The 230,686-nt window shown below is 70.9% G+C and carries 187 protein-coding genes, 3 tRNA genes, 2 pseudogenes and 1 riboswitch (1 of these 193 running past the window's edge); of the genes and pseudogenes, 118 read left to right on the forward strand and 74 right to left on the reverse strand.

All coding sequences use genetic code 11. From position 1 onward, the window contains the following. Positions 1-227: 227 nt before the first annotated feature. Positions 228-845 (reverse strand): GGDEF domain-containing protein, encoded by a 618-nt coding sequence (locus IEY17_RS25120; protein WP_229679740.1) that lies wholly within the window; start codon positions 843-845, stop codon positions 228-230. Between the two features lie 936 nt (positions 846-1,781). Next, positions 1,782-2,462, reverse strand: a complete 681-nt coding sequence (gene bluB / locus IEY17_RS01240; protein WP_188984484.1) for a 5,6-dimethylbenzimidazole synthase — start codon at positions 2,460-2,462, stop codon at positions 1,782-1,784. A 289-nt stretch (positions 2,463-2,751) separates the two neighbouring features. On the opposite strand from bluB, the gene IEY17_RS01245 reads away from it, so the two are divergent. The 6 genes from IEY17_RS01245 (at position 2,752) to IEY17_RS01270 (ending at position 8,965) form a co-directional block, all read left to right on the forward strand. After that, on the forward strand, positions 2,752-3,447 hold the full coding sequence (locus IEY17_RS01245) for a response regulator transcription factor (protein ID WP_308423931.1): 696 nt from the start codon (positions 2,752-2,754) through the stop codon (positions 3,445-3,447). Continuing rightward, entirely contained in the window at positions 3,444-4,874 is a 1,431-nt protein-coding gene (locus tag IEY17_RS01250; protein ID WP_188984488.1) for a sensor histidine kinase, read from the forward strand. Before IEY17_RS01245 ends, IEY17_RS01250 begins: the two co-directional genes overlap by 4 nt. Before the next feature lie 165 nt (positions 4,875-5,039). Next, positions 5,040-5,831 carry a DeoR/GlpR family DNA-binding transcription regulator gene (locus IEY17_RS01255; protein ID WP_188984490.1) on the forward strand — a complete coding sequence of 264 codons (792 nt, stop codon included), beginning with the start codon at positions 5,040-5,042 and terminating at the stop codon, positions 5,829-5,831. Further along, complete coding sequence (gene galT / locus IEY17_RS01260; protein ID WP_188984492.1) at positions 5,828-6,910, forward strand: galactose-1-phosphate uridylyltransferase; 1,083 nt, start codon at positions 5,828-5,830, stop codon at positions 6,908-6,910. The genes IEY17_RS01255 and galT overlap by 4 nt, the downstream gene beginning before the upstream one ends. A gap of 101 nt (positions 6,911-7,011) precedes the next feature. Then, a complete protein-coding gene (locus IEY17_RS01265) occupies positions 7,012-8,277 on the forward strand; it encodes a S1C family serine protease (protein ID WP_229679741.1) in 1,266 nt (421 codons plus the stop codon). 187 nt (positions 8,278-8,464) lie between these two features. Further along, positions 8,465-8,965: a MogA/MoaB family molybdenum cofactor biosynthesis protein gene (locus IEY17_RS01270; protein WP_188985292.1), complete on the forward strand. Its 501-nt coding sequence runs from the start codon at positions 8,465-8,467 to the stop codon at positions 8,963-8,965. 169 nt (positions 8,966-9,134) lie between these two features. On the opposite strand, the gene IEY17_RS01275 is transcribed toward IEY17_RS01270, so the two are convergent. Beyond that, on the reverse strand, positions 9,135-9,362 hold the full coding sequence (locus tag IEY17_RS01275) for an antitoxin (RefSeq protein ID WP_188984494.1): 228 nt from the start codon (positions 9,360-9,362) through the stop codon (positions 9,135-9,137). Between the two features lie 147 nt (positions 9,363-9,509). Between IEY17_RS01275 and IEY17_RS01280 the strand changes: the two genes are divergently transcribed. Next, a complete protein-coding gene (locus IEY17_RS01280; RefSeq protein ID WP_188984496.1) occupies positions 9,510-9,677 on the forward strand; it encodes a hypothetical protein in 168 nt (55 codons plus the stop codon). 58 nt (positions 9,678-9,735) lie between these two features. Here the strand turns inward: IEY17_RS01280 and mscL are convergent, their stop codons facing one another. The 4 genes from mscL to IEY17_RS01300 form a co-directional block, all read right to left on the reverse strand. Further along, positions 9,736-10,191, reverse strand: coding sequence for a large conductance mechanosensitive channel protein MscL (mscL, locus tag IEY17_RS01285; protein ID WP_188984498.1), 456 nt, complete (start codon positions 10,189-10,191; stop codon positions 9,736-9,738). A gap of 93 nt (positions 10,192-10,284) precedes the next feature. Beyond that, on the reverse strand, positions 10,285-10,923 hold the full coding sequence (locus tag IEY17_RS01290) for an SAF domain-containing protein (RefSeq protein WP_188984500.1): 639 nt from the start codon (positions 10,921-10,923) through the stop codon (positions 10,285-10,287). A 210-nt stretch (positions 10,924-11,133) separates the two neighbouring features. Then, a complete protein-coding gene (locus IEY17_RS01295; protein ID WP_188984502.1) occupies positions 11,134-11,415 on the reverse strand; it encodes an FmdB family zinc ribbon protein in 282 nt (93 codons plus the stop codon). Between the two features lie 97 nt (positions 11,416-11,512). Further along, positions 11,513-12,109: a 5-formyltetrahydrofolate cyclo-ligase gene (locus tag IEY17_RS01300; protein ID WP_229679742.1), complete on the reverse strand. Its 597-nt coding sequence runs from the start codon at positions 12,107-12,109 to the stop codon at positions 11,513-11,515. 37 nt (positions 12,110-12,146) lie between these two features. Between IEY17_RS01300 and IEY17_RS01305 the strand changes: the two genes are divergently transcribed. From IEY17_RS01305 to IEY17_RS01325, 5 genes are all read left to right on the forward strand, one after another. Continuing rightward, complete coding sequence (locus tag IEY17_RS01305; RefSeq protein WP_188984507.1) at positions 12,147-13,049, forward strand: UTP--glucose-1-phosphate uridylyltransferase; 903 nt, start codon at positions 12,147-12,149, stop codon at positions 13,047-13,049. 50 nt (positions 13,050-13,099) lie between these two features. Further along, positions 13,100-14,323, forward strand: coding sequence for a molybdotransferase-like divisome protein Glp (gene glp, locus IEY17_RS01310; protein WP_188984509.1), 1,224 nt, complete (start codon positions 13,100-13,102; stop codon positions 14,321-14,323). Between the two features lie 4 nt (positions 14,324-14,327). Continuing rightward, positions 14,328-14,999 carry a GNAT family N-acetyltransferase gene (locus IEY17_RS01315; RefSeq protein ID WP_188984511.1) on the forward strand — a complete coding sequence of 224 codons (672 nt, stop codon included), beginning with the start codon at positions 14,328-14,330 and terminating at the stop codon, positions 14,997-14,999. Between the two features lie 242 nt (positions 15,000-15,241). After that, entirely contained in the window at positions 15,242-16,009 is a 768-nt protein-coding gene (gene sepX / locus IEY17_RS01320; protein WP_188984513.1) for a divisome protein SepX/GlpR, read from the forward strand. Between the two features lie 75 nt (positions 16,010-16,084). After that, positions 16,085-16,160, forward strand: a tRNA-Ala gene (locus tag IEY17_RS01325). Positions 16,161-16,298: 138 nt separating this feature from the next. Here IEY17_RS01325 and IEY17_RS01330 read toward each other — a convergent pair. Further along, positions 16,299-16,883: a TetR/AcrR family transcriptional regulator gene (locus tag IEY17_RS01330; protein WP_229679743.1), complete on the reverse strand. Its 585-nt coding sequence runs from the start codon at positions 16,881-16,883 to the stop codon at positions 16,299-16,301. A 341-nt stretch (positions 16,884-17,224) separates the two neighbouring features. Continuing rightward, entirely contained in the window at positions 17,225-17,740 is a 516-nt protein-coding gene (locus tag IEY17_RS25125; protein WP_229679744.1) for a hypothetical protein, read from the reverse strand. A gap of 76 nt (positions 17,741-17,816) precedes the next feature. Between IEY17_RS25125 and IEY17_RS25130 the strand changes: the two genes are divergently transcribed. Beyond that, positions 17,817-18,041 carry an FAD-dependent monooxygenase gene (locus IEY17_RS25130; RefSeq protein WP_229679745.1) on the forward strand — a complete coding sequence of 75 codons (225 nt, stop codon included), beginning with the start codon at positions 17,817-17,819 and terminating at the stop codon, positions 18,039-18,041. Between the two features lie 473 nt (positions 18,042-18,514). Here the strand turns inward: IEY17_RS25130 and IEY17_RS01340 are convergent, their stop codons facing one another. Both IEY17_RS01340 and IEY17_RS01345 read right to left on the reverse strand, forming a co-directional pair. Then, a complete protein-coding gene (locus IEY17_RS01340) occupies positions 18,515-19,171 on the reverse strand; it encodes a response regulator (RefSeq protein ID WP_188984515.1) in 657 nt (218 codons plus the stop codon). Next, positions 19,164-20,126 (reverse strand): HAMP domain-containing sensor histidine kinase, encoded by a 963-nt coding sequence (locus IEY17_RS01345; protein WP_188984517.1) that lies wholly within the window; start codon positions 20,124-20,126, stop codon positions 19,164-19,166. The genes IEY17_RS01340 and IEY17_RS01345 overlap by 8 nt, the downstream gene beginning before the upstream one ends. A gap of 850 nt (positions 20,127-20,976) precedes the next feature. Between IEY17_RS01345 and IEY17_RS01350 the strand changes: the two genes are divergently transcribed. The 3 genes from IEY17_RS01350 (at position 20,977) to mycP (ending at position 25,777) form a co-directional block, all read left to right on the forward strand. After that, positions 20,977-22,266 (forward strand): ArsB/NhaD family transporter, encoded by a 1,290-nt coding sequence (locus tag IEY17_RS01350; protein WP_188984519.1) that lies wholly within the window; start codon positions 20,977-20,979, stop codon positions 22,264-22,266. A gap of 150 nt (positions 22,267-22,416) precedes the next feature. After that, a complete protein-coding gene (locus IEY17_RS01355) occupies positions 22,417-24,624 on the forward strand; it encodes a hypothetical protein (protein ID WP_188984522.1) in 2,208 nt (735 codons plus the stop codon). Between the two features lie 10 nt (positions 24,625-24,634). After that, a complete protein-coding gene (gene mycP / locus IEY17_RS01360) occupies positions 24,635-25,777 on the forward strand; it encodes a type VII secretion-associated serine protease mycosin (protein WP_188984524.1) in 1,143 nt (380 codons plus the stop codon). A gap of 47 nt (positions 25,778-25,824) precedes the next feature. Here mycP and eccCa read toward each other — a convergent pair whose 3' ends face one another. Beyond that, the gene (gene eccCa, locus IEY17_RS01365) at positions 25,825-29,799 is read right to left on the reverse strand and encodes a type VII secretion protein EccCa (RefSeq protein WP_188984527.1); all 3,975 of its coding nucleotides are present in this window, start codon (positions 29,797-29,799) and stop codon (positions 25,825-25,827) included. Positions 29,800-29,937: 138 nt separating this feature from the next. On the opposite strand from eccCa, the gene eccD reads away from it, so the two are divergent. The 13 genes from eccD (at position 29,938) to IEY17_RS01430 (ending at position 50,779) form a co-directional block, all read left to right on the forward strand. Beyond that, positions 29,938-31,329, forward strand: a complete 1,392-nt coding sequence (eccD, locus tag IEY17_RS01370) for a type VII secretion integral membrane protein EccD (RefSeq protein ID WP_268240275.1) — start codon at positions 29,938-29,940, stop codon at positions 31,327-31,329. Next, positions 31,295-32,791, forward strand: coding sequence for a type VII secretion protein EccB (gene eccB / locus IEY17_RS01375; protein ID WP_188984531.1), 1,497 nt, complete (start codon positions 31,295-31,297; stop codon positions 32,789-32,791). Before eccD ends, eccB begins: the two co-directional genes overlap by 35 nt. 134 nt (positions 32,792-32,925) lie before the next feature. Next, positions 32,926-33,255 (forward strand): WXG100 family type VII secretion target, encoded by a 330-nt coding sequence (locus tag IEY17_RS01380; protein ID WP_188984533.1) that lies wholly within the window; start codon positions 32,926-32,928, stop codon positions 33,253-33,255. A gap of 33 nt (positions 33,256-33,288) precedes the next feature. After that, positions 33,289-33,579 carry a WXG100 family type VII secretion target gene (locus tag IEY17_RS01385; RefSeq protein ID WP_188984535.1) on the forward strand — a complete coding sequence of 97 codons (291 nt, stop codon included), beginning with the start codon at positions 33,289-33,291 and terminating at the stop codon, positions 33,577-33,579. A gap of 93 nt (positions 33,580-33,672) precedes the next feature. Then, the gene (locus IEY17_RS01390; protein WP_188984538.1) at positions 33,673-33,978 is read left to right on the forward strand and encodes a type VII secretion target; all 306 of its coding nucleotides are present in this window, start codon (positions 33,673-33,675) and stop codon (positions 33,976-33,978) included. 54 nt (positions 33,979-34,032) lie between these two features. Then, positions 34,033-36,474, forward strand: coding sequence for a hypothetical protein (locus IEY17_RS01395; RefSeq protein ID WP_188984540.1), 2,442 nt, complete (start codon positions 34,033-34,035; stop codon positions 36,472-36,474). A 47-nt stretch (positions 36,475-36,521) separates the two neighbouring features. Continuing rightward, positions 36,522-37,706 (forward strand): WXG100 family type VII secretion target, encoded by a 1,185-nt coding sequence (locus tag IEY17_RS01400; RefSeq protein ID WP_188984543.1) that lies wholly within the window; start codon positions 36,522-36,524, stop codon positions 37,704-37,706. 11 nt (positions 37,707-37,717) lie between these two features. Next, positions 37,718-38,158 (forward strand): YbaB/EbfC family nucleoid-associated protein, encoded by a 441-nt coding sequence (locus IEY17_RS01405; RefSeq protein ID WP_188984545.1) that lies wholly within the window; start codon positions 37,718-37,720, stop codon positions 38,156-38,158. Between the two features lie 18 nt (positions 38,159-38,176). Then, positions 38,177-38,563 (forward strand): hypothetical protein, encoded by a 387-nt coding sequence (locus IEY17_RS01410; RefSeq protein ID WP_188984547.1) that lies wholly within the window; start codon positions 38,177-38,179, stop codon positions 38,561-38,563. A 27-nt stretch (positions 38,564-38,590) separates the two neighbouring features. After that, entirely contained in the window at positions 38,591-44,476 is a 5,886-nt protein-coding gene (locus IEY17_RS01415) for an OTU domain-containing protein (protein ID WP_188984549.1), read from the forward strand. Between the two features lie 4,159 nt (positions 44,477-48,635). Then, positions 48,636-49,742 (forward strand): hypothetical protein, encoded by a 1,107-nt coding sequence (locus IEY17_RS01420; protein WP_188984551.1) that lies wholly within the window; start codon positions 48,636-48,638, stop codon positions 49,740-49,742. Beyond that, positions 49,739-50,152, forward strand: coding sequence for a hypothetical protein (locus tag IEY17_RS01425; RefSeq protein WP_188984553.1), 414 nt, complete (start codon positions 49,739-49,741; stop codon positions 50,150-50,152). Before IEY17_RS01420 ends, IEY17_RS01425 begins: the two co-directional genes overlap by 4 nt. Before the next feature lie 213 nt (positions 50,153-50,365). After that, the gene (locus IEY17_RS01430; protein ID WP_188984555.1) at positions 50,366-50,779 is read left to right on the forward strand and encodes a hypothetical protein; all 414 of its coding nucleotides are present in this window, start codon (positions 50,366-50,368) and stop codon (positions 50,777-50,779) included. Here IEY17_RS01430 and IEY17_RS01435 read toward each other — a convergent pair. After that, a complete protein-coding gene (locus tag IEY17_RS01435; protein WP_188984557.1) occupies positions 50,706-53,564 on the reverse strand; it encodes an AAA family ATPase in 2,859 nt (952 codons plus the stop codon). The two genes, IEY17_RS01430 and IEY17_RS01435, sit on opposite strands and share 74 nt — an antisense overlap. A gap of 170 nt (positions 53,565-53,734) precedes the next feature. Between IEY17_RS01435 and IEY17_RS01440 the strand changes: the two genes are divergently transcribed. From IEY17_RS01440 to IEY17_RS01450, 3 genes are all read left to right on the forward strand, one after another. Beyond that, a complete protein-coding gene (locus IEY17_RS01440; RefSeq protein WP_188984559.1) occupies positions 53,735-56,416 on the forward strand; it encodes a helix-turn-helix transcriptional regulator in 2,682 nt (893 codons plus the stop codon). A gap of 36 nt (positions 56,417-56,452) precedes the next feature. Beyond that, positions 56,453-58,831 (forward strand): right-handed parallel beta-helix repeat-containing protein, encoded by a 2,379-nt coding sequence (locus IEY17_RS01445; RefSeq protein WP_188984561.1) that lies wholly within the window; start codon positions 56,453-56,455, stop codon positions 58,829-58,831. Between the two features lie 225 nt (positions 58,832-59,056). After that, positions 59,057-60,235, forward strand: a complete 1,179-nt coding sequence (locus tag IEY17_RS01450; protein WP_188984562.1) for a VanZ family protein — start codon at positions 59,057-59,059, stop codon at positions 60,233-60,235. A gap of 109 nt (positions 60,236-60,344) precedes the next feature. Here the strand turns inward: IEY17_RS01450 and IEY17_RS01455 are convergent, their stop codons facing one another. The 3 genes from IEY17_RS01455 to IEY17_RS01465 all read right to left on the reverse strand — a co-directional run bounded on the left by IEY17_RS01455 (position 60,345) and on the right by IEY17_RS01465 (position 63,299). Then, positions 60,345-61,730 carry an amino acid permease gene (locus IEY17_RS01455; protein WP_188984564.1) on the reverse strand — a complete coding sequence of 462 codons (1,386 nt, stop codon included), beginning with the start codon at positions 61,728-61,730 and terminating at the stop codon, positions 60,345-60,347. A 202-nt stretch (positions 61,731-61,932) separates the two neighbouring features. Next, positions 61,933-62,820 carry an oxidoreductase gene (locus IEY17_RS01460; protein WP_229679746.1) on the reverse strand — a complete coding sequence of 296 codons (888 nt, stop codon included), beginning with the start codon at positions 62,818-62,820 and terminating at the stop codon, positions 61,933-61,935. A gap of 95 nt (positions 62,821-62,915) precedes the next feature. Then, positions 62,916-63,299, reverse strand: a complete 384-nt coding sequence (locus IEY17_RS01465) for a nuclear transport factor 2 family protein (protein WP_188984568.1) — start codon at positions 63,297-63,299, stop codon at positions 62,916-62,918. A 487-nt stretch (positions 63,300-63,786) separates the two neighbouring features. Between IEY17_RS01465 and IEY17_RS01470 the strand changes: the two genes are divergently transcribed. From IEY17_RS01470 to IEY17_RS01525, 12 genes are all read left to right on the forward strand, one after another. Next, complete coding sequence (locus IEY17_RS01470) at positions 63,787-65,223, forward strand: flavin-containing monooxygenase (protein WP_229679747.1); 1,437 nt, start codon at positions 63,787-63,789, stop codon at positions 65,221-65,223. Between the two features lie 35 nt (positions 65,224-65,258). After that, positions 65,259-65,540 (forward strand): acyl carrier protein, encoded by a 282-nt coding sequence (locus tag IEY17_RS01475; RefSeq protein WP_188984572.1) that lies wholly within the window; start codon positions 65,259-65,261, stop codon positions 65,538-65,540. Next, positions 65,541-66,674, forward strand: coding sequence for a 3-oxoacyl-[acyl-carrier-protein] synthase III C-terminal domain-containing protein (locus IEY17_RS01480; protein WP_188984574.1), 1,134 nt, complete (start codon positions 65,541-65,543; stop codon positions 66,672-66,674). It abuts the gene before it with no gap. Continuing rightward, positions 66,671-67,591 carry a hypothetical protein gene (locus tag IEY17_RS01485; protein ID WP_188984576.1) on the forward strand — a complete coding sequence of 307 codons (921 nt, stop codon included), beginning with the start codon at positions 66,671-66,673 and terminating at the stop codon, positions 67,589-67,591. The genes IEY17_RS01480 and IEY17_RS01485 overlap by 4 nt, the downstream gene beginning before the upstream one ends. Next, on the forward strand, positions 67,588-69,174 hold the full coding sequence (locus IEY17_RS01490) for an FAD-dependent oxidoreductase (RefSeq protein ID WP_188984578.1): 1,587 nt from the start codon (positions 67,588-67,590) through the stop codon (positions 69,172-69,174). Before IEY17_RS01485 ends, IEY17_RS01490 begins: the two co-directional genes overlap by 4 nt. Beyond that, on the forward strand, positions 69,171-69,647 hold the full coding sequence (locus IEY17_RS01495; RefSeq protein ID WP_188984580.1) for an SCP2 sterol-binding domain-containing protein: 477 nt from the start codon (positions 69,171-69,173) through the stop codon (positions 69,645-69,647). The genes IEY17_RS01490 and IEY17_RS01495 overlap by 4 nt, the downstream gene beginning before the upstream one ends. Next, positions 69,644-70,861 (forward strand): beta-ketoacyl-ACP synthase II, encoded by a 1,218-nt coding sequence (gene fabF / locus IEY17_RS01500; protein ID WP_188984582.1) that lies wholly within the window; start codon positions 69,644-69,646, stop codon positions 70,859-70,861. The genes IEY17_RS01495 and fabF overlap by 4 nt, the downstream gene beginning before the upstream one ends. A 3-nt stretch (positions 70,862-70,864) precedes the next feature. After that, positions 70,865-72,499, forward strand: a complete 1,635-nt coding sequence (locus tag IEY17_RS01505) for an FAD-dependent monooxygenase (RefSeq protein ID WP_188984584.1) — start codon at positions 70,865-70,867, stop codon at positions 72,497-72,499. Then, complete coding sequence (locus IEY17_RS01510; RefSeq protein ID WP_188984585.1) at positions 72,499-73,083, forward strand: cupin domain-containing protein; 585 nt, start codon at positions 72,499-72,501, stop codon at positions 73,081-73,083. The genes IEY17_RS01505 and IEY17_RS01510 overlap by 1 nt, the downstream gene beginning before the upstream one ends. Continuing rightward, a complete protein-coding gene (locus IEY17_RS01515) occupies positions 73,083-74,504 on the forward strand; it encodes a cytochrome P450 (RefSeq protein ID WP_188984587.1) in 1,422 nt (473 codons plus the stop codon). Before IEY17_RS01510 ends, IEY17_RS01515 begins: the two co-directional genes overlap by 1 nt. A 71-nt stretch (positions 74,505-74,575) precedes the next feature. Then, positions 74,576-75,997 carry an acyltransferase domain-containing protein gene (locus IEY17_RS01520; protein ID WP_188984590.1) on the forward strand — a complete coding sequence of 474 codons (1,422 nt, stop codon included), beginning with the start codon at positions 74,576-74,578 and terminating at the stop codon, positions 75,995-75,997. 78 nt (positions 75,998-76,075) lie between these two features. Further along, positions 76,076-81,877, forward strand: a complete 5,802-nt coding sequence (locus IEY17_RS01525) for an SDR family oxidoreductase (RefSeq protein ID WP_188984592.1) — start codon at positions 76,076-76,078, stop codon at positions 81,875-81,877. 96 nt (positions 81,878-81,973) lie between these two features. On the opposite strand, the gene IEY17_RS01530 is transcribed toward IEY17_RS01525, so the two are convergent. Then, on the reverse strand, positions 81,974-82,543 hold the full coding sequence (locus tag IEY17_RS01530; protein WP_188985295.1) for a ClpP family protease: 570 nt from the start codon (positions 82,541-82,543) through the stop codon (positions 81,974-81,976). Positions 82,544-82,924: 381 nt separating this feature from the next. On the opposite strand from IEY17_RS01530, the gene lat reads away from it, so the two are divergent. Further along, complete coding sequence (gene lat, locus IEY17_RS01535; RefSeq protein WP_188984594.1) at positions 82,925-84,292, forward strand: L-lysine 6-transaminase; 1,368 nt, start codon at positions 82,925-82,927, stop codon at positions 84,290-84,292. Positions 84,293-84,381: 89 nt separating this feature from the next. Here the strand turns inward: lat and IEY17_RS01540 are convergent, their stop codons facing one another. Beyond that, on the reverse strand, positions 84,382-85,953 hold the full coding sequence (locus tag IEY17_RS01540) for a dolichyl-phosphate-mannose--protein mannosyltransferase (protein ID WP_188984596.1): 1,572 nt from the start codon (positions 85,951-85,953) through the stop codon (positions 84,382-84,384). A gap of 105 nt (positions 85,954-86,058) precedes the next feature. Here IEY17_RS01540 and rsmI point away from each other — a divergent pair, with 105 nt between their 5' ends. Continuing rightward, positions 86,059-86,892 (forward strand): 16S rRNA (cytidine(1402)-2'-O)-methyltransferase, encoded by an 834-nt coding sequence (gene rsmI / locus IEY17_RS01545; RefSeq protein ID WP_188984598.1) that lies wholly within the window; start codon positions 86,059-86,061, stop codon positions 86,890-86,892. Positions 86,893-87,851: 959 nt separating this feature from the next. On the opposite strand, the gene IEY17_RS01550 is transcribed toward rsmI, so the two are convergent. After that, positions 87,852-89,129, reverse strand: coding sequence for an aminodeoxychorismate synthase component I (locus IEY17_RS01550; protein ID WP_188984600.1), 1,278 nt, complete (start codon positions 89,127-89,129; stop codon positions 87,852-87,854). A gap of 245 nt (positions 89,130-89,374) precedes the next feature. Here IEY17_RS01550 and IEY17_RS01555 point away from each other — a divergent pair, with 245 nt between their 5' ends. The 12 genes and pseudogenes from IEY17_RS01555 to IEY17_RS01610 all read left to right on the forward strand — a co-directional run bounded on the left by IEY17_RS01555 (position 89,375) and on the right by IEY17_RS01610 (position 104,471). Then, positions 89,375-90,211 carry an esterase/lipase family protein gene (locus IEY17_RS01555; RefSeq protein ID WP_229679748.1) on the forward strand — a complete coding sequence of 279 codons (837 nt, stop codon included), beginning with the start codon at positions 89,375-89,377 and terminating at the stop codon, positions 90,209-90,211. Between the two features lie 80 nt (positions 90,212-90,291). Beyond that, complete coding sequence (gene metG / locus IEY17_RS01560) at positions 90,292-92,085, forward strand: methionine--tRNA ligase (RefSeq protein WP_188984605.1); 1,794 nt, start codon at positions 90,292-90,294, stop codon at positions 92,083-92,085. Positions 92,086-92,158: 73 nt separating this feature from the next. Beyond that, complete coding sequence (locus IEY17_RS01565; protein ID WP_188984607.1) at positions 92,159-92,992, forward strand: TatD family hydrolase; 834 nt, start codon at positions 92,159-92,161, stop codon at positions 92,990-92,992. A gap of 289 nt (positions 92,993-93,281) precedes the next feature. After that, a pseudogene (locus tag IEY17_RS01570) lies at positions 93,282-93,533 on the forward strand (transglycosylase family protein); the annotation flags it as partial. 562 nt (positions 93,534-94,095) lie between these two features. Further along, the gene (locus IEY17_RS01575; protein WP_188984609.1) at positions 94,096-95,595 is read left to right on the forward strand and encodes a resuscitation-promoting factor; all 1,500 of its coding nucleotides are present in this window, start codon (positions 94,096-94,098) and stop codon (positions 95,593-95,595) included. Positions 95,596-95,788: 193 nt separating this feature from the next. Then, entirely contained in the window at positions 95,789-96,658 is an 870-nt protein-coding gene (rsmA, locus tag IEY17_RS01580) for a 16S rRNA (adenine(1518)-N(6)/adenine(1519)-N(6))-dimethyltransferase RsmA (RefSeq protein ID WP_188984611.1), read from the forward strand. 175 nt (positions 96,659-96,833) lie between these two features. Next, positions 96,834-96,924, forward strand: a riboswitch (SAM riboswitch). Between the two features lie 249 nt (positions 96,925-97,173). Then, positions 97,174-98,193, forward strand: a complete 1,020-nt coding sequence (locus IEY17_RS01585) for a methionine ABC transporter ATP-binding protein (protein WP_188984613.1) — start codon at positions 97,174-97,176, stop codon at positions 98,191-98,193. After that, on the forward strand, positions 98,190-98,873 hold the full coding sequence (locus IEY17_RS01590) for a methionine ABC transporter permease (protein ID WP_188984615.1): 684 nt from the start codon (positions 98,190-98,192) through the stop codon (positions 98,871-98,873). Before IEY17_RS01585 ends, IEY17_RS01590 begins: the two co-directional genes overlap by 4 nt. A 103-nt stretch (positions 98,874-98,976) precedes the next feature. Beyond that, positions 98,977-99,789 carry a MetQ/NlpA family ABC transporter substrate-binding protein gene (locus IEY17_RS01595; RefSeq protein ID WP_188984617.1) on the forward strand — a complete coding sequence of 271 codons (813 nt, stop codon included), beginning with the start codon at positions 98,977-98,979 and terminating at the stop codon, positions 99,787-99,789. A 124-nt stretch (positions 99,790-99,913) separates the two neighbouring features. Next, positions 99,914-100,870 (forward strand): 4-(cytidine 5'-diphospho)-2-C-methyl-D-erythritol kinase, encoded by a 957-nt coding sequence (locus IEY17_RS01600; RefSeq protein ID WP_188985299.1) that lies wholly within the window; start codon positions 99,914-99,916, stop codon positions 100,868-100,870. 112 nt (positions 100,871-100,982) lie between these two features. Beyond that, positions 100,983-102,761 (forward strand): ABC-F family ATP-binding cassette domain-containing protein, encoded by a 1,779-nt coding sequence (locus IEY17_RS01605; RefSeq protein ID WP_188984619.1) that lies wholly within the window; start codon positions 100,983-100,985, stop codon positions 102,759-102,761. 54 nt (positions 102,762-102,815) lie between these two features. Then, complete coding sequence (locus tag IEY17_RS01610) at positions 102,816-104,471, forward strand: fatty acyl-AMP ligase (protein WP_188984620.1); 1,656 nt, start codon at positions 102,816-102,818, stop codon at positions 104,469-104,471. 44 nt (positions 104,472-104,515) lie between these two features. Here the strand turns inward: IEY17_RS01610 and pth are convergent, their stop codons facing one another. Then, positions 104,516-105,091 carry an aminoacyl-tRNA hydrolase gene (gene pth, locus IEY17_RS01615; protein ID WP_188984622.1) on the reverse strand — a complete coding sequence of 192 codons (576 nt, stop codon included), beginning with the start codon at positions 105,089-105,091 and terminating at the stop codon, positions 104,516-104,518. An 88-nt stretch (positions 105,092-105,179) separates the two neighbouring features. Further along, complete coding sequence (locus IEY17_RS01620; RefSeq protein WP_188984624.1) at positions 105,180-105,785, reverse strand: 50S ribosomal protein L25/general stress protein Ctc; 606 nt, start codon at positions 105,783-105,785, stop codon at positions 105,180-105,182. A gap of 490 nt (positions 105,786-106,275) precedes the next feature. Between IEY17_RS01620 and IEY17_RS01625 the strand changes: the two genes are divergently transcribed. After that, positions 106,276-106,890, forward strand: coding sequence for a malonic semialdehyde reductase (locus IEY17_RS01625; protein WP_188984626.1), 615 nt, complete (start codon positions 106,276-106,278; stop codon positions 106,888-106,890). Positions 106,891-107,053: 163 nt separating this feature from the next. Here the strand turns inward: IEY17_RS01625 and IEY17_RS01630 are convergent, their stop codons facing one another. From IEY17_RS01630 to IEY17_RS01645, 4 genes are all read right to left on the reverse strand, one after another. Then, positions 107,054-108,025: a ribose-phosphate diphosphokinase gene (locus IEY17_RS01630; RefSeq protein ID WP_229679749.1), complete on the reverse strand. Its 972-nt coding sequence runs from the start codon at positions 108,023-108,025 to the stop codon at positions 107,054-107,056. A gap of 38 nt (positions 108,026-108,063) precedes the next feature. Continuing rightward, positions 108,064-109,581 (reverse strand): bifunctional UDP-N-acetylglucosamine diphosphorylase/glucosamine-1-phosphate N-acetyltransferase GlmU, encoded by a 1,518-nt coding sequence (gene glmU, locus IEY17_RS01635; RefSeq protein WP_188984628.1) that lies wholly within the window; start codon positions 109,579-109,581, stop codon positions 108,064-108,066. A 288-nt stretch (positions 109,582-109,869) separates the two neighbouring features. Next, on the reverse strand, positions 109,870-111,627 hold the full coding sequence (locus tag IEY17_RS01640) for a GGDEF domain-containing protein (RefSeq protein ID WP_229679750.1): 1,758 nt from the start codon (positions 111,625-111,627) through the stop codon (positions 109,870-109,872). Positions 111,628-111,686: 59 nt separating this feature from the next. Next, a tRNA-Gln gene (locus IEY17_RS01645) sits at positions 111,687-111,757 on the reverse strand. 395 nt (positions 111,758-112,152) lie between these two features. Between IEY17_RS01645 and IEY17_RS01650 the strand changes: the two genes are divergently transcribed. After that, positions 112,153-113,121, forward strand: coding sequence for an acyl-CoA desaturase (locus IEY17_RS01650; protein ID WP_188984630.1), 969 nt, complete (start codon positions 112,153-112,155; stop codon positions 113,119-113,121). A 178-nt stretch (positions 113,122-113,299) separates the two neighbouring features. After that, complete coding sequence (locus IEY17_RS01655; RefSeq protein WP_188984632.1) at positions 113,300-113,893, forward strand: TetR/AcrR family transcriptional regulator; 594 nt, start codon at positions 113,300-113,302, stop codon at positions 113,891-113,893. A gap of 29 nt (positions 113,894-113,922) precedes the next feature. Here the strand turns inward: IEY17_RS01655 and IEY17_RS01660 are convergent, their stop codons facing one another. After that, positions 113,923-115,119 carry a PQQ-dependent sugar dehydrogenase gene (locus IEY17_RS01660; protein WP_188984634.1) on the reverse strand — a complete coding sequence of 399 codons (1,197 nt, stop codon included), beginning with the start codon at positions 115,117-115,119 and terminating at the stop codon, positions 113,923-113,925. Positions 115,120-115,296: 177 nt separating this feature from the next. On the opposite strand from IEY17_RS01660, the gene mfd reads away from it, so the two are divergent. The 5 genes from mfd to IEY17_RS01685 all read left to right on the forward strand — a co-directional run bounded on the left by mfd (position 115,297) and on the right by IEY17_RS01685 (position 123,763). After that, positions 115,297-118,893: a transcription-repair coupling factor gene (gene mfd / locus IEY17_RS01665; protein ID WP_188984636.1), complete on the forward strand. Its 3,597-nt coding sequence runs from the start codon at positions 115,297-115,299 to the stop codon at positions 118,891-118,893. Positions 118,894-119,008: 115 nt separating this feature from the next. Next, the gene (locus IEY17_RS01670) at positions 119,009-120,697 is read left to right on the forward strand and encodes a BCCT family transporter (protein WP_188984638.1); all 1,689 of its coding nucleotides are present in this window, start codon (positions 119,009-119,011) and stop codon (positions 120,695-120,697) included. Positions 120,698-120,883: 186 nt separating this feature from the next. Continuing rightward, positions 120,884-121,816, forward strand: coding sequence for a SurA N-terminal domain-containing protein (locus tag IEY17_RS01675; protein ID WP_188984640.1), 933 nt, complete (start codon positions 120,884-120,886; stop codon positions 121,814-121,816). 50 nt (positions 121,817-121,866) lie between these two features. Continuing rightward, positions 121,867-122,871, forward strand: a complete 1,005-nt coding sequence (locus tag IEY17_RS01680) for a nucleoside triphosphate pyrophosphohydrolase (protein WP_188984642.1) — start codon at positions 121,867-121,869, stop codon at positions 122,869-122,871. Positions 122,872-122,959: 88 nt separating this feature from the next. Then, the gene (locus IEY17_RS01685) at positions 122,960-123,763 is read left to right on the forward strand and encodes a lytic transglycosylase domain-containing protein (protein ID WP_188984643.1); all 804 of its coding nucleotides are present in this window, start codon (positions 122,960-122,962) and stop codon (positions 123,761-123,763) included. A gap of 19 nt (positions 123,764-123,782) precedes the next feature. Here the strand turns inward: IEY17_RS01685 and IEY17_RS01690 are convergent, their stop codons facing one another. Next, complete coding sequence (locus IEY17_RS01690) at positions 123,783-124,160, reverse strand: tetratricopeptide repeat protein (protein ID WP_188984645.1); 378 nt, start codon at positions 124,158-124,160, stop codon at positions 123,783-123,785. A gap of 307 nt (positions 124,161-124,467) precedes the next feature. Between IEY17_RS01690 and eno the strand changes: the two genes are divergently transcribed. The 3 genes from eno to IEY17_RS01705 are packed head-to-tail and all read left to right on the forward strand — an operon-like array spanning position 124,468 to position 126,788. Beyond that, entirely contained in the window at positions 124,468-125,754 is a 1,287-nt protein-coding gene (gene eno, locus IEY17_RS01695) for a phosphopyruvate hydratase (protein WP_188984647.1), read from the forward strand. A 3-nt stretch (positions 125,755-125,757) separates the two neighbouring features. Then, positions 125,758-126,291 (forward strand): FtsB family cell division protein, encoded by a 534-nt coding sequence (locus IEY17_RS01700; protein ID WP_188984649.1) that lies wholly within the window; start codon positions 125,758-125,760, stop codon positions 126,289-126,291. Positions 126,292-126,293: 2 nt separating this feature from the next. After that, a complete protein-coding gene (locus IEY17_RS01705) occupies positions 126,294-126,788 on the forward strand; it encodes a DUF501 domain-containing protein (protein ID WP_188985305.1) in 495 nt (164 codons plus the stop codon). A 92-nt stretch (positions 126,789-126,880) separates the two neighbouring features. Here the strand turns inward: IEY17_RS01705 and IEY17_RS01710 are convergent, their stop codons facing one another. Continuing rightward, positions 126,881-128,491, reverse strand: a complete 1,611-nt coding sequence (locus IEY17_RS01710; protein WP_188984651.1) for an acyl-CoA dehydrogenase family protein — start codon at positions 128,489-128,491, stop codon at positions 126,881-126,883. A gap of 280 nt (positions 128,492-128,771) precedes the next feature. Here IEY17_RS01710 and IEY17_RS01715 point away from each other — a divergent pair, with 280 nt between their 5' ends. The 7 genes from IEY17_RS01715 (at position 128,772) to IEY17_RS01745 (ending at position 137,062) form a co-directional block, all read left to right on the forward strand. Continuing rightward, positions 128,772-130,160 carry a lytic transglycosylase domain-containing protein gene (locus IEY17_RS01715; RefSeq protein WP_229679751.1) on the forward strand — a complete coding sequence of 463 codons (1,389 nt, stop codon included), beginning with the start codon at positions 128,772-128,774 and terminating at the stop codon, positions 130,158-130,160. Positions 130,161-130,302: 142 nt separating this feature from the next. Further along, a complete protein-coding gene (locus tag IEY17_RS01720) occupies positions 130,303-131,256 on the forward strand; it encodes a Ppx/GppA phosphatase family protein (protein ID WP_188984653.1) in 954 nt (317 codons plus the stop codon). 211 nt (positions 131,257-131,467) lie between these two features. Then, positions 131,468-133,096, forward strand: coding sequence for a peptide ABC transporter substrate-binding protein (locus IEY17_RS01725; protein WP_188984655.1), 1,629 nt, complete (start codon positions 131,468-131,470; stop codon positions 133,094-133,096). Between the two features lie 72 nt (positions 133,097-133,168). After that, complete coding sequence (locus IEY17_RS01730) at positions 133,169-134,095, forward strand: ABC transporter permease (protein WP_188984657.1); 927 nt, start codon at positions 133,169-133,171, stop codon at positions 134,093-134,095. Further along, positions 134,088-135,047, forward strand: a complete 960-nt coding sequence (locus IEY17_RS01735; protein WP_188984659.1) for an ABC transporter permease — start codon at positions 134,088-134,090, stop codon at positions 135,045-135,047. Before IEY17_RS01730 ends, IEY17_RS01735 begins: the two co-directional genes overlap by 8 nt. A gap of 10 nt (positions 135,048-135,057) precedes the next feature. Beyond that, on the forward strand, positions 135,058-136,068 hold the full coding sequence (locus tag IEY17_RS01740) for an ABC transporter ATP-binding protein (protein ID WP_188984661.1): 1,011 nt from the start codon (positions 135,058-135,060) through the stop codon (positions 136,066-136,068). Beyond that, a complete protein-coding gene (locus IEY17_RS01745) occupies positions 136,061-137,062 on the forward strand; it encodes an ABC transporter ATP-binding protein (RefSeq protein WP_188984663.1) in 1,002 nt (333 codons plus the stop codon). Before IEY17_RS01740 ends, IEY17_RS01745 begins: the two co-directional genes overlap by 8 nt. 207 nt (positions 137,063-137,269) lie before the next feature. On the opposite strand, the gene IEY17_RS01750 is transcribed toward IEY17_RS01745, so the two are convergent. From IEY17_RS01750 to IEY17_RS01765, 4 genes are all read right to left on the reverse strand, one after another. Then, positions 137,270-137,509, reverse strand: a complete 240-nt coding sequence (locus IEY17_RS01750) for a helix-turn-helix transcriptional regulator (protein ID WP_188984665.1) — start codon at positions 137,507-137,509, stop codon at positions 137,270-137,272. Between the two features lie 19 nt (positions 137,510-137,528). Next, positions 137,529-138,365: an ABC transporter permease gene (locus IEY17_RS01755; RefSeq protein WP_188984667.1), complete on the reverse strand. Its 837-nt coding sequence runs from the start codon at positions 138,363-138,365 to the stop codon at positions 137,529-137,531. After that, entirely contained in the window at positions 138,362-139,252 is an 891-nt protein-coding gene (locus tag IEY17_RS01760) for an ABC transporter ATP-binding protein (protein ID WP_229679801.1), read from the reverse strand. Before IEY17_RS01760 ends, IEY17_RS01755 begins: the two co-directional genes overlap by 4 nt. Before the next feature lie 263 nt (positions 139,253-139,515). After that, on the reverse strand, positions 139,516-140,988 hold the full coding sequence (locus tag IEY17_RS01765; protein ID WP_188984671.1) for a S10 family peptidase: 1,473 nt from the start codon (positions 140,986-140,988) through the stop codon (positions 139,516-139,518). A gap of 49 nt (positions 140,989-141,037) precedes the next feature. Here IEY17_RS01765 and IEY17_RS01770 point away from each other — a divergent pair, with 49 nt between their 5' ends. Further along, positions 141,038-141,805 (forward strand): uracil-DNA glycosylase, encoded by a 768-nt coding sequence (locus IEY17_RS01770; protein WP_229679752.1) that lies wholly within the window; start codon positions 141,038-141,040, stop codon positions 141,803-141,805. Positions 141,806-141,838: 33 nt separating this feature from the next. On the opposite strand, the gene IEY17_RS01775 is transcribed toward IEY17_RS01770, so the two are convergent. Together IEY17_RS01775 and IEY17_RS25135 are read right to left on the reverse strand one after the other, a co-directional pair. Next, a complete protein-coding gene (locus IEY17_RS01775; RefSeq protein ID WP_188984675.1) occupies positions 141,839-142,261 on the reverse strand; it encodes a type II toxin-antitoxin system VapC family toxin in 423 nt (140 codons plus the stop codon). Continuing rightward, entirely contained in the window at positions 142,258-142,503 is a 246-nt protein-coding gene (locus IEY17_RS25135) for a FitA-like ribbon-helix-helix domain-containing protein (RefSeq protein ID WP_229679753.1), read from the reverse strand. The genes IEY17_RS01775 and IEY17_RS25135 overlap by 4 nt, the downstream gene beginning before the upstream one ends. Before the next feature lie 449 nt (positions 142,504-142,952). On the opposite strand from IEY17_RS25135, the gene IEY17_RS01780 reads away from it, so the two are divergent. From IEY17_RS01780 to yidC, 6 genes are all read left to right on the forward strand, one after another. After that, entirely contained in the window at positions 142,953-144,275 is a 1,323-nt protein-coding gene (locus IEY17_RS01780) for an NAD(P)/FAD-dependent oxidoreductase (protein ID WP_188984677.1), read from the forward strand. A gap of 322 nt (positions 144,276-144,597) precedes the next feature. Continuing rightward, positions 144,598-145,740: an ATP-grasp domain-containing protein gene (locus IEY17_RS01785; protein ID WP_188984679.1), complete on the forward strand. Its 1,143-nt coding sequence runs from the start codon at positions 144,598-144,600 to the stop codon at positions 145,738-145,740. Positions 145,741-145,854: 114 nt separating this feature from the next. After that, a tRNA-Leu gene (locus tag IEY17_RS01790) sits at positions 145,855-145,931 on the forward strand. 100 nt (positions 145,932-146,031) lie between these two features. Continuing rightward, positions 146,032-147,345: a site-specific integrase gene (locus IEY17_RS01795; protein ID WP_188984681.1), complete on the forward strand. Its 1,314-nt coding sequence runs from the start codon at positions 146,032-146,034 to the stop codon at positions 147,343-147,345. A 1,215-nt stretch (positions 147,346-148,560) separates the two neighbouring features. Continuing rightward, positions 148,561-149,157, forward strand: a complete 597-nt coding sequence (locus IEY17_RS25140; protein ID WP_229679754.1) for a hypothetical protein — start codon at positions 148,561-148,563, stop codon at positions 149,155-149,157. Positions 149,158-149,378: 221 nt separating this feature from the next. Continuing rightward, positions 149,379-150,407: a membrane protein insertase YidC gene (yidC, locus tag IEY17_RS01805; RefSeq protein WP_188984683.1), complete on the forward strand. Its 1,029-nt coding sequence runs from the start codon at positions 149,379-149,381 to the stop codon at positions 150,405-150,407. A 61-nt stretch (positions 150,408-150,468) separates the two neighbouring features. On the opposite strand, the gene IEY17_RS01810 is transcribed toward yidC, so the two are convergent. After that, positions 150,469-151,110, reverse strand: a complete 642-nt coding sequence (locus IEY17_RS01810) for a class F sortase (protein WP_188984685.1) — start codon at positions 151,108-151,110, stop codon at positions 150,469-150,471. Beyond that, positions 151,110-152,504 carry an MSCRAMM family protein gene (locus IEY17_RS01815; protein ID WP_188985311.1) on the reverse strand — a complete coding sequence of 465 codons (1,395 nt, stop codon included), beginning with the start codon at positions 152,502-152,504 and terminating at the stop codon, positions 151,110-151,112. The genes IEY17_RS01810 and IEY17_RS01815 overlap by 1 nt, the downstream gene beginning before the upstream one ends. A 423-nt stretch (positions 152,505-152,927) precedes the next feature. Here IEY17_RS01815 and IEY17_RS01820 point away from each other — a divergent pair, with 423 nt between their 5' ends. Then, entirely contained in the window at positions 152,928-153,716 is a 789-nt protein-coding gene (locus IEY17_RS01820; protein ID WP_188984687.1) for a Bax inhibitor-1/YccA family protein, read from the forward strand. Between the two features lie 90 nt (positions 153,717-153,806). On the opposite strand, the gene IEY17_RS01825 is transcribed toward IEY17_RS01820, so the two are convergent. Together IEY17_RS01825 and IEY17_RS01830 are read right to left on the reverse strand one after the other, a co-directional pair. Beyond that, positions 153,807-155,027: an acetyl-CoA C-acetyltransferase gene (locus IEY17_RS01825; protein WP_188984689.1), complete on the reverse strand. Its 1,221-nt coding sequence runs from the start codon at positions 155,025-155,027 to the stop codon at positions 153,807-153,809. Positions 155,028-155,189: 162 nt separating this feature from the next. Further along, complete coding sequence (locus tag IEY17_RS01830; RefSeq protein WP_188984691.1) at positions 155,190-156,116, reverse strand: SGNH/GDSL hydrolase family protein; 927 nt, start codon at positions 156,114-156,116, stop codon at positions 155,190-155,192. A gap of 294 nt (positions 156,117-156,410) precedes the next feature. On the opposite strand from IEY17_RS01830, the gene IEY17_RS01835 reads away from it, so the two are divergent. The 3 genes from IEY17_RS01835 (at position 156,411) to IEY17_RS01845 (ending at position 160,324) form a co-directional block, all read left to right on the forward strand. Further along, on the forward strand, positions 156,411-157,778 hold the full coding sequence (locus IEY17_RS01835; RefSeq protein WP_188985313.1) for a cystathionine beta-synthase: 1,368 nt from the start codon (positions 156,411-156,413) through the stop codon (positions 157,776-157,778). 102 nt (positions 157,779-157,880) lie between these two features. Then, a complete protein-coding gene (locus IEY17_RS01840; protein ID WP_188984693.1) occupies positions 157,881-159,077 on the forward strand; it encodes a hypothetical protein in 1,197 nt (398 codons plus the stop codon). Positions 159,078-159,184: 107 nt separating this feature from the next. Further along, positions 159,185-160,324 (forward strand): cystathionine gamma-synthase, encoded by a 1,140-nt coding sequence (locus tag IEY17_RS01845; RefSeq protein ID WP_188984696.1) that lies wholly within the window; start codon positions 159,185-159,187, stop codon positions 160,322-160,324. A gap of 102 nt (positions 160,325-160,426) precedes the next feature. Here IEY17_RS01845 and IEY17_RS01850 read toward each other — a convergent pair whose 3' ends face one another. Further along, a complete protein-coding gene (locus IEY17_RS01850) occupies positions 160,427-160,678 on the reverse strand; it encodes a hypothetical protein (protein WP_188984698.1) in 252 nt (83 codons plus the stop codon). Between the two features lie 125 nt (positions 160,679-160,803). Between IEY17_RS01850 and ilvA the strand changes: the two genes are divergently transcribed. After that, entirely contained in the window at positions 160,804-162,015 is a 1,212-nt protein-coding gene (gene ilvA / locus IEY17_RS01855; protein WP_188984700.1) for a threonine ammonia-lyase, read from the forward strand. A 15-nt stretch (positions 162,016-162,030) separates the two neighbouring features. Here ilvA and hppD read toward each other — a convergent pair whose 3' ends face one another. Beyond that, complete coding sequence (hppD, locus tag IEY17_RS01860) at positions 162,031-163,176, reverse strand: 4-hydroxyphenylpyruvate dioxygenase (protein ID WP_188985316.1); 1,146 nt, start codon at positions 163,174-163,176, stop codon at positions 162,031-162,033. 207 nt (positions 163,177-163,383) lie between these two features. On the opposite strand from hppD, the gene IEY17_RS01865 reads away from it, so the two are divergent. Then, positions 163,384-163,878, forward strand: coding sequence for an Lrp/AsnC family transcriptional regulator (locus IEY17_RS01865; protein ID WP_188984702.1), 495 nt, complete (start codon positions 163,384-163,386; stop codon positions 163,876-163,878). An 82-nt stretch (positions 163,879-163,960) separates the two neighbouring features. Here the strand turns inward: IEY17_RS01865 and greA are convergent, their stop codons facing one another. Both greA and IEY17_RS01875 read right to left on the reverse strand, forming a co-directional pair. Further along, complete coding sequence (gene greA / locus IEY17_RS01870) at positions 163,961-164,449, reverse strand: transcription elongation factor GreA (protein ID WP_188984704.1); 489 nt, start codon at positions 164,447-164,449, stop codon at positions 163,961-163,963. Positions 164,450-164,643: 194 nt separating this feature from the next. Then, on the reverse strand, positions 164,644-165,081 hold the full coding sequence (locus IEY17_RS01875; RefSeq protein ID WP_229679756.1) for a DUF4307 domain-containing protein: 438 nt from the start codon (positions 165,079-165,081) through the stop codon (positions 164,644-164,646). Positions 165,082-165,276: 195 nt separating this feature from the next. Between IEY17_RS01875 and mca the strand changes: the two genes are divergently transcribed. From mca to IEY17_RS01895, 4 genes and pseudogenes are all read left to right on the forward strand, one after another. Next, positions 165,277-166,158 carry a mycothiol conjugate amidase Mca gene (mca, locus tag IEY17_RS01880; protein WP_188984706.1) on the forward strand — a complete coding sequence of 294 codons (882 nt, stop codon included), beginning with the start codon at positions 165,277-165,279 and terminating at the stop codon, positions 166,156-166,158. Continuing rightward, the gene (locus IEY17_RS01885; RefSeq protein ID WP_188984708.1) at positions 166,155-166,466 is read left to right on the forward strand and encodes a hypothetical protein; all 312 of its coding nucleotides are present in this window, start codon (positions 166,155-166,157) and stop codon (positions 166,464-166,466) included. The genes mca and IEY17_RS01885 overlap by 4 nt, the downstream gene beginning before the upstream one ends. Positions 166,467-166,711: 245 nt before the next feature. Continuing rightward, positions 166,712-166,901, forward strand: a pseudogene (locus tag IEY17_RS25995) (DUF397 domain-containing protein). Further along, entirely contained in the window at positions 166,882-167,109 is a 228-nt protein-coding gene (locus tag IEY17_RS01895; protein WP_188984710.1) for a DUF397 domain-containing protein, read from the forward strand. Before IEY17_RS25995 ends, IEY17_RS01895 begins: the two are co-directional and overlap by 20 nt. Before the next feature lie 99 nt (positions 167,110-167,208). Here IEY17_RS01895 and IEY17_RS01900 read toward each other — a convergent pair whose 3' ends face one another. The 8 genes from IEY17_RS01900 to IEY17_RS01930 form a co-directional block, all read right to left on the reverse strand. After that, positions 167,209-168,276 carry an ABC transporter ATP-binding protein gene (locus IEY17_RS01900; protein WP_188984712.1) on the reverse strand — a complete coding sequence of 356 codons (1,068 nt, stop codon included), beginning with the start codon at positions 168,274-168,276 and terminating at the stop codon, positions 167,209-167,211. 131 nt (positions 168,277-168,407) lie between these two features. Next, a complete protein-coding gene (gene xylB / locus IEY17_RS01905; protein ID WP_188984714.1) occupies positions 168,408-169,790 on the reverse strand; it encodes a xylulokinase in 1,383 nt (460 codons plus the stop codon). A 97-nt stretch (positions 169,791-169,887) separates the two neighbouring features. After that, complete coding sequence (locus tag IEY17_RS01910; protein ID WP_188984716.1) at positions 169,888-170,688, reverse strand: DeoR/GlpR family DNA-binding transcription regulator; 801 nt, start codon at positions 170,686-170,688, stop codon at positions 169,888-169,890. Beyond that, positions 170,688-170,810 (reverse strand): hypothetical protein, encoded by a 123-nt coding sequence (locus IEY17_RS25720; RefSeq protein ID WP_268240278.1) that lies wholly within the window; start codon positions 170,808-170,810, stop codon positions 170,688-170,690. The genes IEY17_RS01910 and IEY17_RS25720 overlap by 1 nt, the downstream gene beginning before the upstream one ends. Before the next feature lie 12 nt (positions 170,811-170,822). After that, positions 170,823-171,836, reverse strand: coding sequence for an NAD(P)-dependent alcohol dehydrogenase (locus IEY17_RS01915; protein WP_188985320.1), 1,014 nt, complete (start codon positions 171,834-171,836; stop codon positions 170,823-170,825). A gap of 5 nt (positions 171,837-171,841) precedes the next feature. Next, positions 171,842-172,699: a carbohydrate ABC transporter permease gene (locus IEY17_RS01920; RefSeq protein ID WP_188984718.1), complete on the reverse strand. Its 858-nt coding sequence runs from the start codon at positions 172,697-172,699 to the stop codon at positions 171,842-171,844. After that, complete coding sequence (locus IEY17_RS01925; RefSeq protein ID WP_188984720.1) at positions 172,696-173,625, reverse strand: carbohydrate ABC transporter permease; 930 nt, start codon at positions 173,623-173,625, stop codon at positions 172,696-172,698. Before IEY17_RS01925 ends, IEY17_RS01920 begins: the two co-directional genes overlap by 4 nt. Continuing rightward, positions 173,622-175,082 carry an extracellular solute-binding protein gene (locus IEY17_RS01930; RefSeq protein ID WP_188984722.1) on the reverse strand — a complete coding sequence of 487 codons (1,461 nt, stop codon included), beginning with the start codon at positions 175,080-175,082 and terminating at the stop codon, positions 173,622-173,624. The genes IEY17_RS01925 and IEY17_RS01930 overlap by 4 nt, the downstream gene beginning before the upstream one ends. A 197-nt stretch (positions 175,083-175,279) precedes the next feature. Here IEY17_RS01930 and IEY17_RS01935 point away from each other — a divergent pair, with 197 nt between their 5' ends. Both IEY17_RS01935 and IEY17_RS01940 read left to right on the forward strand, forming a co-directional pair. Further along, entirely contained in the window at positions 175,280-177,304 is a 2,025-nt protein-coding gene (locus IEY17_RS01935; protein ID WP_188984724.1) for a thioredoxin domain-containing protein, read from the forward strand. Positions 177,305-177,430: 126 nt separating this feature from the next. Beyond that, positions 177,431-178,024 (forward strand): hypothetical protein, encoded by a 594-nt coding sequence (locus IEY17_RS01940; RefSeq protein ID WP_188984726.1) that lies wholly within the window; start codon positions 177,431-177,433, stop codon positions 178,022-178,024. A 410-nt stretch (positions 178,025-178,434) separates the two neighbouring features. On the opposite strand, the gene trhA is transcribed toward IEY17_RS01940, so the two are convergent. Continuing rightward, positions 178,435-179,112 carry a PAQR family membrane homeostasis protein TrhA gene (gene trhA, locus IEY17_RS01945; RefSeq protein ID WP_346072520.1) on the reverse strand — a complete coding sequence of 226 codons (678 nt, stop codon included), beginning with the start codon at positions 179,110-179,112 and terminating at the stop codon, positions 178,435-178,437. A gap of 107 nt (positions 179,113-179,219) precedes the next feature. Between trhA and IEY17_RS01950 the strand changes: the two genes are divergently transcribed. Continuing rightward, positions 179,220-179,996, forward strand: coding sequence for an isoprenyl transferase (locus tag IEY17_RS01950; protein ID WP_188984728.1), 777 nt, complete (start codon positions 179,220-179,222; stop codon positions 179,994-179,996). A 52-nt stretch (positions 179,997-180,048) separates the two neighbouring features. Here the strand turns inward: IEY17_RS01950 and IEY17_RS01955 are convergent, their stop codons facing one another. Then, positions 180,049-180,291: a hypothetical protein gene (locus IEY17_RS01955; RefSeq protein ID WP_188984730.1), complete on the reverse strand. Its 243-nt coding sequence runs from the start codon at positions 180,289-180,291 to the stop codon at positions 180,049-180,051. A 303-nt stretch (positions 180,292-180,594) separates the two neighbouring features. Then, positions 180,595-180,837, reverse strand: coding sequence for a hypothetical protein (locus IEY17_RS01960; RefSeq protein WP_188984732.1), 243 nt, complete (start codon positions 180,835-180,837; stop codon positions 180,595-180,597). 248 nt (positions 180,838-181,085) lie between these two features. Between IEY17_RS01960 and IEY17_RS01965 the strand changes: the two genes are divergently transcribed. Next, complete coding sequence (locus tag IEY17_RS01965; RefSeq protein ID WP_188984734.1) at positions 181,086-182,297, forward strand: DUF885 domain-containing protein; 1,212 nt, start codon at positions 181,086-181,088, stop codon at positions 182,295-182,297. 483 nt (positions 182,298-182,780) lie between these two features. Beyond that, positions 182,781-184,124 carry an RNA 5'-3' helicase PhoH2 gene (phoH2, locus tag IEY17_RS01970; protein WP_373289833.1) on the forward strand — a complete coding sequence of 448 codons (1,344 nt, stop codon included), beginning with the start codon at positions 182,781-182,783 and terminating at the stop codon, positions 184,122-184,124. A 60-nt stretch (positions 184,125-184,184) separates the two neighbouring features. Here phoH2 and IEY17_RS01975 read toward each other — a convergent pair whose 3' ends face one another. The 5 genes from IEY17_RS01975 to IEY17_RS01995 all read right to left on the reverse strand — a co-directional run bounded on the left by IEY17_RS01975 (position 184,185) and on the right by IEY17_RS01995 (position 190,069). Further along, on the reverse strand, positions 184,185-185,624 hold the full coding sequence (locus tag IEY17_RS01975) for a GuaB1 family IMP dehydrogenase-related protein (protein WP_188984738.1): 1,440 nt from the start codon (positions 185,622-185,624) through the stop codon (positions 184,185-184,187). A 100-nt stretch (positions 185,625-185,724) separates the two neighbouring features. Continuing rightward, entirely contained in the window at positions 185,725-186,147 is a 423-nt protein-coding gene (locus IEY17_RS01980) for a DUF4288 domain-containing protein (protein WP_188984740.1), read from the reverse strand. Between the two features lie 12 nt (positions 186,148-186,159). Next, positions 186,160-187,674 carry an ATP-dependent DNA ligase gene (locus tag IEY17_RS01985; RefSeq protein WP_188984742.1) on the reverse strand — a complete coding sequence of 505 codons (1,515 nt, stop codon included), beginning with the start codon at positions 187,672-187,674 and terminating at the stop codon, positions 186,160-186,162. A gap of 63 nt (positions 187,675-187,737) precedes the next feature. After that, positions 187,738-189,132: a class II fumarate hydratase gene (locus IEY17_RS01990; RefSeq protein WP_188984744.1), complete on the reverse strand. Its 1,395-nt coding sequence runs from the start codon at positions 189,130-189,132 to the stop codon at positions 187,738-187,740. 175 nt (positions 189,133-189,307) lie between these two features. Continuing rightward, positions 189,308-190,069, reverse strand: a complete 762-nt coding sequence (locus tag IEY17_RS01995; protein WP_188985326.1) for a S1 family peptidase — start codon at positions 190,067-190,069, stop codon at positions 189,308-189,310. A 201-nt stretch (positions 190,070-190,270) separates the two neighbouring features. Here IEY17_RS01995 and IEY17_RS02000 point away from each other — a divergent pair, with 201 nt between their 5' ends. Further along, positions 190,271-191,251 carry an NAD(P)/FAD-dependent oxidoreductase gene (locus tag IEY17_RS02000; RefSeq protein ID WP_188984746.1) on the forward strand — a complete coding sequence of 327 codons (981 nt, stop codon included), beginning with the start codon at positions 190,271-190,273 and terminating at the stop codon, positions 191,249-191,251. A gap of 96 nt (positions 191,252-191,347) precedes the next feature. Here IEY17_RS02000 and IEY17_RS02005 read toward each other — a convergent pair whose 3' ends face one another. After that, on the reverse strand, positions 191,348-192,085 hold the full coding sequence (locus IEY17_RS02005; RefSeq protein WP_188984748.1) for a S1 family peptidase: 738 nt from the start codon (positions 192,083-192,085) through the stop codon (positions 191,348-191,350). 339 nt (positions 192,086-192,424) lie between these two features. Beyond that, positions 192,425-193,465, reverse strand: a complete 1,041-nt coding sequence (gene glpX / locus IEY17_RS02010; protein ID WP_188984750.1) for a class II fructose-bisphosphatase — start codon at positions 193,463-193,465, stop codon at positions 192,425-192,427. A 181-nt stretch (positions 193,466-193,646) separates the two neighbouring features. Here glpX and IEY17_RS02015 point away from each other — a divergent pair, with 181 nt between their 5' ends. Continuing rightward, a complete protein-coding gene (locus IEY17_RS02015) occupies positions 193,647-194,240 on the forward strand; it encodes a DUF4245 domain-containing protein (protein ID WP_188984752.1) in 594 nt (197 codons plus the stop codon). A 56-nt stretch (positions 194,241-194,296) separates the two neighbouring features. Here IEY17_RS02015 and IEY17_RS02020 read toward each other — a convergent pair whose 3' ends face one another. The 4 genes from IEY17_RS02020 to IEY17_RS02035 form a co-directional block, all read right to left on the reverse strand. Next, positions 194,297-194,512 (reverse strand): exodeoxyribonuclease VII small subunit, encoded by a 216-nt coding sequence (locus IEY17_RS02020; protein ID WP_373289834.1) that lies wholly within the window; start codon positions 194,510-194,512, stop codon positions 194,297-194,299. Between the two features lie 35 nt (positions 194,513-194,547). Next, complete coding sequence (locus IEY17_RS02025) at positions 194,548-194,970, reverse strand: hypothetical protein (RefSeq protein ID WP_188984756.1); 423 nt, start codon at positions 194,968-194,970, stop codon at positions 194,548-194,550. Between the two features lie 14 nt (positions 194,971-194,984). After that, entirely contained in the window at positions 194,985-196,175 is a 1,191-nt protein-coding gene (gene xseA, locus IEY17_RS02030; protein ID WP_373289828.1) for an exodeoxyribonuclease VII large subunit, read from the reverse strand. 109 nt (positions 196,176-196,284) lie between these two features. After that, positions 196,285-196,740 (reverse strand): lipid droplet-associated protein, encoded by a 456-nt coding sequence (locus IEY17_RS02035; protein WP_188984758.1) that lies wholly within the window; start codon positions 196,738-196,740, stop codon positions 196,285-196,287. A 124-nt stretch (positions 196,741-196,864) separates the two neighbouring features. Between IEY17_RS02035 and IEY17_RS02040 the strand changes: the two genes are divergently transcribed. After that, on the forward strand, positions 196,865-197,884 hold the full coding sequence (locus tag IEY17_RS02040; RefSeq protein ID WP_188984760.1) for a 4-hydroxy-3-methylbut-2-enyl diphosphate reductase: 1,020 nt from the start codon (positions 196,865-196,867) through the stop codon (positions 197,882-197,884). A gap of 47 nt (positions 197,885-197,931) precedes the next feature. Here IEY17_RS02040 and IEY17_RS02045 read toward each other — a convergent pair whose 3' ends face one another. Then, positions 197,932-198,843 carry a DUF6542 domain-containing protein gene (locus tag IEY17_RS02045; protein ID WP_188984762.1) on the reverse strand — a complete coding sequence of 304 codons (912 nt, stop codon included), beginning with the start codon at positions 198,841-198,843 and terminating at the stop codon, positions 197,932-197,934. A 239-nt stretch (positions 198,844-199,082) separates the two neighbouring features. On the opposite strand from IEY17_RS02045, the gene IEY17_RS02050 reads away from it, so the two are divergent. From IEY17_RS02050 to IEY17_RS02065, 4 genes are all read left to right on the forward strand, one after another. Beyond that, complete coding sequence (locus tag IEY17_RS02050; protein WP_188984764.1) at positions 199,083-200,669, forward strand: sugar ABC transporter ATP-binding protein; 1,587 nt, start codon at positions 199,083-199,085, stop codon at positions 200,667-200,669. After that, positions 200,666-201,709 carry an ABC transporter permease gene (locus tag IEY17_RS02055; protein WP_188984766.1) on the forward strand — a complete coding sequence of 348 codons (1,044 nt, stop codon included), beginning with the start codon at positions 200,666-200,668 and terminating at the stop codon, positions 201,707-201,709. Before IEY17_RS02050 ends, IEY17_RS02055 begins: the two co-directional genes overlap by 4 nt. A 23-nt stretch (positions 201,710-201,732) precedes the next feature. Then, positions 201,733-202,737: a substrate-binding domain-containing protein gene (locus IEY17_RS02060; protein WP_188984768.1), complete on the forward strand. Its 1,005-nt coding sequence runs from the start codon at positions 201,733-201,735 to the stop codon at positions 202,735-202,737. 379 nt (positions 202,738-203,116) lie between these two features. Continuing rightward, a complete protein-coding gene (locus tag IEY17_RS02065) occupies positions 203,117-205,450 on the forward strand; it encodes a glycoside hydrolase family 172 protein (RefSeq protein WP_188984770.1) in 2,334 nt (777 codons plus the stop codon). Between the two features lie 84 nt (positions 205,451-205,534). Here IEY17_RS02065 and IEY17_RS02070 read toward each other — a convergent pair whose 3' ends face one another. Continuing rightward, on the reverse strand, positions 205,535-206,530 hold the full coding sequence (locus IEY17_RS02070; RefSeq protein WP_188984772.1) for a LacI family DNA-binding transcriptional regulator: 996 nt from the start codon (positions 206,528-206,530) through the stop codon (positions 205,535-205,537). A gap of 227 nt (positions 206,531-206,757) precedes the next feature. Here IEY17_RS02070 and IEY17_RS02075 point away from each other — a divergent pair, with 227 nt between their 5' ends. The 3 genes from IEY17_RS02075 (at position 206,758) to IEY17_RS02085 (ending at position 210,820) form a co-directional block, all read left to right on the forward strand. Next, positions 206,758-208,173, forward strand: coding sequence for an L-fucose/L-arabinose isomerase family protein (locus IEY17_RS02075; protein WP_188984774.1), 1,416 nt, complete (start codon positions 206,758-206,760; stop codon positions 208,171-208,173). 143 nt (positions 208,174-208,316) lie between these two features. Then, complete coding sequence (locus IEY17_RS02080) at positions 208,317-209,804, forward strand: FGGY-family carbohydrate kinase (RefSeq protein ID WP_188984776.1); 1,488 nt, start codon at positions 208,317-208,319, stop codon at positions 209,802-209,804. 80 nt (positions 209,805-209,884) lie between these two features. Then, positions 209,885-210,820, forward strand: coding sequence for an alpha/beta hydrolase (locus IEY17_RS02085; RefSeq protein ID WP_188984778.1), 936 nt, complete (start codon positions 209,885-209,887; stop codon positions 210,818-210,820). Between the two features lie 54 nt (positions 210,821-210,874). Here IEY17_RS02085 and IEY17_RS02090 read toward each other — a convergent pair whose 3' ends face one another. After that, positions 210,875-211,765, reverse strand: a complete 891-nt coding sequence (locus tag IEY17_RS02090; RefSeq protein WP_373289835.1) for a DNA recombination protein RmuC — start codon at positions 211,763-211,765, stop codon at positions 210,875-210,877. 315 nt (positions 211,766-212,080) lie between these two features. Between IEY17_RS02090 and IEY17_RS02095 the strand changes: the two genes are divergently transcribed. Further along, positions 212,081-213,265, forward strand: coding sequence for an exonuclease SbcCD subunit D (locus IEY17_RS02095; protein ID WP_188984782.1), 1,185 nt, complete (start codon positions 212,081-212,083; stop codon positions 213,263-213,265). Beyond that, a complete protein-coding gene (locus IEY17_RS02100) occupies positions 213,262-216,213 on the forward strand; it encodes an AAA family ATPase (protein ID WP_188984784.1) in 2,952 nt (983 codons plus the stop codon). The genes IEY17_RS02095 and IEY17_RS02100 overlap by 4 nt, the downstream gene beginning before the upstream one ends. Before the next feature lie 81 nt (positions 216,214-216,294). Here IEY17_RS02100 and IEY17_RS02105 read toward each other — a convergent pair whose 3' ends face one another. Further along, a complete protein-coding gene (locus IEY17_RS02105) occupies positions 216,295-216,801 on the reverse strand; it encodes a methylated-DNA--[protein]-cysteine S-methyltransferase (RefSeq protein WP_188984787.1) in 507 nt (168 codons plus the stop codon). 86 nt (positions 216,802-216,887) lie between these two features. Beyond that, positions 216,888-218,363, reverse strand: coding sequence for a DNA-3-methyladenine glycosylase 2 family protein (locus tag IEY17_RS02110; RefSeq protein ID WP_188984788.1), 1,476 nt, complete (start codon positions 218,361-218,363; stop codon positions 216,888-216,890). 196 nt (positions 218,364-218,559) lie between these two features. On the opposite strand from IEY17_RS02110, the gene ychF reads away from it, so the two are divergent. Then, positions 218,560-219,639, forward strand: a complete 1,080-nt coding sequence (ychF, locus tag IEY17_RS02115; RefSeq protein ID WP_188984790.1) for a redox-regulated ATPase YchF — start codon at positions 218,560-218,562, stop codon at positions 219,637-219,639. On the opposite strand, the gene IEY17_RS02120 is transcribed toward ychF, so the two are convergent. Beyond that, complete coding sequence (locus IEY17_RS02120) at positions 219,640-220,218, reverse strand: Uma2 family endonuclease (protein WP_188984792.1); 579 nt, start codon at positions 220,216-220,218, stop codon at positions 219,640-219,642. It abuts the gene before it with no gap. Positions 220,219-220,647: 429 nt separating this feature from the next. Between IEY17_RS02120 and IEY17_RS02125 the strand changes: the two genes are divergently transcribed. Then, positions 220,648-221,403 (forward strand): alpha/beta fold hydrolase, encoded by a 756-nt coding sequence (locus IEY17_RS02125; protein ID WP_188984794.1) that lies wholly within the window; start codon positions 220,648-220,650, stop codon positions 221,401-221,403. Between the two features lie 48 nt (positions 221,404-221,451). On the opposite strand, the gene IEY17_RS02130 is transcribed toward IEY17_RS02125, so the two are convergent. Then, a complete protein-coding gene (locus tag IEY17_RS02130; protein ID WP_188984796.1) occupies positions 221,452-222,579 on the reverse strand; it encodes an 8-amino-7-oxononanoate synthase in 1,128 nt (375 codons plus the stop codon). Positions 222,580-222,738: 159 nt separating this feature from the next. Between IEY17_RS02130 and IEY17_RS02135 the strand changes: the two genes are divergently transcribed. Genes IEY17_RS02135 through IEY17_RS02145 form a run of 3 tightly spaced genes read left to right on the forward strand, consistent with a single transcriptional unit; the run spans position 222,739 to position 225,670 of the window. Then, entirely contained in the window at positions 222,739-223,980 is a 1,242-nt protein-coding gene (locus IEY17_RS02135; protein WP_188984798.1) for an adenosylmethionine--8-amino-7-oxononanoate transaminase, read from the forward strand. Continuing rightward, the gene (bioD, locus tag IEY17_RS02140) at positions 223,980-224,684 is read left to right on the forward strand and encodes a dethiobiotin synthase (RefSeq protein ID WP_188984800.1); all 705 of its coding nucleotides are present in this window, start codon (positions 223,980-223,982) and stop codon (positions 224,682-224,684) included. Before IEY17_RS02135 ends, bioD begins: the two co-directional genes overlap by 1 nt. Positions 224,685-224,689: 5 nt before the next feature. Further along, entirely contained in the window at positions 224,690-225,670 is a 981-nt protein-coding gene (locus tag IEY17_RS02145) for an FAD-dependent oxidoreductase (protein WP_188984802.1), read from the forward strand. A 58-nt stretch (positions 225,671-225,728) separates the two neighbouring features. Here IEY17_RS02145 and IEY17_RS02150 read toward each other — a convergent pair whose 3' ends face one another. Next, a complete protein-coding gene (locus IEY17_RS02150; protein WP_188984804.1) occupies positions 225,729-226,079 on the reverse strand; it encodes a hypothetical protein in 351 nt (116 codons plus the stop codon). A 190-nt stretch (positions 226,080-226,269) separates the two neighbouring features. Beyond that, complete coding sequence (locus IEY17_RS02155; protein ID WP_188984805.1) at positions 226,270-226,566, reverse strand: 4a-hydroxytetrahydrobiopterin dehydratase; 297 nt, start codon at positions 226,564-226,566, stop codon at positions 226,270-226,272. A gap of 332 nt (positions 226,567-226,898) precedes the next feature. Between IEY17_RS02155 and IEY17_RS02160 the strand changes: the two genes are divergently transcribed. From IEY17_RS02160 to IEY17_RS02170, 3 genes are all read left to right on the forward strand, one after another. After that, positions 226,899-227,585: a response regulator transcription factor gene (locus IEY17_RS02160; RefSeq protein WP_188984808.1), complete on the forward strand. Its 687-nt coding sequence runs from the start codon at positions 226,899-226,901 to the stop codon at positions 227,583-227,585. Continuing rightward, positions 227,582-228,949, forward strand: coding sequence for a sensor histidine kinase (locus tag IEY17_RS02165; RefSeq protein WP_188984810.1), 1,368 nt, complete (start codon positions 227,582-227,584; stop codon positions 228,947-228,949). Before IEY17_RS02160 ends, IEY17_RS02165 begins: the two co-directional genes overlap by 4 nt. Positions 228,950-229,061: 112 nt before the next feature. Continuing rightward, positions 229,062-229,910 (forward strand): NUDIX domain-containing protein, encoded by an 849-nt coding sequence (locus IEY17_RS02170; protein WP_229679757.1) that lies wholly within the window; start codon positions 229,062-229,064, stop codon positions 229,908-229,910. 197 nt (positions 229,911-230,107) lie between these two features. Here IEY17_RS02170 and trpS read toward each other — a convergent pair whose 3' ends face one another. Further along, on the reverse strand, positions 230,108-230,686 hold the 3' portion of the coding sequence (trpS, locus tag IEY17_RS02175; protein WP_188984812.1) for a tryptophan--tRNA ligase. It continues 387 nt past the right edge of the window; 579 of the gene's 966 nt are visible here — the last part of the coding sequence; the start codon falls outside the window, past its right edge; the stop codon is at positions 230,108-230,110.

Below are 230,686 nucleotides of genomic sequence, written 5' to 3' on the forward strand. Positions count from 1 at the left end.
TCTCGTCCGGCTCTCGTCCGGCTCTCGTCCGGCTCTCGTCCGGCTCTCGTCCGGCTCTCGTCCGGCTCTCGTCCGGCTCTCGTCCGGCTCTCGTCCGGCTCTCGTCCGGCTCTCGTCCGGCTCTCGTCCGGCTCTCGTCCTGAATTGTTGATCTTACCGCACTGCGGTGGCTCATGGGCCGACTTCCTTCGCAGTTCGGTGGGCATGTCGTGCGATCTTACCGAGGGTCATCCCGTGGTCGGGCTCTCCGCCGCTGGTCGGCTGCGGTCGATCTCCACCCTGTTGCGGCCCGCTCGCTTCGCCCGGTACAGGGCGATGTCGGCTGCCGCGAACAGGTGCTCCAGGTTCGCCGGGCCCGCCGCGACACCGATGCTGACCGTCGGCTCCTTGGTGATCTGGCCCAGCACCAGCCGCCAGTCGTGGCTGTGTACCGCCGCGCGGATGCGTTCGGCGACCACCGGGCCCGCGTCGCGGGACTCCTCGCTGCCGTCCACCAGCAGGACCACGAACTCGTCGCCCGCCCACCGGCAGATCAGGTCGTCGGCGCGGCACTCGCGGCGGAGCAGGTGCGCCACCTCCTGCAGCACGACGTCGCCGGCGGTGTGCCCCGCCATGTCGTTGACGTCCTTGAACCAGTCCACGTCGATCAGCACGAGCCACGGGATACGGCCGAGCGCGGCGGTGTGTTCCAGCAGCACCGGTGCGCGGCGCTCCAGGCCGAGGCGGTTGGTGAGCCCGGTAAGCGGGTCGCGCAGCGCCGCTTCGCGCGCCGCGAGTGCCATGCGCTGGGCCTGCACCGCCACCCGGCGCTGCTCCAGGGCCTGGCCCAGGCCCTCCTGCAGCACGTCGACCGCGGTGCGGCTGGCCGCGACCGTGCGGCGCAGCGCCGCCGCTTCGCCGACCGGGTCGCACAGGGCTTCGCAGATCGCGCGAGAACTGCATCATCAACATGGTGTCGCGAATCGTCTCCGCGGCGTCCAGGGCGCGGCTGGCGTAGGTGCGGGCCTCCTCCAGGTGGCCCTGGCTGCGGCGCACCACCGCCAGGACCCAGTTCGCCACCGATGACGTGAACCAGTCGTCGGCGGCCCGCCCGAGCGCCAGCGCCTCCTTGGCCGCCTGCTCGGCGGTCTCCCATTCGCCGAGACCGGCGAGCGCCCGCGCGTAGCCCGCCAGCGCCGAGCGCTTCACCTGCCCCGGCCGGGCCAGCGACTGCGACTCGTCGAACAGGTCGCGGGCCTTCGCGAACTGCTCCGCGCTGGCCACCGCCGGGCGCGTCACGGCGCGAAACACCCGCGTGTTGCCCTCCCGGCAGAGGCAGTGCGCGAGGGCTCCCGGGTCGTCGGCGTCGCGGGCGATCTGCACCGCCAGGGCCATCAGCTCCAGCGCCGGGCCGCGGTGGCCGATCGTCTCCAGCAGGTAGCCGAGCATGCTGATGGTGTGCGCGGCCGCCGAGCCCACGGGGCGGTCCACGTCCAGCTCGGTCCAGCCCTCGGCGAGCAGTTTCAGAGCCAGCGGGATGCGTTCCAGCCGCCACGCCAGGGACGCCCGGTGCACCAGCACCGTCGCCCGGTTCCACTCCGCGTCGACGTGGTTGGAACCGGCCGCGACCAGCTCGTCGAACGCCTCGCCAGCCGCCACGAAGCGGCCTGAGTCCAGGAGTAATCGCACCTGGCGGTCCTCGGCCGGGATGTGGCCGACCATCAGCGGATCATCCTGCACCGCGTCCTCGCCGGAGCCTCGTGGTGGAACCGCGTGCCGGAGCGGTCTCGTGGGACTACAGGCTACCGGTTGCGACCATGGCCGTACTTGTCGTAGTGCAGGACGTCGTCGAGCGGGAGCCGCCGCCGCCATCCGTGCCGCTCCAGATCAGGGGTGTCGGCCAGGTCCCGCACCGGCCCCACGCACAGCCACGCCACCGGACGCACCCCCGTGGGGATGCCCAGCAGTCGGCGCAGGAACTCCTCGCGGTAGAAGCTGACCCAGCCCACGCCCAGGCCCTCCGCGGTGGCGGCCAGCCACAGGTTCTGGATGGCCAGGCACACCGAGTACAGGCCGGCGTCAGCGATGGCATGGCGGCCCAGGACCTGGGGCGCACCGCGGTCGCGGTCGTAGGTGACGGCGATGCCCAGCGAGGACTCCACGATGCCCTCGACCTTGATCCGGGCGAACGTCTCGGCGCGTTCCCCGTCGAGCTGGGCGGCGAACACGCTGCGCTCGGCGAGCACGTGCTCGCGGAACGCGCGGCGGGTGTTCTCGTCGCGGACCAGGATGAAGTCCCACGGTTGGGACAGGCCGACGCTCGGGGCGCTGTGCGCGGCGGTCAGCACGCGGCGCAGCACCGGTTCGGGGATCGGCGCGCCGGTGAACTCGCTGCGTACGTCGCGCCGGCGGTTGATCACCTCGTAGAGGTCGGCGGCGGGGGCGGTGTCGGTCAACTGTTGTGCTCGTCCGGCGATCGTCATCGCAGTCCATCCTGCCGTGCCGACCCGGTCCGGCGGGAACGGGGCTCGGAAGTGCTTTCCCGTCAGGAAACGGAAAAAACACCCACGGATCGGTAGGCGTCCCGGGAGCGCGTGTCGTGCGCCCTGATCCGGCGCTCCCACCGCCGGTGACCGGAACCGGCGCACGGCGTCACTCGGCGTGACCAGGTGTGCCGGTCATCCCACCCGGGGCGGAGACGGATGTCACGCGGCCCCGCTGCGGAGGGCGGGTTCTCAGCCGCTTCTCAGGGCCGCGAGTAAGACTGTGCACATGCGCATCCTCGTCGTCGACGACGATCGTGCCGTGCGGGAGTCGCTGCGGAGGTCCTTGCAGTTCAACGGGTACCAGGTGGAACTCGCCGCGGACGGTCAACAGGCACTGGATTTCCTGGCCGGCAACCGCCCGGACGCCATGGTGCTCGACGTGATGATGCCCCGGCTGGACGGCCTGGAGGTCGCCCGGCGGCTGCGCAGCGCCGGTGACGACCTGCCGATCCTGGTGCTCACCGCGCGCGACGCCGTCTCCGACCGGGTCGCCGGGCTGGACGCCGGTGCCGACGACTACCTGCCGAAACCGTTCGCTCTGGAGGAGCTGCTCGCGCGGCTGCGCGCGCTGTTGCGCCGGGCCAGCCCGCCGGCCGGGGGGCCGGACGCGGCCCCCGCCGCGCTGTGCTTCGCCGACCTGGAGCTCGACCCGGGCACCCGCGAGGTCCGCCGCGGCGAGCGGCCGATCAGCCTCACCCGCACCGAGTTCGCCCTGCTGGAACTGCTCATGTCCCACCCCAAGCAGGTGCTCACCCGCAGCCGCCTGCTCGAGGACGTGTGGGGCTACGACTTCCCGACCTCGGGCAACGCACTCGAGGTCTACATCGGATACCTGCGCCGAAAGACCGAGGCCGAGGGCGAGTCGCGGTTGATCCACACCGTCCGCGGCGTCGGCTACGTCCTCCGCGAGACACCGCCGTGACAGTTCCCGCTCCACCATCTCCCGATCTGCACAGAACCCCGCCACGAGGGCGGTTGCAGCGCGTGTCGCTGCGCAACCGCGTCACCTGGCTGGCCGCCATCTGCGTGGCGGGGGCCGTCGCGCTCGTGTCCGTCGCGGCGTTCATCACCGTGCACGACAGCCTGTATCAGCAGCTCGACGACAACCTCACCGAACGCGCCGTCGAGGCTGCCGGTGGTCCGCTGGTGCGCACCGCGGACCTGCAGCAGGTGCCGGTGGCGTTCTTCAACGCCTCGAACTTCAGGATCAGCATGCTGTCCGCGGACGGCACCGAGGTGGGCCCCGGCGGGCAGCGCCCGCCGCTGAGCTACGCCGAGCTCGCGGTGGCGCGCGGGGAATCGGTGCGGTCACTGCGCACCGACCAGGCCACCAACAGCCGGGTGGTCGCGGTGCCGGCCGGTCCGAACACCGCGCTGGTGATGTCCACCTCGCTGCACCCCACCCAGCGCACGTTGGCGCAGCTCAGCGTGGTTCTGGTGGTGATGGGCGGGGCGGGCATCCTGCTCGCCGCGGCTGCCGGGACCGCGGTGGCGCGGGCCGGGCTGCGGCCGGTGCAGCGGCTCACCGCCGCCACCGAGCGAGTCGCGCTCACCGGTGACCTACGGCCGATCCCGGTCGGCGGCGACGACGAGCTGGCCCGGTTGACCGCCAGCTTCAACGGCATGCTCAGCGCGCTGGCCGAGTCGCAGGAGCGGCAGCGGCGGCTGGTGGCCGACGCCGGGCACGAGCTGCGCACCCCGCTGACGTCGCTGCGCACCAACCTGGAACTGCTGATGGCCTCGTCCCGGCCGGACGCCCCGAAGTTGTCCGAACAGGACCGCGAGGAGATGTTCGCCGATGTCCAGGCCCAGATCACCGAGCTGTCCGCGCTGGTCGGCGACCTGGTGGAGCTGGCCAGGGAGGATGCCCCGCAGGCGGTGCACGAGCCGGTCGACCTCGTCGACGTGGTGGAGCGGGCGCTGAGCCGGGCCCGGCGGCGGGCCTCGGGCATCGAGTTCGATGTCCGCCTGCACCCGTGGGTGATGATGGGCGACGCCACCGCCCTGGAGCGCGCGGTGCTGAACCTGCTGGACAACGCGGCGAAATGGAGCCCGGACGGTGGCCGGGTGCGGCTGGAGCTGCATCCCGACCCGCGCACCGGGCACGCCGTGCTGGAGGTGGCCGACAGCGGGCCCGGCATCGCCCCCGCGGACCGGCCCTACGTGTTCGAGCGGTTCTACCGGTCCTCGGACGCGCGGACCCTGCCGGGTTCGGGGCTGGGCCTGTCGATCGTCAAGCAGGTCGCCGAGCGGCACGGCGGCTCGGTGTGGGCGGGCGAGGCCCCGGAGGGCGGTGCGCTGCTGCGGATGTCGCTGCCCGGTCACAGGCCGGACATCGAACAGCAATGAACAGCTTCTGCGGTGTGTTCGCGTCAGTAGTGCGGTTTTTGCTCGTCGGTTGGTGCGGTATTGTTGCTTTCTGTTGACTTGATGCTGGGCCGATGACATCGGGGACCACGGTGTTCACGGGAACCGTGGTCCGCCCGGGACGGCCGGACGGCTTGAGGGGGCAGCGTGCTCGCACGGCAACGCCAGGAAGTGATCCTCGACGAGGTGCGCCGCACGGGCGCGGTCCAGGTCGGTGACCTGGTACTGCGGCTGGGCGTGTCGGACATGACCATCCGCCGCGACCTCGACGCGCTGGCCCGGCGCGGCCTGGTCGAGAAGGTCTACGGCGGGGCCACCTCGACGATGGGCCGCAGTACCGACGAGCCCGGTTTCGAGGCGAAGTCGGTGCGTCAGCTCGCCGAGAAGGAGGCCATCGCGCGGCTGGCCGCCCAGCAGGTCCGGCCGGGCACCGCGATCGGGCTGTCCGCGGGCACCACCACGTGGACCCTGGCCCGCCACCTCGACGATGTCGCCGACCTCACGGTGGTGACCAACTCGGTCCGTGTCGCCGACGCGCTGCAGCAGCGCGGTCGCACCGACCGGACGGTGGTGCTCACCGGCGGCGTGCGCACCCCGTCGGACGCGCTGGTCGGCCCGGTCGCGGTGCAGTCGCTGCGCTCGCTGCACCTGGACCTGGTGTTCCTCGGCGTGCACGGGATGGCGCCGCGGGCCGGGTTCACCACCCCGAACCTGAGCGAGAGCGAGACCAACCGGGCCCTGGCCCAGGCGGCCGGGCGGCTGGTCGTGGTGGCCGACAGCTCCAAGTGGTCGACCGTCGGGCTTTCCACGATCGTCGACTTCTCCGAGGTGGACCTGGTGATCAGCGACGACGGGCTGCCGGAGGAGGCGCGGCAGGTGCTGTCCGAGCACGTCGAACTGCTGCTGGCCGACCGGCAGGACACTCGGGAGGAGCGGTGAAGCGGACGGTGCGGCGCCTGGCCGACGGCCGGGAGATCATCTACTTCGACACGGACCCGGCGACGGTTCGGGACGCCGAGGACACCCGGGACCTGCCGCCGCAGGCGCCCGCCTCGGAGATGCGGCGCGACCCGCTCACCGGCGAGTGGGTGGCGATCGCCGCGCACCGGCAGACGCGCACCTACAAGCCCCCGGCGGAGCTGTGCCCGCTGTGCCCGAGCGGTCCGGGGCGGCCCACCGAGATCCCGGAAGCCGACTATGACGTGGTGGTGTTCGAGAACCAGTTCCCGTCGTTCGCCCAGGGCATCCCCGGCCAGGAGTCCACAGTGGAGGGCATGCCGATGGTGCCCGCAGCGCCGGCCGCCGGGCGCTGCGAGGTGGTCTGCTTCACCTCCGACCACAACTCCTCGTTCGGCCAGCTCAGCCCGGCCCGGGTGCGGACCGTGGTGGACGTGTGGGCGGACCGGACGGCCGGGCTCGCCGAAACGCCCGGGGTGGAGCAGGTTTTCTGCTTCGAGAACCGCGGCGAGGAGATCGGCGTGACCCTGCACCACCCGCACGGCCAGATCTACGGCTACCCGTTCGTCACGCCGCGGACCGAGAAGATGCTGCAGGTCGCGGAGAAGTACCTGGCTCAGCATGGGCGGCACGTGCAGGGGGACGTGCTGGCCGCCGAACGCGCCGCCGGCACACGCGTGATCGTCGAGTCCGAGCACTGGACCGCCTACGTGCCCGCCGCCGCGCGGTGGCCGGTCGAGGTGCACGTCGTGCCGCACCGGCAGGTCCCGGACATCGTGGCGCTCACCGACGCCGAACGCGACGACCTCGCGGTGACCTACCTCGACGTCCTGCGCCGGCTGGACGGGCTGTACGACCGACCGCTGCCCTACATCGCCGCCTGGCACCAGGCGCCGGTGCGCACCGGCAGGGAGTTGTCCTGGCTGCACCTGGAGGTGTTCTCGGTGCTGCGCTCGGCGGACAAGCTGAAGTACCTGGCGGGATCGGAATCCGGCATGGCGGTGTGGATCAACGACGTCACCCCGGAGCAGCTGGCCGCTCGACTCGCTGCCCAGGGCTGACCGCGCATTCCGCGGTGATTCGTGCCACGCCGGTCCCGGGCAGCGGGGGTCGCACAGCCGGATCTCAGGCACTTCTCAGCTGGCTGGCGCAGAGTGGAGCCATGACCGATCACACCCCGGGAGCATCCGGCAACCAGCCGGAAGAACCGAAGTGGGCGGACGGTTCCGCCGCGGGCGCAGGCGACACGCCATCGGCCGGGGTGCCGCCTCAGCAGCCCTACCAGCAGCCGTACGCGACCCAGCAGTTCCCGCACGTGCAGCCCTGGCCGTCCCAGGCCGCGATGGTGTCGCAGCCGCGTGCCAGGCGCGGCGGTCTGGTGGCTGGGATGGCGGTCGTCGCGCTGGTCGCCGCGCTCGTCGGCGGCGGGATCGGTGGTTTCGTCGGGTACCGGCTCGGCGGTGGCGACAACTCGATCACCTCACTCGACCAGTCCCGCCCCGCGCGCAGCACCAGCACCGCGCCGCAGGGCTCGGTGCAGCAGGTCGCCGAGAAGGTGCTGCCCAGCGTCGTCCAGCTGCAGGTGCTCTCCACCCGCGGCGGCGGCGAGGGCTCCGGCATCGTGATCAGTCAGGACGGCTACATCCTCACCAACAACCACGTCGTCGAGGGCGGGCGCCGCGGTCGGATCACCGCGCTGTTCCACGACAACCGCACCGCGCCGGTGCAGGTCGTCGGGACCGACCCGAAATCCGACCTGGCGGTGGTCAAGGCCGACATCACCGGGCTGACCCCGGCCGAGCTGGGCCGCAGCGACGACCTGCCGGTCGGCGCGCCGGTGGTGGCCATCGGGTCGCCGTTCGGCCTGTCCGGTACCGTGACCAGCGGCATCATCAGCGCCAAGGACCGCCCGGTGCGGGCCGGTGGCGAGTCCGGCAGCCAGGACACCGTGCTCAACGCGCTGCAGACCGATGCCGCGATCAACCCGGGCAACTCCGGTGGCCCGCTGGTGGACATGGACGGCCGCGTGGTCGGCATCAACTCCGCGATCTACAGCCCCGGCAGCGGCCTGGAGCAGGCCGGTTCGGTGGGCCTCGGCTTCGCCATCCCGATCGACCAGGCGTCGCGCATCGCCACCGAGCTCAAGGACACCGGCTCCGCGACCCAGACCACGCTGGGCGTCATGATCACCAACGGGCCGCAGCCGGGCGCGCTGGTCCGCGATGTGGTGCCCGGCGGCCCGGCCGAGCAGGCCGGGATCCGCTCCGGCGAGCTGATCACCAAGATCGACGACCGGGCCATCCTGGAGCCGGACGCGCTGGTGGCGGCGGTGCGCTCGCACGCCCCCGGCGACCGAATCCGCGTGACCATCTCCGGTACGGGAGGAGACCGCACCGTGGACGTCACCCTGACCGGGCAGAAGGGGTGACCCGAGCGCACGGCCGAGCACCTCGGCCGTGTTCCGCGCCGACCGCACCGGTCGGGTGCGATGCAGAACTGGGAGGAACATGTCCGACAAGGCAGGTGCCGTCGTCCCGCACCGGGCGCGGCGATTGGTCGATCTCACCGGCTCGCTGGCCCTGACCGACGAACCCCTGGGCACTACGGTTACCGGCATGGAACGCAGCGCGCAGCGGTTGGGGCGGGCCCTGGTGGTCGTGGTGGACGACCGGATCGCCCAGGGCGAGCAGGACGACAACATCGGTCCGCTGGTGACCGAATTGCTGGAGGAAGCCGGTTTCATCGTCGACGGCACCGTGGCGGTGGCCGGAGAGACGGTGGACATCCGCAACGCGCTGAACACCGCGGTGATCGGCGGCGTCGACGTGGTGATCACCGTGGGTGGCACGGGCGTGTCCCCGCGCGACGTGACGCCGGACGCGACGGCCGGTGTGCTGGACCGCCCGATCCCGGGTATCGCGGAGGCCCTGCGCGCCTCCGGCCTGGCGGCCGGGGCGGTCGACGCGGGTGTCTCCCGGGGTCTGGTCGGCGTGTCCGGCAGCACCCTGGTGGTGAACCTGGCGGGTTCGCGGGCGGCGGTCCGGGACGGCATGGCCACCCTGACCCCCCTGGTGGCCCACGTGATCGAACAGCTCTCCGGCCTCGAAACCACCTGACGAGAAGGGCTGAACACCGGCGGCTTCCCACGCGGAGCCGCCGGTTTTTCGTCGGTGCCGCCCGGCACGGCGGTGGGCGACTACCGCGGTCGGATCATGCGGTGGTTGTCCGCCGTCGACGCGGCGTGATGGTGACCGGCGGCGGCGTGCGTGGAGTCGCCGCCGGTGTTCACGGGTTCTTCGGGCCCTCGGCGGGGCCGTCCTTCTTGATCAGACCTTCGACCTTGTGGCTCACGGTCTCGATCTTGTCGTGGTACTTGCCGCCCGTGGCCTTGTCCAGGCGGTCCTTGGCCGCGTCGATGCCCTTGACCGCGCTCGGCCCCGCCTTCTCGGCCAGTTCTTCGGCCTTACCTCTGGCTTGCTGCGCCAGTTCCTTGGCCTTGTCCAGGAAACCCATCTGTTGCCTCCGGTGGATTCGACACCCGGTGAGCAACGCCTGGCGCCGCTCCCGCGGACCTGACCTGCGACAACACAACTGTACCGAGGTCACAGCTCCGGCGGTGCGGTGCGGGAGAACTCAAGGCGGGTGGGGGACGATGGGGGCGTGACCCAGCACGATCGGAAGCGCGCCGAGTGGGAGCGGCGGCGCAAGCTGGCCGAGATCTTCGGCGACGTCCTGCCGGACACCACCTCCGACGACCGCGCGGAGCCCGGCGGGGACGCCGAGCGCTGGTATCGGGAGAACCGGCCCCCGCACCACGATCCGCGCTGATCCGGCCCAAACGCGGTGTGGAGCGCTGCCACCGCGGCGGCAGCGCCCGACCCGGGCGTTACTTCCGCTGGCCGTTGGCGCTGACCTTGTCGTTGTCGGTGGCCAGGCCCTTGATCGGCGGCAGGCCCTGCTCGCGGCGCAGGAGGTCGCGGATCTCCAGCAGCAGCTCGACGTCCGTCGGCTCTGCCTGGCCCTGCTCCTTGCCCTTCTTGCGGCGCTCCTGGATCTTCTTCATCGGCAGCACGAACAGGAAGTACACGACCGCGGCCGTGATGAAGAAGGTGATCACGGCGTTGATCACCGCGGCGAAGTCGATGATGGACGCCTCGTTTCCCGCGCGCAGCTGGATGCTCAGGCCGGTGACGTTCGCACCCCCGGTCGCGGCGATGATCGGTTTGATGATGCTCGTGGTGAACGAGGTGACCAGCGCGGTGAACGCGCTGCCCACCACCACCGCGACCGCCAGGTCGATCACGTTGCCGCGCATCAGGAAGTCCTTGAAGCCCTTGAGCACGCTGACAGCTCCTCTCGATGTCGCCGAAGGCTCGGATCGCTCCCGGATGGATGACGTGCCGAATCGACGGGGGGACCGGCGTGCCGGGAGCACTCAGCGGAGCGTAATGGTGACCGATTGGTCTAATGATGCTGCGGCGACTGCGGCGGCCTGCTCCCCGGGGAGCCCGACGAAGATGAGTCTGCCCTGGTCGCCGTGGTTGTCGGCGGGCTGGACGGCGAGCACCGGAACGGCCTCGGCCAGCACCGAACTATGACCTGATCGTGTGATCTTCGTGATGATGTCCACCCGCCGCCCCGGGGCCAGGAAGTCTGCGACGTCCGGATCGGCCAGCCGGATCGGCGTGGCCGCCGAACCCGCGCGGGAGGGAACGGCCGAGCCGGCGAACCGCACGTCGGTCAGCGGTTCGCCACGGCGCACGGCCTGGGTGAGCACACGGCCGTCCGCGGCGGCTGCGGCCCGCAGGACGCCGTCGGGCACGAGGTGCCGGGGAACGGCGCGCAGCTCGACGTCCGCGCCGGACAGCTGCTGGCCGGGTCGCAGATCGCGGGCGGCGACCAGGACGCTCGACTCCGGCGGGCCGTGGCGGGGTTGTACCGCCAGTCCGGCGGCCAACACCAGCAGCGCCAGCGCGGTCGCCCGGCGCAGGGCGAGCAGCCGGACACCGCGCCGGGTGGCCAGCAGCGCGCTGATGCGGTCGCGCAGCGTCGGGTCGAGTCGGTCCGGTGCCATGTCGGGCTCCCTCGTCGCAAGATCAGGACGCGACCGAAGTTAGGGAGCGTTCGGCGGCAGCGCGAGGGACCAGCGGAAATCTGTGGACAAACGGGCCCGCTGTGGATAACTCCGCGTCACCCGGCCGGGATGCGGCAACCGTCCGCGATCACGGTCCGCACACACGAGCCGCCGACCGCGCTCGGGGCGGTCGGCGAAGGTCCTGCGGCGTCAGGAAGCGGCGGCCGCGGCGGTCGAGCTGCTGCTCGACGAGTCGGAGCTGCTCGAGGAGCTGCTCGACGAAGAGCTGCTGGTCGCGCTCGACGAGGAGTTGGACGACCGGCTGTCGGTGCGGTAGAAACCGCTGCCCTTGAACACGATGCCCACGGCGTTGAACAGCTTGCGGAGACGGCCGGTGCACTTCGGGCACTCGGTGAGCGAGTCCTCGCTGAACGACTGCACCGCCTCGAAGCGGTGATCGCACTCGGTGCAGGCGTACTGGTATGTGGGCACGGCCGTGAACCTCCGACGTCTCGTCTTGGCACTCGAACTGCAAGAGTGCTAACACGATAATGCGTCAGATCGAGTGTCCAGCGCAAACACTGCTGGGTCACATGGGTAGCGACACGACCCCGCGCCCGGGTGTCACCACATCGGTCATCCGCACGTCGTGCGGCTCACCGGGCAGCTCCTCGACGAACTCGTGGTCCCGGACCACGCCCACCATCGGCGCCCCGGGCGCGGCCAGCGGCAGCGACCGGTCGTAGTGCCCGGCCCCGCGCCCCAACCGGACCCCCCGGTGGTCGACGGCCAGCGCGGGCACCAGCAGTGCGTCGGCCTTCCCGATCGCCTCCGCCCCCAGCCGCGGCCCGGCCGGTTCCAGCAGGCCGAACGTCGCAGGTCGCAGCGAGTCGGGCCCGGTGTAGTCCGACCAGTCCAGCGGACGGCCCTTGGCCACCACCGGCAGCAGCACCCGTAGCCCCGCGGCCAGCAACGCGTCCAGCAGCTCCGGCGACGCCGGCTCGCCGCCGACCGGCACGTAGGCGGTCACCGTCCGCGCGCCCCGGGAGTCGAGCCACCGCAGCACCGCCTCGCGCAGCGCCCGGTCCTCGGCCGTCCGGGTGGTTTCGTCCACATCCTGCCGCCGTCGCAGCAGCTCGCGGCGCCACTCGGACTTCGTCGTACGGGAATCCTCCAGCCAGCTCACGGCTTCACTGTAGGTTTGCCCGATAGGCTCCGGGAACATGAGCAGCCCGACGAGCACGTCCACAGCGTTCCGGACCGCCATCGTGCCCGCCGCCGGCCTGGGAACCCGGTTCCTGCCGACGACGAAAGCGGTGCCCAAGGAGTTGCTCCCGGTCGTGGACACCCCCGGGATCGAACTGGTGGCTGCCGAGGCGGCCGAGGCCGGCGCGCAACGCCTGATCATCGTGACCTCACCGGAGAAGCAGGCGGTCACCGACTACTTCCAGCCCCAACCCGAACTGGAGCGCACCCTCGCCGAGCGCGGCAAGGACGCCCTGCTGGAGAAGGTGCGCCGCGGACCGGCGCTGATCGCCGCCGAGACCGCCATCCAGGAAAAGGCGCTGGGACTCGGCCACGCCGTCGGCTGCGCCGAGGGCAACCTGACCGACGCCGACGACGCCGTCGCCGTCCTGCTGCCCGACGACCTGGTGCTGCCGCGCGGAGTGCTGACCAGGATGGCCGAGGTGCGCGCCCAGCACGGCGGCAGCGTGCTGTGCGCCTTTGACGTGCCGCGCGAGCAGATCTCCGCCTACGGCGTTTTCGACGTCACCGACACCGATGCCGACGACGTCAAGCGGGTCCGTGGCATGGTTGAGAAGCCCTCCCCGGACGAGGCCCCGTCCACCTTCGCCGCGGTCGGCCGCTATCTGCTGGACCGCGCCGTCTTCGACGCGCTGCGCCGCATCGAGCCCGGTGCCGGGGGTGAACTCCAGCTCACCGATGCCGTAGCGTTGCTGATCTCCGAAGGACACCCGGTGCACGTCGTGGTCCATCGCGGTGGGCGACACGATTTGGGAAATCCTGGCGGTTTCCTCAAAGCTGCGGTGGACTTCGCGCTGGAGGATCCCGAGTACGGGCCGGACCTGCGGGACTGGCTCGCCGAGCGGATGAGCAGGAGCTGACAGCCGCGCGTCGGCCGCAGCTCGCGCACGCGTGGAAGAGGTCGACAGCCATGAGGTCAGTGGACGAGCAGCTGGCGCGCGTACTCAGGGCGGCCGTCCGGCCCGCGCCGGTCCGGGTGGCGATCTCGGAGGCACAGGGCTTGTTGTGCGCCGAGGAGGTCGTCGCCGAGCAGGCGCTGCCCGGGTTCGACCAGGCCGCGGTGGACGGCTACGCGGTGCGCAGCGTCGACGTGCAGTCGGCCGTCAACGAGTCGACCGTGCTGCCGGTGGTCGGGGAGATCACCGCCGGGTCCCGTCAGCCGCGCCGGTTGCAGCCGGGCCAGGCGGTGCGGGTGGAGACCGGCGCCCCGTTGCCGACGTTGGCCGACGCGGTGGTGCCGCTGGAGTACACCGACGAGCACCCGGCGAAGGTCACGGTGCACCAGCCGGTGCCGTCGGCGGCGTTCGTCCGCCGCACCGGCGAGGACGTGCAGCCCGGTGACGTGGCGGTCCGCCGCGGCTCGCCGATCGGCTCGGCGCAGGTCGGCCTGCTGGCCGCGGTGGGTCGAGACAAGGTGCTGGTGCACCCGCGGCCGCGGGTGTCGGTGATCTCCGTGGGCGACGAGCTGGTCGACGTCGACCGCACGCCCGGGCAGGGCCAGGTCTACGACGTCAACTCCTACGCACTGGCCGCCGCCGCCCGCGACGCCGGTGCCGAGGTGACCCGGGTGGGCATCGTCAGCAGCGACCCGCGCCGGTTGCGCGAGGTGGTCGAGGGGCGGCTGCTGCTGTCGGAGATCGTGGTGATCGCCGGCGGGGCCGGTGGCGCGGCCGGCAGGGAAATCCGCGCGGCGCTGGCCGATCTCGGCGAGCTCGACATGACCAGGGTCGCGATGCACCCCGGCTCGGTGCAGGGCTTCGGGCTGCTGGGCCCGGACGCCATCCCGACGTTCGTGCTGCCCAGCAACCCGGTCAGCGCGCTGGTGGTCTTCGAGGTGCTGGTGCGCCCGCTGGTGCGCTCCGCCCTGGGCAAGCGCAACCCGCACCGCCGCACCGTGTCGGCGGGGCTGCTCGCGCCGATCACCTCCACCAAGGGCCGCCGCGGGTTTCTGCGCGGACAGCTGCTACGGGACCCGGACAACGACACCTACCTGGTGCAACCGCTGGGCACGTCGGGCTCGCACCTGCTCGCGTCGCTGGCGGACGCCAACTGTCTGGTGCTGGTGGACGAGGACATCACCGAGATCGCCGCGGGCGAGAACGTGCAGGTCCGCTTCCTGTCACAGCGCGCGTGACGCGATGGGGGCCACCGACGCTGAGGGCTTGCCGGTGGGGCGCCACCCGGGCTGGCCGGCTCGGCTTGGACCGCTGCTCACCGCGCGCGGCACCGTGCTGCTGCGCCCGCCGCGGCTGCGCGACGCCGGGCCCTGGAGCCAGGCCCGCCTGCGCGACCGCACGTACCTGCAGCAGTGGGAGCCCACCGCGGTCGGCGGGTGGCAGGAGCGCAACGCGCTCATGGCCTGGCCCGCGCAGTGGGCGTCGCTGCGCGGCATGGCGCGGCGCGGTCAGGCGCTGCCGTTCAGCATCACCGTGGACGGCGAGTTCGCCGGGCAGCTGACCGTCGGCAACATCGTCCGCGGTGCGCTGCGCTCCGGCTGGCTCGGCTACTGGGTCACCGAGCGGCTGGCCGGCGGCGGGGTCGCCACCGCGGCCGTGGCGCTGGCCGTCGACCACTGCTTCGGGCCGGCCGGTCTGCACCGGCTGGAGGCGACGGTGCGGCCGGAGAACCTGCGCAGCGTGCGGGTGCTGGAGAAGTCCGGATTCCGCCGCGAGGGTCTGTTTCTCCGGTACCTCGACGTGGCCGGGGCGTGGCGGGACCACTACGTCTACGCGTTGACCGTCGAGGAGGTGCCCGAGGGCGCGGTCACCGCGCTGATCCGCGCCGGGCGCGCGAGCCGACCGAGATCTTGATCACGCAGGGTCACCGCGCGCCCGGCCGGATTGGGCCGAACGGCGGTGCCGGTGACGGCGTTCGGCGGTAATCCGGCCGACACGCCGACGCTGATGTTGTGGCCGACTGCGCCGAATGTGCGGTTTTCTGGTGCTGGGGGAACCGATGTGACTCGGCGTGGCTCCGAGACAGAAGTGACATATGTGACTAGCGTGGCGATCGCAGACTTGTGCTGCCGGTGGCCAGGGGGAGGTGGCGAGGCATGCCCAGTTCGTTGATCTTCGCTGCGCTGGCCGCGGCGTGGCTGGTGGTCCTGGTTCCGATGTTCGCCCGCCGCCGCCAGGAAGTGTCCAAGACCACCGATTCCGCGCTCGCCGCCCGAGTGGTCCGGCGGGGCAGCGACCGGCGACCGGCGACGTCCGGGGCCGAGACGACCGACAGGGTGGAGGAGGCGTTCGGGATGCCTGACACCGACCGGGACGACGCAGTCGACGAGTACGAGGTGGACGGCTCGTGGCGTCGGGTGCACAGCGACGACGTGCGCGCCGGGCGCCGCTACCGGCCGGGCCGCGGCGGCTTCGACCCCGAGGCGGCCGCCCTGGCCGCCCGCGCCAAGTACGCCCGCCGCCAGCGCATCGTGGTGACCATGCTGCTCACCGCGGTGACCACCGCCCTGCTCGCCGCCCTGCTGTGGTCGGCCGCGTGGTGGCTGCACGGCGCGACCGACCTCGTCCTGGTGGGTTACCTGGTGTACCTGCGCCGCCAGGTCCGCATCGAGGAGGACGTCCGCAACCGCCGCCTGGCCCGCCTCACTGGCCAACGCTACGCGGCCGAGGACCGCGACGAGGCCGCCGAACCGGTCGACGAGTACGACGAGGACGTCGAACCCGAACTCATCGGGGAACGCCACCCCACCCGGCCCGCGGCGGCCGCGCACGCGGTGCGGGTGGAGATCGACGACGAGGACCCGATGTTCGACGAGCTGGACGAACGCACCTGGGAGCCCTACCGGCGGGCCTCCGGTGAGTAGCCCGGAAACCGAACAGGGGGGGTGGGTGCGAGTGCTGATTTTGGGCCTTGCTAAGCTGCCATCAGCACTCAGCAAGGGGCTGTAGCGCAGTTGGTAGCGCGTCTCGTTCGCATCGAGAAGGTCAGGGGTTCGATTCCCCTCAGCTCCACCAAAGAAACCTCCTTGTGTTGAGTCCCTGATGTAGGACTCAACACCGAACAGGGAAGAAGGGCCATCCGCCGAGCGGGTGGCCTTTTCGTTTGTGCCCTGCCGTTTACGGACAGTCAGACCGACGTGGACAAGGCGGGCGCTACGGCTGAGCGGACTGCGGCTCCGGCGGCGGCCGCCAGCCGTGGGTGAGCAGGGCGAAGATCGTTTCAACAGCCTCTCGGCGGTCCTGGCGGGCGCGGGCGAGAGCCGGGATCGTCAGGACGAACCGGGCGAGCGCGAGGCATTCGAGGTCGTCGTGGTCCACACCGGACTCCTCGGCGATGGCCGCGGCGAGGCTCTCGGCGTGGTGGGCCCACATGCGTTCACCGTAGGCGCGGAGTTCCGGCGTGGAGTCCACCAGGCGGTTGAACGCGGCCGCCTGCGGGTGCTCCGTGAACGGCAGCCAGATGTCGAGGAAGTACTGCCGGAGCGCGTCGAGGACGCTCTGCCCGGCGGCCCGGTTCCGGACCACGGCCACCGGCTCCGCCTCCCGCTGCTGGTCCTGGTCGAACACCAGCGCTTCCTTGCCGGTGAAGTGCTTGAATACGGTGGTGGTCGAGACGTCGGCCGCTTCGGCAACGTCCCGGATGCCCACCTGCTCGTAGCCGCGCTCCAGGAACAGCCGCAGTGCGGCGTCGGAGATGGCTTGACGGGTGGCTGCCTTCTTGCGTTCACGGCGGCTCACGGGGGCTCGGTCATGAGTGCGTATCCTAAGTGGCACCGATACAAAAGTTCACTTGTTTCACTTTTAGAACGAGTTTGCTCTGATGAGCGCATGACGTCTCCAGCACCCACAGAAGCCCGGATCAGCATCGTCGGCGGTGGGCCAGGCGGCCTCACCTGCGCCCCATCCTGCAGCGACACGGCATCGCGGCCACCGTCTACGAGCGCGATCCAGGCCCGGACGCCCGCAACCAGGGCGGCTCACTCGACCTGCACGCCGATGACGGCCAGGTCGCCCTGCGCGAGGCCGGCCTGCTCGACGAGTTCTTCGCGCTGGCCCGCCCCGAAGGGCAGGAAATGCGCTCACTGGACACGTCCGGGAAAATCCAGGCCCACCACGTCCCGGGCGCGGACGACCGGTACAAGCCCGAGATCGACCGCGGTCAGCTGCACACGCTGCTGCTCGATTCGCTTCAGCCCGGCACCGTGCGGTGGGGGCACGCCCTGGACAGGGTCAGTGGCCCTGCCGAAGGGCCGCGGACACCGCCCTTCGCCGACGGCACAACCGTGGAGACCGATCTGGTCATTGGTGCCGACGGCGCGTTCTCCCGGGTCCGTCCGGTGGTGTCCCCAGCCGTCCCGCAGCACACCGGCGTGAGCTTCCTTGAGGCATGGTTCGACGATGTGGAGAACCGCCACCCCGACCTCTCCCGACTGGTCGGCCAGGGCAGCGCCCACGCGACCGACGGCGAACGCGCCCTGTTCGCCCAGCGCAGCGGGGGCAACCACATCCGGGTCTACATCACCCAGCGGGTGCCCGTTGACTGGATCGCTGCTGCGGGCCTGACGATCGGAGACACCGCTGGCCTCCGTGCCCACCTGCTCGACCAGTTCGCCGGCTGGTCGCCCCGGATGCGCCGGCTGGTCGCCGACAACGACGGCCCCTACGTCGACCGTGACTCTGCTCGGCGACGCCGCCCACCTCATGCCCCCGCTCGGTGTCGGCGTCAACCTCGCCATGCTCGACGCCTGCGACCTTGCCCTCGCGCTCGCGCGTTCCGCCACCATCGACGAAGCCGTCCGCGCCTACGAGCACACGATGCTGCCCCGCTCCACCGAGACAGCCGCAATGCTGGAAAACCGCACGGAGGATCTGCTGTCGGAAGAAGCGCCCGAATAACGCAACTCACGTCCCAGCACCAGATTATCCAGCGCGAGCGCAGAGCCTGCTTTGTGTCCTCAGTGGATCGTTGTCGAGAGCGAGTGCAGATGGTCGAACGCTCGCTGCAGATGCGCTTCCAGACGCTCACGGCAGTCCCGTGTCGCGGAAGGCGGGGAATCTCGTGGCGGTATTCCAGGTTGAACCGGTTCGTGAAAGCTATCGGCCTTGATGCACCAACACCGTGCCCGCATCCGAGCTCCGCACCGCCACCGCCGACCTGTTCGCCGCCGCGAGTCGCGGTGAGCTGACAGCGGTCGTGCACGAGGTGCTGCCCCTGGAGCAGGCCGTTCCACCGGACAATGGCGGCAGGCGAGGTGTTCGGCAGAATCGTGCTCACGCCATCAAAGAGCCGCCTACGGGGACCCAAGTGATCGTCGTTAATGTCACCGCACCGGTCGGCACCTGTTCAGATGTGGTGGGGTGTGCGTCGGCTAGGGCTCGATGAGTCCGGTTCGGATGGCGTAGCGGGTGAGTTCGAGGCGATCTCGCAGTCCGAGTTTCTGCAGCAGGTTGGCTCGGTGCCGTTCGACCGTCTTGACACTGATGACGAGCATGTCGGCGATTTCTTTCGAGGAGTGGCCTTCGGCGACGAGTTTGAGGATTTCCTTCTCGCGACGGGTGAGGGCCCTTTCCCTCGGCTCGTCGTCGGCGGAGTACTCGAGGTAGGTGCGGATGAGTGCCCTGATCGCTCCGGGGTAGAGGAAGGGTTCGCCGCGCATGGCGGCGCGGCAGGCTTCGACCAGATCCCGGTCGGCAACGGATTTGAGGACATATCCGGAGGCCCCGGCCTTGAGTGCTTCGAACAGGTACTGCTCGTTGTCGTACATGGTCAGGATGAGGATGCGCAGATCGGGTTGCAGGCGGGAAAGCTCGCCGGCTGCCTGCAGTCCCGTGAGGCGGGGCATGGCGATGTCGAGGATGGCGAGGTCGGGTTTGTCGGTGCGGGCTTTCTCGATCGCCTCCGGGCCGTCGCCTGCCTCGGCGACGACGACCAGGTCTGGTTCGCTGTCGAGGATGAGCCGGACCCCGCGGCGGACCAGGGCGTGATCGTCAGCGAGCAGGATGCGGGTCTTCGTCGCGTCAGCCATGTGTGGATGCTTTCGTCGCTACGGGCACGTGCAGGCGGACTTCGGTCCCCCCTCCAGGGCTGGGTCCGAGGGTGAGCTCGGCGCCGATGAGCAGCGCCCGTTCCCGCATGCCCCGAATGCCGGCCCCTTCGGGAGCGCTGCCGAGTCCGCAACCGTTGTCGCGAATGCGCAGCTCCACTCCGGTCGGGCTGCGCAGCAGCGAAAGATCCAGTCGGGTGGCGTGGGCGTGCCGGACCGCGTTGGTGAGGCATTCCTGCGCGACCCGGTAGACAACCAGTTCGACGGCGTCCGTCAAGTCGGGCAGGTCGGTGTCGACGTGACAGCGGGCGGTGAGCCCGCTGTGCGGGGGGACCTCGGCGGTGAGTGACTTGAGCGCGCTGACCAGTCCGAGTTCTTCCAGAACACCGGGGCGTAGCCGACGGGCTATGCGGCGGATCTCGTCCAGGCTGCCACGGGTGGTCTCCTGCACCTGGCGCAACGCGGTCGCGACAGCGTCCGGAGCGTGGTCTGCGACCCGCTTGAGCTCGAGCAGGACCGCTGTGAGGGTTTGACCCACTTCATCGTGGAGTTCCTGGGCGATGCGGTGGCGCTCGGCCTCCTGCGCGGACAGGGCGACCGCACTGCTGGTGGCGCGCTCGGCTTCAAGCCGGTCAAGCATGGTGTTGAACGTCCTGATCAGGTCAGCGACCTCCCCATTCCCGGTGACCGCGGGGCGGGTGCCCGGGCGCAGCGGGTCGATCGTGGTCATCGCCCGGGCGAGCCGTTGCAGCGGCGCAAGCCCCACCCGCAGCAGGACGGCGTTGACGAGCAGCATCACAGCGAGCCCGGCTGCCAGGATCAGCGCCTCGGTGACGAAGAACGGGGTGGAGACGGTGGCCGGACCCCACAGGAGCAGGGCGGCGCCCGCGATGAGCACCGCGGTGTTGAGCAGAAAGAGCCGCCAGAACAGGGACACGATGCCTGGCCTCCTCGCCTGTCGCTTGTGCCCACTATCGCGCACGCTCGTGTCTCCGTCGTGCGGCCCGACACCTCCGCCTGGCCGGTGACCGCCGCGTCCACTCACCTGCGAGCGTCAGCTTGTCGGTGTCTCGATGGCCCTGTCCATCCGGGTGCTCACCCACCTCGAGTAGTGCGTAGGCCCATTGGTTGGTTTGCAGTGCATGATCACCACCCCTGGAAATGGGTGGCGTCCGGGATGGCGGCCATACGGGTGATCTGCGAGTCTTTGACCATAACCGTGCAACCACCCCGCGTCTCCTCGCGCGTCGCGCATGGCGCTGGAGAAGGAGGGAGCCGTGGTACGCATCAGCACACAGCACCCCAGGAACCCGACAGCGCAGACCATGCGAACGCGGGAACCAACCCCATCGAGCTGGCCGGAACACTCGCGACCGGCTGACTGGACCGTGCTGGTCCTCGCGCTCGCGGCAATCGGGGCCGGTCTTGTTCTCGGACACGCCTTGCTCTTCGCGGGTGGCCTCATCCTCGCGATCTCCGTCAGGCATCTCATCCGATGGCCCCACAGCCTGGCCCGGCGCCACGTGCCTCGGTCCAAGCCCTGACGGTCACCAGCCCGGGGGCCGTCAGTGGGACATACCGACGCACTGCGGACCGGAACCGGCGCCGTACCGGCCGCCGCGGAACCCGCCCACACCCGCCAGCGAAGGACCACGCCCCCTCGGCAGACCGACAGGCGCCTCACCGTGCCACTTGACCACGCCGAAGGGGCCCGTCGCCGCTGGCACCGCACATCTCGACCCTGACCGGCGGCCACGCCCCGTCACGAGCGCCCGGGAGACTCGGCAGTGACCACCGCCCTCACCATCATCGTCTTCCTGGTGGCGTTCGTGCTGATCGCTACCGAGCGTGTCCACCGCGTCGCCGCAGCGCTCGGGGGCGTCGCGGTCATGGTGGTGCTGGGCGTGGTGGATGCCCACAGCGCGTTCTTCTACGAGAAGACCGGCATCGACTGGAACGTGATCTTCCTGCTGCTGGGGATGATGATCACGGTCAGCGTGCTCAAGCACACCGGCGTCTTCGACTACCTCGCCATCTGGGCAGCCAAGAAAAGCCGCGGCAGGTCCTTCCGGCTGATGGTCATCCTGGTGCTGCTCACCGCTGTCGTCTCGGCCTTCCTCGACAGCGTCACCGTCATGCTCCTCATCGCCCCGATCACCCTCGCGGTCTGCCAACGACTCCGACTGCCGGTCGTCCCGTTCCTGATCGCCGAGGTCCTCGCCGCGAACATCGGCGGCACGGCCACCCTGATCGGCGACCCGCCGAACATCATGATCGGCAGCCGGGCAGGTCTGTCCTTCACCGACTTCCTGATCAACCTCGCACCCATCACCGTCGTTCTGCTCGCGGTGTTCATCGCGCTGTGCCGGGTGCTGTTCCGCAAGGCGTTCCTCGACGCCGAAGAACACATGGCCGAGATCATGGGGCTGGACGGCAAGGACACCATTCACGACCACCGACTGCTGCGGCGGTGCCTGCTCGTGGCCGGCGCGGTCGTGCTCGCGTTCATCCTGCACGGCCCCATCGGCATCGACCCCGCCTTCGTCGGACTGCTCGGCGCCGGCCTCATGGTGCTCGTCTCGGGCACCACCACCAGACAGTTCCTCCAGGAAGTCGACTGGTCCACCCTCGTGTTCTTCATGGGACTGTTCGTCATGGTGGGCGGACTGGTCAACGTCGGAGTGATCGACACTCTCGGCCGCGCGGCGATCAACCTGGTCGGCGACGACTACCTCCTGGCCGCGATGGGACTGCTTGTCGGGTCCGCCGTGATCGGCGGCATGATCGACACCATCCCGTTCGTGGCAACCACGATGCCCATCGTCGAGGAACTCGCGGCCACCGTCCCCGATCCCGACATCAGCCGAGCACTGTGGTGGTCACTGGCCCTCGGGGCTGACCTCGGCGGTAACACCACCGCGATCGGCGCCAGCGCCAACGTCGTCGCCATCGGCTGGGCAGCCCGCAACGAACACCCCATCAGCTTCTGGGAATTCACCAAGTACGGCCTCGTCGTCACCACGGTGACCATCGCCGTGTCCGCCCTCTACATCTGGCTCAGGTACTTCGCGCTGTAGGAAGCCATGCAGCCGCCGCAACAAAACGGCCGACCGGGTGAGGGATATCCCTGCGTTCCGCCGCCCTTCGCAACAGGGCTGCCTGTCGGGGCAGGGCCTGCGGCAGGCTCGAGGCGCCAGTGCCACCCGGTGAGCAGTGGAAGCAGGTTGATGCGCACGAACCCCAGCCAGCAGAACAGTCTGTACCTGCGCAGTTTCGGCAGGAACACCGCCGTGCTCAGCCACGGCGAGTCGGTCCCGGACGTGTTCAGGTGGGTGCCGCGGTTGCCGGGCAACAGCGTCGTACTTGCTTCGGCCAGTGCGCTGCGCGATCCGGCGATGCCGGCTGCGCTGCGCGTGGCCTGCCGCCAGGCACGCACGGCCGGACCGGTGCGGCTGTGGCTGGCTGTGCCGGGTCTGGCTGCGACCGACTGGGGGCGGCCGCTGGCCGCCGAGCTCGGCGCCGAGGTACTGGTCCCGGAGGGACCCTTGACGATTGTCCCGGACGGTTCGCTGTTCGCCGGGCGTTGGTGGCTCTTCCGGCCAGGCGGATCGGCCGTGCCGGTGGGTTCGCGGTACCCGACGCCACCGTGGGAGGCGCTGCTGCCGGAATCGTCGGGGGCGATCGCGGTGCCTGCCGGGCTGCTGGTGGGCGGAACCAAGGCCGACCACGCCGCGGCGCAGTCCGTGGCGGTGGCTCAGCAGCATCCGCGCATCCTGCTGGGGGCGGTGGCCGCCCCGGAGCAGGTCGCGACGTTGCTTGGCCAGCTGCCCTCGGAGTTACGCCTGAACTGTGAGCTCGTGCCGATGGCCCCGGAGACCCGGACGGCCGAGTGGTTCCAGAAGGTGGCCACCCTGCTCGGTGACGACGTGCTGGCCACCACCGGACCGGTGCGGCACAGTCCGGACACCGGAACCAGCGTGGTGGTGCCCGACGAGCAGGGCCGTCCGGCGTGGCGGGCGTTCGCGGCGGTGCTGCGCCACACGCCGACCGGTCAAGCCCGGGTGGTGCGGATCGGGCCGCCGCCCGACGGCTGGGAAGCCCGGTCGATGCACTACCGGCGCGAGGACCTGGACGTTGTCGCACGAGTCGTCCCGGCGGGATTGGCGCTGGTCGCCGCCGCGGAAGCGGGACAGCTCAGCGCCGCGGACCGGCTCCCGTACGAACCCGACCGGTTGACGGTGGTGATCGGTTCGACGGGCACACCCGTGTCGCGCGCGTTCGCGGATGCGCTGCGGACGCTGCTCGGAGCGCTCCCGGCGGGTTGCCTGGCGCGGCTCCGGCTGACCGTGCTCGGCACGGTGGATCCGGTCACCGCCGCGGAGCTGCGCGTGGCGGCGGCTCCGCACCCGCTGGATCTGCCGCAGGCAGCGCATCCGGTCACGGTGTCGGTTCCCCCGGCTGCCTTGGTGTCGGCTCCCCCGGCGCCGCGACCAGCCCCACCGCCGCCTCCCGCGTCCACCCGAGCGACCCGCCCGGCACCGGAGCCACCGGAGATCCATCCGCAGGCAGCGGAAGAAGCGCTCGATCAGCCGACGGAAGTGATTCCGCTGCCCACCGCGACGGAGACAACCGCGGAGCTGCCGCCCTCGCTGGTCCCCGTGACCTCGCGCAATCCATGGTTCGACGCCGACCACCACAGCACCGCCGAGGAGCAGACCGCATTCGCAGCGGCCGCTGGTACCGCCTACAACGACGCCCTGGCCGGGGTGAACAGCGCCTTGGCGCTGACCCCCGCGCTGCGCGCCGGAATCGCCGAGGGGGCGAAGGCCGACTTCGTCGCGGTGCGCCTCTACACCGGACGCACCAGGTTCGGCGCCGTCGAGGTCAACCGCGCGCTGCGCGCCGGGGACATCACGTCGCTGCGCGACTACATCGCCTGCCTCATCTCGGGTCTGCGGCGCCTTCCGGTGCACAACGGTGCCACGTTCCGCCGCACCACGAACGAGAGCTGCTATGAAGCGGGCCAGATCGTCATCGAGCCGGGATTCGTGTCGGCCTGCGGCGATGGTGCGCCGAACATCGCCGACGCTGGTGTGGACGTGGTGATCTGGTCGCGTTCGGGACGGCGGGTACGGGCACTGTCCGACGGTGAGCCGGGGGAGGTGGTGTTCGCCGCCGATACCCGGTTCAAGGTGCTCGCGGTGCCGCGGGACGGTCTGGCCGCGGTGCTGTTCCGCGAGCTGCCCCCGGACGAGCAGTCGACTGCCGACGTGCTCGACGACACCGATCAATCCGTGCTCGCCACTCTGCGGGAGATGCTCAGCAGCGGGGTGCGGCGCGTGGACGTGGACACCGAGCGGCTGGCGGTGTTCACCGAACCGATCGGTCTCGTCGCCCCGCAGCAGGCCCGGCTCACCGCCGCAGCAGTCCAGTGAGGACGGATGTATGAGGTTACGTGCCGCGGCGTTGGTCGCCGCCCTACTGACCGTGTTGACCGCACCGGTGACGAGCGCCCAGACCGGCTGCCGACCACCGTCTCCGCAGGTCAGCCACACCACGCCATGGGCGCAGCAGTTGCTACGACCGGAACGGGTGTGGGAGTTGACCCGCGGGGACGGTGTGGTGGTGGCGGTGCTCGACTCCGGTGTGGACGCTCGTACGCCCCAACTGGCGGGCTCGGTGCTACCCGGCGTGGACGTGATCACGCCGGGTGGCGGTACGGCCGACACCGACTGCTACGGCCACGGCACCTTCGTGGCGGGCATCATCGCCGCACAACCGATGCCGGGAATCGGTTTCGCCGGCGTGGCGCCGGGTGCCCGCATTCTCCCGGTCCGGGATGCCTGGGGCAGCGACGACGGATCGGCGGCCACCATGGCGCGCGGTATCCGGGTGGCGGTGGACTCCGGGGCCCGCGTCATCAACATCTCGGCGAGCACCGACTACCCGGACGAGGGCCTGCGCGCCGCGGTGGACTATGCCAAGGCGAGGGACGTGCTGATCGTGGCCGCGGCGGCCAACGACGCCCAACAGGGCAATCCGACGACGTACCCGGCGTCGTACCCGGGCGTGCTGGCGGTGGGGGCGATCGACGCCAGCGGCCGCCGAGCGGACTTCTCCCAGACCGGGCCGTTCCTGGGGTTGGTGGCGCCGGGTGTGGACGTGCAGAGCATCGGCCCCGGTGGGCCGGGCCACTGGCAGGGCGACGGCACCAGCTACGCCACGCCGTTCGTGGCGGGCACCGCCGCGCTGGTGCGGGCATACCACCCGGAGCTGACCGCACAGCAGGTGCTGGACCGGTTGCTGCGTACCGCGATCCACCCTGGAGTCTCCGTTCCGGACCCGGAGCTGGGGTGGGGCACGGTGAATCCATACGGAGCGGTTACCGCGGTCCTGCCGACCGAGCACACGGTCGGCGCGTCGGTCGCGCAACGGGTCTCGCACCCCGAGGTGCCGGAGCCGAACCCGGTGCCGCGGCGGGTCGTGCTGGTGAGCATCACCTCGGCGATCCTGCTGGTGTGCCTGGCCGCGCTGGCGGCGTACCTCGGTCCCGCGGCTTGGCGCCGGTCGCGCACCAGGGATTCGTGACCGTCAGGTCACGTCGGAATCGACCGGCAGCGGCGCCGTTCGTCGGATCAGGTGGGGGCTACCGCGTCCGCTGCCTGCGGGGTCTGGACCAGCCGGACCGCGCGGCGGCGGTCGATGTGCTGGGCACGGCCTGCGGGCAGCGTTCTCGGGCGGACGTTGCCGAGGAAGGTGCCTTCGTCGCGCGGGCAGGACATCAGCAGTGCCGGGGTACCGAGCTCCCACAACCTGCGGATCACCGGATCCATCATGGCCCGCGACGCACCTGAGGTGCTGCGCGCGATCACCAGGTGGAATCCGATGTCGGCGCCCTGCGGAAGCAGCGGCACAAGCGGTTGCAGCGGGCTGTTCATGCCGTTTTCGAGCAGTTCGTAGTCGTCGATGACGATGAACAGCCGACCGCCGGACCACCAGTCACGCTTGGGCAGCCGGTCCGGGCTGATCTCCGGGCCCGGCAGTCGGCTGGTCAGCAGCCCGGCCGCTTCGTTGACGGTGTTGCCGAAGGTGTCGGCGGCGACGGCGTATCCGATGTGGTACTCGTGCGGCACTGCGTCGTAGTGCTCGCGGCGCGGGTCGGCGAACATGATCCGCACCTGTTCCGGGCCGTAGTGCGTGATCACTGAGCGGGTCAGATGCCGCAGCAGGTTGGTCTTGCCGGTCTCGGTGTCGCCGAAGACCATCAGGTGCGGCGTTTCGTCGAAGTCGTGCCACAGCGGGCCGAGGGTGACGTCGTCGACGCCCAGCGGCACCCGTGGCAGCCCATGCGGACCGGTCTCCGACGCGGGCAGCTCGGTGACGGACAGTTCCAGCGGCAACAGCCGTACCTGCGGGGCTGCCGGGGCTTTCGGCCCGCGTGCCGCCGCAGCCAGCGCCAGCACCGCGTCGGTCAGGTCGTCGGTGCTCGGGTGGCCGTCGATGCGCGGCAGTGCGGTGAGGAAGTGCTGCTTGGTGGTGGTGATGCCGCAGCCCGCGCGGCTTGGCACCGTGGCGGCCAGTCGGCTGTTGACTTCTGACTCCACCGGGTCGCCGAGCCGCAGCTCGAACCGGGTGCCGAGCACGTCGCGCAGCCAGGGGCGCAGGTCTGCCCACCGCGCCGAGCCGATCACGAGGTGGATGCCGAAGCTGAGCCCGCGGGCGGCGATCAGCTGGAACTTCTCCTCCAGCTCAGTGAAGTCGTGGCGAATCGTGTACCAGCCGTCGACGACCAGGAAAACATCGCCGTAGGGGTCCTCGTCGAGAAACCGGCCTTCGGCACGGAACCGCCGGTAGGCCGCCATCGAATCGATGTTGTTGGCCTGGAACAGCTGCTCGCGGCGCCCCAGGAGGTTGACCACCTCCTGCACGGTGCGGGTGATCCGGTCCCGGTCCAGCCGTCCGGCGATGCTGCCGACGTGCGGCAGGCCGGACAGGCCGGCCAGTGAACCGCCGCCGAAGTCCAGGCAGTAGAACTGCACCTCAGCGGCGGAGTGGGTCAGGCTCAGCGCGCTGATCAGGGTTCGCAGCAGCGTGCTCTTGCCGCTCTGCGGGCCGCCGACCACCGCGACGTTGCCCTCGGCCCCGGCGAGGTCAGCCAGCAGCAGGTCGCGGCGTTGCTTGTCCGGCAGGTCGACCAGGCCGACCGGCACCCGCAGGAAGTCCCGTTCCGCCGCGCGCACGCCGAGTTCGGGGTCCGGCAGCAGCGGTGGGAGCAACTCGTCCAACGTCGCCGGGACGCGCAGCGGCGGCAGCCACACCTGGTGCGCTGGTGGCCCCTGGTCTCGTAGCCGCTCGATGAGCACGTCGAGCACGGTCTGCTTCGACTCCTCCGCATCGGCAGCATCGGTCTCGGCGGGCAGCGAACGCACTTTCAGCGGCACGTTCGCGCTGGTGAACGGCACCAACTGGGTTTCGATGACCTCGCGGTCCTGGCGGCGCCGCGGAGTCCGGTACGGGCCGGAGACGTAGGCGGCCTTGAACCGGGTGAGGGTATGGGTGTCCGAACGCAGGTAGCCGTTGCCGGGGTTGGACGGCAGCTCGTAGGCATCCGGCACACCGATCACGCTGCGGCTTTCCATGGCGGAGAAGGTGCGTAGCCCGATGCGGTAGGACAGGTTCGTTTCGACCTTGCTGATGCGGCCCTCGTCCAGCCGCTGCGAGGCCAGCAGCAGGTGAACGCCGAGGCTGCGCCCCAGTCGGCCGATCATGGCGAACACGTCGATGAATTCCGGTTTGCTGACCAGCATTTCGCTGAACTCGTCGACCACCACGAACAGCGCGGGCATCGGCTCCAGCGGCGCACCGGCCCGCCGGGCCTTCTCGTAGTCGCGCCGCGAGGCGTAGTTGCCCGCGGCGCGCAGCAGTTCCTGGCGGCGCAGCAGTTCGCCGGTGAGCGCATCCTGCATGCGGTCGACCAGTTCGAGCTCGTCGACCAGGTTGGTGATCACCGCCGAGGTGTGTGGCAGCTGCTCGAAGCCGAGGAACGCCGCCCCGCCCTTGAAGTCGACCAGCACGAAGTTGAGTTCTTCGGAGGAATGGGTGACCGCCAGCGCGAGCACCAGGGTCCGCAGGAGTTCGCTCTTGCCCGAGCCCGTCGCGCCGATCACCATGCCGTGCGGGCCCATACCGCCCTCGGCGGACTCCTTGATGTCCAGTTCGACCGGAGTGCCGTTGCTCGCGATGCCGATCGGCACCCGCAGCCGCTGCCACGGCAAGCGTTCGGCACGCAGCTTCGCCGGTGCGAGGGTGCGCGCGTCGGTGATGCCGAGCAGGGTGGTGATCTCGTAGTCGGTGGACAGCGGTTCGCTGGTGTCGGCGGCCGCGCCGACGCGGAACGGCGCAATGGTGCGGGCGAGGGCCGCCGCCGCGGCCACCGGCATCCCGTCCGGGCGGCACAGCGTGGTCGTGATCTCCCTGCCGGTGCGGTCGAAAGCGACGCGACTGATCTCATCCGGGGTGATCCGCAGGTGCAGGGCGTGCCGATGCGGTTTCCAGGGCAGTGAACCGGACAGGTCCAGCACCACCGCGTTGCGGTGCCCGTCGCCGGTGAACGGGTGCCCGGCGGGCACGCTGACCCCGTCCAACACCACCACCACGAACGGTTCACTGGCGGTCACCGGGGTGCCGGTCTCGAACCTGGGGCGGTCGGTGAAGCTCTCGCCACCGAGCAGCCGCTCGAGTTCGGTTACGTTGTCGGCGATCAGCCGCACCGGCCCGGCGCCGTCGCGCTGCTCCGGGTCCTGGGCGTGCGGCAGCCATTTGACCCAGTCCCACTCGGGAGCTTCAGCCTCGCCCAGGCACAACGCGATCCGCAGGTCGGCGGGCTGGTGGAAGGCCGCGAGCTGACCGAGCATCGCGCGGACCAGAGCGCGCGTCGCAGCGCTGTCACCATCGAACTGCACGCGGGCGAACCCTCGCAGGTACACCGCGATCGGCGCGTTGGGCAGCGTGGCGTAGGCGCGCAGGAACCGACGTAGCGCGTGTGCGGCGAGCGGTTCGAGGTCTTCGACCGGCTTCGTCTCGGGTGGAATGAGGGTCACTGCGGCACGCTGCGTGCCGAGCCCGACCCGAACCTCGCCGAAATCGTCGTGGGTGGCGCGCCGCTCCCACAGGCGGTAGCCGAGCACCAGTGACCACAGCGAGCGCGGGTCGGGGTGGTTCCAGGTGACCGCTCGGTACTGCTTGCCCAGGGCTTCGCGGACCTGCTTGCGGGTCTGCGCGAGGTAGCGGTGGTAGTCCCGACGCTGTCCGCCGAGCTGGTGCTTGCGATCGGCGGCGGCGCGCAGCAACTGACCGGCCACCATGCCGATCATCGCCACCACCATCACGCCACCGGCGATGTAGGTCAGTGGCCCGCGCACCGCGCCGGACGAGGTGAACATCAGCATCATCGAACCGGACATCAGCGCCATCGGCAGGTACGTCAGCACCATGCTCCAGCTGCTGCTCTTGGGTTCCGGCACGCCCGGTGGTTCCTGGAGGGTGATCTCCTCGGCCGGCATCTCCGGTCCGGCGCGGCGCGCAGGCCGGCGGAACAGGGTCGTGCTCAACGCGTCTCCTTCTGGTGCGGGGTTCCCCTTGAATTCGGCGTCGAGCCTGCGCATCGACCGAGCAAAACGGCTCGTGCAGACTACGGTCCGCCGTGTCCCGGTCCGGCCCGCCAGCCAGAAAGGAAACCGGACACCGAAGTGAACGACGCGACCAAGGATGGCACACATCAACTGTGTCGGCTACGCCTGATCATCGGAAGTCGGGCACTGGACATGGCGCTGCCGCCCGATGTGGCGCTGATCGACATGCTGCCTGGCATCCTTCGCGCGCTGGGCGGGAAGGTCGCCGACCAGGGTGTGGAACACGAAGGATGGGTACTGCAACGGATCGGCGGAACCCCGCTGGATGAGACACGGACCGCGGAAGAACTCGGGCTGCTCGACGGCGAAACCATCCATGTGCGACCCCGAGCGGCGGCGCTGCCACCGATCGACTTCGACGACCTGGTCGCCGGTATCGGCGAGCAGACCAGGACGTGGGACAACCGGTGGAGCGCCGAGCGAACCCGCTTCATGCTGCTGGCGTTCGCCGCAGCCACCTTCGGCCTGGGTGCCCTGCTGCTCGCCTCGGGCGGGCTGACGCCTGCCCGGATGTTCACCGCTGCCGGTGCGGCGGTGGCGTTGGTGGTCACCGCGGCTGCCCTCAACCGCGCACTGGGCGATGTGGTGACCGCAACGGTCCTTTCACTTGTCGCGGTGCCCTACGCGGCGATCGCGGGGTGGTTGCTGCCCACGGTTTTCGGCGCGCAGGCGCCGTCTTCCGCGTTCTGCGCGGCGCTGTTCGGCACGACAGCACTGGCGTTGGGCATGATCGGCGTCGGTGCGGCGAGGTTGATCCACATCAGCGGACTGGTCGCCGGCGGACAGCTCACCGTGATCACGCTGATCCCGGCGGTGACCCCGGCGACGCCCGCGCAGGCCGCCGGAGTGGGTCTGCTGCTCTGCCTGGTGCTGACGATGTTCGTGCCCACCGCATCGTTCCGGTTGGCCGGACTGGCGCTGCCGGCGCTGCCGACGCGTGCCGAGGAGTTCGGCCAGGACATCGAGCCGGTGCCGTACCGGCAGGTGGTGCACCGCTCGGTGGTCGCCGACCATTACATGACCGCGCTCTCGGCGACGCTGGGGATCGTCGAGCTCGGCATCTTCGGCGTCCTGGTGACCAGCGGCGGGCTGTGGGAGCTGACCCTGACCGCGGTGGGCGGTCTGCTGCTGTTGATGCGTGCGCGGAACCTGGACAGCATGTACCAGCGGTGGGCGCTGCTGCTGCCTGGTGGACTGGCGGTGTTCGCCGTCGTGTGGCGCGCCGCTGTACTGGTGCCGCCGTTCGAACGGCTGGTGCTGGTGTTCGTGGCGATCCTGCTCATCGCAGTGTTGCTGGCAGTGGCGAGCCTGACGCTACCGGGACGGCAGCTGCGCCCGTATTGGGGGCGGGCGCTGGACATCTTCGACACCGCCTGCATACTCGCCGTGATCCCCATCCTTCTCGCGGTGCTCAATGTCTACGCCCTGGTTCGCGGCCTGGGCGGATAGCGGCCGTGATCACCGAACCCGGGCCGCGCCGGTTCTTCGCACTCACGATCTCCCCACGCTTTCTGGAGGGAATCCGATGCTGTCTCGCCGCGACCAGGTGCAGGCGTACTTCTTCATGGTCGGCCGGTTGGTCTCGGCGCTGATGCGGGGGCGTCCTGATGATCCGGCCACCCCGAACCGACGGTTGGCCACCGGCACCATCATCGGTCTGCTGATCGGCGCGCTGGTGGTGGCCGGTTTCACCGTCTACGGCTTCATCTCGCCGGGCGGCAAAACCTCCTGGCAGGCAGCCGGAACCATCATCGTGGAGAAGGAGACCGGTGCCCGCTACCTCTACCTCGACGGTGAGCTCCGACCGGTGCTGAACTACTCGTCTGCGCTTCTGGTGGTGAACAGCCCACAAGCGACGGTGCAGTCGGTGTCGCGCAACTCGCTGGCCGACGTACCACGCGGCGCCCCCATCGGTATCGCGAACGCACCGGATTCGCTGCCGGCCGCCACGAATCTCACCCGCGCGCCGTGGGTTGCCTGTGCCACGTCGCGACCAGGGGTTTCGCCGGATGAACGGGTTCCGGTAACGAAGCTGCACATCGGTGCTGTCGCGGCACGGCCGTTGCCCGCCGCCAAGGGCGTGCTGGTTTCGGCTCCGGATGGGCTGATCTACCTGGTGTGGCAGGGACGGCGCTACCTGCTCCCTGATCAGTCCGTGTTGGACAGCCTCGGCTACAGCGACACCCGCGCTTTTCCCGTGTCCACCGAGTGGATCAGCGCGATGCCGGCCGGGCCGGACCTGCGCCCACCGGAAGTGCCCGGTGCGGGTGCGGTGTCCCAGCACGTCAGCGGTGCGCGGGTCGGTCAGGTGTTCGAAGTGATCAATGCGGTGACGCGGGCGAAGGACTACTACGTGCTGCTTTCCAACGGTCTGGCGCCGCTCACGCCCACATCGGCGAGTCTGCTGCTGGCCTCCCCCACGGCACGTGCGGCCTACCCGGGGCGGCATCCTGAGGCCATTCAGGCGGAGCCCGACCTGCTCTCGAGTACGCGGCGGTCCACCACGGACACCATCCAGGACGGCTACCCGACGACACTTCCCGCGCTGGAGCGGATCGATGTCGGCCGCGGGCCGTATCCGTGCGCCACCTTCGCCGTCGATGCGCGTTCCGGCCCGACGATCGCGTTGGTCGACCGTGTGGAGATGCCCGACCCTGTTCCGCCCAATTCCGGCGTCCTGGCCAGAGATGTGCCTGCACCGGGCGGGCACCCAGGCACCTTCTACCTGATCACCGATCTGGGAGCCAAGTACCCACTGGCGGATGCGAAGGTCGCAGAAGTGCTCGGATACGGTGGTGTCGAACCCGTACTCGTGCCCACTGACCTGCTCCGGCTGCTGCCTACCGGTCCGGCGTTGGACCCTGATGTCGCGACGGTGTCACAGCCGGTCAACGCGACTGGATCGAGCTGATTGGTGAGGGATACCCCTGCGTGTCCGCGCATTCGCGACTGCGGTACCACCGTGCCGCCCACTGCTTGGTTTCCTGACCACAGGTCGCGAAAGTGACAGCAAACCAGGACATCCTTGGAGCGAATGAGGCGAACATGACCACCCAGACCAGACTCACCCAACCTGAAATCGCGGCCAAGGCGCGCGAACACGAAGGCGTGGCGCAGAACATCCAGAACCAGCAGAACTTCGTTCGCGGTTCCGTGGAGGGCGTGGTGGCCACGAACCAGGGTGACATGGTGCAGGCGTTGTCCACTGTGCACCAGCAATGGACCGATGCCTGCACCCGGGTGCGCACCAACCTGCTGCAGATGGCCACCAACCTCGACAACGCCGGTAAGGCCCTGCAGAACCAGGATATCAACGCCGCCGCGCAGGTCAACAAGATCGAGACCCCCGGACTGACCAGCTTCCTGGGGAACTGACCAGCCACCACCGCCGACCGAACCGGAGCATCGATGGCAGACCAGATCCAGTACCGCTACGCGGAAATCGCCAACAGCGTCGCGGACATGCAGAAAGCCAGCAAGAGCATCGAGGAAGAGGTCAACAATCTGACCAACCAGACTCGGCAGCTGCTGACCACCTTCGACGGTCAGACCCGGGCCAGCTACGAAACGCTGTCCGGCAAGATTCAGGCGGATCTCAGCCAGATGAACACCATGCTGATCAACATCCAGAGTCGGCTCGGCATCTCCGCGGACGACATGAACGCCGAGGACGCTCGCCAGGCTGCCAACTTCGCCTGAACCGACGGGCACCACCCGGTGCCGGGCCGGTAGCCCCCGACCACCGGCCCGGCGTGGCCCCAACCCGGTCCGCACTGATCCGAAAGCTCCGCCATGACCGACAACATCACCGCACTGACTCCGGACGAGGTCCGCACCATCGGCAAGGCCGTCGCCGATCTCGCCTCCGACGTCGACGGTTTCGCCCAACTCAACGATATCCAGGTCAAGCCCGGGGACTTCCCGGTCGGGGAGTGGCTGCGCGATCTGGTGGCGCAGCGCCGCGATCTGCTCCACAGACACTGTGTCGAACTGCAGAACACGTTGCGCGAACTGGGCCTCCAGCTGCAGACGTCGGCGACGAAACTCCAGGAAACCGACCAGGACAACGGCCGCAACGTCAGCCAGGCCGCCGGCTGACCGTCCGTCCGCCCCCGCGCCATTCCCCTTTCCCGCCGCCGAGGAGGCGTAGTCGTGCCTGACAAGAAGATCGAACGATTAGGGTTGGAGGACGACGCGAACGCCAAGGAGCGTTTCCGGCGTCACCTGGAGAAAGAACTCGGACGCGAGATCGAGCCGGATACTCCGGAGTGGGCGTGGCGGATCAACAACAAACCCATCACGGCCTGGTTCCCGGCAGGGACCGACAACGGCGACGGGGACAACGCGAACAGCCTCTGGCTGAACGACCTCAACATCGACAGCCCGCAGGCCATCGCGGAATCGGAGAACCAGGCCAACTCCCACGACTACGACGAAGCCGACCTCGAGAACGCGGCAGAACAGCTCGACGGCTACGTCGAGGATGTCAGGAAGACCGACGACGCGCTCGGCGTCGAAGGCACCCGCGCGCCCGAGTCCGGTGGCAGCAGCACCGACGACGGTGCCGGTAACGTCGCTCCGATCGAGGACTACGGCAGCTACTCGATGGAGCAGTGCATCCAGGCACTCAACGGAATTCCCCGAACCATGAGCGTCGCCGCCGACCAGTTCGGGAAGCTGATCGACCGCTTGGCGAAAGCACGTGACGATCTGCGTGCTCAGGTGCGCAAGCTCCCCAACTCCATGCAGGGTGCCACCGGTACCAGTTCGACCACCTTCGCGCAGACGCAGTTGGACAGGCTCGACCAGACGGTGACCACGTTGCGCAGCGGGGGATACGAGAACGAGCTACGCGACGCGGCGGACGTCGCGGCAACCCGCAAACAGGCCATCGTGCCGTTGGTCAAGGCATACACCCAGACCGCTGCGGCCGAAGCGGCGATCGACAAGCTCGACGCGGCGGGATTCGGCGGCCATGTCGGCGTGATCAAAGACGCGGTGCGCAAGATCCGGATGGACATGCTCAACCGAGCGCGCAGTCTGGTCGCCGACGTCGCCGAGGCGTACGAGAAGGCGGGGAGCGCGATGACCCCCGCACCCACGGGCGTGTACGACAACATCGGCAGCGGCGACGGACCAGTGGCCCGCCCCACGACGGCCAGCCCCGGTATGGGGCCGACCAGCCAGACCGGCTCGAGCACGGATGCAGGTACCGGCGCCGGACCTGGTGTTGGTGCTGGCGCGAACATCGGCGCCGGTGCTCGCGGTGGTGTGGGCGCAGGCACCGGCACGGGCAGCACCGGGACCGGGGCCGGCGTCGACAGCGTTGCGGGCACCGGTGGTGGTGTCGGCGGCGCCGGCACACCGGACAACTCGGTGGTCACCGATGCCATGAACGACGCGATCCACGCCGCCGGACGAGCGGGTCGGCAGGCGCTGGGTGCCCTCGACAGCGAAGAGTCCGGCTCACCCGGCACCGAGGCCGCCAGCGCCGGTAGCGGCGGCGGAATGGGCGGCGGCACCGACAATGGCGCGGCCAGCGGATCGGGGGCGGCGATGTCGCCTGCCGACGGGGCCGGCCCGACGAGCGGTGCCATCCCGACCATCGGTGGCGCGGGCGCGGGATCGGGCGGTACTGGTTCCGCGGGTTCCCAGCCGACCAAGAACACCGGTAAGGACGACGCCGCAGCCCGACAGGCCATCCAGGACGCGCTCATCAACGCCCAACAGCAAGCCGCCCAGGCTGGTCAGGAAGCCCTCGAGGCACTCAACGGAGACGGCGAAGCCGGGTCAGTCGGCGCAGTGCCGGTGCCGACCATGAGTCCCGGTATGGAGCAGGCGCCCGAGGCCGTCCAGGACGCCGTGCAGAACACCGGGCAAACGGCACAGGCAGCCGTGGGCGGTCAGCGGAACATCGATGCGGCGCACGCGGGCAAGATTATCGAGGACATCGTGCAGCAGGGGCGCGAAGCCGCGCAGCAGAGCCTCGACCATCTCGGCGCCGGCTCGGACGAGGCCGCCCAGATGCTCGACAACGTCTTCGACCAGGCGGCGCAGGCAGGCAAGCAAGCCTTGGCGGCCGCGAACGCCGACAGCGACATCACCATGGACGAGGCCAACCAGATCGTCGACGACGTGCTCGAGCGAGCGAAGTCGGCCGGCGATGCGGCGCTGTCCTCGCTCGGCAGCGGACTGTCCGACTTCTTGGCGCCGAGCGTGGGCGGCGCGACCTCCGGAGGCACGGATATCGACGGTGGTGCCGGGGCGGGCCAGAGCCTCGACGTCACGCCGGTCAGCAACACGCAACCGCACATCCCAGCGGGGTCGACCGCCGCGGCCGCGACACCGATGGGCGCCGGCGGCCTGCCGATGATGCCGCCGATGATGGGCGGCGGCCTGGGCGGTGCTGGGGCCAGCGGTGACACCGGCGACCGCGAACGCACCACCTGGCTGGCCGACGACGGCAGCTCCTGGTCGGAGACCACCGCCGCGGAGGCCGCGCCGAACGTACTCGGCAAGGAGCAGGAGGGTGAGCACGTGGCCCAGCTGGTGCACGCTGCCGAACAACAGGTGGGCCGAGTGGCACGCGCCTGACCGCACAATCAGTGAGCACAATAGACAGTCAGGATGGAGGTGGCGCGGTGGCACCAGCAGTGACCGACCCGGTGCTGGGACGTCCGGTTGCCCAACCGGTGGTTCCTGCGGTGCGGGTCAATCTCGATTCAGCGGCGGCTGTGCTCGCCGACGCCGATCCGCAGCAGTTCTACCACGTGGCAGACCGCTTCACCGAGCTCGGCGAGCAGCTGCGCGGCACCGCAGACGGGCTGCGCAATCAGCTCCGCCGGCTCGAACAGTTCTGGCAGGGCGCGGGATTCGCCGCCGCATCGGCAATGGTCGAACAGGGCTTGCGGCACATCGACGCGCTGGCAGGCATGCTCGAGGTGGAACGCGAGCAACGTATCTGGGAGCGACTGGGCGATGCGCTCGGCACCGTACGGCAGAAGGTGTTCGACGCGCAGGACTACCACAAGATGCTGCGGCGAATGCAGGTTGAGTATCCGAACTGGGCGGCGGACCCGAACGTTCAGGCGCAGATCCAGCGGATCCGCTCCGGTCACGACGAGGAGTCGCAGCGGCTTATCGACCAGCTCAGCGCGATGTACGAACAGCTGGGCGGCCAGGCGCTGGACTACGGTTCGCAGGTCACCGCGCATCTCGCCGAAGCACCGATCGCCCGCGGTGACACCGGCGCCGCGGCCCACAGCGAGGCCGCTGACCCGTCCTGGGCCCGCGTGGAGTTGCATTCCGCGGGTGAACTCCGCACCCCCACGAACCCGGTGGTCGCAGCCCAGGCGACCCCGGCCGCTCCGGGTGTCAACGCGACCCCAGGAGTGCTCACCGGGCTGGCGACCGCGGCGCCGTTGGCGCTTGGCGTGCGGGACCAGCGCAGGCAGCAGTCCCGGGGCGCGGTACGGGAGAAACACCGTGTCAGTCCGGAGAACTCCGCGGCTGCACCGCCGAGTACCCCGGAAACCAGGTCCGCCGGCGTCAGCGATCTGCACCCGGCCACGTCAGCAGCAGAGGCCATCGCGGACGACCGCGGCGTGATCGGCGGCGAGAGCCGTCGCGCCGCCGGCGACAACACCAACACCAGCAATCCCGGCGACACCGCAGCCGCCGGTGGTGCGCCGATGATGCCGCCGCTGATGAGCCCGGTCGGTGGCAGCGATCTGCAGGACCGTGACCGCCACACCATGACCACCGAAGACCCCGTGGTCTGGTCCACCGTCGCGCCCGGCGGCGTGGTGGGCCGACCCGCGAAGTGAGGGCTGAGACGATGATCTTTCCCACCGGCGATCTGCCCGACCTCAACTCGGCGTATGCGGAGTTCGAGCGCCAGCAGCGCGAACTCACCGAGTTCCAGCGCAAGCTCGCCACCACCACGACGACCCTCAACTCGGCCAATCGGATGATCACGGTGACCCTCGACGGCCAGGGCGAGCTGAAGCAGGTCAAGTTCAACACCACCGCATATCGGTCGATGGCCCCGGCCGAGCTCTCCGCGATGGTGACCGACACGCTGCAGCGCGCCCGCGCGCAGAGCTTGGAGACCATCCAACGGCTGATGGGCAACCAGCTCGGCGAAGTCGACCTCACGGATCTCGCCAACGGCACCGCCGACCTCGGCGACGTGCTCGGCACGTTGCTGGAACCCGTGCTGGGCACTGGAAACCGCGCACCCGACGACGAGGACGACGGCTGGGACCACGATCGGTGATGACAATCGGGAGGCAGCATGGCCGACGAAACGTACCTCCAAGCCCAGGCAGTGGAGCGCGTCGCCCAGGATCTCGCCAATGCCTCGCGGGAGTTCGGCAACGCGATGGACGAGCTCACGCGAGCGCTGGAACGCGACGACGGGTGCTGGAGTGACGACCGGATCGGTCGCCAGTTCCAGCAGAAGTACGTGCCCGCCGCAACGCAGAACCTGGCGGTTCTGCGCCAACTCCAGCAGGGACTGGCCAACACCGGCACGAAAGCGCTGCCCACTGTCGTCGAGCTCCTCCAACGCGTCGACAGCGACAACGGCAGGGCGCTGAACAGTTACCTGGATCAGATCGGTGAGGTCCTGCAGAACGCCAACCAGCGGGCGCAGGCCCTGGACCCGAAGCGAGCGCCATAACCCGAATCGCCGCACCGAAGGACCGCCATGCCCCACGAAGTCCCCGAAGGTCTGCAGAAGGCCCTCCAACTTGTGGGCGGAGACAAGTGGCCGGAGGGCGATGAGGCTGGGCTGCGCCGCATCGGCGATGCGTGGCAACAGCTCCTCACCGCGCTGGACGCGCTGGACGCAGCGGTACAGCGCTCCGCCTCCGGGATCGGCGAGCACATGCGCGGTGATTTCTCCGACGCCTATCAGGAGTGGGTCAACTCGACCATCCGGCCGGCGATCGACCAGTTGCGCAGCAATGCCGCCACGCTGTCCACAATGGCGTCCAACACGGCAGCGGACATCCAGTACACCAGGATCAGCATCATATCGCAGCTGGTCATGGTCGCGGCCACGCTGGCGTTGCAGTGGCTGCCCGGCATCGGACAGGCGCTCACGGCCTCCGCGGTGGCCACGGCCCGCGCCGTGATCACCACACTGATCAAGCAGGTCCTGACGAGCATCGCCAAGTGGACGCTGATCAACCTCGCCATCGGGGCCGGTCTTGACGTGGCCATTCAGGGTGGGCAGATGCTGGCCGGCACCCGCACCGAGTGGAACGCTGAGATGACCAAGGGCGCCGTGATCGGCTCCGCAGTCGGTGGCGCGATGGGCGGTGCGGTCAGCGGCGCGTTCGGCGGCGTGATGCGCAACGCCCTCGGCGGCAACCTGGGTGAGAACGCAGCCCGCCTTGCCGGCGCGGTGGACAAGAACACGTTCACCCGAGTTCTCGGAGCGGACCTTCCGCATGCTGGAGCGGTCGGACTCAGCATATGGGGTGCCGCTTCGGCAACAGAGCAGCTGCTCGGCGAAGGCCATCACCCGCACTCCGTCGCGGCGGACATCATCGGTGCGCTGGACAACACGATGCGCACCGGCAAGTCGCGCGGCCACGCCGGCGGCTCGCGGATGGGCAACTACGGCGATGCCAGCGTCGTACCCGAGATCACCATGCCGACGTTCGATGCGGACATTCCGACCACCAGCAAGGACATCGGCGACACCACGAGCCATCGCGCGACGGCATCGGAGGCGGTGTCCGGGGCGGACCACGTGCCGACGACCGTGGATCTGGCTGATTCCGGTTACACCGCGGACGCCGTCCGCGCTGCTCCGCCACACCCAACGAACACAGCTGACGCCGATCGCGCGCAGCGGGGTCAGTCGATCAGCACCCCATCGCCCACGCAGTCGACCCCGGCCCGCTCGGTCACCAGCCAACCGGCCGGCGACACCGGCGGACAGCAGCGACCGACCACGAGCCATCCGGCCTCCGACACCGCCGTGCATCCCCCCACCACCAGCCAACCGGCTTCGGGCACCGGCGCACCGCAGACCACGATCGCGCACTCACCCGCCGTCGACACCGCAGGTCCTGCTCCTGGCGCGACGATCACCGCACCGGCCGCGTCCACCACGTCGAGCCCGGCCACTGCCAGCGCCGATGGTCCCGGTGCACGACCTGCTCCGGAGTCGGTGGGCACGCACCACACCCCGGTCGCGAGTCGGCCGGACACTGCGATCTCGGCGGCCTCCCCATCCGATCCTGGCGTCCACGCCCCGCCATCGGAGCACGCTCCGGCTGCGGTCCACCGCGACCCGTCCGCGCCGGTCGCCGATGCGCCACCGGCCGGCAGCGGGGAAGCGGCCGCCGACGAGCACCCCCGCCCGCAGCTCGGCGCTCGAGACAGCCTGAGCACGGACGCAGCGCCAATGGCGGATCATCGGGGCGTCGCCGATGCGCCACCGGCCACGACGAAACCGCTGAACACGGCATCCCCCGACCAGATCGACAGCGCGGACCCCGCCGCACCATCGGCCGTTCGCGGCCACGCGGAAACCACCCACGCCGCGCCGATCGACACCTCCCGCGCACCTGGCGGCGCCGACATGCCCGAACGCCACGGTGCTTCGCAGGTCGCCGCAACACCGACCGCGGTACATCCGGGTGCCACGAGCACCGCCGACACCCGGTCGCACACATCGCTGCCCGCAGCGCAGCCAATGCGACCGAGTAGTTCCCAGGCCGACCTGGGCTCCGTCGCGGCCCCGAAATCGGCGGGTCGTCCGGACGTGGCCGCCAGCCCCGCGACCGCATCCGCACCGCCGATGCGCACGGAGTCCGGGGCCACCCCCGCACAGTCGACAACGTCACATCCCAGCACCACAGCCGCTCCGGCTGGCACCGACCCCGCGACGGCCCGGCCCCACTCGACCGGGTCCGCGCCCGCCCGGGACACCGCAGGCATGCGGACACCGCAGCAGCGCGGCACCGCCGATCAGGCAGCCGCCACGGCGCGTGGTCGGCTCCGGGACCGCTACATCACCCCGGACGGCGACTGCCTGTACAACGCCGTGCGCATCAGCCTCGCCGAGCAGGTGCCGGACTTCCCGCACTCCTTCACCAACGCCTCCGAGCTACGCGCGCACACCGCCAGCTGGCTTGCCGGCCCCGAGGGCCGGGCGTACTGGGACCGTCTCACGAAGCGGTTCGGCGAGCTCAGCTTCGACCACGCACAACGCCTGATCAGTACCCCGCACGCGTGGGACAGCCGGCACGTCGGGCTCCCCCACGACTCGGCCATTCCGAACCTGATCCCAGACATCGTGGCCCATTCGCTCGGGCTGCGGCTGAACGTGTTCGAGGGGGACCAGACCCGTGTCACCGGGGTAGCCGAGGGGACCGACCTGTTCGTCAGGTACAACGGGGTCAACCACTACACCGCACAGGTACCCATCCGCCCGGCCGACCACCCCGATGCTCGCCCGCTGGTGACGCAGCCGCCGGTCGACGTGCTGGTGAGGTCGAATCTGGTGCAGGCGGAGAAGGTCGACGGCGCGCCGATCCGCACGGTCATCCACCAGGCCCTGGACGCCGCTGGCGTCCCACAACAGCAACCCACCAGTCAGCCCAACGTGCTCCATCGGAAACTGCCTGCTGAGAAGCTCGACCTGCGCGGCAGCGTGGACAAGCTGTTCTCCGACGCCGAACTGGTGAAGAACTTCGCGTCGTTGACCGGGCTCGGGCTCACCAAGGTCATCGGTATCGGCAAGCACGCGGTGGTGATCACCGTGCACGGTAACGTGACCGACTCACGCGGCACCGGAACGTCGGCAGGGCCCGATGGGGACACCGTCCAGAACGCCTCGGGCAAGCGTGCCAAGCACGTCGACGAACTGACCGCGCGGTCCCACAACGCCGTGCCCGCCACTGGCACCGTGGTCACGCCGCTCAGCGAGAACAGCGGGCTGCGCACCACCGAGATCGCGCCCGCGGTGGGCAGGATCGCCGGGCCGCAGAGGGTCTGGAAGTCCAGCGAGACAGTGAAACTGGAGCACTCCTCGGAGGTGAAGCCGACGGCGGACTGGCAGTCCGGCGAGCATCGACTCCGCTTCGTGGTCGAGATGCGGGTCGGTGACCGCCTCGTGTCCCCGCGGCGCGTCCCCGAAGGCACCGACCTGCAGATCCTCAGAGCGCTGCGGGAAACCGATCCTGCCAGGCTCGCCGAGGTGGAGGCCGACCTGCGGCACCACCCGACGCACTGGCAGCGGTACCAGGCGCTGCGCGGCCCGGGGTCGCCAGACTGGCCGAAGCTGTCCGAAACCACGGCGTGGCAGGCGATGAGCGCCCGGGATTCGGGAACGACGAGTGCGACGCTGAAGTATCCCGCCGACATCGCCACCACCGTTGGTGAACCAGCGCCACATCTTTCCGGCACCCTGTCCGTTCCACCAGAACACTCCGCGTTCCTGCGTGGCGACCCCGAGCTACTCAGGACCGCGTACGAGCTGCTGAGCCGAGACAAGAAGTTCCACGCCGAGCTGGCCCTGTCCGGTTCCCAGGCCGCGGCGGACCTGCGGTCCTTCCTGGGGCACGAGAACCTGTCGCGCAATTCCCGCCCGCTGCTCAACGGCGACTGGCTGACCACGACCCTGGTGACCAGGTCCGGCGAGTCGGGCACCCTCGAACTGCGCGCGGTGCCCAAGCGCGTGATCCAGTTCCACGAGGGGCCAGGATCGCTCGCCACCGAGTTCCGGACGCGCACCGAGCACGACAACGCCAGCGGCCACAAGCAGGAGCTGGAGGTGGGCGTCGATGCCGGGATCCGCTTCGTCGAAAGGGGTGCGGGCGGCAGCGACGCCTTCGGCGAGCGCAACGAGCTGTTTCCCAACATCGGGGTCAAGCGGACCGCCTCGGCCGCGGTGACGCAGCAACGCATCACCCACCTCGAATCCGGTCGCAGGACGGAGATTTCCGGGCAGCTGACCGGTTTCCGCGCCGACCTCGAGTACGAACTGCGGTTCCGGCCGGACCGCAGGGGGGCGATTCCGGAAACGGCGGATCACCGCACCGAGCACGGCGCGACGGTGTGGTTGGAAAAGGCCGCCGCAGCCCAGCACGGCTGGCCTGTCGTGACGCACGGTGCACCACCACCTCCCCAGCCGCTTCGGCCATCGGTTGGCGTCGAGGGCATCGATCCGCTCAACACCTTCGGCGCGGAGATCCGCTACGCGGACGCCGACCTCCTCCGCGACCTGGTGCGGGACATGCTGCCACGCGACGTGATCCGCAAGGGCCGGAACCAGTTCGCGGACATCGACATCACGCCGCGTCTGCCCAGGTACGTGCTGCAGAACGAGCAGAGGCTCGCTGAGATCTTCAGCCACGGCATGCCACGGCTGGCCACAGCCCTGCCCGGGGACGGGATCTCGGTGCTGCTGCAGGCCGACGCCCCACACCGGTTCACGCAGCGGCCCGACCACTACCGGCTGGTCCTCAGGGCTGAGCCGACCGGCGCGCCCGTCGAGATCGCCCCGCGGCCCGGTGGCCAGGGCGCAAGCACCCACCAGATCACCAGCTCGCTCGGTACCGGAGCCACCAGCAGCGCCAAGCTGGAAACCAGCAAGGGGTACACGGGCCGCGTCGGAGTTCAAGCCTGGGAGGGGCTCGGTGCGGCGGACACGGTGCGTGCGGTCGGAATCGAAGTCCAGAGCAACTACGCCCGGACCAAGAGCAACACCGAAGAAAGCAAGCTCGGACACGAAACAACCCACTCGTACACCAACGGCCCGCAACGCCACACCTACCGCCAACCGGTCCGCTACCACCTCGAACTCTTCGATCCGGCGGGCAACCCGGTGCGCCGCGAGCACCTGGACAGCACCGCCGTCGCGGTGCTCGCCGACTCCGGTGATGGCGCAGGCCAGCACCTCGGTGACGACGGGGGGGGCGGGACGGCCCCACTCCGCCGACCAGGCGGCCGAGCGGTTCACCCATGCCAGGACCTCGCAGCCGACGTTGCCGGCGGGCCACCAGCAGGCGTACCTCCCGGAGCACTTCGTCGTCCACCGGCTCAAACCGATACCGGACGCCGTCAGGACCGCCACGACCATGCTCGCCAACAGCCGGAACCTCACCACCTGGGGCGACGAGACCAGCCGCGTCCTGCACCGCAGGCCCGTACCGGAGTCGGGCGGCCACCGGCTGGGCAAGCACCAGCAGCTGCTCACCCACCACCTGCACAACTGGCTCAGCGGGACGAACCGCGCGGCGAACCTGAACACGCTCGCACACAGCACGCTGCGCACCTTCGTCGACTACGGACGTTCGTCACTGTTCACCCTGTTCCGGGACCACGACGCCAAGCTGGAGTTGCGCAGCACGCTGAGCAATCCGCGCGAGATCCGCCGGGTGACGCTGCTGAAACTTCCGTTGCAGACCAAGGGCACCGTAAGCACCAGCCACGAAGCGAAGACCACCGACGCCAACGAGAACGCGTTCGACGGGCGCCCTCTCGTCCCGACACCCGGCGGCCCACTGCTCATGCCGGAAGCGGGCGGGACCATCGGATTCAAAAAGTCCGATGCCACGACGACAGCCCATGAGCACAGCACGTCGACCACCGCCACGTACCTGGGTCCGGCCGTCCTGGTGCGGTACGACCAGACGACGGTGCTCTCCGTGCAGGACACCGGCCACCGCTCGCTTGGCCTCATCCACAGCCACGACGGCGGGACGTGGCAGCACCAGCAGATCCACCAGAAGGACGCGGTGGAAGTCTGGGTGCCCGCGAGCGAAGCCGAGAAGATCCTCACCCCCGCGGAACCGAGCGGCGAGCAGGCCCCCGACCACGGCGGTGTGGATACCCCCGACCTGGTCGAGCTGCCGCCCGGCAGCAAGCAGTTGTCGCCCGATTCCGTGCGGCGGATCGCGGAAACCGTGGACCGTGCACTGCGCGAACTGCCGCAGCACCGGATCACAACCGGCGCCAAGGAGCGCATCGCAGCCGTACTGCGCGACTGGCTGGACAACCGGTCCGCGCCGCGAACGCCGGACCCGAATGAGCACCCACTGCCCAGGATGGTGTCGCACGCCAAGCACTGGGTCGGGCGCGCGCTCCCGCCCGTCGGCGAACTCGTCAAGCAAGTCACCATCGCGCCGTTGCAGAACCGGTTCCTGCGTGGTTCCCTACCGCGAGCGGCCACCAACACGGCGTGGTCGGCAGCCGACCACGTGGGACCAGTCGCGCTCGGCACCTCGCTGGCCAGGTTGCTCGACACCGGCGTCACGTTCCGGGACAGCACCGTCACCCCGGTCGGCGAGATCATCACCGACGTCACCATGCGGGCCAAGTCCGGGCCCGGGAAGTTCGACGGCTACGACGACAGCTGGTCGGTCAGGCAGGAGAACACCTCGTCGACGACCACTGGGCGGACGACGGCCGCGGAATCGAAGCTCATCGGCCGCGCCGGAGTGCATGCGCTCGTACCGTGGGGGAAGCTCATGCCGCGTTTCGGACTCGGCGGTGAATACACCGACATCACCGGCGAAACGCTGGGTGTCAGCGACAAGCACGAGAGCAAGGACATGTTCGAAGCACCCGGTCGGACGATGAAGTTCCGCCACGACCTGGAACTCGAACTGGTCATGACTCAGTTCGCCCGCCCCAGCAAACTGTGGGGCATCGCCCTGGCTGAGACGGCCCTGTCCGAGCATCGCGTCCAGCTCCCGCCGATCCGCGACGCAGTGCTCAGCACCGTGCCCGAAGCGTGGCTGCCGAAGGCCACCGACACCAGCCGGGAGATCGGCGGTCCGGACACCACGCGGACGCTGCCAGAAGGGGCCACCGTGCTGCGGGTGCGCGATGACGCGATCAACGATGCGGTGCGCGAAATCCTCGGAGAAAACTCCGCCAGCATCGCGGCCGGACGACCGCAGCGCGCCGTCGCGCCAGTGCAGACCATGGATGTGTCGGCCCACCTACGCCAGGCACTCAGCGGCGAAGGCTACGTCCTGCGCGGCCATGGCGTCCCGCCAGTGCGGCTCACCGCCGAACTGCGCAACCCACGAATCGTCGAGGTCATCGACGCCATGCACAGCGCGGAGCACACGAGCGAACGCACCGTTTCCGGCAAGACCAGCCGCGAGCACAAGCTCGGTGTCAAGCTCACCGTCGGGCTCACCCGGAACAGCGAAGGCGGCTCCTACATCCCGGGCCACCAGTTCCGTGGCATCGTGACGACGTCGGTGCCGCTGATCGAACATGCCTGGAAGAAGGAGCAGGAGCTCGAAACCGCCGGGGTGGCGGCCAAGACCGAGTTCTTCTCCGACGGACGGCAGTACGTGGTGCAGGGGGACCTGCTGTGGCGGGCAGTCCAGGACGGCAAGGACCCGGTCGAGGTGCCGCGCGCGGACGGAGTCACGGTGCTCGCCGATGCCAAGCAGCTGGCGGAACTCGGTCTGGAACCGCCGAGCCGCACTGCCGACAGCGACACGCCCTCGTTGTCGGCGCCAGCGGACACACCCACATCACCGGTACCTGACAAGACTCCGCCGCCACCGGCAACGGAGCGCCCCGGGTCCAGCGGTCTCGCCGACTTCCTCAGCCCGCGGCCCGAACCAGCCGGCAGCGCTGCACCGCGTCAGCTCGTGTCGGCGGAATCGTGGGAATCGCTTCGCGCCAACGCCTTCGTGCGGACGGTGGACACCGAAAGCACCGACGTGCGCAGGGACAGCGTGGTGACCCGCGAGCCGGGTGGGCCGCTGCGGTTCCACCCGAGCAAGGTTACCGGTCTGATCCGCTACGACCTGCGCCGGATGGAGGTCGAACCCGGCCACATGGTGCAGGAGTACACCATCAAGGTGCACCTCAGGCCCGACCCCGGCATCACCCCGCAGCAACTGGCCGAAGCGAAGAACCGCGCCCGGTCGGCAGTGGAGTCGGTCTACAACGTCCCGGGCCATCGGCTGCCCAGCGGCGACCAGTTCCACGTCCGGTTGGAGTTCGTCGACGACCCCGCGCACGCGCACACCGAGATCACGCTCGCCGACTCCGGTGGCTCTGACCAGCGGCGGTGGAACGCCTCCGACCCCGGTGGCATCTACGCCCACGAGATCGGCCACTACCTCGGGCTCCCGGACCAGGCACCGGCGCCGCTGATGGCGCTGGACCGCAGCCGCCCCGATGCCGGCGTGATGGGCCAAGATGCCTGGCACACCCCACAGCTGCACCGCCACCACCTGGAACTGATCGAGAACACCGCACGCAGCCAGGTCATGGTTCCGGACACCAGCTACGACCAGCTCCACCACGGCACCCCACAACAACCGCCGTCGGGAGCCAACCACGCCCCGGACGGCGCGTACCGGCGTTTCCCGAGCGAGCCCGAACTGCTGGCCACCGACGACCTTCTTCGCAAGGCCGAGCAGATGCCCGAGTTCGCCGTGCACCGTCAGGACGCCGCCCGGCAGCTCACCGCCCCGCGGCAGCCGTTCGAGATCAACGGCGTCGACCCACTCGAACTCGCGGCCATCCACGCATACACCCGGACGTGGTCGCCGAGCATCGACCGGGTGCTGCTGAGCGGTTTCCGGGACGGTACCGACTTCGAGCACACCCTCACCCGACTCGTGCTGTCGGGGATCACCAAGTTCCCGGTCCGCTACAGCGGGATGGTTCGCCGCGACGTCAGCTCCGGCTGGCTGACCGACGCCGCGCAGAGCTGGCAGGTGGGCGACATCGTCGAAGACCGGTCGATCAGCCGCGCCACCACCAGAACCGAGAGCGCGCTGAGCGGGCAGCGTCCGCTGGTCATGCACATCCTGGTCAGTGACGTCGCCTACATCGCACCAGTCTCGTCCAAACCTGGCGAGCAGGAAGTGGTCCTGCCGCACGGCGGTCGGTTCCGGGTGACCCGCATCGAGCGTGACGGCCAGCGCACGGAGGCGTGGCTGGAGCAGATCGACCCGACACCGACGTATCTCACCCACCACCGGGCCGACCCGCTCCTGCCCGGCGATGCGCCCGGCACCATGCCGGATCGCGACGCGCTGAACCGTGCACTGTCGAACTTCGACACCACTCGACTGCAGGTCGCAATGCAACGGCGCACACTCGGTTACGAGGGCGAGGAGGCACTGCACCAGCTGGCCGCATTGCGCTGGTACCTCACGCACGAGAACGGCTTCGTGATCGATCTGGCGCTCCAGTCGCGGCTGCCTGGTCGCCTGCGCGAGGCCGCCGAAGCGGCCAACGCGGCGCTGCCGAGGCTGCCCCGGCACGAGGGCGGATTCGAAACCCGGACCTGGCTGCGCACCGAGCAGTTGGACCGACTCGCACCCGGCGAGCCGATGCGCTTCGAGACGTTCCTGACGAACCAACTCACCGCCGACGGCAAGGGAAACGTCCGGCTCGTCGTCGACACCGAGCACGCGCGGAACACGGAGTCGCTCGTCCCCGCCGACGTTCGCAACACCACTCGGCGTCCGGTTCCCACCGCGATCGTCGCGCCGAACACGCCCTTCACCGTGACCAAAATCGAGCGCTTCGGCGACGAGACCGTCGTGCATCTGCGTGATCACACCGACGACGGTGAGCGAACGCGGATGGCGCCGCCGCGCCCGGAACGCGCGGGTGCCGACCGGGCCCGCGGAACTCGCCGCATCGGCACGCGGGGCGGGGGCGAAGGACATGCCGGTCGCGCCGTTGACCGCTGACTACGATGCCTGGTCGGATCCACCGACGGCATCTGATGCCTGTTGCGCATGCTGAACGATGCGCTGTGGAAGGTCGTGCAGTCCGGCGACGACGCGGCGATCTTCGACATCCTGCGCGAGTCGGATCCGGTGCGTCGGGCCAACGCCGAGTACCGACTCCGCGAGCGCAACCCCGCCGCGTGGCAGCTTTACCTGACGTTGCGTGCCGAAGACCTGGACTGGCCGAGTGTGATCGACACCTGGTTGCCGCAGCTGCAGGCACGTCGCGACGACCTGGCTGACGCCATGGCCGAGCTGTACCGCGGATTGTCGGACAGCTACGACTGGCCCGCCGGGCTCTCCCGGGCGGTCAACGTCGACGTCGACCCGCGGGTCCTCGCTGCGTTGCTCGAACCAGACCCGGCGCGTCGGAAGGCCCGCGTACAGGAGGTGCTGTCGAACGCCGACACCCGGACGGTCCTCGGGCAACTTCTCGCGCTGGGCTGGGGTAACATCGCGTCCCGCTCCGATGCCGCGAGCCTGATCGAACCCGTTCGGGAGGCGTTCGGAAGACTCAAGGACATGATCACCAGCATCCACGCCGATCCCTCGCTGCGTCGACGTGCGCTGGATGACGCTGATCAGCACGCGCTCGCCGCGTTGCGGGAACCCGATCAGTTCCGGCGGCTGATCCTGGAACTGGACCTGCGGATCAATGATCCGGTTGCCGCAGTGCGCTTCCGGGAACTCTCCGGCAGGAAATGGCCGCGATGGCCGGAGCTCACCGCTGAAGGAGCCGGCGAACTCGTCGCCAGGTACCGCGCCACGCAACAGCGGGTGGCCGAAGCCGAAGCCGATCTCCGCGCCGCGATGGCACGGGTCCGCTCCGATCCGCGGTTCGCGCGGTACCTCGCTACCGTCAACAACGACGAGGAACTGGCACAGCTGCTGCACCGCGCTGCCGAGCACATGGTGTCTGACTGGCGGCTGGTCAGCAATTTCCCGTTCGCCAAGGTCCTCGACAACGGCAACCGACTGGTGACCGAGCTCGTCACCACGGGTGAGTTCAAAAACTCCTGGCAAACCCGTGACGCGGGGCGGGGGCCGCTGACGGCTACGCCCGCCGTGGTGCCATCGAAGAACACCTGGGCTACGCCGCGCCGCTGGGTCGCGTGAGCGGGAGTTACCAGGCCGCGGAAGGCCACTTCCGGCTGGAGGAACACCCCGAACATGGCGGTGAACTACCCCACTACGCCGCGCTGACCACCCGGCTGCACCACACCGCCTCCCACACGAAGTACGGTGAGAGCATCGTGTTCTGGAAGGACCACGTCCGCGCACGCACCACCTACACGCCCAGCGACAGCTACGACACGGGCAACATCGGACACCGCTCCTACACCAGCGCTCGGCACCCGATCACGCTGCTGGCCTACGCCGCGGACCCGCTGGTGGACCTGGCACTGGCCGAGGTGAGCGACCCCGCCCGCGCGGCCGAACTCACCCGGCAACACGCAGCCGACGGACTGGACAGCAGCGAGCACGACATCTACGTCGAGGCGCAGATCCACGGTGGACTATCCTGATCGGACGCAGCCGAGATCTGGCTCAACCACAGCGCGGATCCGAACCGCGGCCTGAGTCTTTCCGTCGCGTAACAGATCAAGGCCGAGCTGGAGACCTACCGCGACAACACCGTCGGCGTCGACTACCGAGTTCGGCTGCGCAACCTGGACTTCTTCATCCCGGCGCAGTGGGAACTGCAACGACCGCACACACCGGCCATCACGGTGAACCAGTTGCCCTGGGGCGGACACATCGCCGCCGACATGCGAAAATTCGAGATCACCCCGGGCAGGTGCGTGTGGGAGTTCACCGTCAGGATCGGTCTTCGGCCCACCGCGGGGGTCACCGACGAGCAGGTACGCGCACTTCGCGAGCGGGTGGACGAGGCACTCGACGATCACGTCAACGGCAGGTACCGCTTACCCGACTACGCCCAGATCCACGTTCGCGCCGACTTCGACGCCACGGACACGCACACCGACGTCACCGTGCGCCCGGAAGCGGTGCCCGGTGAGCGCAGCGACCAACGAACCTGGCTGGTCAACGAATCCGGCAGGGTGCTGGCCGGGCAGATCACGCGCTATGCCGGCTTCGTGCACGACTTTGGACTTTCGGCGGACTCGGCTCCGCCGGATACTCGCCGGTGAGTATCGCGGCAGCGAGCTCGACCCGTGAGCGGTAGCCGATCCTGGCGAACAGCCGGGTCAACCTTCCCTCGATGGTTTTCTCGCTGGTGCCGAAGATCATCGCGAGTTGGCGGTTGGTCATTCCTTCGGTGACCAGGATCGCCAGCAGCCGTTCGTTCTCCGCGGTGGTCTGGCTGCGGCCTGGCACCGGAACGTGGGCGGCACGCATGAACTGGCGGAGCTTCGCCCGCCACAGCAACGCGTCCATCGCGCCGAACAACTCGTATGCCTCGGTCAGCAGCTTTTGCGTGTCCGCCCCGGATAACGCCAGGCGGGTGAACAGCTTGGCCATCTCGTACGGTTGCGCACGCGCACGAGCCAGGCGGACCGCCTCGCGAGCTGCCCCGACATCGCCATGCACGTGGTACTGCGCCTGCAGACAGGCGATTTCCGCACGTCCGCTGCGCAGTTCATCGGCCATCTCGCGCAGCCGGGCGAGGTGCCTGGCCGCCGACTCGGCACGGCCCTGGGTGACGTCGCGAACGGTCAGCTCGACCAGCAGTTCCTCGGTGCCGAGAAGCTGGCCGGACCGTTCCGCCCTGGTCAGCGCCTGCTCCAGCATCGCGTCGGCTTCCGCGTCCTCGCCCAGCCCACGGTGGATGCAGGCTTCGGTGAAGTCCAGCAGGTGGTTCAGGTGCACCCCACGTGCGGATTCGGCCAGGGTGCGAGCCCGGCCGAGCCAACCGGTGCCGCCCAGAATGTCCACCGCACCGTGATACATCACCACCGTGGACGCCGGATTTGCCGAGAACACGCCTTCGGCGATGCTGCGGCGGGCGATTTCCATGGCCTTCGGCCAGTCACCGCGAGCGAAGTGGATGAGGAACTGGGCTGGCCCGTGCAACTGCTCGATTGCCACGTTCTGCGCGCTCATCAGCTCCTCGACCTGGTGGTTCTCGCCGAGGAGCAACAACATGTCGATCTCCAGTCGCAGGGTCTCGAACTGGCGCTGGTCCGACTGGCTCGGTTCCGGTGGGCGATCCGACCGCGCCCGGAAGTCGAACAGGTGCTCTGTCTTACCCGCGACGACGCCTGCGCCTATCTCGAGCAAGGTGCCGAAGTTCGCCGTGACCGGGTCGGCGTGGGACCACCGCGCGCGCTGTTCGCGGATCAACGCGTATGCGTCCGACCACCTGCCGAGCAACGCGAGTGCGTACCCCCGAGCCACCGTTTCCTGCGGTGAGTCGCCGGAAAGCAGGTCGGCCTCGCGGTCGACGATCCTGGTCAGCTCGGCGGCCTTTCCACAGTATCCCAGCGCGGCGACGTAAACGATCTGTAACTCCTGCACCATGTCCGGCGTCAGGTGCTCGGTGAGGTGTTCGAGCACCGGTCGGGCGCTGGCCACGGCCTCCCGCATCCTGAGGTGGATCGCGCAGGCCGACGCGTGCGCCATCTGCATCACCGCCCGCTGCTCCGGGGTGTCCACCCGGTCGACCACTGCTCGCAGCCAGCGGATGGCGTGCCGTCCATCGGTGAACATCACCTCGACCGCGGCCGCCAGCAGTTCGTCCGCCGAGCGTGCGGGGTCGACCAGGCGGCCTGCTTCGGCCAGCAGGTCTGGCAGGTAGGTGCGGTCGTTGACCACGACCTCGCCGTCCCACACCGCCTGCGCGGCCCGAGCGGACAGCTGCCGCCGCTCGTAGGGGCCGAGGCAGGAATGCAGCACCGCACGCACCACCGGCAGACGGAACCGCCAGCCCTTCCCAGTGCGAACGAGCACCCGGTGGGCGAGAAGTTCGGACAACGCGGCCCGAACACTCGCCTCGTCGATCTCGAGTTCCTCGGCGGCAAGCCGTGGCGCGTGCTCGCCCAGTGGGGCCAGAATCGCCATCGCCCGTGCCACCGGCCATGCCGCCGAACCGATCCGCCGCACCGCGTTGACCAACGGATGCGACTCGGGGAGCGCGGGCAGTTCGGTGGCCGGACGGCGGTAGACGTGCCGGTCAACGACCCGCAGCAGCTGTGCGCCGCGGCATGCCTCGAGGGCGGCGGTCAGCGCCGCCGGGTTGCCACGGCTGCTCCCGTGCAGCCAGTCCAGCAGGTCACCGGCCGGCCTGGCAGAGAACTCCTGTCTGATCAAGGCGGCGCTCTGTGCCCTGGTGAGCGGTCGGAGCAGGACCTGCTTGAGCAGGCCGTCCCGGCGGAGGTTGCGCAGCGCCGCTTGCCGGGTCGCGGTGTCGATCTTGTTCGCGCCGACGACGTCGCCGCCGCGGACACCCATGATCAGCGAGCACCTCATCAGGCCCAGCCGCCGCACCATCGGCTCCAGCAGCGCCGCCGTGCTTTCGTCCAGGTACTGCGCGTCGTCGAGCACGACCACCACCGGCGCGTGCCCGCGCACGGCGTTGCAGATCGCCGTCGCCAGCTGAAACGCCACCTCCGGTGGGGTGCGCGTGTCGGCGTCGAGGCTCAGTTTGGCGACCAGCCCCCGCACCGAAGCCAGCGCGTCGGGCCGTACCGCTGATCCGCCCAGCTCCGCGAGCAGCTGGTAGAGCACCCCGTATGGCGTTCGCCGATCATCTTCGTCCACGCGGACGGCGAGCACCCGGACGCCGTCGGCGTCCAGACGTCGGCGGACTTCGTCGAGCACCGCCGTGCGACCGATGCCGGTGTCCCCGGTTACCAGGGTCAGCGGGGGTTTGCTCGTCTGCGCTGCGCCGACCAGATCGGTGATCACGCTGTCGCGTCCCACCAGCCGCCTGGCCGACGCCGACAGTTCGCGGTCACCTGCTAAGTCCGTTGCCATCACTGACTGTCCTCCCGCGCCGCGCACGCCGACGGTTGTCGGGGGATCTCCCTACAACTGGCCCGCTTCTGGAATCCGAAGATGCGGCCTAATGTACGACACGGCTACGAATGTCCTGGTCCGAATGGAGTCTGGGTCCCGGGTTGTTTGGGTTCGGGCCGGGGGGAAGCATGGCTCGTGAGCGCACCGCGATCGTCGGCAGGAATGAGCAGTGGGACGCGCTCAACGACGTGGTGCAACACGCCACCTCAGGTGCGCTGGTGCTCCTGTGCGGTGCCACCGGCTCCGGCAAGACCGTGCTGCTGAACGCATTGCAACGGGCCTGGACTCGCCGCCGGACCACGGTTCTAACCACCGACGAGTGCAGCGCACCGGCTATCGTGGACAGCTTGCTGGTGCAGATCCGGGCCATCCTGGACGAGCGTCCCAGTGTGGCGCTGCTCGACGCCGTCGCCGCCTTGTCCAGGCTGCGGTCCAACGGGCGCGGCAAGCCGGATCTCGAAGTGCTGCCGCTGATGCACGAGCTGACCCGCGCGATCGCCCACCTCGCCCGCCGTCAGCGCACCGTGCTGATCATCGAGAACATCGACCGTACCACGCCGGGGACCTCCACGGCGCTGTCCATCCTGGCGCAGGGCGTGCGGGCGGCGAACGCGACGCTGATCGCCAGCGCCAGCGATGCCACCCACCTGGCGGTGGACCGGCTCGCCAGAGCCGCGGACAGCATCGTCGAGCTGCCGCCGCTGTCGCGCGAGGACGTCGCGGCACTGATCGCCAAGTGGGGCCCGCCCGCCGACAACACCCTCGTCGAGGCCCTGCGTCACGGGCTGGGCCCGCTGTTCGGCAACCCGCGGACAGCGCTGACCACTGTGGCCTTCCTGTACGCCCAGGGGCGGCTGACGGTGATCGACGAGCACCTGTGCCTGCGCGGCGCCGGCGAGCCGGTCGAGCTGCGCAGCGATCACCCGCTGCTGGCTGCGATAGACCGGGTCGGCCAGCCCGGGCGAAAGCTCGCCGCGGCGGTCGCCGCCAGCGACGACCTGCCGCTGCTCGCCGAGGCCGCAGGCCTGGACGTCGCGGTCTGCGGCCGGGCGCTGGACCAGCTCACCCGGGCCGAGGTGCTGCGGGTCGGTTCGAACGGCGTGCTGGAGCTGGCGGTCCCGGCGTTGACCGCGGCGCTGCACGACGAAACCACCCGCCGAAACACCCACACCACCATCGCTCGCCGCCTGATCGAGACCGGCCGAGCGGCCGACCGGCGGGCTCTCGCCGACCATGCCGCGCAGGCAGGACCGCAACTGTTCGAGGCGCGCAACGTCCTGATCCGCGGCGCCGACGCGGTCGTCGCCCAGCACCCGGCCCAGGCCCTGGACTGGTACCGATCGGCGCTGGCACACACCGAACCCGCCGACGAGTCCTGGCCGCGCCTGGTCGGCCTGGTGGCGCGGTTGCAGGTCCATCTGGGCCGGTTCGCCCAGCTCGCCGACGAGTTCGCCGCCGTGGCCCGGGACCATCCCGGGCAGGTCGACGGCCACCTGGCCGATGCCACCGCGTGGTGGCTGGTGGCACTACTCCACGAGGAACGCCTCGACGACGTGCGCGTGGCGCTGCGCCTGCTCGGCTGCCTGACCGCGGAGGTCGAGAGAAAGCTCGACGCGCTGTTCGAGGCTTCGTTGGAGGGGCAGGTGGTGCAGCCGATCGAGGTGCTGCCGCTGCTCACCACCGCCCTGGCCGAAAAGTCCGGGGCCGCGGTGGACCTGATCCGCCTGATGTGCGCATTGGCGACGAGGTGCGAGGACTTCTACCAGGCACTCGGCGGCCGCTGCGGGCTCGATGAGGCGACCGCGCAGGACGTGCGCGAAGCCGCGTCCTGGCGCGACCACGCCACCGCGGTGGAGCTGATCACCGGGCGCAGTTCCGTCGGTGGCGCCATGGCGCACTACCAGCGCATCCTGCGCGCCTACCGGGTCGGTGACTGGGATGCCGCGCTGGCACTGACCAGGGAGCTGGAGGCCGCGAACCTGGACGTTCCGCTCGGCACGAGTCGGTATCGGGCGCGCGCCATCGCCGCCGAAATCTGCGCCCAACGCGGGGAACTGGAACGCGCACAGGCGTGGATGGCCCCTGCCGCCGACGCCCCCGATCCGCTGCTGAGCTGGGTGCGCTGCGGAATGGCGCACCAGGAAGGCGACACCGAACGCGCGCTGGAACTCGGTTGGCGGGCGTTCGCCCAGCGAAGCCGCACCCACCCGGTCGGCTGGGAACGGGTGCTCGCCCGGTTGGCCTACTGCCACGTGCAGCTCGACGACCGGACCGGTGCCGAACGCGCGATGACCGAGGCCGCCGCGCTCGACGCCGAAGTCCGCAGCCGCTCCACCACGCAGCAGCTGAAGTTCGTGCGCGGCCTGGTGCGCGGCTGCCCCGCCGAGCTGGCTGAGTCGGTAAACCTGGCGAAGCTGCGCCGCGATGCCTACGCCGAAGCGATGTCCTGCCTCGCCCTGGGCGAGCTCGACAGCACGCCGGAACGCTGGCTGCACCAGGCGTACGAACTCGCCAACCGGTTCGGCCGCACCTGGTACGCCCGCGACAGGCTGCAGCGGCTGATGCAGCGGCGTGGTGTGGCACCGCCCCGTTACCAGGCACGGGACAGTGCGCTGTCCGCGACCGAGCTCCAGATCGTCGACCTGGTCAGCGATGGGCTGACCAACCGGCAGATCGCGCTCGCCGTGCGGATGAGTGAGAAGGCGGTGGAGGCTCACCTCACGAGGCTGTTCGCTCGCATCGGATGCCGCTCGCGGGTCGAACTCGCGGCAGCCCGCCTGGAAGGACGGATCGCGGGCGTGCCCGCATGACACGATGCGCCGCGCAGTGCAAAGGAAACACCACTGATGATCACCGTTTCGCCGGGGGTGCCCGAGTGCTACGACACCATTTCTGCGGCGTTGGCGGCCGCGCCCAGCGGCGCGGTCGTCAACGTCGCGTCGGGCCAGTACCGGGAGAATTTGATCGTGACCAAGCCGGTCACGATCGCCGCCGAGGACGGCCCGGTGCAGATCAGCCCACCCCACGGGTGCGCGCTGACAGTGGCCGCGGCGCTCGGGCTGACCGGTGTCGCCGTTCACGGCAATGACCAGCAGGAACCCGCGGTGGTGGTGACGGCCGGGACCATGACCGCCACCGACTGCGAATTCCACGGCGCGGCCTGGACCGTCGTCTACGCCCTCGACCAGGGTTCGGTGGAGCTGCACCACAGCCGGTTCAGCAACCCGGCGGGGGCCGGGGTGGTCGTCACCTCCCCCCGCGGCGGGGTGCTGGACGGCTGTGTGCTGACGGAGCTGGGCACGACCGGCGTCGTCGTTGCCGAGCACGGTGTGCTCGAGATACGCTCCGGCACCATCGCGCAGGCCGAGGGCAACGGCATCTGCCTCAATGGACACGGGCAGCTCACCGCCGAGCGCGTGACGATCAGCCGCGCCGCCAAGCCAGCGGTCGCCGTCGAGCAGCACTCCTCCGCAACCCTGAAGGAACTGTCCATTCAGGACACCGATGGTGTCGGCGTGTACCTCGCCAGCACCGCGCCGACCCGGCTGATCGACTGCGCCGTGGACGGAGCCGGGGCCGACGGGGTGTTGATCGGCGGCGCGGAGCAGGTGCTGCTGGAGCGCTGCAGGGTCAGCAGGGCGACCGGTTTCGGCATCCGAGTCGCCGGGCGATCCGGTGGTGTGGTGCGGGAAACGACTGTCGACGACATCGACGGCGTCGGTGCGTGTGTGGAGAACGGCTCGCGCGTCGAGTTCGAGCGCATCACCGCCCAGCAGTGCACCGAGACGGGCCTCAGTGTGCGTGGTGGCGAGCAGACGGTGCACGGCGTGCGCGCCGAGCGGTGCGGGCAGATCGGCGTGGAGATCGCGGGCGGCAGGGTGTGGCTGCACAACGTGGACGTGGACGGCTCCGGCGACGCCGGCGTACGGGTCTGTGCCCAGGCCGAGGCCACGGTGCAGGGGTGCAGTGTGCAGAACACCACCGGGCCCGCACTGTCGGTGGCCGACGCCGAAGCCCGCTTCGACGACTGCGAGATCTACCGGTCTGGCGCCGACGGCGTGCACGTCGGCTCGGGAGGGCAGTTGCGGATGAATCGGGGACGGGTGCGCCACTGCGTCGGCAGCGGCGTGGTGGTCATGGAGTCCGGGCGCGCCGAGATCATCGGGTCGGAACTGCTGGACAACACCGCCGACGGAATCCGCGTGCACACCACCCAGGCGGTGTCGGTCCGCGACTGCGTGGCCCGCAACAACGGCGGCGCCGGGCTTCGGCAGATGACCTCGTTCACCGAACTGTCGGTGTCCGGATTCGTCAGCGACAACAACAAGGTCGCCGACACCCGGCGCACCGCGACCGCGCGCGCCGAGGGGAGCGCGACGTCCGGTTCGAGCAGCACCACCACTGCCGGTGAGGGGTCGCTGAAGGAACTCGCCAGTCTGGTCGGGCTCGCCGACGTCAAGCGTGAGGTGACGACCCTGGTCAACCTCAACAAGATGGCCAAGCGGCGGCAGGAAGCCGGGCTGTCCACACCGCCGATGAGCCGTCACCTGGTCTTCGCCGGGTCGCCGGGCACCGGCAAGACCACGGTAGCCCGGTTGTACGGCAAGATCCTGGCCGAGCTCGGAATACTGACGTCCGGGCACCTCGTCGAGGTCGCGCGCGCCGATCTGGTCGCCGACATCATCGGTGGCACGGCGATCAAGACCACCGAGGCGTTCAACCGCGCGCTGGGCGGGGTGTTGTTCATCGACGAGGCGTACACGCTCAGCTCCCAGTCCGGCGGCAGCGGCCCGGACTTCGGCCGCGAAGCCATCGACACGCTGGTGAAGCTGATGGAGGATCACCGCGACGAGGTGGCGGTGATCGTCGCCGGCTATTCCCGTGAGATGCATTCCTTCCTGGCCACCAACCCGGGACTGGAGTCGCGCTTCAGCCGCACCATCGAATTTGCCAATTACACGCCGGACGAACTGGTCACCATCGTGCGTCAGCAATGCGACAAGCACGACTACCGCCTCGACGAGTCCGCCGCCGAGGTCCTGCGCGACTACTTCACCCGCATCCCCAAGGATGGCACCTTCGGAAACGGTCGAACGGCCCGCAAAATATTCGAACGTATGGTGGATCGCCAAGCCTCCCGCCTGGCGACGGCCACCGACGCCTCCACCGCGGACCTCACCCGCCTCCTGGACGTCGACGTCGACGTCGCGGCCATCCCCGAGTAACGGTGGACCAGACCACCCGATGCCAGGTGGGGCCAGCCTCACCTGGCAGGACACCGGTTCTGGTGGCACACCTTGCCATCGTGTTTGCTGATCCCGGCGGTGTCAGCCGCAAACGCCGGAACAGAAGATGGTCTCCGCAGGGAGAGACTGGAGACGAATCCATATAATCGCGCGGTGGCAAGCTTTTACCTTCTGCCTGTCAAGACAGCGGCGCTCGTCTTTCCGTTGCTCGCACTCGTTCTGTTCCTCCCCGCCGCGATCGCCACCTACCGCAGGCACGGGGTCATGTCGAGTTGGCGAACGCTTTCGTTCTACAGCTTTCTGTTCTACGCGCTGACCGCATTCTGCATGACGCTGATCCCGCTGCCCGCGCCGTCGGTCGACGTGTGTGCGGAGTACCCGGAGAAGTCGCACCCGCAGCTGGTGCCTGGCAACACCTTCGCCGACATCTGGAAGGAAGCCGACGGCCGGGTGAGCCTGGGTGCGCTGGTGATCCACAACCCGGCGGTCCTGGAAACGCTGCTGAACGTGCTGTTGCTCGTGCCGCTGGGCATGTACCTGCGGTATCACTTCCGGCGCAGTTTCCTGGTCGCCTCGGTGATCGGGCTCGGCGTCTCGCTGTTCTTCGAGTTCACCCAGCTGACCGGGGTTTGGGGCATGTACCCGTGCCCCTACCGGTTGTTCGACGTGGACGACCTGATCGTCAACACCGGCGGCGCCATGCTGGGCTGGGCCGTCGCCGGGCCGCTGACCCGCTTCCTGCCCACGTTGGAGTCGCTGGACGACGAGGCGCTGGCCCGTCGCCCGGTACCGCTGGGCAGACGGCTGCTGGCGCTGGTGGTGGACCTGTGCGTGCTGCCGTTCGTGGCGGTGTTCTGCACGCTGATGTGCGTGGTGCTGTTCGATGACTGGCTGCTCGGGCTGCTGGCGGCCGTGCTGGTGTACTTCGTCGTGCTGCCCTGGGCTTTCGGCGGTACCCCGGGCAAGAAGTTGCTGCTGTTGAAACTGGTTGGCCCCGGTGGGGCGAGACCGGCACTGTGGCGTCTGCTGCTGCGCACGGTGCTTCTCGCCGTTCCGATGTTTCCGGTTGCGCTGGTGCCGGCGCTCATCCTGGGGGCCGCCATCATCATGCCCGGCATGAGCATCAGCGGGGTCGAAGACATGCTCATCCACCCCGAAGACCTGCTGAGCGAACTCATTGACCTACTGCCGGAGGTGCTGATCGGCTTGGCGCTGGTCACGGTGGGCGCTGTGCTGCTGATCGCGTTCTGCGTCGCACTGTGGCTGCACCCCAACCACCACGGCGCCCACGAACTGCTCTCCGGCGTCCACAATCACGCCCTACCGCACAAACGCGCCCGCGCACCGAAACCCGAGGCGACCCCGGCCTCGTCGGGTTCCTGATGCCACCCATCAGCACAGGGATCACTGTCGACGTGAAAACAGCAGGTGCTGGAATCCGGGCAACGGATTCCAGCACCGCGTTTTCTTTCGGCTGATTGCGTTCGGTTTGTCAGACGTGTTCGGTTGTTGGGGTGGTGGTGGGTTGGTGGGTGCGTTGGTGAATGAGGCCGATGATGACGAGTGTGGCTGCGACGGTGAGGGTGAGCAGGAGTTGGATGAGGGTTTCGGTGTCGAAGGCCATGGCTACGAGGATGGTGGTGATGGCGATGATGGTGGCCCAGGTGAGGTAGGGGTAGCCCCACATGGTGAGGGTGAGTCGTTCGGGGTTGGTGCGTTCGAGTTGTTTACGGAGGCGGAGTTGGGAGAAGGCGATGACGAGCCAGACCAGAAGTGCGGTTGCTCCGGAGGAGTTGACGAGGAAGAGGAAGACGGTGTCGGGTGAGATGTAGTTGAAGGCGACGGTGATGAAACCGACGATGGTGGAGGCGAGGATGGCGAGGGTGGGGACTCCGCGTTTGTTGACTCGTGCGAGCGGTCGGGGGCCTTGTTGGCGTTGGGAGAGTGAGAATGCCATTCGTGAGGCTGTGTAGAGGGCAGAGTTCAGGCAGGAGAGTACGGAGGTGAAGACGACGATGTCCATGACCAGGGCTGCGGCGGGGAGGCCGATCTGGTCGAGGACGGCGACGTAGGGGCTTTTGGCGACTTCGGCGTTGTTGTAGGGCAGTAGTGTGACGATGATGGCGATGGAGCCGATGTAGAACACCAGGATTCGCCAGACAACGGATCGTACCGCGGCGCGGACGGCGTGTTGGGGGTTGTCGGATTCTCCTGCGGCGATCGTGGCGATTTCGGCGCCGAAGAAGGAGAAGACGATGACGACGATGCCGCTGAGGACGGGGCTGATGCCGAAGGGGAGGAATCCGCCGTGTCCGGTGAGGTTGGTGAGTCCGGGGCTGTCCACGTTGGGCAGCACACCCAGGATGGCGAGTGTGCCGAGGAGGATGAAGCCGGCGATGGCGGTGACTTTGATGGAGGCGAACCAGAACTCGAATTCACCGAAGGATCGCACCGAGTACAGGTTGGTTGCGGTCAGTGCCACCATGATGAGCAGTGCCCAGACCCATTGGGGTATGGCGGGGTACCAGCGGTTGGCGATCTCTGCACCGGCGGTGGCTTCGATGCCCAGCACGACGACCCAGAACCACCAGTACAGCCAGCCGATGGCCAGCCCGGCCCAGCGTCCCAGTGCTCGTTCGGCGTAGCTGGAGAACGATCCTGTCTCGGGGCTGGCGGCGGACATCTCGCCGAGCATCCGCATCACCAGCACCACCAGCAGGCCGGCCAGTGCGTAGGACAGCACCGCGCCGGGGCCGGTTTGGCTGATCGCGGCTCCGCTGCCGACGAACAGGCCGGCACCGATCACGCCCGCGATCGCGATCATGCTCAAGTGCCGTTGTCGCAGACCGCTTTTGAGCTGCGAAATCTCTGTAGACATCCTGACCTCTTCCACACCAGGAACAGTTGCAGGTCATCGTGATCCCGGTCACCGGACCAGCCAAGACGTCAATTTGTACAAGCCGGCAAGAGCAACTTGCCGGATCGTCCAGTGGCCTGAACCCGGGCAGAGCCGCAACGCGCGCAGTGGCGGGGAGTCGGCGACGTTCGGCGTTGCGGGTCCGCCAGCGGCCCCGGCGACGTCACCGCACCAGTTCGGCGGGGAATCGGACGCCGGTGAGTTCCTCGGACAGCTCCCACAGTCGCTTCGCCGCTTCGGCGTCGCTGGCGGCGGGCGACCGGCTGACCAGCGTGGGTGCGCCGCGCAGTTCCTTGAAGCCGCTGGGGCCGACGTAGGCCGCGCCGGGCAGGTCCTGGGTGGCCGCGTAGAGCGTCGGCAGCGCACCGGCGCTGCTGCTCTGCGCGACGAGCTTGTTGCAGAGGACCATGAGCGTGCGCGCGACCGGGTTGTGGACGCGGCTCTGCAGCGGCGTGTCCGACCAGCCCGGGTGCGCGGCGAGCGCGCGGACCGGGGAGCGGATGCCGGTGAGGCGGCGCTGGAGCTCCAGCGTGAACAGCAGGTTGGCCAGTTTGGACTGCGCGTAGCCCAGGGACGCGCGGTACTCGCCGACGAGGTTGGGGTTGTCAAAGCGGATTCGACCGGAGCGGTGGGCCACCGACGACACGGTGACCACCCGGTCGGTCAGCGAGCGCAGCAGCAGGTTGGTCAGGGCGAAGTGGCCCAGGTGGTTGACGCCGAACTGCGTCTCGAACCCGTCCTTCGTGGCGCTCTCCGGCGGCATCATGACGCCCGCGTTGTTGATGAGCACGTCCAGGTCGCCCTGCCACGAGTCGGCGAATGCGCGGATCGACGCGAGATCGGCCAGGTCGAGGTGGCGCACCTCGGTGCTGCCGTCGACGGTGCGGGCCGCCGCGCGACCGCGCGCGAGGTCGCGCACCGCGAGCACGACGTGTGCCCCGGCGCGGGCGAGCGCGCGCGTGGTGGCGAGGCCGAGCCCGCCGGTGGCGCCGGTGACGACGACCGTCCTGCCGGTGAGGTCGGGCAGGCCGAAGGAGTTCCGTGCGGTCATGGTCGGCGGGCCTTTCGACATGAGGAACTGTCACGAACCGGAGTGCCTCGCGGCGAGGGGCGCCCAGGCAGTGCAGGGACGCCCCGCTCCGGACGTCACTGCTCGGTGCGCATCGAGTCGAGCAGGGCGATCGCCTTGCCCGGGTCGACGTATTCCCGGAAGCGGACCACCCGGCCGTCGCGCACCGTGAAGAACGACGCGAAGCCGACGTCGTAGGCTGTGCCGTTCTTCACCTCGCCGTAGTGCCGGCCGCGCACGATAACCAGTTCGTCGCCGAACGCGTCGAAATCGGTGATCTCGACGTGCTGGCTCGCGTAGTAGGAAGGGATGGTGGCGAGCAGTTCCACCACGGCGTCCGGCCCGCGGAAAACTCCCCCGTAGGGGAATTCTCGCGGGATTTCCCACTCGACGTCCTCGGCGAGGAGCGACTTGAACTCCGGAATGTTCCCGCTTTCGAAAGCGGCATAACCCCGGCGCACGATATCAGCATTCGAGTCCAATGCGGGCGCCTTCCTCGTGGTCGATCACGTCAGCCTGGTTCGACGATCCGCAACCTACATCGGGGATTCCACCGGAAAAGGCGACTGTGATGCTTGTCACATCTGTCTCGAAACGGTAACGTCCGGGCGGTGCATAATGTGTCCGAATGTGGGGGACTTTCGTCGCTGTGGCTGCGGTAGCCGTGCTGAGCTGGAGTTTTGGCTTCCTTGTCTGCCGTCAGGTGCATTGCGGAGTGCGCTGTTCGTCGTAATCGCGAAAACCATGTTGACATCCCACCGGGGCCTGTGGCTAGCGTTTGGGCGAGTCGCTCGCCGAGCAGTCGCCGGCGATCTGGAGGGGGCTCATGGCGCGGAGAAACAATCGGGAGTTATTCGTGGCGCTCGTTTTCCGCGGTCGGTTGGGGACTCGACGGTGAACTCCGACCGGCCTCCGTTACGTGGCAGTGTCCGAGAAGTTTCGATCGCGGTGATCGGTGCTGGATTCGCCGGTATCGGACTGGTGCACCAGCTGCGCTCGGCCGGATTTCACGACGTCGTGGTGCTGGAACGGGCGGACTCCGTCGGCGGCGCGTGGCGGGACAACACCTACCCGGGCTGCACGTGCGACATCCCGTCGAACCTGTACTCGTACTCGTTCGCGCCGAACCCGAACTGGACGTCCTCGTTCGCCGGGCAGGCCGAGATCCTGGCGTACCTGCGGGACTGCGCCCGCCGCTGGGGTGTTGACGAGCACGTCGAGCTGGGCACCGAGCTGACCGCGGCGGAGTGGGACGAGCAGGACCGGTGCTGGCTGCTCACCACCAGCCGGGGGCGGTTGCGGGCCGTTGTGCTGGTCGTGGCCACCGGGCCGTTCGCCCGGCCGAACCTGCCCGACATCCCGGGGCTCGACCGGTTCACCGGGTCGGTGTTCCACTCGGCCGACTGGGACCACGACGTCGACCTCACCGCGCAGCGGATCGCCGTGGTCGGCACCGGGGCGTCGGCGGTGCAGATCGTGCCCGCGGTGGCGGAGAAGGCCAAGCAGGTGCAGGTCTACCAGCGCACACCGCCCTGGGTGATGCCAAAGGCGGTCCGGCCGGTGCCCCGCGCTGTGCGCGCGCTGTACCGCCGGGTGCCGCTGGCGCAGCGCGCGGTGCGCGCGGTCCAGTACTGGACGCGGGAGATCCCGGCGCTGGCCCTCACCGGGCGCCGCCGCCTGCTGGCCGCAGCGAAGCGCCAGGCCCGCGCGCACCTGGCCGCCCAGGTGCCGGACCCGGAGCTGCGGCGGCGCCTCACACCGACGTACTCCTTGTTCTGCAAGCGGGTCCTGATCTCCAGCGACTACTACCCGACGCTGACCAGGCCACACGTCGAGCTGGTGACCGAGCCGATCCAGCGGGTCGAGGCGAACGGGATCGTCACCGCCGACGGTGCCGAGCGCCTCGCCGACGTGATCGTGCTCGCCACCGGGTTCACCGTGACCGATCCGCCGGTGGCGCACCGGCTGTTCGGCCGGGACGGCCGGTCGCTGGCCGAGACCTGGCGCGTCGACGGCCGGTCCGCCTACCTGGGCACCAGCGTCGCGGGGTTCCCGAACCTGTTTTTGTTCACCGGACCTGGTGCCGGCACCGGACACACCTCGCTGCTGGTCATGATCGAGGCGCAGATCCGCTACGTCGTCGACTGCCTGCGGGTGATGGCCCGTGACGGCCTCCGCGACATCGAGGTGCGCCCGGAGGTGCAGCGCCGCTTCGCCGCCGAGGTGCAGCGCGCGATGACCGGCAGCGTGTGGACCAGCGGTGGCTGCACCAGCTACTACCTCGACGCCACCGGCCGCAACACCACGCTGTGGCCCGGTCCGACGTGGACGTTCCGCAGGCGCACCGCGCGCTTCGACGTGGCGTCCTACCGCATTCGCCGCTGACCCGTTTTTCGTCCACGGCAAGGAAAGAGGACAACATGGACGTTCGGCGAGAAGTCCATTCCGCGGTCGAGAACTTCCTGACCGACGTGTGCGGTGTCGATGGCGCGACGGTCACCGACACCACCCGGCTCTCCGACGTGGAGGTCGAGTCGCTGGAGCTCGTGGCCCTGGTGCAGGAGTTGCAGCGGCGCTTCGACATCGCGCTGACCGACGAGCGGCTGATGGGCGTGCAGACCGTCGGCGAGCTGGTCGACCTCGTCGCCCTGCGCCTCGACGAGCACGCCACGACCGCCGACCGAGTGTCCCTGGGGGAGTAGATGCCTGCCTACATCACCAGCACCGGCCGGTTCCTGCCCGGTGCGCCGGTGCCCAACGAGGAGATCGACGAGTACCTGGGCGCGGTCGGCCCGAACTCCGAGATCGTGCGCGACCAGACGTTGGCGAACAACGGGATCAAGACCCGCCACTACGCCATCGACAAGCAGCAGCGGACGACCGTGTCGAACACGGAGATGGCGGTGTCGGCGATTCGGGAGGCGCTGCGCCGCGGCGAGGTCGGCGTCGACGAGATCGACCTGATCGCCGCCGGGACCACGATCGCCGACCTGCTCGCACCCGGGTTCGCCAGCATGATCCACGGCGCGCTGGACTGCCCGCCCTGCGAGGTGATCAGCGCCGGGGGCCTGTGCAACGCCGGGATGACCGCGCTGAAGGCCGCGCACCTGCAGATCACGGCGGGGGAGAAGCAAACCGCGGTGGTGGCCGCCTCCGAGTTCTCCTCGCGCGCCTTCAAAAGCCAGCGCTACCAGGGCGTGCGGCCCGCGGCCGAGGACGGCTCGATGGCGCTGGAGATGGCGTTCCTGCGGTACATGCTCTCCGACGGCGCCGGCGCTTTCGTGGTGCGGGACCGGCCCGCCGCGCGGGGCGTGAGCCTGCGCATCGACTGGATCAGCCTGACCTCCTACGCCAACACCGGCCCCACCTGCATGTACTTCGGCAGCGAGTCCGGCGGCACGGAGCGCACCTGGCTGGACCACGCCACCGACCAGGACGCGTCGGCCGCCGGTGCCCTGGTGATGCGGCAGAACCTCGCGCTGCTGCCGCACCTGGTCAGGTGTGGGGTCGACGAGTACGAGCGGCTGCTGGCCGAGGGCCGCTTCGACCCGGACGAGATTCGCTGGTTCCCGGCGCACTACTCCAGCGAGAAGATGAAGGAGATGGTGCTCAAGCAGCTCCAGCGGCGCAAGGTGCACGGCCCGCCGCTGGAGTCCTGGTTCAGCAACCTGCAGCAGGTCGGCAACATCGGCAGCGCGGCGATCTTCGTGATCCTCGACGAGCTGGTGACCTCGGGGCTGGTGTCCGAAGGGGACAAACTGCTGTGCATGGTGCCGGAGTCGGGCCGGTTTTCCATCGCGTTCATGCACCTGACCGCGGTCGGGGCGGACGGATGACCGCAGCACGCCCGCCACGGCTGCGGGTCTACTGGTACTCGCAGACCGGTCAGCTCACCGACGCCGTGGACGCCTTCGTCGCGCCGCTGGTCGAGGCGGGGTGGGAGATCCGGTGGAGCCAGGTGCGGCCGCGCACCGCGTTCCCCTTCCCGTGGTCGCTGCGGCGGTTCGTCGGCCTGGTGCCCGACGCCGTCCACCCAGAGTCCACTGTGGAGGTCGAGGTGGTCGGGGACGACGAGCCGGTGGACCTGGTGCTGTTCGCGTTCCAGGTGTGGTACCTCGCGCCGTCGATCCCGATGCGCTCGGTGCTGGCCGGTCCGCAGCGGTTCGCCGGGCAGCGCGTAATCGGGCTGACCGCGTGCCGGAACATGTGGTACTCGGCGGCCCTGGCGGTGAGCCGCCGGGTCACCGCCCGCGGTGCCCGCTACCTCGGCACCGTCGCCGCCATCGACGACGCCCCGCCGCTGGCGACGTTCTTCACCACCATGCGGTGGTTGCTGACCGGCCGCCGGGATCCGTTCTGGTTCTTCCCGCGCGCGGGCGTGGGTCCCGCGCAGCTGGCGCGGGTGCGGGCGGTCGGCGAGAAGCTCGCCGCCACGGCGCGGCCGGGTGACGCGGACTTCGACGACCGGGTGGTCCAGGCCCTCGCGGCCACCGACGCCGCCGCGGTCGATCCGGCCCTGGCCACGGCGGACCTGCTGGCCAGCCGGGTCTTCCGGGCGTGGGTCGCGGTGGCCCGCGCCGTACGTCCCGGCCTGCCGCGCAACCTGGTGCTCGCCGCGTTCGCCGCGTGGCTCGTGCCCACCGCCGCGCTCGGCCTGCCCGCGGTGGCCGTCGCGCGGAAGGCGGCTCGGCGGCGTTTCGACGCCGCTGTGCATCGCGCGCTCGCGCCGGCGGTCGCGGAGGTGCGGCGATGACCCGCCGGGTGACCGCGCAGGTGGTCGTGGTCGGCGGCGGCCCGGTCGGGCTGGCCGCGGCGCACCTGCTCGCGCAACGAGGCGTGCGGACCGTCCTGGTCGAGCGCCGCCGGGAGCCCTCGCCGCACCCGCGGGCGACCATCGTCAACGTCCGCACCATGGAGGTGCTGCGCACGCTCGGCCTGGCCGACCGGGTGCGCGAGGCCGGGGTGCCGCCGCAGGAGGCGGGGCGGATCAGCTTCCGGACCGCGCTGGCCGGGACCGAGTTCGGCCACCTGGACGTGGTGGAGTCGGCCGAGAAGCTGATGCTGATGGCCGCGCAGAGCCCGGAGCTGCCGGGCATCTGCCCGCAGCACCGCATCGTGTCGATCCTGGCCGCTGCCCTCGCCGATCGCCCCACCGTCACAGCGCTGTTCGGCACCACCGCGACGGGCCTGTCGACCGGCGCGGCCGGCGTGGTGGTCGAGGCGACCGGAGCGGACGGGCCGTGCCGCATCGAGGCCGACTACGCGCTGCTCGCCGAGGGCCTGCACGGTGAGCTGCGGGAGCAGGTCGGGATCGCGCCGGTGGCCGAGCCGCCGCTGGGGCGGTTGCTCGACGTGCACTTCCGGGCCGACCTGCGGCGGTGGACGCAGCACAACGGCAGCGCGCTCTACTGGATCGCCAACAGCGCGGTGCGGGGTGCGCTGATCACAGTGGACCCCGTCGGCGGCGAGTGGCTGCTCGAGGTGCCCGCATCCGGCCCGCACGACGAGCAGCGGCTGTTCGACCCCGGGCTGGACCACGCGGCCCTGGTCGGGTCCGCCGTGGGCGCGGACGTCGAGGTGGCCGTGCTCTCGGTTCGCTCGTGGCGGATGGGCAGCACCGGCGTCGACCGGTGGCGCGACGCCAGCGGGCGGGTGTTCGTCGCCGGGGACGCCGCGCACACCTTCCCCCCGACCGGCGGGTTCGGGATGAACACCGGCATCCAGGACGCGCACAACCTCGCGTGGAAGCTCGCCGGGGTGCTCCAGGGCTGGGCGCGCCCGGAACTGCTGGACAGCTACGAGACCGAGCGGCGCCCGGTGGCGGAGTTCAACGCCCGGCAGAGCGAGCACAACGCCCGGCAGATCGAGGCACTGCTCACCGGGCTCCCACCGGGCGACGAGGTGCGGCAGCTGATCGAGCAGCAACGCCCGCACTTCGACTACCCGGGCCAGGCGCTGGGCTTCTGCTACCAGCGCGACCCGGTGGTGGCGGACGTGATGCGCCTCGACGACGCCGTCGCCGTCGGCGCCCGCATGCCGCACCGGTGGATCGACGACGCCCACGAAGTGTCCACATGCGACATCGGGGTGAGCGGTTTCGCCGTGCTGGCCGACCAGCGCCACGCCGAGGCGTTCGCGGCCGCCTGCCAGGACGTCCCGCACGTGCGGGCCGTCGCCTTCGACGACGCCGACCGGATGCTCGGACACCACGCGGCGGTGCTGGTCCGGCCGGACGGGCACGTCGCCGCCGAACTGCCCGGCGACGATCCGGCGGCCGAGGTCGCCGCCGCCCTCGTCGTCGCCGGGGCCACCGCACACGAGGAGCAGCACGCATGACCGAACACCGGACCCTCACCGAGGCCGAGCTGTCCGCCCTGACCACCGCGGACCGCGCCGCGTTGCGCGCGGCCGTCGACGGCGTGCCGCGCCGGGAGCTGACCGCGCTGCTGGCCACCGACACCGGCGGCAAGGCGCTGCGCGCGGCGTTCGAGCGGATGCCGGAGTTCCACACCGGGCGAGCGGTGGACGCGCCGGTCGTCGTCCGCTGGCGGGTGCGCCGCGAACCGGCCGAGACGATCGAGTACGACCTGTCCCTGGCGGGCAGTTCGTGCGCGGTGCGCCCGGCGCGGGAGGACACCCAGCCCACGGTCACGTTGAGCATGGACGCGGTCAGCTTCCTGGAGATGGCCTCCGGCCTGCGCAGCGGGATGAGCCTGCTGATGCGGGGTCGCCTGCGGATCAAGGGCGACGTCGGCCTCGCCACCCGGCTGGAGTCGCTGTTCGGTCTCGACGACGCGAGCGCGCGATGACCCGCGTGGTGGTCACCGGGATCGGGTTGGTCACCCCGGTCGGCATCGGCACCGACGCGACCTGGGACGCCCTGGTCGGCGGGGTGTCCGGGGCGGGGCCGATCACCACGTTCGACGCGTCCCGGCACGACGTGCGGATCGCCGCGGAGGTGACCGGGTTCGACCCGTTGGACTTCTGCCGCCGGCACGAGGCCCGCCGGGCGGACCGCTTCTGCCAGTTCGCGCAGGCCGCGGCGGCGATGGCGCTGGACGGCGCGGTCTTCGCCGACCGCAGCGAGGTGGCCACGGTGGTGGGCAGCGCGATCGGCGGGGCGGCGACGATCATCGACGGGGTCCGCACCGAACGCCCGGCCATGGTGTCGCCGTTCTTCGTGCCGTCCTCGATCGTCAACATGGCGGCCGGCACGATCGCCCGGCTGCACGGTTTCGGCGGTCCGTCCGCGGCCCCGGCCACCGCCTGCGCGGCGGGCGCGGATGCCGTCGCGCACGCCTTCCGGCTCATCCGCGACGGGTACGCGACCGCGGCGGTGGCCGGTGGCGCCGAGGCGTGCATCGTCGGGCCGCTCATCGCCGGGTTCGGTAACATGCGCGCGCTCTCGCGGCGCAACGACGATCCGCAGCGGGCTTCCCGGCCGTTCGACGCCGAGCGCGACGGGTTCGTGATGGGCGAGGGCGCGGGGATGCTGCTGCTGGAGTCGCTGGCGGCGGCCGAGGCCCGGGGCGCGCACGTGTTCGCCGAGATCGTTGGGTGCGGCCACACCAACGACGCGCACAGCCCCACCCGGCCGGCACCGGACGGCGCGCCCGCGGCGCGGGCGATGCGGCTGGCCCTGCGCGACGCCGGACTCGATCCCTCCGCCGTGGACTACGTCAACGCGCACGGCACCTCCACCAGGGCGTCCGACGCGATGGAAACCGCCGCGCTCAAACGGGTCTTCGGCGAGCACAGCACGCGGATCGCGGTCAGCTCGACGAAATCCACGACCGGGCACCTGCTCGGCGCGACCGGCGGGGTCGAGGCCGCCGTCTGCGCGCTGGCCATCGACCGTGGCCAGCTGCCGCCGACGATCAACCAGGAGATGCCCGACCCGGAGTGCGACCTCGACTACGTGCCGAACAAGGCGCGCGCAGCCGACGTGAACGTAGCCCTGTCCAACTCGTTCGCGTTCGGCGGCCACAACACGTCGCTGGTTTTCCGCAGATTCGAGGGGTGAGCAATGGCCGAGCAGACCCGGGTTCTCGTCGTCGGGGCGGGGCCGACCGGACTGGCCGTGGCCTGCGAGCTGCTGCGCGCGGGCGTGCCGGTGCGGGTGGTGGAGGCGGGCACCGAGCGGTCGCCGCGCTCCAAGGGGATCGCGATCTGGCCGCGGACCCTGGAGATCCTGCACGACCTCGGTATCGCCGAGGAGGCCACCGCACGCGGCCTGCCGCTGCGCAAGGGCACACTGTGGTCCCAGGGGCAGCCACTGACCACCTTCGACCTGACCGACCTGCGCTCCCGCTTCGGCTGGGGCCTGGTCCTGCCGCAGTACGAGACCGAGTCGCTGCTGGAGCGGCGGCTGGTCGAGCTCGGCGGCAAGGTCGAAAAGGGCGTCCGCTGCGCCGAACTCAGCTGGTCGGCCTCCGGCCTGCCGCGGGTGGCGCTGGTCAGCTCGGCCGGGACCGAGCAGGCCGAGGTGGACTGGCTGATCGCCTGCGACGGCCCGGGCAGCACGATCCGCGCGGCGGCCGGCATCGACATGGCCGGTGAACTGGAGCGCTACGGCTGGGTGCTGGCCGACGTGCGGATGGACACCGAGCTGCCGCGGGACGGCGTCAACTGGTTCCTGCACCGCGACGCGGTGCTGCACGCGCTACCGATGCCCGGCGACCAGTGGCGGCTGACCATGACCGTCGGCCGGGAGCGGCCGGACCCCGCGCAGTGGCCGGTGGAGCGCATCCAGCGGATTCTCGACGAGCGCAGCCCGGTCCCGATGCGGTTGTCCACCGCGGAGTGGGTCAGCGGGTTCCGGGTCCGGCAGGGCATCGCCCGGCAGTTCCGGCGCGGCCGGGTGCTGCTGGCCGGGGACGCCGCGCACGTGCACAGCCCGGCCGGGGCGCAGGGCGTCAACGCTGGGCTGCAGGACGCGGCGAACCTCGGGTGGAAGCTGGCCCTGGTGTGCCGGGGCGACGCGTCACCGACCCTGCTGGATTCCTACGACGCCGAGCGGCGACCGGCCGCGTCACTGACGGTCCGGCTGGCCAACCGCGCGACCAGGGGCGCGACCCTGGCCAGCGCCGCCGCCCGCGCCGGACGCGACCTGATCTGGTCGACCGCGGGCCGCCGAGGTGTGGTGCAGCGTGTGGTGCCGCCCGCGGTGAGCGGTGTGCTGCAGAGCTATCCCGCCGGGCTCACCGCGGCTTCCGGGCCGCTGCTGGCCGCCCGCCGCCTGCGCTCCGTGGTGGACCTGGTGCGCGGGCGTCCGGGTACGGGCGCGCGGCTGCCCGACGTGCGGCTGGTCGACGGGTGGCTGTGGGACCTGCTGCCCGCCACCGGCCCGGTGGTACTGGCCTGGGCCGGGCGCGGCCGCGCATGGGACGACGTCGACGGGTTCACCGCGCTGCACCGCGCCGTGCCCCGCGACGTCCCGGTGCTCGTCTTCGACTCGCCCGGCGCGCCCGCGGACGCGATCCCCGACTCGCCGCGGTGGCGCGTGGTGGCCGACTTCGGCGGCCGGGTGCGGCGGGCGCTCGCCGCGGGCCCGGACACCGCCGTCGTCGTCCGCCCCGACCGGTACCTGGGCGCGCGTGGTTCGAGCGCCTCACCCGGTGCCGTCCGCAGCTACTTCAAGACCGTGGGAGGAACCCCCTGATGCTCGACGTCGGCGAGGTCATCGAGAACACCCAGTCCGGAGAGCGCGTCAAGATCCGCACCGGTCGGCTGGACACCAACGGGGAGCTGGTCGAGGGCGACTTTCTGCTCCGGGCGGGCGGCGCGGTCGCCGCCACGCATATCCACCCGCACCAGACCGAGACCTTCGAGGTCCTCGAAGGCGAGGTGCTGATCCAGATCGGATCCGAGGAGATCCTGGCCCGGCCCGGCAAGCGCTACGTGGCCCCGCCGGGCGTGCCGCACCGGATGATCAACCACGGCTCCACCGACGCCAGGCTGATCAGCGGCGCGTACCCGGCGCTGCGCATGGACGAGCTGCTGGAGACGCTGTGGGGCCTGGCCACCGACGGCCGGACGAACCGGTGGGGCCACCCCAGCCCGCTGCGCGCGGCGGCGATCGCCGCGGAGTTCCGCGACGAGTTCCGGCTCACCTGGCCGCAGTGGCTGCAGGACGCGGTGTTCCGCCCGCTGCTGCCGCTCGCCCGCGCCCTGTCCTACCCGGGCACCTACGTGCCCGTCGACCGCCGTCGGCTGCGCCCCGCGTCGGCCCCGAGGAGGCGATGATGACCCAGCAGGCACAAGAGCAGATCCGCAGCGAGCACGACGTCCCCGGCCCGCGCGGGTTGCGCCCGGGCATGCTCCGGGACCTGCAGGCCGACACCCCGAACTTCCTCGCCGGGCTGCGCGACCGGTACGGGCCGATCGTCCGGGTGCCCCTTGGCCCCACCACGATCTACCTGGTCAGCGACCCGGTCGCGATCAACGACGTGCTGATCTCCTCGGCACCGCACTTCGACAGCGACATCATCGGCAAGGGCAGCAACCGCGAGGCGCCGCTGACCCGCCTGCTCGGCCGCGGCCTGCTCACCAGCACCGGCGAGCACCACAAGAAGCAGCGCAAGCTGCTGCAACCGCTGTTCCACCGGCAGCGCGTCGCCGGGTACGCCGACACCTTCGCGGAGCTGGCCGCCCAGCGCAGCGCCACCTGGTCCGACGGCCAGCGGCTGGATGTGCTGGTGGAGATGGTGGAGCTGACGCTGGCCGTCGTGACCAGGACGATTTTCGACGTCGACCTGGACAGCGACGTGACCCGCACGGTGCGCACCGCGCTGCCGAAGAACGACGGCCCGCTGCGCTGGGCCATGTCGCCGGGCGGATCGCTGCTGGTCCGCCTGCCCCTGCCCAGCAACCTGCGGTTCCAGCGCGGCCGCCGGGCGCTGGATGCCGTGGTGCACCGGATGGTGCAGGAGCGGCGGCGCACCGGCGTGGTCGGCGAGGACCTGCTGTCGATGCTGATCGCGGCGCGCGACGCCGACACCGGCGAACCCATGTCCGACCAGCAGATCCGCGACGAGGTGCTGACCCTGCTGATGGCCGGGCACGACACCACCGCCAACGGGCTGGCCTGGACGTTCCACCTGCTGGGCAGCAACCCGCGGGCCGCGGAGCTGTTGGCCGCCGAGGTCGACGAGGTGCTCGGCGACCGGCTGCCGACCTTCGCCGACCTGCCCCGACTGGCCTGGACGAAGGCGGTGTTCTCCGAGGCGCTGCGCATCTACCCTCCAGTGTGGACGGTGGCACGGCGGGCGTTGACCGAGTACACCGTGCTCGGCTACCGGCTGCCGGTCGACGCCACCGTGATGATGAGTTCCTGGGTGGTACACCGGGATCCACGGTGGTGGCCCGACCCGGAGCGGTTCGCCCCGCAACGCTGGGTGCCGAGCGCCCCGGACGGGTCGACCGACAACCTCACCGGCACCGCGCTCGACCGCGACCGCCCGCGGTTCAGCTACTTCCCGTTCGGCGGTGGTCCGCGCCAGTGCATCGGCAACGAGTTCGCGCTGCTGGAGGCGGTGATGGCCCTGGCCACCATCGCACAGCGCTGGCGCTTCGAACCGGTGCCCGGGCACCGCGTCGCGCCGCGCGCGAAGATCATCGTCCGGCCGCGCGGCGGGCTGCCGATGACCGTCCGCGCCCGCTCCTGACCCGCGAGTTGACCCGAGCCGCTCCCACGACCCACGCAGAACCATCCGCGATCTCTGGAGAAGGTGCGCAGATGTCACAGCAGGAGACCGTGTTCCTCTTCCCCGGCCAGGGCGGCTACGACGGCCGCGCGCTCGCGCTCGCCCGCGAGCGGTATCCGCAGGTCGGGGAGGTTTTCGCGGAACTCGACGAGGTGGCCGCCGAGCTGTTCGGGCGGCCGGTGAGCGAGGTCCTGGACGCCGAAACCGACCTCGCCCGACTGCTGCACCACGACCCGTGGGTGTCGCAGTTCGCGATCTACGGCGCCGCGGTCGCGGCGGGCCGGGTGCTGCTGGAGCGCGGCGTGCGCCCCGACGTGCTCGTCGGGCACAGCCTCGGCGAGATCGCCGCACTGGTCACCGCGGGCGTGTTCGGGGTGGCCGACGGCGCGCGGATCGTCGCGCACCGGGTGCGGGTGATCGAGGAACTGGGCGTCGAACCCGGCCGGATGGTCGCGTTGGGCGCCGACGAGCAGCGCGCCCAGCACCTCGTCGAGCTGCTCGCCGACGACCAGGTGGCCGTCGCCGCGCACAACCACCCGACGCAAACCGTCCTCAGTGGACCGCAGCGGTCCGTCGGCCGGGTGCTGGGCATCGCCCGGCTGCTGGAGATCGGTGCGGTGGAGCTGAACTCACCGTTCGCCTTCCACAGCCCGCTGCTGCAGCCCGCGGTGTCCGCGCTGGCCGCGCGGATCGGCGAACTGCACGCCACAGATCCGCGCATCCCGGTGTACTCGCCGATCCAGCAGGATTACTACCGTCCCGGACAGGACGTCGCCGCGCTCATCGCCCAGCACCTCGTGCGGCCGGTGCGCTTCGCGGCGGCTGTTGCGCACCTGCGCGAGGCGGGCGCGCACCGGTTCGTCGAGGTCGGTGGCGCAACGGCGCTGGCCCAGCTGGTCCGCAGGAACGTCGACCACGACGACGTGTCCACCTGGTCCACGCTGGCCCTCGACCGCACCGGTGGCCTGGCCCTGGACGCCACCCTGGCGGCCCTGGCCGGACCCGCCCCGGCAGACCCGGAGGCCGTGGCCCGGCTGGGTGAGGTGCTCGCGCCCGGCACCAGCGCGGAGGTGTTCGCCGAGTTCTGGGCGGCGGCCGGGGAGCGGATCGCGGCCTCGGTGCGCGCCGAGCTCGCCGAGTTCACCGCGGGCCGCGACGCGACTCCGGCGCCCCCGGCGCAGCCGGTGGTCATCGACAAGGACGTCCTCGCCAAGGAGCTGCGCGCCCAGTACGCGGCCGCGCTGGAGTACCCGGAGGAGGTCTTCGGCGACGACGTGCGGCTGGAGGCCGAACTCGGCATCGACTCGGTCAAGCAGGTGGAGCTGGTCTCCCGCGCGTTCCAGCGGTACGGCCTGCCCGAACGCGAGGGCGGCATCCGGATCAGCGAGTACGACACCATCGCGAAGGTCGTCGAGCTGGTCCACAGCGCCCTGCGCGAACAGGCCGCCCGGTAGGGGCGCGGCACCGCGGATGTCGCCCGCACCGGACGGCATCCGCCTGGCACCGCTTCCACGAGCACGAGGGATTTCGTGATGGGACAGCTGGAGAACAAGCTCGCGCTGGTCACCGGCGGCGGGAAGAACGTCGGTGCGGCCATCGCCCGGGAACTGGGCCGGCGCGGCGCGCACGTGATCATCAACTACTTCCACTCGCCCGAGCGGGCCAGGCGGACCGCGGAGGAACTGCGCGACCTCGGCGTGCGGGTCGACCTGATCCGCGCCTCGGTGGCCCGCCAGGACCAGGTGGACCGGATGTTCGCCGAGCTCGAGGAGCGGTTCGGATACCTGGACATCCTGGTCAACAACGCGGCCAACGGGGCGCTGCTGCCGCTCGCGGAGATCACCGACGAGCACCTCGACAAGGCCGTCGACACCAACTACAAGGGGGGCCTGCGGTGCGCCCGCGCGGCCGCCCCGCTCATGGCCCGCCGCGGCGGAGGTTCCATCGTCACCATCTCCGCCCTGGGCTCCTCGCAGCTGGTGATGAACGGCTACCTCGCCTGCGCCCCGGCCAAGGCCGCCGCCGAGGCGGTGACCCGCTACCTCGCGGTGGAGTTCGCGCCGCTGAACATCCGGGTCAACACCGCGTCCGCGGCGATGCTGCGCGGCGAGGTCGCCGACGCCTTCCCACGGGCCGCCGAGATGCAGGAGGTCATCCGGCGGTCCACCCCGCTGGGCAGACTCGGTGAACCGGAGGACCTGGCCGCCGTGGTGGCGTTTTTGGCCTCGGACGACGCCCGCTGGGTGACCGGCCAGGTGGTGCTCGCCGACGGCGGTCTCTCCCTCGGCGCCAGCCTGCTGTCCCCACCCCCGCAGACGGAATCGGCCACGACCACCCCCGAAGACGCGGCGAGTACGGCGGAATCGCGGGACCGCGAGCGGGGCGCCGCAAGCGCCGCCGTCGCCGTCGTCGAGGCAGCGCCGGGACCCGCGGTCGTGACCGAACGGCGTGACGAGGCGCCGACCGACGACATCGCCATCGTCGGCATGGGCCTGGCCGTGGCCGGCGCGAACAGCCCGGAGGAGTTCTGGGAGCTGCGCACCACCGGCGCGGAGCTGTTCGTCCGGCCGCCCGAGGACCGCTGGGAGCGGGACAGTTTCTACTCGCCGGACCCGGCCGCGGAGGACAAGACCTACCAGGACCGGTTCGCGTTCATCACCGGGTTCCAACCCGACCCCGGCTCGGCGCTGCCGGGCGAGCCGGAGCTCACCACGGCGTGGCTGCGGCACTCGCTGGCGCAGGCGCTGCGCCCGGTGCACCTGGGTGCCGACGACCGGGTGTCGTTCCTGGTCGGCTACACCCCGGACGGCAGCCAGCACCTGGAGGACGCCGGGGTGCTGGCCTCGGCCCGGCAACGGGTGCCGCGGCTGCTGGACGACATGGGCGTGCCCGCGCACCGCCGCGCCGAACTGCTGTCCGCTGTGGACGCCGTGCTTCTCGACCGCTACCGGCGCGGGGCCCGCGACCCCCACCTGCTGCTGCCGGACCGGGTGGCCCGGCAGGCCATGGCGGGCCTGCTGCCCGCGGACACCGAGATCCAGCTGGTCGACACGGCCTGCTCGTCGTCGATGTACGCCATCGACATCGGGGTGCGCAGCCTGCTGCTCGGCGAGCACGACGTGGCGGTGTGCGGCGGCGCGTTCGCGCTGACCCCGCGCGCCATGGTGATGTTCGCGAAGCTGCGCGGCCTGTCCCGCCGTGGCGAGGTGCGGGCCATGGACGACTCCGCGGACGGCGTGCTGTTCGCCGACGGCGCGGGCATCGTCGTGCTCAAGCGGTTGGACCGCGCGCGCCGCGACGGCGACCGGGTGCTGGCCGTGCTCGGCTCGGTCGGCACCTCCTCCGACGGCAGCGGCACCGCGATCTACGCGCCCAACCCGGACGGGCAGGACCTCGCCGTGCGACGCGCGCTGACCGGCCCGGTGTCCGGCGACGACGTCGACTGGGTGCTGGCGCACGCCACCGGCACCCCGGCCGGTGACCTGGCCGAGTTCACCACCATCCGCAAGCACTTCCACGCCGACCGGACCCAGTACCTGACCTCGAACAAGTCGCTGATCGGGCACACCGGCTGGGCGGCCGGCGTGGCGTCGGTGGTGGAGGCGGTGCTGGCCCTGCAGCGGGACACCATCCCGGCGCAGTTCCGGCTGACCAGCCCGCAGCGCGACTTCCGGATCGACGAGACGAAGCTGGAGATCCCCGCCGAGCCGGTGCCGTGGCCGCCGCGCGCCGACCGGCCGCGGGCCGTCGGGGTGTCCGGTTTCGGCTTCGGCGGCACCAACGCGCACCTCGTGGTGCGGGAGGCGTCCGCGGGTGGCGCGGCCCCGCGCCGCCGGAGAGACGACCGGGTCGTCATCGTGGGCTGGTCCGCGCGCCTGCCCGGCCTGTCCTCACGCGACCAGGTCACCCGCTGGCTCACCGGCGCGGGCGACGCCCCGCAGGACGGCTTCGGCGACCAGTACCCGGCGCCGCCCTTCGAGCAGGTCCGGCTGCCGCCGAAGACGGTCCGGATGATGGACCGCTGCCAGCTGATGATGGTGTGGTGCGCGCAGGAGCTGCGCGATGAGATCCCGGAGTTCTGGCAGCGCAACACCGAGAGCACCGGGGTCTTCGTGGGCAACATGGGGCCCACGCGGATGGGCATGCTGCTGGGCGACCGCGTCTACCTGGACCAGGTGAGCACGGCGCTGCGCACCGACCCGCGCACCGCCGAGCTGCCCGAACTGCCCGAGCTGGTGGAGCGGCTGCGCGCCGACGTGCGCTCGCGCGTGGAACCGTCCAATGAGGACTCGTTCCCGGGCATGATGCCGAACATCATCTCGGCGCGGGTCGCCAGCCGGTTCGATCTGACCGGGCCGAACGTGACGCTGGACTCCGGGCTGAGCTCCGCGCTGACCGCGATCGAGACGGCCGCCCGCTACCTGCGGACCGGTGACGTGCGCCTCGCGCTGGCCGCGGGCGTCAACGGCAACAGTCTACCCGAGTTCGCGGCCCTGCTCGGCGACTCGCTCGGCGCGGGCCCCGCCGCGGGTGCGGGACTCGCCGAGGGTGCCTTCGCGTTCGCCCTGACCACGGAGCGGACCGCCGTCGAGGAAGGGCTGCCGATCCTGGCGTACGTCAACGGCCTGTCCACAGTCGACGACGGCGGTCCGGCCGGGCGCGAGGTCGTCGAGTGCGGCGTGGCCGCACCGGACGTGGCCCGCTACGTCGGGGCCGCCGGCGGGCTGGGCGTGCTGCGGGCCCTGCACGGCGGGGCAGGCGAGATCGGCGTGCGCTGCACGGGCCCGGACGGGGTGGCCGACGTGGAACTGGCCCTCACCGTCCCGGCGGCCGAGCCCGCCCGGCTGCCCGCCCGGTTCCGGGACGCCGAGCAGTTCGCGCCCGGGCAACGACCGCTGGTCCGCCGCCACGTGCCCGCGCTGCGCCCCGCCCCCGCGGTCGAGGTCGGGGAGCGCACCCCGTTCCTGCCGCCAGGCGTGGTCGTGCTGACCGACCTGACCGACCTCGGCGGACTCCCCCTGCCGCCGGACGCCACCGTGCTGTGCACCGCGGCCGGCGCTCCGCCGGACTGGATCCACCTGCCCCAGCCCACACCCGAGACAGTGCGGGAGGCGTTACGCGGGGACGTCCGCCACGTGCGGATCGTCACCGACCTGGCGCGCACCAGCCCGCTCACCGACCCGGACAACCCACCGGCGGACTCGTTGATCGCCCTGCACGACGCGTTCTTTCTCGCCGTCCAGCACACCTCGCCGGAGTCGGTGCTGGTGCTGCTGGCAGGCGGCATCGCGGACGGCGTGCCGCACCCGATGACCGGGCTGTTCACCGGTCTGCTCAAGGCGGTCGACCTGGAACTGCCGGACTGCCGGACGTTCGCGCTGGTCACCGGCACGAGCGAGCTGACCGACGCGGCGCGGCTGGCGGAGCGGGAGAGCGCCTGCCGCCGGCCGTTTCCGATCGTCTACGCCGAGGGCGGCACCACGTCGGTGCCGGTGCTCGCCGAGGAACCCGTCGAGGTCATCGACGCGCCCGCGCGCCTGGGCCCCGACTCGGTGGTGCTCGCCGTCGGCGGGGCCCGCGGCATCACCGCCGAGATCGTCAAGGTGCTCGCAGCCGAGTTCCGGCCCCGGGTCTATTTGTTCGGCAGCAACCGGCTCGACGACTACCCGGACGAGGTGTTCGCCGGGGATGACGCGTCCTTCGCGGCCGGTCGCCGCGACTTCATCCGGCGGGGCGTGGCAGAGGGGAAGTCGGTGGCGCAGCTGAACCGGGAGTACGACCGCATGCGGCATGCCCGGGCCGCCCGGCGCACCATCGCCGAGCTGGAACGCCACTGCGGGCCTGGCCGCGTCACGTACCTGGCCTGCGACGTCGCCGACGCCGAGGCCACCACCACGGCGGTGCGGAAGGTCCTGGCCGAGGTCGACCGGGTGGACCTGCTGATCAACGCCGCCGGGCGCAACCACTCCGCGTTGATCGGCGACAAGGACTTCGCGTCGTTCACCGCGATCCGCGACATCAAACTCCGCGGGTACCGCAACCTCAAGCGGGCCTTCGGCGCCGACCAGCCGGAGGTGTGGTGCAACTTCGGTTCGCTGCTGGGCTACTTCGGCCAGCGCGGCGAGGCCGACTACGCCGCCGGCAACGACTTTCTGGCCTCGGCCGCGGTGCACGCCGCCTCGCGGGGGCGTCGGGAGTTCACCATCGGCTGGACCTTCTGGGACGGCGTCGGGATGGTCGGCGAGGGCGGCGGCCTGGCCAACACGCACTTCAAGAAGGTCGGCTCCTACAGCGACATGTCGGTCGCCGAGGGCGTGCACCACTTCGTGCGCGAGCTGCACGCCGACCGGGTCGCCCCCTCGACCGTCCACATGGGACAGGCGGAGCGGCGCATGGTCGAGGGGCTGTACCCGGGCTACCTCGACGCCTGCGCCGAGCAGGCCCCGCGCGGCCGGTTCTACCTGCGGCGGCTGCTGGCGCAGACCGCCGACTCGGTGACCTTCGAGACGCCGTTCGACCTGGAGACCGACAGCTACCTGCGGTACCACCCGGTGCGGGGGGTGCCGACGCTGCCCGGCGCGTTCGTCGCCGAACTGGCCGCCGAGGCGGCGCTGCACCTGGTGCCCGGCGGCACCGTCATTGGCTTCGACGACACGTGCTTCAACAACTTCCTGCACGTCTACCTCGAACTGCCGACACCCCCGAAGCGGATCGCCGCGCGGATCGCCGACCGCAGCGGCGGCATCACCGTGGTGGACGTCCGGATCACCACCGACGTGCTGTCGCCGACAGGGATCAAGCTCGTCACGGACCGGGCCCACTTCACCTCCCGGGTGCTGGTCGCGGACGGCTACCGGCCGCCCCGCCGGTGGCAGCCGTGGCCCGACCCGGAGGTCGACGTCCCGGCGGAGGAGTCGTTCCGCGCCGAGGGCGCCCCGATCCTGCTGAGCGGGCCGTTTTTGTGCGTCGACGACATCCGCCGGTCGGACGGCCGGGCGCGGGCGACGTACCGGTTCCGGCAGCCGCCGCAGGATCCGCTGGCCGCCGCGTTCGTCGCTCCTCCGTTCCTGCTGGACGCCATGGTCCGGGTCGGGTTCCTCACCGACGCCGACGGGCGCGACGCACCGGTGTCCGCGCCCACCCGCATCGACCGGGTGGAGCTGTACGAGGACGGCAACGACTGGGAGCTGATGCGGCGCTACGGGCACCTCGGGCTGTATGCGGAGGTGGCCGGCAGCGGCCCCGATCGGGTGCATCACCTGATCGCCACCGCGCCGGACGGCCACGTGGTCGCCTGGGCGCGCGGCGTGCACACCGCCGTCGTCAACTGGTGATGGCCGCCGGGAGGCCACCGCGCCTCCCGGCGCCCGGCCGAAAAAGCGCCGGGCGAACGGTCGGTGACCGTCCGCCCGGCGCCGGAAGAAGAATGGTCAGCGCTGGTTCGGTGTAATAACCGAATCGACGAGTCCGTAGTCACGTGCCTCGGTCGCGGTGAACCAGCGGTCGCGGTCGAAATCCCGCATGATGGTCTCGACGGAATTGCCTGACTGCGCCGCCGTCAATTCCGCGATCTGCCGCTTTGTCTGGCTGAACATCTCCGCCTGGATCCGGGTGTCGGACGCCGTCCCGCCGATTCCCGCGGAGGGCTGGTGCATCATGATCCGGGCGTGCTCCAGCGCGTACCGCTTGCCCGGGGCGCCCGCGGTCAGCAGCACCTGCCCCATCGAGGCGGCCAGCCCGAAGGCGTAGGTCTGCACGTCGCAGCTGATGAGCTGCATCGTGTCGTAGATGGCAAACCCGGCGGTGACCGAACCGCCCGGCGAGTTGATGTAGAGCTTGATGTCCTCGTCCGGGTCCTCGGCCTGCAGCAGGAGCAGCTGCGCGCAGATCCGGTTGGCGACGTCGTCGTTGACCTCGGAACCAAGAACGATGATCCGCGTCTTGAGCAGGCTCTGGAAAAGGGAGTCGGTCAGATTGCTGAGGTTGCTGAGATCGCTCATTATTACCGCCAGGTCCACGGGATCGGTGTCGTCCGCCAACTGTCCAGCGTCAATTGTCGGTGCATGTTTTCACGGTGCTGGTATCACGCTGATTTCTGCGGCGTGACTCGGTTTCCAACATAGCACGATCATGCCCCTGCATGATCGTTCGGGTTCGCACAGGAAGAAGAGTTCACCTATGGCGAACACGACACTCGACGAAACCCCCGATCCGTCGCGGGGTGGCGGCGGCCCGCGGTACCCGACGGGCCCAGCAGAAGAAAATCTTCCTCTGTAGCGCAGTCTTCACGGAAGGATGTTGCTTTGAGTCCAACCTTTGATGTAATTCTTCTTGAGAGGTGACGGGCGACACGCCCGCAACGGGCGCCGGGAGGCCGAAACATGACCGCTCAGCGAGAGACCATCCGAGACGTGGCAGCAGCCGACGTCCCAGTGCCGCGCGACGCGGCGGGCGATGTGGTCGCGGCCCTGAAGGCGCAGGTGACCGGGGATTTGCTGGACATCGTGGTGGACCTCGACGCCGGCCACGGCTGCCGCCTGCGCGACGCGCGCGACGGCACCGAGTACCTGGACATGACGATGTTCTTCAGCTCCGCGCCGCTCGGGCACGGCCACCCCGGGCTGCGCACGCCCGAGTTCGAGGCCGCCCTGGTGCGCGCGGGCCGGGTGAAGCCGTCCAACCCCGACTTCGCCACCGTCGAGCAGGCACGCTTCGTGGAGACCTTCCGCCGCGTGGTGGGCGTGCCCGAGCTGCCGCTGCTGTTCTTCATCGACGGCGGCACCCTCGCGGTGGAGAACGCCCTGAAGGTCGCCTTCGACTGGAAGACCAAGGTCAACGCACGCGGCGGGCACGCCGTACGCGGCAGCCGGGTCCTGCACCTGGAGCGCGCCTTCCACGGCCGCAGCGGCTACACCCTCTCGCTGACCAACACCGACCCGGCCAAGATCCGGGACTACCCGATGTTCGACTGGCCGCGCATCCCCAGCCCGGCCATCGAACCCGGCGAGCGCTGGCACAGCGCCGAACTCCTGCCGGAGGAGGCGGTGGCGCTCGACGCGGCCCGCGCCGCCCTGCGCCGCTACGGCCGCGAGATCGCCTGCTTCGTCTACGAGCCGATCCAGGGCGAGGGCGGCGACCGCCACCTGCGCCCGGAGTTCCTGCAGGCGATGCAGCAGCTGTGCCGGGACAACGACGTGCTCACCGTCGCCGACGAGGTGCAGACCGGGGCGCTGACCGGGCAGGCGTGGGCGCACCAGGCGCTCGGGCTGGAACCGGACCTGGTGGCCTTCGGCAAGCGCCTGCAGGTCTGCGGCGTGATGGGCGGCCGCCGGGTGCTGGAGGTGTCGGACAACGCCTTCCGCGAGGCCAGTCGGATCAGCTCCACCTGGGGCGGCTCGCTGGTCGACATGGTGCGCGCCACCCGCATCCTGGAGGTGATCGAGGCCGAGGGGCTGTTCGAGCACAGCAGGCAGATGGGCGAACTGCTGCTGGGCGAACTGCGTGACCTGGCGGCGGAGTTTCCGTCGGTGATCCGCGACCCGCGCGGCCGCGGCCTGATGTGTGCGATCAGCTTTCACGAGCCGGCCCAGCGCGACCGGGCCATCGCGATCGCCCGCGAGCGCTACCGGACCCTGTTCCTGCCGTCGGGCCCGGACTCGCTGCGCTGCCGCCCGCCGCTTTCGGCCCGCCCGGAGGAACTCGTCGAAGCGGTCGCGGCCCTCCGCAAGGCCCTCACCGACCTCCCCTGACGGGCCTCACCGCGTCGACCGATCCGGCAGACTCGGCCCCGACGTTGTGCTCGTGGCGCGTCGTGGGCGTGCCCGGGTCGGGGACCGGCTCAGCGCCAGGACGGCAGCCAGAGCTCCGCCTGCCAGTGCTCCTGGGTGATCGGTTCCCCGTTGAGGATCGGCCACAGCCACACGAAGTTCGCCACCACCAGCCCCACGTACAGCGACACCGCGAGCAGCCCGGTGCGGCGCCGCTCGAAGTGGTCCCGCGCGGTGCCCAGAAGCTCCCCGAGCACCAACACGATTCCCAGCACCAGGAACGGCACCAGCGGCGTCGCGTAGAAGTAGTACATCTGCCGGTCCAGGTTGATGAACCACGGCAGGTACCCCGCGCCGTAGCCCACCAGCACCGCGGCGTAGCGCCAGTCCATCCGGCTGGTCGCGCGCCACACCGCCCAGCCCGCGACCGGCAGCGCCAGCCACCACATCGCCGGCGTGCCGATCAGCATCGTCGCCTCGATGCAGCTGGTGCGACCACACCCGGGCATCCCGGACTCGTAGTAGTAGAGCATCGGGCGCATGCCCATCGGCCACGCCCACGGCTTCGACTCCCACGGGTGCGGGTCCTTCGGCGTCACCAGGTGGGTGTGGAAGTCCAGCACGTTGAGCTGGTAGTACAGCAGCGACCGCAGCGCGTCCGGCAGGAAGCCGAAACCCACGTCGTCGGCGACCAGGGTGGCGTGCCGGTCCGTGGCCGTCTCGCTGGCGAACCACCCCGACCAGGTCGCGAAGTACACCAGCAGCGGGATCGCCACCAGCGACCACAACGCCGGGGCCGTGTCACGCACCAGCGCGGCCCGCCACGGTCGGCGCACCCCGGCGGCGCGCCGGGCCAGCGCGTCCCAGATCACACTGAGCAGGCCGAACGCCATGATGTAGTAGATGCCGTTCCACTTGACGCCGCAGGCCAGGCCGAGCAGCACCCCGGTGCCGAAGCGCCACCAGCGGAACCCCAGCCGCGGTCCCCACCCGGCCGGGTCCAGGCGGCCGTCGACGCAGACCTGCCACATGCGCTCCCGCACCTGGTCACGGTCGACCAGCAGGCAGGCGAACGCGGCCAGCAGGAACGTCGCCTGGAAGATGTCCAGCATCCCGACGCGCGACTGCACGTGGCTGAGCCCGTCGCAGATCAGCAGCACCCCGGCGATGGCGCCGAGCAATGTCGACCGGGTCATCCGCCGCGCGATGCGCACCACCAGCAGCACCATGAGCGTGCCGAACAGCGCGGCCATGATGCGCCAACCCCACGGGGTGTAGCCGAGCAGCCACTCGCCGATGGCGATCAGCTGCTTGCCGACCGGTGGGTGGGCGACGAGTTCGTAACCCGGGTTGTCCTCGTAGCCGCCGTTGCGCAGCATCTGCCACGCCTGCGGCACGTAGTGCTTCTCGTCGAAAACCGGGGTGCCCTCGTCCGTGGCGTGCCCGAGATCCCACAACCGGACCAGCCCGGCGACCAGCGTGATCACGATCGTGACCAGCCAGCCGCGCAGCCGGTCGGTGGGCATCGCCACGTCAAGCAGCGGGCGCGGATCGCTCTCGCCCGGTAGCCGAGCCGGTGGTGTGCGGCCGACCTGGACCAGCTCGTCGGCGTTGCCGCCGGCGTTGGGGACGAGGACGCTCACAACCTCCGATCGTAAGGTGGAGCCAGGGGGTACGGTCCGCGCCCTGCGACGGCTGCGGCACTGCTCGCACGGGGACCACGACCGGGACGACTACGCTGTGCAGCCATGGAACCCGGCACGCTGCTGCTCGCCGCCACTCCGCTGGGCGACGCCCGCGACGCCTCGGCGCGGCTGGTCGACGCGCTCGGCACGGCCGACGTCGTGGCCGCCGAGGACACCCGCCGGGTGCGCGCGCTGGCCAGCGCCCTGGGCGTCACGCTCACCGGGCGGGTGGTCAGCTACTACGAAGCCGTCGAGTCCGCGCGGACACCCATGTTGCTGGACGCGCTGCGCGAGGGCCGCACCGTGCTCCTGGTCACCGACGCCGGGATGCCGAGCGTGTCCGACCCGGGCTACCGGCTGGTGTCGGCGTGCGTCGCCGAGCAGCTGCCGGTCACGTGCCTGCCCGGGCCGTCCGCGGTGACCACGGCGCTGGCCGTGTCGGGGCTGCCGTCGGACCGGTTCTGCTTCGAGGGCTTCCCGCCGCGCAAACCGGGGGAGCGGCGACGTTGGTTCGGCCGGCTCGCCACCGAGGAGCGCACCTGCGTGTTCTTCGAGGCGCCGCACCGGCTCGCCGACACCCTCGCGGACGCCGTCAGCGTGCTCGGCGGCGACCGGCGCGCGGCGGTCTGCCGCGAACTCACCAAGACCTACGAGGAGATCCGCCGCGGCACCCTCGACGAGCTGGCGGCCTGGGCCTCCGACGGCGTGCGCGGCGAGATCACCGTGGTGCTCGGCGGAGCCGAGCAGGCGACGACGGATCCGGCGGAGCTCGTGGCGCAGGTCGAGGAGCGCGCCGCGGGAGGCGTGCGGTTGAAGGATGCGGTGGCGGAGGTCGCGGAGCTCGCGGGCGTGCGGAAGAAGGAGCTGTACGACGCGGTCCTCGCCGCCCGCCGCTGACCCGGGCATGACCGCGGGACGCGCTGTGCTGGTCTGAACCGGCACTGGCAGGCCAACGTCATCTTGCGCGCCAACGACCACTCTGGCACACAATGTCCACCCGCCGCCCCGGGCGTGCACCCACATTTGGGCAAAGTTGGAAGACCTCAGACCTCAGCCGGGTTAGGAGCCCAACCCGGGTTTCGCGACAGCGGGCTGTCGCACACGGCGGAAGCTCCGCGGCAACCTGGGGCACAGGCCGCACGGTACGTGATCATTCGTAACGAGATGGCCGATTGACCAGGGATGGCCAGGTCCACAGGCTCTGATCACGAAGAGTAGAGGGTTTGGGTACGTAGGGTGGTGGTGTTCAGTCCGCTCCTCGAGCTTGGGAGTACCCCGACATGGCAACCGTCCGCGTGCACCCGATCCAGCTTGAGTACACCGCCAGGTCCGACGGAACGCAGACCTGCAACCTGTGTGGCGCTGAGGAACGCTGGACCGCCAGCAACAAGCCAACGGTGTTCGGCGATGCGCTCAGGCGATCGCTTCACCTCGTACACCTGGTGAGGGAGCACAAGGTGGACGTCCGAGCCACTTTCAGCGCCTCCGAGCGCAAGAAAGAAAAGTGGGTAGATGCAGGGGAAACGACCGCAACCACCGCAGGGTAAGCCGAATTCGGCCCGACGCTGATCACTGATCGCAAGGGGACGACAAGGTCAAGGACCTCGTCGGCACCGCCAAGGACGACGAGAAGGAGCACGCAGCACCAAAAACCCCCGGAGCGCCACGCACCGGGGGTTTCTCTTACGGTGCTGCAAGATGCGCCCTGAGCAGCAAAGATGTCGCGCGAGCGCCTACGCCTGGCAGGGAGGCCGTCGAGGTGCTCGCCAGGCGGCCGGGTGACGAGTGAAAGTCGGCGCACGCCGGTACCCATGGGATTCGTGCTCCGGGGGCGGGCCAGGACGGGCGCGGGGCGGTTACGCCCCGGACGGGTTCGGGGTCAGCAGGGAGAGGGCCGGGGCTGCCTTGGTGAGGACCTCTCGCCACTCGCGTTCCGGGTCGGAGTCCGCCGTGATTCCTCCGCCGACACCCAGGTGGAGCACCCCGTCCGCGTACTCCAGGGTGCGGATGGCCACGTTGAGCTCCAGGCCCGCCAGCGGCGACACCATGCCCACCGCTCCGCAGTAGACCTCCCGTGGGTGCGCCTCCAGTGCCGCGATCACCTCCAGCGCCCGGGGTTTCGGGGCACCGGTGACCGACGCCGGGGGAAACGCGGCCGCCAGCAGCGCCGAGTTCGGCAGCTCCGCCGGGACCTCCGCACGCACGTCCGACACCAGGTGCCACACGCCGGGGTGGGCCTGCACGTCCAGCAGGCGCGGCACCGACACCCGCCCCACCTCGGCCACCCGGCCCAGGTCGTTGCGCGCCATGTCCACGATCATCACGTTCTCCGCGACGTCCTTCGCGGACCGGCGCAGCAGTTCGGCGTTCCCGTCGTCCTGCGGGCCGCGCCGCGGCAGCGTGCCCTTGATCGGGCTGGATTGCACCACGCGCCCCCGGCGGGACAGGAACCGCTCCGGCGACAACGACGCGACCGCGCCCCACGCCCCGGCCACGTACGCCGCCCGCGCCGGGCGAAACCGCTCGCTGCCGACGGCGAACAGCTCCAGCGGGTCGCCGCGGAAGGGCACCGCGAACCGGGTGCAGATGTTGGCCTGGAAGATCTCGCCGGCGGCGATCTCCTCCACGCAGCTGCGCACCGCCTTGCGGTATTCGTCGGCGTCCGGCTCGGCCACCGGGCCCGCGGTCCACCCCGCCGGCGGCGGGTCGTCACCGGCCACCAGCCCGGCGAGCTCGGCGACGAGCTCCGGCTCCGGCCTGCTCAGCGACTCGAACCACCATTGGCCGCCCGCGTCCCGCCGCAGCACGTGGTCCGCCCAGCCCCACGCCGCGGTCGGCAGGCGCCGCGGCCACGGGCCCGGGTCGGTGAGGCCGTAGCCGAGGTACCCGATCCAGCCGCCGCCGACCGGTCCCGGCTCGGCCGTGCCGGCGGGCAGGTCCACGGTGCTGAAGGCGTTCTCCGGCGCAACCGCCTTGACCTCGACGGACGGGGCGAGGACAGCGCCCCCGCCGAACCAGTCCCCGGTCAGCGCGGCGGGCGGCGGCAGGCCGCGGCGGTGGGCGCGGGCCGCCAGGCGACGCAGCACCTGCGCCGGGCTCGCTGCTGCCTCGATCGACCGGGTGAAGATTTGCACGCGGTCAGTATGACTGCGCCCAGCACCGCCTCTTCCGCCAGGAGCCCTGTTGACCAGCGAGAACGGTGCCTACCGTGATGCCGTGGTGCGGGTGAGTCGCTGGCCCTGCCACGTTGAGCCGTTGGGGTCCCTGCGCCGTCGACCTCTTCCGTGCTGACCTTGTCGGCTGATTGGGTGGTCGCGTCACTATTTCGATCCGAGCCCGTTGTGTTTCGTAAAGCCGCACAACGAGGTTGAGGTCGACCATGGGGATACGAGGCGTCGTCGCCGCCCTGGCAGCCGTGCTCGCGGTCACCGCCGCAGCCCAACCCGCCGCAGCCGAACCCGCCGCACCGCCCGGCGTCAACGACTGGGGCTGCCGGCCCAGCGCCGAGCACCCGACGCCCGTGGTGCTGGTGCACGGGCTCGGCGGAGCCGCCGCCACCAACTGGGTCTACCTCGGACCACTCCTGGTCGACCAGGGCTACTGCGTGTTCGCCCTCACCTACGGTCGGCCCGCCGGCGTCCCGCCGATCACCGGCGGCTTCGCGCCGATGCAGGACAGCGCCCCCGAACTCGCCGAGTTCGTCGACCGGGTGCTGGCGGCCACCGGGACCGACCGGGTTGACCTGGTCGGGCACTCCGAAGGCACCGTGATGCCGCAGTACTACCTGAAGTTCCTCGGCGGAGCCGAGAAGGTGCGGCGCTACGTCGCCCTCACCCCGCTCTACGACGGCACCACGCTGCACAACACCTCGGAGATCCTCGACCGGCTGGCCGAGGAGATCCCGATCGTCGGACAGATCCCGGACGAGCTGTGCGGGGCGTGTCGCCAGTTCTTCGCCGGCTCGGAGTTCATGACCAGGCTCAACGAGGGCGGCGCCGCGGTGCCCGGCATCGAGTACACCACGATCATGACCCGGTACGACCAGCTGGTCACCCCGTGGACCAGCGGATACCTGGACGGTGCGACCAACATCGTGCTGCAGGACGTCTGCCCGCTGGACTTCGCCGAGCACGTCGCGGTGGCGTTCGACCCGCACGTCGGGCGCCTGGTCCTCAACGCCCTCGACCCCGCGCACGCGAAGCCCGTGCGCTGCTGATCACGGGCGGTGAGCGGGGGTGGCGCCGAAACGCAGAACCGGTTCGAGGTCACCCCCTGCGGAAACGTACGCTAAGCACCATGAGTGCCTCTGTGTTGACCGCTGTGGCCTGGCCCTACGCGAACGGCCCGCGGCACATCGGCCACGTCTCCGGTTTCGGTGTGCCCTCGGACGTCTTCTCGCGCTACCAGCGAATGGCGGGCAACCGGGTGCTCATGGTGTCCGGCACCGACGAGCACGGCACGCCGATCTCGGTCCAGGCCGAGAAGGAGGGCCTCACCACCCGCCAGCTCGCCGACAAGTACAACCGGATCATCGCCGAGGACCTGCAGGGCCTGGGCCTGTCCTACGACCTGTTCACCCGCACCACCACGGGCAACCACTACGAGGTCGTCCAGCAGATCTTCCTCGCCCTGCACCGCAACGGCTACGTGGTGCCCAAGACCACCACGGGCGCGATCAGCCCGTCCACCGGCCGCACCCTGCCGGACCGCTACATCGAGGGCACCTGCCCGATCTGCGGCTACGACGGGGCGCGCGGCGACCAGTGCGACAACTGCGGCAACCAGCTCGACCCGGCCGACCTGATCAATCCGGTGTCCCGGATCAACGGCGAGCGACCGCAGTTCGTCGAGACCGAGCACCTGTTCCTGGACCTGCCCGCGTTCACCGAGTCCCTGGGCAAGTGGCTGTCCACCCGCACCGACTGGCGACCCAACGTTGTCAAGTTCACCCAGAACCTGGTGGAGGACATGCGGCCGCGGGCGATCAGCCGCGACCTGGACTGGGGCGTGCCGATCCCGCTGGACGGCTGGCGCGACCAGCCGATGAAGCGGTTCTACGTCTGGTTCGACGCGGTGATCGGCTACTTCTCGGCCAGCGTCGAGTGGGCGCGGCGCACCGGCGACCCGGACGCCTGGAAGCAGTGGTGGACCGACCCGTCGGCCAAGGGCTACTACTTCATGGGCAAGGACAACATCACCTTCCACGCCCAGATCTGGCCCGCACTGCTGATGGGCCACAACGGCCAGGGCGACAGGGGCGGCGAGGTCGGCCCGTACGGCGAGCTGAACCTGCCGGGCGAGATCGTCTCCAGCGAGTTCCTCACCATGAGCGGGTCGAAGTTCTCCACCTCCCGCGGCACGGTGATCTACGTGCGGGACTTCCTGCGCGAGTTCGGCCCGGACACCCTGCGCTACTTCATCTCGGTGGCCGGCCCGGAGAACCAGGACACCGACTTTACCTGGGACGAGTTCGTCCGCCGCATCAACTTCGAGCTGGCCAACGAGTGGGGCAACCTGGTCAACCGCTCCATCTCGATGGCCGCGAAGAACAACGGCGCGGTGCCCGCCCCGACCCGCCCGGAGGCAGCCGACGAGGAGCTGAAGGCGTTGGCGCGCAACGCCTTCGACACCGTGGGCGGGCACCTGCAGCGGTCCCGGTTCAAGGCGGCCGCGCAGGAGGCGATGCGGGTCGTGTCGGCGGCGAACAAGTACCTGTCCGACCAGGAGCCGTGGAAGCTCAAGGACGATCCGGACCGGCGGGACGCGGTGCTGCACACCGCGCTGCAGGTGGTCTCCGACGCCAACACGCTGCTCACCCCGTTCCTGCCGCACTCGGCGCAGAAGGTGCACGAGCTGCTGGGCGGCACCGGCGTGTGGTCGGCGCAGCCCGAAATTCGCGAGGTCACCGACCTGGACGACGAGAGCGTGCGGTACCCGGTGCTGATGGGCGACTACGGCGCGGAGCAGGCGGTGTGGCGCTCCACCGACATCGAGGTGGGGCGGCCGCTGAGCAAGCCGACGCCGCTGTTCGCCAAGCTCGACCCGAAGCTGGGCGAGACCGGCCCGGAGTGGGCTCCCATCCAGAGCTGAGTCCCGGGTGCGATGTCCGGGGAAATCGACGAGCGCGATTCCCCCGGGAATCGGGTTGTGCGACAGGGGTGAGATGAGTAAGCGCGACAGGAGGCGCGAACTGCCGCCGGTGCCCGAGGCGCTGCCGGTGCCGGCGGTCGACGCGCACACCCACCTCGACGCCTGCGGCGCGAAGACCGCGGACGAGGTGCGGGCGGTGGTGGACCGCGCGGAGGCCGCCGGGATCGGGCGAGTGGTGACCGTCGCCGACGACATCGCCTCCGCGCAGTGGGCCGTCGAGGCGGCCGGGTGGGACGAGCGGGTGTACGCGGCCGTGGCGCTGCACCCGACCCGGACCAAGGACTTCGACGACGCCGACCGGGCGGTGCTGGAGCGGCTCGTCGAGCAGCCACGCGTGGTGGCCGTCGGCGAGACGGGCCTGGACTACTACTGGGACTATTCGCCGCCGGGACCGCAGCAGGAGGCGTTCCGCTGGCACATCGACCTGGCCAAGCGGTCCGGCAAGGCGCTGATGATCCACGATCGCGAGGCGCACGACGACATCCTGCGCATCCTGGCCGAGGAGGGTGCCCCGGAGACGGTGGTGTTCCACTGCTTCTCCGGGGACGCGGAGTTCGCGCGGGCCTGCGTGGACGCCGGATACGTGCTGTCGTTCGCCGGGACCGCGACCTTCCGCAACGCCAGGGCGCTGCGGGAGGCCGCGAAGCTGGTCCCGCCGGACCAGATGCTGGTGGAGACCGACGCGCCGTTTCTGACGCCGCACCCGTTCCGCGGCCAGCCGAACGAGCCCTACTGCGTCAATTACACACTCCGGGACCTCGCGGAACTCCGTGGTATGAGCCTGGAGGAACTCGTCGTGGCGACCACTGCCACGGCCGAGCGAGTTTTTCGCCTCGACCAGGCGTAACCCGACCCACCTGTTGTTCACGCGCGGTTTTCTGATATTAGCCGTCGCGCCGCGCCCGCTTGCAGACCGCGCCGCCGCACTTACCGTCCACTGTGGAAGCCGGGAGGGGATCGGGGCCCCGAAGCTCCGCGCCGCGGAGACCCGTCCCCCGCCCGGACCTACGGCAGTCAGGATGGCAATGAAGTTCGGAATTCTGGGCAAGGCGGCAGTGGTGGCGGCCATCGCGGTCTGCGGTGGCGGGTCGTTGGCGGCGGCGTCCCCGAGCGCGCAGGTCCTGGCGAGCCCCCGGGCCGGCGTCTGGGACCGGCTGGCGAAATGCGAGTCCGGCGGCAACTGGCATGCCAACACCGGCAACGGCTACTACGGTGGCCTGCAGTTCAAGCGGAGCACGTGGGCCGCCTACGGCGGTGAGAGGTTCCACCGCTACCCGCACCGGGCGACCCGCGAGCAGCAGATCGTGATCGCCGAGGCGCTGCGCGCGGCCCGCGGCGGGTTCGGAGCGTGGCCCGCGTGCGCCCGGAAACTGGGGCTGCCGCGGTAGCCGAGTCGTCCCCGTGGCCGTTCGGTCGAGGGGCGAGGGAGGGGAGGCCGGTCCGGGCGGGGTGCCCGGACCGGCCTTTGTGCGTTCGGCGCAGCAACAACCGAAGGTGTCGGTGGCGTGTGATATGTCACCCGATTTGGGGCGGAGAACCTGATAACGAAGCCCGTTGTGTACCCCCGAACGGGGCAAATTTGTGCGTTTTTGATTACAGGACGTACTCGGTTGCGTGGCAATTAGGCGTAACCCGGATCACAAGCCGGAACAGGGTTCTTGGCTGCACCCGTTGATCACGCTAAAGTCTCGGCCTCGTAACCGATGACAACCAGTCATGGGGAACGCCCGTAAGTCTCGCCGGTGTACGTCGGGGAAGCGGGCCGCGAGCAACGGTGCTCGAGGTCGGCTGGACGGCGCAAGGCTCTCGGGAGTCGGATACAGACACGAAGCACGAAGGTTGCGTGCCCGCAAGGAGCGAGGGAGTTGAGCGACGACATGGTCTCGCCCGACACCGCCCTCGTCCGCTGCAGCGCGAGCGCGACTTCCGCCTTCGGGAGGTAACGACCCTGTGAACGGACGCGGCGAGCCCGGTCATCACGGCCAGTTCGACAGGCACGACGACGGCTACTGGGCTGATTCCTTCGACACACGCACGGACTGGTTCACCCCGGTGCAGGCGGCCGACCAGCACACCGCGGTCGGGCTGCTGGAACGCCCGGAGACCGAGCGTTACCCGGCCCAGGACCACCCCAGCTTCCCGCCCGGCGCGCTGGAGATCACGCCGGAGGACATCTACGAGGTCCTCGGCCCGGACGCCGAGGACATGCTGGCGACCGCCGAGATCGACGTCGACGAGGTCATCCGCCTCATCAACGCCGAGACCACGGTCCTGCCTCCGCTGGTCATCCCGGACACGCTGCCGGAGGTCGAGGAGGGCCAGGCGCCCCCGCCGGAGGTCGTGGAGGCGATCTCCACCTGGAAGCGGCGCTTCCTCAAGGGCGCGGTGGCCGGCGTGCTGCTGACCCTCACCGGCACCGGCGGCGCGGCCGCCGCGATGGACAAGTCGGTGACCGTCGAGATCGACGGCCAGGAACGCACCATCAACACCTACGAGGACACCGTCGGCGAGGTCCTCGCCGACGAGGGCATCACCGTCGGCGAGCACGACGCCCTCAGCCCCTCGCCGCAGGCCGAGGTCGGCCACGGCGACACCATCACCCTCGACCGCGGTCGGCTGCTGAAGCTGAACGTCGATGGCGAGATGCGCGAGGAGTGGGTCCGCTCCGTCACCGTCGACCAGGCGCTGCGCCAGCTGGGCGTGGCCGCCGACAGGGCATGGGTCTCCGCAGACCGCAGCATGGCCGTGCCCGTCGAGGGCATGGAGCTGACGGTCAAGACGCTCAAGAACATCACCGTCATCGACGGGGCGAATGCGCCGCGGCAGCTGACCACCCACGCCGTCACCATCGACGAGCTGGTCCACGACGAGCAGTTCAAGCTCGGCCCCGAGGACACCGTCACGCCGGGCGGCGACCAGCGCCTGGTCGACGGCGCCGAGGTACGGATCACCCGCAACGGCAGCACGGTGATCAACGTGACGATGCCGGTGGAGCCGCCGGTGCAGGAGATCGTCGACAACACGATGTTCAAGGGCGAGGAGCGCGTCGATTTCCCCGGTGTGCCCGGCGAGAAGATCGTGACGGCCCGCGTGATCACCCGCAACGGCGAGGAGGTCAGGCGGGAAACGGTCGGCGAGAAGGTCCTCAAACAGGCGCAGCCCAGGGTGGTGCGCGTGGGTGGCAAGCCGCGCCCCACCGACGGGGTGTGGGACAAGCTCGCCCAGTGCGAGGCCACCGGCAACTGGCACGCCAACACCGGCAACGGCTACTACGGCGGCCTGCAGTTCAACAAGTCCACCTGGGACGCCTACGGCGGCGACCAGTATGCGCCGTACCCGCACCAGGCCAGCCGCGAGCAGCAGATCGCGGTGGCGGAGAAGGTGCGCGCGGCCCGCGGCGGCAGCTACGGCGCCTGGCCGCACTGCTCGGCCAAACTCGGCCTCGACTGAACCGTTCCGGTGAGGGGTGCTCGTCACCCGCGCACGCGGGTGACGAGCACCCCTCACCATTGCCCGCACCTCCCGCGCGAGCTCCCAGGTTCAGGCAGATCTGGGAAACCACAGCCGGGCACGTGCCGGCGGAGCCGCCGAGCACGGTGCCCCGCTCGTTGCCGACGGCCGGGCACGGGTAGCTTTCTGTCGTGTGGAGGACCAGCAGGCGACACTGCTCGGCCCGGCCGACGTGCGCCGGCTGGCCGAGGAACTCGGCATCCGGCCGACCAAGAAGCTCGGCCAGAACTTCGTGCACGACCCGAACACGGTGCGCCGCATCGTTGCCGCGGCGTCGGTCTCGGCCGCCGACGTCGTCCTGGAGGTCGGTCCGGGCCTCGGCTCGTTGACGCTCGCGCTGCTCCCGGCGGCCGGGGCGGTGACGGCGGTGGAGATCGACCCGGTGCTGGCGGCCCGGTTGCCGCGCACCGCCGAGGAGTTCGCCCCGGGCCTGGCGGACCGGCTCACCGTGATCGAGGCGGACGCGCTGCGGGTCCGCGCCGAGGACTTCGCCCAGCCACCGACCGCCCTGGTCGCCAACCTGCCCTACAACGTGGCGGTGCCGGTCGTGCTGCACCTGCTGGCGGAGCTCCCGACGCTGGCGCACGGACTGGTCATGGTGCAGTCGGAGGTCGCCGACCGGATGGCCGCCCGGCCGGGCAGCCGGGTCTACGGCGTGCCGAGCGTGAAGGCCGCGTGGTTCGCCGACGTGCGCCGCGCCGGTCCGGTGCCACGCACGGTGTTCTGGCCGGTGCCCAATGTGGACTCCGGGCTGGTGGCGTTGCGCCGCGTCCCGCCGCCGTCCACCGCGCCGCGGCAGGACGTCTTCCGGGTCGTGGACGCGGCTTTCGCCCAGCGACGTAAGACGTTGCGCGCCGCGCTGGCGGGCTGGGCCGGGTCGGCGACACGGGCCGAGGCGGTCCTGCGCTCCGCGGGCGTCGATCCCGCTACCCGCGGGGAGCAGTTGGAAATCGGTGACTTCGCCCGGATCGCGGAGGCCGCTACGACCGTTGGCGGGCACTGAACCACCCGTCCGGCCCCTTGCGAACGGACGTCCTTTCGTAACTCGGAGTCACCGGCAACGCTGTGTATGACGGGAAAATTCCCGCTCGTCCGGGTGTGTGATTCATCAAACGATTCCGGAAAGTGACGACTATCAACTTGCGCGGGAATCCGCCAGTGGGGTCTACTGTGTGGGAAATCCATCCCGAGCGGCCGAGAGACCTGGCTCCGAGACGCCGCAGCAACCACCCGACCCCGGGCAGGTGCTAACGCCAGGACCGATGGAGTTGCTGTGGAATCCAACGCGCTGCCAGCCCGCCCGCGCCCGAGCGCGACCGCTGCGCGAACCGTGCGATCCCGGCAATCCCACATCCGGAGGCTGCTGACGCAACGCCGCGTCATCGATCACGGGCGGCGCACCACCACCGCCTGTCGTCGCGAGATGTGACCCAGCCCTTTCCCTCCCCCAACCGGTGAAGATCCTCGCCTGCCGCCGTTCGTCGGGCGCGGCCGTCGTGAGCTGATGTGGAGCCGATCGTGATCACAGTCGAGAACCTGACGAAGACCTTCCAGCACAGCAGCGGAACCGTCCGCGCCCTCGACGGCGTGTCGATGGAGGTGCCTGCTGGGGCGGTGTGCGGCGTGGTCGGTCCCAGCGGAGCTGGCAAGTCCACGTTGGCCCGGTGCATCGCGCTGCTGGAGAAGCCCGACTCGGGTGCCATCCGCGTCGACGGCACCGACCTGGTTTCCCTCGACGGCAAGGCGCTGCGCGCCGCGCGCCGCCAGATCGGCGTCGTGCCGCAGGGAGATTCGCTGCTGCGGCAGCGCACCGCCGCGGGCAACATCGCGTTGCCGCTGGAAGCGGCCGGGGTGAGCGGCCCGCAGCGGCGCAGCCGTGTGGGCGAGCTGCTGGACCTCGTCGGTCTGACCGACAAGGCCGGGATGTACCCCGACCAGCTCTCCGGCGGGCAGCGGCAGCGGATCGCGGTGGCCCGCGCGCTGGCCGCCAAGCCGTCGGTGCTGCTGGCCGACGAGCCGACCTCGGCGCTGGACCCGGCCACCACCGACTCGGTGCTCACCGTCCTGGACCGAGCCCGGTCCGAGCTGGGCGTCACCGTCCTGGTCGTCACGCACGACATGGCGGTGGTGCGCAGGATCGCCGACGACGTCGCGGTGCTGGAGGGCGGTCGCGTCGTCGAGCACGGCAAGGTGCTGGACCTGGTCGCCGAACCCGGCAGCCGGGTCGGAGCCACGCTGCTGCCCGACACCGACCAGGCCGAGCCGCTCCGGCCGACCGACGGCCGCCACGACGTGGTCGCCGAGGTCGTGTTGGTCGGCTTTGCCGCCGTCGGCGCGCTGCTGCCGGAAGCCGCCAACCGGTTCGGGGTCGAGCTGGCCATCCTGGGCGGCGGGCTGACCCGCCTGGGCGACACGCCGGTGGCGAAGTTCCGGATCGGTCTGACCGGTGAGCGCTCCGAGGCGGCCCTGAAGTGGATGATCGAGCGGGACGCGCATGTGCGACGCGCCCCGGTGTGTGTTGACGGAGCAGCTGCGTGAGTGATGTGACCCCCTGGTCGGAGGTCCTCGAAATCCTGGCTGAATCGACGGTCGCGACGCTCTACATGGTGCTGGTGTCGACCCTGCTGGCGGTCCTCGGCGGACTGCCGCTCGGGGTCCTGCTGCACATGAGCTCGCCGGTCGGACTGAGTCCGCGACCCGTCCTGTACCGGGCGCTCGGCGTCGTGGTCGACGTGGTGCGCTCGGTGCCGTTCGTGGTGCTGCTGGTGATCCTGGCGTCGTTCACCCGGTTGCTGATCGGCACGTCGATCGGCACCACCGCGGTGATCGTGCCGCTGGTCATCGGCGCCGTGCCGTTCTTCGCGCGGTTGACGCAGAACGCGCTGCGCGAGGTCAGCTTCACGGTCGTGGAGGCGGCGATCACCACCGGCTCCAGCCGGCTGCGGATCGTGTGGACGGTGTTGCTGGGCGAGGCGCGGGCCGCGCTGGTCGGCGCGGTCGGTGTCACCGCGGTGGCGCTGATCGGCTACGCCGCGATGGCCGGCGCGATCGGCGGCGGTGGCCTCGGCACGACCGCGATCCAGGACGGCTACCAGGGTTACGACGACCGGCTGCTCTACGGCTCCGTGCTGGTGCTCGCGGTGCTGGCCTTCGGGATGCAGCTGATCACCGACAGCACCGCCAAACTCGTCGACCGCCGCCGCACCGCGAGCGGCTGAAACCCCGTTGCCCGCCGGGAGGTCGCGGCGACCGCGGCCTCCCGCGGCCCCTGCTGCCCGCGTGCGGGCCCCCACCCGACTGTCCAGAAAGGACACCACTGAGATGCGTTTGCGCTTTGCCGCTCTGATCGCCGCCGCCGGACTGGCGCTGGCCGCGTGCGGAGGCGGCGGCACCCCGGCGGCCCAGGACCCGAACGCGCCGCTGAAGATCGGTGTCAGCCCGACCCCGCACGGCGAGATCCTGGAGTACGTCCGGGACAACCTCGCCCCGCAGGCCGGGATCGGTATCGAGATCCAGAAGTTCGACGACTACAACCGGCCGAACGAGGCCGTCGCGCACGGCGAGCTGGACGCCAACTACTTCCAGCACCAGCCCTACCTGGACGAGTACCGCAAGCAGCGCGGCGGCGACTTCGTCTGGATCGCGGCGGTGCACCTGGAGCCACTGGCGGTGTACTCCAAGCAGTACAGGTCGCTGCGGGAGCTGCCCGACGGCGCGACCGTGACGCTGTCCAACGACCCGGCCAACCAGTTCCGCGGCCTGAAGCTGCTGGAGGCCGGCGGACTGCTCAGGCTCAGGCCGGAAGCCACGGTCGGCACCCGGCTGGAGGCGGCGATCGCCGAGAACCCCAAGAACATCCAGCTGAAGGACCTCTCGCCCGACCAGCTGCCGCGTTCGATCGACGACGCCGCGGCCGCGGTGGTCAACGGCAACTACGCGATCAAGGCCGGCCTGCAGAACCCGATCCAGGTGGAGAGCGCGGCGAACAACCCGTACGCCAACGGCCTGGTGACCAGCCCGGCGCTGGCGAGGGACCCGCGGATCCTCAAGCTGGCCGACCTGCTGCGGTCGCAACAGGTCAAGGACTTCATCAACCAGAAGTGGGGCGGCGTCGCCGTCATCCCGGCGTCCTGACCCGCGACCGGTCCGACCACCGAGGGGCACCCGTCACGGGTGCCCCTCAGCTTTTCCACGCGGCCGTGCGTAGGGAAGTCGGCGGCGGGGTTACGCGGGCACGTACGCTCTAAGAGTGCTCTCCGTGGTTCCCACCCCCATCACCGTCCGCGTCCCGGCCAAGGTGAACCTGCACCTGTCGGTCGGTGACGCCCGCCCGGACGGCTACCACGAACTGGTCACCGTCTTCCAGGCACTGTCCATGACCGACGAGGTCACCGTCCTGGTCGCCGAGGAGCCGGGGATCGACGTGTACGGCGACGGCGCGGACTCGGTGCCCACCGGGGCCAGCAACCTGGCGTGGAAGGCGGTGCGGCTGCTCGCCGAGCACAGTGGCCGGGACCCGGAGGAGCCCGGGGTGCGGTTGTCGATCCACAAGGGCATCCCGGTGGCCGGCGGGATGGCCGGGGGCAGCGCCGACGCCGCCGCGACGCTGGTGGCGCTGAACCACCTGTGGCGGCTGGAGCTGGGCCGCGACGCCCTCAGCGAGCTGGCCGCAAAGCTGGGCAGCGACGTCCCGTTCTCGCTGCAGGGCGGCACCGCGCTGGGCACCGGCCGCGGCGAGCGGCTCGTCCCGGTGCTGGCCCGGCACACCTTCCACTGGGTGATCGCGCTGGACCGGCGCGGCCTGAGCACCCCCGCTGTCTACACGGAGCTGGACCGGCTGCGGGCGGAGTCCCGGCCGAGCCGGGTGGGCGACGTCGAACCGCTGCTGGAGGCACTGGCCACCGGGGACCCGCGCCAGCTGGCGCTGCTGCTCGGCAACGACCTGCAGGCGGCGGCCGTGTCGCTGCGCCCGGGCCTGCGCCGCACGCTGCGCGCGGGCGTGCAGGCGGGTGCGCTGGCCGGCATCGTGTCCGGCTCGGGACCCACCTGCGCCTTCCTGTGCACCGACGCGGAATCGGCCGTCCGCGTGGCGGCGGAGCTGTCCGGCGCGGGAGTGTGCCGCACCGTTCGGGTGGCACACGGCCCGGTCCCGGGTGCTCGGATCGTCACCGAGGAACGCGCGGACCGCCCCACCCCGCCCCAGGTCCACGCCTAGCGGCGCTGCTCGATCGAGGAATGTGGATGTCACGGACCGCATTTCTCGAGGACCGTGCGCCCGCCCGGACCTGTGGCCACGTGACGTAGTCGATGGAGTGGATCAAGCCCCGATGGTGAACCTGGTCAACCTGGAATCGGTCAGCAAGAGCTACGGCGTGCGACCGCTGCTGGACGGCGTCTCGCTGGGCGTCTCGGCGGGCGAGCGGATCGGGGTCGTCGGGCTCAACGGCGGCGGCAAGACCACGCTGCTGGAGGTGCTCGCCGGGATCGCCGAACCCGACAGCGGCCGCGTCAGCCACGCCCGCGACCTGCGGATGGCCGTGGTCACCCAGCGCACGGAACTCCCCGAGGACGCCACCGTGCGCAGCGCGGTACTCGACCCGCACGGCTTTACCGCCGAGCACGAGTGGGCCGCCGACCCGCGGGTCCGCTCGGTGCTCAGCGGGCTCGGCATGACCCGCCTCGGCCTGGACACCGCGGTCAAGGACTTCTCCGGCGGCGAGCGCCGCCGCGTCGCGCTGGCCGCGGCCCTGGTGCGCGAACTGGACCTGCTGGTGCTCGACGAGCCCACCAACCACCTCGACGTCGAAGGGGTGCGCTGGCTGGCCGACCACCTGCTGGAGCGCCGGTGCGCCCTGGTGGTCGTCACCCACGACCGCTGGTTTCTGGACACCGTCTGCAACCGCACCTGGGAGGTCGTGGACGGCCGCGTCGAGCAGTACGAGGGCGGCTACGCGGACTGGGTGTTCGCCCGCGCCGAGCGCGCCCGCCTCGCCCAGCAGGCCGAGGAACGGCGGCGGAACCTCGCGCGCAAGGAACTGGCCTGGTTGCAGCGCGGCGCGAAGGCCCGCACGTCCAAGCCCCGCTACCGGCGGGAGGCGGCGGAGGCGCTGATCGCCGACGTGCCGCCGCCGCGCGACACCGTCGAGCTGGTCACCTTCGCCAAACGGCGGCTCGGCAGGATCGTGCTGGAGCTGGAGGACGTCGACCTGCGCGTCGCCGACCGGGTGCTACTCAAGGGCGTGACCTGGCGGATCGGCCCCGGCGACCGCGTCGGCGTGGTCGGCGTCAACGGCTCCGGCAAGACGACCCTGCTCAAGCTGCTCGCCGGGGAACGCGAGCCCGACGCGGGCCGCCGCATCCAGGGCAAGACGGTGCGGCTGGCGTACCTCACCCAGGAACTACACGACCTGCCCGGGCACTGGCGGGTGCTGGAGGCCATCGAGGATGTCGCCGAGCGGGTCACCCTCGGCAAGTACGAGCTGACCGCCGCGCAGCTGGGGGAGCGCTTCGGCTTCGCCAGGGGTCGGCAGTGGACGCCCGTCGAGGATCTCTCCGGCGGGGAGCGTCGTCGCCTGCAGCTGGCCCGGCTGCTGATGGGCGAGCCGAACGTGCTCGTCCTCGACGAGCCCACCAACGACCTGGACATCGACACGCTCCAGCAGCTGGAGGACCTGCTGGACGGCTGGCCGGGCACGCTGGTCGTCGTCTCGCACGACCGGTACCTGGTGGAGCGCGTCTGCGACAGCGTGCACGCGCTGTTCGGCGACGGGCGGCTGACCCACCTGCCCGGTGGCATCGACGAGTACCTGGCGCGTCGGCATTCGCTGCTGGCGGCCGAGGAGAGCGTCGGCAAGCAGGCGGTCGGCGCGGCGAAGCCGCGGGGCCTGTCCGGCGCGGAGGAGCACGCGGCGCGCAAGGAGCTGGCCCGCTGCGAGCGGCAGCTCGACAAGATCGCGCGGCGCGAGGAGGAGCTGCACGAGCAACTCGCCGCCGCGGCGACGGAGCCGGACCGGCTGGCAGAGCTCAACGCCCAGCTGCAGGAGCTGCTGCGGGAGAAGGACGAGGTCGAGTCCCGCTGGATGGAGCTGGCCGACCAGTTGGGCTGACCCGCTCGGCGGTTTCGGTGGGCGGGCGATCACGCTCGCCGTAAGCTGCCTCACATGAGTCGGTTCGTGGAGAAGATCGTGGCATCCGCGCGGGAGAACGCGGGCCCGCACGGCCGAGGGCTCACGACTGGCGAGCCCGCGCAGCCCCGGCACCGCACCTGGGCGGACGTGCACGCGGAGGCGTTGCGGATCGCCGGGGGACTGGGGTCCGACCTGCGGCTCGGCAGCGTCGTGGCGATCCTCGCCGCCGATCCCGGCCTGATCGCCCCCGCCGTGCAGGCCGTGTGGCTCGGCGGCGGCAGCGTGACGATGCTGCACCAGCCGACGCCGCGCACGAATCTCGCGCACTGGGCGGAGGACACCCTGCGGGTGCTCAAGATGATCGATGCCCGCCTGGTCCTGCTGGGCCCCCCGTTCGAGCAACTGACTGGGGTGCTGGAGGAGAACGGCATCGCCTACCGGAACCTCGCCGAGCTCGTGGTGTCCGACACCCGGCCGCTGGCCGAACCGGTGCCGGTCGGCGAGGACGCGACGGCGCTGCTGCAGCTGACCAGTGGCTCCACCGCCGAACCGAAGGCGGTACGGATCACCCACGGCAATCTGTACGCCAACCTGGTGGCCATGGTGCGCGCGGCCGAGCTGGACGCGGCGCGGGACGTGGCGGTGTCGTGGCTGCCACTGTTCCACGACATGGGGATGGTCGGCTGCCTCACCGTGCCGATGGCGATCGGCATGGCGGCGGTGAAGGTGACCCCCGCTGACTTCCTCGCCCGGCCGCTGCTGTGGCCCGAGCTGATCAGCAAGTACCGCGGCACCGTCACCGCCGCGCCGAACTTCGCCTACGCCATCGTGGGGCGGCGGATGGCACGCGCCGACGACGGCGCCTTCGACCTGTCCAGCCTGCGGTTCACGCTCAACGGGGCCGAGCCGATCGACCCGGCCGCGGCGCAGGCGTTCACCGACGCGGGTGCCCGCTTCGGGCTGGACCCGACCTGTATGGTGTGCGCTTTCGGGATGGCCGAGGCGACGCTCGCGGTCTCGTTCGCGCCGCTGCGGCGCGGGCTGGAGGTCGACGTCGTGGACGCGGACGCGCTGGAGCAGCACCGCCGCGCCGACCCGGTGTCGACGGGAACCGGGCGGGCGCGCCGGTTCGCGTTGCTGGGCAGGCCACTGCCGGGCCTGGAGGTCGACGTGGTGGACGACTCCGGGGCGCGGCTGGGCGAGCGGCAGGTGGGGCGCCTGCGGATCCGGGGCGAGGCGGTGACGCCCGGCTACCTGACGGTGGACGGTCCGCTGGCGACACAGAACGCGGACGGCTGGTTGGACACCGGGGACGAGGGCTACCTGGTCGACGGCCAGGTGGTGATCTGCGGGCGCCGCAAGGACGTGATCATCATGGGCGGCCGCAACATCTACCCGGTCGACATCGAGCGCGCGGCCTGCCAGGTGGAGGGGGTGCGCCCGGGCAACGCGGCCGCGGTCCGGCAGGACGCGGGCAGCCGCCGCGAGCGGTTCGCCGTGGTGCTGGAGTCCACGTTGGCCGGTGACGAGGCGGCGGAGAAGACGCTGCGCAAGGAGGTCGCGGCGCGCGTGGTCGACGCGGTGGGCGTGCGGCCCTCGGCGGTGGTGGTGCTGCCACCGGGCAGCCTGCCGAAGACGCCGTCGGGCAAACTCCGCCGCGCGGCCACGGCCGCCCTGGTGCCCAGCTGACCACAGTGGACAACGCGGTCGAGTCGCTCCGCGAAGTTCACCCGTCAGTGGAAGACGTTCTGGGTGGCTTCGAGGCCCTTGGTGATCAGCGACTCGACCGCGTCCGCGCAGCGGTCGACGAAGTAGGGCAGCTCCTTGCGTTCGGCACCGGAGAAGTCCTTCAGGACGTAGTCGGCCGGGTCCATCCGGCCCGGTGGCCGGTCGATGCCGAACCGCACCCGGAGGTAGTCGCGGGTGCCGAGGGACTTGCTGATCGAGCGCAGTCCGTTGTGGCCGTTCTCCCCGCCGCCGCGCTTGAGCCGGATCGTGCCGTAGGGCAGGTCCAGCTCGTCGTGGATGACGACCAGCGACTCCAGCGGCACCTTGTAGAACTTCACCGCGCCGGCCACCGGACCGCCAGAGAGGTTCATGAACGAGCGCGGCTTCACCAGGACCGCGCGGACACCGGCCAGCCGGCCCTCGACGACCTCGGCACCGGCCTTGTGTGCCCGGAACTTCCCGCCGATCCGGTCGGCGAGCTCGTCGGCCACCAGGAATCCGATGTTGTGCCGGGTCAGCTCGTAGCGCGGGCCGGGGTTGCCGAGCCCGACGATCAACGCCACCGAATCCGGGTTGTTCACGTCGATGAAGTCTCCTGCTCTGCCTGGCGCGCAGCGCGCTGCCCCACACGATCGGGTGGGGCAGCGCGCGATGCCCGACGTCGGAGGCTCAGCCCTCCTGGGCGGCCTCACCCTCGGCGGCCTCGGCGGGGGCCTCCTCGGCCAGCGCCGCAGCAGCCTCGGTGATGTTGACGACCAGGGCCTCGGGGTCGGTCTGCAGCGACACACCGGCGGGCAGCTTGATGTCGGAGGCGTGGAGCTGGGTGCCGATCTCGGCGCCGGCAATGGACAGCTCCAGCTGCTCGGGGATGTGCAGCGCCTCGGCCTCGACCTCCACCTCGGTGATCTCCTGGCTGACCAGGGCGCCCGGGCCGGGCTCGCCGGTCAGCACGATCGGCACCGCGACGGTGACCTTCTCGCCGCGCTGCACCAGCAGCAGGTCAACGTGCTCGATGTAGTTCTTGATCGGGTGGGTGGTGATGGTCTTGGTGAGCGCGAGCTCACTCTCACCGCCGGCGACGTCGAGCGTCAGCACCGCGTTGTGCCCGTTCTCGCGGATGGCGCGGGCGAACTCGACGGACGGCAGGGACAGGTGCTTGGGGGCGGAGCCATGGCCGTAGAGCACCGCGGGGATCTTGCCGGCGCGGCGGGTACGGCGGGCCGCCCCTTTGCCGAACTCGGTACGCGGTTCGACGGCGATACGGACCTCGGACACGGTGGTGCACTCCTCATGGCGTCGGGCGGAACGTGAATGGTCGCTGGCCTGCGGCGGTGGGGCGCGCTACGGGCGTGGGTTCGGCGCGGTGCCGACAGGCACCGGGTGTGAGCGACAGGTGCGCCGACCGCTCAGGTCGGCGGCCACCGTGCCACCGCGCCGATCACGCCGGGCGAACGTCCCGACCTCGCCGAGGCAACCCGAACAGTCTAAACGGTGCTTGCATAGTCGTTTTCGCACGGGTGACCCCCGCGGCCCGGCAGCGCGGCGCCGCCCGGCGATGATCGCCTGCCCTCCGGTCGCGGTGCGCCGCCGGGGCTGTGCCTGCTGCTGTTCGTCGCGGGGGCACGAGTCGGCCGACGGTGATGTTGGTTACAAGCCGGTCGTCGCGGATTGCTTGAAGGCTCAAGGGTGTTGGGATGGGATGTTCGCCCCCGACGGCGCGGGGCACCGCGTACCCGCGCACCGCACGTTCGAGGAAGTGAGTCCCATGACCGCGACCGACCAGATCCAGCTCCTCACCCTCGCCGAGGACGCCCAGAACCTGCTGTTCCGTGAGGCCCGCACCGCGAACACCTTCAGCGACGAGCCGGTCTCCGACGAGCAGGTCCGGGCCATCTACGACCTCATCAAGTGGGGTCCGACCTCGATGAACCAGCAGCCGCTGCGGATCGTGCTGGTGCGTTCCGAGCAGGGGCGCGAGCGGCTGCTGCGGCACCTGGTGGAGGGCAACCGAGCCAAGGCCGCGAAGGCCCCGCTGGTGGCGATCCTCGCCGCCGACACCGACTTCCACGAGAACCTGCCGCGCACCTTCCCGCACGCGCCGAAGGCCAAGGACATGTTCGTCGGCAACGACGAGTTCCGCCTGAGCAGCGCGCGGCTGAACGCGTCCCTGCAGATCGCGTACTTCATCCTCGGCGTGCGCGCCGCCGGGCTGGCCGCGGGCCCGATGACCGGCTTCGACCCGGCGGGCCTGAACGCGGAGTTCTTCCCGGACGGCAGGCAGCAGGCCCTGGTGGTGATGAACATCGGCAAGCCGGGCGAGAACCCGTGGTTCGACCGCCTGCCCCGCCTCGACTACGACGAGGTCGTCACCACGGTGTGACGCGGCGGCGATTCCCCCGGACATCTGATCGCCGGGGAGATCGCGCTGCGACGCAGCACGGCCCCGGTCCGCAGGGAACCGGACCGGGGCCGCTCGAGCTCAGCACCCGATGCCTCGGACTCGTGGACCCGCCCGAGCGGCGCGACCACGAGCCCCGAGCGGATCAGGCGCGGCCGTCGAAGAGGCTGGTGACCGAGCCGTCCTCGAAGACCTGGTGGATCGCTTCGGCCACCAGCGGGGCGATCGACAGGACCGTCAGGTTCGGGAAGCGACGCTCCTCCGGGATCGGCAGCGTGTTGGTCAGCACGACCTCCTTCGCGCCGCAGGACGACAGCCGCTCCGCGGCCGGGCCGGACAGCACCGCGTGGGTCGCCGCGATGATGACGTCCTTCGCGCCCGCCGCGATCAGCTGCTCGGTCGCCTTGGTGATGGTGCCGCCGGTGTCGATCATGTCGTCGACCAGCACGCACAGCCGGCCTTCGACGTCACCGACGACGCGGTTGGCCACCACCTGGTTGGGCTTGTTGGGGTCGCGGGTCTTGTGGATGAACGCCAGCGGGGTGCCGCCGAGCTCGTCGGCCCACTTCTCCGCCACCCGGACGCGACCGGAGTCGGGGGAGACCACGGTGATCTGCTCGTTGGCGTAGGTGTCGCGGATGTAGCCGGCCAGCAGCTTCTGGGCCATCAGGTGGTCCACCGGGCCGTCGAAGAAGCCCTGGATCTGGTCGGTGTGCAGATCCACCGCCATGATCCGGTCCGCGCCCGCGGTCTTGAACAGATCCGCCATCAGCCGCGCCGAGATCGGCTCGCGGCCCTTGTGCTTCTTGTCCTGGCGGGCGTAGCCGTAGAACGGCATAACCACGGTGATGCGCTTGGCGCTGGCGCGCTTGAGCGCGTCCACCATGATCAGCTGTTCCATGATGGCGTCGTTGAGCGGGTTGCAGTGCGACTGGATGACGAAGGCGTCGCAGCCGCGCACCGACTCGTCGTACCGCACGAAGATCTCGCCGTTGGCGAACTTGTAGGCAGCCTGGGGCGTGACCGTTACGTCGAGCTGCTTGGCCACCTCCTCGGCAAGTTCCGGGTGACTGCTACCGGAGAAGAGCTTGAGGCTCTTCTTCGGGGTCGCAGACATGGCACTCACGGTCATCGTCCCTCCCCGTTCGACGTCCGTCATCGGGCGTCTTCCGTCGGATTGGTGGTTCGTTCCTTCGCCAAAGCCTGTTGTGCGGCCTGGTCAGCGGCGGTGCCGGGGCGGCGCCTGGCCACCCAGCCCTCGATGTTGCGTTGCCTCCCGCGGGCGACCGCCATCGCTCCGGGGGGGACATCCTCGGTGATCGTCGACCCGGCGGCGGTGTAGGCCCCGTCGCCGATCTCGACCGGGGCGACGAACGTGTTGTCCGCGCCGGTGCGGGCGTGCGACCCGACCACGGTGCGGTGCTTGTGCACCCCGTCGTAGTTGACGAAGATCGTGGCGGCGCCGATGTTGCTGTGGTCGCCGATGGTCGCATCGCCCACATAGGTCAGGTGCGGCACCTTGGTGCCCTCGCCGATGGTGGCGTTCTTGGTCTCCACGAACGTGCCGATCTTGCCGTTGGCGCCGAGCGCGGTGCCGGGCCGCAGGAACGCGAACGGCCCGACCTTGGCGCCCGGGCCGATCTCGGCGCCGTCGCCGTGGGTGCGCACCACGGACGCACCGGGGTGCACCACGCAGCCGGTCAGGGTGGTGTCCGGGCCGATGGTGGCGCCCTCGCCGACGGTGGTCCCGGCGCGCAGCTGCACCCCGGGTTCGAGCACGACGTCGCGGTCCAGCTCGACGTCGCAGTCCAGCCACACCGAGGCGGGGTCGACGACCGTGACACCCGCGCGCATCCAGCGCTCCAGCAGCCGCCGGTTCAGCTCGGCGCCGAGCCGGGCCAGCTGGACACGGTCGTTGACGCCTTCCACCAGCCACGGATCGCCGCACACCAGGGCGCCGACCGGGCGCCCGTCGGCGCGGGCGATCGACAGCACATCGGTGAGGTACAGCTCGCCCTGGGCGTTGTCGGTGGACAGCCGCTGGAGCGCGTCGGCGAGCACGGCCGCGTCGAAGGCGTACACTCCGGAGTTGATCTCGGTGATCTCCGCCTGCTCCGGGCTGGCGTCCTTCTGCTCGACGATGCCGGTGACCCGGCCGTCGGCGTCGCGCAGCATGCGGCCGTACCCGGTGGGGTCCTCGACGACCGCGGTCAGCACGGTGACCGCGTTGCCGGCCCCGGCGTGCTCGTCGAGCAGGGCGCGCAGCGTCGCGCCGTCCAGCAGCGGCACGTCACCGTAGCTGACCAGCACGGTGCCGGTGCGGCCGCCGGGCAGCGCGGACAGCCCGCAGGCGACGGCGTGGCCGGTGCCGAGCTGCTCCTCCTGCACCGCGGTCCGCAGCGGGCGGCCGAGCGCGTCGGCCAGCCCGCTCAGGTGCTCGGCGACGGCGTCGCGGCCGTGGCCCAGCACGACGACCAGCTCGTCGGGGTCGACGTCGGCCGCGGCGCGCACCGCGTGTTCGACCAGGGGTCTGCCGGCGAGCCGGTGCAGCACCTTCGGTGTGGCCGATCGCATCCTGGTGCCCTCGCCCGCGGCGAGCACGATGGTGCTGACCGGGTGCGGGTGCGACGCGGCGACGGGGGAGGAGGGCTGGGCGAGGTCGCCCTGGAGCATCAGCGCTCTCCCTTGATCTCTAAAGCGGCTCGACGGCCGACAGTGCCTGTTGCGTCCAAGCGGGTGAAGGGTAACCGGCCCAGTGCCCCCGTGGGTCCGGTGCCCCCGCACGCCCCTCCGGCGGGTGTGATGGTACCGCCGATCGGGCCTATCCTGACCACGCAGAAGGGTCTCTAGCTGCGGCTTTGTGATCTTCACCGCGGTTGGCCGGGTGGGGGCCGGCCGGTCTCGCGCGGCTCCGCCGCGGCCGGTGCCGAGGCGCTCGGCCCGACCCCGTTCGGGACCGGTTCAGAGGGCGTCCGGGGGGATCCAGGTGGAATGGTCCGCGGCCGGGCGGGACTGCGGGGTGGTGCTCGCCCCGGACAAGGCGGCCACGCGGTTGCCGCCGTCCCGCTTCGCCTGGTACATCGCGGCGTCCGCGCGGGCCAGCACCTGCGCGGCCGACTCCTGCGGGCGCATCGCGACCACGCCGATGGACAGCGTCACACCGCGCGACAGCTCGGGGGGCAGCCGGTCGACCGCCTCGACGGTGCGCTGCAGCGCGGCCTCGGCGGCGCCGAGCGTGGCGCCCGGGAGCAGGACCACGAACTCGTCCCCGCCGTAGCGGGCCACGAAGTCGTCCGTGCGCAGCGTGTCGCGCAGGGTGACCGCGACGGTGCGCAGCACGTCGTCGCCCTCGGCGTGCGAGCAGCGGTCGTTGACGCTCTTGAAACCGTCGAGGTCGACCAGCGCCACCGCGAGCGGTTGCGCGTCGGGCTCGTTCAGCAGGGTCTCCAGGCGGTCGTCGAGCGCGCGGCGGTTGGACAGCCCGGTCAGCGGGTCCTGCAGCGCCTGGCGCGTGATCGCGTCGTGCTTGTGGCTCAGCCGCGAGTTCTCCAGCCGGGTGACCAAAGTGGACAACCGGGCCTGGCGCATCGTCCACAGCTCGGTCTCCAGCTCCAGCGCGTACTCCCGCAGCGCGTCGTGCAGGTCCGTGCTGTCCAGTTCGGTCAGGTGCGCGTACTCGCGGGCCAGCGAGATCCGCAGCGTGGGTTCGGAGGTGTCGTTCTCCAGCTCCGTGCGGGTGTCCGCGAGCAGGTCCACGGCCTCGTCCCCGCGTCCGGCCCGCACCAGGCATCGCGACAGCGCGATCGCGACGATGATCTTCTCGCGCGGGTGGATGGCGCGGTCCTGGGTCCGTAGCACCTCCAGCCGCTCGATGTGTTCCTCGTGCGGTTGCGCCAGCGCGTGCGCCGCGCCCAGCACGGGCAGCTGCTCCGCGGCCGGGCGGTCGGACACCCGGGGGAACAACGACTCCCGCCACGGGCCCTCCACCGCGACCGCGATGGCCGAGGCGGTGGAGAACCGGGCGTTGGCCTCGTCGTCCTGGCCGATGCGCTCCAGGCGCAGGCCCCAGCCGAGCAGCATCCGGCACCGGTTGATCATGTGCACCGCGATCTCGTGCGGACCGCCGCTTTCCCGGATGCGCTGGTGGGCGCGGGCCATCACCTCGTCGGCCATCTCGTACACACCGAGCTGGGTGAGCACCAGGCCGATGTCGATCAGCGAGGTCGCCAGCAGCCGATCCCAGGACCGGCGGCCCAGCGTGCGGTCGGGCACCAGTTCCTCGTCGAGCATCGCCAGGCCGTGCGCGACCTCGGTCAGCGCGCTGTCCTCGCTGCCAGCGAGCAGGGCGCGTCGGCCGCGCAGCGCATGCGCGTCGGCCTGCAGCACGTCGAGGCCGTGCCGGCGGGTGTGGCTGAGTAGTTCGTCGAGCAGCGGGTCGGCGCTGTCCACCAGGTCAGGGGTGGCCAGCCGCATGGCCGCGCAGTGCCGCAGCAGCTGGGCGACGATGCGCGGTTCACCGCGCCGCTGCGCCTCGGCGAGCAGGTTGTCGGCCTCGCGGATCGTGCTGCGCTGGCTGGCCGGGTCGCTGTGCTGGCCGACTGCGTTGAGTTCGCGGGCGCGCCCCACCAACCACGCGTCGGACACCTCGCTCAGCGTGGTTGCCGCTTCCTCCCGCACGGCGGTCGTGTCGTCGCGCAGCGGCCCACACCCCCTGTTCACCCTGCCTCCCGGCCGGTCGGCGATGCCGCGCTCCGCGTCCGCTCCGGGAGGACCGCTCGCTCCGCCGCCAGGATTCGAACCTGGACCATCGGAACCAAAATCCGAGGTGCTGCCTTTACACCACGGCGGATCGGGCGTCCTCGGCCCTCGGCGCCGGTGTGCTGCCCCCCGGCGCCGCTGCCCGAGCTTACCGGCCCGGGATGACAGGCGGTGGTACCCGGGCGACATCGTGGCACGGGCGTCCGGACGGGTCGGGTCGCGGGGGGCGGCGCGGTCGGCACGTCGTTGGGACGTGATGCGAGCCCACCCGGTTGCGTCCACCATCGAATGGGTGAACACCGGCGATTCGGACACGCCCGGGGGAGCGCGACACGCCGCGATTTTGCCGCCCGGGGGTGACGATTCGGCATCAAAGAACTTACGCTAGCGTAGGTTACGGTTCCGTAGGTGGAGGTGTTGCGGAGCCGTGCTTCCCCGCGCTGAACGCAGTTTTCCCACCTCCACAACGCCATTCGAGGTATGAGCATGACCGCAGCAACCGAGCGCGTCGTCGCTTCCGAGGCCCGCGCGGAGTCCGGGCCCAAGCCGTTGACCGCAGGCACCCGCCCCTTCGTTGCGCAGCTGTCGGTGTACGTGTTCGTGGTGGTGCCGTTCATCGCGCTGCTGGCGGCGGTCCCGGCGGCCTGGGGCTGGGGCCTCGGCTGGGTCGACGTCACCCTGGCGGCGGTCCTCTACGTCGCGACGGGGCTGGGCGTCACGGTCGGCTACCACCGCTACTTCACGCACGGCTCGTTCAAGACCAACCGCGGCGTCAAGCTGACGCTGGCGATCGCCGGCATGATGGCCGTCCAGGGCCCGGTGATCAACTGGGTCGCCGACCACCGCCGCCACCACGCCTACTCCGACCGCGAGGGCGACCCGCACTCCCCGTGGCGCTTCGGCAGCTCCCCGGTCGCGCTGGCCAAGGGCTTCTGGTACGCCCACATGGGCTGGCTGTTCCAGCGCGACCTGACCAACCAGGACCGCTTCGCCCCCGACCTGCTCAAGGACCGCGAGCTGGTGCGGGTCAACAGGCTGTTCCCGCTGTGGACCGCGGTCAGCCTGGTGTTGCCGGCCGTGCTGGGCGGCCTGATCACCTGGTCGCTGTGGGGAGCCTTCACCGCGTTCTTCTGGGCCGGTCTGGTGCGGGTGTCGCTGCTGCACCACGTGACCTGGTCGGTGAACTCGATCTGCCACATGATCGGTGAGCGGCCGTTCAAGAGCCGCGACCGGGCGGCGAACTTCTGGCCGCTGGCGATCCTGTCCTTCGGCGAGTCCTGGCACAACTCGCACCACGCCGACCCGACCTGTGCCCGGCACGGGGTGCTGCGTGGCCAGCTGGACATCTCGGCGCGGGTGATCTGGTTTCTTGAGAAGCTCGGCTGGGCATGGAAGGTCCGCTGGCCCAACGACAAGCGCCTGGCGCGCATCGCGGTCACCAAGTACAAGAGCTGATCGCCCCGCAGGCGGAGCGTCCGCGTGGCACCGGCCGTGCGGACGCTTTTTTCGTCGGGTCGCCACCATGCGGTCGGGTGTGCACCTTAGGGTGGTGCGAGTGGTATCGAGACGACGCGGGCGGAACGCGCCCGAACCCGCCGCGGCGCGGCCGACGGGGCGCACCGCACGGGTTCGGATGACCGGGAAGGAACGCCGCCAGCAGCTGCTTGACGTGGCGCGCGCGCTGTTCGCGGAGAAGGGCTTCGACGGCACGTCGATCGAGGAGATCGCGCACCGGGCCGGGGTCTCCAAGCCGGTGGTCTACGAGCACTTCGGCGGCAAGGAGGGCATCTACGCGGTGGTGGTGGACCGCGAGATGCGCAACCTGCTCGACCTGGTCGTCTCCGCGTTGTCCGCCGGGCACCCGCGGGACCTGCTGGAGCAGGCGGCGCGGGCGCTGCTGGACTACATCGACAGTTCCACCGACGGCTTCCGGGTGCTGGTGCGTGACTCGCCGGTGGCCAGCACCAGCGGCACGTTCTCGAGCCTGCTCAACGACATCGCCAGCCAGGTCGAGCACATCCTGGGGCTGCAGTTCAGCGCCCGCGGCTACGACGCGAAGCTCGCCCCGCTCTACAGCCAGGCGCTGGTTGGCATGGTGGCCCTCACCGGGCAGTGGTGGCTGGAGGCCCGCAAACCGAAGAAGGAGGAGGTCGCCGCGCACCTGGTCAACCTCGCCTGGAACGGCCTGTCCCACCTGGAGCACAAGCCGCGCCTGTCCACGAAATGACCGGGCGTTCGCAGCAGCGACGGCAATCGTCACGGCGTCCCGGCGGTGATGCGCAGGACCTTGTCGTCCATGCCGTTGGAGGTGGTGACGTAGAGGGCCCCGTCGGGGCCCTGGCGGGCGGCGCGGAGGCGGCCGTGGGTGCCGTCGAGCTCCGCCGGGACGTGCACCTCGCGCACAACGCCGTCGGGGCCGATGCGGAACAGCAGCAGCTTGCTGCCGTGCAGCGTGGCGACGGCCAGCATCCCGTCCAGCGAACCCCACTGCGGGCCGGTCAGGAACGTCGCACCGCAGGGGGCCAGACGTGCCGAGCCGGAGGACCACACCGCCGGGACGGCGTCCGGGAAACGCTGCAGGTCGGTCATCGGCACGTCCTCGTCGTAGCTGGACTCGGTGCCGCCGCGCGACGGGTCCCAGCCGTGGTTGCCGCCGGCCCGCAGCAGGTTGATCTCGTCCTCACCGACCGGTCCGTGTTCGGAGACGAACACCTGGCCGCCCGGCCGCGGTGCCACGCCCTGCACGTTGCGGTGCCCGTAGCTGTAGATCAGCCGTTCGCGCGGGTCGGGTGCGGTGCGGAACGGGTTGTCCGGCGGCGGGGCACCGGTGTCGAGGTTCATCCGTAGCACCTTCCCGCCCAGGGATCGGCGGTTCTGCGGGACCGCGGGACGCGCGGTGTCGCCGGTGCCCACCAGCAGTGAGCCGTCCGCGGCCAGCGCCGGGCGGCAGCCCGAGTGCCGGCCGCTGGGGTTCACCGGCAGCCCGGTGAGCAGGTCGCCGAGGCGGTCGGCGCGGGTGCCGTCCTCGGCCAGTCGCCAGGTGACGAGGCGGACGTCCACCGCGGTGCCGCCGACCTGGTGTGTCTGGCAGGTGATGAACCGCCGGTTGGTGGCGAAGTCCGGGTGGACCAGCATGCCCAGCTGGCCGCCCTCGCCCTCGGCCAGCACGTCGCCGAGGTCGGCCTGCACCGGGCGCAGCTGCGCGCCCGGCGAGTGACCGGTGAGCAGCGCGAGCCGGCCGGGCCGCTGGGCGACCAGGGCGGTGCCGTCCGGCAGGAAGCCGATGTCCCACGGGTGCTCCAACCCGCTGGCCACCACCTCGACGCGCAGCGCCGGGGCGAGTGCGCTGCCGGTCGGCGCCGACCGGTTCGCGTTGCCCGCGTCGGTGCAGCCCGCGAGGGCGCAGACCAGGGCGAACACGGCGAACCGGGGGGCGAACCGGGGAGCGTGCATGTGTCCAGTGTCACACCGATCATGCAGTGTCACATCGATCGTGCGGTGCGTTCGGGCCGCCGCAGTGGTGTCGTCCCTGCGTCGTAGGCTGGGAGCCGACGCCTCTGGCCCTGGTTGCGGCGTGGTCCCGGGCAGAGGTGTGTCCGCATTCGCGACGTCTCGCTGCGAGGTAGCTCCATGAGCCAGGCCGGTCCCCTGCGCGGACTGCTCCAGATCGTGCTGCGCGATCCCGCCCTGCGGCGGGTGGTCGAAGCGGCGGGCACGCCGCGCCTGGTGCTGGAGGGGCCCGCCGCGGCGCGTGCACTGGCCGCGGCGGCGCTGGCCGCCCCCGGTGGCGCCGGACGCCCGGTGCTGCTGGTCACGGCCACCGGCCGGGAGGCCGAGGAGGCCGCGGCGGCCGTGTCCGACCTGCTGGGGCCGGACGGCGTGGCCGTCTTCCCGTCGTGGGAGACCCTGCCGCACGAGCGGCTCTCGCCGCGCGCGGACACCGTCGGCCGCCGCCTCGCGGTGCTGCGCCGCCTCGCGCACCCCGAGGAGCACCCGCACGGCCCGATCCAGGTGCTGGTCACCACGGTCCGCAGCCTGATCCAGCCGATCGCGCCCGGGCTCGGCGAGCTGACCCCGGTGCGGCTGCGGGTCGGTTCCGAGCACGACTTCCAGGACCTGGTGGAGCGGCTGGCGTCGCTGGCCTACGAGCGCGTCGACATGGTGGAAAAGCGCGGTGAGTTCGCGGTGCGCGGCGGGATCGTCGACGTCTTCCCACCCACCGAGGAGCACCCGCTGCGGGTCGAGTTCTGGGGCGACGAGGTCACCGAGATCCGGCCGTTCGGCGTCGCCGACCAGCGGTCGCTGCCGGACGCGCCGAGCGCTGAGCTGTTCGCCCCCGCCTGCCGGGAACTGCTGATCACCGAACAGGTCGCCGAGCGTGCCGCGAAGCTCGCCGAGCAGCACCAGACCGACACCCACCTCGCCGAGATGCTCGGCAAGATCGCCAGCGGCGCCCCGGTCGAGGGCATGGAGGCGCTGATCCCGGCGCTGTGCGAAGGCGAGATGCAGCTGCTGACCGACCTGGTCCCGGCGGGCACACACGTGCTGCTGGCCGACCCGGAGAAGATCCACGCCCGCGCCGCCGACCTGGTGCGCACCGGCCAGGAGTTCCTGGAGGCGTCGTGGATGGTCGCCGCGGACGGCGGCAGGGCGCCGATCGACCTGGGTGCCTCGGCGTACCGGGGGCTGGCCGAGGTCGCCGAGCACACCCGCTCGATCGGGCTGCCGTGGTGGCCGCTGACCCAGCTGACCAGCGAGGAGGGCGAGGACGACGACGAGGTCGTGCGCCTGGTCCTCAAGCAGGTCGACGCCTACCGCGGCGACATCGACCGCGCCTACGCGGACCTGCGTGCCCACACCGCGTCCGGCGGCGCGGCGGTGCTGGTCGTCGCCGGTGCCGGAACCGCGCAGCGCGCGGTGCAGCAGCTGCGTGAGGCGGAACTGCCCGCCCGGCTCGCCGAGGACGGCCTGGCGCGGGAACCGGACGCCGGTGTCGTCACGGTGGTGCGCGGCGGACTGGAGGACGGCTTCGCCGCGCCGGAGGTGTCGCTGGTGGTGCTCACCGAGGCCGACCTGACCGGCGGTCGCGGCGGAACGTCCACGAGGGACATGCGGCGGATGCCGTCCCGGCGGCGCAACGCGGTCGACCCACTGGTGCTCAAGGCCGGCGACTACGTGGTGCACGAGCAGCACGGCATCGGCAGGTTCGTGGAGATGGTGCAGCGCACCGTCGGCGGCGCCACCCGCGAGTACCTCGTGCTGGAGTACGCGGCGAGCAAGCGCGGCCAACCCGGCGACCGGCTGTTCGTGCCGACCGACCAGCTCGACGAAATCAGCCGCTACGTCGGCGGCGAGGTGCCGACGCTGAACAAGCTGGGTGGCTCGGACTGGAAGAACACCAAGGCCAAGGCACGCAAGGCGGTCAAGGAGATCGCCGCCGAGCTGGTGCAGCTCTACGCGGCGCGCCAGTCGTCCCCGGGGTACGCGTTCGGCCCGGACACCCCGTGGCAGCGGGAGCTGGAGGACGCCTTCCCCTACACCGAGACCAGTGACCAGCTGGCCGCCATCGACGAGGTCAAGGCCGACATGCAGCGGCCGGTGCCGATGGACCGGGTGATCTGCGGCGACGTCGGCTACGGCAAGACCGAGATCGCGGTGCGCGCGGCGTTCAAGGCGGTGCAGGACGGCAAGCAGGTCGTGGTGCTGGTGCCGACCACACTGCTGGCCCAGCAGCACCTGAACACCTTCACTGACCGGATGCGCTCGTTCCCGGTGACCATCAAGGGCCTGTCCCGGTTCACCGACCCGGTGGAGTCCGAGCAGACCATCCAGGGCCTGGCCGACGGCACCGTGGACATCGTCATCGGCACGCACCGGCTGCTGCAGACCGGCATCCGCTACAAGGATCTCGGGCTGGTGATCGTCGACGAGGAGCAGCGCTTCGGCGTCGAGCACAAGGAGCACATCAAGGCCCTGCGCACCCACGTGGACGTGCTGACCATGTCGGCGACGCCGATCCCGCGGACGCTGGAGATGAGCATGGCCGGCATCCGCGAGATGTCCACCATCCTCACGCCGCCGGAGGAGCGGCACCCGGTGCTGACCTACGTCGGCGCCTACGACGAGAAGCAGGTGGCCGCCGCGATCCGCCGCGAGCTGCTGCGCGACGGCCAGGTGTTCTTCGTGCACAACCGGGTGCACGACATCGAGAAGACCGCGCGCAAGCTGCGTGAGCTCGTCCCGGAGGCGCGGATCGTCACCGCGCACGGGCAGATGAACGAGGACCGGCTGGAGCGGATCATCCAGGGTTTCTGGGAGCGCGAGCACGACGTGCTGGTGTGCACCACGATCGTCGAGACCGGCCTGGACATCTCCAACGCGAACACGCTGATCGTGGACCGCTCCGACCTGCTCGGCCTCGCCCAGCTGCACCAACTGCGCGGCCGCGTCGGGCGGGCCCGCGAACGCGGGTACGCGTACTTCCTGTACCCGCCGGACAAGCCGCTCACCGACACCGCGCACGACCGGCTGGCGACCATCGCGCAGAACTCCGAGCTCGGCGCGGGCATGGCGGTGGCGATGAAGGACCTGGAGATCCGCGGCGCGGGCAACATCCTCGGCGCGGAGCAGTCCGGGCACATCGCCGGTGTGGGCTTCGATTTGTACGTGCGGCTGGTCGGCGAGGCCGTGGAGGCATTCCGCAGGCACGCGGGCGCCGAGCCGGGGGAGACCGAGGAGGAGCTGACCGAGGTCCGGGTCGACCTGCCGGTGGACGCGCACATCCCGCACGACTACGTGCCGGGCGAGCGGCTGCGGCTGGAGGCATACCGGAAGGTGGCGATGGCCGCGGACGTGGCGGCGCTGGACGCGGTGCGCGCCGAGCTCACCGACCGGTACGGGGCACCGCCGGAACCGGTGGAGCGGCTGTTGAAGGTGGCGCGGTTCCGGCAGGTGTGCCGCAACCACGGCGTCCGTGAGGTGCTGCTGCAGGGCTCGTCGGTGCGGGTGGCGCCGCTGGAGCTGGCGGACTCGCAGCTGGTGCGCCTCAAGCGGCTGTACCCGAAGGCGGTGTACAAGGCGGCGGTGCGCACCGTGTCGGTGCCCCGCCCGACGGAGGGCGCCGCGGGCGGCCGCATCGGCGCCCCGCCGCTGCGCGACGAGGCGCTGCTCGACTGGTGCACCAAGCTGCTGGAGTCCCTGGCCGCCCGCCCTGCCCCGGTGGGGTGACGCGGGTCAGGGTAACCGCTGTTCATCTCACCCGCACCCTCCTGAGTTGCCGGGATCCTGACGCGGCGTGACGGTTGATCCGGCTCCGCATCGGGTGACGAGGAGGCGCGGGATCATGAACGGCAAGGCACCTGACCAGGCGCGCGACAACATCCCCCGGGCGCCCGATGCTTTCGCGGGCGGGCACGTGGCCCGCACCGACTTCGTGGTCTTCGGGACCACCGCGGCCATCACGGTGGCCTTCGTCATGTGGGGCGTGCTGTCCACCGGATCGCTGGCCCGCATGTCGAACGCCGCACTGTCGTGGTTGGTGACCAACGTCGGCTGGGGGTTCGTGCTGGCCGCCTCCGGGTTCGTGGTGTTCGCGCTGTGGCTGGCCTTCAGCCGCTACGGCGCCATCCCGTTGGGCGGGGACGACGAGGAACCGGAGTTCCGCACGGTCTCCTGGATCGCGATGATGTTCAGTGCGGGCATGGGCATCGGGTTGATGTTCTTCGGCGTCGCCGAGCCGCTGGCGCACTTCGTGGAACCCCCGCCCGGGACGGTGCCGCCGCTGAGCGACCAGGCGATCGAGACGGCGATGGCGACGTCGTTGTTCCACTGGACCCTGCACCCGTGGTCGATCTACGCCGTGGTCGGCATGTCGATCGCCTACTCCACGTTCCGGCGCGGCCGCAGGCAGCTGATCAGCGCGGTGTTCACGCCGTTGATCGGCAGGCGCCGAGCCGAGGGCCCGGTCGGGCGGCTGATCGACATCCTGGCGCTGTTCGCGACGCTGTTCGGCTCCGCGGCCTCCCTCGGCCTGGGCACGTTGCAGATCCAGAGCGGCATGCAGTCGGCCGGCTGGATCGGCGGGGTGGGCAACGCGGTGCTGGTGCTGATCATCGTGGTGCTGACGATCTGCTTCATCTTCTCCGCGGTGTCCGGCATCGCCCGGGGCATCCAGTGGCTGTCCAACATCAACATGGTGTTGGCGGCGCTGCTGGCGGTGTTCGTGTTCGTGGCCGGCCCGACGGTGTTCGTGCTCGACCTGCTGCCCATGTCGATCGGGGACTACCTGCGTGACTTCGGCGAGATGGCGTCGCGGTCCGGTGCCACCGGTGGTGCCGCGATGAACGACTGGCTGTCCAGCTGGACGATCTTCTACTGGGCGTGGTGGATCTCCTGGACCCCGTTCGTGGGGATGTTCATCGCGCGGATCAGCCGGGGCCGCACCATCCGCCAGTTCGTGTCCGGGGTGATCCTGGTGCCCAGCGCGGTGAGCGTGGTGTGGTTCGCCGTCCTCGGCGGCAGCGCGATCCACATCCAGGACACCGGGATCGACGTCTTCCGCAGCGGTGGTGAGGAGGCGCAGACGTTCGCGGTGCTGGAGACGCTGCCGCTGTCGGCGATCACCACGGTGTTGGTGATGGTGCTGGTGGCGATCTTCTTCGTCTCCGGGGCGGACGCCGCGTCGGTGGTGATGGGCACGTTGTCGCAGCGCGGGTCCATTGAACCCATGCGCTGGATGGTGGTGTTCTGGGGTGCGGCCACCGGTGCGGTCGCGGCGATCATGCTGATCGTCGGTGGGGAGGACGCGCTCAGCGGTATCCAGAACCTGACGTTCCTGGCCTCGGCACCGTTCGCGGTGGTGATGGTGTTGCTGTGTGTGGCGCTGACGAAGGACCTGCGTGACGACCCGATGATGCGGCGCGGCGAGAAGGGCGCGCAGGTGCTGGAGCAGGCGGTCATCGCGGGCACCAGGCGGCACGGCGGCGACTTCCAGTTGGAGGTGGGGCCGGCGGAGCGCCGCGAGGACGTCTGAGATCAACAGCCGGCGCGCCGCCGTCCTCAAGGGACAGACGGCGGACGGTGCGCGTCGAGGGCGAGAAGGTGATCGTCGACATGGCGGCCGGGTCGCTGGGCCGCTGAGACGAGTGTGTTGCCCCGAGTCGACTTCGGACTGTGTCGGCACTTCACCGCGGGGTCGCGACGTGAGAGAGTGCGCGCCGTGAGATTCCGCACGCGCCACGGGCGCCTCCTCGCTTCGATCGCCGCGGCCGGGCTGCTGCTCGCCGGCTGCGGTACGGGTCCCAGCCAGGCCGGCGCCGCCGCCATCGTCGGCGACACCCGTATCCCGGTCACCGAGGTGCAGTCCTGGTTCGGGCAGGTCCTCGACAAGGAGCCGGGGCTCCGGCCGCAGTTGCGGCAGCAGGGGCAGCTGGACGAGCTGGGGCGACAGCTGGCCGCCCAGCTGGTCCGGGAGGAACTCGTCGAGCAGACCGCCCGCGCCGAGCGGCTGGTGGTCACCGACCAGCAGATCGACGATCTGATCAACCAGATGGGCGGGCCCCAGGCGGCCACCGCGGGAAAGATCTACACCCCGCAGAACATCCGCGAGATGGTCCGGACCCGGCTGCTGACCACGGAACTGGGCCGCCGGTACTTCGACCGGCTGTCCGTCACCTTCGACTTCACCCAGGCCACCACCCGCCGCGAGGCGCAGGAGAAGGCGCAGCGCATGGCGCAGGGGCCGGACTCCGCCGCCGCGCTGGTCGACGCCGACGTCAGAGCCGGCATCCCCGCCGGAAAGGACCGGCGGTTGCGCGCGGCGGACAGTCCGCAGATGGCGGCCACGACACCGCTGTTCGGCGCCCGCCCGGGCACCGTGCTGGCCTTCGAACCGGAACCCCACTCGGGGCAGTGGCTCGTCGTGCTGGTGAAGGAGCGCCGCACCGACGAGGCCCCGACCCCGGCCGCGGGCGGCGCCGACGACCAGACGTTGCAGCGCGTCGGCACCTACCTGCTCGGCATCACCGCGGACGAGGTCGGGGTGCGGTTGAGCCCCCGCTACGGCGTCTGGGACCCGGTCAACCTGACCACAGCGCCCAACGAGAACGAGACGACCGGATTCCGGCTGCACGTCCCGGCCACGTCGTCGTGAGCGGTGATCCCGCGGCTCCGCCTGCCGCGGGCGCTTGGGACAATCGCGGTATGAGCGAGGTCCGGGTGAGGGAAGGTTCCGCGGTCGTCGTGGTCGACGACCGCCTCGGCGAGGTCGTTCCCGCCGCGGCGGTCCCGCTGCTGCGCGGTGCGGCCGTCTACGCGGCGCCCGGGCTCGCGCCCGCTGCTCGCGAGGCGCTCGCCGCCCCGGAACCGCCCGCCGACCTGCTGGCGCGGGCGACCCGCGAACCGGTGGTGCTGTTCGTCGGCGATGTCGACTCCGCCGAGGCCACGGCGCTGCGCGCGGCCGGTGCGCGGCTGGTGACCGCACCGCCCCCGCCGGGAGTGGAACTGCTGGACGCGGTGACGGTGATGGACCGGCTGCGGTCGCCCGGTGGGTGCCCGTGGGACGCCGAGCAGGACCACGACTCGTTGCGCCAGTACCTGGTGGAGGAGACCTACGAGCTGCTCGACGCGATCGAGCAGCGCGACCGGGAGGCGCTGCGCGAGGAACTCGGCGACGTGCTGCTGCAGGTGCTCTTCCACGCGCGAGTGGCCACCGAGGACGAGCAGGACCCGTTCGACATCGACGCGGTGGCCGCCGGGCTGGTCAGCAAGCTGGTGTCGCGGCACCCGCACGTCTTCGCCGACGGTCCGGCGGTGCTCGACGCCGAGTCACAGCACGCCCGCTGGGAAGAGCTCAAGCAGCAGGAGAAGCAGCGCGAGTCCATTGTGGATGGAGTGGCGGTCGGGCAGCCCGCGGTGGCGCTGGCCGCCAAGCTGGTCCAGCGCGCGCACCGGGCCGGGATCCCGGCCGACGCGATGCCCCGCGGCGAAACCCCTGGCGAGGCGCTTTTCCACACCACCGCGCAGGCCAAGCTCGCCGGCGCCGACCCGGAGGACGGGCTGCGCGCGGTGGCTCTCGACTTTGCCGCGCGGATCCGCGGGGCCGAGCAGCGGGCCCGCGAGGCGGGCCGCGAACCGGCGCAGCTCTCCGCCGACGACTGGCGCGAACTGCTCGCCGAGGCGCCCGCGGGCGCCCGAACCGATTCCTGACGCAGCCCCTGATCGCGCCGGCTGACGACACCGCGATCTCCCGGTGAGGCCTGGAAAGCGAAAGCTACTGTTAAGTAGCCTGGGTCGCATGATCAGGACCACGCCGGCCGCGCTCGCCGCTCTCGGGCGGCTCGCCGTCGCCCTCGGGCTGCTGGCCAGCGCGGTCGGCGGCGTCGGACTGGTCGGCTGGTTCGGCAGGCCCCCGGAGTCCCCGGTCGCCGCTGCGCGACTGGGGCCGCAGGAAGTGCAACCCGCCCCGGTTCAGCCCGGCTCGATCGCCCCGCCCGTCGAGGAGCCGCTGCCGCAGCCCACCCCCGGCACCGACCCGGTGCGCCAGTGGGCCGACCAGGTCGCGACCGTGGTGGACATCCCGGCCCGGGCTCTCGTCTCCTACGTCAACGCCGACCTCGCGATGCGCGAACACCAGCCCGGCTGCCGGATTTCCTGGGCCACTCTGGCCGGCATCGGCCGCATCGAGTCCGACCACGGCCGCTTCGGCCGCCGCCTGTTGCGGGAGGACGCCCGGCCGTCCAGCCCGATCGTCGGCGTCCCGCTCAACGGCGCACCCGGCATCCGGGAGATCCCGGACACCGACCGCGGCGCCCTCGACGGCGACGTGGTGCACGACCGCGCGGTCGGACCGATGCAGTTCATCCCCTCCACCTGGCGACGGTGGGCCACCGACGGCAACGGCGACGGCATCGGCGACCCGCAGAACCTCGACGACGCGGCCATGGCCGCGGCCCGCTATCTCTGCGCGGGCAACCGCGACATGACCACCGGCGCGGGCTGGTGGTCCGGCGTGCTGTCGTACAACAACTCGGTTGAATACGGCCAGAAGGTGTTCGCCCTGGCCCAGACCTACGCGCAGGCGGGCAACCGGCTCCGCTGACGCGGGTTTCCACCGGGGGTCAGTCGGCGCGGGTCGCGATGTGGGCGTTGATCTCGCCCAGCGCCTCCTGGTACGCGGGCACCGGGTGCATGGTGGTGGCCAGCCGGATCTGGGTGCGCGCCTCGTCCAGCCGTCCCTGCCGCTGCAGCGTGCGCCCCAGTACGAGCCGCGCATAGTGGTCGGACGGGTCGAGCTCGAGCACACGCTGGAGCGCGCGCTCCGCACGGCGCAGCTGGGCGGAGAAGTAGTAGGCCCGCCCGAGCAGCAGCTGCACGCTCGGCTTGTCGGCGGCGACGTCGAGCACGGGTTCCAAGGCGCGGATCGCCTCGAGCGGACGGCGTTGCGCGAGCAGTTCCTCCGCCCGGCGGAACGCTTCGACAGTGCCTTCGGTCGTCATGGCGGGGACAACGTTACGTGCCGATCGGCTGTTCCGATGCGCCCGTCCGGATGGACTTCCCGCCTGCCAGGGCCGCGGTGGGAAACCCACCTGGTCCATCCCGGGTGCGCGAACATCTGGCGAACGCTGCGAGGTAGGTCACGGCGACATGCCGGGCCCGCCCGCGGGGCGCGCGAGTCTGCGCCGGGGCCCGCACCGGCCCGGTTAGGCTCGTACCCGGTCGTCGGGCGTTCGGCCCGTCCGCCGCGTGCGGGAACGCGGAGGCGGTCTGGGACGTCCATAGTTCACAGGCTGGTTAGGAGCACACGTGGCGATCATCGAGCAGGTCGGCGCCCGCGAGATCCTGGACTCCCGCGGGAACCCCACCGTCGAGGTCGAAGTGGCACTCGAGGACGGCACGCTCAGCCGCGCCGCCGTCCCCTCCGGTGCCTCGACCGGCGAGCACGAGGCCGTCGAGCTGCGCGACGGCGACGCCGCGCGCTACGGCGGCAAGGGTGTCGAGAACGCAGTCGCGGCGGTGCTGGACGAGATCGGCCCCGAACTGACCGGGTTGGACGCCACCGAGCAGCGCGTCGTCGACCAGAAGCTGGTCGACCTGGACGGCACCCCGGACAAGTCGCGGCTCGGCGCCAACGCCATCCTCGGCGTGTCGCTGGCCGTGGCCAAGGCCGCGGCCGAGTCATCCGGGCTAGAGCTGTTCCGCTACGTCGGTGGCCCCAACGCGCACATCCTGCCGGTGCCGATGATGAACATCCTCAACGGCGGTGCGCACGCCGACACCGGGGTGGACATCCAGGAGTTCATGATCGCGCCGATCGGCGCGGACACCTTCTCCGAGGCGCTGCGCTGGGGCGCGGAGACCTACCACGCGCTGAAGTCCGTGCTCAAGGCCAAGGGCCTGGCCACCGGCCTCGGTGACGAGGGCGGCTTCGCCCCTGACCTGCCGAACAACCGCGAGGCCCTCGACCTGATCGCCTCGGCCGTGGAGAAGGCCGGCTACAAGCTCGGCCGCGACATCGTGCTCGCGCTCGACGTGGCCGCCACCGAGTTCTTCGCCGACGGCAGCTACACCTTCGAGGGCTCCAAGCGCACCGCCGAGCAGATGGCCGAGTACTACCAGGAGCTGCTCGGCGCCTACCCGCTGGTGTCCATCGAGGACCCGATGGCCGAGGACGACTGGGATGGCTGGACCGCGCTCACCGAGCAGGTCGGTGACAAGGTGCAGCTGGTCGGCGACGACCTGTTCGTCACCAACCCGGAGCGGCTGGAGGAGGGCATCGGCCGCGGCGCCGCGAACGCGCTGCTGGTCAAGGTCAATCAGATCGGCACGCTGTCGGAGACCCTGGACGCGGTCAACCTGGCCACCTCCTGCGGCTACAAGAGCATGATGAGCCACCGCTCCGGCGAGACCGAGGACACCACGATCGCCGACCTGGCGGTGGCCACCGGCTGCGGCCAGATCAAGACCGGCGCCCCGGCGCGCAGCGAACGGGTCGCCAAGTACAACCAGCTGCTGCGCATCGAGGAGGCCCTCGGTGACGCGGCCCGGTACGCGGGCGAGCTGGCGTTCCCGCGGTTCTCCGCGGAGAGCTGACCCATGCCGGTCGGGCGCGCATCGGATCGACGGCGGCGCGCCCGCCGGGGCGAGGACCCGGCGGAGCGCCGGTCCGAGCGCGCCCGCCGGACCGGCAGCGGTAAGGGCACCGGGAAGCGACCGCAGTCCGCGGCACGATCCCGGCAACGGTCGAGCACCGCGGGCGCCTTCAAGCTGTCCTCGACGCGGCGGGCCGCTGGCCTGGCGATGCTGGTGTGTGTGATGGCGCTGAGCGTGTCGGTGCCGCTGCGTACCTACCTGAGCCAGCGCGCCGAGCTCGAGGACCAGCAACAGCGCCGGGCGGAGCTGCTACAGCAGGTCCGAGAGCTGGAGCAGCGCAAGCAGGAGTTGTCCGACCCGGCGCAGGTGGAGGCCGAGGCGCGGGCGCGGCTGGGCTACGTCCGGCCCGGCGAGACACCCTACATCGTGGAGGTGCCGACCGAGCCGCCCGCGCCGCCACCGCCCGTCGAGCCCGCCGACGACGGCGTGCCGTGGTACGAAGACCTGTGGAATTCCGTGATGAGGAAGGGATCGTGACGGTGAACTCGGGCACGGTCAGTGACGCCGACCGAGAGTGCGTCCAGCGGCAGCTGGGTCGACCGCCGCGCGGGCTGCACGCGGTGGCCGCCCGCGATGCGGCGGGCGAGCCGACGGTCGTGCAGACGAAACCGCGCCTGGAGGACGGCACGCCGTTTCCGACCCTGTACTACCTGACGGCACCGCAGCTGGTCGCGCACACCTCGACGCTGGAGGCGGAGGGGCTGATGCGGGAGATGACCGAGCGGCTGGCCACCGACCCGGACCTGGCGCAGCGCTACCGCCGCGCGCACGAGTCCTACCTCGCGGAGCGTGACGCGCTGGAGCCGCTGGGCACCGACGTCAGCGCGGGGGGCATGCCGAACCGGGTCAAGTGCCTGCATGTCCACGTGGCGCACGCCCTGGCGAAGGGCCCCGGGGTGAACCCGTTCGGTGACGAGGCGATCGACCTGATCGCCACACGCTGGCCAGAACACCGCTACCTCCTCAACCGCTGACCCCCACCCCACACCGGGCCGAATCTGCCTCAGGTTGGGGGGCCTGGACTGGGGGTGGGGCCGGGTTGGGGTTTTGCGGGTGTTGTGGGGGTTCAGGTGGGGGTGACCCGGTCGAGGAGGGCTCGTGCTCCGCTGATCGGGGTTGCCCCGAAGGTGTGGTTGGCCGTGGCCAGGCGGGTTGCCACGAAGGCCGCCGCGACCGCCGTCGGGGCGTGACGGAACAGCAGCGACGCCTGGAACGTGAGCGCCAGCAGCTCCGCGAGGGCCCGGGCGCGTTCGGGAGCCGGTGCGTCGAGTTCGCCGCGCAGCCGCCGCACCGCGTCGTCGTAGGCGGGATCGGCGCCGCACGCCGTGTCCAGTTCGGACATCAGCGCGTCCTTTGTGGACGGCTGCTTGGCCAAGGCGCGCAACAGGTCCAGGGCGGTGACGTTGCCGGAGCCCTCCCAGATCGAACTCAGGGGCGCCTCCCGGTACAGCCGGGGCATCCCGGATTCCTCCACGTAACCGTTGCCGCCGAGGCACTCCAGCGCCTCGGCCACCGCCGCGGGCGCCCGCTTGCACACGTAGAACTTCGCCGCGGGCAGCGCGAGCCGCAGCAGGTCGCGCTCCCCGGCCTCGACCGCGGCGGCCAGACGCATCGCCAACGTCGTCGCCGCCTCCGATTCCAGCGCCAGGTCGGCCAACACGTTCTGCATCAGCGGCAGGTCCGCGAGCCGGTGCCCGAAGGCGCTGCGGTGCCGCACGTGGTGCGCCGCCTCGGACAGTGCGATGCGGATGTTGGCCGCCGACCCGAGCACGCAGTCGAGCCGGGTCATCGACACCATCTCGATGATGCAGCGGACGCCGCGCCCCTCCTCGCCGACCAGGTGGCCCAGCGCACCGGCGTACTCGATCTCGGCGGAGGCGTTCGACTTGTTGCCCAGCTTGTCCTTCAACCGCTGGATCCGGATCTCGTTGCGGCTGCCGTCCGGCAGCACCCGCGGCACCAGGAAGCAGCTCAGCCCGCCCGGCGCCTGCGCCAGCGTCAGGAAGAGGTCGTTCATCGGCGCCGAGGTGAACCACTTGTGCCCGACGATGCGGTAGGTGCCATCCGCCAGCGGCTCCGCCGTGGTGGTGTTGGCCCGCACGTCCGAGCCGCCCTGCTTCTCGGTCATCGACATCCCGGCCAGCAGCGCCGACTTCTCCGCCGGCGCGCGCAGCCCGAAGTCGTAGCTGCCCGCGGTCAGCTTCGGCTCGTACTGCCCGGCCAGCGCGGGCGCGTACCGCAGCGCGGGCACCGCGGAGTAGGTCATGGAGATCGGGCAGCCGTGCCCGGCCTCGGCCTGCGACCACAGGTAGAAGCCCGCCGCGCGCCGCAGATGCGCACCCGGCCCGAGCGCCCAGGGCGCGGCGTGCAGCCCGTGGTCGACGGCCCGCGCCATCAGCCAGTGCCACGACGGGTGGAACTCGACCTCGTCGATGCGGTGTCCGTAGCGGTCGTGGGTGCGCAGCCGCGGCGGGTGCTCGTTGGCGAGTCGACCGTGCTCGCGGGCCTCCGCCGAACCGGCCTGCAGAGCGAGTGCGGCGAGGTCGTCGATGCCGTGGCGGTCGAGCGCGGAGCGCAGCGCGGGATCGCAGGCGAGCGGGTCGAACCCGTCCAGCGGCGGTGCCTGGTTGACCACCCGGTGGGTGCTGAAGGCGGGCGGCTCGTCGATGAGCGTCATGCCCGGAGCGTAGGCGCACATCCGCGTGGCGGATCGGCTGATCGGCGGGTTGCTCCGCCTGACCGGGGCCCTACGGACGGGTGATGTGTCGGCTCGCCGCTCGGCGATCGTCCATTCGGTGGTGTATCCAGGGACCCGTCTGGGTTCACGCAGTTCTGCGTCTGGGGGATCGTCGGTGTCTGTCCGCAGGAAGCGCCACCGCAAGCACGTCCACAAATCCGCGCCGCGGTCCAGCGGACCGGTGCAGCGTAGAGCCCGCACGTGGGTGACCGTCACGGCGTTGACACCGATCCTGCTGCTGCCCGCGACGCTGGTGGGGGCGTCGAGCTCGTTCCTCCCGGCGCCGCCCGACGGGGAGCGGTCCGATCTGCGGGAACTGGGGGCGACGGGCCACCTGCCGCAGTCGCCGCGGCTGAGCCCGCAACTGCTGGATCGCGCGGCCGACCCGCAGCGACTGGCCGAGGAACCCGCGCTCGATCTGCCGCGCGGAATCCTGGGCATCCCGCAACCCGTGCTGGACGCCTACGTGCGGGCGGCGCGGTCCGTGGCCGACACGAACCCGAGGTGCGGTGTGCACTGGTCGGTGCTCGCCGCGATCGGCCGGATCGAGTCGGGGCACGCGCGTTCCGGCAGCGTCGACGTGCTGGGCACCACGGTGCGGGCGATCCTCGGCCCGCGGCTGTCCGGCGGGCCCGGCATCGCCGCCATCCCGGACACGGACGGCGGGCGCTACGACGGCGACCCGGTGTGGGACCGCGCGGTGGGGCCGATGCAGTTCATCCCGTCCACCTGGCGGAAGTGGGCCACCGACGGCAACGGGGACAGCGCGGCCAGCCCGCACAACGTGCACGACGCCAGCCTCGCCGCGGCCCGGTACCTCTGCGGCGATGGCGGTGACCTGCGCAGACCCCGGGATCTGGCGGCCGCGGTGTTCCGCTACAACCACTCCGAGAGCTACGTGCGGACGGTGCTCATCTGGGCTGCCGCATACGCGAAGGGCGTGACGCCCACCCCGGCGGACCTGGCCCCGGAGGTGGACGACGTCCTCGCGGGCGAACGCATGCCCGCCGAGCCGCTCGCCCTGGCCCGGCCACCGGCGCCCGCTCCGCCCCCGGCGCAGCCCGCCCCGTCGCAGAGTCCGCCCGGACCGGCGCAGCCGCCGTCGCCGCCCCCAGCGTCACCGTCCCCGGCGGAGCCGTCGCCGGGGAGCGGCGTCGTGCCGCCGGACGTGCCGGAACCGAGCATCCCGGAGCTGACGCCGCCGAACCTGACCCCCGCACCGACACCACCACCGGCGTCGACCGGACCGGGCGCCCCGGACCATCCCGGCGTCCCGCCGGTCACATCGACCCCGCCGGGCGCCGCTCCGCCAGAGACTCCGCCGGGCCCGCCCGGAGCCCCGCCGAGTCCGACCGCGCCGCCGGCGAGCGGCCCGGAGCCGACGACGCCGCCCTCGACGAGCGAACCACCCTCGACGAGCGAATCGACGACGGCGTGCGACCCGGCGGTGCTCGCCCGCGGGGAGTTCACGACCGCGGAGCCGAGTCCGGGCACCGTCCTCGGTCCGGGAGCCGGCGACCCGCACGCCGTGGCCCCGGGCCAGCTCGTCTACGTCGACACCGCGGGCGTCCTCACACCCTGCACGGTGCCTGCCGACTTCCACCCGTGACCGGTGTCCCGCCCGGCCACTGGGGCTGGGAGCGGGGGTTGAGCGTCGCCACATCGGGTGAGGTCACCCAATGGTCCGGCGGGCGACTAGCGTGGAGACGCGCGAACCAGCGCACCGCCGAACCGAGCGCGAGGAGGACCAGATGCCACGGGTCGCGGCGATCGACTGCGGGACGAACTCCATCCGCCTGCTGGTGGCCGATGTGACGGTGCACGACGACGGTCGGCGGGATCTGCGCGACGTGCACCGCGAGATGCGGATCGTCCGGCTCGGACAGGGCGTCGACGCCACCGGCAGACTCGCCGAGGAGGCGCTGGAACGGACCCGCGCCGCGCTGGTCGACTACGCGGCCATCGCGCGGCGCAAGGGCGTGGAGCGGGTGCGGATGGTGGCCACCTCGGCGACCCGGGACGCCGCCAACCGCGAGGTCTTCTTCGCCATGGTGCGGGACACGCTCGGCATCGACGCCGAGGTGATCACCGGTGACGAGGAGGCCCGGCTGTCGTTCACCGGCGCGGTCGGCGACCTCGACCCGGCCGACGGCCCGTTCGTGGTCACCGACATCGGCGGCGGTTCCACCGAACTCGTGGTGGGCACCTGGGACGGGGCGCGGGCGCACATCGCCGCGGCGTATTCCGCGGACGTCGGATGTGTCCGGTTGACCGAGCGCTGCCTGCACAGCGATCCGCCCACCGACGAGCAGGTCCGCGAGGCGGAGAAGGTGGCCCGGCAGATCCTCGACGACGCCTTCGCGGCGGTGGACTGCTCGGGGGCGCGCACCTGGGTGGGGGTCGCCGGAACGGTGACGACGCTGTCCGCGATCGCGCAGGACCTCCCCGACTATGACCCGGTCGCAATTCACCTTTCCCATATTTCCCAGAACCGCGTCGAACAGATAACCGACCAACTGCTCCGAATGTCGCACGATGAGAGGGCCTCGATCGGGGCCATGCACCCCGGCCGAGTGGACGTCATCGGCGGCGGTGCGTTGGTGGTGAAGGTCCTCGCCGAGGAATTGGCGGAACGCGCCGGGATCATCGAGATGACCGTCAGTGAGCACGACATTCTCGACGGTATTGCACTGTCTATCAGCTAGTTCTCACATTTCGGAACGCTACTTCCAGCTTCTGAGTGACGTACTGACTGCATCGAGCCAGAAAGTGACGGCTTTGTGACAGTGCATTGCCGTGAGCTTGTTCTCACTTATGTTTACGCTCATCTGACGCGGCGGTTGAAGAACCGCCGCGCGTGGTGACCCCGCGTCGGAAATCAACCGCTGGGGCACACGTGGAAGCGGGAGGACCTACATGCGAAAGGGACGTTTGGCCGCCATGGTCGCGGCCCCGCTGGCGGTGGCGATGATCGCCACCGGTTGCGGTGGTGGCGGCAGCGGCTCGGGAGAGGACGGCATCATCACTCTGCACTGGGGTGAGCCGGAGAACCCTCTGGTCCCAGCCAACACCACCGAGGAGATGGGCGGCTTCATCATCGACGCCCTGTTCACCGGCCTGGTGGAGTACCGGGCCAGTGACCTGAAGGTGGAGAACGCGGTGGCGGAGTCCATCGAGACCACCGACAACCAGAACTTCACGATCAAGCTCAAGCCGGGCTGGACGTTCCACGACGGCACCCCGGTCGAGGCGCACAACTTCGTGGACGCCTGGAACTACGCAGCCTACGGTCCTCACGGCTTCCAGGGCGCGAGCTTCTTCGAGCAGATCGAGGGCTACGACGCCCTCCAGACGGAGGACCCGGACGGCGACGGGCCGGCGCAGGCCCCCACCCCGCCCACCGACAAGATGTCCGGCCTCCAGGTCGTGGACCCGCTCACCTTCACCGTGAAGCTCAAGCAGCCCTTCACGATCTTCCCGGTGGTGCTGGGCTACTCGGCCTACAAGCCGCTCCCCGACACCTTCTTCCGGGACCCGAAGGGCTTCGAGGCGCACCCGATCGGCAACGGGCCGTTCAAGTTCGAAAGCCGCGTCCCCAACGTCGAGCTCAACGTCACCGCGTACGACAAGTACGCCGGCGACAACAAGCCGACCATCAAGGGCGCCAAGTTCAAGGTCTACAACGAGCTGGACGCCGCCTACCAGGACCTGGTCTCGGGCAACCTGGACTTTTTGGAGGCCATCCCGGTCTCCGCACTCGTGGGTGACAGGTGGAAGCAGGACCTGGGCGACCGGGCCCACCAGAAGCCGGGTCTGCTGACCCAGAACCTGGGCTTCCCGCTCTACGATGAGCGGTTCAAGAACCCCTTGCTGCGCAAGGCGATCTCCATGTCGATCGACCGCAAGACGATCGCGCAGCAGGTGTTCGCCGGTGGTCGCGACCCGGCCGACGGCTTCGCCACCCCGGCCGTCGACGGCTACCGCCCGAACCAGTGCGGTGAGGCGTGCGAGTTCAACCCGGAGAAGGCCAGGCAGTACCTGCAGCAGGCTGGTGGCTTCCCGGGCGTGCTGACCGTGGAGACCAACGCCGACGGCGGCCACAACGAGTGGGTCCAGGCGGTCGCCGCGAGCATCAGGCAGAACCTCGGCATCGAGACCCAGTTCGTCCCGACCCCGACGTTCGGCGAGTTCCGGCAGAAGGCCAACGGCTTCCAGTTCAGCGGCCTGTTCCGGACCGGGTGGAAGGCCGACTACCCGAACCTGGAGACCTTCCTGACCCAGCTGTACCGGACCAACGCGTCGTCCAACGACTACAAGTACTCCAACCCGGCGTTCGACGCCGCGCTGGACCGGGCGAACGCGGCTCCGACGGTGGAGGCGGCCACCGCGGCCTACGCTGACGCGGAGAAGCTGCTGGCCGAGGACCTGCCGGTCATCCCGCTGTGGACGCAGCCGGTGCAGTACGGCTTCTCGGAGCGGATCGCCGCCGGCGAGGTCAAGGCATACCGCATCCTCGACCTGACGACGGTGCGTCTGAACCAGTGACGATGAGCCGGTGCCCGGCCCGCCGAGACCCGGTGGGCCGGGCACCGCGCTGGCTGTGATGAGGAGGCCCGTATGGGTCGCTACGTGTTGCGGCGGCTGCTGCAACTGATCCCGGTTTTCATCGGGACCACGCTGATCATTTACCTGCTGGTTTGGGCGATCCCGGGGGACCCGTTCGCCGCGAAGTGCGGGGACCGCGGCTGCCCGCCGGCATACATCGCCGAGATGCACGAGAAGTACAACCTCGACGATCCCCTGATCGTGCAGTACTTCAAATACCTGGGGCAGCTGCTCACGGGTGATTTCGGGGAGACCTACGCGGGGGTGCGGGTCAGCCAGCTGATCGAGCAGGCGTACCCGATCACGATCAAGCTCGCCCTGGTCGCGCTGGTCATCGAGGCCCTCATCGGGTTGGCCGCCGGCATCCTGACCGGCCTGCGCGGTCGCGGGTTCGTTGACAACCTGGTGCTCGTGTCGACGCTGTTTCTGATCTCGCTGCCGGTGTTCGTCACCGGTTTCGTGCTGCAGATCGTGCTCGGCAGCGAACTCGGCATCATCAGGACGACGGTCAGCTCCAATCCCTCGATCGGGGAGCTGATCGTGCCCGGCTTCGTGCTCGGCTCGTTGTCGATGGCCTATGTCGCCCGGTTGACCCGGACCAGCCTGATGGAGAACCGCCGGGCCGACTACGTGCGCACGGCGGTTGCCAAGGGCCTGGAGCAGAAGCGGGTCGTCGGGGTGCACCTGCTGCGCAACTCGCTGATCCCGGTCGTCACCTTCCTCGGCACCGACCTCGGCACCCTGATGGGTGGCGCGATCGTCACCGAGGGCGTGTTCAACATCCGCGGCATCGGTGGCCTGATCTTCCAAGCCATCCTGACCAAGGAAGGCACCACGGTGACCGGGATCGTCACCCTGTTGGTGCTGGTCTACCTGCTGATGAACCTGCTCGTGGACATTCTCTACGCGGTTCTCGACCCGAGGATCCGATATGACTGACCAAAGCGCTTCCAGCCTGGTCTCCGGTCCGCCCCCGGTCCCGGAGGAGAAGGTGCCCGCGACCACGGGCGGCAGGCCGCGGAAACCCCGGGGTCTGTGGGGCGACGCGTGGGACGACCTGCGCCGCCGCCCGCTGTTCATCGTCGCCGCGGTGATCATCGTGGTGCTGCTGTTCATCGCGGCGTTCCCGGGGGTGTTCACCTCGGCGGACCCGTCGTTCCAGGACCTGACCAAGTCCCGGCAGGGCCCGTCGGCCGAGGCGTGGTTCGGCTACGACAACCTCGGCCGCGACGTGTTCGCCCGGGCCATCTACGGCACCCGCGCGTCGATCGTGGTGGGCCTGCTCGCCACGCTGCTCACGGTGCTGATCGGCGGCACCATCGGCATCATGGCCGGGTACTTCGGCGGCTGGTTCGACAACCTCTGCTCCCGGTTCTCGGAGATCTTCCTGGGCCTGCCGTTCGTGCTGGGCGCGATCGTCATCCTGACGACCTTCAACGCGGAGATGGTGATCCCCAGCGCGCCCCGCATCATCACCCAGGTGGTGCTGTCGATCGGGGTGCTGTCCTGGCCGATCGCGATGCGCATCATGCGGTCCGCGGCGATCTCGGCCAAGCAGCAGGACTACGTCAAGGCCGCCCGGGCGCTCGGCGCGGGCGCGCCGCGGATCATCCTGCGGCACATGCTGCCGAACTGCCTGGCGCCCGTGCTGGTGTACGCCACGATCGCGCTGGGCGGGTTCATCGGCGCCGAGGCGACGCTGTCGTTTTTGGGCATCGGCCTGCGCGACCCGGTCGTGTCGTGGGGCGTGATGATCGCCGAGTCCCGCAACTACATCCAGGCCGCCCCGCACCTGCTGCTGTTCCCGGCCGGGTTCCTGGTGGTCACGGTGCTGGCGTTCGTGATGCTCGGCGACGCCGTGCGCGACGCGCTGGACCCGAAGCAGAGGTAGGAGAACCGCTTTGTCTACTGCGGACGAGAAGGCCCCGGCGGAGCGGCTGCTGGAGGTCGAGGACCTGCACGTGGAGTTCCGCACCCGGGACGGCGTGGCCAAGGTCCTCAACGGCGTCAACTACCACGTCGACGCCGGTGAAACCCTCGCGGTGCTGGGCGAGTCCGGGTCCGGCAAGAGCGTCACCGCGCAGACCATCATGGGCATCCTGGACATGCCCCCGGGGGTGGTCACCGGCGGCGCGATCCGCTTCCGCGGCGAGGACCTGCTCAGCGCCCCGCCGGAGCGCCGGCGGGAGCTGCGCGGCGAGTCGATGGCGATGATCTTCCAGGACGCGCTGTCGGCGCTGAACCCGGTCTACACCGTCGGGTTCCAGATCGCCGAGCAGTTGCGGATGCGCCGCGGCATGTCCCGCAAGGACGCCATGGCGCGGGCCGTGGAGCTGCTGGACCAGGTGAAGATCCCCAACGCCAGGCAGCGCGTGAAGGAGTATCCGCACCAGTTCTCCGGCGGCATGCGGCAGCGCGCGATGATCGCGATGTCGCTGGCGCTGGACCCGGCGCTGCTGATCGCCGACGAGCCGACCACGGCGCTGGACGTCACCGTGCAGGCCCAGATCATGGACCTGCTGGACGAGCTGCGCCGGGAGCGCGGCATGGGGCTCATCCTGATCACCCACGACCTCGGCGTGGTCGCCGAGGTCGCGGACCGGATCGTGGTGATGTACGCGGGGCGGATCGTGGAGGCCGCGGACGCGTACTCGCTGTACCAGCGGCCGGGCCACCCGTACACCGAGGGCCTGATGCGGTCGATCCCGCGGCTGGACCTCAAGGGGCAGGAGCTGGAGACCATCAAGGGGCTGCCGCCGAGCCTGCTGGCCGTGCCGCCGGGCTGCCCGTTCCACCCGCGCTGCCCGCGTGCGGAGGAGCGGTGCCGCCAGGAGGTCCCGGCCTACCACCAGCTGGGGCTGGGCCGGATCAGCGCCTGCCACTTCGCGGAGGAGTTGATGAGCCGTGGCTGAGCCGATCCTCCAGGTGCGGGACCTGGTCAAGCACTTCCCGGTCACCCAGGGCGTGGTGTTCAAGCGCACCATCGGGCACGTGCGGGCGGTCGACGGGATCTCGTTCGACCTGCACCGCGGCGAAACGCTCGGCGTGGTGGGCGAGTCGGGGTGCGGCAAGTCGACGCTCGCGCAGGTGCTGATGCGGTTGGAGAAGCCGACCAGCGGCAGCGCGCTGTTCGAGGGCCGCGACATGTTCAAGCTGCGCGGTTCGGAGCTGCGCAAGCTGCGCCGCGACCTGCAGATCGTGCTGCAGGACCCGTACACCTCGCTGAACCCGCGACGCACCGTCGGCGACATCGTCGGCGAGCCGTTCGAGATTCACCCGGAGGTGGCGCCGAAGGGCGACCGGCGGCGCCGGGTGCAGGAGCTGCTGGAGGTCGTCGGCCTCAACCCGGAGCACATCCAGCGCTACCCGCACCAGTTCTCCGGTGGTCAGCGCCAGCGCATCGGCATCGCGCGGGCGCTGGCGCTGCGGCCGAAGGTGATCATCTGCGACGAGCCGGTGTCGGCGCTGGACGTGTCGATCCAGGCGCAGGTGATGAACCTGCTGGGTGATCTGCAGCAGGAGTTCGGCCTGTCGTACGTCTTCATCGCCCACGACCTGGGGGTGGTGCGCCACCTGTCGGATCGGGTGGCGGTGATGTATCTGGGCAAGATCGTGGAGATCGGCACGGACGAGCAGATCTACGAGCATCCGCAGCACCCGTACACGCAGGCGCTGCTGTCGTCGGTGCCGGTGCCGGACCCGACGTTGCGCGGCAAGCGTGAGGTCATCCGGCTCACCGGGGACGTGCCGAGCCCGGCGAACCCACCGTCGGGCTGCCGGTTCCGCACCCGCTGCTGGAAGGCGCAGGACATCTGCGCCGAGCAGGTGCCGGCTCTGGAGGTCCGCCTGGGCAACCACCCGTCGGCCTGCCACTTCGCCGAGGAGCGCCCCCGCGTGGTCTCCTGACCGGGTGATTTTCTCCGAGTGAAGGGCATCTTCGACCAATGTGCCTGGTCGAAGATGCCCTTCACTGTCACCGGATTCGGCAGTTCACCCGGTCGAGCACACCGTCCCTGATCGCACCGCGTCGAAACCCGACGCAGCAACCTCGCGGCACCGGACCTTCCGGGTGGGATGGGCGGCCCCCGCCCGCTGCCCGGCCCGCCGCCTCGGTCAGGCGGTGCGGTGTTCCGCCCCGATCCGGGGGAACGGGCGGATGGAGAACACCACCTCCACCGGCACCTCGAAGTACTCCGCGATGCGCAGCGCCAGGTGCAGGCTCGGGCTGTACTCGCCGCGCTCCAGGTACCCCACCGTCTGGTAGTGCACGCCCAGCGCCTCGGCGAGCTGCCGGCGCGAGATCCCGCGTTCGGCCCGCAGCATCGCGATGCGGTTGTGAATCGTCTCGGTCATGGTTCCTCTTCTGCCGGCGTCATCGCACGCGCTGCATCGCCTTCTCCCGCCGCGCGGCCACGCTCGACCCCGACTCGCGCCGCGCCATCCGGCGCAGCACCACCGGCGCCACCACCAGGCCGATCACGGCCCACACGCTGAGCACCCCGACAGTCTCCAGATGCCGCCACGAGCCGCCGATCTCGACCGCCGCCATCGCGTCCGGCAGCAACGCGGACCGCATGCCCAGGCCCAGCCAGTACAGCGGGAACGCCTGCGCGATCCACTGCAACCACTCCGGGGTGTCGGTGATGGGGTAGAAGATCCCGGAAATCCCGATCAGCGCCATCATCGGCAGCATGACCAGTCCGAGGCTGCGCGGGCTGGAGAACAGCGAGCCGATGATCGCACCGATCGGCATCGTCGCGACCAGCCCGAGCACCAGAACCCAGGCCAGCGTCAGCCACGCGGCGACACCGGTGGACAACCCGTCGAAGATCACCAGCCCCGGCACCAGCAGGATCACCAGGCTGATCAGCGACATGCAGCCGACCAGCACGATCTTGCCCACCAGGTAGCCGAGCATGCCGTCCGGGGTGGCCTTGGCGCGCAGCAACGTGCCGTCCTCGCGCTCGACGACGAGCAGCTGCGCGACGCTGATCAACCCGGCGAACGCGATCCCCATACCCAGCACGCTGGGCAGCGTCATCGCCCCCAGCGAGAAACCGGCCACAGTGGACTCTCGCTGGAACAGCATCACCACCAGCAGAATCACGTTCGGGAACAGGTAACCCCACAGGTCCTGCGGGGTGGTCAGGGTCTGCCGGAACTCGATCCATCCGCGCTGGAGCCCCGCGCGGACCGCGTTGGCCTTCACCGGTCTTCCTCCTCGGTGCCGAAGGGCAGCGCCGCCTCCGTGTCACGGCCGGACTCGTGGGCGCGCACCAGCGCCATGTAGGTGTCCTCCAGGGTCGCGCGCCGGACCTCCAGCTCGCTGACGGCGTCGCCGTGCTGGGTGAGCAGCTCCCGGACGAACCGGGTCGCGTCGGCCGTCGAGTGCACGAACCGCTGGCCGTCGAGGGTCCACTTGACCTCCGAGTCCGCGGCGACCTGCCGGGACAGCGCGTCGGCCGAACCGTCGGCGACGATCCGGCCGCCGGCCAGGATCACGATGCGGTCGGCCAGCTTCTCGGCCTCGTCGAGGTCGTGCGTGGTGAGCAGGATGCCGGTGCCGCCGTCGTCGGCGAGCCGGTGCACCAGATCGTGGAACTCGCGCCGGGCCTGCGGGTCGAAGCCCACCGTGGGCTCGTCCAGGAACAGCAGCTCGGGACGGCCGACGATGCCGATCGCGACGTCGAGCCGCCGCCGCTGCCCGCCGGAGAGCTGCCCGATCCGCTTGTTCGCGTGCTGGGTGAGGCCGACGGCGGCGATGAGCTCATCGGTGTCCCACGGGCGCTGGATCTGCTCGGTGGCGTACGGCGCGTAGTAGCTGCCGAGGTGCGTGAGCAGTTCGCGCACCTTCCACTTGCTGTGGTCGCGCCAGGACTGCAGGACGACGCCGAGCCGGGCGCGCCACCGCTCGTCGCCGTGCGCCGGGTCGGTGCCGAGGACGGACACCTCGCCACCGGAGCGCATCCGGAACCCTTCCAGGATCTCGATCGTCGTGGTCTTGCCCGCGCCGTTCGGCCCTAACAGGGCGACGACCTCGCCGCGGCGGGCGGTGAAGGTGACGCCGCGGAGCACGTCGGTCGTGCCATAGCGCATCCGCAGGTCACGCACGTCGAGCACGGTGTCCTCGCCGGATGGCGGCGCGGACGGCGAGGACACCGCCGACTCCTTCGCGATTGTCATAACCCCGGTACCTTCCACAGCAGTCATAGGCTGGTTTGTAGCACATATACTACGTACCGGGGCACGTCTGTGTGTTCGAAAAACGGGATGGGGCGGCCGAGAGCGTTGATCAGGTGGGATATGTGGCAGCCGAGTGGTCCGCCGCGGCCGGGCGACCGCGGCGGACCGCGGTGGCGCTACGGGCGCCTGGTCACGAACGCCGCGAGGTCGGCGGACTGCTGCACGCGGGACTCCTCGTGGACGTACATCATGTGACCCGCCGGGTAGTAGCGGACCTCGATGTTCTCCCGCAGCTGCTCGGGGATCGGCAGCCGGGCCAGCACGTGCTCCGCCGCGAAGTACGGCGTCGCGCCGTCGGTGTAACCGGAGGCCACGTGCACCCGCAGGTGCGGGTTGGCCTGCATGGCGGCGCCCAGTTTGTCCACAACGGACACCGCCGCGCCCTCGAACTCCTTGAACGACCACGGGTGCACCCGGCTGGACAGCACCTCATACGGCAGGTCGTTGCGGTAGTCGAGTTCCTCGCGCACGTAGTGGTTGATGGCCGCCGCGTAGGCCCCGCGGATGTGCGAGATGCTGGGGTCGTCGGTGAACCGCTCCACAGCGGCGTCCGGCTCCCAACCGGTGAACCGGCCGTCCATCCGGCCGACGGTGAGCCGCCGGTCGCGCAGCAGCTCGGTGAAGAACCGGATGTGCTCGATGCGCAGGTTGACCCGGTCCACATACTCCTCGGTCAGCCCGGACAGCTCGGCGATCCGCCGGACGATGTCCTCGCGCTCCTCCGCGCTCAGCCGCGCCCCGCGCGCCAGCGCCCACGGGTAGTCCTCGGCGGCGAACTTCTCGGCCTCGTCGAGCACCTCCCGCAGCGGCCGGTCGCCGTGCTTGCCGTGGTAGTGCGCGATCGCCGCGTAGGTCGGCAGGAACAGCGTGTACGGCAGGTCGTTGCCCTCGGTGAACCGGATCGTCCCCATGTCCAGCACGGAGGAGATCAGCACCAGCCCGTTGGGGTACAGCCCGTGCCGCGACTGGAGGAACTCGGCCAGCGCCGCCGCGCGCAGCGTGCCGTAGGACTCCCCGGCGAGGTACTTCGGCGACATCCAGCGCCCGTTGCGGGTGGTCCACAGCCGGATCACCTCGCCGATCGACTCGATGTCGCCCTGGTAGCCGTGGAACTCGCCCGGCTTGCCGCCCTCGACGGCCCGGGAGTAGCCGGTGGAGACCGGGTCGATGAACACCAGGTCGCTGTGCGCCAGCAGCGTTTCGGCGTTGTCGGCGAGCCCGTAGGGCGGCGGGGCGAGCGCACCGGCGTCACCGGAGATCACCCGCCGCGGGCCGAGCAGCCCCACGTGCAACCAGACGCTGGAGGAGCCGGGGCCGCCGTTGAACGCGAAGGTCACCGGCCGGTCAGGGCCGCCGCCATCAGCGACGTAGGCGGTCACGAAGACCTCCGCCTTGGGCTTGTACCCCTGGAACCTGCCGTCTTCGTGCACCTCCTCGCGGAGCACGATCCGGCCGGTGGTGGCGGTGTAGGCCAGCTCCGCACCCGCCACCGTGATCGAGTGGTGCGTGCTGACCAGGTCGTCGACCGGCTCCGCGGGGTTGGTCGACTCCTGCTTGGCCTCGTCGGTCTTGTCCTCGCTGGCTGCCATGCCGCCCACATTACGTGCCATCGAAAGGGTTTTCTGCCACTTTGGAGAGGTGCCCGACGTGACCTCCCGGCTCGTCGCCGACCCGGTCGGCGACCCGGCCGCGACAGCGCCCGACGCCCGGCGGCTCGCCGGCCTCGACGAACTCGTGTCCCGCTGCGTCGCCTGCCCGCGGCTGGTGGCGTGGCGGGAGGAGGTCGCGCAGGTCCGGCGCGCGGCGTTCCGCGACGAGGAGTACTGGGGGCGGCCGGTTCCGGGCTTCGGCCCGGAGGACGCCGCGATCGGGATCGTCGGCCTGGCCCCGGCCGCGCACGGCGGGAACCGGACGGGCCGGATCTTCACCGGTGACCGCTCCGGCGACGTCCTGTTCCGTGCCCTCTACGACGTCGGCCTCGCCTCCCAACCGGAGGCGAGGCACCGCGACGACGGCCTGACGCTGCACCGCACAAGGATCACGGCTCCGGTGCACTGCGCCCCGCCCGCGAACAAGCCGACGCCGACGGAACGGGACACCTGCCGTCCGTGGCTGGTCCGCGAACTAGCGCTGCTGCGCCCGACGCTGCGGTCGGTGGTCGTGCTGGGCGCCTTCGGCTGGCAGGCCCTGATGCCGGTCCTGGAGCAGACGGCGTGGCAGCTGCCGCGACCCCGCCCGAAGTTCGGCCACGACGCCCACGTCGAGCTCCCGGCGGCGGACGGCGGAGCACCCCTGCACCTCCTCGGCTGCTACCACGTCAGCCAGCAGAACACCTTCACCGGCAAGCTGACCCCGGCGATGCTGCGCGGCGTCCTGGAGCACGCCAGGGCGCTCGCGGGGGTCTGACTTTGGCCGACGTGGCTCTGATCCGCGTGTGATCTAGCGGCTGTCCCAGGGATTGACGAGCTCGACTCCTGTCTCCTCGAAATCCTTGATGTTGCGGGTGGCCAGTGCTGCTCCACGCGCACGGCAGATCGCTGCGATCTGAGCGTCCGCGGCGCTGATGGGGCGGCCAAGCTTGTCGCGTTCGTTGACCACGACGGCGTAGTGGGCTGCCGCTGGTGCGTCGAAAGGTTCGACCCGCCCGTGGAAGTCGTCGTTGATCAGGGCATGGACCGCCGCGGTGAGTGCGGTCTTCCGTTGTCCATCGGGAAGTCGGGATACGCCGTACAGCAGTTCGGCGGCAGTGATCGCGGTTATCGCCACCTCTGTTGCGGGGAGCGAATCAAGCCACGCCACGACGTCAGCGTGCGGTGTGCGGCGAGTGAGCTCGGAAAGGACGTTGGTGTCAAGAATGATCACGAGTCAAGGTCCGCTGCACGAGGGGGTTCGTTCCGGGGAGGAAGTTCGATCTCGGGCTCACCGAGGTCCGCGAACCGGGAGTGAATGCGACTGCCCAGGCCGCGGGAGGCCGCAGGCGGCGCCACCGAGGCTCGCAGGATCGCCCGGACCTCGGCTTCCATCGAGCGTCCGTGTCGTGCGGCCTGGATTCGGAGTCGTGCATGGGTCTCGTCATCCAAGCCGCGGATCGTCAGGGTGGGCATGATTCACCTCCCATGCAGTCGTTGACTGCAATGCTAGCGTGACCGGGACATGCTGTGCCAGTCAGAGTTGGGCGGGTGACCCCTCGCCGACACGGTGGACCGGATCCGACCACTGTCCGCGTGACGGACGGTGGATCACGCGTCCGCCACGTCTGCGCGGCTCGAGCCCGTCGTCGCGGGACCACGCGCGGTCTGAAACGATCGAGGTGCGGAAAAGATGATCTCGGTGGGCATCCCGGCACAAGATTCGGTAGGGTGGCGGCTAACCAGCCTCCCTGACGCCTCGGTGGCGTCATCATGACGTCAGCCCGCAGTGCCCGCCACGGGCGCGTACGCAGCGCGTTTGTCCGTTCACGGCGCGTTGATCGTGATCGACGTTACGGCGATTGGCGTCACATTAAGGGGGGTCGGCGCAGCACGTCCGCCGTCCGTGGTGCGACCATGAAGCCATGGCTGGTAAATCCGATCCCACGCGGATTCTCATCCTCGGCGGCGGTTACGTCGGCATGTACACGGCACTTCAGCTGCAGAAGAAGCTGGGTCGCCGGGAAGCCTCCGTGACGGTCGTCGATCCTCAGCCGCACATGACCTACCAGCCCTTCCTCCCGGAAGCGGCAGCGGGCTCGGTTGAACCCCGCCACGTGGTAGCGCCACTGCGACGAGTATTGAAGCGGTGCCACGTGGTCACCGCTGCCGTCACCGAGATCAACCACAGCGAGAAGCTCGTTACCGTCGAGAACCCGGAGACGGGGTCCGAGAAGCTCAGCTACGACGTGCTGGTCGTGGCGCTGGGCTCGGTGTCCCGTCTGCTGCCGATCCCCGGCCTCGCCGAGCAGGGCATCGGGCTCAAGACCGTGGGCGAGGCGACCTACCTGCGCAACCACGTGCTGGCCAAGATGGACGCCGCGGCCAACACGGACGACGAGGAGCTGCGCAAGCGGCTGCTGACCTTCACCTTCGTTGGCGGCGGGTTCGCGGGTGTCGAGGCGCTGGCCGAGCTGGAGGACATGGCCCGCTACGCCAGCCGTGACTACGACAACGTCAAGCCCGAGGATATGACCTGGGTGCTCGTCGAGGCCGCGGGCCGGGTGATGCCCGAGGTCAGCGAGAAGATGGGCGTCTACGTCGTCAAGGCGCTCGAAGAGCGGGGCATCAAGGTCTACCTGAACACCTTCCTGAAGTCCGTCGAGGGCGGCCACGCGGTGCTCTCCGACGGCACCGAGTTCGACACCGACACCCTGGTGTGGAACGCGGGTGTGAAGGCCAACCCGGTCCTGAAGAACAGCGACCTGCCGCTGGACGAGCGCGGTCGGGTCAAGGCCACCGCCCACCTGCAGGTGGAGGGCCTGCCGGGCGTGTGGGCGGCCGGTGACTGCGCCGCCGTGCCGGACCTGTCCAAGACCGACGAGAACCCCGGTGCGACCTGCGCGCCGTCCGCGCAGCACGCGGTGCGGCAGGCCAACCAGCTGGCGAAGAACCTGCTGGCCACGCTGCGTGGCAAGCCGACCAAGGAGTACCGGCACGCGTACGCGGGTTCGGTCGCGGGCATGGGCCTGTACAAGGGCGTCGCCGACGTCTACGGCTTCAAGGCCAAGGGCTTCATCGCCTGGTTCATGCACCGCACCTACCACGTGAGCCGGATGCCCACGTTCAACCGCAAGCTGCGGATCATCATCGACTGGACGTTGGCGTTCCTGTTCAAGCGTGAGGCCGTGTCGATGGGGCAGATCCAGAACCCGCGCGCCGCCTTCGAGCGGGCCGCCGCGAGCTGACCTGGGCGCACGACAGGGACCTCCACCGCGATGAAGCCGCGTGTCGCTGTGCGGCACGCGGCATTCTCGTCCCCCCCAACCTGCTCCGCGCGAGCGACGGAGTGGGCGACAATCCTTGACAATCCGTAGCGGGAAATCGAAGACTTATGGCGCTGTCTTCACCTGAAAGGATGCGTCGTGCGGGGGATGGGGTGAAGCCCTTGACGCTGAAGGAACTTGCTGAGCTGTTGCGCAGCGGCGCTGTCGAAGAAGGTCCGCTCGCCGACTTCGCGGTGGACTACCGGGAAGCCTCCCAGATCTTCCGGAAGAAGGACGACTGAGCATGACGCCGGCCGACGGGCGACCCACCGGTCCCGGCGGGTCGCCCGCTCCCACTGCCGAGCCGTCGCTGCGTCCCACTCCGCTGCTGCTGCAGGGCCAGGACTACTTCTTTCGATCCCCGAACACCCCACTGGACTTCCAGGAGCGCATGTTCTGCGCCGACCTGGTGGCCGACGAGCCGGGCGACCCCGTGCCCTGCGTGCTGGTGCTGGCGCGCGCCGCCGACATGGAGATGAACGAGCTGTCGCTGGCGCTGGCCGAGCACGACATCCGCATGGTCCGCATCGACGCCGACCGCTGCCTGGACCTCGCGCTCACCGTCTACACCGACGCCCCGCTGATCGAACTCCACCGCTGGCTGCTGCGCCCGGTGCTGGTGTGGCGGCGGCACTTCGACGTGACCGCGCTGCCGGTCAACCCCACCACGGTGCACGGCGCCTATGTGCGTGAGCAGTGGCAGGCGGTGGCGAACTGGCTGTCCTGCCGCAGCGACTGGACCCAGGTGAACTCGGTGCGCACATCCCATCACCTCGACCGGCTGACGCAGCTGTCCGACGCGGCCGCGGTCGGCCTGCGGGTGCCGCGCACGGTGGTGACGACGATGCCGGGCCGCAGCCGCCCCGGTGGGGGTCGCTGCATCGTGAAGACCGCCGGGCATCACCTGCTGGAACCCGAGCCCGGCGCGCTGCGCGGCCTGTTCCCGCAACCCATGGACATCCGCCGCACCGGTGAGGCGCGCGAGCCGGCGCCGGTGCTGGTCCAGCAGTACCTCGACGCCGACCAGGAGCTGCGGGTGTTCGTGGTCGGCGACCGGGCGATCGGCTACCGGGTGCAGAAACTCGACCCGGCACAGCTGTGGGTGGATCCGGACTCGGTGGCGGTGGAGCGGGTCGACCTTCCGGCGGACCTGGTGAGCCGGCTGCTCACCCTGTGCCGCCGGTGGAGCCTGGACGTGGCGGGTTTCGACCTGCTCGACGTGGGCGGCGACTGGGTGTTCCTGGAGGTCAACGTCAACTGCGACTGGCGCTGGTTCGAGCACCGCGCCGACTGCACGGCGGTGTCGACCGCGGTGCACGGCTGGGTCCGCGGCCGCTTCGAAGAACTGTCGGCCTCGATCGCGGCGGGCGGGTGGAGCCGCTGGTAACGAGAAGGCCCGATGTGTCGCTCGACTCAGCGCTTCCCCGAACCGGGAACCAGGAGCAGAGTCGAAGCGTCAAACCAGTTGCGATCGGCAGCAACAAGCGACCCGAGAGCTGAGGCCCCCGTAGCCCAACTGGCAGAGGCAGACGACTTAAAATCGTCCAAGTGTCGGTTCGAATCCGACCGGGGGCACCATCACCGCAGGTCAGAGCACGTGGATCTTTCCGGGTCCGGCGTACGGCGGAGATCATCCGCCGTTTACTCGTCGTTGTGGTACTCGGCAAGGGAGCTGCACATGGCTCGACCACCTCTTGAGATCGGCAGTCACGGGAAGATCCGCACCACCCAACGAGACGATGGAACCTGGGCAGCCACCACGTGGTTCCGCTTCTTTGACGGCAAGACACGTCAGGTCGAGCGCTCCGGCGCGACGGAGCGGAAGGCGGTCAAGCGGCTACGGACTGCGATCGAGGAGCTGCAGAAGTCCCGGGCCCGGCTGACGCTTGATCCAAGTTTCCGCGATGTCGCGGCCAAGTGGCTCGAGAAGGTCGCAAGGCGCCGGGCGGCCACCACACACAACACCTATCAGCGGACCTTGAACAACGTCGTGTTCGACCGCATCGGTGACCTGCGCCTCCGGGAGATTGATGTCCCGCTTCTCGAGGACCTGTTCGAGGAGCTCGAGGAGGAAGGGCTCTCGGCGAATTACCGCCGTTCGGTCCGCACGACCATCAGTGGCAGGCTGCAGACGGCTGTCCGTTACGGGTTGCTGGACCGCAACCCCGTTCGGGAGATCAGCCCGATCGAGGGAGGCTCCCGAAAGGTTCGCGCCCTCAGGGCCGACGAAAGGCTGCGTCTTCTTGCGAGTGTGGATCAGTACGTTGTTGAGAACCGGTTCTTCAAGTACTCGGAACTCCCGGATCTTGTCCGGTTTCTTCTGGGGACGGGGTGCCGCATCGGGGAAGCGCTGGCGGTGCGGTGGCGAGACGTCAACCTGACAAACAAGCCGGTGATCTCCGAGGACGGGACTGTGATCCCGCCCCGGTCGGTCTGGATCAACGGAAACATCGTCGACGTCACGGGCAAGGGCCTGGTCCGCCATCCGGGGAAAACGGAGAACGCCAATCGGTTCCTTGCCCTGCCGCAGTTCGTCGTGAGGGTGCTCACGGCCCGACTGCTGATCGCGTGGTCCGCAGCGAAGGGTGAGGAGCTCAATACCGCACGTGTGGCGCTGGAGGGCCTGAGCGACGGCGGATACGTGGAGACCGACTCCGAGGGCGCGGTACGGATTCTGGGGGTCGACGAGTCGATGTCCAGCATCCTCGACGATCCTGTCTTCCCATCGAGGACATTAGGATGGAAGCACCCGAACAACGTTCGACGTAGCTGGCGCATTGTGCGCGCCGCGATTGGATTCGCGTGGGTGACGCCGCACGTTTTCCGTACGACGGCTGCGACGGTCCTCGACGACGAGCGACTGACGCCGCGGCAGATCGCGGATATTCTCGGCCACTCCAAGCCCTCGACAACGATGGACCTGTACATGGGGCGCGGGGAGGTGAATGAGGCAGCGGCAGCAGTGCTTCACGGAGCCATCTGCGCAAGCTGAGGGGGCTGAACGGTTTGGGAACCCCAGCCGCTCACGGGATAGCGAGCGGCTCGGCCAACCGTTCACGGGAGTCGCTCAGGGGTGCGGTGTCCGGTGATCTAAGCGGCGCATCCTCGTCGTACACCTCGATGTACCGCGCAGCGCCCCCAGCCGCCAACCACGCTCACGCAGTGGTACTGCGGAGTTCCGAGTGCCTGACCGGCTACTGTCAGGCGTGGCGCCTTCAGTGGCTTGATTCTGACGACGCAGCAGCTGCGACGCCTTGCGGAGGGGATCGAGTTCGGCGAGTGCGCGCGCTGCGGAAACACCTGTTCCAGCCTGTATCCCGCGGATGTCGCATGTCGTAGTCAAACCACAGAAACAGGCCCACTGTTCCGAGTATGGCCAGCAGGAGCAGCACGTCTACCGCTACCAGGACAATCAGCTCTTGGGGTGTGACCGAAATATCCGTCATGCAGCGACACCAGGATGCGGGTCGTCCGCAGATCCCAGAAATTACGTGCACAGGGCGAGAAAAACCTTATTGGGCGAAACCGTGCGGGGAGAGGGCTTGCTGGAACGGAGCAGTGGTGTGCTCCGGCTGGATGGGCCCGCCTTTTTGGCGGTTCCGGTAGGGGGTGCGGTTCGTCCAGACGAGGGGCGGATGCCGTGGGGCTGTCGATGCGGGCGCTCGTCGAGGCGTTCGTCCTGGTCAGTGGGGGATGTAAGAATTTTCATGGCGGGTGTGCCCGGTGGGGGGTTTCCTGCGGGGGCGATCTACCGCGACAATGCGCGGCCATGGCCGATGAGTGCGCAGACCCCCAAGCCGGTCAGCCCGGCCCCGGCAGGCAGGGGCCCGGGCAGCCCGGTCCCCGGCGGCCGGGACCACCACCCGGCGGACCTCCACCGGGGCAACCGGCCGGTGGGCCACCGCCGCAGCGGCCGGGGCGGCCGATGCCGTCGGGCCAGCCGCCCGCGCGGCCACCCGTCCCACCCGGTCCGCCCCCGGGCCAGGCCGGGCCACCTCCGACGCAGGTCATCCCGCGACCGGGCCAGGGCACGCCGCCCGGCCAGCCCACCCAAGTGGTGAGGCCGCCAGGCCAGGGTGGCCCGCCGCCTGGCCCTCCCGGTCCGCCGCCCGCTGGTCCGCAACCCGGGCAGGCCGGACGGCCACCTGGTCCCGCTGGTCCGCCACCCGCGCCGGCCGGGCCGCCGCCCGGACCGCCGGTGCCGCCCGTGGCTCCGCTGCCGCCGCCTGCCGACCAGCCCCCGGCGACGCGGATCCAGCAGCGCCTGGACGCCCACGACGAGCCCGTGCCGTACCGGGAGTCCGGCACGCTCCGCGATCCCGACCCGTACCCGGACGACCACTACCGCGATCCGTACCGGGACGACCCGTATGACGACCGCCGCTACCGCGACGACCGCTACGGCGACCGCTACCGGGACGACCACGACGACCGCCCGTACCGGGAGCCGGGGTGGGGCCGCTACCGCGACCGCGACCCGTACCCGGATCGGGACCGCCACGAGCGCAGGTTCGGCGACCGGTTCCACGGGCCGAGCGCCGACACGATCGGCCGCCTGATCCAGGTGTTCACGGCGCTGATCTCGCTGGTCTTCGTGCTGCACATCATCTTCGTGGTCACCGGCGCGAACCAGGAGAACGGTTTCGTCTCCTTCACCTACGGGACCGCGAGGTTCTTCGTGTTCGGCCTCGGCGACGTCTTCACGCCGGCCGACGCGACGATCGGCGTGGTGCTCAACTACGGCCTCGCCGCGGCGATCTACCTGTTCGCGGGCCGGATCATCGCCCGGGCGATGAAGCGCTGACCGCGGGTCGCGGGCGTGCCCGGCGCTCGCGACCCGGCGCAGCAGGTGGCCCTACCGGCAGTGCGGCGCGTGGCGATCGTCACGCCGTTTCCGGGGGTGGCGGTCGGTCGCCGGCCGGGCATGGCACCCTTGGGATGGCCGTCCATGCATGTCACGCGGGTACGGCTGCGCACGTACGCCCCGGTAGCGCCGGATAGCCGGGCCATGACCAGGAGAGCTGAGTGGCTGAATTCTTCTCCTTCATCCTCTACCCGGTGTCAGCGATCTTGTGGTTCTGGCACAAGGTCTTCGGTGCCGTGCTCGGGCCGGACAACGGCTTCGCCTGGGCGTTGTCGGTGTTCTTCCTGGTGTTCTCGCTGCGAGTGCTGCTGCTGAAGCCCGCGATCAGCCAGATGCGCGCCGGGCGGAAGATGGCGAAGTTCGCGCCGCACATCCAGAAGCTGCGGGAGAAGTACAAGAACGACCGCCAGCGCATGGCGCAGGAGATGCAGAAGTTGCAGTCCGAGCACGGGGTGAACCCGCTCGGCGGCTGCCTGCCGGCGCTGCTGCAGATCCCGGTCTTTCTGAGCCTGTTCCACGTCCTGCGGAACTTCCACCCCGGCGCGACGAGCAACTACATCTTCGACCAGGCCGGCGTCGAGTCGTTCATCAACGCCAACATCTTCGGCGCCAAGCTGGGGAACTGGATCACCCAGCCCGCAAACGAGCTCGCCCTGTTCGGCACCGACCGGGCGTCGATGATGATCGTCGGCATCCCGCTGATGTGCGTCGCCTCCGTGGCGACGTTCTTCACCATGCGGATTTCGGTGAAGAAGCAGACCGACGCGGCGATGGCGAATCCGCAGTCGGCCATGATGGCCAAGTTCATGATGTACATCGCGCCGATCGGCGCGATCATCTCCGGTTGGTTCCTGCCGATCGCGGTCCTGCTGTACTGGCTGGCCAATAACGTCTGGACGCTCGGCCAGCAGCACTTCCTGACCAAGAAGATCGACCGCGAGCAGGAGCGCGAGCGGCAGCGGGAGATCGAGGCGAAGAAGTCCGCGCCGCGGCCGAAGCCCGGCCAGAAGCCGGTGCGGCCGGAGAGCAAGCCCGGCGAGGCGGAGCCGGCTTCCACCAGGACCGGCGACGGCGGCAAGCCCGCGGCCAAGAACGGCAACGGGCAGCGGCCCGGCGGCCGCCCGGGGGCGAAGAAGAACCGGCCGGGCAAGCAGGCCGCCTCGGCGAAGAAGGGCAAGCGGCGCAGGTAGCGCGAACGTGAGAAGGGCCCGGTGGAGATCGTCCACCGGGCCCTTCTCGATCTTCGGCGGATCAGACCGGGGTGGCGATGACGATGCGGTTCTCGTCATAGCCCAGGTCACCACCGACGTAACGGCCGCCGCAGGTGACCAGCACCAGGCGGTGCGGCCCGCCCTGGCCGAACAGCTCCGTGGCCCGGGCCGGCAGGTCGTCCTTGTGCACCGTGACGACCTCGGAGACCCGGTAGCGCCACTCGCGGCCGTTGTCGTCGACGACGGTCACGAGCTGGTCCGGGCGGGACTGCCACAGCTCGGCGAACGGGCCCACCGCGCCCTTCCAGTTGACGTGCCCGGCGAGCACGGTCGCGCCCTGGGGCGCGTCCAGCCCGGCACCCCACCAGGTGGCCTCGTCGACGCCGTCGGGCACCGGAAGGGTTCCGGACCGGTCGATCTCCTTGCGCACGAGCTCGGCCGTGCCGCCCTGCGGCAGCCGGACGGTGCCCGGTGGCTGCCCCGCCGGGACGTGCACCGGCTGCGCGGGCAGCGCCCGCGGTGTCACGCCCGCGACCGGCGGGGCGGCCGGTGGTGCGGGGGAGGCCGGCGCGGCCTGCTGACCGGGGGCGGTGAACAGCGTCGTGGCGATCACGACCGCCACCGCCACCAGCCCGATCGCACCGGCCGCGACCAGCGCGAACAGCGAACGCCGAGCGACCATCAGTGCTTTCGCCCCGCAACGCGCCGCCGCAGTACCAGCGCACCCGCGCCCGCCACCGCGACCGCGGCCAGGCCGGCCAGGCCGAGCAGCCCGACCGGGACCGGCGGTTCGGTCGGGTCACCGGCCGGGATGTGGATCGGCACGGTCGGCGTGTTCGGCTTGTTGGTCAGGGTCAGCTCCAGCGTCGTGCCCGGTTCGAGGGTGCCGGTGACCGACGGCGGGTTCGCCGAGTCGAACGCCTCCTCGTAGCCGCGGGCGGGGGCGACCTCGGTCAGCTTGATCTCCTGCGGGGTGCGCAGGTCGGGCACGGTGACGGTGCCGTCAGCACCGGTGACGACAACGGCGGGCTGGCCGTCGGCGCCCAGCAGCGGCGTGCCGTCCTGGCGCAGGGCCGGGGAGCCGTCGGCGGCGGTCACCCGCAGCGCGACTCCGGCGATGCCCGCCTGGCTCTCCGCGTCGACCTTGCTGACGTGCACCGCGCCGGGCGCGGTGACGGCGGTGGTCGCGGCCTCCACCGAGAGCTCCTGCTCACCGCCGGTCGACACGACCCGCTGCGTGGTGTCCGGCTGGTTCACCGCCTGCCGCACGTAGGGCCGCTCGGCCGGGGCGGACAGCGTCCCGGTGATCTTCGGGTTCGGGCCGGTCGGGGTGACCTTGAGCACCAGCGGGCTGCCGTCCGACGGGGTGGTCACCACGCCGTCGGGGCCCAGGCCCTCGACCTCGGCGTCGGTGACGGAAAGCTTCACCGGCACGTCGCCAACGCCCTTGTCGTCGGCACGCCGCACGGTGAGGGTCCAGTCGGCGGCCTGGCCGATGGTCTGCTGGTCCTCCGGCGCGGTCAGCGCCGCGTCCCACGGGCCGCGGTTGGCCGCGGCCTCCGCCTTGAGCCTCTCGACGGCCTGCTTGGCGGCCTGCGGCAGCTTGGCGTAGTGGCCCTCGATGTCGTAGGCGATGCGGGTGAAGTCGTTGTTCGGGTCCAGGTCGGCCTGGCTGCGCGGAGCCGCGGTCCACGAGTGCAGCAGGTGCGCCAGGGCGGCCGCCTCGTCGGGGGACTGCGTGGTGCCGTAGCGGAGCAGCAGGTAGGAGATGTTCGCCGCCACGTCGTCGGGGATCGGTGTGCCCCACTTGGTTCTGAGCTCGTCGCCCGGCTGGTACTCCTCGCCGCTGTCCGGCGCGGTCAGCGCGAACTGCACGCACCACACCTGCTGTCCGTTGACGAGGTAGGAGCCGAGCCAGTCGCGGGCGCGCTCCCGGCCGCCGTAGGGCTGGCCGGGGCGGGTTTCGTGCCCGACGGCCTCCTGCGGGTCGGCGGTCGCCGCGCCGGGGGTCGCCAGCAGGCTGCCCCCGGCCAGCACGACGGTGCCGAGCACCGCCGTGAGCCATTTCCTGAACATGCGCATGCACGCTCCAGTTCCGGGTGGTGGGGAAGTGCCGCGGCGCCGGCGTGCTCTCGTCTTCGATCCCCAGGAGCAGGCGGCGCCCTTCGCGATCCTTCCGATCACTGAGCGTGTTCTCAAGAGGTCATACGGTGGAATGGTTTGGTTACCGAGTGGTGAGGATCCGTGTTCCGGTGAGGTGTTCCATCACTCGTTCGGTCGCAGCGTGCCGGTCGAGTTGGATCACAGGGCGCAGCGGTGTCGCGCGGTTGGCGACGCAATGTGATCGTTATCGTTCGCGAAATCGATACCGAGTAGTTCTCCGCTGCGCTGGGGCGGTCGGAGATCGACGGGTAAAGTCGGCTTTACCGAAAGCGGGAACCCATCTCGAGGTCCCATCGTTGTTCCCGGTGACGGCGCAAGCACGCCCAGGAGGATGAGTTGCGCACAACGAGCAACCCCGCGTTCCGGAACCTGCCGACCACCGGTGGTTACGCGAACTTCAACTACGGTCAGGGGCAGGCATCGCCCTTCGGCCAGGCGCCGGCTGCGCCGCCGCAGACCGCGCGTCCCATGACGATCGACGACGTGGTCACCAAGACCGCCATCACGCTTGGTCTGGCGGTGATCACGGGCACCCTGACCTACCTGGTCGGCCCGCCCGCGGTCGCGCTGGCCCTCCCGGCCGTGCTGGTCGGCCTCGTGCTCTCGCTGGTCATCATCTTCAAGAAGAAGGTGAGCCCGGCGCTGGTCATCGCCTACTCGGCGGTCGAGGGCGTGTTCCTCGGCGGCATCAGCTACGTGTTCGGGGCGGTGTTCGCCCCGGGCATCATCATCCAGGCCATCGCCGGCACCGTCGGCGTCTTCGCGGCCATGCTCGTGGTCTACAAGACCGGCGCGGTCCGGGTCACGCCGAAACTGACCAAATGGATCATCGGCGCGGTCGCCGGTGTTGCGGTGCTGATGCTGGTGAACCTGATCGCGGGCTTCTTCGTCCCGGGTGGCCTCGGCCTGCGTGACGGCGGCGCGCTCGCCATCGGCTTCAGCCTGCTGTGCATCGGGATCGCGGCGTTCAGCTTCCTGCTCGACTTCGACGCCGCGGACCAGGCCATCAGAAGCGGTGTGGACGCCAAGTTCGCCTGGTACATCGCCTTCGGTCTGATGACCACCCTGGTCTGGCTCTACCTGGAGATCCTCCGCCTGCTCTCCTACTTCCAGAGCAACGACTGAGACCGCTGACGACGAGCGGGGCGCCACCGTCCACATCGGACGGTGACGCCCCGTTCCTGTCGTGGGCGAGTTCGCACGATGCCCCGGGGGTCAGCTGAGGCGCTCCAGGACCATGGCCATGCCCTGGCCGCCGCCGACGCACATCGTCTCCAGGCCGAACTGCTTGTCGTGCCACTGCAGGGAGTTGATCAGCGTCGTGGTGATGCGGGCACCGGTCATGCCGAACGGGTGGCCCACCGCGATGGCACCGCCGTTGACGTTCAGCTTCTCCAGCGGAATTCCCAGATCCCGGTAGGACGGGATGACCTGGGCGGCGAAGGCTTCGTTGATCTCCACCAGGTCGATGTCGCCGATGGTCATGCCCGCCCGCCTGAGCGCCTGCTTGGACGCCTCCACCGGGCCGAGGCCCATGATCTCCGGCGACAGCCCGGACACGCCGGTGGACACGATCCGCGCCAGCGGCGTCAGCCCGAGCTGCTTGGCCTTGGTGTCGCTCATGATCACCAGCGCCGCGGCGCCGTCGTTGAGCGGGCAGCAGTTCCCGGCGGTGATCCGGCCGTCGGGGCGGAACACCGGCTTGAGCCCGGCGACGCCCTCCTTCGTCACGCCCGGCCGCGGGCCGTCGTCGGCGTCCACGACGGTGCCGTCCGGGGTGGTCACCGGGGTGATCTCGCGCGCCCAGAAGCCGTTGGCGATGGCCTTCTCGGCGAGGTTCTGCGAGCGGACGCCGAAGTCGTCCATCTCGTCGCGGGTGATGCCCCTCAGGCGGGCCAGGTTCTCGGCGGTCTGGCCCATCGGGATGTAGATGTCGGGGATCTGGTCCAGCTCGCGCGGGTCGGTCCAGGAGTCCGCGCCCTGCTCGGCGGTCCGCTGGGTGCGCGCCTGGGCCTCGGCGAACAGCGGGTTCCTGGTGTCCGCCAGCGAGTCGGAGTTGCCCTTGACGAACCGGGACACCATCTCGACGCCGGCGCTGATGAACACGTCGCCCTCGCCCGCCTTGATGGCGTGCAGCGCCATCCGGGTGGTCTGCAGGCTGGAGGCGCAGTAGCGGGTGACGGTGGTGCCGGGCAGGTGGTCGTAGCCGAGCAGTACGGCCACCACGCGGGCCATGTTGTAGCCCTGCTCGCCGCCCGGCAGCCCGCAGCCGAGCATCAGGTCGTCGATCTCGGTGGGGTCGAGCTCGGGCACCTTGTCCAGGGCGGCGCGGACGATGCGGGCGGTGAGGTCGTCCGGGCGGAAGTCCTTCAGCGAGCCCTTGTTGGCCCGGCCGATGGGGGATCGCGCGGCGGCGACGATGACTGCTTCGGGCATGGGAACTCCTTCGTTCACCGGGACGCCGGGAGCGCCGCGCGCCCGCGGGGCGAGGTGGCCTACTGGTCGGTCACTTTAGGGCCGCTGACCCCATCTTGGCGGTGACGGTCGTCACGGGACAAGAGGAAGACCGACCAGTCAGTATGCCGACACCGATGAGCTTCAGGAGGTCACCCGACGGTGCAGGCGGCGGTTCAGCCGCGCCACGATCCGGCTGGTCGGGCGGCGTGCCTCGGCCGCCTTCGAGCGGGTCGGCGCGGTCGGCAGCGGACCGCCCTCCCACTCGCCGATCGCCGCGCACATCACCGGCAGCAGGATCGCCGCCGCCGCCTCGTACCCGGCCGCCGACGGGTGGAACCGGTCCGGGCTGAAGAACTCGCCCGGCCGCGCCAGGAACTCCGGCGACAGCAGGTCCGCCAGCGGCACCGCGTGCCCGCCGGACGCCTCCACCACCCGCCGCTGGGCACGGCCGAGCGCCAGGCTCCACCACGAGGCGATGCTGCGCAGCGGCTGCGGGATCGGGCGGATCGCACCCAGGTCCGGGCAGGTGCCCACGACCACCGCCACGCCCTCGGCGACCAGCCGCCGGACCGCGTCGCCGAGCAGCTCGGCGCACGCCGACACCGGCAGCTTCGAGGTGACGTCGTTGGCCCCGATGATGATCAGCGCCAGCCGCGGCGGCCGGACCAGCGCGGCCTCCACCTGCGCGGCCAGCTCCTGCGACGTGGTGCCCACGATGGCGTGCGTGGTGAGCGAGACCGGGCGGTCGAGCTCGTCGGCCAGCCCGCGGGCGAGCAGCACACCCGGCAGTTCAGCGGGAAAGTCCACCCCGAGGCCCGCCGCCGCCGAGTCGCCGAGCACCGCCAGCTCCAGCGGCTCGGCGTCCGCGGGCAGTTCGCTGGCCGGCACCGGCCCGACACCGCCGGGCAGGTGGATCCCGTCGGCCCGCAGCGGATCGGTCGCCGGCCGACCGATGACCCGGCGCGCGTACCACGACTGGCCGTTGAGCAGCCCGTACGCCGCGCCGGAAAGTCCGCCGGCGGTTCCCGCCGCCAGCAGTGCGAGCCGGAATGCCTTCGCCGCGATCATTCGGCCCTCCCTCACCATCCCCGCCGGGGTCCCCCGGCGCGCTCAGCGAGATGGGAAACGGTCGCCCATGTCGTCTCCCCCCGTCCCGGGGCGAACGTCCCGTCATCAACCAAAGACGTCGCGGAACGCAGTTTCGTTCCCTGTCCGTGTGTCGTCCAGTAGGTCCCTTGGGTTAGCCGATGACCAGCGCATTAGGCTCGACGCAGCATGCGCGGACCCCGCACCGGTGCGGTGGTGGCAGCCGGGCACGGTTCCGCGCGTCCGGCGAGCAGCGACGAAGGATCGAGGAACGACGTGGACTACGTCGAGCACGTCACCGACCTGGTGGGCAACACCCCTCTGGTGCGGCTGAACGCGGTGGCCAGCGGGAGGACCCCGGTGCTGGCCAAGGTCGAGTACCTCAACCCGGGCGGCAGCGTGAAGGACCGCATCGCCCTGCGGATGATCGAGGCGGCCGAGGCGACCGGCGAACTGCGCCCCGGCGGCACCATCGTGGAACCGACCTCCGGCAACACCGGCGTCGGGCTGGCGATGGTCGCCCAGCGCAAGGGCTACCGCTGCGTGTTCGTCTGCCCGGACAAGGTCAGCGAGGACAAGCGCAACGTCCTCAAGGCATACGGGGCGGAGGTCGTGGTGTGCCCGACCGCGGTGCCGCCGGAGCACCCCGACTCCTACTACAACGTCTCCGACCGGCTGGTCCGGGAGATCGAGGGCGCCTGGAAGCCCGACCAGTACTCCAACCCGGCCAACCCGGAGTCGCACATGCACTCCACCGGCCCGGAGATCTGGAAGCAGACCGACGGCAGGGTGACGCACTTCGTCGCCGGCATCGGCACCGGCGGCACCATCTCCGGCACCGGCCAGTACCTCAAGAAGGTCTCCGACGGCCGGGTGCGGATCATCGGCGCCGACCCGGAGGGCTCGGTGTACTCCGGCGGCAAGGGACGGCCCTACCTGGTGGAGGGCGTCGGCGAGGATTTCTGGCCGGCCACCTACGACCGCGACATCTGCGACGAGATCGTGGCGGTGTCCGACGCCGACTCGTTCGCCATGACCCGGCGGCTGGCCCGCGAGGAGGCGCTGCTGGTCGGCGGTTCCTGCGGGATGGCGGTCGCGGCGGCGCTGAAGGTCGCCGAGACCACCGGGCCGGACGACGTCATCGTGGTCCTGCTGCCGGACGGCGGCCGCGGCTACCTGACCAAGGTCTTCAACGACTCCTGGATGGCCTCCTACGGCTTTCTGTCCCCGGACCACAGCGGCGGTTCGGTCGGTGACGTGCTGCGCCGCAAGGACGGCACCATCCCGGATCTGGTCCACGTGCACCCCAACGAGACGGTCGCCGACGCGGTCGCGATCCTGCGCGAGTTCGGCGTGTCCCAGATGCCGGTGGTCAACGCCGAACCGCCGGTCATGGCCGCCGAGGTGGTGGGCGCGGTCAACGAGCGCGACCTGCTCGACGCCCTGTTCGCCGGGCGCGCTAATCTTGCTGACCGGGTCGAACTGCACATGTCGCCGCCGCTGCCAACCATCGGCGCCGGCGAGGAGATCAGCGCCGCGATGAGCGCGCTGGCGGGGGCCGACGGCGCGATGGTGCTGATCGACGGCAAGCCCGCCGGCGTGGTCACCAGGCAGGATGTGCTTGGATTTATCGCCGGTCGATGACGACTTGTTACGGAACGGCACTACGCTGCTGATCCATCAGATAGCGTGTGCTGACGCATGTCCAGGACTTTGCTTCACGCCCCGAGGGAGTAGGACAACCCGATGAGCTCTCCGCAGCCGCCGGACGGCGGTCAGCAGGGACAGCAGCCGCAGGGCGCCGGCGACCAGCCGGGTTCGGACGCCATCTCGAACCGGATGGACCCGCAGCAGGACTCCGGCCAGGAGGCTCCCAGCGGCGCTGACGCGACCCAGGTCGTGCGGCCGGTGCAGCCGCAGGGACAACAGCCGCCGTCGGACTCGACGCAGGTCGTCCCGCCGTCCATGCAGCCGCCGCAGCCGATGTACCAGCAGCCCGGCCTGGCCGGCCAGGGCAGCGCCGCTGAGGCGACCACGGTGGTGCCGCCGTCCATGCAGCCGCCGCAGCCGATGTACCAGCAGCCGGGCACCCAGAGCCAGCCGGGCGGCTTCCCGGCCCAGCCGGGCACGCCCAGCGGCGGGTTCCCGGCCCCGCAGGCGCAGGGCGGTTTCGGCGCCCAGCCGCCGCAGGCCACCTACGGCCAGTCCGCCCAGTCGGGGCAGGGCAGCAAGGCCCTGGCGCTGACCGCGGGCTGGATCGCCACGGTCGTCGGTGGGCTGAGTGCGATCTTGTACCTGATCGGCACGATCGGCCTCGCCAGTGGCTACGCGGCGATCGAGCAGCTGCAGGAGCAGGCCGAGGAGATGCGGAGCCGGTTCGGTTCGTCCTTCGACGTCCCCGTCCCGGACCTGCCGCCCTTCGGCCTGATTCTCACGCTCTACCTGGGGATCCTGCTCGCCGCGCTGGTGCTGTGCGTCGGCGGCATCATGACGATCACGCGGAAGAAGATCGGCCCGATCCTGATCCTCGGCGGCTCCGGCCTGTTCGTCCTCTGCGAGCTGGTGGTCATCTTCACGGGCTTCACGTACGGGGGTCCGATCGTCGGCATCATCTTCGCCGCCGCCATCGGCGTGCTGGCCTTCCTGCCGGGCACCCGGCAGTACGTGGCTTCCGCCGGTGCGGGCGCTCCGGCCCCGGCCGCGGCCGGCGCCTTCGGGCAGCAGCCGCAGGGCGGTTTCGGGCAGCAGCCGCAGGGTGGCTTCGGGCAGCAGCCGCAGGGTGGCTTCGGGCAGCCGCCGCAGGGTGGCTTCGGGCAGCCGCCGCAGGGTGGCTTCGGGCAGCCGGGCCAGGCCCCGCAGCAGGGCTTCGGGCAGCCGGGCCAACAGCCCGGTGGATTCCCGCCGCCCGGCGGGCAGCAGCCGCCGCAGCCCCCGCAGTGGTGACGATCTGATCCAGCCGGAGCGGCCCTCGACCAACGCGCGGTCGGGGGCCGCTTCGCGTTGGCGGGCCCCGAGCTGCGAATGGGTGTGCGGCACGTACGCTGCTCCACATGAGTGACGGTTTCGCCACCCGCGCCATTCACGCGGGCCAGGAGGCAGACCCGACGACCGGTTCGGTGATCGTGCCGATCCACGCCACGTCGACCTACGCCCAGGACGGGGTGGGCGGCCTGCGCGGGGGATACGAGTACTCGCGCACCGGGAACCCGACCCGCTCCGCGCTGGAGAAGTGTCTGGCCGCGCTCGAGGGCGGTCGGCACGCGCGTGCCTTCGCCTCCGGTATGGCGGCCACCGACGCGGTGCTGCGCGCCGTGCTGCGGCCGGGTGACCACCTGGTCATCCCGGACGACGCCTACGGCGGGACATTCCGGTTGATCGACAAGGTGCTGTCCGGCTGGGGTGTTGAGTACACCCCCGCCCCGGTGTCCGATGTGGACGCCATCCGGGTGGCGATCCGGCCCACCACCAAGGTGGTCTGGGTCGAGACGCCCACCAACCCGCTGCTCAACATCGCCGACATCGCCGCGATCGCGCAGGTCGCCCGGGACGCGGGCGTGAAGCTGGTCGTGGACAACACGTTCGCCTCGCCGTACCTGCAGCAGCCGCTGGAACTGGGCGCCAACGTGGTCGTGCACTCGACCACCAAGTACCTGGGCGGGCACTCCGACGTGGTCGGCGGCGTGGTGGTCACCTCCGATGACGAGCTGGCCGAGCAGGTCGCCTTCCTGCAGAACGGCGCGGGTGCGGTGCCCGGTCCGTTCGACGCGTGGCTGACGTTGCGTGGCATCAAGACCCTCGCGGTGCGCATGGAGCGGCACAGCGCCAACGCCGAGCGGATCGCCGCCGCGCTGGCCGGCCACCCCAAGGTGGCGAAGGTGATGTACCCGGGGCTGCCGGAGCACCCGGGCCACGAGGTGGCGGCCAAGCAGATGCGCCTGTTCGGCGGCATGGTGTCGTTCATCCACGCTGACGGCGAGGCCGCGGCGCTGGAGGTGTGCTCGCGGACCCGCCTGTTCACGCTGGCGGAGTCGCTGGGCGGCGTCGAGTCGCTGATCGAGCATCCGGGCAGGATGACGCACGCCAGCACGGCGGGCTCGATGCTCCAGGTGCCGTCGGACCTGGTGCGGCTGTCGGTCGGCATCGAGGAGGCGGACGACCTGGTGGACGACCTCCTCACCGCCCTCGGCTGACCACAACCACAACGCCCGCCAGGAAACCCCCACCACCAGGGGTCGGCACCCCCACGTTTCGGAAGCTGCCCTCTGGTGGGTTGGGGCGCCGGCTCGTGGTGATCAGGGTTGGATCGACGGGTCCGTGCCGGCCGGGTGCGGGACGTTGACCGGGTGGCGCGGCCGGACCGGCAGGTCGCCGGGTTCGAGGCAGCCGCCGATGAGTTCCACGACGCCGTCGTGGGTGCGGTAGTAGCCGGGGTCGTCGCAGCCGGACTGCAGGACCGCCAGCACCGCCCCGCCGGACAGCGCGGCGGCCACCGCGATGCTGGTGACCAGCGGGAGAACACCGGTCGAGGCGCTCAGCCGCGTCATGTTTCCTCCCCAGTGCCGCGGAGCCGCCGGGGTCGCCCCGGCAGCGCCCGATGACCGCCGCTCCCTGCGAGGGTACCGAAATCGCTGCCCGCGTGACCTGCGTTCCGCGGTGGCACGATGGGTACATGGGGCTGGTCGACCTCGACCGGATCCGCGCCGCCGGGCGGCAGCTCGCCGGGATCGCGCGGCGGACCCCGGTCGAGCACTCGCGCGTCCTGGGCGAGCACTGCGGCGGCGACGTGTTCTTCAAGTGCGAGAACCTTCAGCGCACCGGCTCGTTCAAACTCCGCGGCGCCTACGTGCGCCTGTCGGAGCTGGACGAGGAGCAGCGGGCGGCCGGGGTGGTGGCCGCGAGCGCGGGGAACCACGCGCAGGGCGTGGCGCTCGCCGCGTCGCTGCTGGGAATCCGCGCCACGGTGTTCATGCCCGAACTGGCGCCGCTGCCGAAACTCACCGCGACCCGCGCCTACGGCGCTGACGTGCGGCTGTGCGGCGCGATGCTGGAGGAGGCCCTGGCCGCGGCGCAGGAGCACGCCAACCGCACCGGCGCGGTGTTCATCCACCCCTACGACCACCCGGACGTCGTCGCGGGCCAGGGCACCGTGGGCCTGGAGATCCTGGAGCAGGTGCCGACGGTGCGCACCATCGTGGTGCCCACCGGCGGTGGCGGACTGGTCGCCGGGATCGCGGCCGCCGTCAGGAGCCAGCAGCCGCAGGTCAGGGTGCTGGCGGTGCAGGCCGAGCAGGCCGCGGCGTGGCCGGTGTCGCTGGCGGCGGGCAAACCGGTGCGCATCACCGAAATGCCGACGATGGCCGACGGCATCGCCGTGGCCGAGCCGGGCGCGGTGCCGTTCGCGCTCGTCTCCGAGCTGGTCAGCGGGGTGCTGACGGTCAGCGAGGAGGCGCTGTCGCACGCGCTGCTGCTGTGTCTGGAGCGGACGAAGCTCGTCGTCGAACCCGCGGGCGTCGCCGCGGTCGCCGCCCTGCTCGAACACCCCGAGCAGGCGCTCGCACCGACCGTCGCGGTGCTCTCCGGCGGCAACATCGACCCGCTGCTGCTGCTCCAGCTGATCCAGCACGGCATGACCTCGGCGGGCCGCTACCTGTCGCTGCGCGTGCGGCTGCCGGACCGGCCCGGTTCGCTGGCCGGGCTGCTCGCGAAGCTCGGCGAGCTGTCCGCGAACGTGCTGGACATCGAGCACTCCCGGATCTCCCGGGCGCTCGCGGTGGGTGAGGTGGAGGTGGAGGTCTCGCTGGAGACCCGCGGCCTCGAGCACCGCCGGCACGTCGTCGCCGAACTCGATGCCGCGGGATACGCGGTGATCGTCAACAGCTGACCACAGCGGCCGCGTTCACAGGTTGCCGCGGCGGGCCTGCTCCCGCTCGATGGCCTCGAACAGGGCCTTGAAGTTGCCCTTGCCGAAGCCCAGCGAGCCGTGCCGCTCGATCAGCTCGTAGAACACCGTGGGCCGGTCGCCGATCGGTTTGGTGAAGATCTGCAGCAGGTAGCCGTCCTCGTCGCGGTCCACCAGGATGCCGTGTTCCTTGAGCGTCTCGATCGGCACGCGCACCTCGCCGATGCGGGCCCGCAGCTCCGGGTCGTCGTAGTAGGTGTCCGGGGTGCTGAGGAACTCCACACCCGCGGCGCGCATCGCGGTGACGGTCTTGATGATGTCGCCGGTGGCCAGCGCGATGTGCTGGCAGCCCGGGCCGCGGTAGAACTCCAGGTACTCGTCGATCTGCGACTTGCGTTTGCCCACGGCCGGCTCATTGAGCGGGAACTTGACCCGGTGGTTGCCGTTGGCCACCACCTTGCTCATCAGCGCCGAGTACTCGGTGGCGATGTCGTCGCCGACGAACTCGGCCATGTTCACAAAGCCCATGACCCGGTTGTAGAACTCGACCCACCGGTCCATCTGGCCGAGCTCGACGTTGCCGACGCAGTGGTCGACAGCCTGGAACAGCCGCTTCGGCGCGTTGGCCGGTTTGACGTAGCTACCGCGCTGCGCGACGTAACCGGGCAGGTAGGGGCCGGTGTAGCGGCTGCGGTCCAGCAACGTGTGCCGGGTCTCGCCGTAGGTGGCGATGGCCGCGGTGCGGATGGTGCCGTGCTCGTCGGAGACGTCGTGCGGCTCCTCCAGCACGGTGGCGCCCTGCGCGCGGGCGTGCTCGACGCACTTGTCGACGTCCAGCACCTCCAGGGCAAGGTCGACCACCCCGTCGCCGTGCCTGCGGTGGTGGTCGGCCAGCGGGCTGTCGGGATCGACGGCGCCCTTGAGCACGAACCGCGCCGACCCGGACTGCAGCACGAACGCCTTGTGGTCGCGGTTGCCGTGCTCGGGACCGGAGTAGGCGACCAGGTCCATGCCGAACGCCACCTGGTAGAACAGCGCGCTCTGGGTGGCGTTACCGACGACGAACACCACCGCGTCGAGCGCCTTGACCGGGAACGGGTCCTTCGAGTCGTCGTGCTCGACGAGGCCGACGAGACGGCGCATCTGGTCGAAGGTGACGTCGTCGAGCTCGATCTGGCTGCCGTGGTTGACGGTGCCGGTCACGGTGTCCTCCCGTTGTCTCGCGGTGATGCGAGCAGCGTGCGCCGCGCAGGTCAACCTGAGCAACAGTCCTTGATTTCGCTGGACAATATGACCACTATTCGATCGGTTCCGCTGGAATTTCTGGTCAATCTGAGCAGGGGGTGTGACATGGCTCCCAACGCCGAGGGGCTCGACTCGCTCGACGCCCGCCTGCTGTTGCTGCTCTCCGACGAGCCACGGCTCGGGGTGCTGGAGTGCTCGCGGCGGCTGGGCGTGGCGCGCGGCACGGTGCAGGCGCGGATGGACCGGCTGGTGCAGCGCGGCATCCTGCTGGGTTTTCCGCCGGAGCTGGACCTGGCGGCGATGGGCTACGGGCTCACCGCGTTCGCGGTGCTGGAGATCGCCCAGGGGCGCCGCGGTCTGGTGGCCGAGCAGCTGGCGGCCATCGACGAGGTCTGTGAGGTGCACGCGACGACCGGGCAGGGGGACCTGTTCGTGCGGATGGTGGCCCGTTCCAACGCGGACCTGCAGCGGGTCATCGACGAGATCGTGGCGGTACCGGGGGTGCGCCGCACGTCGACGTCGATCGCTCTGTCGACGCCGGTGGCGCCCCGGGTGCGGCCGCTGCTGGAGCGGCTGGCCGCCGCGGACGACCGCCCCTGACGGCCCCGGGTTCGATCGGCGCGATGACGACACCGCGGGCGCCCCCGGTCGGGGACGCCCGCGGCGAAAGCGTCGCGTCCGATCAGCCGGTGAAGGGCTCGGCCTTGACCAGCGTGACCTTCATGGTGCCGCCGTTGGGTAGCTCGTACTCCCGGGTCTCGCCCTCCTTGGCGCCGACCAGCGCCTTGCCCAGCGGCGAGTTCGGGGAGTAGACCTCCAGGTCGCCGTGCGCGCCTTCCTCACGAGCGGCGAGCAGGAACTTCTCCGTCTCGTCCTCGTCCTCGTAGCGGACGGTCAGCACCGAGCCGGGCGCCGCGACGCCGGCCTCGGTGGGCACGTCGCCGACCTTGGCGGTGCGCAGCAGCTCCTGCAGCTGGCGGATCCGGGCCTCGATCTGACCCTGCTCTTCGCGGGCAGCGTGGTAACCGCCGTTCTCCCGCAGGTCACCTTCCTCACGGGCCTCGTTGATCTTCGCGGCGATCACCGGGCGGTTGGCCACGAGCTCGTCCAGCTCTCCCTTGAGCCGGTCGTAAGCCTCCTGGGTCAGCCAGGTCACCTGGGTCTCGCTCACGGTCACCACTCCTCGTCGACTGCGGCTGGCCAGCACGGACACTGGCCGCATTTGCTTTCCGCGTGATTTCCCGGCCCAATGGCCAAGTAACGGAAAAACACGGCCCGCGCGGGACCGTGCTGGATTCGACGATAGCACAAACCTACACGCCAGGGGGCCGGATTTTCCCAGCGCCCTGCGTGGTGCGCGTGTGTTCACCCAGTTGGCCGCGTGTGGGTGGACAAATATTCAGGAACGTTGTAAGTGCAGCCGTACACCTCCCCGGTGATCGCTCGGGAGGACGTGCGCAACACAGTTTCCTGCCTGGTCGTGCCGTCCGCAGGGTGGATCAGGACTTCTTTGCGACCGACCTCCTCGCCGGACTCGGCGCGGGACCGGACCACGCAGTCGGCGGGCCGGGCGGGGTCGTCGCGCTGGACCTCCAGAACGATGCGCACGGAATGGTCGTCGAGCACCTCGAAGGCGACCTGCTTGCCCTGGATCGGGGGATCGCCGAGGTTGTTGTAGCCGATCACGGCCACGCCCACGAGGGCCACGAGCACGACGCCCGTCAGCAGCCACCGCAGCGCCGGGCGCGGGCGCGTGCGGGCACGCGAACCGTACCGGTCCTGCGGGATCTGCTGGTACGTCACCGCCTGGGTAGCCTTTCGACTTCGGTCTTCGCCGGCGTCCGCGCCCGCGGTGTGGGGGCTGGCGCCGGGAACGTCGGACCCACCGGGAACAATGGGCCCTGACATCCACGTTGAGTATCCCTGGGGTGCTCTGCGGCCTTGTCAGCGGGGCCGCGTTTCGGGATCTGGTGCTGCACGCGGGAGGACGAGCGGGCGATGGCGGACAAGCTGCGGCTGATGACGGTGCACGCGCACCCGGATGACGAGTCCAGCAAGGGGGCCGCGACGACCGCGCGCTACGTGGCCGAGGGCCACGATGTGATGGTGGTCACCTGCACTGGTGGTGAGGCGGGCAGCATCCTGAACCCGGCCATGGATCGCCCGGAGGTGGCCGAGAACCTGCCGGAGATCCGCCGCCAGGAGATGGCCGAGGCGGCCAAGATTCTCGGGGTGCAGCACCGGTGGCTGGGCTTTGTGGACTCCGGCCTGCCGGAGGGTGACCCGCCCCCGCTGCTGCCGGAGGGTGTGTTCGCCACCACGCCGATCGAGGTCTCCACGCGCGAGCTGGTGAAGGTGATGCGGGAGTTCCGCCCGCACGTGGTGATCACCTACGACGAGAACGGCGGCTACCCGCACCCGGACCACATCCGCTGCCACGAGATCTCGGTGGCGGCCTTCGACGCCTCCGGTGACCCGGACCTGTACCAGGACGCGGGCGAGCCGTGGCAGCCGCTGAAGCTCTATTACTCGCACGGTTTCTCCCGCAAGCGCATGCAGGTGTTCCACGACGCGCTGCTGGAGCGCGGCATGGAGTCGCCCTACGGCGAGTGGCTGGCGAAGTGGGACCCCAGCCGCCCCGACCCGGACGAGCGGGTCACCACGCGGGTCCCGTGTGGGGAATACTTTGAGCAGCGGGACGACGCGTTGCGCGCCCACGCGACCCAGATCGATCCGACGAGCCGCTGGTTCGCGGTCCCGCTGGACCTCCAGCGGGAGCTGTGGCCGCACGAGGACTACGAGCTGGTGCGTTCGCTGGTCGACACCACGTTGCCGGAGGACGACCTGTTCTCCGGCGTGCAGGAGAAGGTGTGCGCATGAGTGCACGGGAAACGGTGGCCCTCGTCCTGGCGCAGGCCCCGACTCCGCCGCCCGGTGACCCGGGCGGGCAGGGCGAGGACTTCGGCAAGTCCTCCCCGGTGGGGCTGCTGCTGCTGGTCGTGTTCGGGATCGCGGTGGTGTTCCTGGTCCGCTCGATGACCAAGCACCTGAAGAAGGTTCCGGTGGTTTTCGACGCGGAGAAGGCGGCCGCGGCGGCCCCGGCCCGCGCGAAGCGAGCCGAGGCGGCAAAGTCCGAGGAGCCTGCGGCGGAGGACGAGGCGAAGCCAGACGAAGGAAAAGCCCCCTAGCGAGGGGGCCAGGAGGCGAGCAGCGGGGTCATCCGGCGTACCGGATGACCCCGACTGCTTTCCGGGGGAGAAATCACCGTGCGCCGTGTCGGTACACCGTCTGTCTGGAGTACGCCGCAGGTGGGGCTTCGGGTGGAGAATTACAAATGACGTGATTTCTCCGTCGTGTTCGAGGAGATCGCCTCGTCCGCGTTGCAGCCGGACGAGACCACGGACCTGATCCACTGCCTAGCGAAGGCGTTGGGATGAACGACCTGAAGTGGCGCAAGAGCAGCCGCAGCGGAAGCGGCGCGAACGAGTGCGTGGAGCGCCATCGGTGAGAGCGAGACCTACATCCGCGACACCAAGGATCGCGACGGCGGCACGTTACGCGTGAACCGGCGGGCTTGGAGCGCGTTTCTCGCCAAGGTGAAGGGTGATCGACCTGTGCGGTGAAGCAGGCAACGCAACGGCCTTCCTACCGACGACCTGGCGGAAGTCCAGCAGGAGCACTCAGAGCGCCTGTGTGGAAGTCGCTCGTGGTAGTGGGGTGATGGGCGTCCGGGACTCGAAGTTGGGCGAGCGCAGCCCGATCCTGTTGTTGTCGGCTGACGCCTGGAGCGGCTTCCTCGCCAGCGTCAGGGCTGGCCGACTGGACCGTTGATCGCGGGTGGGGGCGCAACCGTGCGGCAGCGCCCCCACTCAGGAGGTCAGTTGCGCGGGAGCTGACCACTCACCTTTCGGCCTTTCGGCCGGGTGGTGGTCAGGCGGCCAGGCGGTCACCCGTGGTCGCGGAGAAGACGTGGTGCTCGCCCGGGCGGATTCGGACGTGGATCGTCTCGCCCGTCTTCGGGGCGCGCCGGCCGTCGACGCGGACGATGACCCGTTCCTCGCCCACGCGGCCGTGGCAGAGGGCCTCCGCGCCGAGTTCCTCGACGAGGTCGAGTTCGACCGGGATGCCCTCCGTGTTGATCTCCAGGGACTCCGGCCGGAACCCGAGCAGAACCGTCCGCTCCGGGCCCGCCGCTGCGAGCGCCTCACGCGGCAGCGGGACGACCGAGCCGCCGAACTCCGCCCCGCCGTCGACCAGCTGGGCATTGCACAGGTTCATCGGCGGCGACCCGATGAAGCCCGCGACGAAGGAGTTCACCGGCCGCTCGTACAGCGCTCGCGGGGTGTCGCACTGCTGGAGCACACCGTCGCGCAGCACCGCCACGCGGTCGCCCATCGTCATGGCCTCCACCTGGTCGTGCGTGACGTAGACGGTGGTCACGCCGAGGCGCCGCTGCAGCGCGGAGATCTGCGCGCGGGTGGAGGTCCGCAGCTTGGCGTCCAGATTGGACAGTGGCTCGTCCATCAGGAACACCTGAGGTTCGCGCACGATCGCCCGCCCCATGGCCACCCGCTGCCGCTGGCCGCCGGACAGCGCCTTGGGCTTGCGGTCCAGGAACGGCTCCAGGTCCAGCAGCTTCGCCGCCTGCTCGACCCGCGCCCGGATGTCAGCTTTGGACATCCCGGCGATCTTCAGCGCGAAGCCCATGTTCTCGGCGACCGACATGTGCGGATACAGCGCGTAGTTCTGGAAGACCATCGCGATGTCGCGGTCCCGCGGGGCGAGGTGCGTGACGTCGCGGTCCCCGATGCGTATCGCACCCTCGTCGACGTCCTCCAGACCGGCGAGCATCCGCAGGCTCGTCGACTTGCCGCAGCCGGACGGGCCGACCAGGACCAGGAACTCGCCATCGGCGATCTCCAGGTCCAGAGCGTCGACCGCGGGTTGCGGAGACCCCGGGTAGCGCCGGGTCGCCCGGTCGTAGGTGATGGTTGCCATGCTGCCTTCCCTTCGCTGTAGAGATCGCGGGAGTGGGAACCCCCGTCCCGCTGCGGTGCCGGGGAGAACGGACCCCGACCCGTCCGCGATTGCCGAAACCGAAAATCGCGATTTCCCTGGAATCGACATCCTCAGCCGTGGACCTGCGTGAACGCCTGCGCGTGCTGGGCCCGGATCTGCTCGCCCGCGGCCGGGTCGGTCACCTCCAGAGCCGCGGTGCCCGCCAGCGCCCACTCCGGCGGGTTCGCGGACCCCGCCAGCGCCCAGGCCGCCTGCCGGGCCGCTCCGCGCGCCACGTACTCGGCGGGCTCGGGTACCACCACCGGCACCCCGAACACCTGCGGCGCGGCCAGCTGCACCGCGGCCGACTGGGCCGCGCCGCCGATGAGCAGCACGCGCCGCAGCTCGACGCCCTGCGCGCGCAACGCGTCCACCCCGGCGGCCACGCCGCACAACATCCCCTCCACGGCCGCGCGCGCGAGGTTCTGCGGCGTCATGTTGTCCCGGCGCAGGCCGACGAGGGTGCCGCTGGCGTCCGGCAGGGTCGGGGTGCGCTCGCCGTCCAGGTACGGCAGCAGCGCCAACCCGCCCGCACCCGGCGGCGCCTGGCACGCGAGCTGGTCGAACTCCGCCAACCCGACGCCCAGCAGCGCCGCCGTCGCGGTGAGCACCCGGGCCGCGTTGAGCGTGCACACCAACGGCAGGAAACCGCCCGCCGCGTCGGCGAAACCGGCGATCGTGCCGGTGGCGTCGGCGCTTGGCCGGTCCACCGACGCGAACACCGTGCCGCTGGTGCCCAGCGACACCACCACGTCACCGGGCCCGATCCCCAGCCCGAGCGCGGCACCCATGTTGTCGCCGGTCCCGGCCGAGACGAGCCGCCCTTCGGGGGTACGGCCCGCGGCCTCGGCCGGCGCGAGCACACGTGGCGTCCGTGGCGTCCGGCCGCCGAAGGCGGTCGCCAGCACGTCGGTGCGGTACCGGCCCTCGCGCGGCGACCAGTAGCCGGTGCCGGAGGCGTCGCCGCGGTCGGTGACGAACTCGCCGGTCAGCCGCCAGGTCAGCCAGTCGTGCGGCAGCAGGACGTCGGTGACGCGGTCGGCCAGTTCGGGCTCGTGCTCGGCCATCCACCGCAGCTTGGTGACGGTCATGCTGGCCACCGGGACGCTGCCGATCGCGTCGGCGCAGGATTGCGGGCCGCCGAGCTCCTCGGTCAGCTCCACCGCCGCCCGCGCCGAGCGGTTGTCGTTCCACAGCAGCGCCGGGCGCACCACCTCGCCGCGCTCGTCCAGCGCCACCATGCCGTGCTGCTGGGCGGCGATTCCGATCGCGGCGACGTCGTCCAGCAGACCGTCGGTGGCGACCGTCAGCGCGTGCCACCAGTCCTGCGGGTCGGCGACCGTGCCGTCCGGGTGCGGGGCGCGGCCCTCCCGCACCACCTGCCCGGTGTCACCGTCGCAGACCACGACCTTCGTCGACTGGGTGGAGGAGTCGACCCCGGCGACCAGGCTCATCGCACCTCCTCGGTGTCGTGCGGGACATCCGCACGCAGCAGGGTTTCGCCCATCACGTTTCCTCGTTGTCGGACTCGGCTGCCCGCATGGGGCCTCCTCACGTCTCGGGTGGGGGCACCGGAACCACGCGGACCTCGGTGCGGAAGTTGCGCAGCGCCGCCAGTTCGTGCTCGGGAATGCCCTCGTCGGTGATGACCACCTCGTAGGACCCCACGTCGCCGTGGGCGAACGTCGCGGTATTGCCGAACTTGGAGTGATCGACCAGCAGCACGTTGCGTGCCGTGGAAGAAAGGATCGCCTCCTTGATGTCGGCGTAGTCCTGGATCGGGTGGAACAGGCGGCCGTTGGTGATCGTCGTGGCCGACATGAACGACACGTCGGCGTGCAGTCGGGACAACGCACGCAGCACGTCGGGGCCCGTGCACGAGTCGAACTCGGCCCGGTAGCGCCCGCCGAGCAGCACCACCTCGCGCCCGGCCCGGGACAGGATCTGTGCGACGCTGACGGAGTTTGTCACCACGGTCAGCCCGTCGATCTCGGCGATTCGCCGCGCCAGCGGGAACACCGTGCTGGAGTCGTCGAGGAGCACCGTCATCCCCGGCCGGACCTCGTCGATCGCCGCGGCGGACAACGCCTCCTTCTCGTCGACGTGCAACCCGATGCGGAAGCGGGTGGCGGTCTCCACCGTCAACGACGGGTACGACTCCACCCGCCCGCGCAGCTTGCGCAGCAGTCGGCGCTCGGCGAGCTCGTCGAGGTCGCGGTGCATCGTCATCAGGCTCACGCCGAACCGCTCGGCGAGCTCGTCGATGCGCGCCTCGCCGTGCTCGATGACGTGCCGCAGGATGTTCTGCCTGCGCTGCTCGACAACCGCATCCGACGGCCGCACCCTGCCCATCAGCCCTCCAGTGTCGTGCGGGGTACCCGGCCCTGGAACGCCCACGCGGGCCGGGCGCTGCGCGCATCCGCGCCGGTGGCGATCTCGATCTCCACCGAGATCGCCACCGGACGCGGGTGCATGCGCAGTCTCCCCTACTCCTGCGGGCGCACGACGGCCTTCACCGCCGCCTCGTCGCGGGCGGAGGCGGTGAGCGCCTGCTCCACGTCGGCGAGCCCGAACCGGTGGGTGACCAGCCGGTCCAGGTCCACCGCACCGGACGCGGCGAGGTCGATGGCCGTCGGCCAGGTGTTGGCGTACCGGAACGTACCCGTCAGCTCGATCTCGAAGTTCTGCACGTGCGACAGCGGCAGCGCCAGCTCGTCACCGCCCATGCCGACCAGCACCACCCGCCCGGCGCGGCCGACGGTGCGGATCGCCTCGGCCGCCGCGCTGGGCACCCCGGAGCACTCCAGCAGCACGTCCGGCACGTATCCGCTGCTGGCCAGCGCGGTCTGGCGCACGTCGATGGTTCCGGTCGCGCCGACCTCCGCGGCCAGCGCCAGGCGGCGCGGGTTGACGTCGGTGACCACGACCTCGGTGGCACCGAAGGCGCGGGCGGTCTGCGCGGCGACCAGACCGATCGGCCCGGCCCCGGTGATCAGCACCCGCGCGCCCGGGCCGACCCGCCCCCTGCGGCACGCCCACACCCCGACCGACAGCGGTTCCAGCAGGCCGGCCGCGTCGTCGGAGATCGAGTCCGGCACCGCGTAGGCGAAGTCCTCGTGCACCGCGACGTACTCGCAGAACGCGCCGTCAATCGGCGGGGTGGCGAAGAACCGCATGTCCGGGCACAGGTTGTAGCGCCCGCCGCGGCACTGCGGGCAGGTGAAGCACGGCACCCCCGGCTCCACGGCGACCCGCTGCCCCAGCGCGTGCCGGGTCGCCGCGGAGCCGCGGGCGACGACCACCCCACCGGCCTCGTGCCCGAGGACCAACGGCCCGTCGACCACGAACGAGCCGATCCGGCCGTGCTCGTAGTAGTGCGTGTCCGAGCCGCAGGTGCCGACCGAGGTGACCTGCACGAGCACCTCCCGCGGGCCCGGCTTGGGCACCGGGCGCTCCTCCAGCGCGATGTCCCGCACCCCGCGCAGCACCGACGCGCGCATGGTCTTCATTCGCCTGTCACTGCTCCCAAGGTCAGGCCGGTGACCAACCACCGGCGCACGGCAAGTCCCGCCAGAACCATCGGCACCACCACGAACGTCCCGATCGCGGTGAGCTGGCCCCAGTCGATCCCGGCCTGGGTGACCAGCTGGTTCGCCGCGATCGGCAGCGTCTGCGAGTTCGGGCCGCTGAACACCAGCGCGAACGCGTAGTCGTTCCAGGCGAACACCAGGCACAGCACGAACGTGGTGACCAGGCCCGAGCGGGTCAGCGGCAGCACCACGTGCCAGAACGCCTGCCACCGGGTGCACCCCTCGACCTGCGCCGACTCCTCCAGCGACGGCGGCAGCTCGGCGAAGAACGCGCTCATCAACCAGATCGCGAACGGCAGGTCGAAGGTCAGGTACGCCAGCACCAGCCCGGGCACCGAGTCGATCAGCCCCACCTGGCGGAACATCAGGAACAGCGGCAGCACCACCGCCGCGATCGGGGCCATCCGGGTCGAGATGATCCAGAACGACAGGTGCTTCTTGCCGCGCATCCGGGTGCGCGCCAGCCCGTATCCGGCGGGAGCGCCCAGCGCGACGGCCAGCACCGCGGAGATCACGGCCGCCAGCACGCTGTGCACGATGTAGGGCGTCAGGTCGTTGGCCCCGCTGAACAGGTTCCGGTAGTTCTCCAGCGTCGGGGTGAACAGCACCTGCGGGGTGGCCGCGGTGACGTCAGCGGTGGACTTGAACGACGACAGCAGCATCCACAGCAGCGGCACGAGCGTCCACAGCAGACCGGCGCCGAGCACCAGCCACACGCCCAGGCGCAACCGGCTGCTGCCGCGTTCCAGCGGGCTGACCGGCACGGCGCTCATCGGGTCAATCCCTTCTTGTCCAGCATCCGCACGAACGCGCGGGCGATCGCGATGGAGGCGGCCAGCATCACCAGGCCGATGGTGGCCGCGTAGCCGAGGTCGAAGAACCGGAACGCGGTCTCATACAGCCGGACCGGCACGATCTTCGTGGCGTCCGCCGGGCCGCCGCCGGTGGTGACCCAGATGATGTCGAAGTAGCGGATCGCGTCCATCGACCGGATCAGCAGCGCCACCAGCAGCACGTTGGAGATCGACGGCAGCACGATGTGCCGCAGGCTCTGCCAGCCGTTGGCGCCGTCCAGCGCGGCGGCCTCCCGCAGGCTCAGCGGCACCGAGGACAGCCCGGCGAGCGCGATCAACGCGATTAGCGGCGTCCACTCCCAGACGTCCATCGCCACCACCGCGACGAACGAGGAGACCTTCCCGCCGAGGATGTCGCCGGTGTAGCCGAGCTGCCGCAGCACCCAGGCGTAGAGGCCGAACGTGGAGTCGGTGAGGAACCGCCCCAGCAGGCCCACGATCGCCGGGGCCACGAACATCGGCAGCAAAAACAGGCTCAGCACCGCGTTGCGGCCCCGTAGCAGCCGCCACATGCACAGCGCGAACAGCAGGCCCAGCAGCATCTCCAGGCCGAGCGTCGCGGCGAAGAACAGCCCGGTGCGCACCCAGTTCCAGCCCAGGTCCGGGTCGGTGAACAGGCGCACCCAGTTGGTCAGCCCGGCCCACTCCAGGCGGACCCCACCCAGCAGCCGGACGTGGGTGAAGCTCATCGCCACCATCGTCACGAACGGCACGATGCTCAACGCGGCGAGCAGCGCGACGCCCGGCGTGAGCAGCTTCCCCTCGAAGCTGAGCCACCGGCGCTTCGGGCGCGGGGACTGCGCGATCCGCTCCGGTGCGGCGGTCCTCTCGATCGTCAGGCTCATCCTGCCGCCACCCACCCCCGGGCCGTGATGCGGTCGATGCGCTCGGCGGTCTCCCGCATCGCCTCCTCGGGCGTCGCGTCGCCGACGAGCATCCGCGACAGCTGCGTGTAGATCGCGGTGTCGCACTCGTTCCACATCGGAATCTTCGGCCGCAGCCCGGCGTTCTCCGGTTTCCACGCCTGCCGCACCGCGCCGGCGGTGAGCATGTTCGGCATCGCCGAGGGGCGCTGCTCGGCCGCACGCACCTCCGGCAGCTCGTAGACGGACGTGCGGGTGGGGGTGCCGCCACCGGCCTCGCTCTGCAGGTTGCGCAGCTGCACGTCCCGCGCCGTCGCCCAGTTCACGAACAGCCAGGCCGCGCCGCGCTCGTTGGGCAGCGTGTTGGCGCTGATCCCGATGCCGGTGCCGCCGAAGATGTTCGCCGAGCGCCGCGGCCCGCGGGGCAGGCGCGCGTACCCGACCCGGCCGGGCAGCACCGCCTCGTTGTTGGCCGCGTACTCGTGCCAGTTCGGGCACATCGCGATGCGCCCGGCGCGGAAGGCGGCCCCCAGGCCGTCCCAGTCCCAGGTCCGCGACGCCGGGTCGGCCACCGACAGCAGGCGCTGGTAGAAGGCGGCGGCCTCGATGGCACGGTCCTCGGCGAGCAGGCAGCGGCCGGGCTCCACCGCGCCGATGCGGCCGACCTCGAAGCCGTTGGCGAAGTAGTCGCCGCCGTGCGCCCACAGCACGTTGGAGAAGTCGCACATCAGCGAGTCGTGCTGCTTGGCCTGGTGCCCGGTGCCGTAGCGGACGTCGTCGGTGTTGTCGTTGAACCAGCGGGCGATCGCCAGGTACTGCTCCCACGTGGTGTCGTCGCCGGGCGTCGGGTCGAAGCCCAGGTCGGCGGCCATCCGGTCGTGGTGCTTGTCGAACAGGTCCGCGCGGTACTGCCAGATCATCGTGGGGCTGTCGTAGGGCAGCGCGAAGACCTTGTCCTCGGTTCCGAACCGGCCGGTGGCGTCCAGCTGCACCGGCACGAAGTCGGCGAAGTCGGCGACCTCGCCGGGCAGCGTCGGGTCGGCGGCCAGTTCGCGCAGGTCAACGAGGCCCTTCGAGTACGGCGCGAGCACCTGGTAGGGATCGGCGTAGATCACCTGGTACTGCGCCTGGCCGGAGGCGAGGTCCAGCGCAACCTTCTGCACCAGCGCCGACAGCTCCAGCGTGACGATGTTGACCCGGATGCCGGTCAGCTCGGTGAACGGGGCCAGGTCGGCGGCGATGGCCGCGGTCGGCGCGGTGTTCTCGGAAATGAAGTTCAGCGTGGTGCCGGCGAACTGGCGCCAGCGGTCGTCGGTGGCCAGCCGCCGCGCGTCCTGGCGCGCCGTGCAGCCGCCGAGCAGCCCGCCGGCGGCGAGCGCGGCACCGCCGGCGACGGCGCCGCGCAACAGCCGTCGGCGGCTGAGCCTCGGCTTGGTCATGGTGTCTCTCCTTGCGGGGTCGAGCCGCAGCGATGGCCGTCATTATTAGCAGAGATGCAACCGTCTATTAACACGTTTTCCGAGAAGTTTGCCCTTAATCGAGCAAGAAATGGGAGACCTTCGGGCAGCTGCCGCCACGAACGGAGTAGTCCCCGCGCGGGCATGAGCCCGCAGCGCCTCGGCTCTACGCTGGGCCCATGGCGAACCGGCTTGCAGATGCGACCAGCCCCTACCTGCTCCAGCACGCCGACAACCCGGTCGACTGGTGGCCGTGGACGCCGGAGGCGTTCGCGGAGGCCCGGCGGCGGGACGTGCCGGTTCTGCTGTCCATCGGCTACGCGGCCTGCCACTGGTGCCACGTCATGGCGCACGAGTCGTTCGAGGACGCCGAGACGGCCCGGCTGATGAACGACCACTTCGTCAACATCAAGGTGGACCGCGAGGAACGCCCGGACATCGACGCCGTCTACATGGAGGCCACCCAGGCCATGACCGGCCAGGGCGGCTGGCCGATGACCTGCTTCCTCACCCCCGACGGCGAACCGTTCCACTGCGGCACCTACTACCCGGTGGAGCCGAGGGCGGGCATGCCGTCGTTCCGCCAGCTGCTGGACGCGGTGGTGCAGGCATGGCAGGGGCGCGGTGCCGAGGTCCGTAAGGCCGCCGCGCGGGTGGTGGAGCAGCTGAGCGCGCAGCGCGCGCCGCTACCCGAGTCCATTTTGGACGAAGACGTGCTCGCGGGCGCGGTTTCCCGACTGCACGCCGAGTTCGACGCCGACCACGGCGGATTCGGCGGGGCGCCGAAGTTCCCGCCGTCGATGGTACTGGAGTTCCTGCTGCGCCACCACGAACGCGTCGGTTCGTCCGGCAGCGGGCACTCCGCGCTGGAGATGGTCGAGGGCACCTGCGAGGCGATGGCCCGCGGTGGCGTGTACGACCAGCTGGCGGGCGGATTCGCGCGCTACAGCGTGGATTCCGCGTGGGTCGTGCCGCACTTCGAGAAGATGCTGTACGACAACGCGTTGCTGTTGCGGGTGTACGCGCACCTGGCCCGCCTCGGCAACCCGCTCGGCGCGCGGATCGCCCGGGAGACCGCGGAGTTCCTGCTGCGCGATCTGCGCACCCCGGAAGGCGGGTTCGCCGCGTCGCTGGACGCCGACACCGAAGGCGTCGAAGGGCTCACCTACGTGTGGACGCCCGACCAGCTGCGCGACGTGCTCGGCCAGTCCGACGGGGACTGGGCGGCGGAGCTGTTCGAGGTCACCGCGACCGGCACCTTCGAACACGGCACCTCGACCCTCCAGCTCAGGCGCGACCCCGGGGACCAGACCCGGTTCCGGCGGGTCCGCGAGGCCCTCCGCGACGCCCGCGACCGGCGCCCCCAACCCGCCCGGGACGACAAGGTCGTCACCGCCTGGAACGGCATGGCGATCACCGCGCTGGCCGAAGCGGCCACGACGCTCGACGAACCGGCCTGGCTCGACGCCGCGGCCGCCGCGGCCGACCTCCTGCTGCGACGGCACCTGGTGGACGGCCGGTTGCGCCGCGCCTCCCGTGACGGCGTGGTCGGACCGGCGGACGCGGTGCTGGAGGACTACGCCTGCCTCGCCGACGGCCTGCTCTCCCTGCACCAGGCGACCGGCGAGCCCCGCTGGCTCGACGCCGCGTGCTCGCTGCTGGACACCGCGCTCGAGAAGTTCGCCGACGCGCAGCACCCCGGCATGTACCACGACACCGCCGCCGACGCCGAAACCCTCGTCCGCCGCCCGTCCGACCCCACCGACAACGCCAGCCCCGCCGGGGCCTCGGCGCTCGCCTCCGCCCTGCTCACCGCCGCTGCGCTCGCCGGGGCCGACGCCACCGCGCGCTACCGCACCGCCGCGGAGCAGGCGCTCTCGCGCGCCGGGCTCCTCGCGCAACGCGCGCCCCGCTTCGCAGGGCACTGGCTCAGCGTCGCCGAAGCCCGTGCCCACGGGCCGCTGCAGGTCGCGGTGGTCGGCGCAGCCGACGACGCCGACCGCGCGGCGCTGATCGCCGCGGCCCGGCGCGCGGCACCCGGCGGAGCCGTGGCGCTGGCCGGGGAGCCGGAGACGGCCGGCGTGCCGCTGCTGGCGGGGCGGCCGCTGGTCGACGGAGCCGCGGCGGCGTACGTCTGCCGGGGCTACGTCTGCGACCGCCCGGTGACGACCGTCGACGACCTCACCGCAACTCTCACCCGCTGACCCCGGCGCCCGCGGGGCTCGGCCCCGACCTGGCGGGTCTGCATGCGCGACGCCCGATTCAGCCCTGAGCGGACCAGCGCCCACCTGGGTTGTAATCGTGTAATCCTGTAATAGGAGGTGGTGACGATGCATCCCAGATTCCGCCGAACAGCACGCGGCCGCGGTGGACCGCCCTGGGCCGGCGGCGGCCGGGGACGGCGACCCGAACCGCCGGCCGCCGACGACGCGCTGGCCTGGTTCACCGGGCGGCTCCCGGAGGGCTGGTTCACCAGCGCACCGACGGTCACCGTGGACCGCGAGGAGATCGTGGTCGTTGGTGAACTCCCGCCGGTCGAAGGCGATTTCGCCGACGACGCCGAACGCGCCGCCGCGGAGAGCGGCCGGATCGCCCGGTTCCGCGAGGAAACCCGCGAACAGCGCATCGAGATCGCCCGCCAGGCGGAACACCGCTACGGGCGCAAGGTCGCCTGGGGCGCGCGGCTCGGCGACACCGAGGAGCTGTTCACGACGCTGTCCGTGCCGGTGATGACCCGGCTGCACCAACCGGAGCGGCGGGTGCTGGACACCCTGGTCGATGCGGGCATCGCCCGATCCCGCTCGGAAGCCCTCGCCTGGGCGGTGCGCCTGGTCGGCCACCACACCGAGGAATGGCTCGGTCAACTGCGCGAGGCGCTCGCCAAGGTCGACGACCTGCGCAACCGTGGCCCGGAAGGGCTCTGAGCACACGATCCGGTCACCGCGAAGGGCATCTTCGCCCAAGCAACAACGTGTGACGGGAACCGTCCCGTCAGCGAGCGTCGGCGCAGCACCGACCCTGGTTTCTGGGCAGCCGACCGCCGTAGCCGTAGCCGTCAACGACCGCCGCCACGTCGTCCGGCGTTTCGCCGGTGACGAGTTCCAAGTCTGCCTAGATCTGGGAACTGGGGTTCTCTCGTTGGGGACTGGGGTTTTCTCGGGGAAGGAGCCTCTTCGCCGGAACCCCCGGCAAGTCGACCGGGGGTGCAACCTCCGCGAAGAGGTACGGCCGAGCGTAGCGATCTCCCGATCAGGTGACGAGGAGTCGGGCGGCCCTGCGCGGGCGCGGAGCACCTGTCCGGAGTAGTGATCCACTACCCGCGGCGCGCGTGTTCTCACGCGTAGAGGGCGAGCCAGATTGCCACGTGGTGGCAGAGCGCCGCCAGCGAAACGGCCGCGTGGAAGAACTCGTGGTAGCCGAAGGTCTTCGGCCACGGGTCCGGCCAGCGGGACGCGTAGAAGATCGCCCCGGCGGTGTAGAGCAGGCCGCCCACCAGCAGCAGCACCAGCGCGGCGACCCCGGCGTTGTGCAGCAGGTCGGGCAGCACGAAGATCGCCACCCAACCCAGGGCGATGTACACCGGGACACCCACCCAGCGCGGCGCGTTCGGCCACGCCAGCTTGAGCACCACACCGCCCAGCGCGCCACCCCAGACGACCGCGAGCACCACCGCGCCCGTCGTCGGCTGCATGGCGACCATCGCGAACGGCGTGTACGTCCCGGCGATGAACAGGAAGATCATCGAGTGGTCCAGTCGCCGCATCCAGGTGCGGGCGCCGATGGTCTTCCACGTCTTGCGGTGGTACAGGGCGCTGACGCCGAACAGGCCGAGCACGGTCGCGACGTAGACGGAGGTGCCGACCGCGGCGGCGGTCGAGACGGTGGCTGCGGCCAGCGAGATGAGCACGGCACCGGCGACGACGGACACCACCAGCGACCACAGGTGAATCCAGCCGCGCATCCGTGGCTTGACGAGCGCGTTCGGGCGGCGAGCGGTGAGGGCGTTGGTCACGGGTTCGAGGCTACGGGACCGTAGGTTCAGCGGAAGGTGACCTGTGCCGCGTTCGGCGGGTGAGGCGGGGGCCGCCCGCAAACCGCATCCGCGTAGTCTCGTCTGGCGTGACGCTCAAGGATCGGCTGAAAGACCTCATCTACGACGTCTACGAGCGGCGGCTGCGGCGCAAGCTCGACGGGGTTCAACACCCGCGGCACGTCGGCGTCATCCTGGACGGGAACCGCAGATGGGCGCGGGAAGCGGGCCTGGACGCCGCGCACGGCCACCGCGCCGGCGCCCGCAAGATCGCCGAACTGCTGGAGTGGTGCCAGGAAGCCGAGGTCGAGATCGTCACCCTCTGGCTGCTGTCCACCGACAACCTCAACCGCAGCCCCGAAGAGCTCAACGCGCTGATGGAGATCATCGCCGGTGTGGTGGACGAGCTGACCGACCCGGCCACGCCCTGGCGGGTGCGGATCGTCGGCGCGCTCGACCTGCTGCCCACCGAGACCGCTGCCCGGCTGTCGGCCGCCGCCCTGCGCACCAAGGGCCGCACCGGCATGCAGGTCAACGTCGCGGTCGGCTACGGCGGGCGGCGCGAGATCGCCGACGCGGTGCGCAAGTTGCTGCAGCAGCACGCCGAGGCGGGCACCACCATCGAGGAACTGGCCGAGGTGCTGACCGTCGACCACATCGCCGAGCACCTCTACACCTCGGGGCAGCCCGACCCGGACCTGCTCATCCGCACCTCCGGCGAGCAGCGGTTGTCCGGGTTCATGCTGTGGCAGTCGGCGCACTCGGAGTTCTGGTTCACCGAGGCGTACTGGCCGGAGTTCCGCCGGGTCGACTTCCTGCGCGCGCTGCGTGACTACGCGATGCGCCACCGCAGGTTCGGCGGGTAGCAGAAAGGCCAGGTCGGTCCGACCTGGCCCTTCCGGTGGAAACGGACCTGCCTCAGACCCTCGGGTGGTCGGCGATCGGCGCGTTGACGCAGTCGTTGAGCTGCGGGGACAGCAGCGGGACGACCGCGCCCAGGACGGCGACGTTGTTGCCGCACAGCTGGACCGGCACCGCGCTGATGTTGTTGTCGTTGAGGATGTTGATGCCGTCGTTGTCGGCGCTGTCGGCGTACGCGGCCGGGGCCACGGCCAGCAGACCGGCGGCGGCACCAGCGACAATCCCAGCCTTCTTCAGCACTTGATTCACTCTCCTTCGATTACTGCGGGAACCGGAGTCCGCGCCTCGCGAGCCGAAAGTTCCGCGAGGTGGCCACCGAGTGTGGTGGGTACTCGCGGAAAAGGGCCAGGGGCATGCCGATCAGTCCGTCTCCTTAACACGATCGTGTAAGGCGAGGTTCGTATTCGCGGACGAGGGGCGCCCCCTGCGCGCGGAAACCGGAAAAAAAGAACGCGGGCACGCAAAAAGGAGCGTCGGGAACGGGCCCGACGCCCTTTTCGGCACCTGAATTGCGCCCGCGAACCCAGGCGATCCGCCCGTTTGTCAGACCCTCGGGTGGTCGACGACCGGGGCGTTGACGCAGCCGCTGAGCTGCGGGGACAGCAGCGGAACGACCGCGCCCAGGACGGCGACGTTGTTGCCGCACAGCTCGACCGGCACCGCGCTGATGTTGTTGTCGTTGAGGATGTTGATGCCGTCGTTGTCGGCGCTGTCGGCGTTGGCGACCGGGGCCACAGCCAGCAGACCGGCGGCGGCACCAGCGACAATCGCAGCCTTCTTCAGCACTTCGGTTGCTCCTTGTTGGATGGGATGAATCGAGCGCCGCCCATTCCTCGGCTGTGCACCCCAAAGCCAGCCGCGGGGAGCGGGCACCCGGCGTGAAAGATATCGAGCCAATGGAGCAAAACGACACCTCCTTAACACTATCGTGTGATCATTTTCGGATGTCGCCCACAGATTTGGTTGTTCCGGCAAATTCGCGGGGTTCGCGCCCGCCTTCGCGGCGCCCGGCGAAGGCGGCGTAGTGTCCCCGCATGGACTCCGCTGCACTGGTGGCCGAATATGTCCGACTCGGGCTCCGGTTCGACCGGCTCCTGCCCGGCTTCGTGGACTCCTACACCGGCGATCCGGCGGTGCGGCGGCGCGTGGCGGACGAGCCGGTACCCGAACCGGCGCGGCTGCTCGACGACGTGCGCCGGCTGCTGGCCGCCCTGCCCGGCAGCGACCTGGCCGACGAGCGGCGCAGGTTCCTGGTCGCCCAGCTGACCGCGCTGGAGTGCTCCGCCCGCAAGCTGTCCGGCGCGCAGGTGCCCTTCCCCGCCGAGGTCGAGGCGTACTTCCAGGTGGTCCCGCAGCTCGGGGACACCGACGAGTACCGGCAGGCGCACCGCGAGCTCGCCGCGCTGCTGCCCGGCCGCGGACGGCTGGCGGAGCGACTGGCCGCGGTGCGCCGCCGGGACGTGATTCCCGCGGAGCGGCTCGATGCCAGCGTGCGGGCGCTGTCCAGCGCGTTGCGCGACCGGGTGCACCGGCGCTTCGGCCTCCCGGTGCAGGAGGTCGTGGAGTACCGGATCGTCACCGACAAGCCGTGGAGCGGGTTCAACCACTACATCGGTGGGTTCCGCTCGCGGGTGGCGGTCAACGCCGACGTCGGGCACCGCGCCTCGAACCTGCCGCACCTGGTGGCGCACGAGTCCTACCCGGGGCACCACACCGAGCACTGCCGCAAGGAAGCCGGGCTCGCGCGCCGGCACGCCCTGGCCGAGCACACGATCTTCCTGGTGAACACGCCGCAGTGCCTGATGGCCGAGGGCCTGGCCGACCTGGGGCTGCACGCCGCGGTCGGGCCGGGCTGGGGGCCGTGGGCCGCGGAGATCTTCGCCGACCTGGGCATCGCGCTGGACGGCGAGCTGGCCGAGCGGATCGAGCGGGTCATGGTCGGCCTGCTGCCGGTCCGCCAGGACGCGCTGCTGATGCTGCACGGCGGCGCCGACGAGGCCGAGGTGGTGGCACACCTGCAGCGCTGGCTGCTCATGCCGGAAGCGCGCGCCCGGCACCTCGTGGAGTTCATGCGGGACCCGCTGTGGCGCGCCTACACCACGACCTACGTCGAGGGCTACCGGCTGCTGCGGCGGTGGCTGGAGGCCCGTCCGGCGACCGCTTCGAGTGCTGATCGTTATCGCAGGTTGCTTGACGAGCCGCTGGTGCCGGAGGTCCTCCGCGCGGAGCTCGCCGCCCGAATCTGACCCGAAATTCACCCGTTCGGATCAGTTTTGATCACCGCGCGTGCCAGGGTCGTCCGGGGCGGCTCCCTGCGGCCGGATGTGCTCTGACCTGCTGCGCGGGCCGGGCACCGCGCGCGCCCGATTTGTCCCGCAACCCCCTGACCAGCGATTTCGCTCGGATATGTCGACGAATTACTGAATCACCTGGGTGGCTGTCTGCCGAGAGCGGATCACGCAGGTAGCGTGCGCTGGTGACGGGCCGTTTCAAGAAGCTTGTCCGTACGCGGCCCGTCCGGGAGGCCCTGATCGTGGCTGTTGGCTGGAGCGGACGGTTACGTCCACCGAGGTCGCGAGGGGCCGGTGCCCGGCCCCTGCAGCCGCGGCGGACCACCGGTCCGGCCGGGGCGCGACGGGGGCAGGCCCGGCCCGCCGACGAGCGGGTGTGCACGCCACGCCCGCGAGGGAGTAGCCGTGACCGCACGACGTTCCCAGCCTCACGCGGAGATCCCAGCCCGTAGCGGCGAGTCCGCGCGCACCCTGCAATCCGGTGGCATCGGGATCCGGACCTACGTTCTGGACACCTCGGTGCTGCTGTCCGATCCGTGGGCGATGTCCCGCTTCGCCGAGCACAACGTGGTGCTTCCCGTGGTGGTGATCAGCGAGCTGGAGGGCAAGCGCCACCATCCCGAACTCGGTTGGTTCGCCCGGGAGGCCCTCCGTGTGCTGGATGACCTGCGCATCCGGTACGGGCGGCTGGACCGGCCGGTGCCGGTCGGCTCGTCGGGCGGCACCCTGCACGTCGAGTTGAACCACTCCGATCCGCAGGTGCTGCCGCCGGGATTCCGCACCGACTCCAACGACGCCCGCATCCTGGCCTGCTCGCTGAACCTCGCCGCCGAGGGGCACCGGGTCACCCTGGTCACCAAGGACATGCCGCTGCGCGTCAAGGCGGCCGCGGTGGCGCTGGAGGCCGAGGAGTACCGGGCGCAGGACGTGGTGTCCTCTGGGTGGACCGGGATGGCGGACATCGACGCGTCCCCGGATGCGGTGGACGTGCTGTTCCGCGACGGCGTGGCCGACCTGGACGAGGCGCGGGACCTGCCGCCGAACACCGGGGTGCGGTTGCTGGCGGGGTCGCAGTCGGCGCTGGGGCGGGTCACCAGGGACAAGCAGGTCCGGCTGGTTCGCGGCGACCGGGAGGCGTTCGGGCTGCACGGGCGTTCCGCGGAGCAGCGGATCGCGCTGGATCTGCTGCTTGATCCGGAGATCGGGATCATCTCGTTGGGCGGCCGGGCGGGCACCGGCAAGTCGGCGCTGGCGCTGTGCGCCGGGCTGGAGTCGGTGCTGGAGCGCCAGCAGCACCGCAAGGTCGTGGTGTTCCGGCCGGTGTACGCCGTCGGCGGCCAGGAGCTCGGCTACCTGCCGGGCACCGAGAACGAGAAGATGGCGCCGTGGGCGCAGGCCGTGTTCGACACGCTCGGCGCGCTGGCCAGCGAGCACGTGCTCGACGAGGTGATGGACCGGGGCATGCTCGAGGTCCTGCCGCTGACCCACATCCGCGGCCGCTCACTGCACGACTCGTTCGTCATCGTCGACGAGGCGCAGTCGCTGGAGCGCAACGTGCTGCTGACGGTGCTGTCCCGGCTCGGTGCGAACTCGCGGGTGGTGCTCACCCACGACGTCGCGCAGCGCGACAATCTCCGGGTCGGGCGGCACGACGGCATCGCGGCGGTGATCGAGAAGCTCAAGGGGCACCCGCTGTTCGCCCACGTGACGCTGACCCGCTCGGAGCGCTCCCCGATCGCGGCCCTCGTCACGGAGCTCCTCGAAGGCGAGTTCACCCCGTAGCGGTCCGGGTGGAGGGCACCTCCGCCTTGAAGATGCCCTCCACCGCATCGCTTCGAGCGGTCACCAGCCGGACGGCAGGGGACGGCCCTCGGCGAAGCCGGCCGCCGACTGGATGCCGATCAGCGCGCGCTCGTGGAACTCCGCCAGGTTGCGCGCGCCCGCGTAGGTGCACGCCGAGCGGAGCCCAGAGCTGATCTGGTCGAGCAGGTCCTCCACACCCGGCCGCTGCGGGTCCAGCCGCATCCGGGAACTGGAGATGCCCTCCTCGAACAGCGCCTTGCGCGCCCGGTCGAAGGCGCTGTCGGAGCGGGTCCGGGCCGTGACCGCTCGCTTGGACGCCATGCCGAACGACTCCTTGTACGCCCGGCCGTGCTCGTCGCGCTGCAGGTCGCCCGGCGACTCGTAGGTGCCCGCGAACCAGGAGCCGATCATCACCGACGCCGCCCCGGCGGCCAGCGCCAGCGCCACGTCCCGCGGATGCCGCACGCCGCCGTCGGCCCACACGTGCTTGCCGAGCTCGCGGGCCTGCGCCGCGCACTCGGCGACGGCGGAGAACTGCGGGCGGCCGACGCCGGTCATCATGCGGGTCGTGCACATCGCGCCCGGGCCGACCCCGACCTTGATCACGTCGGCACCGGCCTCGGCCAGGTCGCGCACGCCCTCGGCGGTCACCACGTTGCCCGCCACCACGGGCACCTTCGGCTCGACGGAGCGGACCGCCCTCAGCGCGGTGATCATCTTCTCCTGGTGGCCGTGCGCGGTGTCCACGACGAGCGTGTCCACCCCGGCGTCCAGCAGCGCGGCCGCCTTGGCCGCGACATCCCCGTTGACGCCCATGGCCGCCGCCACCCGCAGCTTCCCGGCGGCGTCCAGGGCGGGCAGGTAGATCTCGGCGCGGAGCGCGCCGCGGTGGGTCATGATCCCGGCCAGCCGCCCGTCGCCGTCGATGGCGATGGCGACGGTGCGGGCCTGTTTGTCGAGCTGTTCGAACACCTCGCGCGGCTCGGTCTCCAGCGGCAGCACAACCGGGTGCCGGTCGGCCACCTCGCCGACCCGCGCGAACCGGTCGACGCCGGTGCACGCGGCCTCGTCGACCACGCCCAGCGGACGGTGGTCGTCGTCCACGACGACCACGGCGCCGTGCGCGCGCTTGGGCAGGAGGTTGAGGGCGTCGGCGACCGCGTCGTCGGTGTGCAACACCAGTGGGGTGTCCCAGACCGGGTGTCGGGCCTTGACCCAGGAGACGATCTCGGCGACCGCCGCCGGGTCAACGTCCTGCGGCAACACGACCAGCCCGCCGCGCCGCGCGACGGTCTCGGCCATCCGGCGTCCGGCCACCGCGGTCATGTTGGCGACGACGATCGGCAGTGTCGTGCCGGTGCCGTCGTTGGTGGCGAGGTCGACATCGAAGCGCGACTCGACGCCGGAGCGCCGCGGAGCCAGGAAGACGTCGTCGTAGGTGAGCTCGGTGGTGGGCTGCTGCCCGTTCAGGAACTGCACGTTTCACCACCCTACGTCCCGCAACACCCCCTCGTCGTCCCTCCGATGGACCAAGCGATCGCAGCCGGGTCCAGGCAGGCCGGGACTGGCGCTGCGGGCGTCAGGCGTCTTCCTCCGTCAGGGGATCGAAGGACCGGTACGCCTCATAGTTGCGGAAGAAGCGGCTGTAGAGTTCCGCGCCGTCGTCGAGGGTCGCGTCTTCCAGCGGTTTCACCTCGACGACCTGCCTGAGCTTCCACGTGATCATTTCGTGGTTCTCGTTCTGGTAACTCGTTTCCTGCTGCCTGCCGTATTCGGTGGCCTTCTCCTGGGCCTCCTCCGGCGACTCCGCCTTGACCAGCACGAAGGACTCCTCATACAGCGGCTCGTGGTCCGCCGCGTCCGAGATGGCTTCCAGGACCAGGACGGCGACGTAGGGCTCCAGCTCGACCGGCTCGGTGGCGGGCCGGAACTCGCGCGGGTCGATGGTGCCCGGGCCGATGGTGATCGAACCGATCGCGTCGAGGTCGTCGTTGCCGCTCATATCCCCAGGATCTCACCCGCCCGGCAGCATGCCGCGCACCGCCTCGATGCTGTCGGCGGAGGCGGCGTCCTTGTCCGGCCGGTAGCGCCGCACACGGGCGAAGCGCAGCGCGACACCCCCGGGGTAGCGGGTGCTGGCCTGCACCCCGCCCAGTTCGACCTCCACGACCAGCTCCGGCGCCAGGTACACCGTCCAGTCGTCGCGGTGCGTCTCCAGTCGCGGGAACTCCGCGGTCTGCCAGGCCAGCAGCTCGTCGGTCAGGCCCTTGAACGTCTTACCGACCATGATCGGCGGTCCGCCGTCCGGGTCCCGGGCGCCCAGGTGCAGGTTGGACAGAAAGCCGCGGCGCCGACCGTGGCCCCACTCCGCGGCGAGCACCACCAGATCCAGGGTGTGCTCGGGTTTGACCTTGCGCCACGCGCGACCGCGCCGCCCGGCCGCGTACGCCGAGTCGAGATCCTTGACCATGACGCCCTCGTGTCCGGCCGACAGGGCCTCGTCGAACAGCTCCGCAGCGCGTTCCGCGCCGGGGGAGAGCACCGCCGGGATCCGGTGCCGGGAGGCGACCCGCTCCAGCGCGTCGAGGCGTTCCCGCAGCGGCAGGTCCAGCAGGTCACGGCCGTCCAGGTGCAGGCAGTCGAAGAAGTACGGGTGCAGCAGCAACTCGCGCGGGTTCTGGGCGCCGAAACGGCCCATCGTCTCCTGGAACGGCCGGGGCCGACCGGAGTCGTCCAGGGCCAGCGTCTCGCCGTCCAGCACCACGGACCGGCAGTCCAGGCCGCGCACCAGCCCGACGAGTTCGGGCACGTGGCGGGTGATCTCGCGCAGCGTGCGGGTGTAGACGTGGACCTCGTCGACGTCGCGGTGCACCTGGATGCGGGCACCGTCCAGTTTGTACTCGACGCTGACCGCGCCGAGCTCGGCCAGCGCGGAGTCCAGGTCCTCGGCGGGCGAGGCCAACATCGGCCGCACCGGCCGGCCCACCTCCAGGCGGAACTCGGCCAGCGCCGCCGCACCACCGCGCAGCGCCGCCTCGGCGGTCGCGGGCAGCCGCCCGGACAGCATGAACGCGCGCCGCACGGGCTCGGCGGCGACCCCGGCCGCGGCCGCGATGGCCTCCACCATCACGCCTTCCAACGCGCCCTGCCGCAGTTCGCCACAGAACAGGCGCACCAGGAACTCCTGCTCGGCCGCGGTCGCCGCGCCCAGCAGCCCGGCCAGCGCCTCGGCCCGGCGCTGCCCCGATCCGGCGCCCCTGATCCGCCGGACCTCGGCGATCGCCGCGGCCACCTGGCCGATCGTCAGCGACGGCTCCGGCGCCGGGTCGACGGCCAGCGCGGCGAGCGTCGACCAGCCCACCCCGGCCCGCCCGCCGGGCAGCTCCCCGGCCAGCAGCGCGGTCGCCGGGGCCACCTCGTCGGGATCCAGCCGGCCCAGCAGCTCGGCGATGGCCGTCGTCTTCGCCCTGCGCGAGCGGGTGGCCGCCACCGCGCCGGAGGTGGCGACCACGGCTGCGAGCAGCACCATGCGTTCATGGTGCGTGCGGACACCGACAACCCGCCCGCCGGAACCCGCGGGTGCCCCGCCAGGTCACCCGCCGTGGGCCATGCGGAGCACGTCGAGGGCCTCGTCCAGCTGCTCCAGCGTCAGCCTGCCCGCGTCGACGTGGCCGCGTTCCAGCACCACCTCGCGGATCGTCCTGCGCTCCTTGAGGGCCTGCTTGGCCACCGCCGCCGCCTCCTCGTAACCGAGGTAGCGGTTCAGCGGCGTCACGATCGACGGCGACCCCTCCGCGTACTCGCGGGCCCGATCGGCGTTGACCTGCACCCCGGCGAAGACCTTGTCCGCCAGCAGCCGGGACACCGCGGCCAGCAGCCGCGCCGACTCCAGCACGTTGCGGGCGATGACCGGCAGCATCACGTTGAGCTGGAAGTTGCCCTGTGAACCGGCGAACGCCACCGCCGCGTCGTTGCCGATCACCTGCGCCACCACCTGCAGCGTCGCCTCCGGGATCACCGGGTTGACCTTGCCCGGCATGATCGACGAACCAGGCTGCAGGTCCGGCAGCACCAGCTCGGCCAGGCCGGTGCGCGGGCCCGACCCCAGCCAGCGCACGTCGTTGGCGATCTTGGCCAGGCTCACCGCGACGGTCCGCAGGTGACCCGAGGTCTCCACCACCGAGTCCTGCGCGGCCTGGGCCTCGAAGTGGTCGCGGGCCTCGGTCAGCGGCAGGCCGGTGACCCGCGCCAGCTCCGCGGCCACTGCCGCACCGAAGCCCTCCGGTGCGTTCAGGCCCGAGCCGACGGCGGTGCCGCCGATCGCCAGCTCCCCGAGCCGAGGCAGGCCGCTGCGCAGCCGCTCCACGCCGTAGCGGACCTGCGAGGCCCACGCTCCGGCCTCCTGCGCCAGCGTGACCGGCACCGCGTCCATCAGGTGCGTCCGGCCGGACTTGACCACGTCGGTCCACTCCGCGGCGCGGGTCTCGATGGTGCCGGCCAGGTGCTCCAGCGCCGGGATCACCTCCGTGAGCACGGCCTCGGTGGCCGCCACGTGGATCGTCGTCGGGAACGTGTCGTTGGACGACTGCGAGGCGTTGACGTGGTCGTTCGGGTGCACGTCGCGGCCCAGTCGGCGCGCGGCCAGCGTCGCGATGACCTCGTTGGCGTTCATGTTCGACGACGTGCCGGAGCCGGTCTGGAACACGTCGATCGGGAAGTGCTCGTCGTGCACGCCCTCGGCGACCTCGTCGGCCGCGGCGGCGATGGCGTCGGCGAGGTCGGGGTCCAGCACCCCGAGCCGGCCGTTGACGCGTGCGGCGGCGGCCTTGAGCAGACCGAGCGCGCGGATCTGGGCCCGTTCCAGGCCGCGGCCGGAGATCGGGAAGTTCTCGACGGCCCGCTGGGTCTGCGCCCGGTACAGGGCGTGGGCGGGCACCCGCACCTCGCCCATGGTGTCGCGTTCGATCCGGTACTCCTGTTCAGCCATGACAAAAGTGTCCCGCCGCGGGGTGCCCCGGGTCAGCGTGTGCCATCCCACTCGGCGGGCGATCTGTGGCCGGGAGCACCCGCAACGTCCGAACTGGACCGGTGCAGGTGCGCGATCTCGCACCCGAACAGCGCTGCGGGCCCGGAACGCTGTTCCGGGCCCGCAGCTTGCTGTATCAGCCGATGGTACTCGTGATCCAGTCCTTGTAGGCGGTGGCGTCCGTGTAGATGGACGGGGCCGTGCCGCAGACCGGGATCAGGCTGCCCAGGCGGCTGGTGACGCCGGTCAGCTTCCAGTTGCCGGGCTCACCCTCCAGCTGCGGACCGCCGGAGTCGCCGAAGCAGGCGTTGGCGAATGGCTCGGTGCTGCCGGTGCAGATCTCGGTGGCGCCGTCGATGGCGCTCAGCGAGCACTGCGAGTCGGCGACCACCTGCGTATCCAGCTCCTGCAGCTGCTCGGGCGGCTGGCCGCAGCCGCGGACCGGACAGGTGAGTCCCCAGCCGATGATGCGCGAGGGAGTACCGACCTCGCCGGAGGCGTCGGCGATCTCCACCGGCTGCTGTGGCACCGCGCGGTCCAGCTTCAGCAACGCGATGTCGCCGTTGGGGTTCTGGGTCGCGAAGTCCGGGTGCACCACGATCTCGGCGACCCCGGCCTCGGTGCCACCGGTGGTGTGGTCCGGGCTGCCGATGCGCAGGTTCAGGTCGCCCGGCGCCGCGTCCTGCACGCAGTGCGCGGCGGTGAGCACCCACTGCTCGTCGATCAGCGAAGCACCGCAGCTGTGGTTGCCCGAGCGTTGCAGCGACGCCATCCAGTCGTACTGCTCGGTGGCGTCGTGGCCGCCGACGATCAGCACGCCCGGGTCGTCCGCGGCACCGGCTGTCGCGGGCAGAACTCCCATGCCCAGCACCGCCGCCGCGACGGCACTGAGCAGCATGGACGTCTTCTTCACGTGTCTCCTCCCCGCGGAAGATCACCCTTTTTGGTGAACGTAAGCGGGGCGGAGTCGGCCAGGTACCGCCGATTGCCGAGGCAGGCTCGGCGGAGTGGTGCAGCGCGGCGTTCGCGGCGCGGACATCGCGGACGGATCGGGCTAGCCTGGGACTGTCCACGCGGTCGAAGGACGAGGGTGGTGGGCATGGTCGCGGTGTCGCACGAGGTCGATCTGCTGATCGTGGGGGCGGGCCCGACCGGTTTGTTCGCCGCCTACTACGCCGGATTCCGCGGCATGTCGGTCGCGGTGGTCGACGCGCTGCCCGAGCCGGGCGGCCAGGTGACCGCGATGTACCCGGAGAAGCTGATCTTCGACGTGGCGGGTTTCCCGGAGGTGCGTGGCCGGGATCTGGTTGCCGGGCTGGTGGAGCAGGCCGGGCAGTACGACCCGGTCTACCTGCTGGGTCGCCCGGCCACCGATTTGTCCGAGGTGGACGATGGACTACTGGTGGAGGTCGGTTCCGAGGCGGTGCGCGCCCGCGCGGTGCTGGTGACCGCCGGGATCGGTGAGTTCACCCCGCGCCCGCTGCCCGCCGGCGGCGACTGGGTGGGGCGCGGTGTGGTGCACTTCATCCCCGAGCTGTCCGTGCACAGTGGACGCGACGTGGTGGTGGTCGGTGGCGGCGACTCGGCGTTCGACTGGGCGCTGGCGTTGCACCCGGTCGCGCGCAGCGTGGCGCTGGTGCACCGGCGTACGCGGTTCCGCGCGCACCCCGGGCTGGTGCGCAAGGTGGAGGACCTGGGCGTCCCGCTCATCACCCCGGCCGAGGTCGTCGAAATCCGCGGTGACGCCGCCGGGGTGCACGAGGTGGAGATCGACGTCGGTGGGCAGGAGCGGCGGGTGCTGCCCGCGCAGACCGTGGTCGCGGCGCTCGGGTTCACCGCCGACCTCGGCCCCATCGAGCGGTGGAGCCTGGCGCTGGAGAAGCGCTCGATCCTGGTGGACAGCACGATGCGCACCTCGCGGCCGCGGATCTATGCCGCGGGCGACGTCGCGGCCTACCCGGGCAAGGTCAAGCTGATCGCGACCGGGTTCGGCGAGGCGGCGACGGCGGTGAACAACATCGCGGTGGAGCTCAACCCCGACGCCCACCTCTTCCCCGGCCACTCCTCGGACAAGGGCTGAGCCGTCGTCCCGCGAAACGTGACGCCACCCGGGTGGCACGCGCCCTCCGCGAGGAAACGCGCGACGCCCGGGTGGCGGTGTGTTCGGGGACTCCGCTCAGCTGCCAGTGTTCTCGTTGATCCAGTCCGCGTAGGCGGCCACGTCGGTGTAGATCGACGGGCCGGTGGCGCAGGTGGCGTCATTGTTGCCGGAGCGGCTGGTGGCGCCGATCAGCTCCCAGTTGCCCGGAGTGCCCTTGATCTGCGGGCCGCCCGAGTCGCCGTAGCAGGCCCCGGAGTCGCCGTTCGGGTTGTCCGTGCAGATCTCGCCCTGGCCGTCGATGCCGCTGCACTCACCGTCGTCGACGATCTGGGTGTCCAGCTCCTGCAGGATCTGCGGCGCGGGACCGCAACCCGGCTCGGCGCAGGTCTGGCCCCAGCCGATGATGCGCGTCTCGGTGCCCGCCGGACCGGAGTCCGCGGCGATCGTGATCGGGGTGGCCTGCAGCTGCTTGTCGAGCTGCAGCACCGCGAGGTCCGCGGACGGGTGGGTCTGGATGTTGGTGACGTTGGCTTCCTCACCACCGCTGGTGTGGTCATTGCTGCCGACCCGCACGGTGAACTGGCCGCCACCCTGCACGCAGTGCGCGGCGGTGACCACCCAGTCGGGCTTGATGAGCGAGCCGCCGCAGAGGTGCTGGCCATGCTGCTGCAGCGACACCATGAACGAGTACTCCTCGGTGGCGTCGTGGCCGCCGACGATGTAGGGGTTGACAGCATCGGCCGCCGCGCTCGCGGGCAGGCCGAGTGCGCCGATCGCGGCGATGGCTCCGATCACAACCGAACGCTTCCGCATTCCGTCGAATCCTCCCATGGATCCCGGCACCACTGGCCGGATGGGCACCGACGGTAAGTAGGGGCATCCCTTCGAGGGACCCACCAAGGGATGGGGTTGGATAGTCCAAAAAGCGGTGACCCGCCGCGAAACAGCAGGTCACCGCCGCGAATTCGGCGCGCGCCCGGGAACCCACGAGTTTTTGCCAGTTTCCCGGACGAAACCGGTTTCAGGGCTTGTCTTTGGCCGCTGCGGCACCCGCAGGGGGCTCAGACGTCGCCCGGCGAGAACAGCCCGGACATGTGGCCGGGGGCCCCGGAGCCAGGCGGCGTCTGACGTGTCCGAACAGGTGCGAAGGACTCAGGGCAGCAGGCCGTGCCGCGGGGTTTCCTCCTCGCCGAAGTCCACATCGGAGTACTCGCGCAGCTTCGACAGCTTGTGCAGGCCCTCGATCACCCGCACCGTGCCGGACTTCGAGCGCATCACGATGGACTGCGTGGTGCACCGGTTCGCGCGGTAGTGCACGCCCTTGAGCAGCGCGCCGTCGGTGATCCCGGTGGCGCAGAAGAACATGTTGTCGCCGCGCACCAGGTCCGAGGTGGTCAGCACCTGGTTCACGTCGTGGCCCGCGTCGCGCAGCTTCGCCCGCTCGGCGTCGTCGCGCGGCCACAGCCGGGTCTGGATCTCACCGTCGAGGCACTTGAGCGCGCACGCGGCGATGATGCCCTCCGGGGTGCCGCCGATGCCCAGCAACATGTCCACGCCGCTGTCCGGCCGCGCCGCCGCGATCGCGCCCGCGACGTCGCCGTCGGAGATGAACTGGATGCGAGCACCGGCCTCGCGGACCTCCTTGACGATCTGCTCGTGCCGCGGCCGGTCCAGGATGCACACCGTGACGTCCGAGACGTCGATGTGCTTGGCCTTGGCCACCCGGCGCACGTTCTCCGCGATCGGCGCGGTGATGTCCACGACCCCGGCGGCCTCCGGGCCCACGGCCAGTTTCTCCATGTAGAACACCGCGGAGGGGTCGAACATGGTGCCGCGCTCGGACACCGCCAGCACCGCCAGCGCGTTCGGCATGCCCTTGCTCAGCAGCGTGGTCCCGTCGATCGGGTCCACCGCCACGTCACACTCCGGGCCCTCGCCGTTGCCCACCTGCTCGCCGTTGTAGAGCATCGGCGCCTCGTCCTTCTCGCCCTCGCCGATGACGACGACGCCCCGCATCGACACCGTGCCGATGAGTTTGCGCATGGCGTCCACCGCGGCGCCGTCCCCGGCGTTCTTGTCACCGCGACCGACCCAGCGGCCCGCCGCCATCGCGGCGGCCTCGGTGACGCGGACCAGTTCCATCGCGAGGTTGCGGTCCGGTGCCTCACGGCGTCGGTCAGTGCTGGTGCTCATCGCGCCTCCCGGTGGTGAGCATTCTTCGGATTTCGACTGCCCGAGTCAGCCGGGGCGCCACCCCGCGCTCAGGCTCGTTACGTCCGATCTTCGCAGATAGGCGGGGTGATCGGAGCTCTCGCGTGGGGCAGCCCACTCCTGGTCTCACCGCCCGGCGGACCGCGGCGCGGCCGGTGAGAGCATGAGCGGCGTGGCTGAACCCCGCAACCAGCAACCGGCTCCGTCCCGCCCGCCCCGGACCCCGTCGGCGATGCTGTTCGCCATCCTGCCGCTGGTCCTGGTCGCCTTCGGGGTCGCCGGCCTGGTGGGGCAGTGCTCGTTCAACCCCGGTGGCCCGTCCACCGAGGGAGGCTCGGTGCCGACCGTCGACGTGCCGGGCGAGCTGCGGCGGGCGGCCGACCGGGTGGACTTCCCGGTGCTGGAACCCGCACTGCCCGCGGCGTGGCGGGCCAACTCGGCCAACGTGACCACGCTCGCGTCCAAGGCGCGGGTGGTGCGGGTCGGCTGGCTGACCGGGAACGCCCGGTATCTGCGGCTTGCGCAGTCGACCGCGAGCGAGGAGGAGCTGGTGGCGGCCGAGACGCGGCAGGCGCCGCACGCCGAGGGCACCGTCGAGGCGGCCGGGCGTCAGTGGGTCGTCTACCAGAGCGTGCGTGACGAGGCCGCCTGGGTGTCGGAGCGGGACGGTATCCGGCTGCTGATCACCGGCAACGCCGACGAGACCGAGTTCCGCACCCTCGCCGAAGCCACCACCATTGCCCCCACAACCCCGTAACCCAACCGGTGTCCGGGGGAGGGGGCGCGTTCGGGTGAGTTTGGGGGATGGCTGGGTCAGTCGTGTTCTACGGAGGCCAGGGCGCGTTCGACGCGTTCGCGGGCACCTGCCAGGTGGCGTTCGCAGACCGCCGCGAGGGCTTCCCCGCGTTCCCACAGCGCCAGCGAGTCCTCCAGCGACAGACCCCCTGCCTCCAACTGCTTGACCACCTCGGCCAGCTGGTCACGGGCCTGCTCGTAGCCCAGCTCGGCGACCTCCGGGTGCTCGGCCACCGGGTCGAAGTGCTCGTCCTGCTGCTCGTTCGCGGTCACGGGGTCGGACTCTTCTCCACGTCGCTCTGCACGGACACCACTGCGGTGGCGATCGCCTGGTCGTAGCCGACGAACGCCTCCGCGAACTCGGCACCGTCGCCCTCGCGCACCGCGTCGTTGATGCGCAACTGCGCCTCCGCGACCCTACGCCGGTGCGTCGACACGGCCCACCACCCGGCCCCCACGTACCCCGAGGTGGCCTCCACCAGCGCGCGCAGCCGGGACGGCAGGTCCCGGCGCTCGGCGGACTGGCAGCCGCCCAGCAGCGCTGCCCAGCACCCGACGGCGGTGGCGTCGGCCGCTTCGGCGCAGCGCTGAACCTCCCCGGCCTGGTCCCGGCGGGGAGCCGGGCCGGTGGCCGCGGAGCGGGCCACGCCCACGGTGAGGGGGAGGAACGAGGGTTCCTGCTTCGGGTGCACTGTCTCCGTCCTGTTCAACCAGCTCGGTCCGGTACGACTGCGTGGACCGCACCGTCAACGACCCGAACCCGCAGGTGGGTCCCCGGTGGGGCGTCGTCGACAGACCGGAGCACCCCGTCCACGCCGTCCTCGACGCGCTGCACGATTGCGTATCCACGAGCCAGAGTGGCCGCCGGACCCAAGGTCGTCAAGCGAGATCGCGTCGCGGTCAGCGCCTGCCGCTCGGTATTGAGCGCGGTGGTCATGGCGCGGCGGGCGCGGTCGCGCAGCTGCCCCACCTGCTCGGCGCGACGCTCCAAGGGCCCGAACGGGTCGGCCAGCACCGGGCGGCTGCGCAGTGCGTCGAGCAGCCGCCGCTCCCGGTCGACCCAGCCGTGCAGGGCGCGGCGCGCGCGGTCGCGGAGCTGGCGGATGCGCTGCGCCTCCTCGGCGACGTCCGGCACCACGCGCTTGCCCGCCCCGGTCGGCGTGGAGCAGCGCACGTCCGCCACGTGGTCCACCAGCGGTGAGTCGGGTTCGTGGCCGATCGCGCTGACCACCGGTGTCCGGCAGGCGGCGACGGCCCGGCACAGCGCCTCGTCGGAGAAGGGCAGCAGGTCCTCGACGCTGCCGCCGCCGCGCGCCAGGACGATCACGTCGACCTCGGCCATCTCGTCCAGCTCCTGCAGCGCCGCCAGGATCTGCGGCACCGCGGTCGAGCCCTGCACCGCGACGTTGCGGATCTCGAACTGCACCGCGGGCCAGCGCAGCCGCGCGTTGGTCAGCACGTCGTGCTCGGCGGCGGAGGCGCGGCCGGTGATCAGGCCAACGCGGTTGGGCAGGAACGGCAGCGGGCGCTTGCGGGCCGGGTCGAACAGGCCCTCCGCCTTGAGCAGCTGGCGCAGCCGTTCGATGCGTGCGAGCAGCTCGCCGATGCCCACGGCGCGGATCTCGTCGATGCGCAGGCTCAGGGTGCCGCGGCCGACGAAGAACGTCGGCTTGCCGTGCACCACGACGCGGCTGCCGTCGGTCAGCGGCGGGTCCATCCGGCGCAGCATCGACGCGGCGCAGGTCAGCGTCAGCGACACGTCGGCGGAAGGGTCGCGCAGCGTCAGGAACGCCGTCGCGGCGCCGGGGCGCAGCGAGATCTGGGTGATCTGCCCCTCCACCCAGATCGACCCGAGGCGATTGATCCAGTCGGCGATCTTGCGCGCGACGGTGCGCACCGGCCACGGTTGTTCAGGACTGGTCGGGGAACTCAGCGGCACTCCTCGGGTGTCGTTCAGCGTTCAGTGAACCTTGCACTGGTGGGTGACGAGCGGGTCACCCGGCCGTTCACTGGTTGCGGAGGCGGTCCAGGCGGTTCTGGAGCATCCGCAGGAACTCGGGGCGACGGCCGTGCTCCTGCTCGTGGGCGAGCAGGCGGGCCAGTTCGTCCTCGGAGAACGAGCGGAGCCTGCCGCGCAGCTGCGGCAACGTCATGTTGTCGTACTCCGCGAGCACCGTCAGGTCCTCGTCCAGCACGCGGGGTTCTTCGTGCACATCCGGTTCGTCCTCGTCGAAGGTCGCCCAGGCAGGCTGCTCCTCGGGGGTCCGCAGCCCGGCGAGCGCCTCGTCACCCTTGATCGCCAACTCGGTGATCTGCTGCTGGATCCGCATCGACGCCTGCAGGGCCTGGCTGGCCACCGTGACCGGCAGACCGAGCAGCGTGGTCGGGAGCTGGCGGGCCTGTTCGACGGCGGTGGCGGCGAGCCCGGCGGCGACCCGCACCGGCAGAGGGAACGATGACATGGCTCAAGCCTGCCGCACTCGGCGTCCGGAAGCCATCGCCGGCGCGCGCGTCGCCCGGTGTGATGTGCGGTGCGCCCGGCCACTGCGGGCTGAGGCCGTCGGGGTGGGTCCGTACCCTGGGGGCATGACGACCTCGCCCGAGGCCACCGACCTCGTTGATCAGGACGCCGGGCGGACCAAGCGGGTCCTGCTGGCCAAGCCGCGTGGGTACTGCGCAGGTGTCGACCGTGCAGTGGTCACCGTCGAGAAGGCCCTGGAGACCTACGGCCCGCCGATCTACGTGCGTAAGGAGATCGTGCACAACCGGCACGTGGTGGACACGCTGTCGGAACGCGGTGTGATCTTCGTGGACGAGACCGACGAGGTGCCCGAGGGGGCGCTCGTGGTGTTCTCCGCGCACGGCGTGTCCCCGGCGGTGCACGCCGAGGCCGCCCGCCGCAACCTCCGCACCATCGACGCCACCTGCCCGCTGGTCACCAAGGTCCACAAGGAGGTCAACCGGTTCGCCCGCGAGGACTACGACATCCTGCTGATCGGCCACGAGGGCCACGAGGAGGTCGAGGGCACCGCCGGTGAGGCGCCGGACCGGGTGCAGCTGGTGGACAAGCCGGAGGACGTCGACAAGGTCCAGGTGCGCGACCCCAGCAGGGTCGTGTGGCTGTCGCAGACCACGCTGAGCGTGGACGAGACCATGGAGCGGGTCGACCAGCTCAAGAAGCGGTTCCCCGACCTGCAGGCCCCGCCCAGCGACGACATCTGCTACGCCACCTCGAACCGCCAGCAGGCGGTCAAGGCGATGGCCCCCGAGTGCGACCTGGTGATCGTGGTCGGTTCGCAGAACTCGTCGAACTCCAAGCGGCTGGTCGAGGTCGCCCTGCAGGCCGGCGCGGGCGACGCGCACCTGGTCGACTACGCCAGCCAGATCGACGAGCAGTGGCTGGAGGGCGTGACCACGGTCGGTGTCACCAGCGGTGCCTCGGTGCCGGACGTGCTGGTCATGCAGGTGCTGGACCACCTGGCGGAGCGCGGTTGGAACCACGTGGACGAGGTGACCACGGCCAACGAGAAGGTCACCTTCGCCCTGCCGCGGGAGCTGCGCAAGGACCTCGACGACAACCCGACCAAGCCCAGGAGCGTCCGCTGATCTGACCAAGGAGGGGCCACCTGCGAGTGGCCCCTTTTTCCTGCCGATCAGCCGAACCGCTCGTCGCGGCGTGGCCTGCGGGGTCGCCGGGGCGGCTCGCCCATCGGCGGCTCCGGCGGTCGTGGCCGACCCTGCGCCTGCCGCGGGGTTGCGCCCCGGCGCGGCGGCACCGCGCGCCCTTCGCGCTCCGGCCGGGCTTCGGCTCCGCGCGCCCGGCCAGGAGCGCCCTCGCCGCGGGCCCGCGCCTCGCCGCTGCGCGGGCGCCCGGGGGCCTGCGCGCGGCCCGGTTGGCTGCGCTGCGCGCGTGTCGTGCCTTCGGTGCGCGGCTGCCTGGTGCGTTCCTCCGGCCGCCGCTTCTTGATCCCGTCTCCGGACCGCCGCTTCGCGACCTCGTCGCCGGACCGCCGCTTGCGGGGTTCCTCGGTCGGCTTCTTACGGGCCGGGGCGGAGCGGCGCTTCTTGGTGGCCGCGTCGCTGTCCGCGACGTCGCCGCGCCTGCCGGCCTTCTGGGTGACGAACATCCGGACGAGGCCGATGCCGAGGGCGACGATGGTGGCCCCGGCCATGATCGGGAAGCTGGTGATCAGGGGGCGGATCACGGCGAGCAGCGTGGCGGTCATCCCCCCGCCTTCGCCGACGCCGCTGCCGGTGGCGAGCACAAGCAGCGGCATGACGATCGTGAGGACCAGCGGCGGCTGCACCATCGGCCCGAACACGTTGCGCCGCTTGACCAGCAGGACGGCCAGCACGCAGCCCACGAAGAAGCACGACTTGAACAGCAGGCCGGGCTGCCCCCAGATCATGATGTCGAGCAGGGTGCCGATCGCGGTCGGCCCGGCGGCGAGTAGCACGGCACCCCACAGCGGCACGCCATTCGCGCCGAATGCGGATCGCGCCGACCAACTCGGGGCGCCGTTGCCGGGGGGAGGGGCGCTCTGGCTCTCGCGGATCGCGGTCACGAGTCCCAACGGTAACGGTCCAGTACCTCGGGCCGAGAGCCCTCTTCAGGAACTTGCGTGTTACCCCACGTCGGGTTACTCGCGGTTCGTGGCAACGTGACCGCTATGTGATGTTCGTGCATCCGAATGGATGCCCTGTCGCTGGGGCGGGTGTGTGAACCTTGACACAGGAAGCGTGACCATTTTAGCGTCCGAGCAATCGTTTTCTCACGATGGGCGAACGACGTGATGGGGGTCCTATGGGCACGGCGGCGCCGCTGGTCGAGATGACCGGCATCACGAAGCGTTACGGCGGGGTGCTGGCGTGTGACGGGGTGGACCTGACCGTGCGAGCCGGTGAGGTGCACGCGCTGCTGGGGGAGAACGGCGCGGGCAAGAGCACGTTGATGAGGGTGCTCTCCGGCGACGTGACCGACCACGCCGGGACGATCTCGATCGAGGGTCGCCGGGTGGAGTTCGGCAAACCGGCCGACGCCCAGCAGGCCGGAATCGCGATGATCCACCAGGAGCTCGACCTGGTGCCCGCGTTGAGCGTGGCCGAGAACCTCTACCTCGGCCGTGAGCTGCGTACCCGGTTCGGCGCGGTGGACCGCCGCCGGATGGCCGACCGTACCCGGGAACTGCTGCGGCGCACCGGCATTGCCCTCGACCCCGCCCGCCCGGTCGGCGACCTGCGCGTCGGCGAGCAGCAGTTGGTCACCATCGCCCGCGCGCTGTCGCTGGACGCGAAGGTGCTGATCATGGACGAGCCGACCTCGGCGCTGTCCAGCACCGAGGTGCAGCGGCTGTTCGCGGTGATCGCCGAGCTGCGTCGCGGCGGCACCGGCATCGTCTACATCTCGCACCGGATGGACGAGATCGGCCAGGTCGCCGACCGCGCCACGGTGCTGCGCAACGGACGCAAGGTCGCCGAGTTCGACGCCCGCAGGCTGACCGCCGAGCAGGCCGCCGAGGCGATGGTGGGCCGGTCGGTGCAGACACTGTTCCGCGCCGAGCGCGGTGCCGTCGGCGACGAACTGCTCACCGTGTCCGGTTTCGCGGTGCGGCCGCGGCGGCCCCGGGTGGGGCGGCGGGAACCGGACGGCATCGACCTGGTGGTGCGCCGCGGGGAGATCGTGGGGCTGTGCGGGCTGCTCGGCTCCGGGCGCACGGAACTGCTGGAGTCGTTGTTCGGCGCGGGAACCCCGGGAACCTGGGAGGGCGAGGTCAGGCTTGACGGCCGTCCGGTGCGGCCGAGGGGTCCGCGCCATGCGTTGCGCGAGGGCATCGCCTTCGTCCCGGAGGACCGCCGCGGCTCGGGCCTGGTGCTGGGGCACTCGGTGCTGGCCAACACCGTCCTGTCGGTGCTCGACCGGCTCGGGGTCGCCGGTTTCGTGCGGCGCGGCAAGGAGATCTCCGCGACCGAGCGCAGCGTGACGCAGCTGCGGGTCAAGCTCGGCCGGATCGCCGACCCGGTCGGCACGCTCTCCGGCGGGAACCAGCAGAAGGTCGTCTTCGGCCGGATGCTGCTGACCGAGCCGCGGCTGCTGCTGCTCGACGACCCGACCCGCGGCGTGGACATCGGCGCGAAGTCGGAGATCTACCAGCTGCTCGGCGAGATCGCCGGGCGCGGCATCGGCGTGCTGCTGGCGTCCTCGGAGCTGCCGGAGCTGGTCGGCGTCTGCCACCGGGTGGTGGTGCTGCGGGCCGGGCGCAGCGTGGCCGAGTTCGACACCGCTGAGGTCGGTGAAGCCGAATTGTTGGCCGCCGCGATGGGCGAGAGGGTGGCGGACGGGTCCGGTCCGGTGGTCGGCACCGGGCGGCAGACCGGGGGAGGTAGCAGGTGAGCAACCGGACGGAGGAAAGGCCCGCCGAACCCGCCGGGTCGGCGGCGGCCCCGCCGGGGCGGGCCAGCAGGGCCGAGCTGCTGTTCCGCTTCCAGAGCTTCTTCGGACTGGTCGCGGTGTTCGTCGCCGCGGTGATCTTCTCGCCTCGCAAGAACGGCGAGATCCTGTTTCTGAGCAGCGACAACCTGTTCAACATCGTGCGCGCGGTCTCCGAGATCGGAATCATCGCGATCGGGTTGACCTTCGTGATCCTCATCGGCGGCATCGACCTGTCGGTGGGATCGGTGCTGGGGTTGGCCGCGGTCGGGTCCGCCGTGCTGATGGTCGAGGACGGCTTCGGGGTCTGGGCCACGGTGGCCCTGGTCCTCGTCGCGGGCGTCCTGTTCGGACTGCTGCAGGGCACCGCCGTCGCGCTGCTGGGGGTACAGGCGTTCATCGTGACGCTGGCGGGCCTGCAGATCGCGCGCGGCCTGGCCCGCATGTGGTCCGGCGGCGAGACGGTGCAGATCTCCTACGGCGACGGTCCGGGGCAGGCCCCGATGCTGTTCTCGCTGCTTGGTGAGCGGACCTTCGGCGGCGTCGTGCCCATCCCGGCGCTGATCTTCGCCGCGGTGGCGGTGCTGGCGATCCTGTTCCTGCGCACCAGCGCGTACTCGCGTCACCTCTACGCCATCGGCGGCAACGAGAAGGCCGCCCGGCTCTCCGGCGTGCCGGTCAACCGGGTGAAGATCATCGCCTTCGGCATCGCCGGGTTCTGCGCCGCGCTGGCCGGCATCGTGCACGCCGGGCAGCTCAACGCGGGCAGTCCCAACGACGGGATCGCCTACGAGCTGGACGGGATCGCCGCGGTGGTGGTCGGCGGTACCAGCCTGGCCGGTGGCCGCGGTTCGGTGATCGGCACCATCGCCGGTGCGCTGCTGCTCGGCATTCTCAACAACATCCTGAGCCTGAACAGCGTGAACACCGATCTGCAACTGCTGATCAAAGGTCTGGTGATCGTCGCGGCCGCGGCGTTGCAGCGACTGCGCCCCACGTCGTGAACCAACACCCGGGAGGAAGCACGATGCGCAAGACAACGAGGTCCTTGCTCGCAGCTGCGTGCGCCGCGGTCGCGTTCGCCGCCGCTGGTTGCGGGACGACCAGCGAGAACACCGGACAGGCGCAGGCCCAGGACCCCACCAGGAACTGCCAGGGACCCAACGGGAAGTACACCATCGGGATGAGCCAGGCGAACCTCGCCGAGCCGTACCGGGTGCGGATGGACGACGACATCCGCAAGGCGGCGGCCAGGGTCCCGCAGTTCGAGGTGGAGTTCGCCGACGCCGCCAAGGACAACTCCAAGCAGGTCAGCGACGTGGAGAACTTCATCACCAAGCAGGTGGACCTGCTGGTGATCTCGCCGAACGAGGCCGCGCCGCTGACCGATGTGGTGCGCAAGGCGTACCGCAAGGGCATCCCGGTCATCGTGCTGGACCGCAAGGTGGAGGGCGACGCCTTCACCACCTACATCGGCGCCGACAACGTCCAGATCGGGCGCCAGGCCGGGGAGTACTTCAAGAACGTGCTGCTGCCGCAGGGCGGCAAGATCGTGCAGCTCAAGGGCCTGTCCGGGTCGACCCCGGCGGCGGAGCGGGAGCGGGGCTTCCGGGAGGGTATCCAGGGCTCGAAGATCGAGATCGTGGCCACCGCCGACGGTGAGTGGGAGCGGTCGGTCGGGCAGCAGAAGATGGACGCCCTGCTCAAGGCGCACCCGGACATCCAGGCGGTGTACGCGCAGAACGACCCGATGGCCGAGGGTGCCTACCTGGCGGCCCAGGCGGCGGGCCGCGACGACCTGAAGTTCGTCGGCATCGATGGGCTGCCCATTCCGTCCGGCGGCATCAAGGCGGTGGAGGAGGGGCGGTTGGAGGCCACCAACCTCTACCCGACCGGCGGCGCGGAGGCCGTCGAGGCGGCCAAGAAGCTGCTGATCGACTGCCAGCCGGTGCCGAAGATCCAGACGTTGCAGACCGAGCTGGTCACGAAGGACAACGCGGCCGAGGTCTACGCCAGGCTGAACCAGAGCTGAGTTCCGGTCCTCCCGGCCCGGCGGCCGCCCACCTTCCCGCCAGGGCAGCATCCGTCCACAGTGGATAGATGCTGCCCTGGCGGGTTTTTCGTTGCGCGGAGTGGTGAAACGGGCGGAAACGTGCAATAACACCTGGATGGTGGTTGTTCGCGACCACGGGCCCGGCAACCATCATATCGAGTGAATTCGCGCAGCGGATTGCTCGACACCGCCCGTCTTCGTTGGCTTCGAGGAGATTCCGCCCTACGCTGCGCAGCGGTGATCTTTGCGTCTTGGGGCCGACGACGACGCACATGTCATCGTTTTCAGTCGCGCACCACCAGCGGAACAAGGCATCACCGTCTCCCATGGACAGTGGTGTGTGGGGAGGGCGAGCACTATGAGAGACCGCTCAGCAACGCCGCCACCGACCACCGGTCGTCGGCGCGCCCGGCGGCTCGGGGCCTACCTGGGAGTCGCGTCGCTCGCGGCGGCCGCGGTGGTCGCCGACGCCGGGTTCTCTTCGGTCCGCACACACGCGCAACCAGCCGCGGCGGCCCGCGGACCCGTCGGGTGGGAGATCTACCGCGATCTCGGTGCGCTGGCCCGCCTGCGTGGCGACGAGCGGTCGGTGCAGTCCTCCAGCTACGACCGCACCGGCGGTAACAACGACGGCTTCAACGGAACCTACTCCTGCCAGCGCATCAACGACCGCGGCTGTGTCATCGCCGAGCACCGCGGCGCCGGCGAGATCACCTCCATCTGGTCCACCCGCGAACCGTGGGGCGACGTCACCGCGACCGGCAACATCGTGGTGGAGCTCGACGGCCGGATCGTGCTCGACGCCCCGTTGATCGACGTGGTCGACGGGCGGCTCGGAGCCCCGTTCGTCTGGCCGCTGGTGGCCAACGCCGACGACGCCGCGGGCGGGGTGAGCATCAAGGTGCCGATGCCCTTCCGCAGGTCCATGCGGGTGACCGTCGAGCACAACCCGTACTTCCACCACGTCGACTACCGGGTTTTCCCCAACGCCGACGGCGTCCGGACCTTCAACCCGCACGAGACCGCCACCGACGTGATCGACCGGCTGCGCCGGTTCGGCGTGGCCGACCCGAAACCGGCCGTGTCCGGTGCCACCTCCACCCGTCGCGACTTCGACCTGCCGCTCGGTGCCTCGGTCACCGTCGCCGAGCTCACCGGACCGCGGCAGATCTCGCAGCTGCGCATGCGGCTGCCCCAGGTGGTGCCCAGCCCGCAGGTGGTCGACGACGGCTACGCCTACGGCCAGGCCGGCGGCAGCGCCTTCACCATGCGCGTCGACCCGAACAACGAGGGCATCCGCCTGATCCGGCGGCTCGACGCGCAGATCGCCGACCAGGTCGCCGACGTCTTCGTGGACGGCCACCCGGTCGGCCAGTGGCGGAGCGGCCCGGCGCGGCCCGGCGAGTGGGGTGTGGAGATCATCGAGGTCCCCGCGGAGCTGACCGCGGGCAAGTCCGAGGTGCAGATCACCAACCGCTTCGTGTCGTCCTCGCTGGACGTCAACGAGTTCCGCTACGACGTGCACAGCCGGGTCGACGGCGAGTGGGTACGCACCGACGTGCTCGACCTCGGGCCGGATCACCCCGGGGAGCAGAGCGCGCACGGCTACCGGGTCGACAACCCGGTCTTCGCCCGGTCCAAGCTCATCGCCCGCTACCCGCACGACCCCGGGCAGGTCGCGGCCTCCGACGAGCTGCTGTCCACCGCCCGCATCCGCATCACCTTCGACGGACAGACCACTGTGGACGCGCCGATCGGCGAGTTCTTCGGCACCGGTCTCGGCGAGCACGACGTGCGCAGCCTGATGAGCTCGGTCGACCCCGGTCTGGACGGCTGGTACACCGCGTGGTGGCCAATGCCGTTCGCGCAGCACGCGGTCATCGAGGTGGTCAACGGCGGCGGGGTGCCGATCACCGGCGCGACCGCCGAGGTCACCAGCGCTCCTGCGGAGATCGGCGACGACGTCGGGCTCTTCCACGCGACCCACCGGCGCGGGGTCACCGTGCAGGGCCAGGACTGGAACTTCCTGGACACCGGGGGCGCGGGCACCTTCTACGGCGTCACGCACTCCATGCGCGGGCTGATCCCGCCCGGGGCGGCCACGCTGCGGGACGACGAGGAGCACTCCGTCGAGACCTACGCCGCGAACCAGCGCAACTACCTGGAGGGCGACGAGCGGTTCTACGTCGACGGGGCCGCGGAACCGGCCTGGCACGGCACCGGCACCGAGGACTTCTACGAGTCCGGGTGGTACTTCCGGGAGGGCACCACGTTCTCGATGCCGTTGCACGGCAACCCGTCGCACGAGGTCAGCGTCGACGGCTGCCAGTACGACTGCACCGGGGCGTACCGGATCCTGATCAACGACGCGGTGCCGTTCCGCACCGGTCTGCGGGCGGGCATCGAGCACGGCCCGGCCAACGACGAGCCGGGCGACTACAGCTCGACGGCGTACTGGTACGGCGCGCGCGCCGGGGCCCGGCCGTCGGTCGGCCTGCCGCAGCCGCCTGCCGAGCAGCCGCCGCGCGACCTGCCGGAAGCACCACCGGTCGTCCCGAGCCGACCGCCGTCCGAGCCGGAGACGCCGGAGACGAGCACCCCGGAGACGACGGGCCAGGACGACGGTGACACGCCGCCGGACGTCCAGCAGGTGGTGGCGGATGTGATCCGCCTGCACGAGAACCGCCGCTGACCCGAGCCGGGTGCGGGGCGCCCTTCGCCGGGCAACCCGGTGTAGGGGCCCGTCATAACTGACCCGGGCACCCGTCATCAGTGATCAGCTGCGGGTGCTGCTGGCGCGCACCACGAGGTGCGCCGACAGGGTCGTCGTGGTCGCCTCGGTGCGCTCCCCGCTGATCCGGCCCAGCAGCAGCTGCGCGGCCACCGCACCCATGTCGTAGGCGGGCTGTGCCACGACCGTCAGCGGCGGGTCGAGCAGCGTGGTCCACGGCGCGTCGTCGAAGGCCACCACGCCGACGTCCCGCCCCGGGCGCACACCCAGCTCGGCCATCGCCTCCAGCACACCCACCGCCATCATGTTGTTCGCCACCAGCACCGCGTCCGGCGGCTCCGGCTGCGACAGCAGCGACCGGGCCGCCTCCTTCGCGCCCGCGGCCTTGAACTCCGAGCGCCGCACCAGCGTGTCCGAGCGCGGCAGCCGCTCCGCCCGCAGGCCGTCGCGGTAGCCGGCGAGGCGGTCGTCGGCGGTGGGCACGCCGCTGGGGCCGGTGAGGCAGCCGATCCGGCGGTAGCCCTGCTCGGCCAGGTGCTCGGTGGCCTGCCGGGCGGCCAGCCTGCTGTCCACCAGCACTGTGTCGCCCGTCGAGTTCGGCAGCGGCCGGTCCACCGCCACCACCGGGGTCCGGTTGCGGCTGAGCAGTTCGGCGCTGTCCCCGCGGCCGGTCGGCGACAGCAACACCCCGGCCATCCGCTCCTGCAGCGCCACGTCGATGTACTCGTGCTCCTTGTCCGGCTCGTCGTCGGAGTTGCACAGCACCACCGAGTAGCCTGCGGCGTGCGCGACGTCCTCCACTCCGCGGGCGATCGCGGTGAAGAAGGGGTTCTCCACGTCCGAGATGATCAGGGCCAGCACCGCGGTTTCCTGCCTGCGCAGGTTGCGGGCCGGTCCGTTGGGCCGGTACCCGAGCTCGGCGGCGGCGGCCAGCACCCGCGCCGCGAGCTCCGGGTCGACGGAGCTCTTGCCGTTGAGCGCGCGGGACACCGTCGCGGTGGACACCCCGGCGCGGGACGCCACGTCACTGATCGTCGCCACCGCTCCTCCTCGTGACCTCTTCCCGAGTGATGGCGGACCGCCTGCCTTGACAGCCCGTGTCCTGCCAGAATAGCGTCCGGGAAAACGATTGCTCGCGTTCCTGTTCCGACAGCTCCCGTGGCGAGCTGTCCCAGTCGGGCGAACAGCGGGGAGTTCACCGGCGCCGCTCGTGGACTCCGCGCCGCCCGGTTCCGCAGTCAACGCCGCCTGTCAACTTGGGAGGAACCGTGGCTCGTATCGGTGTCATCAGCATCTCTGACGGCCGTGACCACGTCCACGCGCGCAACGCCGGCTTCATCCAGTCCAAACAGGACGCCCTGGTCGCGGCGCTACGCGGCGCCGGGCACGACGTCGTGGTCGGCGATGACCTGGTGGCCACCAACGCGCTGGCCACGTCGGTGTCCCGCAAGGTCGCCGCCGCCGACGTCGATGTCACGGTCTTCTACTACTCGGTGTGGGCGTTCCCGCACTTCACCATGCTCGCCGCGGACGCGACCCGGTCGCCGCTGGTGCTCGTCGCCAGCACCGACCCCACCGAGCCGGGGCTGGTCGGCATGCTGGCCGCCGGTGGTGCGCTGGACCAGATCGGCCGCCGCCACGCCCGCGCCTGGGGCGCCCCGGACGACGCCGAGCTCATCGCCACGATCGGGGTGCACGCCACGGCCTCGGCCGCGGTCCGGTCCCTGCACGGGTCCACCTTCGGCCGGTTCGGCGGGCGACCGATGGGTATGAACACCGCGGTGGCCAACACCGACCAGTGGATGCGCAGGTTCGGCATCGACGTCGAGGAGATCGACCAGTACGAGCTGGTGCTGCGCGCCGAGAAGGCCGACGCTGCCGAGGCACGCAAGGCCCGCGAGTGGATCGAGCAGCACGCCGCCGGGGTGCACTACGACGGCACGAAGCTGACGCCGGAACTACTGGAGCGCCAGATCCGCTCCTACCTGGCGATCCGGGACATCATCGCGGAGCGCAACCTCGACTTCTCCGGCATCAAGGCGCAGCCCGAGCTGACCGAGAACTTCGCCACCATGGACGTCACCGAGGCGTTCCTCAACGACCCCTACGACTGGAACGGGCCGAAGGAACCGCACGTCTGCGCCACCGAGGCGGACATGGACGGCGCGCTGACCATGCAGATCTTCAAGGCCGTGGCGGGCACGCCGGTGCTGTTCGCCGACGTGCGGCACTACCACGCCGACCGCGACATCTGGGACCTGTGCAACTCCGGCCAGCACGCCACCTGGTACGCCGCGCGCAGCGACGACCCGGCGGAGAACCTGGCGAAGGTCAACTTCTACCCGGAGGTGTTCTTCTTCCCGGCCGGCGGCGCGTCGGTACAGCACATCGCCGCACCGGGCCAGATGACCCTGGGGCGGTTCACCCGCGAGGACGGTGAGTACCGGCTGCAGCTGATGCTCGGCGAGTTCGAGAGTTACGACGACGAGACGAACCAGACGCTGATGAACCAGTCCACCCCGGAATGGCCGCACGCCTTCGCGCGGCTGGACGCGCCGGGCGAGCTGTTCTTGTCGCGGTTCGGCGCCAACCACATCCACGCGGTCCCCGGCGACCACCGCCCGGCCCTGCGTGCGGTCGCCGAGCAGCTCGGCGTCCGGCTCGAGGAGTGGACCCGCGGCTGACCGAACCGGCAGGGCGCGCCGAACCCCGGACGCCTTCTCGGCCGGGCTCCCGATCCGCGGGGTGTCCGCCCGGGGAGGCGGCCGGCGAGAACCCGCCGCGGTGGTCGGGAGAACTGAGGCGTTCGAGGTGACAGGGAGGACGCATGGCCGAGGCAGCGCTGCTCGGGATTGACATCGGCACGTCGAGCTCCAAGGGGGTGCTGGTCAGCGCCGACGGGCGAATCCTGGCCCGCGCGAGCCGACCGCACGAGACGTCCTACCCGCACCCCGGCTGGGTCGAGCACGACCCGGAATCGGTGTGGTGGGAGGACTTCCTGGCGCTGGTGCGGGAGCTCGTGCCCGCCGCCGAGGGGCGCGAGATCGCCGGGCTTGGCGTCAGCGGCATCGGCCCCGTGCTGCTGCCCACCGACGGTGACGGCAAGCCGCTGCGCCCGGCGATCCTCTACGGCGTGGACACCCGGGCCACCGCGGAGATCGCGGAGCTGACCGAGGAGTTCGGCGGCGACGAGATCCTGCGCCGTGGCGGGTCCGCGCTGTCCAGCCAGGCGGTCGGCCCGAAGCTTCGCTGGCTGGCCAAGCACGAACCGGAGGTGTACCGGCGCACCGAGATGCTGCTGATGTGCAGCTCCTACCTGGTGCACCGGCTGACCGGGCGGTATGTGCTGGACCACCACTCGGCCAGCCAGTGCGACCCGATGTACGACCTGGCGGCCCGTGACTGGGCGGCCGACTGGGCGGCGCGGGTCGCCCCGGGCCTGCCGCTGCCGGAGCTGGCCTGGCCGACCGAGGTGGTCGGCCGCGTCACCGCCCAGGCCGCGTCGGAAACCGGGCTGCCGGAGGGGCTTCCGGTCACGGCGGGCACGGTGGACGCGTGGGCCGAGGCCACCAGCGTCGGGGTGCGCCGGCCCGGCGACACGATGCTGATGTACGGCACCACGATGTTCTTCGTCCAGGTGCAGTCGCGGATCGAGCCGCACCCGGCGCTGTGGGGCACCTGCGGGGCGTTCCCGGACACCGACACGCTGGCCGCCGGGATGGCGACCTCGGGCGCGGTGACGGACTGGCTGCGCACCCTGGTCGACGGGGATTTCGCCGGACTCGTCGCGGAGGCGAGCGCGGTCCCGGTGGGCAGCCGAGGACTGCTGCTGCTGCCGTACTTCGCGGGGGAGCGGACGCCGATCTTCGATCCGGACGCGCGCGGCATCCTGGCCGGGCTGACCACCACCCACGGTCGCGCCGAGCTGTACCGGGCGGCGTTGGAGGGCATTGGGTTCGGCGTGCGGCACAACCTGGAGGCGATGGGCAGCGCGAGCCGGTTGGTCGCCGTCGGCGGCGGCACGCAGGGCGGCCTGTGGACGCAGATCGTCTCCGACATCACCGGGCAGGAGCAGCAGATCCCGGCGGAGACGGTCGGCGCGGCCTATGGTGACGCGCTGCTGGCCGGGATCGGCACCGGCGCGGCCGTCGACCCGGACAACTGGAACCCGATCACCCGAACGGTCCGGCCGAACCCGGCGCACACGGAGCGCTACGACGCGTACTTCCGGCACTACCGCGACCTCTACACGGCCACAGTCCGGATCGCCCACTTCCTGGCGGGTGAGCAGCGAGCCGCAGACGAGCTCGCCTGATCGGAAGATGACCGCCTGCTGATCTTGTTAAGCTCATGCATTCGGGTGAAGCGTGACATGATCGGGGAGGCGCGGGACCGATGGCGGTGACACAGCGTGTCCTGGCGGCCTTCCTGGTCCTGGCCATGGTGGTCACCGCCGGTTGTTCCCGCGAGTCGGACGCCGAGGTCGCCCCGGTCGACGTCGCCACCCGGGACCTCGGCGCGGCCCGCGTCCTGCGGGGCCAGGTCTACGCGGAACGGGACACCGGTGCGCTGCAGCTGGACCTGTTCCTGCCCGAGCAGCAGCAGGAGCGGACACCGCTGGTGGTGTACGTGCACGGCGGCGGCTGGAACGCGGGAGTCCGCACCCTAGACGCGGACCTCGGTGCACCGGAGGCGCTCACCGCGCAGCGTCTGCTGGAACGCGGTTACGCCGTGGCCACTGTGGACTACCGGTTGACCGGGGTCGCCCGTGCCCCGGCGCAGGTCGTCGACGTCGCCGACGCGGTGCGGTGGTTGCAGCAGCACGCCGCACAGTGGCAGCTCGACCCCGACCGCGTCGCGTTGTGGGGCGCTTCGGCGGGCGGCCACCTCGTGTCGCAACTCGGTGCGGTGGCGGGCGACCCGACCAAGCCCGGCGGCGGGCTGTCCGGGATTCGTGCGGTGGTGGACTGGTTCGGCCCGACGGACATGACGGCCGAGGCGCAGGTCGCGCACCCGCGCATGCAGGAGTACGCGGCGCGGGTGGTCAAGCAACTGCTGGGCTGCATGCCGGTGGAGTGCCCGGCGGTGGCCGAGGCGGCGAGCCCGGTCCGGAACGTCTCCGGTGACGAGCCGCCGTTTCTGATCCAGCAGGGCACCGCGGACTCGCTGGTGCCGCTGGACCAGAGCCTCGACTTCGCGGCGACGCTGCGGCGGCTGGGCGTGACGGTGGAGATGCACCCGTACGAGGGACTGGACCACGGCTTCGGCCGAGGCCCGCACAACGCGCTGATCGTGGACACGGTCGCGGCGTTCGTCGAGAACCACGTCTGACCCACCGGGTGACTCCCGCGGCGACGGACACCACCCGCGGTCGAAGCCAGCGGATCAGCGGACGTGTTCGGTGCCGGGCGTGTGGTCGGGGGCGCTGGCCAGCAGCGTCTCCTCCTCGCGGCGGACGGAGCCGACCCCGCCCGAACCCGCAGCGTCGGCCAGCGGTTGCACCGCGTTGCGGAAGGACTCCAGCGCGTCGAGTTCCCTGCGGCGGGCGGACACGAAGCGCTGCAGGTGGGTGCTGGAGAGGTTCACCGCCTCCACCGCGTTGGACGCCGCGCGCTGCGCCCGGACGGCCTGCGCGCGCACCTGCTCGATGTCCTCGGCGATGGTGCGTTCCGTCGCGGCGAACATCGCCGCCGACGCCAGCACCGCGAACCCGGTCGGCCCGCACAGGAAGACGCGTTTGTCCAGCAGCCACGACAGCAGGTGCGGATCGGTGTCCAGGGCGGCGATGACGGCGGCATCCGACGGCACGAACATGATCGACCCGTAGATCGCGTCCGCCCACTTCTGGTAGCCCTTGCCGGCGAGTTCGGCGGCGCGGGACCGGATGTTGCGCGCGTGCACCCGCAGGGCGTCGCTGCGCTCCTCGGGGTCGTCGGTCTCCATTGCCTCGGCCCACACCGCCAGGCTCGTCTTGGCATCCACCGGCACCTGCCGCCCGCCGCCGACCGACAGCACCATGTCCGGTCGGGCGGCCCCGCCCCCGGCGAGGTCGGTCTGCAACGTGAAATGGATGCCCTCGCGCAACCCCAGCGACCGCGCGGTCTCGACCAGGACCTGCTCACCGAGCTCCCCGCGCCCGGTGATGGACGCGAAGGCGACCTCGTAGCGGCGCAGCGCGGCTTGCTGCTCGGCGGTGCGGGCGCGTTCGGCCTCGACCATGCGCAGCGCCTCGTCGGCCCGCCGCGCGCTGTCCGTGTACAGCCGCCAGATCAGCATCAGCGCCGCGGCGAACAACAACGTCAGCACGACGATGATGGTGATCAGGACGCCGGTACCCACATGCGCTCCGTCCGGTCGGGGTTACTCGCCGCTCACATGATGGCCGACGGACCCGACATGATCGCGCCCGGCGCCGCGCGATTTCGCGCCGGATGTGACACCGCCCCAAGTGGCACCCGAAGTGGTGAGACCCACCTGCAGTGGCGACGGTGGGTGATCATCGCATCACCCAGGGCGGTGAGGGTGTTCGACACGCCGAAGCGGTGCGGGGGGTCGCCGAGTTCGCGTGGGCTCGCCGATAGCTTGTGGCGCATGCGGGTGCTGCACACCTCGGACTGGCATGTGGGCCGGACCTTCCACGGCCGCGACCTGCTCGGAGATCAGGAGGCCGTCCTGGGCTGGCTGGCCGACCTGGTCGCGGAGGAGGGCGTCGACGTCGTCGTCATCGCCGGTGACCTCTACGACCGCGCCGTCCCCTCGGGCGAGGCGGTGCAGACCTGCGTGCGCGTCCTCGCCCGCATCCGGGAGGCGGGTGCGCAGCTCGTGGTCACCTCGGGCAACCACGACTCGGCGGCGCGCGTCGGCGCGTTCGCCGAGTTCGCCGCGGCGGGCGGCCTGCACCTGCGCACCCGGATCGACGCGTTGCACGAACCGGTCCTGCTCGCCGACGAGCACGGCCCGGTCGCCTTCTACGGCATCCCCTACCTGGAGCCGGACCTGGCCCGCCACACCCTGCAGTCCTGCGCCGACGTGCCGGGGGCCAGCCCCGAGATCCCGCAGCGGGGCCACACCGCGGTGCTCACCGAGGCGATGAACCGGGTGCGCGCCGACCTCGCCGGACGCCCCGCCGGAACGCGTTCCGTGGTGCTGGCGCACGCGTTCGTCACCGGCGGCGAGCGCAGCGACTCCGAGCGCACCATCGCCGTGGGCGGTGTGGAGCAGGTGCCCGGTTCGGTCTTTGACGGCGTCGACTACGTGGCGCTGGGGCACCTGCACGGCCCGCAACGGCTGGCGGAGCACCTGCGCTACTCGGGTAGCCCGCTGGCGTATTCGTTCTCCGAAGCGGCGCACCGCAAATCGGTGTGGCTGGTGAACCTCGACGCCGACGGGTTGGCCGACGTGCAGCGCCGCGAGCTGCCGGTGCCGCGGCGGCTGGCCACCGTCGAGGGCCTGCTGGACGACCTGCTCACCCGGCCCGAGTACGCGGAGTTCGAGGACTGCTACCTCTCGGCAACGCTCACCGACGAGGTGCGGCCGCTGGAGGCGATGCGGCGGCTCCAGCAGCGGTTCCCGCATGCCGTGCACCTGGAGTGGCGACCGGCGACCGGCCGCGCCACCGCTGCGCTGCGCTACGCCGAGATCGTGCGCGGCCGCGACGACCACGAGCTGGCCGCTCGGTTCGTCGCCGACTGCCGCGGCACGGAGCCGACCGAGTCCGAACGCGCGCTGCTGTCCGAGGCGCTGCGCGCGGTCAGCGCGGCGGAAGGGGCGCGATGAGGCTGCACCGGCTGGACGTGACGGCCTTCGGGCCGTACCGGGACCACCAGGTCGTCGACTTCGACGCGCTCGGCGCGGACGGGCTGTTCCTGCTGCACGGCGACACCGGCGCGGGCAAGACGACCCTGCTGGACGCGGTCGCCTTCGCGCTCTACGGCTCGGTGCCGGGCGCGCGCGGCGAGGTCAGGCGGCTGCGCTGCGACACGGCCGATCCGCAGACTCCCACCAAGGTCGTGCTGGAGCTGACGGTGCAGGGCCAGCGGCTGCGGCTGGAACGCAGCCCCGAGTACCAGCGGCCGAAGAAGCGCGGCGAGGGCTACACCACGCAGCCGGCGAAGGCGTCGCTGACCTGGCTCGGCGGCGCACCCACCGAACAGCCGCCGGCGGGCCTGACCCGCATCGACGAGGTCGGGCGCACCGTGCAGCGCCTGCTCGGCATGACCGTGGACCAGTTCTTCCAGGTGGTGATGCTGCCGCAGGGTGAGTTCGCCAGGTTCCTGCGCTCGGACACCGCGGAACGCGAACAGCTGCTGGAAAAGCTGTTCGGCACGCAGCGGTTCGGTGAGGTGGAGCGGTGGTTCGTCGAGCGCCGCCGGGAGCGCGGCCGGGCGGTGGAGGCCCGAACGCAGCGGGTGCGGGAACTGCTCGCGCGGGTCTCGCAGGTCTGCGGGGCCGAACCGGCGGAGGGCGCCAACCACCAGGACTGGCTGGCGGACGTCGAGAAACGCGCGCTGCGCGACCTGGAAGGCGCGCAGGCCGAGCAGTCCCGCCTGCGCCGGGAGCGCGAGGCGGCGGAGGCCGCGTTGACCGAGCGCCGCGAGTTGGCGGCGAAGGTGCGTCGCGTGCGGCAGGCCAACGAAACGTTGGCGCAGCTCGCCGAACAGCAGGCCGAGCACGACGCGTGGCGGGCCGAACGCGAGGCGGCGCAGCGCGCGGTCCCGGTGCTGTCCGCGCACCGAGCGGCCCGGCGGGCCGAACAGGACCGCGACAGGGCGCGCGCGGATCTCGCCGAAGCCGCGGCGCGGTGTGAGGTGGACGCCGAGGCGCCGCTGGCGGAGCTGCGCGCCCTGGCCGGGGCCCGGCGGGAGGAGGCGGGCGGGCTTGCCAGCCTGATTCCCGAGGCGCAGCAACAGCAATCCGACCGGCGTCGGGTCGCCGAGCTGGCCGCCCGGATCGCCGAGGACGAACGCCGGGAAGCCGAACTCGTCGCGCAGCAGGCCAGCCTGCCCGAGCGCATCACGGCCGCCCGGCAGCGGGTCGAGGAAGCCAGGCACGCCGAACTCAGGCTGGAAACGGTGCGAGCCCGCGGCACCGAGGTCGCGGGGCTACTGCGCATCGCCCGGGACATCCCCGGCGCGCAGCAGGACGTGGCCGCCGCGACCACCCGAGCGCACCAAGCCGTCGACGCCCACCAGCAGGCTCGCGACCGGCTGCAGGACCTCCGCGCGCGGCGGCTCGCCGGGATGGCCGCCGAACTCGCGGCCCGGCTCACCCCCGGACAGCCGTGCCCGGTGTGCGGATCGGCCGAACACCCCGCCCCCGGCGAACCCGTCGATGACCAGGTCCGCGCCGAGGACGAGGAGAACGCGCAGGCCGCGGAACAGCGCGCGCACGCGCGCCGCGACAGGGCCATCGCGCAAGCCCAGCGGGCGCAACAACACCTCGAGGAACTCATCGAGCGCCTCGGCGACCACACCGAACCCGAACTCGCCGCCGAACTCGACGAACTCCGCGCCGAACGCGACACCCTGGAGAACACCGCAGCGCAGCTCCAGCAGCGCACGGCCGAGTTGGCCGAACTGGAGGCGTCCACGCAACGCCTGACCAACCAGCTCTCCGAGCTGCGGACCCGCATCGCCGCCGCCCGCAGCGAACACGCCGCACTGGTGACCACAGTGGACCAGCGCCAAGCGCGGCTGCGTGACGGCTGCGGCGAGTTCGACAGCATCGAACAACGCCGCGCCCACCTCCTTGACCTCGCCACCCGTATCGAACGCCTGGTGACCGCCCGCATCGCCCTCGACGACGCGGAACGCCACCTGGCCGACCAGCGCAACGCCGTCACCGAAGCCGCCGCCGAAGCGGGCTTCGACTCGGTCGACGCCGCGCTTGCCGCCGAGCGCAGCGAGGAACGGCGCAACGAGCTCGCCGCGGCCCTGGCTGAGGTCGAGCAACGCGCCGCGGGTGCCCGCGCGGCGCTCGCGAGCCCCGAGTTGTCCGGCGTCGACGCTGATACCGAGATCGGCCTCGAAGAGGCCACCGAGGCGGCCACCGTCGCGCGCGAAGCCGCGGAGCGTGCGGCAGCGCTGGCGCACCGCGCCGAGCAGCGGCAGCGCGAGATCACGCAGCTCGCGGAGCGGCTGCGGGCCGAATGGGCGGAGCTGGGTCCGGCATTGGCGGAGTACGCCGAGCTGGAGGCGTTGGCGGACGTCGTCAACGGGCGCGGGCAGAACGCGCGCAGGATGTCGTTGCGCTCGTATGTGCTGGCGGCGCGGCTGGAGGAGGTGGCGATCGCGGCCACCCGGCGGTTGCAGCGGATGAGCGACGGCCGGTACTCGTTCGTGCACTCGGATGCGGCCGGGGCGCGCGGCACCCGCGGCGGTCTCGGCCTCGACGTGCTCGACGACTACTCCGGGAAGGTTCGCCCGGCCAAGACGCTGTCCGGCGGCGAGTCGTTCCTCGCCTCGCTGTCGCTGGCGCTCGGCCTGGCCGACGTGGTGGCCGCGGAGACCGGCGGTGCGCTGCTGGACACCCTGTTCATCGACGAGGGTTTCGGCACGCTCGACTCGGACACCCTCGACATGGTGATGGACACCCTCGACGACCTGCGTGCCGGGGGCCGGGTGGTGGGCCTGGTGTCGCACGTGGAGGAGATGCGCCAGCGGATCACGGTGCGCCTGCGCGTCCGCAGGTCCCGAACGGGCTCCACCCTGGAACTCCAGACCTGACTCATGGCACGGGGAGCACCCCGTTCGGCACCAGGGTGACACCCGCGCAACCGCGTCGAGTTCGCCCCGGTCGGAAAGTGTTCAGGTGCCGGGGTTGCGGCTCTCGTGGTTGAGGAGCCAGCGCTTGACCGGCAGGCCCCAGCGGAAGCCGCCCAGCGAGCCGTCGCTGCGGAGGACCCGGTGACACGGCACGAAGAGCGCGGCGGCGTTGCGGGCACAGGCCGATGCCGCGGCTCGGACCGCGTTCGGGCGTCCCGCCAGGGCCGCGAACTCGGTGTAGCTCACCGGTTCCCCGGCCGGAACCTTGCGCAGCACCTCCCATGCGTGCTCGAGGAACGGGCCCGCGCACTGCCGCACCGGGATGGCGTCGATGACATGCAGGTCCCCGTCGTGGTAGGCGCGGATCGCGCGCGTGACCTCGCCGAGGTCGGCGGCCTCGGTCGGCGGTTCGGACAGCAGCTTCGGGGACACCTGCGGCAGCAGCTCGTCGAGCCGCGCGGTCCAGCCGGAGGCGAGCACCGCGCCGTCGGAGTCGACGACGGCGGTGAACGGTCCCGCCGGTGTGTCCACAGTAGACAATTTGGTCATGGTTGGCTCCAGTTCTGCGACGAAGTCGTGACGGCGACGTGATGCGGACCCGTGGCGCAGCGCACCGGGCCCACCCCGCTCACCTCCTAGGCGGCTTGCTGCTGCGACACACCGTTCGCGGCGGCTTCCCACAGCAGCACCCCGGCGTAGGAGCGCCACGGGCTCCACCGCCGGGCGTGCGATTCGATCGTGGCCGGGTGCTCGGACAGGCCGAGCACCGCGGCACCGCGGCGTAACGCGAGGTCACCGGTGAGCAGCACGTCCGGCGAGCCCAGCACGCGCATCGCGACGTAGCTCGACGTCCACGGGCCGATGCCCCGAAGCCGCTCCAGGTCGGCCCGCAGCTCGGCCTCGTCCCGGCCGGGGTGCAGCGCTAGCCGCCCCTCGGCCACGGCCGTCGCGACGTCGCGCACGGTCTCCGCCCGCCGCCGCGGACCGGGCAGCGCCTCCACCGCGTGCTCGGCGAGCACCTCGGCCGTCGGGAACAGCGTCGTCACGGTGCCGTCGGGATGGGGCAGCGGCTCGCCCAGCGCCGTGACCAGCCGCTCGGTGGTCTTCCGTGCCGCCGCGACGGAGATCTGCTGGCCGATCACGGCCCGCACCAGGTTTTCCAGGCCGTCCACGCTGCCCGGCAGCCGCACGCCCGGCGACCGGGTGACGGCCGGCCGCAGCACGGAATCCGCGCCCAGCACGTCCGAGATCGCCACCGGATCGGCGTCGAGGTCGAGCAGGCGGCGCAGCCGGGCCACCGCGCTGCCCAGGTCGCGCATGTCGGTCAGCCGCAGCGTGCACGCCACGTGCTTCTCCCCGGTGCGCACGGTGGCGACACCGGTCCCGTACGGCAACCGGAGGGCCCGGGTGTACTGGTCCGGCCCGGCGTTCTCCAGCCCCGCCAACGCGCGCTGCCCGAGGAACCGCAGCACCGCGGCCACGTCGCAGGGCGCACGGAACGGCAGGCGCAGGTGGACCGCACCGGCGCCGCTCGGGACACCGGTTCGGCGCTGGGCGCGGGCGCGCATCTCGGTCGGCGTGGACCCGAAGATCTCCCGCATGGTGTCGTTGAACTGCCGCAGGCTGGAGAACCCGGCGGCGAACGCGACATCACTGAACGCGATGCCGGTCGTCTCGATCAGCAGCCGCGCCGAGTGCGCCCGGTGCGCCCGCGCCAGCCCGAGTGGCCCGGCGCCGAGTTCGGCGGTGAGCACCCTGGTCAGGTGCCGCGTCGAGTAGCCGAGCTGCTTGGCCAGCCCGCGCACTCCGCAGCGGTCCACCACACCGTCGCTGATCAGGCGCATTGCCCGCCCGGCCAGGTCGGCGCGCAGGTTCCACTCCGGCGAGCCGGGCACCGCGTCCGGCAGACACCGGCGGCACGCCCGGTAGCCCGCGGCCTGCGCGGCGGCGGCCGTCGGGAAGAACACACTGTTGGCTGGTTTCGGCGTGCGCGCGGGGCAGGACGGGCGGCAGTAGATGCCGGTCGAGCGCACCGCGTGGACGAAGCACCCGTCGAACCGCGCGTCGCGCGACGCCACGGCCCGGAGTGCTTCTTCCGTTCCCACCAACATGGCTTCGATCCTGCCAGCGGCGCAGGGCCCTTACTAGCGGGAATCGGACGCGCTGATGAACCCCGTCGCGTGGGCGAACACGACGGCTGCGTGCGCTCCCGTGCGCCCGAGCGTGGCGGTACCGATGTGGTTGGCCAGGAGGGCGACGGCTGACCGGCGGCGATGCCGGTGCAAGCGAGCCCCTAGACTTCGGGGTGTGAGTCTCACCCTCGGCATCGTCGGGCTGCCCAACGTCGGCAAGTCCACCCTGTTCAACGCGCTGACCAGCAACGACGCGCTCGCGGCGAACTACCCGTTCGCCACCATCGAGCCGAACGTGGGCGTGGTTCCGCTGCCGGACGAGCGGCTGGACAAGCTCGCCGAGCTGTTCGGCTCGGCGAAGGTGGTGCCCGCCACGGTGTCGTTCGTCGACATCGCCGGCCTGGTCAAGGGCGCCTCCGAGGGGCAGGGCCTGGGTAACAAGTTCCTCGCCAACATCCGCGAGGCCGACGCGATCTGCCAGGTCATCCGCGTCTTCGACGACCCCGACGTGGTGCACGTCGACGGCCGGGTGGACCCGGCCGCGGACATCGAGACGATCAACACCGAGCTCATCCTGGCCGATCTGCAGACCCTGGAGAAGGCGCTGCCGCGGCTGGAGAAGGAAGCCCGCACCCACAAGGACAAGCGCCCGGCGCTGGAGGTCGCCCAGCAGGCCAAGGAGGTCCTCGACTCCGGCCGCACCCTGTTCGCCGCGGGCCTGGGCAGGGACGTGCCGGAGCTGCGCGAGCTCAACCTGCTGACCACCAAGCCGTTCCTGTACGTCTTCAACGCCGACGAGGGTGTGCTCGCCGACGAGACCCGGCAGAAGGAGCTGCGGGAACTGGTCGCCCCCGGCGACGCGGTGTTCCTGGACGCCAAGGTGGAGGCGGAGCTCAAGGAACTCGACGAGGAGTCCCAGCGCGAACTGCTGGAGTCGATCGGCCAGCCGGAACCGGGCCTGCACGCGCTGGCCCGTGCGGGCTTCCACACCCTCGGTCTGCAGACGTACCTGACGGCGGGCCCGAAGGAGGCCCGCGCCTGGACCATCCGCCGCGGCTGGACGGCCCCGCAGGCCGCAGGCGTGATCCACACCGACTTCCAACGCGGCTTCATCAAAGCGGAGATCGTCTCCTACGAGGACCTGATCGCAGCGGGCTCGATGGCGGAAGCCAGAGCAGCCGGCAAGGTCCGCATGGAAGGCAAGGACTACGTCATGGCCGACGGCGACGTGGTGGAGTTCCGCTTCAACGTGTGATCAGCGGCGGGGTGGGGTGAGCCTGGTCAGGTCGATGCTGATCTCGTACGGGACCGGGCGTTGCAGCAGGCCGCGGAAGATGCCCGTCGGCGCGTATGCGCCCGTAGGCTCGTCGAGTTCGTAGACGTGCACGACGGCCGCACTGTCCTCGTCCTCGATGCACCAGTAGTGCCGGATGCCCGCCTCCGCGTACTTGCGGAGTTTGACCGTGCGGTCGCGGTGGGCGGACTCCGGCGAGACCACCTCCACGACGAGCAACACGTCCGCTGGCTCGTACCAGGTGCGGTCGGGGTCGAACGGGGCCGTGGTCACCAGCAGATCGGGTTCCGGGCGGTTGCGCGCGTCGAGGCGGATCGTCATCTCGCGCTCGACCTCGACGCCCTCCGGGGCCTGTCGAGCTAGTTCCAGGGTGAGGCTGGTGACGACGCGGCCGTGCCACGACCGCTGGGGGGTCACCATGAAGACGAGGGCTCCGTCGATCAGCTCAGTGTGCCGAGGCGCCTCCGGGAGGCGGTCGAGATCCTCCGCGAACCAGCCTTCAGCGCGTGGCGGGCGCATCCAGTCGGGCAGCGTGGTCATGCAGCAACCGTAGCGAGCGGTTGTTGCTTCGGCCATCGCTCATCACGGCGGAGCACAGGCGGGCAGGCCCAGCTCCGTGAGATGCGCGTCACGCGGCGTTGACTTTGACATCGGTGTCAGGCTCTGGCTTCGGCCGCATGTCGAGTCGGGGAACGTGGGTTCTGGCGGCGCTGATGGGGTGCGTTTTCTCCGTCGGGTCCGCTGAGCACGCGGTGCTCGGGGTGTTGCCGGACATCGCCGGTGATCTCGGCGTGTCGGTCGGGACCGCTGGGTTGTTCATCACCGGTGATGCACTGGCCGTCGCGCGGCGTGTGGATCGGTGGGCGGGTGCTGGACAGCGACGGCGCGGCGCTGTGGCTGGTGTAAATCGGGGCCGCCGCCGCGCTGCTGGCCCTGGTCGTCTCTTTCGGTACGAGGAGAAGAAAGATCGTGTCACTGTCCGTTGAGGTGCGAGGATCCGGTCCCGGGCTGCTGCTCGCGCACGGCGCCGGCGGGTCCACCGCGGCCAACTTCCCGTTCATTGACGAACTCGCCCTGCGGCACACCGTCGTCGCCCCCGACTACCCGGGATCGGGCCGGACGCCCGAGGCGCACGGGCCCCTCGACCTCGACCGGCTCGCGGACGACGTCGTGGCCGCCGCCGTCGACTCGGGCGTGGAGACCTTCGCCATTCTCGGCTACTCGATGGGCACGACGGTTGCGGTGCGCGCCGCGACGCGCCACCCCGACCGGGTCACCTCGCTGGTGCTCACCGCCGGTTTCGCCCACGCTGACCGGCACTTTCAGCTCACCCTGGAACTGTGGCGGCAGCTGCTGGACGACCCCGACCGATCCGCGCTGACCCGCTTCCTGCTGCTGAACTGCTTCAGCCCGGCCACCCTCAACTCCTTCGACGAGCCGGAGTGGGCGGAGCTGATCCGCGCCACCGCCGAAGGCGTTCCACCCGGCACCGCCGCCCAGGTGGACCTGCTGCGCACTGTGGACGTTCGGGACGACCTGCCGCGGATCGCGGTGCCCACGCTGGTCATCGCCACCACGCAGGACACCCTGGTGCCGCCGCACAACTCCCGGGAACTGGCCGCGGCCATCCCCGGCGCGCGGCTGACCGAGGTCGACTCCGGTCACGTCATCGCCGTCGACAACCCGGGCCCGTGGCTGAAGGCCATTCAGGATTTCCTGGGCTGAGCAAGGGCGGCCGTGCGTCACCGCGACCCACGGCCGCCGGCTCACGGCCTACGGCAGGCGGCGGCCGGTGATCGTCTCGACGGCGCGGGCGATCTCGTCGTCGGTCAGGTCCGCACGAGCGGTCAGGCGCAGGCGGGAGGCGGCGTCGGGCACGGATGGTGGCCGGAAGCAGCCCACGACGACCCCGGCCGCGCGGCACCGGGCCGCCCATGCCACGGCGTGGTCCGGAGATTCCGCGGGCAGTGACAGGACGGCGGCACCGGGTTCGCCGACCCGCGCACCGGCGCCGAGGAGTCCGTTGTGGAGCAACTTGGCGGCCTGCCGTACCCGGTGCGCGCGGTCGGGTTCGGTGCGCAGCACCGAAAGCGCCGCCAGCGCGGCACCCACGCTCGCCGGGGCCAGGCCCGTGTCGAAGATGAACGTGCGCGCCGTCTGCACGAGGTGCTGGATCACCCGGCGCGGCCCCAGGACCGCACCGCCCTGCGCGCCGAGGGACTTCGACAACGTCACGGTCACCACCACGTCCGCAGCGCCAGCCAGCCCGGCCGCGTGCAGCGCCCCGGCACCGCCGGGGCCGATCACGCCGAGCCCGTGCGCGTCGTCGACGAGCAGGGCCGCGCCCCGCTCCCGGCAGACCCGGTGCAGCCGGGTCAGCGGCGCGACATCCCCGTCCACCGAGAACACCGACTCGGTCACCACCAGCGCGCGGCCGGTGAGCCGCTCCTGCACCGCGGCCGGGTCCAGGTGTGGCGCGACCACCGTGCGGGCGCGCGACAGGCGGCAGCCGTCGATCAGCGAGGCGTGGTTGTGCTGGTCGGAGACGATCAGCGTGTCGCGTTCGGTCAACGCCGTGACCGCCGCGAGGTTCGCGGTGTAGCCGGAGGAGAACACCAGCGCCGCCTCCGTGCCGCAGAAGTCGGCGAGCTGCTCCTCGAGCTCCCGGTGCAGCTCGGTGCTGCCGGTGACCAGGCGCGACCCCGTGGCACCCGCACCCCAACGGCGGGCCGCCGCGGCCGCCGCCGCGGTCACCCGCGGGTCGCGGGCCAGGCCAAGGTAGTCGTTGCCGGCCAGATCCAGGGTGCGGTCGTCGCACCGCCGCGGCCGCAGGACGCGGGTCAGCCCGGCGCGGCGGCGCTCGTCCAGGCGCTGGTCGATCCAGTCGAAAGCCGAGGTCATGCGCCCCACCCTGGCACGCGCCGACTCCGCCGATCACTGTCCGAAGTGAACAACGACCGCGTGTCGATGTTGTGCGCGGCGCCGGGTTCTGCCACCCGGTCAGGTTCCGACATGATCTCCACATGTCGTTGAAGCCGTTGCACCGCAAAGAAATTCGCGATGTCTGAGCTGCTGGAGCTGGACCGCGAGCACGTCTGGCACCCCTACAGCCCGATGCCCGGCACCAGCCGCCCGCTGCTCGTCGAGAGTGCCCGGGGCGTGCGGCTCCAGCTCGCCGGGGGAACCGAACTGGTGGACGGGATGTCCTCGTGGTGGGCCGCCATCCACGGTTACCGGCACCCGGTGCTCGACCGCGCGGTGCGCGAGCAGGTGGACCGGATGAGCCACGTGATGTTCGGCGGCCTCACCCACGAACCCGCCATCCGGCTCGCCACCCGGCTGGCCGGGCTCACCTCCCTGCCGCACGTCTTCCTCGCCGACTCCGGTTCGGTGTCCGTCGAGGTCGCCATCAAGATGTGCCTGCAGTACTGGCGATGCACCGGGCAGCCCGCCAAGCGCCGCCTGCTGACCTGGCGCGGCGGCTACCACGGCGACACGTGGCACCCCATGTCGGTCTGCGACCCCGAGGGCGGCATGCACCACCTGTGGCGCGGGGTGCTGCCCGAGCAGATCCACGCCGACGCGCCCCCCACGGAGCACCGCGGCAGCTACGTCGACCACCTCGCCGGACTCATCGCCGAGCATGCCGCCGAACTGGCCGCGGTGATCGTGGAACCCGTGGTGCAGGGCGCCGGGGGCATGCGCTTCCACAGCCCCCGCTACCTGCGCGACCTGCGGGAACTCTGCGACGAGCACGACGTGCTGCTGATCTTCGACGAGATCGCCACCGGTTTCGGCCGCACCGGCGAGCTGTTCGCCGCCGACCACGCCGGGGTCCGCCCGGACGTGCTGTGCCTGGGCAAGGCGCTCACCGGCGGATACCTGACCATGGCCGCCACCCTGTGCACCGGGCGGATCGCGGCCGGTATCCCGGCGCTCGCGCACGGCCCCACGTTCATGGGCAACCCGCTGGCGGCGGCGGTGGCGAACGCGTCGCTGGACGTCCTGCTCGACCAGGACTGGCGGGGTGAGGTCAAGCGCATCGAGGCCGCGCTGCGCACCGGTCTCGAACCGGCCCGCGGCCTGCCCGGCGTGGTCGACGTGCGCGTCCTGGGAGCGATCGGCGTGGTGCAGCTCGGCCGGCAGGTCGACCTGGCCCGTGCGACCGAGGTCGCGGTGCGCCACGGGGTGTGGCTGCGGCCGTTCCGCGACCTGATCTACACCATGCCGCCCTACATCACCGGCGACGACGACCTCGCCCGCATCACCGCGGCCGTCATCGCCGCAGCTCAGGAGGGTTGATGTCGATCCTGTTCGTCACCGGGGCCGGGACGGAGGTCGGCAAGACCGTCGTCACGGCCGCCATCGCGTCCCTCGCTGGCGGCCGTACGGCCGTGCTCAAGGCAGCCCAGACCGGCGTCGCCGACGGTGAAGCCGGGGACGCCGCAGTGGTGGCGCGGCTCAGCGGAGCGACCGCGGTGGAACTCGCGCGCTACCCCGAGCCGCTCGCCCCGGCGACGGCGGCGCGGCGCGCGGGAGCGCCACCGGTGCGGCCCAGGGCGGTGGCAGCGGCAGCGGAGCGACTGGCGTGGGAGCACGACCTCGTGCTGGTCGAAGGGGCAGGAGGGCTCCTCGTCCGCTTCGACGACGCCGGGGGCACGCTCGCCGACGCGGCAGCGGCGCTGTCCGCGCCGGTGCTCGTGGTGGTGCAGGCCGGGCTCGGCACGTTGAACGCCGCTGCGTTGACCGCGGAAGCCCTGCGCACGCGCGGGTTGCGGTGCGCGGGTGCGGTCATCGGCAGTTGGCCCGCCGAGCCCGATCTCGCGGCGCGCTGCAACGTCACCGACCTGCCGGACGTGATGGACGCGCCGCTGCTCGGCGCGATCCCAGGCGGCGCCGGTGCCCTGCCGCCCGGGGAGTTCCGGGCGGTCGCGGCCACGTCACTCGCCCCGGAACTGGGCGGAACGTTCAACGCCGCCGAATTCGGGCAGCGGCTGCTAGCGTGAGGCAGATGACCGCAGAACCGGTGCTGGTGATCGGTGCGGGCGTGCAGGGCCTGACCACCGCGGTCGTGCTTGCCGAGGCGGGTTGGCGCGTGCGGGTCCGCACCGCCGAACGACCGCGGGACACCACCTCCGCGGTCGCGGGCGCGATGTGGGGTCCGGCGATGCTCAAACCCGCCGATCGGGTCCTGTACTGGGTCACCCGATCGCATGCCGAGTTCACCGCTCTGGCCCGCGACGAGTCCACCGGCGTGCACCTGGCCACCGGGCGGATGGCCGCCCGCTTCGACCTCGGCGACGCGGTGCCGCCCGAGGCGCGGCTGATCCCGGACCTGCGCCCCTGCCGCCCGGACGAACTCCCCGCCGGGTTCGCCAGCGGCTACCGGGGCACCGTTCCGCTCGTCGACATGCCTCGCTACCTGGACCACCTGGTGGCGCGGTTCCAGGACGCGGGCGGAGACCTGCGGCTCGGCCCGGTGAACTCGTTCGCCGACGCGGTGGGTGAAGCGAGCACGGTGGTCAACTGCACGGGCATTGGCGCCCGCGAACTCGTGGCCGACCCGGCCGTGCACCCGGTGCGCGGCCAGCACGTTGTGGTGCGCAACCCGGGCGTGGACGAGTACTTCATCGAACTCACCGACTCCGGCGAGTTCGCCGCGTACATGCCGCACGGCGACCGGGTGGTGCTCGGCGGCGTGGCGGTGGAGGACGACTGGACCCGCACGCCGAACCCGCACGTCAGCGCGGGTATCCGGAGCCGGTGTGCCGCGATCGAACCGCGGCTGGGCGAGGCGGAGGTCCTCGCCGAACTGGTGGGCCTGCGACCGGGCCGCGATTCGGTGCGCGTCGGGGTGGAGCACTTCGAGGGTGCGCGCATCATCCACAACTACGGCCACGGCGGCTGCGGCGTGGCGCTGTCCTGGGGCTGCGCCTACGAGGCGGCTGACCTCGTCGCCGGACTGGACCCCACCCGAACGAGTGACGAGTGACGGGCACCGCCAACCAGTGGGTGAAAGTGCCCTCCACTCCGGAGATCCGACTGCCCGCTCACCGTGCCGAACGGCACTGGTTGAGCGCGGTCTGGGCTTTGGTGACCGCCTGTCGGGCCAGGTTGACGTTGACCCGTTCGGCGGTCGCTTCCTCGCCGGTGGCGCTGCGTGTCCGGTATCGCGCCTCCGCGGCTCTGAGGGAGTCCTGGGCGGACCGCAGAGCGATTTCCTCCATCGTGCAGGAGGTGGTCGCGGCGTGGGCGTTCGTCGTGACCACCGGGGCGACGGCGAGGGTGCCGATCGCGGCGGCGAGCATGAGAGCACATGCGACGACACGTTTCGTCGCGGCGGTATGTGACATTGTGGTGATATTCACTCCGAGTTCCTTGTCGCTGGAAAACCGGCGCATCGAGCGGCCGAATCGTTCTTTCCGGCAGGTGCCGTCGGTACAAGATGACAGAGACCGCCTGGCGCCATCGGTAGTGCTTGCCCGAAAAAGCGGGTAGGAAATTCCCCGGGCGCACGGGGCCACCGGTCCCTGGATGGCACGCGACCGGGAGCGCGGGGCCACCAGTCCCCGGATAGCTTGAGGTCGCTGGTTAGCTCTGGAACGCGTCGATCACGGAGTCGATCTCCTGGGCCAGGGACACGTCCGCCTGGGTGATCCCGCCTCGGGAGTGGGTGATGCAGTAGAAGGTGAGCGTGCGCCAGCGCACGTCGATGTCCGGGTGGTGGTTCTCCTGCTCCGCGATCTCCGCGATCCGGTTGACAGCCTGGATGGCCTGCGGGAAGTTGGCCATCTCCACCGTCCGCGTGAGCTTCCCGGCCTCGTGGCGCCAGTCCGTCAGGTGCTGGAGCGCGTCGGCCACCTGGTCGTCCGTCAGCAGCTCTACCATGCCGACCATGATGGGGCAGGGGCCCCGCCGCCGCGACCTTCCGGCGGGATGTCCGGACAAGCCAACGGCTGGTGGTCGCCGTGCTCGGCGCGAACACCCACCGGTCAGCGCCGCGACGGCCGTTCAGGAAGGCGTGGACCGGCGAAGCCGTAGCCGCGGAGCGGCCGCGGGTCACAGCTCGGTCCACTTCGGACCGTGTTCGAGCGAATCGAACGTCGCGGAGCGGGGTGGGCAAGAAGTGAAGCTGAGAATCAGCTGAGAAACTACTGTCCAGCTGAGACGGTCCTGAGAGTTCGCTGCCTACGCGGCCGTCCGATCGGCATGCTTGCACCATGGTGCCGCGCGTGTTGGTGGTGGATGACGAGCCCGGAGTTCGCACCGCACTGCGCCGTGGCTTATCCGCCGAGGGCATGGAGGTGACCGTCGCCGCCGACGGGGTCGAGGCCCTGCGGCTGGCTCTGACCGGCGCCTTCGACGTCGTCGTGCTGGACGTCATGCTGCCCGGGTTGTCCGGCTACCGCGTGCTGGAGCGGATGCGCGCGGAGGACGTGACCACGCCGGTGCTGCTGATCTCCGCCAAGAACGGCGAGGTGGACCAGGCCGACGGCCTGGACCTCGGAGCCGACGGCTACCTGGTGAAACCCTTCTCCTTCCTGGTTCTCGTGGCGCAGGTGCGCGCGCTGCTGCGTCGCCGCGACACCGCGGCCCGGCACACCAGCCTGCGCGTCGGCGCGCTGGAGATCGACCGCGCCAGCCGCGAGGTGCGGTGGTCCGGTCAGCCCGTCGCGCTCTCGCCGCGCGAGTACGACCTGCTGGTCGCCCTGGCCAGCCACCCCGAAGCCGTCGTGACCAAGGACGACCTGCTGCGCCTGGTGTGGGGCGAGGAGCAGCTCGTCACCCGCAACGTCGTGGAGGTCTACATCGGCTACCTGCGCCGCAAGCTGGCCGCCGCCGGAGCGGGCGAGCTGGTGCAGACCGTGCGCGGCCAGGGCTACCGGGTCTGCGCCGAGCCGGCATGATCAGCCACCTGAACAACTGGTGGCGCCGACGCACCATCCAGTTCCGCACCAGCGCCGTCGCCGCCGTGGTGGCGCTGATCGGCCTCGGTGGCGTCGCGCACGCCAGCACCGGCGTCGTTGGCTGGCTGCTGATCGAGTCCGTCGACACGGACCTGCAGCGCGCCGCGACCGCGACCGCCAACCAGATCGCCTTGGGTGTGCCGCCCGCCCGGGTCGCCGACCCGGATGTGCGCGTGCTCGACGTCTCCGGCCACCCCGTCGACGGGCTGCCGCCGGTCGACCTGCACGAATGGCAGATCGACGAGCTGCGGTCCGGCGAGGGCGTCATCGATTTCGAGCCGCCCACGGCGCTGCGCCGCTGGCGCGGTGTCGTCCGCCCCGACCCGACGGGCCGCCCGCTGCTGGTCGCCGCCGGCGCGCGCCTGGTCGGCTTCGCCGACGCGGCGGGCCGGACGGGCAAGCTGCTGAGCATCGGCTCGTTCCTCGCCGCCGCCCTGGTCGGGCTGGCCACCTGGCTGGTGGTGCGCCGGTCCCTGCGCCCGGTGCAGCGCATGCGGTCCGCCGCCAGCGAACTCCCCGAGGGGCAACGGCTCCCGGTTCCGGAGGCGGCCGACGAGATCCGCGCGCTCGCCGAGGAGATCAACAAGATGCTCGCCCGGCGCGACGCCGACACCGAGCGGCTCCGCCGCTTCACCGGCGACGCCGCGCACGAACTGCGCAACCCCGTCGCGTCGATCCGCGCACAGGCCGAAGTCGCCGTGGTGCATCCCGATCCGGCCCTGGCCCAGGAGACGCTGCAGGACATCGCGCACGAAGCACAGCGCCTGTCCGACCTGGTGGAAAGCCTGCTCGCGCTGGCCAAGGCCGAACGCGGGCAGGCCGCCCCGGCGGAACCCGTCGACCTCGGCGGCGCGGTGCGGGCCGCCGCCGACCGGCTGGAACCACCGGACGGCCGCCCCCGGCTCGTGGTCAACGTGCCGCCCCGCGCGGTGCGGGTGCTCGCCGCCCCCGCCGAAGTGTCGACGGTGCTGGACAACCTCATCAGCAACGCGCTGCGCTACGCGCGAACGCTGGTCCGGGTCTCGGTGTTCGCGGACGGCGTCGGCACGCCCGGCGCCGACTGGGTGCGCCTGGTCGTGGACGACGACGGTCCGGGCATCCCGCCCGAGCACCGGCACCGCGTGTTCGACCGGTTCCACCGCGTGGAGCCGGATCGCGCGCGCAGCACCGGCGGGGCTGGGCTCGGCCTGGCTCTGGTGGCGGAGGCGGTGCGCCGCCGCGGCGGGTCGGTCCGCGCAGCGGCATCGCCGGACGGCGGTGCGCGGGTGGAAGCGCGCTGGCCGTGGCACAGGACCGACGGCTGAGCGGGCTCGGCGGCCGCCTGCCGGTGGCGGGAGCCCGCGCGCCTGCCGGTGGCGCAGCCCGCGCGGTGGGCGCGCGCGGGGTCCAGCGCCCGGTCGGGCAAGATGTGTGCACGTGTCGGTTGTGCGAAGCAGCGGATTGATCGAGGCGCCCCCGGCCACGGTGGCCGCCGCGCTGCGGCACACCCGGACCGCGGAGGTCGGGCTCGCCGCCCTCGGCGTCCACGGCCACGCTGCCACCCGCCCGGCAGCCCTGCTGGTGCCGGGCGACGAGATCGTCTTCTCCACGCGGATCGCCTGCCTTCCCGTCGATCTGACCACTCGCATCGTGCGCGCCGACGCCGACGCGCTCACGTCCGTGCTGGTGTCCGGCCCGCTGCCGGAACTGCGCCACGAGTCGCTGCTCGCCGAGGCGGGCCCGCGGACCCTGCTCATTGACTCGGTTTACTGGACGACGCCGTTCGGGCCGCTCGGCCGCCTCGCCGACATCACGCTCGGTCGCCGCTTCGTGCGCGCCGTGCTGGCCGCGCGCATCGCCGCGGTGCGCGAGCTGGCCGAGTCCTGGGCCCGGCGACCGGTCGTCGTCGGCACCGCCATCGTCCACAAGGGACAGCTGCTTGCCCAGCGGCGCCGCTATCCGGCCCCGGACGCCGGTCGCTGGGAACTGCCCGGCGGCCGGGTGGAGCCCGGCGAGGACGAACCGGCCGCGGTCGTGCGCGAATGCCGGGAAGAACTCGACGTCGAGGTCCGCCCGACCGGTCGCGTCGGCACCGACGTCCCGCTCAATAACGGCATGCTGCTGCGCATCCACACCGCGGAACTCGTCGACCCTTCGGCCGCGCCGCGCGCCGTGGAACACCACGAGGTCCGCTGGGTGGCGGCGGAAGACCTGAACGACCTCGACTGGCTCGATGCCGACCACGTCCTGGTCCACTCCCTCCGCGACCTGCTGACCCGGGACTAGCACTCCACCAGGCATCCCGATCTCGACCGGGCACGCCGTGTTGTCCTGAAGTAACCATGAGCACAGGTTGCCGGCGCTGATCACCTGCTCGCCAGGTAGTCCACTCGAACTAGTGAACGAATGTTCTGGTGGTGCGCGGTGCCTTCACCCCGGGAGACCCGAGGTGAAGGCGCGCTCGCCTCGCGAGACGCTCGCGGTCAGCGCAGGCCCGTCACGCGGAGGGCGGCCTGCAGGCGGGGCTGGGCGCGGTCGCGGGCCCGCTTCGCTCCCCGGCTCCGGACCCGGTCCAGTTCCGCCGGGTCGTCGAGCAGCTCGCGGGCCCGCTCGCGCACCGGCCGCAGCTGCTCGATCACCGCCTCCGCCACCACTTCCTTGAGCTCCGCGTAGGTGCCGGCGGCGCTGGCCGCGGCGTACGGGCTGATGTCGTTGCAGGCGGCGAGGATTTCCAGCAGGTTCGCCCCGCCGGGGCGGGTGTCCGGCTCGTAGCGGACGTCATCCAGGCCGTCGGTGACCGCCCGCCGGAACTTGCGGCGGATCACGTCGGGCTCGTCGAGCACGAACACCACGCCGGGCGACTGCAGGGTGGACTTCTCCATCTTGCGGCCGGGATCGGACAGGTCGCGGATCCGCGCCGCGGTCTTGGGCACCACGGCCCGCGGGACCGCGAACACCTCGCCGAAGGCGGCGTTGAACCGGCGCGCGAGCGTGCGCGCCAGCTCCACGTGCTGGTCCTGGTCGCTGCCCACCGGCACCTCGGTCGCGCCCTGCAGCAGGAT

Source organism: Saccharopolyspora thermophila (assembly GCF_014646075.1).
In the GTDB taxonomy this organism is placed as follows: domain Bacteria; phylum Actinomycetota; class Actinomycetes; order Mycobacteriales; family Pseudonocardiaceae; genus Saccharopolyspora; species Saccharopolyspora thermophila.

Excerpts from the sequence above, each read along its gene's own strand:
- bluB (WP_188984484.1), bottom strand. The coding sequence starts at position 2,462 with ATGACGATCGCCGGACGAGCACAACAGTTGACCGACACCGCCCCCGCC.
- IEY17_RS01245 (WP_308423931.1), top strand. The coding sequence starts at position 2,752 with ATGCGCATCCTCGTCGTCGACGACGATCGTGCCGTGCGGGAGTCGCTG.
- IEY17_RS01265 (WP_229679741.1), top strand. The coding sequence starts at position 7,012 with ATGACCGATCACACCCCGGGAGCATCCGGCAACCAGCCGGAAGAACCG.
- IEY17_RS01270 (WP_188985292.1), top strand. The coding sequence starts at position 8,465 with ATGGAACGCAGCGCGCAGCGGTTGGGGCGGGCCCTGGTGGTCGTGGTG.
- IEY17_RS01275 (WP_188984494.1), bottom strand. The coding sequence starts at position 9,362 with ATGGGTTTCCTGGACAAGGCCAAGGAACTGGCGCAGCAAGCCAGAGGT.
- IEY17_RS01290 (WP_188984500.1), bottom strand. The coding sequence starts at position 10,923 with ATGGCACCGGACCGACTCGACCCGACGCTGCGCGACCGCATCAGCGCG.
- IEY17_RS01305 (WP_188984507.1), top strand. The coding sequence starts at position 12,147 with ATGAGCAGCCCGACGAGCACGTCCACAGCGTTCCGGACCGCCATCGTG.
- glp (WP_188984509.1), top strand. The coding sequence starts at position 13,100 with ATGAGGTCAGTGGACGAGCAGCTGGCGCGCGTACTCAGGGCGGCCGTC.
- IEY17_RS01315 (WP_188984511.1), top strand. The coding sequence starts at position 14,328 with ATGGGGGCCACCGACGCTGAGGGCTTGCCGGTGGGGCGCCACCCGGGC.
- sepX (WP_188984513.1), top strand. The coding sequence starts at position 15,242 with ATGCCCAGTTCGTTGATCTTCGCTGCGCTGGCCGCGGCGTGGCTGGTG.
- IEY17_RS01340 (WP_188984515.1), bottom strand. The coding sequence starts at position 19,171 with ATGGCTGACGCGACGAAGACCCGCATCCTGCTCGCTGACGATCACGCC.
- IEY17_RS01355 (WP_188984522.1), top strand. The coding sequence starts at position 22,417 with ATGCGCACGAACCCCAGCCAGCAGAACAGTCTGTACCTGCGCAGTTTC.
- mycP (WP_188984524.1), top strand. The coding sequence starts at position 24,635 with ATGAGGTTACGTGCCGCGGCGTTGGTCGCCGCCCTACTGACCGTGTTG.
- eccB (WP_188984531.1), top strand. The coding sequence starts at position 31,295 with ATGTCTACGCCCTGGTTCGCGGCCTGGGCGGATAGCGGCCGTGATCAC.
- IEY17_RS01380 (WP_188984533.1), top strand. The coding sequence starts at position 32,926 with ATGACCACCCAGACCAGACTCACCCAACCTGAAATCGCGGCCAAGGCG.
- IEY17_RS01385 (WP_188984535.1), top strand. The coding sequence starts at position 33,289 with ATGGCAGACCAGATCCAGTACCGCTACGCGGAAATCGCCAACAGCGTC.
- IEY17_RS01390 (WP_188984538.1), top strand. The coding sequence starts at position 33,673 with ATGACCGACAACATCACCGCACTGACTCCGGACGAGGTCCGCACCATC.
- IEY17_RS01405 (WP_188984545.1), top strand. The coding sequence starts at position 37,718 with ATGATCTTTCCCACCGGCGATCTGCCCGACCTCAACTCGGCGTATGCG.
- IEY17_RS01410 (WP_188984547.1), top strand. The coding sequence starts at position 38,177 with ATGGCCGACGAAACGTACCTCCAAGCCCAGGCAGTGGAGCGCGTCGCC.
- IEY17_RS01415 (WP_188984549.1), top strand. The coding sequence starts at position 38,591 with ATGCCCCACGAAGTCCCCGAAGGTCTGCAGAAGGCCCTCCAACTTGTG.
- IEY17_RS01420 (WP_188984551.1), top strand. The coding sequence starts at position 48,636 with ATGCTGAACGATGCGCTGTGGAAGGTCGTGCAGTCCGGCGACGACGCG.
- IEY17_RS01435 (WP_188984557.1), bottom strand. The coding sequence starts at position 53,564 with ATGGCAACGGACTTAGCAGGTGACCGCGAACTGTCGGCGTCGGCCAGG.
- IEY17_RS01440 (WP_188984559.1), top strand. The coding sequence starts at position 53,735 with ATGGCTCGTGAGCGCACCGCGATCGTCGGCAGGAATGAGCAGTGGGAC.
- IEY17_RS01445 (WP_188984561.1), top strand. The coding sequence starts at position 56,453 with ATGATCACCGTTTCGCCGGGGGTGCCCGAGTGCTACGACACCATTTCT.
- IEY17_RS01455 (WP_188984564.1), bottom strand. The coding sequence starts at position 61,730 with ATGTCTACAGAGATTTCGCAGCTCAAAAGCGGTCTGCGACAACGGCAC.
- IEY17_RS01460 (WP_229679746.1), bottom strand. The coding sequence starts at position 62,820 with ATGACCGCACGGAACTCCTTCGGCCTGCCCGACCTCACCGGCAGGACG.
- IEY17_RS01475 (WP_188984572.1), top strand. The coding sequence starts at position 65,259 with ATGGACGTTCGGCGAGAAGTCCATTCCGCGGTCGAGAACTTCCTGACC.
- IEY17_RS01480 (WP_188984574.1), top strand. The coding sequence starts at position 65,541 with ATGCCTGCCTACATCACCAGCACCGGCCGGTTCCTGCCCGGTGCGCCG.
- IEY17_RS01485 (WP_188984576.1), top strand. The coding sequence starts at position 66,671 with ATGACCGCAGCACGCCCGCCACGGCTGCGGGTCTACTGGTACTCGCAG.
- IEY17_RS01490 (WP_188984578.1), top strand. The coding sequence starts at position 67,588 with ATGACCCGCCGGGTGACCGCGCAGGTGGTCGTGGTCGGCGGCGGCCCG.
- IEY17_RS01495 (WP_188984580.1), top strand. The coding sequence starts at position 69,171 with ATGACCGAACACCGGACCCTCACCGAGGCCGAGCTGTCCGCCCTGACC.
- fabF (WP_188984582.1), top strand. The coding sequence starts at position 69,644 with ATGACCCGCGTGGTGGTCACCGGGATCGGGTTGGTCACCCCGGTCGGC.
- IEY17_RS01505 (WP_188984584.1), top strand. The coding sequence starts at position 70,865 with ATGGCCGAGCAGACCCGGGTTCTCGTCGTCGGGGCGGGGCCGACCGGA.
- IEY17_RS01510 (WP_188984585.1), top strand. The coding sequence starts at position 72,499 with ATGCTCGACGTCGGCGAGGTCATCGAGAACACCCAGTCCGGAGAGCGC.
- IEY17_RS01515 (WP_188984587.1), top strand. The coding sequence starts at position 73,083 with ATGACCCAGCAGGCACAAGAGCAGATCCGCAGCGAGCACGACGTCCCC.
- IEY17_RS01520 (WP_188984590.1), top strand. The coding sequence starts at position 74,576 with ATGTCACAGCAGGAGACCGTGTTCCTCTTCCCCGGCCAGGGCGGCTAC.
- IEY17_RS01525 (WP_188984592.1), top strand. The coding sequence starts at position 76,076 with ATGGGACAGCTGGAGAACAAGCTCGCGCTGGTCACCGGCGGCGGGAAG.
- IEY17_RS01530 (WP_188985295.1), bottom strand. The coding sequence starts at position 82,543 with ATGAGCGATCTCAGCAACCTCAGCAATCTGACCGACTCCCTTTTCCAG.
- lat (WP_188984594.1), top strand. The coding sequence starts at position 82,925 with ATGACCGCTCAGCGAGAGACCATCCGAGACGTGGCAGCAGCCGACGTC.
- rsmI (WP_188984598.1), top strand. The coding sequence starts at position 86,059 with ATGGAACCCGGCACGCTGCTGCTCGCCGCCACTCCGCTGGGCGACGCC.
- IEY17_RS01555 (WP_229679748.1), top strand. The coding sequence starts at position 89,375 with ATGGGGATACGAGGCGTCGTCGCCGCCCTGGCAGCCGTGCTCGCGGTC.
- metG (WP_188984605.1), top strand. The coding sequence starts at position 90,292 with ATGAGTGCCTCTGTGTTGACCGCTGTGGCCTGGCCCTACGCGAACGGC.
- IEY17_RS01565 (WP_188984607.1), top strand. The coding sequence starts at position 92,159 with ATGAGTAAGCGCGACAGGAGGCGCGAACTGCCGCCGGTGCCCGAGGCG.
- IEY17_RS01595 (WP_188984617.1), top strand. The coding sequence starts at position 98,977 with ATGCGTTTGCGCTTTGCCGCTCTGATCGCCGCCGCCGGACTGGCGCTG.
- IEY17_RS01605 (WP_188984619.1), top strand. The coding sequence starts at position 100,983 with ATGGTGAACCTGGTCAACCTGGAATCGGTCAGCAAGAGCTACGGCGTG.
- IEY17_RS01610 (WP_188984620.1), top strand. The coding sequence starts at position 102,816 with ATGAGTCGGTTCGTGGAGAAGATCGTGGCATCCGCGCGGGAGAACGCG.
- IEY17_RS01625 (WP_188984626.1), top strand. The coding sequence starts at position 106,276 with ATGACCGCGACCGACCAGATCCAGCTCCTCACCCTCGCCGAGGACGCC.
- IEY17_RS01630 (WP_229679749.1), bottom strand. The coding sequence starts at position 108,025 with ATGTCTGCGACCCCGAAGAAGAGCCTCAAGCTCTTCTCCGGTAGCAGT.
- glmU (WP_188984628.1), bottom strand. The coding sequence starts at position 109,581 with ATGCTCCAGGGCGACCTCGCCCAGCCCTCCTCCCCCGTCGCCGCGTCG.
- IEY17_RS01650 (WP_188984630.1), top strand. The coding sequence starts at position 112,153 with ATGACCGCAGCAACCGAGCGCGTCGTCGCTTCCGAGGCCCGCGCGGAG.
- IEY17_RS01655 (WP_188984632.1), top strand. The coding sequence starts at position 113,300 with ATGACCGGGAAGGAACGCCGCCAGCAGCTGCTTGACGTGGCGCGCGCG.
- IEY17_RS01660 (WP_188984634.1), bottom strand. The coding sequence starts at position 115,119 with ATGCACGCTCCCCGGTTCGCCCCCCGGTTCGCCGTGTTCGCCCTGGTC.
- mfd (WP_188984636.1), top strand. The coding sequence starts at position 115,297 with ATGAGCCAGGCCGGTCCCCTGCGCGGACTGCTCCAGATCGTGCTGCGC.
- IEY17_RS01670 (WP_188984638.1), top strand. The coding sequence starts at position 119,009 with ATGAACGGCAAGGCACCTGACCAGGCGCGCGACAACATCCCCCGGGCG.
- IEY17_RS01680 (WP_188984642.1), top strand. The coding sequence starts at position 121,867 with ATGAGCGAGGTCCGGGTGAGGGAAGGTTCCGCGGTCGTCGTGGTCGAC.
- IEY17_RS01685 (WP_188984643.1), top strand. The coding sequence starts at position 122,960 with ATGATCAGGACCACGCCGGCCGCGCTCGCCGCTCTCGGGCGGCTCGCC.
- IEY17_RS01690 (WP_188984645.1), bottom strand. The coding sequence starts at position 124,160 with ATGACGACCGAAGGCACTGTCGAAGCGTTCCGCCGGGCGGAGGAACTG.
- IEY17_RS01700 (WP_188984649.1), top strand. The coding sequence starts at position 125,758 with ATGCCGGTCGGGCGCGCATCGGATCGACGGCGGCGCGCCCGCCGGGGC.
- IEY17_RS01710 (WP_188984651.1), bottom strand. The coding sequence starts at position 128,491 with ATGACGCTCATCGACGAGCCGCCCGCCTTCAGCACCCACCGGGTGGTC.
- IEY17_RS01720 (WP_188984653.1), top strand. The coding sequence starts at position 130,303 with ATGCCACGGGTCGCGGCGATCGACTGCGGGACGAACTCCATCCGCCTG.
- IEY17_RS01725 (WP_188984655.1), top strand. The coding sequence starts at position 131,468 with ATGCGAAAGGGACGTTTGGCCGCCATGGTCGCGGCCCCGCTGGCGGTG.
- IEY17_RS01730 (WP_188984657.1), top strand. The coding sequence starts at position 133,169 with ATGGGTCGCTACGTGTTGCGGCGGCTGCTGCAACTGATCCCGGTTTTC.
- IEY17_RS01735 (WP_188984659.1), top strand. The coding sequence starts at position 134,088 with ATGACTGACCAAAGCGCTTCCAGCCTGGTCTCCGGTCCGCCCCCGGTC.
- IEY17_RS01750 (WP_188984665.1), bottom strand. The coding sequence starts at position 137,509 with ATGACCGAGACGATTCACAACCGCATCGCGATGCTGCGGGCCGAACGC.
- IEY17_RS01760 (WP_229679801.1), bottom strand. The coding sequence starts at position 139,252 with ATGCGCTATGGCACGACCGACGTGCTCCGCGGCGTCACCTTCACCGCC.
- IEY17_RS01765 (WP_188984671.1), bottom strand. The coding sequence starts at position 140,988 with ATGGCAGCCAGCGAGGACAAGACCGACGAGGCCAAGCAGGAGTCGACC.
- IEY17_RS25135 (WP_229679753.1), bottom strand. The coding sequence starts at position 142,503 with ATGCCCACCCTGACGATCCGCGGCTTGGATGACGAGACCCATGCACGA.
- IEY17_RS01780 (WP_188984677.1), top strand. The coding sequence starts at position 142,953 with ATGGCTGGTAAATCCGATCCCACGCGGATTCTCATCCTCGGCGGCGGT.
- IEY17_RS01785 (WP_188984679.1), top strand. The coding sequence starts at position 144,598 with ATGACGCCGGCCGACGGGCGACCCACCGGTCCCGGCGGGTCGCCCGCT.
- IEY17_RS01795 (WP_188984681.1), top strand. The coding sequence starts at position 146,032 with ATGGCTCGACCACCTCTTGAGATCGGCAGTCACGGGAAGATCCGCACC.
- IEY17_RS01810 (WP_188984685.1), bottom strand. The coding sequence starts at position 151,110 with ATGGTCGCTCGGCGTTCGCTGTTCGCGCTGGTCGCGGCCGGTGCGATC.
- IEY17_RS01815 (WP_188985311.1), bottom strand. The coding sequence starts at position 152,504 with ATGTTCAGGAAATGGCTCACGGCGGTGCTCGGCACCGTCGTGCTGGCC.
- IEY17_RS01825 (WP_188984689.1), bottom strand. The coding sequence starts at position 155,027 with ATGCCCGAAGCAGTCATCGTCGCCGCCGCGCGATCCCCCATCGGCCGG.
- IEY17_RS01830 (WP_188984691.1), bottom strand. The coding sequence starts at position 156,116 with ATGATCGCGGCGAAGGCATTCCGGCTCGCACTGCTGGCGGCGGGAACC.
- IEY17_RS01840 (WP_188984693.1), top strand. The coding sequence starts at position 157,881 with ATGAGCTCTCCGCAGCCGCCGGACGGCGGTCAGCAGGGACAGCAGCCG.
- IEY17_RS01845 (WP_188984696.1), top strand. The coding sequence starts at position 159,185 with ATGAGTGACGGTTTCGCCACCCGCGCCATTCACGCGGGCCAGGAGGCA.
- IEY17_RS01850 (WP_188984698.1), bottom strand. The coding sequence starts at position 160,678 with ATGACGCGGCTGAGCGCCTCGACCGGTGTTCTCCCGCTGGTCACCAGC.
- ilvA (WP_188984700.1), top strand. The coding sequence starts at position 160,804 with ATGGGGCTGGTCGACCTCGACCGGATCCGCGCCGCCGGGCGGCAGCTC.
- hppD (WP_188985316.1), bottom strand. The coding sequence starts at position 163,176 with ATGCGCCGTCTCGTCGGCCTCGTCGAGCACGACGACTCGAAGGACCCG.
- IEY17_RS01865 (WP_188984702.1), top strand. The coding sequence starts at position 163,384 with ATGGCTCCCAACGCCGAGGGGCTCGACTCGCTCGACGCCCGCCTGCTG.
- mca (WP_188984706.1), top strand. The coding sequence starts at position 165,277 with ATGGCGGACAAGCTGCGGCTGATGACGGTGCACGCGCACCCGGATGAC.
- IEY17_RS01885 (WP_188984708.1), top strand. The coding sequence starts at position 166,155 with ATGAGTGCACGGGAAACGGTGGCCCTCGTCCTGGCGCAGGCCCCGACT.
- IEY17_RS01900 (WP_188984712.1), bottom strand. The coding sequence starts at position 168,276 with ATGGCAACCATCACCTACGACCGGGCGACCCGGCGCTACCCGGGGTCT.
- xylB (WP_188984714.1), bottom strand. The coding sequence starts at position 169,790 with ATGAGCCTGGTCGCCGGGGTCGACTCCTCCACCCAGTCGACGAAGGTC.
- IEY17_RS01910 (WP_188984716.1), bottom strand. The coding sequence starts at position 170,688 with ATGGGCAGGGTGCGGCCGTCGGATGCGGTTGTCGAGCAGCGCAGGCAG.
- IEY17_RS25720 (WP_268240278.1), bottom strand. The coding sequence starts at position 170,810 with ATGCACCCGCGTCCGGTGGCGATCTCGGTGGAGATCGAGATCGCCACC.
- IEY17_RS01915 (WP_188985320.1), bottom strand. The coding sequence starts at position 171,836 with ATGCGCGCGTCGGTGCTGCGCGGGGTGCGGGACATCGCGCTGGAGGAG.
- IEY17_RS01920 (WP_188984718.1), bottom strand. The coding sequence starts at position 172,699 with ATGAGCGCCGTGCCGGTCAGCCCGCTGGAACGCGGCAGCAGCCGGTTG.
- IEY17_RS01925 (WP_188984720.1), bottom strand. The coding sequence starts at position 173,625 with ATGAGCCTGACGATCGAGAGGACCGCCGCACCGGAGCGGATCGCGCAG.
- IEY17_RS01930 (WP_188984722.1), bottom strand. The coding sequence starts at position 175,082 with ATGACCAAGCCGAGGCTCAGCCGCCGACGGCTGTTGCGCGGCGCCGTC.
- IEY17_RS01935 (WP_188984724.1), top strand. The coding sequence starts at position 175,280 with ATGGCGAACCGGCTTGCAGATGCGACCAGCCCCTACCTGCTCCAGCAC.
- IEY17_RS01940 (WP_188984726.1), top strand. The coding sequence starts at position 177,431 with ATGCATCCCAGATTCCGCCGAACAGCACGCGGCCGCGGTGGACCGCCC.
- IEY17_RS01965 (WP_188984734.1), top strand. The coding sequence starts at position 181,086 with ATGGACTCCGCTGCACTGGTGGCCGAATATGTCCGACTCGGGCTCCGG.
- IEY17_RS01980 (WP_188984740.1), bottom strand. The coding sequence starts at position 186,147 with ATGAGCGGCAACGACGACCTCGACGCGATCGGTTCGATCACCATCGGC.
- IEY17_RS01985 (WP_188984742.1), bottom strand. The coding sequence starts at position 187,674 with ATGGTGCTGCTCGCAGCCGTGGTCGCCACCTCCGGCGCGGTGGCGGCC.
- IEY17_RS01990 (WP_188984744.1), bottom strand. The coding sequence starts at position 189,132 with ATGGCTGAACAGGAGTACCGGATCGAACGCGACACCATGGGCGAGGTG.
- IEY17_RS01995 (WP_188985326.1), bottom strand. The coding sequence starts at position 190,069 with ATGCTGCTCAGTGCCGTCGCGGCGGCGGTGCTGGGCATGGGAGTTCTG.
- IEY17_RS02000 (WP_188984746.1), top strand. The coding sequence starts at position 190,271 with ATGGTCGCGGTGTCGCACGAGGTCGATCTGCTGATCGTGGGGGCGGGC.
- IEY17_RS02005 (WP_188984748.1), bottom strand. The coding sequence starts at position 192,085 with ATGCGGAAGCGTTCGGTTGTGATCGGAGCCATCGCCGCGATCGGCGCA.
- glpX (WP_188984750.1), bottom strand. The coding sequence starts at position 193,465 with ATGAGCACCAGCACTGACCGACGCCGTGAGGCACCGGACCGCAACCTC.
- IEY17_RS02015 (WP_188984752.1), top strand. The coding sequence starts at position 193,647 with ATGAGCGGCGTGGCTGAACCCCGCAACCAGCAACCGGCTCCGTCCCGC.
- IEY17_RS02035 (WP_188984758.1), bottom strand. The coding sequence starts at position 196,740 with ATGTCATCGTTCCCTCTGCCGGTGCGGGTCGCCGCCGGGCTCGCCGCC.
- IEY17_RS02040 (WP_188984760.1), top strand. The coding sequence starts at position 196,865 with ATGACGACCTCGCCCGAGGCCACCGACCTCGTTGATCAGGACGCCGGG.
- IEY17_RS02050 (WP_188984764.1), top strand. The coding sequence starts at position 199,083 with ATGGGCACGGCGGCGCCGCTGGTCGAGATGACCGGCATCACGAAGCGT.
- IEY17_RS02060 (WP_188984768.1), top strand. The coding sequence starts at position 201,733 with ATGCGCAAGACAACGAGGTCCTTGCTCGCAGCTGCGTGCGCCGCGGTC.
- IEY17_RS02065 (WP_188984770.1), top strand. The coding sequence starts at position 203,117 with ATGAGAGACCGCTCAGCAACGCCGCCACCGACCACCGGTCGTCGGCGC.
- IEY17_RS02080 (WP_188984776.1), top strand. The coding sequence starts at position 208,317 with ATGGCCGAGGCAGCGCTGCTCGGGATTGACATCGGCACGTCGAGCTCC.
- IEY17_RS02085 (WP_188984778.1), top strand. The coding sequence starts at position 209,885 with ATGGCGGTGACACAGCGTGTCCTGGCGGCCTTCCTGGTCCTGGCCATG.
- IEY17_RS02090 (WP_373289835.1), bottom strand. The coding sequence starts at position 211,765 with ATGCTGATCTGGCGGCTGTACACGGACAGCGCGCGGCGGGCCGACGAG.
- IEY17_RS02095 (WP_188984782.1), top strand. The coding sequence starts at position 212,081 with ATGCGGGTGCTGCACACCTCGGACTGGCATGTGGGCCGGACCTTCCAC.
- IEY17_RS02100 (WP_188984784.1), top strand. The coding sequence starts at position 213,262 with ATGAGGCTGCACCGGCTGGACGTGACGGCCTTCGGGCCGTACCGGGAC.
- IEY17_RS02105 (WP_188984787.1), bottom strand. The coding sequence starts at position 216,801 with ATGACCAAATTGTCTACTGTGGACACACCGGCGGGACCGTTCACCGCC.
- IEY17_RS02110 (WP_188984788.1), bottom strand. The coding sequence starts at position 218,363 with ATGTTGGTGGGAACGGAAGAAGCACTCCGGGCCGTGGCGTCGCGCGAC.
- IEY17_RS02120 (WP_188984792.1), bottom strand. The coding sequence starts at position 220,218 with ATGACCACGCTGCCCGACTGGATGCGCCCGCCACGCGCTGAAGGCTGG.
- IEY17_RS02130 (WP_188984796.1), bottom strand. The coding sequence starts at position 222,579 with ATGACCTCGGCTTTCGACTGGATCGACCAGCGCCTGGACGAGCGCCGC.
- IEY17_RS02135 (WP_188984798.1), top strand. The coding sequence starts at position 222,739 with ATGTCTGAGCTGCTGGAGCTGGACCGCGAGCACGTCTGGCACCCCTAC.
- bioD (WP_188984800.1), top strand. The coding sequence starts at position 223,980 with ATGTCGATCCTGTTCGTCACCGGGGCCGGGACGGAGGTCGGCAAGACC.
- IEY17_RS02145 (WP_188984802.1), top strand. The coding sequence starts at position 224,690 with ATGACCGCAGAACCGGTGCTGGTGATCGGTGCGGGCGTGCAGGGCCTG.
- IEY17_RS02150 (WP_188984804.1), bottom strand. The coding sequence starts at position 226,079 with ATGCGCCGGTTTTCCAGCGACAAGGAACTCGGAGTGAATATCACCACA.
- IEY17_RS02155 (WP_188984805.1), bottom strand. The coding sequence starts at position 226,566 with ATGGTAGAGCTGCTGACGGACGACCAGGTGGCCGACGCGCTCCAGCAC.
- IEY17_RS02160 (WP_188984808.1), top strand. The coding sequence starts at position 226,899 with ATGGTGCCGCGCGTGTTGGTGGTGGATGACGAGCCCGGAGTTCGCACC.
- IEY17_RS02165 (WP_188984810.1), top strand. The coding sequence starts at position 227,582 with ATGATCAGCCACCTGAACAACTGGTGGCGCCGACGCACCATCCAGTTC.